This window comes from Streptomyces sp. NPDC001070 (assembly GCF_053598835.1).
The window spans coordinates 115,343-297,375 of sequence record NZ_JBSFLB010000004.1; the positions used below are offsets into that span (position 1 = coordinate 115,343).

Genomic DNA, 182,033 nt, shown 5'->3' on the forward strand with positions numbered 1-182,033 from the left:
CTCAACACCGGCAACAACACCTACAAGGCGGTGCAGCGTTCGGCGGGCGCGGTGGCCGTCGGCCCGGTGCTCCAGGGCCTGCGCAAGCCCGTGAACGACCTGTCGCGCGGCGCGCTGGTCCAGGACATCGTCAACACCGTCGCCATCACGGCCATCCAGGCCCAGGGCGACCGGTGACCGGCCACAACAGGGAAGGCACAGTGACCGCAACCCGCGTACTCGTCCTCAACTCCGGCTCCTCGTCGGTGAAGTACCAGCTGCTCGACATGGCCGACGGCAGCCGGCCGGCCGCCGGGATAGTCGAGCGGATCGGCGAGCCGGGCGGGGTCACGGACCACGCCGAGGCGCTGAAGACCATCGCGGAGGAGCTGGCCGGCCGCGGCCTCGGCCTGGACTCCCCCGAGCTGGCCGCGGTCGGGCACCGCGTCGTCCACGGCGGCACGCGTTTCACCGAGCCGACACTGATCGACGACGAAGTGCTGGCCGCCGTCGAGGAGCTGGTGCCGCTGGCCCCGCTCCACAACCCGGCGAACGTCACGGGCATCCGGGTCGCCCGTGAACTGCGCCCGGACCTGCCGCAGGTCGCGGTCTTCGACACCGCCTTCCACGCCACCGTCCCCGAGTACGCCCACCGCTACGCGATCGACCGGGGGATCGCCGACGCCCACCAGGTACGCCGCTACGGCTTCCACGGCACCTCGCACGCGTACGTCTCCCGGGCGGCCGCGCGGCTGCTCGACAAGGACCCGGCCGAGGTCAACGTCATCGTCCTGCACCTGGGCAACGGCGCCTCCGCCTCCGCCGTGCGCTGCGGGGAGTGCGTGGAGACCTCGATGGGCCTCACCCCGCTGGAGGGCCTGGTGATGGGGACCCGCTCGGGCGACCTGGACCCGGCCGTCGTCTTCCACCTCGCCCGCGTCGGCGGGATGTCGGTGGCGGAGATCGACACCCTGCTCAACAAGGGCTCGGGCCTGCTGGGCCTGTGCGGCGACAACGACATGCGGGAGATCGCCCGCCGGATGGCCGAGGGCGACGCGGCGGCCCAGCTCGCCTTCGACATCTACGTCCACCGGCTGCGCAAGTACGTGGGCGCCTACACCGCCGTGCTGGGGCGGGTCGACGCGATCGCCTTCACGGCGGGCGTCGGCGAGAACTCGGCGGCGGTCCGCGCGGCCGCGATGCGCGGCCTGGAGGGCCTCGGCATCGAGCTGGACGCGGTGCGCAACGCGGTGCGCGGCAGCGCGGCGCGCGTGGTGTCGGCCGAGGGCAGCCGGGTGGCGGTGGCGGTCGTCCCCACTGACGAAGAACTGGAGATCGCACAACAGACGTACTCGCTGGTGACCGGCCGGTGACTCGTCGCGGCCACCCGCAGGCTCTAATCTATGGCCGCCGTCCGCACCGTCCATGCCTCCCCCGCACGGGATAATTCCGGAGCGGAACAAACCCGATAGGATCGTCCTCATGCGCCGAGCGAAAATCGTCTGCACCCTGGGTCCCGCCGTCGACTCCTACGACCAGCTGAAGACGCTGGCCGAGGCCGGAATGAACGTGGCCCGCTTCAACTTCAGCCACGGCTCCCACGCCGACCACGAGGAGCGCTACCAGCGGGTGCGCAAGGTCGCCGAGGAGACCGGACGTGCCATCGGCACGCTGGCCGACCTCCAGGGGCCCAAGATCCGCCTGGAGACCTTCACGGACGGTCCCGTGGAACTGGTCGCCGGTGACGAGTTCGTCATCACCACCGAGGACGTGCCCGGCGACAAGACCATCTGCGGCACCACCTACAAGGGCCTGCCCGCCGACGTCCGCGCCGGCGACCCCGTCCTGATCAACGACGGCAACGTCGCGCTGCGTGTGATCGAGGTCGAGGGCCCGCGGGTCCGCTGCCTGGTCGTCGAGGGCGGTGTCATCTCCGACCACAAGGGCATCAACCTGCCCGGCGCCGCGGTGAACGTCCCCGCCCTGTCCGAGAAGGACGTCGAGGACCTGCGCTTCGCACTGCGCATGGGCGTCGACATGGTGGCGCTCTCCTTCGTCCGCGACGCCAAGGACGTCCGCGACGTCCACCGCGTCATGGACGAGGTCGGCCGCCGCGTGCCGGTCATCGCCAAGGTCGAGAAGCCTCAGGCGGTGGACAACATGGAGGACGTCGTCGCGGCCTTCGACGGCGTCATGGTGGCCCGTGGCGACCTGGCGGTGGAGTACCCGCTGGAGAAGGTCCCCATGGTGCAGAAACGGCTGATCGAGCTGTGCCGCCGCAACGCCAAGCCGGTGATCGTCGCGACCCAGATGATGGAGTCGATGATCACCAACTCCCGTCCGACCCGCGCCGAGGCCTCCGACGTCGCCAACGCGATCCTGGACGGCACGGACGCGGTCATGCTGTCCGCGGAGTCCAGCGTCGGCAAGTACCCCGTCGAGACCGTGAAGACCATGTCGCGGATCATCGAGGCGGCCGAGGTCGAGCTGCTCAAGCAGGGGCTGTGGCCGCTCAACGGCCGCAAGCCGCGCACCCAGGGCGGCGCCGTCGCCCGCGCCGCCGCCGAGCTCGCGGACTACCTGGACGCCAAGACCCTGGTCGCCTTCACCAAGTCCGGCGACACCGCCCGCCGGCTTGCCCGCTACCGCGTGCCGCAGACGGTCGTGGCGTACACGACCGACGAGTCGACCCGCAACATGCTGGCGCTCACCTGGGGTGTGCAGACCACCATCGTGCCGCACGTGAACACCACCGACGAGATGGTGGAGATCGTCAACCGGGAGATGCTGAAGCTCAGCGACTACACCGAGGGCGACACCGTGATCATCACGGCCGGCTCTCCTCCCGGTGTCCCCGGCACCACCAACCTGGTGCGGGTCCACCACCTGGGTCACCGGGCCGTCTGACGGACCACCGGGGCCACCGGCCCCACCGCGTCACCGGGTCCGCCCGGTGACGCGGAAAGCGGCGGAGGGCGCCTCCCCCTTGCGGGGACGGCGCCCTCCGCCGCTTGATGCGGCTCCCGGAGAGGTCCTGCGGGGTCCTGCTCAGTCCGCGGTGTTGTACACGTGCATGCCGGGGACCTTCAGCGTGCCGCCGAACTGGGCCGCCTGCTTGACCGTGACGTTGGTGAAGAAGGCGGCCGGCACGTTGAGCGGCGGCGGGGTGTCGGGTGTGAACTCGATCGGGATGAGCCCGAAGAGGTTGCCCTTCAGCGACTCGGTGTACATCGTCACCGTGCCGTTGCGGATCGTGGAGGTGCTGCCCTTGCGGGCGTCCACGTGGCCGACGGTGCCGTTCGGCCCCACGACCTCCTGCTGCAGGTCCTTGATGTCCACGCCGGAGGCGGTGAACTTCAGCACCTTCTTGACCTTGCCGCTCCAGGTCTTGACCTCGACGATGCCCTTGTAGTCGAGCCCGGTCAGGGTCAGCAGGCTGCTGTGCAGGACCCACGGGTCGTCCGGCAGCAGCGACTGCGTCTCCTGGTAGGCGGCGTCCGCCAGGGCCTGGGCGTCGTGGGTCGGGCACGGGAACGGGGTCTTGCCGTCCGCCGACACGGCCGGGGACTCCGTTGCCTTCGCGGTGGTCTCCGAGGCCGCCTTGGTGGCCTCCGAGACGGCCTTCTTCACCGTGTCGGTGGTGTCCTCGACGGTCTTCCCGACGGTGCCCTTGGTGGCGCTCGGCTTCGGGGCCGCCGAAGTGGCGCCCGGAGCGGGCGTCGCGCTCGCCGAGGGGGTCGCGGCGGCGGACGGCTCGCTCGACTTGTTGAGGCCCAGCAGGTCGCCCAGGGCGTCGCCGACGCCCAGCGGGTCCAGCGGGTTGGTCTGCTTGGTCGCGGACGCCGATGGGGCGGGCGCCGTCGTCGCGGAGCCTCCGGAGGTCGATCCGGACGAACCGCCGCCGGTGTCGTCGCCGTTGCCGCCCTGGTCGCCGGAACCGGAGCCCGAGGAGGTGTCGTGCGACGAGGAGCTCGCGGACGGGCTCGGGGTCGCGGTCTTGGTGCCGCCGCCCGACGGGGTGCTCGGCGTCGCGGACTCCGACGGCTCGTCGGGCTGCTCCACGCACTTCGTACCCGAGAACGGGTTCTTCGGCAGTTCGTCGGCAGAGGCCAGCCTCGGCGTCAGTCCCATGCCCATCAGGACCGCCGTCGGCATCGCGGCCAGGGCTATCGCCTTGCCCGCGGGCATCTGCAGCTTGGTCAGCAGCGACTTCCTCGGGGCCGCGTGCCGCGGCCCCGTTCTCTCACGGGTGCCGCTGCCGGCGGCGATCCCGGTGGAAGCGGGCTGAACCTCATCACCCCGCACTGTGCCTCCCGTTCGCGTCTACGGTCTGCTCGGCGCTGTCCACCGGGTACTGCGGGGCGGTCTCGCCCTGGACCGTGTGCGGCTCGGCCGGGTGCTCGCCGTAGGCAGCCGCGTACGGGGAACCGGGCGGCGGCACGTAAACGGCGTCGCCGTCGTCGCCCTTGCCGCTGTCGGGCAGCTCCGCCGGGTCCGCCCCGCCCTCGGCGGGCGGTGCGCCCGGGGCCCAGGAGACGGCGAGGGCGCCGCCGATGAGGCCCAGCAGGAAGCCCATCAGGAAGCCGCCGAAGTTGGAGACCACCAGCGACACCAGGGCCAGCAGGATCGACGCGACGCCCGAGAAGACGCGCACCGCCGACTGGAACCACATGGTCAGGCCGAGTACGACCAGCAGCACGCCGATGATCAGCGAACCGGACCCGGCCGTGGTGGCCATGGTCAGGCTCAGCGCGCCGAGCGAGAGATGGGCGTACGGGAAGTACGCGATGGGCAGTCCGGCCAGCAGGGTCAGCAGGCCCGCCCAGAACGGCCGCTGCCCGCGCCATACGCGGAAGCGGAACCGCCAATAGCCGAACCGGCCCCTCAGTCCGTGTGTCTCGGCGCTCATGGAAAACAGCTCCCTGGGACTGGCGTTTCTAGAAAGAGTCGGGGGTGAGGAAGGTGAGGGGCATCCCGTGCCCCCCACCCCCTCTGGTCAGGCTAGAAGCACTCGTACTTCTGGCCGGAGCCCATCTTCACCGACATGCTCAGCCCGCTGAGCTTGAAGGTGCCCGCGCTGGTCGCCCACGCGGTCTGCTGCACACCGGTGAGGTGAGCCTTCCGGGCCTCCTGCGCGAAGGAACCGGGGTCGGCCTTGTCGCCGGCCTTGATGCCGGGGCCCTGCTGGGTGTCACCGGCGGCGACACCGATGTTGATGTCGGTGAACTCCGCATCGGCGTCGAGCTGGTCGAGGTCGATGTAGAGGTTCTTCGCCTCGACCTTCTTGCCGTCGTTGCCGGCACCCAGCTTCAGCGTGACGTCGCCGATCGGCGTCGGCACGACCACGGACTGGCACAGACCGGTGATCGTGGCCGAGTCGAACGCGGAGACCGCGACCGGGATCGGCTTGCCGCCGTGCTGGACGTCGATGGCTCCGTACTGGACGAAGCCGTCACCCTGCAGGTCCTGGGCCTGGACCTTGAACTGCTGGCCCGAAACGCTGAACGAAGCGGCGAGCGCGCCCTGACCCAGGGCCACGCCTATCGCCGCGGTGGCCGCGACGCTGGGCACCATGACAACGGCGAACCGCTTCCATCTGGTACCGCCGCGGATGAGCGACTCCATGACTTTCCTCCTTCTCGGACGTACATCTCCGGCCGGAATCGTGGGGATTGCGGCGGGATGGGAGAAGTGCTACGTCCTCGGGAAGGAGAGCGCCGTATCGACGGCCGTCACGCGGGTAAGAGCGGACGGCGCTGTCCGAGATATCGGCGATCACCCCCGAGCGACAACCACATGGCCACGCTCTCGCGCAACCTGCTGGACAGGCCCCGCCGGATGGCAGAGACCCCCCTGTCCTCGGGCCGCGTTCACTGCTGGCACAGTTTCGGCGCCCCGGCCCGGTGGGGACCCGTTTCGACGATCGGCCGGCTGGATGCCGGCTCCTCGGCAACGGACCGAGCTTGGCCGATCGTGGTCCATTCGGCGCCGCTGCACAAGGGGCGTCGTTACTAGCGGGTAACGGTGCGATAACCCAGGAGGTATGGTCTGGACCATAATCGCTACGGAGCGTAGTCACGATGAGGGTGTGAAATTCACTCATCGGGTGATAGATCCGGACAGAGCCTCGTCACTCTCTTACCGGAAGTAACAGCGGCCGCGCTTCATCAAGATTTGGTAAAGCGCGGCCGGTCCTGCTTCAGGCTCGAAATGGCTTTCGAGGCGTGGCCACTTTACGTGATCAGGTCAGAACAGCACCCGCGCCAGCGCCGCACGGGCGGCCGTCACCCGGGGGTCGTCGGGCCCGATCACCTCGAACAGCTCCAGCAGCCGCAGCCGCGCGGTGTCGCGGTCCTCGCCCGCGGTGCGCCGCACGGCGTCCACCAGCCGGCCGAAGGCGTCCTCGACATGGCCGCCGACCAGGTCCAGGTCGGCCACCGCGATCTGCGCCGCCACGTCCGACGGATCGTCCGCCGCGGCCTTGCGGAGGGCCTGCGGGTCGGCGCCCTGCACCCGCTCCAGCAACTCGGCCTGGGCCAGGCCCAGCTTCGCCTCGATGTTGCCAGGGTCGTCCGACAGCACGTTCCGGTACGCCTGGATCGCGCCACCCAGGTCCCCCTGGTCCAGCGCGTCGTGCGCGGCCGACAGGGCGAGCTCCTGCGGGGAGGGCGGCCGCTCCTCGGCCTCCGGCACCTCGGCGCCGTCCTCGGCCGGGACGCCCATGATGCCGAAGCGCTGCTCGGCGACGGCGACCAGCTGGTCCAGCACCTCACGGATCTGGTCCTCGGGCGCGGCGCCCTGGAAGAGCGGCATGGCCTGGCCGGCCAGCACCGCGAACACCGCGGGGATGCCCTGCACGCCGAACTGCTGCACCAGCAACTGGTTCGCGTACACGTCGATCTTCGCGACGACGATCCGGCCCGCGTACGAGGCGGCGAGCCGCTCCAGCGTCTCCTGCAGCTGCACGCTGGCGTCCGCGCGGTCGGTCCAGAAGTGGACAACGACCGGGACCTCGGTGGAACGCTGCAGGACATCACTTTCGAAGGTGGCCTCGGTGACCTCGGTCACCAGGGCGGGGGCGGGTACTCCCCCTTGGCGGGCGGCTTCCGCGCGGGCCTGCTCGGCCTTCGCCTTGGCCTCTCCGGCCGCCTTCACCGCGGCGAGGTCGACCACGCCGCTCATGGACATGTTCCGTGGCTGCATGAGACCAATCCTCCCCCCTCGTCGCGGTTCCCGGGGAATCGCCCCCCTAAAGCGCCGCAATGGCGCGAAACGATGACGCAAAAGCTCGGCGCGAGTCCCCACTCGCGCCCGGTGGCTGCCACTCTTTCGATACGACTCGTAGCGTAACTGTATGGTCGCGTCGGACGCAACGGGGATAGGGTTCCCAGCCATGTGCGCGCGCGAAACAGGCAAGCGGACCGGACGCCCCCGCAGTGCGGAGGCCGACCGGGCCATCCTGGACGCCGCACGGCAGGCCCTGGTCGAGCAGGGCTGGGGCAAACTCACCATGGGCGACGTCGCCGCCCGCGCGAAGGTCGCCAAGACCACCCTCTACCGGCGCTGGGCGAACAAGAACGAGCTCGTCGTGGACGCGGTCGCGGCGCTCTTCGACGAACTGGAGCTGCCCGACCGCGGCAGCCTCCAGGCGGACGTGGAGGGCGTGGTCCTGCAGTTCGCGGCCCTGCTGGAGCAACCCGCCACCAAGACCGCGCTCATGGCGGTGGTCGCCGAGGCCACCCACGACGAGGCGCTGCGGCAGCGGATCCGCGAGGCGATCGTCGACCGGCAGAAGCGCCTGGTCATCGAGGGCCGCAGGCGGGCCCAGGAACGCGGCGAGATCCCGCCGGACGACGGCGACCCCGCGTCCCAGGTCGACCTGATCTTCGACGTCATCGCGGGCGCCGTCGTGCACCGCGCCCTGGTCAGCTGCGAGCCGGTGGACGCGGACTGGGCGGCCCGCTTCACCGCCGTGCTGCTCGGCGGCCTCACGGCGGCCGCGACGGCGACGGTGACGGCGACGCCAACGCCAACGCCAACGACCCATCCGTAACCCGGAGTTCGGCTTCTCTTTTCTTGCCGAGGCCTCAACACCCCTTGCCTGCATGGCATGTCATCGTCATGCTTACCGGCGGGTTCATCTACTCGCATAGATAACCCGGCGGCCGGCATTGGCCGTTGTTCGGCGTTCCCCGGTTCCACCATGTCAGCGCGTCCATTGATCGCTCGCCCCCAGGAGGATCGATCCACGTGAGACACCCTCACACCGGTCGGCGCGGCGCCATCGCCACCATCGCCGCCTCGCTGATCGCCCTGACGGCCGCCCAGAGCGCCACCGCGCTCCCCGCGACCGCCGCCCCGCGCGCCCACGCCCCGTCGTCCGCCGTCACGGTGGCGGAGGACCAGGCCGCACGCGCCATCGCCGGCTCCCTCTCCGACACCACGTGGCGCGCCCGCGTCCGCCACGCGGCACTGGCCTCGGACGAGGTGGCCGTGACCGAACTCGCCGGGCCGGGGCTGCGCCCCGCGCTCGCCGACGCCGACCGGCGGATAGCCGCCGCCAAGGGCCTCGGCCCGGGTGTCGGTTCCCTGCTGCGGCTGCGCCTCGGGGACGACTCGATGCGCGGGGCACTGGCCTCCGGCGTCACCCCGTGGGTGGCCGCGGCCAGCTCCGACGAGGACGTCCGCACCGTCACGGCCTACGACAACCGGGGCCGGGCCCACCGCCTCGACGCCCGCAAGGCGCCGTCGCACCCGGTGTACGTCGTCGACATCGACGGCTCCAAGGCCCTGGCCGCCGGTCTCGACGTCCTCCAGGGCGAACTGGGCCGGCAGGGCCTCAACCCGCCCGCGACGCGCTCCATGGCGCCCTCCAAGGCCGCCGCCGCGGCCGACGCGGGCTTCTGGACCACGCGCATCACCCAGGTCCGGCTCTCGGACGACGAGGAGCCCTGGATCAAGGGCGACGCCGAGATCTACACCCTCGTCACGGGCTTCGGCCAGGACGGCACCGTGCGCGTCGACCCCGTCGACATGCCGTACCTGGACAACGACGGGACGACGTACTACCCGAACCAGATCCTGGTCAACTGGTCGCTGTACAAGTACAACCTCGCCGACGCCGTGATGATGGAGGACGACGGCAGCACGAACTACCGCGACCTGGCCAAGGCCATCGCGACCGTCCTGCTGACCATCGCCGACCAGGGCACCTACATCCCGCTCGTGAACGCCGTCCTGGACGCCATCCCGGACGACTGGTGGACCGACGACCCCGACTACGTCGACTCCTGGTACACGCTGGCGCAGAGCGACAACGGCACCCGCTACGGCGCGCGCGGCAACGGCTGGATGACCGTGCAGCCGTACTTCGTGCAGCAGTTCTGACCGGATCCCGCTCCCTCGCGTGAGACGGCGGGGCCCGGCGGGAACGTGATCCGTTCCCGCCGGGCCCCGTCCCGTCGTCAGAAGCGCGCGGGCTCCGTGTAGCTCCCCCACTCGTCGCGCAGGGCCCCGCAGATCTCGCCGAGCGTGGCCTCGGCGCGCACCGCGTCGAGCATCGGCTCGATCATGTTGGTGCCCTCGCGGGCGGCGGTCAGCATCGCGTCCAGCGCCTTGCGGACGGCCGCGTCGTCGCGCCCCTCCTTGCGGCCGGCGAGCACGCGGACCTGCTCGCGCTCCACCTCGTGGCTGACCCGCAGGATCTCCAGGTCGCCCGTGACGGAGCCGGTGTGGCAGTTGACGCCGACGACCTTCTTGTCGCCCTTCTCCAGGGCGCGCTGGTACTCGAAGGCGGCCTCGGCGATCCGGCCGGTGAAGTAGCCGTCCTCGATGCCGCGCAGGATGCCGGAGGTGATCGGGCCGACCGCGTGCCGGCCGTCCGGCACGGCGCGGGCGCCCAGCTCCTTGATCTTGTCGAAGATCTTCTCCGCGTCGGCCTCGATGCGGTCGGTCAGCGCCTCGACGTACCAGGAGCCGCCCAGCGGGTCGGCGACGTTGGCGACGCCGGTCTCCTCCATCAGCACCTGCTGCGTGCGCAGCGCGATCTCCGCAGCCTGGGCGCTGGGCAGCGCCAGCGTCTCGTCCAGGGCGTTGGTGTGCAGCGAGTTGGTGCCGCCCAGGACCGCGGCGAGGGCCTCCACGGCCGTGCGGACGACGTTGTTGTACGGCTGCTGCGCGGTCAGCGAGACGCCCGCCGTCTGGGTGTGGAAGCGCAGCCACTGCGCCTTGTCGGTCTTCGCCCCGTACACATCGCGCATCCAGCGGGCCCAGATCCGGCGCGCGGCGCGGAACTTGGCGATCTCCTCGAAGAAGTCCAGGTGCGCGTCGAAGAAGAAGGACAGGCCCGGCGCGAAGGTGTCGACGTCCAGCCCGCGCGACAGACCCAGCTCCACGTAGCCGAAGCCGTCGGCGAGGGTGTACGCGAGCTCCTGCGCGGCCGTGGAGCCGGCCTCGCGGATGTGGTAGCCGGAGACCGACAGCGGCTTGTACGCGGGGATGCGGACCGCGCAGTGCTCCATCAGGTCGCCGATCAGGCGCAGGTGCGGCTCGGGGGCGAAGAGCCACTCCTTCTGCGCGATGTACTCCTTGAAGATGTCGGTCTGCAGTGTGCCGTTGAGCACACCGGGGTCGACGCCCTGGCGCTCGGCGGCCACCAGGTACATGCAGAAGACCGGGACCGCGGGGCCGGAGATCGTCATCGAGGTGGTGACGTCGCCGAGCGGGATGTCCTTGAAGAGGACCTCCATGTCGGCGGCGGAGTCGATGGCGACGCCGCAGTGGCCGACCTCACCCAGCGAGCGCGGGTCGTCGGAGTCGCGGCCCATGAGGGTGGGCATGTCGAAGGCGACGGACAGGCCGCCGCCGCCCGCCTCCAGGATCATCTTGTAGCGCTCGTTGGTCTGCTCGGCGTTGCCGAAGCCCGCGAACTGGCGGATCGTCCATGTGCGGCCCCGGTAGCCGGTCGGGTGCAGACCTCGCGTGAAGGGGTACTCGCCGGGCCAGCCGATCCGCTCGAAGCCCGGCACGTCGGCACCGGCCGGCGGGCCGTACACCGGCTCGACCGGGTCGCCGGAGAGCGTGCTGAAGTCGGCCTCGCGCTTGCGCGCGGCGTCGTAGCGCGCCTGCCAGCGGCTGCGCCCCTCCTCGATGGCTGCAGCGTCCATGCCGTGTCTCCGCCTCTCTCGCCTACCGGGCACGTCCCCGTACCACGAGGATGGCCCCTACAAGGCGAAAATACTAGGACGTCCTAGTATTTGTCGACGGCGAGTCCTCCCGTCCACCGAGGGAGGGGAGGAAGTCGCAGGTCAGGCAGGCCTCAGACCTTGACGGGTTCACCCGCGGGGGCCACCAGCGGGGCGACCTCGCGGCTCACCTTGCGCTCGACGAAGAACGCGGCGGTGGGGATGGTCCCGGCCAGCAGCACCCACGCCAGCTTGCCGAGCGGCCACTTCGCCTTGGAGCCCAGGTCGAAGGCGAAGACCAGATAGAGGACGTACAGCCAGCCGTGGGCGATGGCGACGACCCGGGTGAAGCCCGCGGCGCCGTCGACGTCCAGCACGTACTTGGCGACCACGCCGATGGTCAGCAGCACCAGCAGCACACCCGTCACGTAGGCGAGCGCGCGGTACCGGGTCAGAACACTCTGCTTCATGCGGACGAGCGTAACCGGTGCCATTCCGGCACTTCCCCCCGGCCCGCCCGTGACGCCGGCTACTCCTCGAAGTCCCCGGCGGCTATGCGCAGGGGCCGCAGGAGGGCGAAGATCTCCGCGCACTCCTCGTCGTCGTACGCGCCGAGCCCGAATTTCATCCCCATGAGGTCGTCGGTGGCCGCCTCGCACACCTCACGGCCCTTGGCGGTGATGGAGGCGAGCGTGCCGCGCCCGTCGTTGGGGTTGGGCCGCTTGGCGACGAAGCCGGCCGCGACCAGCCGGTCGACGGTGTTGGTGACCGAGGTGGGGTGCACCATGAGACGTTCGCCGATCTTGGACATCGGCAGCTCGCCCTCCTTGCTGAAGGCGAGCAGCACCAGGGCCTCGTAGCGGGCGAAGGTCAGCCCGTAGGGCTTGACGACGGAGTCGACCTGGGACAGCAGGATCTGCTGTGCGCGCATGATCGACGTGATCGCGACCATCGACGGCACGCGGCCCCAGCGCCGCGTCCAGATCTCGTCGGCGCGGGCGATGGGGTCGAAGGGCAGGCTCAGCGGCTTCGGCACAGGCCCGAGCCTACCCGTCGGTCACATGGTGGGCAGCCGCGTCTCGCGGGGCGGGACACCGCAGCTCACCGGGACCGCGGTGCCGGTGATCATACGACCGGTCTCCGTCACACGTATTACCGCAGTGTTTCAGCCACTCCGGCCCGGGATCGCGACCGGAAACCCGCCCTTCCCGGGGAGGGTTTCCCCTACTCGTGCGGCGGGATTGTCACCCTTTGGGCCGGGACATGGCCGCATGGGTCCGGCCCGCCGTCGCGCGAACCGGCCAAACGATGAAATGCACCTGTCATTAACCCGCCGTTCGGTGCGAGGCTCCTTGCCGCGCGGAACACCGCGTCCCCCACACCGCTCCGGGCACCCACCTGCCCGGAGTCCTCGCCCGCCGCCCCCACGCGACGGGACCCAAGGAGTCACTTTGCGCAAGAAGCTGGCATTCGGCAGTCTCGCCGCCGCCTCGGCGCTCCTCGCCGGCGGTCTCCAGTCCTTCGCCGCGACCGCCCAGAGCGCCCCCACCGCCCCGGCCCTCGCCGCCTCCCACGCGAAGGCCCTCTCCGACGCCCGCGGCCAGGCCGCCGGACTGGCCGGGAGCCTCGGCCTCGGCGACCGGGAGCAGCTGACGGTCAAGGACGTCGTCGTCGACCCGGACGGAACCCGCCACCTGCGCTACGACCGCACCTACGCGGGCCTCGAGGTGCTCGGCGGCGACCTGGTGGTGCACCAGAGCAAGGGCGGCGCCACCAGGTCCGTCTCGCGCGCGGTCACCGCGAGCATCGCGCCCGCCACCCTCACGCCCGCCGTCTCGGCCGCCGCGGCCCGGGAGAAGGCCGCCGCGACCGTCAAGGGCCTGCTGAAGACGCCGCTCGTCAAGGGCGAGGAGCCGCTGAAGGCGGTCGGCAAGGCCGCGGCGCCCGAGAAGGTCGTCTGGGCCGTCAGCGGCACGCCGCGCCTGGCCTACCGCACCGTGGTCCACGGCACCCAGGCCGACGGCACCCCGAGCGAGCTGAACGTCATCACCGACGCCGCCACCGGCGCCGTGATCCAGCGCTACGAGGGCGTCCAAACCGGCAGCGGCACCGGCGTCCACGTGGGCTCGGTCCCGCTGACCACCACCAACTCCGGCAGCACGTACACGCTCAAGGACGCGAGCCGCGGCGGCATCTACACCACGGACCTCAACAACCGGACCAGCGGCACCGGGACCACCTTCTCCGACAGCGACGACGTCTGGGGCAACGGCTCCCCGTCCAACCGCCAGTCGGCGGCCGTGGACGCCCAGTTCGGCTCGGCGGCGACCTGGGACTACTACAAGAACACCTTCGGCCGCTCCGGCATCCGCAACGACGGCAAGGGCTCCCTGTCGCGCGCCCACTACGGCAGCAACTACGTCAACGCCTTCTGGGACGACGGCTGCTTCTGCATGACCTACGGCGACGGCTCGGGCAACACCCACCCGCTGACCGCGCTCGACGTCGCGGGCCACGAGATATCCCACGGCGTCACCAGCGCCACGGCGGGCCTGACCTACTCCGGCGAGTCCGGCGGCCTCAACGAGGCCACCTCAGACATCTTCGGCACCATGGTCGAGTTCTACGCCAACCTCGCCTCCGACACCCCCGACTACCTCATCGGCGAGAAGATCGACATCAACGGCGACGGCAGCCCGCTGCGGTACATGGACAAGCCGTCCAAGGACGGCGCCTCCGCCGACTACTGGTCGTCCTCGGTGAAGAACCTCGACGTCCACTACTCCTCGGGTGTGGCCAACCACTTCTTCTACCTGCTCTCCGAGGGCAGCGGCGCCAGGACCATCAACGGCGTCAGCTACAACAGCCCGACGAAGAACGGCTCCACCGTCACCGGCATCGGCCGCGCCAAGGCCGCCGCCATCTGGTACCGCGCGCTGACGGTGTACTTCACCTCGTCCACCAACTACTCCAAGGCCCGCACCGCGACCCTGAACGCGGCCAAGGACCTGTACGGCAGCGGCTCCGCCGAGTACAACGCGGTCGCCGCCGCCTGGACCGGGGTCAACGTCAGCTGACCCAGGCCCGGTCGACCCGACCGGCGCCCCGATCACTCGTGGTGCTGCGGACCGCCCCATACGGTCCGCAGCACCACGAGCACGTACGGGCTCCGTCCACCGGCGTCACACGCGGCCGGCACCGGCCCCGCGCACCCGCGCCAGCACCACGCACACGCACACCGTCCCCACCGCGCCCGCCACCGCCGACACCACATGCGGCGCCGCGAACTCCGCCGCCGCACCCGCCGCGGCCATCCCCAGCCCCTGGATCGTCATCAGCCCCGCCGACTGCAGCGTCATCGCCCGCCCCCGCGACCCCTCCGGCACCGCCGCCACGAACCACTGGTCGAGCCCGAGGGTGTAGGCGGCCGTCAGGCCCGTGGTGAACATCGCCGCGACGCCCAGGGGGAGCGAGGGGCGAAGGGCGAAGAGGGCGTACGGGAGCAGGGAACAGGCGGCAAGGGGGACGGTGATACGGGCGCGGGCGGCGGGGCCGAGGAATGCGCCCGCGAGGAACTCGCCCAGCACGGTGCCGACGGGCATGGCGGCCATGAAGAACCCGAGTCCGGGGGTGCCCGCGCCGATGGAGTCGGTGTACGGGGCCGCGAGCGCCTCCGGGACCACCACGAACAGCGGCTGGATCCAGCCGAGCAGCAGCAGCGAGCGCACCCGGCGGTCCCGCAGCAGGCGTCCGCTGCCGCCCTCGGTCCGCTTGCCGCCCCCGCCGCGCGCGGGGCGCCGCCGGGTGCCGAGGCGCAGCAGCAGGGCCGAGCCCAGGAAGGCCGCCATGGTGATCGTCAGCGCGGCACGGGGCGAGACGAGCACCAGCAGGAAACCGCCGACGCCGAAGCCGACGATCTGCGCGCCCTGCGCGACCATGCGGATCAGGGACCGGCCCAGCACAAAGGTGTCGCCGGGCAGGATGTCGGCCAGGCTCGCCGCCCGGGTGCCGGTGAACACCGGGGCGATCATCGCCATCACGCACCGCAGGCCCAGCAGGACGGCGATCGGTGTTCCGGGCAGCACCATCCCGGCCGCGCACACCGCGCACAGCAGGTCGCACACGACCAGGACCCGGCGCGGCGGGAAGCGGTCGGCGACACCGGCCAGCAGCGTGCCGCTCACCGCGTACGGCACGAAGCCCACGGCGAAGGTGAGCGCGGTCAGCAGCGGGGAACCGGTGAGCCGGAACACCAGTACCGACAGCGCGATCTCGGCGACCACGGTGCCCTGCAGCGACAGCACGTGCGCCGCGAAGACGGCCCGGAACTCCCGTACGGCGAAGACCGCGCGGTAGCCGCGCCCGGCGGGCGGGGCGGCCGCGGGGGTGCTGGTGTTCAGCGTCATGGGCGCAGCCTCGTCGCCCGGGCCCGCCGGGGCGTAGTGTTTCGGCTCCAGCCGAAAGCCGAGCGGAGCGGGGGGCGCGCCGATGCCGTTCCACATGCGCTTCGGACCGGACGACCTGCTGCGCTGCCGGTTCGCGATCTCGCCGCTGTGGGAGACCGAGGGGGCCGTCCGCACCCTGAAGGAGGCCCGGCTGCAGGCGTATCACGTGCCGTGGCTGCGGCAGACCCGTGAGGCGGCCGGGGGTCTCGACCTCACCCCGCTGTGGCTGCTGATGCCGCGCCCCGGCCACAGTCCCGACTTCCTGTGCCCGCCGCCGGAGGGTCCGCTCGCGGCCATCGAGGACGAGCTGGCCCGGGTGCGGGCCACCGACCCCGAGGTCGCGCGGCAGGACCTGGCCCGTTCCCTGGCGGACACCCCGGGCGCGGCGGACACCCCGCAGGGCCGGGCGATGCTGGCCGATCCGGCACGCGCGGTGCGGGAACTGGCGGACCTGTACGAGCGGGCCTGGGAGGCGCTGGTCGCGCCCTACTGGCCCCGGCTGCGCGCCGTGCTGGAGGCCGACATCGCCTTCCGCGCGCGCCGGCTCGCGGACGGCGGGCTGACCGGCCTGTTCGCCGATCTCCACCCGTCGTTGAGCTGGGCGGACGGCACGCTGACGCTGCACAAGCCGACGGAGCACGACCGCGACCTCGGCGGCGACGGCCTGGTCCTGGCCCCCAGCGTCTTCGTCTGGCCGGACATCGCGGCGGGCTTCGACCCGCCCTGGCAGGGCACCGTCGTCTACCCGGCGCGCGGCATCGGCGGCCTGTGGCAGAGCCCGCGGGCCGCCTCCGACGCCCTGGTCCGGCTGCTCGGCGCGAACCGCGCGGCGATCCTCGGCGGCCTGGGCGAGCCGGCCACCACGACCGCGCTCGCCCACCGCCACGGCCTCGCCCTGTCGTCGGTGTCGGCGCACCTGTCGGTGCTGCGCGAGGCCGGCCTGCTCACCTCACGCCGCTACGGCCACCAGGTGCTGTACGAACGCACCCCGCTCGGCACCGCGCTGGCGGGCGGCTGACGCCGCCCACGCCGGCGGGGGCGCTACCGCGCGAGGTGCCGCTCGACGGTCTCGACCTTGGAGGTGAGCCCGTCGGTGACGCCGGGCCGGATGTCGGCCTTGAGGACCACCGAGACGCGCGGCGCGCGAGCCTCGACGGCGGCCACGGCGCGCTTGACGACGTCCATGACCTGGTCCCACTCGCCCTCGATCGAGGTGAACATGGCGTCGGTGCGGTTGGGCAGCCCGGACTCGCGGACCACGCGCACCGCGTCGGCCACGTACGCGCCGACGTCCTCGCCGACGCCGAGCGGGGTGACGGAGAAGGCGACGATCACGCCTGGGCCGTGCCTTCCTTGAGGTCCTTGATGTCCTTGAGCTCCTTGCGCGCGCGGGCCGCGATGACGCTGTCCTCGGCCTCGCGGCGCAGCCTGCGCTCGGCGACGAATCCGCCGAAAGGCAGGACGGACAGCACGAAGTAGAGCGCGGCGCGGCCGAGCGGCCACTTGGCGCGGTTCCAGGCGTCCAGCCAGAACAGGACGTAGAGCACGAAGAGGATGCCGTGGATCGTGCCCATGACCGGGACCGCGTTGAAGTCCGTGGTGCGCTTGAGCACCGAGCAGACCAGCAGGAGCAGGAAGGACACCGCCTCTGGGGCGGAGACCAGGCGGAGCCGGTTCAGGGCGGAGGCGGTCTTGATGTCCACGGGACCTCACTAACGGGACAGGGACTGCGGCGGGCGTCGACGTCGATGATCAGGTTGTTTGTGAATGCGATCACAAATGCTCCACCCATTATCACCCGGTCCTCCCGCCGCCCCGCCCCCGGGGTCCCCGGGGAAACAGGTGAACCATCGGCGCGCGGACGGCGTCCCCTTCCTGGAGAAGCGACAACCCGGCCCCTCGAGGAAGAAGCGGGATGAAGTTCGACTGGGACCGCCGGCACTGCGCCCGGCGCGGGCACATCACATACGCGCCCGACGAGGCGCATCTGCGGGAGCGGCTGCGCGCCGACACCGCGCTGGGCGAGGTGTGGCGCTGCCTGCGCTGCGGCGACTTCGCCCTGGGCGAGCCGCACGGCTCCGGGCCGGCCGACCGGGCCCCCGAGGTGCCGCGCGGCCGGGCGCTGCGCGATCTGTTCATCCTGCGCTTCCTGGCGGTGGAGCGGCTGCTGCGCGGGGTGTTCATCGTGCTGGCGGCCTGGGCGGTGTGGCGGTTCAGCAACTCGCAGGACTCGGTGCGCCGGTTCTTCGAGGAGAACCTCACCGTCCTCCGGCCGGTCTTCGAGCACTTCCACTACGACCTCGACCACTCCCCCGTCGTCGACACCATCCGCCGCACCTTCGAGTACAAGCACTCGACACTGCTGATCGTGGCGGGCGCACTGCTGGCGTACGCGCTCATCGAGATCGTCGAGGCGGTCGGCCTGTGGGCCGCGAAGCGGTGGGCGGAGTACCTGACGGTCGTCGCGACCGCCGCCTTCCTGCCGCTGGAGATCTACGAGCTCACCGAGAAGGTGAGCTACCTCAAGATCGGCACGCTTGTCCTCAACATCCTCGCCGTCCTGTACATCCTCCTATCCAAGCGGCTGTTCGGGCTGCGCGGCGGCCACGCGGCCTTCGAGGCCGAGCGCCGCGGCGCCTCGCTGCTGGAGGTCGAGGAGGCGGCGGGCGCACCGCACGAAACCGGCGAACCCCATGTGACGAGGACCCTGGTGACGGGTTCCTCCCGGACGGATACGGTCTGACCCGTGGCTCAGTTTCGATTGCAGGGCAGCAAGGTGCTCGCCGTGGACATGGCCGGCGACGCCGTCAAGGCGAAGAACGGTTCGATGGTCGCGTACGACGGCCAGATGAACTTCAAGAAGATGTCCGGGGGCGGCGAGGGCCTGCGCGGCATGGTGACCCGGCGGCTCACCGGCGAGTCCATGGAGGTCATGGAGGTGCGGGGGCAGGGCACCTGCTACTTCGCCGACCGTGCGAGCGAGATCAACCTCGTGCGCCTCAACGGGGAGAAGCTGTACGTCGAGGCCAGCAATCTGCTCGCCACCGAGGCGGCGCTGCGCACCGGCACCACCTTCACCGGGCTGCGCGGCGCCTCGCAGGGCAACGGCCTGTTCACCACAACGGTGGAGGGCGTCGGCCAGGCGGCGATCACCTCCGACGGCCCGGCGGTCGTACTGCGGGTCTCCCCCGGTATGCCGCTGCAGGTGGACCCGGGGGCGTACGTGGCGCACACCGGCAACCTGCAGCAGCACTTCCAGGCCGGCATCAGCTGGCGGACGATGATCGGCGAGTCGGGCGGCGAGTCCTTCCAGATCCGCTTCGAGGGCGACGGCCTGGTCTACGTCCAGCCGAGCGAGCGCAACACCATCGGGGGGCAGGTCTGATGCCGTTCACCCGCATCAACTCGAAGATGGTCGAGGCCCAGGTGCTGCCCGGCCAGCGGCTGTTCAGCCAGCGCGGCGCGATGCTCGCCTACCGGGGGAACGTCACCTTCACCCCCAACGTGCAGGGCGGCCAGGGCGGCATCGGCTCGATGATCGGCCGCCGGATCGCGAACGAGGCGACCCCGCTGATGACCGTCGAGGGCCACGGCTCGGTCATGTTCGGGCACGGCGGCCACCATGTCCACTGCATCGACCTCACCGGCGACACCCTGTACGTGGAGGCGGACCGGCTCCTCGCCTTCGACGGCTCGCTGCGCCAGAGCACGATGTTCATGGGTTCCCAGGGCGGCGTCATGGGCGTCATCCGCGGCCAGGTGACCGGCCAGGGGCTGTTCACCACGACCCTCCAGGGGCACGGCGCGGTCGCGGTGATGGCGCACGGCGGCGTCATCGAGCTGCCGATCACCCCGCAGCGCCCGGTGCACGTCGATCCGCAGGCGTACGTCGCGCACCGCGGCGACGTGCGCAACAAACTGTCCACCGCGCTCGGCTGGCGCGACATGGTGGGCCGCGGCTCCGGCGAGGCGTTCCAGCTGGAGCTGTCGGGTCATGGCACGGTCTACGTACAGGCGAGCGAGGAGAAACTGTGAGCACCGGACCGGTCGTCCACGACCCGTACACCCTGCCGGTCGACGACAACGTCAACCCGTACTCCTTCTGCGTCGACCTGAAGGGCCAGTGGTTCCTGCAGAAGGGGAAGATGATCGCCTACTACGGGCAGATCAACTTCCACGGCATCGGCCACGGCGCCCTCGACGGCCTGATCCGCAGCAACTTCCACTCCCCGCTGCACGCCTCCGACTGGGTGGTCGCCGAGGGCCAGGGCAAGATGCTCCTCGCCGACCGGGCCTTCGACGTGAACTCCTACGACCTGGAGGACGGCAACCTGACCATCCGGTCGGGCAATCTGCTGGCCTTCCAGCCGGGCCTGTCGCTCAAGCAGTCGATCATCCCGGGCTTCCTCACCCTGATCGGGACGGGCAAGTTCGTGGCCGCCTCCAACGGCGCGGTGCACTTCGTCGAGCCCCCGATCCGCGTCGACCCCCAGGCCCTGGTGGGCTGGGCGGACTGCCCGTCCCCCTGCCACCACTACGACCACGGGTACATGCGCGGCGTGCTGGGCGGACTGCGGGCGCTGACCGGCATCGGCGGCACCTCGGGCGAGGAGCACCAGTTCGAGTTCGTGGGCGCCGGGCAGGTGCTGCTCCAGTCCACGGAGCTCCTCATGGCCGAGCAGGCCACCGGAGCGGTTCCGCACGAGCCCGGCGTGCCGGGCGGCGGGGCGGGCGCCCCCGGCATGCAGCAGGGCGTGCCGCGGCTCCCCGGACAGCTGGGGGATCTGCAGCGCCGCTTCGGTCTGTGACGTCACGGACACGTTCCGGGACCCCAATTAATCCGGATTTCAACTTTCTAGGTATAATTCCCGGCATGGAGACAGAGACCGGCACCATCTGGCTGACCGCCGACGAGCAGCGCACCTGGCGCATCCACCTGGAGGCCAGCAAACTGCTGACCCACCAGCTCGAACGGGACCTGCAGCCGTTCGGTCTGACCTACAACGACTACGAGATCCTGGTCAATCTCTCGGAGTCGCCCGAGCACCGCATGCGGATGAGCGACCTGGCCCGCGCCACCCTGCAGTCCAAGAGCCGGCTGTCGCACCAGATCAGCCGCATGGAGACGGCGGGCCTGGTCCGCCGCGAGAACTGCGAGTCCGACCGGCGCGGGCTGTACGCCGTCCTCACCGAGGAGGGCTGGGAGACCATGCGCAAGGTCGCCCCGCACCACGTCGCGGCCGTCCGGGAGCACTTCATCGACCTGCTCCCCGCCGAGGAACTCGCGGCTCTCCGCAAGGCCCTCACCCCGGTCGCGGATCACCTGCGCGCGGTGCGCGGCAAGGCCTGACCGGACCCCGCGCGGCCTGTGGGCCCGCGCCCGGCGGCGCGGGTCTCACGGGCGCGGTCCGCTGCCCGTCTCCGTGACCGTCAGCAGTTCCCGGGCCCACCGGGCCCGCCCCAAGGCATACCCTCCGGAACGGGGGCCGTGGTCTCAGCCCTGCTCCGTTAGGCCCGCCACCAGATCGTCGGCGGCGGCGTACGGGTCCAGCTCGCCCGCGACGATGCGGTCGGCCAGCGCGCCGAGGCGGCGGTCGCCGTGGAGGTCGCCGATGCGCTCACGCAGCGCGGTGACGGCGATGTGCTCGACCTCCAGGGCCGCGCGGCGCCGCCGGCGCTCGGCGAGCACGCCGTGCTCCTCCATCCAGGCACGGTGCTTCTCCAGGGCCTCGACGACCTCGTCGACGCCCTCGCCGCGGGCGGCCACCGTCTTGACGATCGGGGGGCGCCAGTCGCCCGGTCCGCGGGCCTCGCCCAGGCCCAGCATGTGGTTGAGTTCGCGGGCGGTCGCCTCGGCACCGTCCCGGTCGGCCTTGTTGACGACGTACACGTCGCCGATCTCGAGGATGCCGGCCTTCGCCGCCTGGATGCCGTCGCCCATGCCGGGGGCGAGCAGCACCACGCAGGTGTCGGCCTGGGCGGCGATCTCCACCTCGGACTGGCCGACGCCGACCGTCTCCACGAGGATCACCTCGCAGCCGGCCGCGTCGAGCACGCGGATCGCCTGCGGCGCGGCCCAGGCGAGACCGCCCAGATGACCGCGGGTGGCCATGGAGCGGATGTAGACACCGGGGTCGGAGGCGTGGTCGCTCATCCGGACCCGGTCGCCCAGCAGGGCGCCCCCGCTGAACGGCGAGGAGGGGTCGACGGCCAGCACCCCGACCCGCTTCCCGGCCCGCCGGTACGCCGAGACCAGCGCGGACGTCGACGTGGACTTGCCGACGCCCGGGGATCCCGTCAGGCCGACCACGTACGCGCCGCCGGTCAGCGGCGCGAGCGCGGCCATCACCTCACGCAGCTGCGGGGACGCCCCCTCCACCAGTGAGATCAGCCGGGCGACCGCCCGCGGGCGGCCCTGCCGCGCCTGCTCCACCAGGGTGGGGACGTCCATCGCTACGCTCCTCGTCTTCAGGGCTCGGTTCACCTCCGGTTCGCTCAGCCGTTGTCGACAGTCGACCGCGCTCGCCTGCTCGTTCCTCGCAGGCTCCGCGCTCCCCCAGCCACCGCTGGGAGGTGCCCCGACTTCTCGACCGCGGCCGCTCACCTTCGGCTCGCTCGCCGTTCGTGCTGCTACTTGCCCGGTACGCGGATGATCAGGGCGTCGCCCTGGCCGCCGCCACCGCAGAGGGCCGCCGCGCCCACACCGCCGCCGCGGCGCTTGAGCTCCAGGGCCAGGTGGAGGACGATGCGGGCGCCGGACATGCCGATCGGGTGACCGAGAGCGATGGCACCGCCGTTGACGTTCACCTTTTCAGGTGTCACGCCCAGGTCCTTCATGGACTGCACGGACACCGCGGCGAACGCCTCGTTGATCTCGATGAGATCCAGGTCGCCGACCGACAGGCCGTCCTTCTTCAGGGCGTGCGCGATGGCGTTGGACGGCTGCGACTGCAGCGAGTTGTCCGGGCCGGCCACGTTGCCGTGGGCGCCGATCTCGGCGATCCACTCCAGGCCCAGCTCCTCGGCCTTCTCCTTGCTCATCACGACCACCGCGGCGGCGCCGTCGGAGATCTGCGAGGAGGTGCCGGCCGTGATCGTGCCCTCCTTGCTGAAGGCGGGGCGCAGCTTGCCGAGCGACTCGGCGGTGGTCTCGGCGCGGATGCCCTCGTCCTTGGCGAAGACCACCGGCTCGCCCTTGCGCTGCGGGATCTCCACCGGGGTGATCTCGGCCTCGAACAGGCCGTTCTTCTGCGCGGCGGCGGCACGCTGGTGGGACAGCGCGGCGATCTCGTCCTGCTCGGCGCGGCCGATGCCGAGGCGCGTGTTGTGCTTCTCGGTGGACTCGCCCATGGCGATGTTCTCGAAGGCGTCGGTGAGACCGTCGTACGCCATGGCGTCCAGCATCTGGATGGCGCCGTACTTGAAGCCCTCGCGGGACTTCGGCAGCAGGTGCGGCGCGTTGGTCATCGACTCCTGGCCGCCGGCCACGACGACGTCGAACTCACCCGCGCGGATCAACTGGTCGGCGAGGGCGATGGCGTCCAGACCCGACAGGCAGACCTTGTTGATCGTCAGTGCCGGGACGTTCATCGGGATGCCGCCCTTGACCGCGGCCTGACGGGCCGGGATCTGCCCGGCACCCGCCTGGAGCACCTGGCCCATGATCACGTACTGCACCTGGTCGCCGCCGATGCCGGCCCGGTCCAGGGCGGCCTTGATGGCGATGCCGCCGAGCTCGGCCCCGGAGAAGGTGCGCAGCGAGCCGAGCAGCCGGCCCATGGGGGTGCGCGCACCCGCGACGATCACGGACGTTCGTGCCTGGCTGGTCATGACGCGGCCCCTTTGCACGGAGGGTAGGTTAACGATGGTTTTTCGAGGGTGCTGTCAATGTACTGAGGGGTGGCGCCGGCGGTCACCGGGCAGACGGTGTGATCGCGCGCACGTTGCGTGACCACGCGGACCGGCGGTCCACTGGAGTCATGCTGACGCGAATCGACCACATCGGCATCGCCTGCTTCGACCTCGACAAGACCGTCGAGTTCTACCGTGCCACGTACGGCTTCGAGGTGTTCCACACCGAGGTCAACGAGGAACAGGGCGTGCGTGAGGCCATGCTCAAGATCAACGAGACCTCCGACGGCGGGGCCTCCTACCTCCAGCTGCTGGAGCCCACCCGCGAGGACTCCACCGTGGCGAAGTGGCTGGCCAAGAACGGCGAGGGGGTGCACCACATCGCCTTCGGCACCGAGGACGTGGACGGCGACGCCGCGGCCGTCAGGGAGAAGGGCGTGCGGGTCCTCTACGACAGCCCGCGCATGGGTTCCATGGGGTCGCGGATCACCTTCCTGCACCCCAAGGACTGCCACGGTGTACTGACCGAGCTCGTCACCTCGGCCAAGGACCACTGACCGGAGACGACTCGCCCCGGTAGAGTGGCGGGGCGACCCCGGGGTGGGCTGGGGTACCTGCCCGCGCTTCGGCGTGGGATCGGACACAATTCTCCGTAAGGCTCCGCGGTGAACGGGGCCCCGGGGAATCTCACTCGGTTGGCGGGTGGGTACACCAGGAGACGGATGGGACCGCGGAGTGCGGGGCTACGACCGCTACGAGGTTGAGGACGACCACCTCTCGCAGTTCGAGGCCGAGATGGAGCGGCTTCGTAAGGAGCGGGACAAGGTCGTCCAGCATGCCGACGACCTCGGCTACCAGGTCGAGGTGCTGCGCGCCAAGCTGCACGAGGCGCGCCGCAACCTCGCGAGCCGTCCTGCCTACGACAACATCGGCCTGCAGGCCGACCAGCTGCTGCGCAACGCCCAGATCCAGGCCGACCAGCTGCGCGCCGACGCCGAGCGCGAGCTGCGCGAGGCGCGCGCGGCCACCCAGCGGCTGCTCCAGGAACAGGCCGAGCACCAGGCCCGTGTGGAGGCCGAGTGGCACGCCGAGGCCGTCGCCCGGCGCCGTCGGCTGGACGAGGAGCTGGCCGAGCGCCGCACCAACGTCGAGAGCCACGTCAACGAGAACGTGGCGTGGGCCGAGCAGTTGCGCGCCCGCGCCGAGTCCCAGGCCCGGCGGCTCATGGAGGAGACCCGCGCCGAGTCCGAGTCCGCACTGGCCGCCGCGCGCGCGGAGGCGCAGCGGATCGCCGAGGGCGCCCGGGACCGTCTGGAGTCGGAGGCCTCGGCCGCCCGTGCCGAGGCCGAGCAGCTGCTGCGCCGGGCCCGCGCCGACGCCGAACGGCTGCTGAACGCCGCGGCCACCCAGGCCCAGGAGGCCACCACCCAGGCCGAGCAGCTGCGCGCCTCCACGCAGAGCGACACCGACAGCGCCCGCACCCAGGCCGGTGAGCTGTCCCGCGCAGCCGAGGAGAAGCTCCGCGAGGCCGAGGAGAAGCTCCGCGAGGCCCAGAGCGAGGCCGACCGGCTGCGCGAGGAGGCCTCGGCCAACGCCGCCAAGCGGCTGGCCACCGTCGACGCCGACAACGAGCAGCGCACCCGTACGGCCAAGGCCGAGGTCGCCCGGCTGGTCGCGGAGGCGACCAAGGAGGCGGAAGCGGCCAAGGCCGAGGCCGAGCAGATCCTCGCCGACGCCAAGGGCGAGGCGGACCGGCTGCGCAGCCAGGCCCAGGAGACCGCCAAGTCGGAGGCGGCCGAGGACGTCGCGGCGGCCCTCGCCAAGGCGGCCCGCACCGCCGAGGACGTCCTCAACAAGGCCACCGAGGACGCCCGGGCCACCACCCGCGCGGCGAGCGAGGAGGCCGAGCGCATCCGCCGGGAGGCGGAGACCGAGGCGGACCGGCTGCGCGGCCAGGCCGAGGAGTCGGCCGAGCAGTTGCTGGGCACGGCCAAGGACGACACCAAGGAGTACCGGGCCAAGACGGTCGAGCTGCAGGAGGAGGCCCGCAGGCTGCGCGGCGAGGCCGAGCAGCTGCGCGCCGAGGCCGTCGCCGAGGGCGAGCGCATCCGCGGCGAGGCACGGCGCGAGGCCGTGCAGCAGATCGAGGAGGCGGCCCGGTCCGCCGAGGAACTGCTCACCAAGGCGAAGACCGACGCAGCCGAGCACCGGCAGAAGGCGACCGCGGACTCCGAGAAGGTCCGCACCGAGGCGATCGAGCGCGCCGCGGGCCTGCGCCGGCAGGCCGACGACCTGCTGGAGCGCGCCCGGGGCGAGGCCGAGCAGCTGCGCGCCGAGGCCGAGCAGCAGGCCGGACAGGTGCGGGAGGACGCCGAGGCCGCGGGGCAGGTGCTGCGCGAGGAGGCCGAGCGGTCCGCGCAGCGGCTGCGCGACGAGGCCGAGGCCGACCTGGTCCGGCTGCGCGAGGAGGCCGAGCGGCGGATCGCCGCGGCCGAGGAGGCGCTGCGCGAGGCCCGTACCGAGGCGGAGCGGCTGCGCCGCGAGACCGCCGAGGAGGCGGCCACGCTGCGCACCGAGGTCGCCGAGCGGGTCCGGGCGCTGCAGGAGCAGGCCGAGCAGGAGACGCTGCGGCTGCGGGACGAGGCCGCGGCCGACGCCTCGCAGACCCGGGCCGAGGCCGAGCAGTTGGCGGTACGGCTGCGGGGCGACGCCGCCGCCGAGGCCGAGCAGCTGCGCACCGAGGCGCAGGAGACCGCCGACCGGGTCCGGGGCGAGGCCCAGGAGACCGCGGGACGGCTGCGGGCCGAGGCGGCCGAGGCGCTGTCCGCCGCCCAGGAGGAGGCCGCGCGGCGCCGCCGGGAGGCCGAGGAGCTGCTGAGCGCGGCCCGCGGCGAGGCGGAGCAGGAGCGGGCGCAGGCCGGCCGCGAGGGCGAGGAGCTGCTGGCCACCGCCCGCAAGCGGGTGGAGGAGGCCGGCAGCGAGGCGGAGCGGCTGGTCGCCGAGGCCGAGCGGCACGCGGCCGAGCTGGTCGGCGCGGCAGAGCTGACGGCCCAGCAGGTGCGGGAGTCGGTCAACGGGCTGCACGAGCAGGCCGAGGAGGAGATCTCCGGACTGCGTTCGGCCGCCGAGCACGCCGCGGAGCGCCTGCGGTCCGAGGCCCAGGAGGCCGCGGACCGGCTGCACGCGGACGCCACCGCCGAGCGCGAGCGGGCCACCGAGGACGCGCAGCGGCTCCGCCGTGAGGCGCAGGAGGAGGCCGAGGAGGCCAAGCAGCTGGCCGACCGCACGGTCGGCGAGGCGATCGAGGAGGCCGACCGGCTGCGGGCGGAGACCCGTGAGGAGGCCAACCGGCAGCGGGTGGAGGCCGCCGAGCAGGCCGACCGGCTGCTCACCGAGGCGATCGAGGAGGCCGACCGGCTCCGCGCCGACGCGGCCGCCCTGGCCGAGGAGTCGATGGCCAAGGCCGAGCGCGACGCCGAGCGGCTCGGCATCCTCGCCAAGGACGCCCTGGACTCCGCCGAACGCGACGCCGAGGAGCGCCGCCGCGCCGCCGAGGAGGCACTGGGCGGCGCCGAGGCGGAGGCCCGCCGCATCCTGGACGAGGCGCGCGACGAGGCCAACAAGCGGCGCACGGAGGCGGCCCAGCAGGCCGACCAGCTGATCACCAAGGCCCGCGCCGAGGCCGAGCGCCTGGGCATCCTGGCCAAGGACGCCCTGGACTCCGCCGAACGCGACGCCGAGGCGGCCCGCTCGGAGTCCGACCGGATGCGGGACGAGGCGCGCGAGGACGCCAACAAGCGCCGCGCCGAGGCCGCCGGGCAGGCGGACGAGCTGATCTCCAAGGCGCAGGCCGAGGCCCTGAAGATCGGCACCGCCGCGGAGGAGCAGGCCGACACGATGGTCGGCGCCGCCCGCAAGGAGGCCGACCGGATCGTCGCCGAGGCCACCTCGGAGAGCAACGGCCTGGTCGAGCGGGCCCGTACGGACGCCGACACGCTGCTGGAGGAGGCCCGCCGGGACGCGACCGCCATCCGGGAGCGCGCGCAGGAGCTGCGCCGGCGCGTCGAGGCCGAGGTCGAGGAACTGCACGAGCGGGCCCGTACCGAGTCCGCCGCCGCGATGAAGTCGGCGGGCGAGCGGGTCGACAAGCTGGTCGAGGCGGCGACCGAGCAGCTGGAGAAGGCCGAGGCCAAGTCCCGTGAACTGGTCGCGGACGCCGAGGCCAGGGCCGAGGAGACCAGGTCCACCGCCAGCGCCGAGGCGAGCAAGGTCCGTATCGCCGCGGTGAAGAAGGCCGAGGAACTGCTCAAGGGTGCCGAGCAGAAGAAGAACGAGGCCGAGCGTGAGGCGGAGCGGCTGCGGAGCGAGGCCCGCGTCGAGGCCGAGCGCATCGTGACCGAGGGCAAGAAGGAGCTCGAGGTGCTGAGCCGGCGCCGTCAGGACATCAACGCGGAGATCACCCGCGTGCAGGATGTCCTTGAGGCACTGGAGTCATTCCAGCAGCCGATCGACGGGGGAAAGAGCAACAGTCAGAACGCCACACAGAACGGTAAGAACGCGGTCGCTGCCGGTGCAGCGGCCGGTACGGCCCGGACAGGGAGCAAGCGGTCCGATGATGCGCCACTCGATTGAGCGGTCATTGTGCACAGTTACTGGACAGTGACTGTAAGACACGCCGCTTGGGCCCCTAGGATTCCCCCTATCACCCCACCCGGTCTGAATTGACAGGAACCCCATGAGCGACACTTCCTCCCCCTTCGGCTTCGAGCTCGTGCGGCGCGGATACGACCGCGGGCAGGTGGACGACCGCATCACCAAGCTCGTCGCCGACCGTGACAGCGCACTGACCCGGATCAACGCGCTGGAGAAGCGCATCGAGGAACTCCACCTCGAGACCCAGAGCGCGCAGGCACAGGTCAACGACGCCGAGCCGTCCTACGCCGGTCTCGGCGCCCGCGTCGAGAAGATCCTCCGCCTCGCCGAGGAGGAGGCGAAGGACCTGCGCGACGAGGCCCGCCGCGCCGCCGAGCAGCACCGCGAGCTGGCCGAGTCCGCCGCCACCCAGGTGCGCAACGACGCCGAGTCCTACGCCGCGGAGCGCAAGGCGAAGGCCGAGGACGAGGGCGAGCGCATCGTCGAGAAGGCCAAGGGTGAGGCCGGCCAGCTGCGCGCCGACGCGCAGAAGGACGCGCAGGCCAAGCGCGAGGAGGCGGACGCCCTCTTCGAGGAGACCCGCGCCAAGGCGGCCCAGGCCGCGGCCGACTTCGAGACCAACCTGGCCAAGCGCCGCGAGCAGTCCGAGCGCGACCTGGCGTCCCGTCAGGCCAAGGCCGAGAAGCGCCTCGCCGAGATCGAGCACCGCGCCGAGCAGCTCCGCCTGGAGGCCGAGAAGCTGCGCACCGACGCCGAGCGCCGCGCCCGCCAGACGGTGGAGACCGCGCAGCGCCAGGCCGAGGACATCGTGGCCGACGCGAACGCCAAGGCGGACCGCATCCGCAGCGAATCCGAGCGCGAGCTGGCGGCGCTCACCAACCGCCGCGACAGCATCAACGCCCAGCTGACCAACGTCCGCGAGATGCTGGCCACGCTGACCGGTGCGGCGGTCGCCGCGGCCGGTGCCCCCGCCGACGACGAGCCCGTCTCGCGCGGCGTCCCGGCCCAGCGCTGACCGTCCTCCGGAACATCCGGCGCATCTGAGCCCCCTGCCTCCTCGGCGGGGGGCTCAGCCGTGTCCGGGGCGCAAGCGGGGGCGTGGATTCCGCGTGCATTGCGCGCCGCGGCCGAATACTGTATCCGGCATGATCGAGCTGCAGGGGCTGACCAAGCGGTACGGGGACAAGACCGCCGTGGACCACCTGACCTTCCAGGTACGACCGGGGGTGGTGACGGGCTTCCTCGGGCCCAACGGCGCCGGCAAGTCGACGACGATGCGGATGATCCTCGGACTGGACAATCCCACCTCCGGGGACGTGCGGATCGACGGCAAGCACTATGCGCAGCTCGGCGATCCGCTGACGTACATGGGCGCGCTGCTCGACGCCAAGGCCGCGCACGGCGGCCGCACCGCGTACAACCACCTGCTCTGCCTCGCCCAGGCCAACCGCATTCCGCGCCGCCGGGTCGACGAGGTCCTGGAGACCGTGGGTCTGACGGCGGTGGCCAAGCAGCGCAGCGGGGGCTTCTCGCTCGGCATGGGCCAGCGCCTGGGCATCGCGGCGGCGCTGCTCGGCGACCCGAAGATCCTGATGTTCGACGAGCCGGTCAACGGCCTCGACCCCGAGGGCATCGTCTGGATCCGCAATCTGATGAAGGGACTGGCCGCCCAGGGGCGGACGGTCTTCGTCTCCTCGCACCTGATGAGCGAGATGGCCCTCACCGCCGAGCACCTGATCGTCATCGGCCGCGGCAAGCTGCTCGCCGACACGTCGATGGCCGAGTTCATCGAGCAGAACTCCCGCTCCTACGTCCGCGTCCGCACCCCGCAGCCGGAGCAGCTGCTCGACGCGATGACGGAAGCCGGGCTGACGCCGGTCACCGGCGCGGACGGTTCGATCGAGGTCCAGGACGCCGACCCGGCGAAGATCGGCGAGCTGGCCGCGGAGAAGCGGCTCGTGCTGCACGAACTCAGCCCGCAGCGCGCCTCCCTGGAGGAGGCCTTCATGCGGCTGACCGCCGAGTCGGTCGAGTACCACGCGGGCATCCCCGGACAGCCGGTGGACGAGGCCGTGGCGGCGGCGACCGCCGCTCCCGCAACCGCGCCCGGGTCGGCCTGGGGGGCCGACTGGCAGAACAAGAAGGGGAAGTCCTGACATGGCGGCACCGAGCGCGGTTCTGCAGTCCGAGTGGACCAAGGTCAAGTCGGTCCGCTCGACGGTGTGGACGCTGGCGTCCGCACTGCTGGTCACCATCGTCATCAGCGGCCTGCTCTGCCTGCTGATCAACTCGCAGTGGAAGAACACCAGCGATCAGGACCGGCTGGGCTTCGATCCGACCTCCGCGAGCTTCTCCGGACTGATCCTGGGCCAGCTGGCGCTGATCGTCTTCGGTGTCCTGGTCGTCACCGGTGAGTACAGCACCGGCATGATCCGCACCTCGCTGGCGGCGGTCCCGCAGCGGGCCGCGTTCTACACGTCCAAGGTCGTGGTCACCGGCGCGCTGGCCCTCGTCGTCGGCATGGCCACCAGCTTCCTGACCTTCTTCATCGGCCAGGCGCTGCTCGGCTCGCACAGCACGTCCATCTCCGACAAGGGTGTGCTGCGCGCCGTCGTCGGCGGCGGTCTCTACATGACGCTGATGGTGCTCTTCTCCGTGGGCGTCGCGATGATGCTGCGCAGCCCCATGCTGTCGCTGGGCATCCTGATGCCCTTCTTCTTCCTGGTCTCCACGATCCTCGCCAACGTCCCCAAGGCCAAGACCGTCGCCCGGTACTTCCCCGACCAGGCCGGCTCCAAGGTCATGCAGGTGGTCGCGGTCAACGACGAGCGCCCCTACGGCCCCTGGGGCGGCATCGGGATCATGGCGCTGTGGGTGGCCGCCTCGCTCATCGGCGGATACCTGGTGCTGAAGAAGCGCGACGCGTGAGACGTACGGACTCCGTGACCGAATCCGGCGCCGTCACCCCGGAACCGGCGGAGCCCCGCTAGCCTCCTAATCCTCATGGGGGCGAGGGCCGCCCCGAGGACGGTTCGTCGAGGGGCGGAGCATGATCGAGGCAGTCGGCCTCACCAAGACCTACGGCAGCAAGACAGCCGTGTACAACCTGTCGTTCCAGGTACGCCCCGGCATGGTGACCGGCTTCCTGGGGCCCAACGGCTCCGGGAAGTCCACCACGATGCGGATGATCCTGGGCCTGGACACCCCGACCGCGGGGCGGGTGACCATCGGCGGCCAGCCCTTCCGGCAACTGCCCAACGCCCCGCGCCGGGTGGGCGCCCTGCTGGACGCCAAGGCCGTGCACGGCGGGCGCAGCGCCCGCCAGCACCTGCTGTGCCTCGCCCAGCTCTCCGGGATCCCGGCCCGCCGGGTGGACGAGGTGCTGGGCGTGGTGGGCCTGCAGGAGGTCGCCGGCAAGCGCTCCAAGGGCTTCTCGCTCGGCATGGGGCAGCGCCTGGGCATCGCGGCGGCCCTGCTGGGCGATCCCGAGGTGCTGCTCTTCGACGAGCCGGTCAACGGCCTCGACCCCGAGGGCATCCACTGGGTGCGCCATCTGATGCGCAAGCTCGCCTCGGAGGGACGTACCGTCTTCGTCTCCTCGCACCTGATGAGCGAGATGGCCCTCACCGCCGACCACCTGATCGTGATCGGCCGCGGGCAACTGCTCGCCGACATGAGCGTGAAGGACTTCATCGCCGGCAACTCCACCGCGTTCGCCGTGGTGCGCACCCCGGACGTGGCGGCGGACCGCGAGAAGCTGACGAAGGCGCTGTCCGACGCCGGCGCGCAGGTGCAGCAAGAGCAGGACGGCGCGCTGCGTGTGACCGGCCTGGAACTGCCCCGGATCAGCGACCTCGCGTACGAGGCCGAGGTGCGGCTGTGGGAGCTGTCGCCCCACCAGGCCTCACTGGAGGAGGCGTACATGCGGCTCACCAACGGCGCCGTCGACTACCGCTCCACCGCCGATCCGCGGCAGGGCCTGCAGCAGCCCGCCGGGGCACCGGCGCCCGGCGGCGGCTGGGGAATGCCGCCGCAGGCGCCGTATCCGCAGCCCGTTCCGCAGCAGCCGCCGTACGGGTACGGTCACGGGCATCCGCAGCCGCACCCCCCGCAGCAGCCCTACGGCGCTCCGCCGCAGCCGGCACCGGGCGCGGGTCCGGCCGCGCCCATGAACCCGTACGCGCAGCCGCCGGTTCCGCCCGGTGTGCCCCTGCCGCCGACCGCGCCCGCCCCGCAGCCGACCCAGCCCGCCGAGGACGCCCGATGACCGCCCCCGTCTCCAGCCCGGCCCCGCAGTTCTCCTCCGCCATCCCGGTGCAGAGGACCCATCTCGGCCACGCGCTGAAGTCCGAGTGGACCAAGATCCGTACGGTCCGCTCCACGATGTGGACGCTCGGCGTGATGCTGGTGGTGATCCTCGGCATCAACCTGCTGGTGGTCGCGCTGGCCTCGGCCGAGAACGTCTCCGATCCGGTGCTCGGCTTCGGCCTGTTCGGCGTGCTGCTCGGCCAGCTCTGCGTCATCACGCTCGGCGTGCTGGTGATCAGCTCCGAGTACGGCACGGGCATGATCCGCACGACGCTCACGGCCTGCCCGCAGCGCGGCCGGGTGTTCACCGCGAAGGCGATCGTCTTCTTCGCGCTGAGCTTCACCGTCACCACCGTGGCCTGCGCGCTCACCGCGCTCATGAACTACGCCACCTTCGGCGGCAGGACGGTGGGCCCGGGCACCTACGTCGGCGCCCGGCTCGTCGTCGAGGACGGGGCCACCACCGCCAGCGGCACCCAGTGGCTCGGCGCCACCGTCGGCGTGGGCCTGTACGTGGCCCTGCTGGGGCTGCTGTCCCTGGCCGTGGGCGCGCTGCTGCGGCACTCCGCGGGCGCGATCACCACGATGATGGGCGTGGTCCTCCTGCCGCTGATCGTCGCGATCTTCATGCAGTCGGACAACCTCCGCAAGGTGCAGGAGAAGCTGGTCGAGTACTCCTCCCCCAACGCCATCGCGTCGCTCTACCAGATGCCGATGCTGGAGAACGGCGACGCCGACGGCGTGCGCCAGCTGGTCGCGCTCGCGATCATCACCGCCGTCGCCCTGGCCGGTGCGTACGCGGCGCTCGCCAAGCGCGACGTCTGACCCGCAACGGGCATTCCCGCCGCGCGGTCAGTACCGCGGGGCGTTACGGGACCGCTGGAGCCGTGCGCTCCGGCGGTCCCTCGCGTTCCAGCAGGAGGTGTGCCAGTGGCGCCGGTCCGCCACGCCGCCGTGCTCCGGCCAGGCCACCAAGTGGCCCACGCCCGGGGGGATTTCCTGGTCGCAGCCGGGGCAGCGGTAGTGCTTGCCGCCGGAGCTCCCGGCCAGTGGACGGACGAGCCACTGCTCGCCCTGCCAGCTCTCCACGCGCTCCGCTCCGCGGGCCGGGCCGGCCTCGGGACGTTCCTCGGCTCTGCCGGCGGCGCCTCGCGGGCGGTTTCGGCGCGGGGACACGGGCACACACCTCATGCGGATCAGGGGACTTCGGGCCGCTTTCCAGCGTACGCGTAGCGCGCACCGGGCCGGGTACCCGGTCGGGGAACCCCCTATTCCGGCCATCACCTCGAAAATCATGAAATCGCGGCGGCCGGACCGTGCCTTTGGCACGTGTCAGGCGTTATTGCCGGTAGGGGAGTCGTGTCGGCCACCGAGGAAGGTGTGAAGCGCGATGCGTGTCGGTACTTTCGTCCTCGCCGCCCAGTTCCCGGGGCAGGGACCGGGGGAGGCACTGCACCGGGCGGTGCGGTCCGCCGAGGCGGCGGAGAGGGCCGGGCTGGACTCCGTATGGCTGGCGGAGCACCACTTCGTGCCGTACGGCGTCTGCCCGTCGGCGGTGACGCTCGCCGCGCTGCTGCTGGGCCGGACCCGGCGGATCGGGGTCGGGACGGCCGTGAGCGTGCTGCCGACCGCGCATCCGGTGGCGCTCGGCGAGCAGGCGGCGCTGCTCCACATCACCTCGGGCGGCCGCTTCACACTGGGCGTCGGGCGCGGCGGGCCCTGGGTGGACCTGGAGGTCTTCAAGGCCGGACTGGCCGCCTTCGAGAGCGGTTTCCCCGAGTCGCTGGACCTGCTGCTGCGCTGGCTGCGGGAGCCCCGCGTGGGGGCCTCGGGTGAACGATTCGCCTTCCGCGAGGTCGATGTCGTACCGCGGGCTGACGAGTTCGAGGAGCCCAGCGGGCCGCCGGTCGTCGTCGCCTGCACCTCGCCGGGGAGCGTGCGGCTCGCGGCGCGCAGGGGCCTGCCGATGCTGCTCGGCATGCACTGCGGCGACGAGGACAAAGCGGCCATGGTCGCAATGTGGCAGGCCGAGGCGCGCGATGCGGGGCTTTCACCCGAAATGGTGGCCGCGGCGGAACATGTCTCCGCGGGGGTCGTACAGATCGCGGACCGCCGCGCCGACGCCGTCGAATCCCTCACCAAGGCGATGCCCGGCTGGCTCCAGCGGGGCCTCGCCGCGCACCGCACGGTCGACGGCCGGCCCCGGACGATGCGCGATCCGCTCGCCTACACCGAACTCCTCTGCGAGCTCCATCCGGTGGGCCCGCCGGCGTTGTGCGCCGACCGGCTGGCGGCCACCGCCGAGCGGACCGGGATCAGCCGCTTCGCCCTGCTCGTCGAGGGCTCCGGCGACCTCGCGGCCACCGAGGAGAACGTGGCACGGCTCGGCCGCGAAGTGCTCCCGCAATTGGCCTGATTGAAACATCAAAGAGCAGTGGTGCGACCAACGGCGGGAGCACCCTGCCCGGTTCAGCAGTCCCGCAGCTCCGGGGACTGGTTCAGCAGCTGGGCCCGTACGGAGGTGAAGGTGGCGTAACGCTCGTCGACCGCCGGGTCCAGCGGGAACACTGCGACCCGATGGCAGTTCTGGAACGCCAGCCGGACACCGAAGTGCCTTTGCAGGGCCCCCCGGATCGCATCACTCGCCAGGGCGCGGAGCAGCTGCCCGCGCGCGTGCTCGTCCGGCGGGGGTACCTGGTTGTCGGCGAACTCGCCACCGTCCAACTTGAGTTGTGCCGCCAGAGAGCTGATCATGTCCCATGCGTAAGGCAGGGAAGTCCGGACGCAGTCGACGAATTCCCGTTCGTCGACCTCGCCTCGCTCGGCCTGTTCGAGGAGGGCCGGTGAGACGTCGAGCGACATGAGTACTCCTCTCGTGACCCCCCTGTCCGAGGAGTCAGACGGACTACGGAGAGAAGCCGCCCAGAGTTCTCCCGCACGACGGCTCCCACCCACAACCGTAGGCGGAGAGGTCCCATGACACTAGGCGGGAGCGCTCACAACAGGCCATTTTCCAACCGCGCCCGGTAGCGAGTAGCGTTGCCGACCATGCGTCTCGTCATCGCCCGCTGCTCCGTGGACTACGCGGGCCGGCTCTCCGCCCATCTGCCGTCGGCGACCAGGTTGCTCCTGGTCAAGGCCGACGGCAGCGTCTCCGTCCACGCCGACGACCGTGCCTACAAGCCGCTGAACTGGATGTCGCCGCCCTGCACCCTCAAGGAGGGCGACGACGGGGTCTGGACGGTCACCAACAAGGCCGGCGAGCAGCTGATCATCACCATCGAGGAAGTGCTGCACGACTCCTCGCACGAGCTCGGGGTCGACCCGGGGCTGATCAAGGACGGCGTCGAGGCCCATCTGCAGGAGCTGCTGGCCGACCGCATGGAGGTGCTCGGCGAGGGCTGGAGCCTCGTCCGCCGCGAGTACCCGACCGCCATCGGCCCCGTGGACATCCTGTGCCGGGACGCGTCCGGGGCGACCGTCGCGGTCGAGATCAAGCGGCGCGGTGAGATCGACGGCGTCGAGCAGCTCACGCGCTACCTCGAGCTCCTCAACCGGGACCCGCTGCTGGCCCCCGTGAAGGGTGTCTTCGCGGCCCAGGAGATCAAGCCGCAGGCCCGGGTCCTCGCCACGGACCGCGGCATCGACTGCGTCGTCCTCGACTACGACGCGCTGCGCGGCATCGAGGACGACAAGCTCCGCCTCTTCTGACCTTCCGGGGCTCCCGGCGTGCATCCCGCCCGGGGAGCACCGCGGCGCGGCACGGCGGTCGGAGGACCACCGCGGCCGCGCCGCGAGGGGTGACGCTCAGGCGATCGTTCCGGACGCGGAGGACGCGTCGGCCGGGGTGCCGGAGTCCGTGGTGGTGACCGCGGTCTCGGACGGCCCGCCGGCGCTGGTGGTGCCGCTGGGCTGCGAGGTGTCCGTGGGATCCGGCGTCGTCGAGGGCGACGGGGGCTCACTGCTCGGCGGGGTCGTCGACGGCGTCGACGACTTGGTCGGGGTGTTCGAGGGCTTCGGATGTCCGGGCTTCGTGCTGCCTCCGGGCTTCTGCGTCGGCGACGACGCGCCGCCGCCCGGCTGCTCGGTGTCCCCGCCACCCGCGCCCGGGTCGACCGCACCGCCCGTCGTGCCCGGCGCGCCGCTTGCCCCCGGCGTGGTGCCGCTGGCCGAGGGGCTGGGCCGCTGTGTGGAGCCGGGGCTCGTCATGTCCTCGGCCGGGAGGCCGTCGTCCGCGTTGTCCTCCTGGGCGGACTCGACGGGCTTGACGTTCATGGGCGTGTTCTGGTCGCCGCCGGAGGCCGTCGTGCCGAGCGTGACGATCGTGCCGAGCACGGCCGCCAGGAGCGCGCCCGCGCCGGCTGCGACGAGGTTGCGGCGAGAACCGGTGACGGCGAGCCGGCGCGGGGCGGCGGCCGCCGCGGCAAGGCTCTTGCTGATGACCGTCGTGGGCGCCTCGGAGAGGTCGGTACCCGTCGCGGGGGTCTCGACGCCGGCCGGGCCCGTGGCGGAGAAGGGACCGCCCGCGCGGTCCACGACGAGCGCGAGGGTGCGGCGCCCCACCGTGGTGCCCTGGCGGTCCGCGAGGGCACCGCGCAGGGCTATGGAGGCCTCCAGTTCGCTGCGGGCCCGGTCCAGGTTGCCGAGGCACAGCGCGAGGACACCGAGCTCGTGGAGGAAGTAGGCCTCCTCGGCGACCTCCCCGGCGATCCGGGCCGCCTCCTGGCCGACGCGCAGTGCGCGCTCCCAGGCGCTCCAGTGCATCGCGGCGGCGAAGACGGGCGCCACCGTACGGGCGAGGAGCACCGCGGCGCTCGTGTGGCCGCCGTCGCGGGCGGCCGCCAGGGCGGCCAGGATGGCCTCCGCCTCGGCGGCGACGCGGCCCGGGGTGACCGAGGGGTGCCCGGCCCACCAGGCATAGTGCTGGGCGGCGGCCAGCGCCTGCGAGGAGCCCTCCGAGGCGGCCTCCGCGGCAAGTCCCTCCGTGGCGGCCAGCTGCCGGATCACGCCCGCCGCGAGGCGGTGGTGCGCGGCGACGGGAACGGCCAGCCCGACGGCGACGATCTCGCCGAGGGCGGCGTCGCCGTGGGTGTCTCCGACGAGCGCGGGCAGGTGCGACTGGTGCGGGCACTCGCCGCCGAGCGCCACGGCGAAGCGCAGCGTCTCCTGCGCCGAGGCGCCCAGGCGGGAGGCCAGCAGCACGGCGGGCGCGGCGCTCTCCGCGAGCGAGGGCAGCGGCACGTGGGACGGCGAGGGAACCGGCTCGGCGTCGAAGGGCGCGTCGACGGGGAGTTCGTCCTCCGGATCGACGTCGCCCCAGACGGACTCGTCGGCCGCGAGGATCTCCGCACCGAGTGCGTCGCGCTGCCGCAGCAGCGCACCGGCCTGGACGAAGCGCAGCGGCAGGCCCTCGGACTCGAACCACAGGTCGGCGGCCCAGGCGGTCTCCTCCTCCACCAGGGACCGGCCCGCGGCGAGCTCCAGCAGCTCCAGGCAGGCGACCCGGGTCAGTCCGGGGAGGAAGACCTCCTCGACCTGGGAGTCCGAGGCGGGGGCCGGCACGTCGGGCGTGGCGGACATCACGAAGGCGCACTCCGGCACCGCGGCGAGCACCTCCTCCAGGGCGGCGCCGCCGAAGTCCAGGTCGTCCAGGACGACGACGGCGCCGACGGCGCGCAGCAGCTCCAGCAGCCGGCTGCGGTCGGGGCGGTAGTTCTCCGCGTCGTAGACGGTGCCAAAGATCTCCTGGAGCAGGTCGCTGGGGGTCCGCCGGTAGCCGGAGAGCCGGATCACGCCGTCGGGGGCGAGGTCCGTGCAGGCGGTGGCGACGGCGTCGAGCAGCACGCTGCGGCCGGCGCCGGAGGGCCCGGTGACGCGCACCGAGCGGCCCCGGGAGAGCAGCCGCACCAGGCGCTCGCACTCCTCCTCGCGCTCCAGCAGGGGGAGTTCGGGCGCGCGCGGCCCCGGCGGCACCGAAGGCCGGGCGGCGGCCGCCAGCGCGGCACGCTCCTCGGCCCCGCGCCGTACGGGCGTGGGCAGGTCGCCGGGCGGCAGGGAGCTGACCTCGCTGCCGTCGACGGGGTTGAGGGTCAGCCTGCAGTCGCCCACGACGAGTTCGACCACGCGCGGCGCGTCGCTGTCGGCCGTGCCCGCCCCGACCTCGAGGGCGAGCGGATCGCGCGGCGGCCGCGTGGCACGGGGGGACGATGTGGTGCCGTCCCCGTCGCCCGCGGACGCGGTCGCGTCGGCAAAGCTCGTGGAGTCCTGTTGTGCGCCGTACTCGTCGCCGGTCATGTCGGGTCCGTGTGGGTCCATTAGTCTCCGCCCCCATATGCGTCGCAGCGGGGCCCCACCGGGCCCGCGGTACGCCGTTGGACCGGTCCGGCTCCCCTCCTCGGCGTACGGGGTGAGGCACGCCGGAACCGAACCCTAAACCTTCCCACAGTCTGCGCGAAGCCCAGGGCGGCCATGCCGCCCTTGCGTCCGAGTCTGTCCGGGGATGCCAGTTCCGTATCGGCACGCCCGGTGGGTGCTCTAGGTCCGCGGCAGTGCTTCTGCCGCGATCCCCCCCTCGATGACCAGGATGCGGTGCAGCCGCGTGGCGACCAGCAGCCGCTGCATCTGCGCCGGTACGCCCCGCAGGACCAGACGCCGGTCCGCCCGGCCGCAGCGGCGGTGCGCCCCCATGATGACCCCCAGGCCCGTCGCGTCCCACGAGTCGAGTTCGGTCAGGTCGAGCACGAGGTCGCCGTGGCCGCCGTCCACCGCGGTGTGCAGGACCTTGCGGGCGTCCGCCGCGGTGCGGACGTCGAGGCGGCCCCCGACGACCAGCTCGGCGTGATCGCCCCTGATGTGCATTACGCCTCCCCGTGGAGTGAATGGGTGGAAACTGCCGTGGTTCTACGTAACTGACGGTCCGTCGTACGAAGAGGTTGCCGTCTGTGAGCGAACCGATACCGAATTCACCCTTGCGAGTGACAGGAGGCGTCCGAGGGGCCCAGCCCGCCGGTCACCTGCACCGGGCCGGGCCCTCCGGGTTGACGCTCCGTCAGTACCGGTAGAAGCCCTCGCCGCTCTTGCGGCCGAGCGCGCCCGCGTCGACCATGCGCCGCATGAGCTCCGGCGGGGCGAACTTCTCGTCCTGGGACTCGGTGTAGATGTTGCCGGCGGCGTGCAGCAGGATGTCGACGCCGGTGAGGTCGGCGGTCGCCAGCGGGCCCATCGCGTGGCCGAAACCGAGCTTGCAGGCGATGTCGATGTCCTCGGCCGAGGCGACCCCCGACTCGTAGAGCTTGGTGGCCTCGACGACCAGCGCCGCGATCAGCCGGGTGGTGACGAAGCCGGCGACGTCGCGGTTGACGACGATGGTCGTCTTGCCGATCTCCTCGGCGAAGGCCTTGGCGCGGGACAGGGTCTCGTCACTGGTCTTGTAGCCGCGGACCAGCTCGCACAGCTGCATGAGCGGGACCGGGGAGAAGAAGTGGGTGCCGACCACGCTCTCCGGGCGCTCCGTCACCGCCGCGATCTTGGTGATCGGGATGGCGGAGGTGTTGGAGGCGAGGACCGCGTCCCCCTTGGCGATCTTGTCGAGGGCCCGGAAGATCTCCTGCTTGACCTCGATCTTCTCGAAGACCGCCTCGACGACGATGTCGGCGTCGGCGGCCGCGTCGAGGTCGGTGGTGGTGGTGATGCGGGCGAGCGCGGCGGCCGCGTCCTCGGCGGCGAGCCTGCCCTTGGCGACGAACTTCTCGTAGGACGCCTCGATCCCGCCCTTGCCCCGGGCCAGCGCCTCGTCCGTGATGTCACGCAGGACGACCTCGTAACCCGCCTGAGCGGACACCTGCGCGATGCCGGAGCCCATCAGGCCGGCTCCGATGACGGCGAGCTTCTTCGCCACGGCACACACCTATCTTCTCGATGCTATTGCCGGGACCTTAACGTCGCTTCACAGCGGAGCGCAGCAGGAAGAGAGGCGGGTCACCCTGTGTCCTTCGTCGCACAGTTGAGGGCCGCGGCGCCCAGTTGCTCCCGTACCGCGTCCAGTTTGACCCGGACCGCCCCCGGAGTCGGCTTCCGGCTCCCCCGTCGCGGGCCCGGCGCGGAGCGCGCCCGGGACGCGTCCTGACTACGCTCGACACATGGTCAATCTGACGCGCATCTACACGCGGACCGGGGACGACGGCACCACCGCCCTCGGCGACATGAGCCGCACGGCCAAGACCGACAGCCGCATCTCGGCCTACGCGGACGCGAACGAGGCGAACGCGGCGATCGGCGTGGCCCTCGCGCTCGGCGCGCTCCCGCAGGAGGTCGCGACCGTCCTGGTACGGGTCCAGAACGACCTGTTCGACGTGGGCGCCGACCTCGCCACGCCGGTCGTCCCCGACCCCAAGTACCCGCCGCTGCGCGTCGAGCAGTCCTACGTGGACCGGCTGGAGGCGGACTGCGACCGCTTCCTGGAGGAGCTGGAGAAGCTGCGCAGCTTCATCCTCCCCGGCGGCACTCCGGGCGCCGCGCTGCTGCACCAGGCGTGCACGGTCGTCCGCCGCGCCGAGCGCTCCACGTGGGCCGCGCTGGAGGAGCACGGCGAGACGATGAACCCGCTCACCGCCACCTACCTCAACCGGCTGTCCGACCTGCTGTTCATCCTGGCCCGTACGGCCAACAAGGAGGTCGGCGACGTGCTGTGGGTGCCCGGCGAGAACCGCTGACCCAGGGGCGCCCACATGCCGCCAGGCTCCCCCACGCCCGTCCGGGGCCGCTTCGTCGGCGCTGATGAGACCCGGCTGCATCCTTCGGCGTACGCGACGGGTCCGACCACCGGCCGACGCGCCCCGTCCGCGCCGCGTGCTGGGATGGGCCCATGACGACCACCGCCGGCCGGCGTCCGCACCGCGACGACGTGCTGATCGCCGTGTCGGGGCTCGCGGGCGGCCTCGCGATGTGGGCGTTCGGGCTGTACACCCACTCGGGGAACCGCCCGGCGGGCGACCACCGCTGGCTGCCGCTGCTCCCGCTCGTGATCATGGCCGGATGTGAACTGCTGCGGCGGTCCGCGCCCCGCCTCGCGATCGTCGTCGGCACGCTCACCTTCTGCGCGGACTTCGTGATCGGTTCGCTGCTGGTGACCGTGCTGATGTTCACCGACCTCGTGTACGCCGCCGTCCTGTACGGGCCGAAGCGGCTGACCCGGGTCGTGCCGGTCGCCGGCGTGCTCACCACGGCCGCGGTCACCGCCACCGCCCTGGCCCTGCGGCCGGTCGCCGAGTCCCTGCTGATCGGTGTGATCGGTGCCCTGGTCTCGGTGGCCCCCGCCTGGACGGGCGTGGTCGTGCGCCGGCACCGGGACGAGGCCGCACTCGAACGGCTGCGGGCGGAGCAGACGGCGCTCCTCGCCGAACTGGACCGCCGGGAGGCGGTGGGCCGCGAGCGGGCCCGGATGGCCCGCGAACTGCACGACATGGTTGCGGGACACCTGTCAGCGATCGCCATCCACTCCACCGCCGCGCTGTCCCTGGACCGCCACGAGGGCCCCGCCCGCCAGGCGCTGGAGGTGATCCGGGAGAACAGCGTGGACGGCCTGTCCGAGATGCGCCGGCTGATCGGGCTCCTGCGCGACTCGGCGGGCGAGGACGGCGAGCCGGCCCCCGTCCCGCGGCTGGCGGGCCTGGACGCGCTGCTGGTGCAGATGCGCGCGGCGGCACCGCACTCGGCCTTCGTCCTGCGCGACAGGCGGCCGGAGGACGCCGCCCCGCTGCCCGCGCCGGTGGAGCTGGCGGCCTACCGGATCGTTCAGGAGTCCCTGACCAACGCCCTCAAGCACGCGTCCCCGGGCGAGGTGCCCGTCCTGCTGGAGCAGGACGCCCGGGCGCTGACGGTCACCGTGGCATCCCCCTGGGCGCACGGTGCGGGCGGCGCCGGGACCCGGCCCGACAGCCCACGGGCCCCCGGCTCGGGCAGCGGTCTGATCGGGATGCGGGAACGCGCCGAACTGCTCGGCGGGACCTTCGAGGCGGGCCGGGAGGGGACGACATGGAGGGTACGGGCGGTGCTGCCCATGGAGGGGAACGCGTGATCCGGGTGGTCGTCGCCGAGGACCAGTCCGCGGTACGGGCGGGGCTGGTGCTGATCCTGGGCTCGGTGCCCGACATCGAGGTGGTCGGTGAGGCCGCCGACGGGGAGGCCGCGGTCCGCGCCGCCCGCGAGCTGCGCCCCGACGTGATCCTCATGGACCTCCAGATGCCCCGGCGGGACGGGGTCTCCGCGACCCGCGAGATCGTCGCGGAGCAGCTGGCCGACATGCTCGTCCTCACCACCTTCGACCTGGACGAGTACGTCTTCGGGGCGCTGCGCGCGGGCGCCGCCGGCTTCCTGCTGAAGGACACCGAGGCGGACCGGCTGATCGAGGGGGTGCGGCTGGTGGCCCGCGGCGAGGGGATGATCGCGCCCGCGGTGACGCGCCGGCTGATCGGGGAGTTCGCCCGCCCGAGTCCGGCGCCGCGTGCCGGGGCCGATCACGCCGCGCTGGAGGGGCTGACCCCACGGGAGCGGGAGGTGCTGGTCTGCGTGGGCGAGGGGCTGTCCAACGCGGAGATCGCCGCGCGGCTGGAGATGGCGGAGGCGACGGCGAAGACGCACGTCAGCCGCATGCTGGCCAAGCTGGAGCTGCGCAGCCGGGTGCAGGCCGCGGTGCTCGCGAAGGAATTGGGACTGTCGGCACGCTCGTAGGGCCGACACGCACGGCCCGAACCGGGCGACGCGGACTCCGTCCGGGGGGACCCCCACCAGCGGGGGCACTTGGTCTTCTCAGGCCACGTTCACCCGCTGGCCGGGCGGGGCCGCCTCCAGCCAGGCGAGGAATCCCGTGAGGGCGTCGTCGCTCATGGCGAGTTCCAGGCGTACGCCGCGGTGCTCGCAGACCAGGACCACCGCGTCGGACAGGAGCGCCAGCTCCTCCTGGCCCTCCGGGAGACGGCGGTGCAGCACCTCGATGGCGGAGCGTTCCAGCACCCGCCGCGGTCGGGGCGCGTAGGAGAAGACCCGGAACCACTCGATCCGGTCACCGCTGTAGCGTGCCACGCCGTACGCCCAGCCCTTGCCGGAGGGTTCGCCGGTGCCGGTGGGCGGCATCCGCAGGCTGCAGTCGAACGTGCCGCCGGGCCGCTGGATCAGCCGGCGCCGCAGTCCGAAGACGAAAAGCCCCAGCAGCGCCACCGCCACAAGGGCCCCGCACACCTGAAAAGCGAGGATCACGCCCACCGACCTCCTCGCTCCATGTCACGAATAGGGATACTGCAGCCGCGGGACGCCCGCACGGACCTCCCGCGGCTCATGGCCCACTGGGCCGGGTACTCAGCGCGAACCGCTGGTGGCCGCGATCAGCCGGACCTCCGCGCGCCGCTCACCGGCGGCGTCGGCGTCGGCCTTGGCGCGCTCCAGAGCCCGCTCCGCACGCTGGACGTCGATCTCGTCGGCGAGCTCGGCGATCTCCGCGAGGACCGACAGCTTGTTGTCCGCGAAGGAGATGAAGCCGCCGTGCACCGCCGCGACGACGGTGCCGCCGTCGCTGGTGCGGATCGTCACCGGACCGGACTGGAGCACGCCCAGCAGCGGCTCGTGGTTCGGCATGACGCCGATGTCGCCGGACTCGGTGCGTGCGACGACAAGTGTGGCCTCGCCGGACCAGACACTGCGGTCCGCTGCGACCAGCTCGACGTGCAGCTCAGCCAAGATGGCTCCTCGGGTCGGCACCCACCGCCGTCCGGCGGGTGCATAAAACAAAGGATAACGGGGGTGCGGCAAGGGGGCGGACACAGGGTCCGCCCCCTGCCACGGTGAGCCGTCAGGCTACGGGCGTCAGCTGACGCCGAGCTCGCGGGCGTTGCGCTCGAGGTCCTCGATGCCACCGCACATGAAGAACGCCTGCTCAGGGAAGTGGTCGTACTTACCGTCGGCGATGGCGTTGAAGGCGGCGATCGACTCGTCCAGCGGGACGTCGGAGCCGTCGATACCGGTGAACTGCTTCGCCGCGTGGGTGTTCTGCGACAGGAAGCGCTCGATACGGCGGGCGCGGTGGACGGTGAGCTTGTCCTCCTCGCCCAGCTCGTCGATACCGAGGATCGCGATGATGTCCTGGAGGTCCTTGTACTTCTGCAGGATCCCCTTGACGCGCATGGCGCACTCGTAGTGGTCCGCCGCGATGTAGCGGGGGTCCAGGATGCGGGACGTCGAGTCCAGCGGGTCCACCGCCGGGTAGATGCCCTTCTCCGAGATCGGACGGGACAGAACCGTCGTCGCGTCCAGGTGGGCGAAGGTGGTCGCCGGCGCCGGGTCGGTCAGGTCGTCCGCGGGGACGTAGATCGCCTGCATCGAGGTGATCGAGTGACCACGGGTCGAGGTGATGCGCTCCTGGAGGAGGCCCATCTCGTCCGCGAGGTTCGGCTGGTAACCCACCGCGGAGGGCATGCGGCCGAGCAGCGTGGAGACCTCGGAACCGGCCTGGGTGAAGCGGAAGATGTTGTCGATGAAGAACAGCACGTCCTGCTTCTGCACATCGCGGAAGTACTCCGCCATGGTCAGACCGGCCAGGGCGACGCGCAGACGGGTGCCCGGGGGCTCGTCCATCTGGCCGAAGACCAGGGCGGTCTTGTCCAGAACGCCGGACTCCTCCATCTCCTGGATCAGGTCGTTGCCCTCACGGGTGCGCTCGCCGACGCCGGCGAACACGGAAACGCCCTCGTGCAGCTTGGCCACACGCATGATCATTTCCTGGATGAGGACGGTCTTGCCGACACCGGCGCCACCGAACAGACCGATCTTGCCGCCCTTGACGTACGGGGTCAGCAGGTCGACGACCTTCAGGCCGGTCTCGAACATCTCCGTCTTGGACTCGAGGTCCTCGAACTTCGGCGCCCTGCGGTGGATCGCCCAGCGCTCGCCGACGTTGGCGTTCTCCTCGGGGACGTTCAGCACCTCACCGAGGGTGTTGAACACCTTGCCCTTGGTGAAGTCGCCGACCGGAACGGTGATGCCGTCGCCGGTGTCGACGACCGGGGCCTGGCGGACCAGGCCGTCGGTGGGCTGCATGGAGATGGCGCGGACCAGGCCGTCGCCCAGGTGCTGGGCGACCTCGAGGGTCAGCGTCTTCTTCTTGCCGGCCTCGGCCGGGTCGGAGACCTCGACGGTGAGGGCGTTGTAGATCTCCGGCATCGCGTCGACGGGGAACTCCACGTCGACGACCGGGCCGATGACCCGGGCGACGCGGCCCGTGGCAGCGGCCGTCTCAACAGTGGTGGTCATGATTAGTCACTCCCCGCAGACGCGTCGGCCAGGGCGCTGGAGCCACCGACGATCTCGCTGATTTCCTGGGTGATTTCGGCCTGGCGGGCCTGGTTGGCAAGCCGCGTGAGCGTCTTGATGAGCTCCTCGGCGTTGTCGGTCGCCGACTTCATCGCGCGGCGGCGGGCGGCGTGCTCGGAAGCGGCACCCTGCAGCAGCGCGTTGTAGATCCGGCTCTCGACGTACCGCGGCAGCAGTGCGTCCAGGACGCCCTCAGCCGACGGCTCGAAGTCGTACAGGGGGAGGATCTCCCCCTCCTTGCGGGCCTCGCCACCGGTGGCGTCGGCGAGGGAGAGCGGCAGCAGCCGCTTCTCCACCGGCGCCTGCGTCAGCATCGACACGAACTCCGTGAAGATGATGTGCAGCTCGTCCACGCCGCCCTCGGCGGTGTCCCGGAGGACCGCCTCGATCAGCGGGTCGGCGACCGACTTGGCGTCCGCGTAGGTCGGCTTGTCGGTGAACCCGGTCCACGAGTCCGCGATCGGGCGCTCACGGAAGCCGTAGTACGCCACGCCCTTGCGGCCGACGATGTAGTGCACGACCTCCTTGCCCTCCGAGCGCAGCCGCTCGGTGAGCTGGTCGGCGGCCTTGATCGCGTTGGACGAGTAGCCGCCGGCCAGACCGCGGTCGCTCGTGATGAGCAGCACCGCGGCGCGGGTCGGGTTCTCGGCCTCCGTGGTCAGCGGGTGGTTCGTGTTGGAACCGGTCGCGACCGCGGCCACCGCGCGGGTGAGCTCATCGGCGTACGGGGACGAGGCGTGGACCTGGCGCTGGGCCTTGACGATCCGGGACGCGGAGATCATCTCCATCGCCTTCGTGATCTTCTTGGTCGCGGTGACGGACTTGATGCGGCGCTTGTATACCCGAAGCTGGGCGCCCATGCTCAGCCCTCACCCAGCAGCTTGCCGTCCGAGGTCTCGAACTGCTTCTTGAACTCCGCGACCGCGTCGGTCAGGGCCTCGATGGTGTCGTCGCCGAGCTTGCCGGTCTCGGCGATGCTCAGCAGCAGGTCCTTCTTCTCGCGGCGGAGGTAGTCCAGCAGCTCGCGCTCGAAGCGGCGGATGTCCTCGACGGGCACGTCGTCCAGCTTGCCGGTGGTGCCGGCCCAGATGGAGACGACCTGGTCCTCGATCGGGAACGGCGCGTACTGGCCCTGCTTCAGCAGCTCGACCATGCGCTTGCCGCGCTCCAGCTGCGCCTTGGAGGCCGCGTCCAGGTCGGAACCGAAGGCGGCGAACGCCTCCAGCTCGCGGTACTGGGCGAGGTCCACGCGCAGACGGCCGGCGACCGACTTCATGGCCTTGATCTGCGCCGAGCCACCGACTCGGGAGACCGAGATACCGACGTTCAGCGCCGGGCGCTGGCCCGCGTTGAACAGGTCGGACTCCAGGAAGCACTGGCCGTCGGTGATGGAGATGACGTTGGTCGGGATGAACGCCGAGACGTCGTTGGCCTTGGTCTCGACGACCGGCAGACCGGTCATCGAGCCGGCGCCCAGCTCGTCGGAGAGCTTCGCGCAGCGCTCCAGCAGGCGGGAGTGCAGGTAGAAGACGTCACCCGGGTAGGCCTCACGGCCCGGCGGGCGGCGCAGCAGCAGGGAGACGGCGCGGTAGGCGTCGGCCTGCTTGGACAGGTCGTCGAAGACGATCAGGACGTGCTTGCCCTGGTACATCCAGTGCTGGCCGATGGCCGAGCCGGTGTACGGGGCGAGGTACTTGAAGCCGGCCGGGTCGGACGCCGGGGCCGCCACGATCGTGGTGTACTCCAGGGCGCCGGCCTCCTCCAGCGAGGCGCGCACGCCCGCGATGGTGGAGCCCTTCTGGCCGACGGCGACGTAGATGCAGCGGACCTGCTTCTTCGGGTCGCCGGAACGCCAGTTGTCGCGCTGGTTGATGATCGTGTCGATCGCCAGGGCGGTCTTGCCGGTCTGGCGGTCGCCGATGATCAGCTGACGCTGACCGCGGCCGATCGGGGTCATCGCGTCGACGGCCTTGAGGCCGGTCTGCATCGGCTCGTGCACGGACTTACGGGCCATGACGCCGGGAGCCTGGAGCTCCAGGGCGCGGCGGCCGTCGGTCTCGATCTCGCCGAGGCCGTCGATCGGGTTGCCGAGCGGGTCGACGACGCGACCCAGGTATCCCTCGCCGACGGCGACCGAGAGCACCTCGCCGGTGCGCTGCACCGACTGGCCCTCCTCGATGCCGCTGAACTCGCCGAGGATGATCGCACCGATCTCGCGCTCCTCGAGGTTGAGGGCGAGACCGAGGGTGCCGTCCTCGAACTTCAGCAGCTCGTTCGCCATGGCCGAGGGCAGACCCTCGACCTTGGCGATGCCGTCGCCGGCCAGGCTGACCGTTCCGACCTCCTCGCGCGAGGCCGCGTCCGGCTTGTACGACTGGACGAAGTTCTCCAGCGCGTCCCGGATCTCCTCCGGCCGGATCGTGAGCTCCGCCATCTGGGTTCCCTGCTCTCCTTGTTGGGCCCGAAGTATTCGCTACGGCCCAACTCGGGCCGCTGATACTGCTCTTTGAGTTGGTGGCTGGTTCAGCCGGCCATCCGCCGGCTCGCCTCTGCGAGGCGGTCCGCGATGGTCCCGTCGATGACCTCGTCGCCGACCCGAACCGTGATGCCGCCGAGGACCGCGGGGTCCACGTCGAGGTTCAGGTGCACCTGCCGGCCGTAGATCGTGGCCAGCGCGGCGCCGAGGCGCTGCTTCTGCCGGTCGCTCAGCGGTACCGCCGAGACCACGACCGCAACCGTGCGGTTACGGCGCGTCGCCGCCAGCTTGGACAGGGCGTCGATCCCTGCCTCCAGGCTACGGCCTCGCGGGTGCGTCACCAGACGGACCGCGATCCGCTCGGTGACCGGGTCGACCCGGCCGCCCAGCAGCGAGTGCAGCAGGGCCGCCTTGGCCCGGGCACCCGCGGCGCGGTCGGTGAGCGCCGCCCGCAGCTCGCTGCTGCCGGAGACGATCCGGCCGAAGCGGAACAGCTCGTCCTCGACGTCGTCGAGGTGGTCGGCACGCTCCGCGGCGATCAGGTCGGCGCCGTAGGACAGCTCCTCCAGCGCGTCGGTCAGATCACGCGGCTGCGACCAGCGGCTGCGGACCATGCCCGCGACCAGGTCGAGCGTCTCCTCGCCGACCTGTCCGCCGAGGACCGCCCGGACGAGGCCGGACTTGGCCTCACCCTGCTGCGCCGGGTCGGTCAGGGCCCGGCGCAGCGAACGCTCGCGGTCGAGCAGCCCCGTGACGGCGGCCAGCTCCTCGGCGAGCTTCGCCGCGTCGACGGACGTGTTGTCCGCCAGTGCGTCGAGACGCTCGCGCGCGGCGGCCAGTGCCTCGCGGCTCGCTCCGTTCATCGCGCGGCCTCGGCCTTCTCCTCGAGCTCGTCGAGGAAGCGGTCGATGACACGGCTCTGCCGGGCGACGTCCTCGAGGGACTCACCGACGATCTTGCCGGACAGGTCGACAGCGATCTTGCCGACGTCCTGGCGCAGGGCCTGCGCGGCGGACCGGCGGTCGGCCTCGATCTGGGCGTGACCGGCGGCGATGATCTCCTCGCGCTGCCGCTGGCCTTCCGCACGCATCTCGGCGATGAGCGCGGCGCCCTGCTCCTGCGCCTCCTGGCGCAGACGCGCGGCCTCGTGGCGGGCCTCGGCGAGCGACTGCTTGTACTCCTCGAGGGTCCGCTGAGCCTCGGCCTGTGCGGCCTCGGCCTTCTCCATGCCGCCCTCGATGGCCTCGCGACGCTCCTCCAGAACCTTGTTGATGTTCGGGAGCAGCTTCTTGGCGAGGAAGAAGAAGACGATGGCGAAGGCGATGAGACCGATGACGAGCTCTGGAACCGGCGGGATGAGCGGGTTCTCCGGCTGCTCGGCCGCCAGCTGTGCCAGGGCGTTCACATCAGTGCCTTCCGTCGAAAGGGGTTGGTCTCGTCAGCCCGGAGTCAGGAGGTCGGGTAGACGAACGGCATGACCAGACCGATCAGGGCGAGCGCCTCACAGAAGGCGAAGCCGAGGATCTGGTTGGCACGGATCAGACCGGCGGCCTCGGGCTGGCGGGCGAGGGCCTGCGTACCGTTGCCGAAGATGATGCCGATGCCGACGCCGGGGCCGATGGCCGCGAGGCCGTAGCCGATGGAGCCCAGGTTGCCGAGGATCTGGGTAGCGGCGAGGTTCACAGCGGACATGCTGTTTCTTCCTTCTCTTTCACGGACCGGTGGGGGTTGGCCACCGGACAATCGGGGGCTGAGCGTTGCGTGGGCGCTCAGTGGTGCTCGGCGAGCGCGCCCTGCACGTAGGAGCAGGCCAGCAGGACGAAGACGTACGCCTGGACGGCCTGGATGAAGAGCTCGAAGGCGGTCATGACGATGACCATCACGAACGAGACACCGGCATAGGCGATGCCGATCCCGTTGAGCAGGTACCAGCTGGCGATGGTGAACAGCAGCAGCAGGACGTGACCCGCGAACATGTTGGCGAAGAGTCGCACCGCGTGGGTGAACGGCCGGACGATCACGTTGGAGAGGAACTCCAGGCCGACGACCATCGGCAGGACCGCGCCGAGGTTCTTGTCGTAGCCGGTGATGTTCTTCCAGCCGCCGACGAAGCCGTGCTTCTTGAAGGTCAGCGACATCCACGTGATGTAGACGATCGCGGCGAGCGCGGCCGGGTAGCTGATGATCGCCGTCACGGGGAACTGGGCGATCGGGATGATCGACCACAGGTTCATGATCCAGACGAAGAAGAACAGCGAGACCATGAACGGCACGTACTTCTCGCCGTCGCGCTTGCCGATCGTCTCGTAGACGATGCCGCGGCGCACGAAGTCGTAGCCGGCCTCGGCGACCATCTGCAGCTTGCCGGGGACGATCTTCGGCTTGGCGAAGGCGACCCAGAAGAAGCCGACGATCACGATGCTGCCGAGGAGCGCCAGCAGCATCGTCTTGTTGAAGTAGACGCTGCTGTCCGCGTCGCCGATCAGCGGCTTGAAGAGGAAGGAGTGCAGGCCGGGGGCCGGGAAGCCGCACCCGTCGAAGATGTGGCAGTTCGTCTCGAAGGCGAGCGTCGTTACATCACTCACCGAGAGCTCCTTCAGCGTGGCGCATGGGTACGGCAACCTCTACGTGTCGGCGCGGCACTCGGCCACGGAACGGCACTGGACTGGTCTTACGGATGTGGGGGCGGCGGGTGGGCGCTGAGCCGAAGGGCTGTTGCGAAGGCATGACTGCCACCCGCGCCAGCTCTGCCGCAGTTGAGACCGGACGATAGCAAACGAGCGGAAGTTCGCTCGCACCGGCCCCGCTGTTCACGGTGAAGTTCCGGCGGATCCGGGCTCCACGTACAGCATCTTGGTCTTCATATGAGCACGGGCCTGGGCGGCGATCCACACCAGGGTCGTGCCGAGCAGGGTGAAGGCGAACACCTGGGTGTCGAACAGAGTCGTGTGCTTGAACACCGCGAGCACGATGGCGAGCAGCAGCAACTGCACGGTGTAGAGCATCAGCCCCATCGCCTGGAACAGCGTGGGATAGGAACGGGCGGTGCGCTGAAGCACCGTCAGACCGATTCCCATGAACGCGATCACCACCACCGCGCCGAAGGCCGCGCCGATCGCGCCCTTGCCACCCGCGAGTGCCGTGGCGACAGCGACCGCGATCACCCCCGCGGCAGCGGCGGGCACGGCGCAGTTCAGGAGCGTTCGGACGTCGTTGGACTGCATGGCGGCAGCTCCTCCGGCGAGGTTGGAAGTACAGGGGTCGTCGAGGACGAGCGTAGCCCGGCGGCGGGAACACGCCTCACGCCGGAAGACCATCGCACTAGGGTCTTTCGGCTTGATTCCGGGTTCTCGTGAACGGTATCACAATCTATTTGATGAGGTCTTTACCCGGTTCGTGTGTGACCTGTCACACGCGAGGAGTACAACCCGCGACGTCTGACTGACGGCGGGGCACGGCTGTGCTATCGGGTGCCCGCCCTACGGCCGGCTGCCCGTACCCCTTCCGGCGTCCACCAGGGACCGTGCGCTGAGCGCCGTCGCGCCGTTGACGCCGGGGGCCTCCCCCGCGGCGATCGTGGCCTGTGCGGCCGCCTGCGCCGCGGCGTGCGCCTCGATCCGGGTACGGCGGTACCTCGGCGGCACGAACGCCTCCGCCCAGCGCGGGGCCCGCGGCCTGAAGCGCGGCATGAGCAGGGCGATCAGCCCCATCGCGCTCAGCATGACGATGCCCAGCACGATCCACAGGCTGGAGGAGTTCACCGAGAAGGCGACCGCGCCGAAGGAGATCAGCGCGGACCAGAAGTACATGATCCACACGGCCCGGCTGTGCGAGTGGCCGATGTCCAGCAGTCGGTGGTGCAGGTGCCCGCGGTCGGCCGCGAACGGCGACTGGCCGTTCCACGTGCGGCGCACGATGGCCAGCACCAGGTCGGCCGCCGGGATCGCGATGAGCGTCATCGGCAGCAGCAGCGGCATGTAGACCGGCACCATGAAGTGCGTGGTGTCACGGGTCGAGCCGGTGAGGTTGGTGATGGCGTCGGGGTCGGTCTGGCCGGTGATGGAGATCGCGCCGGAGGCCAGCACCAGGCCGATCAGCATCGAGCCCGAGTCCCCCATGAAGATCCGCGCGGGGTGCAGGTTGTGCGGCAGGAAGCCCAGGCACATCCCGATGAGGATGGCGCTGAACAGCGTCGCCGGGGCGGCGGCCTCGATGCCGTAGCCGTACCAGATGCGGTACGCGTACATGAAGAACGCGATCGCGGCGATGCACACCATTCCGGACGCCAGTCCGTCGAGTCCGTCGACGAAGTTGACCGCGTTGATCGTGATCACGACCAGGGCCACGGTCAGCAGGGTCGACTGCACGGGGGTGAGCGAGACGATGCCCTTGCCCGGGATCGGCAGCCACAGCACGGTGAGTCCCTGGAGCACCATCACGCCGGCCGCGATCATCTGCGCGCCCAGCTTGATCAGGGCGTCCACGCCCCACTTGTCGTCCAGCACGCCCAGCAGCCAGATCAGCCCGGCGCCGGACAGCAGCGCCCGTGGTTCGTTGGACAGCTCGAAGACGCTCTTGAGGTTCGTCAGATGGGCCGCCACCAGCAGGCCCGCGCACAGACCGCCGAACATGGCGATGCCGCCGAGGCGGGGCGTGGGTTCACGGTGGACGTCACGATCGCGGATCTCGGGCATGGCGCCTGCCGCGATGGCGAACTTCCGCACCGGCCCCGTGAGGAGGTAGGTCACGGCGGCCGCCACGCACAGGGTCAAGAGGTACTCGCGCACGGGCACACCCTATTCGCGTCCGGGTGGCTGCTGTAAACACAGACAGAGACTCACAGCGGGTACCCAGGGTTGCACACGCCACTCCCGGGGCCGCTCCGGGCCCCCTGTGAACCGCGTCTCAGTCCGGGTACGGAGGGAATCCCTCCACGAGTTCCGCGACCTCGTTGGCCAGCCCGCGCTCCTCCCGCAGCGCCCGCACGATCAAGCCCGCGACCTGCGACATCTGCTCCTCGCGCATGCCCTGGGTGGTCACCGACGCGGTGCCCAGGCGGATGCCGGAGCCGGCCGCGCACGGCTCCGTGTCGTACGGGAGCGTGTACTTGTCCAGCACGATCCCGGCGGCCGCGCACAGTCCGCGGGCGCGCATCCCGGTGACCCCGAGGGCCGACACGTCGGCGGCGATCAGATGCGTGTCCGTGCCGCCGGTGGCGATGCGCAGGCCCTGCGCGGCCAGCGCGTCGGCCAGGGCGCGGGCGTTGGCGACCACCTGGTGGGCGTACAGCGCGAACTCCGGGCGCGCCGCCTCGGCGAAGGCCGCCGCCTTCGCGGCGACGGCGTGCATGTGGGGGCCGCCCTGTGAGAACGGGAACACCGCCCGGTCGATGCGCTGGGCCAGGTCCGCCCCGCACAGGATCAGCCCGCCGCGCGGACCGCGCAGCGTCTTGTGCGTGGTGGCGCAGACCACGTCCGCGTAGGGCACCGGATTGGGCGCGGCACCGCCGGCGACCAGGCCGAGCGTGTGCGCGGCGTCCACGATCAGATACGCGCCGACGTCGTCCGCGATCTCCCGGAAGGCGGCGTAGTCGATGTGCCGCGGGTAGGCGATGCCGCCGCAGACGATCGCCTTCGGGCGGTGCTGGTGGGCGAGGACGCGCAGCCGCTCGTAGTCGATCAGGCCGCCCTCCTCGAAGGTCTCGCCCCGCGTCACCCCGTAGCCGGCGATGTGGAACCAGCGGCCGGAGAAGTTCGACTCGGATCCGTGGGTGAGGTGGCCGCCGTGGGCCAGCGACATCGCCAGGATGGTGTCTCCCGGGACCAGGAGGGCCGCGTAGGCGGCCAGCACGGCCGAGGAGCCGGAGTAGGGCTGCACGTTCGCGTGCGCGGCTCCGAACAGCCGCATGGCCCTTTCCACGGCCAGCCGCTCGGCCAGGTCCACCAGCTCGCACCCGGCGTGGTGGCGGTGACCGGGGTAGCCCTCGGCGTACTTGTTGGCGAGCGGAGAACCGAGCGCCGTCAGGACGGCGGGGGACGTGAAGTTCTCCCCCGCGATCAACTGCAGGCACGAGGCCTGCCGCTGGGCCTCCCCGAGGAGGATGTCGGCCAGCTCGGGATCATGGGCGCGCAGCATGTCGAGGCCGGCGCTTCCGGCCGGGAGCGTGGGCGTGAGTATGTGGGGTGAAGACGCTTCCGCGGTGGGCATGGCGGCGCTCCCGGGGGCGGCTGGGCAGGGACTCACCTGCCACTGTTGCACCCTTGTGGACATTTCGCGCCGCGTTGTGCTCCACCGGGGGTCGGGATTTCGCCGGGGCCGCGCCGCTCCGCCGGGGCGCCCGCCCGGACCGCCCCGGCCCACCGTGGCGAAACCTTTCCGCCCGGCGGGTCAGGCGGTGGGCGCCGGCACCCCGGTGAGCGCGGTCAGAACGGGGTCCAGCGCGTCGTGGATCTCCTCGCCGATGGAGCGGAAGAAGGTCAGCGGGGCGCCGTACGGGTCGTACACCTCGTCCGCGTCGGCCGTGGGGGCCAGCAGCCACCCGCGCAGCGCCGCGGCGGCGCGCACCAGGGACCGCGCGCGCTCGGTCACGCTGCCCTCCGGCAGGGTCGCCGGGTCTATGGCCTTCACCAGCCGGGTGAACTCCTTGAGCGTGAAGGTGCGCAGGCCCGCCGCGTGCCCCATGGAGATCACCTGGGCGCGGTGGTCGCGGGTCGCGGTGAGCACGAGATCGGCGTCGATCACATGGTCGTCGAGGAGTTCGCGCCCCAGGAAGCCGGTGGGGTCGGCGGCGTACTCGGCGAGCACCGTCGCGGCGTGCGCCTCCATCGGCGCGCCCTCGTGCCCCCAGGTGCCGGCGCTCTCGACGATGATCCCCGCGGCGCCGTCGCCCAGCCGCAGCGTCAGCTCATGCCGGGTCAGCCGCTCGGCGATCGGCGAGCGGCAGACGTTGCCGGTGCAGACGTGGAGGATGCGGAACGGACGCTCGCCGTGATCCCACTGCCCGGGTATGGGCGGTGTCAATTGCCGACCTCCAGGTCGGGTACGACCTCGCGGAGCTGCTCCGCGCTGATCGCGCCCGCCCGCAGCAGCACGGGCACCTTGCCGGTGACGTCCACGATGGAGGACGGCACGGCCGCGGGCGTCGGGCCGCCGTCGAGGTAGACCGCGACGGAGTCCCCGAGCATCTCCTGCGCCGCGTCGCAGTCCTGCGGCGACGGGTGACCGGTGAGGTTGGCGCTGGAGACGGCCATCGGGCCGGTCTCGGTCAGCAGCTCGATGGCGACCGGGTGCAGCGGCATGCGCACGGCGACGGTGCCACGGGTGTCCCCCAGGTCCCACTGGAGGGACGGCTGGTGGCGGGCGACGAGGGTGAGGGCGCCCGGCCAGAAGGCGTCGACCAGCTCCCAGGCCTGCTCGGTGAAGTCGGTGACCAGGCCGTGCAGGGTGTTCGGGGAGCCGACGAGGACGGGCGAGGGCATGTTGCGGCCCCGGCCCTTGGCCTCCAGCAGGTCGCCGACGGCCTCGGTGTTGAAGGCGTCCGCGCCGATGCCGTAGACGGTGTCGGTGGGCAGCACCACGAGTTCGCCGCGGCGTACGGCGGACGCGGCCTCGCGCAGTCCGGCAACCCGGTCCGTCGCGTCCGAGCAGTCGTAACGCCGTGCCATCAGCAGACCTCCATGACGTGCGGCGCCGTGGTCACGGCGTCGCCTTGCGGGCAGTGGTGAACCGGGGACGGTTGTTGAGATCGGGGTGGTCGGCGGCATCCGCCCAGCCGGCCTCCTCGGTGAAGATCCAGGGCACCTGGCCGCCCTGGGTGTCGGCGTGCTCGATGACGACGACCCCGCCGGGCCGCAGCAGCCGGTGCGCGGTGCGCTCGATGCCGCGGATGGTGTCCAGGCCGTCCTCACCCGAGAACAACGCCATTTCGGGATCGTGGTCGCGGGCCTCCGGCGCCACGTGCTCCCATTCGGTGAGCGGGATGTACGGCGGGTTGGAGATCACCAGGTCCACCTGGCCGTTGAGGTCCTGGAAGGCCTCCAGGGCGTCTCCCTGCCGCAGGTCGACCTTGCTGCCCTGGACGTTCTTGCGGGCCCAGACCAGCGCCTCGTCGGACAGCTCCACGGCGTGCACGCGGCTGCGCGGCACCTCCTGCGCCAGGGCGAGCGCGATGGCGCCCGATCCCGTGCACAGGTCGACGATGAGCGGCTCGGCGACGTCCATGGCGCGCACGGCGTCTATGGCCCACCCGACGACCGACTCGGTCTCCGGGCGCGGCACGAAGACCCCGGGGCCCACCTGGAGCTCCAGGTAGCGGAAGAACGCACGGCCCGTGATGTGCTGCAGCGGCTCGCGGGCCTCACGGCGGGCCACGGCCTCCCAGTAGCGCGCGTCGAAGTCGGCGTCGGCGACGGTGTGCAGCGCGCCTCGCTTCACCCCGTGCACGTACGCCGCGAGCTCCTCGGCGTCGAACCGCGGCGAGGGCACACCGGCGTCGGCCAGCCGCTGGGTCGCCTGGGCGACCTCGGCGAGCAGCAGGTTCACGTTCTCCGCCTCCGGTTCAGCTTCCGTCGCCCGCGGCGGCCAGCTTGGCCGCCGAGTCGGCGTCGACGCAGGCCTGGATCACCGCGTCCAGTTCGCCGTCGAGGACCTGGTCCAAGTTGTACGCCTTGAAGCCGACGCGGTGGTCGGAGATGCGGTTCTCCGGGAAGTTGTACGTACGGATGCGCTCGCTGCGGTCCACGGTGCGCACCTGGCTGCGGCGGGCGTCGGAGGCCTCGCGCTCCGCCTCCTCCTGCGCGGCGGCCAGCAGCCGGGAGCGCAGGATGCGCATCGCCTGCTCCTTGTTCTGCAGCTGGCTCTTCTCGTTCTGGCAGGAGACGACGATGCCGGTGGGCAGGTGGGTGATGCGGACCGCGGAGTCGGTGGTGTTGACCGACTGGCCGCCGGGGCCGGAGGAGCGGTACACGTCGATCCGCAGGTCGTTGGCGTTGACCTCGACCTCGACCTCCTCGGCCTCCGGGGTGACCAGCACGCCGGCGGCGGAGGTGTGGATGCGGCCCTGCGACTCGGTGGCCGGCACGCGCTGGACGCGGTGCACGCCGCCCTCGTACTTCAGCCGGGCCCAGACGCCCTGGCCGGGCTCAGGGGTGCCCTTCATCTTCACCGCGACCTGGACGTCCTTGTAGCCGCCGAGGTCGGAGGCGTTGGCGTCGATGATCTCGGTCTTCCAGCCCAGGCGCTCGGCGTAGCGCAGGTACATGCGCAGCAGGTCGCCCGCGAAGAGCGCGGACTCCTCACCGCCCTCGCCCGCCTTGACCTCGAGGATCACGTCCTTGTCGTCGCTGGGGTCGCGCGGGACGAGCAGCAGCCGGAGCTTGTCGGTGAGCTCCTCGCGCTGCTTGTCCAGGTCCTTCACCTCGGCGGCGAAGTCGGGGTCGTCGGCCGCGAGTTCACGGGCGGTCTCGATGTCGTCGCCGGTCTGCTTCCATGCGCGGTACGTGCCGATGATGGGGGTCAGCTCGGCATAGCGCTTGTTCAGCTTGCGCGCGTTGGCCTGGTCGGCGAAGACCGCCGGGTCGGCAAGCTTCTTCTCGAGGTCGGCGTACTCGCCGATCAGTTCCTCGACCGCCTCGAACATCAGGATCCCTGCTCGCTAAAAGGGGTGAACGCCGGTGAACCAGCCTGGGACGACAAAACGCCGGTCCGGCCGCCGGAGGATATCCGGGCAGCCGTGGACCGGCGCTTTCGGGTCGCTACTTCTTGGCGGACCCGGCCGCCTTGCCGAAGCGGGCCTCGAAGCGGGCCACGCGGCCACCGGTGTCGAGGATCTTCTGCTTGCCCGTGTAGAACGGGTGGCACGCCGAGCAGACGTCGGCGCGGATGACGCCGCCGGCAACGGTGCTACGAGTGGTGAACGAGGCGCCGCAGGTGCAGCTGACCTGGGTCTCCACGTACTCCGGGTGGATGTCGCGCTTCAAGGGGGTCTCCTATTGTTCGGGAGGGTCCCGGGTCGTGCTGCGGGTTTGCGTCACGTGAACCGGGGCCGACGTACCAGTCTGCCAGCACTGGCCGTGTCTGCCCAAACCGGGGGCCGGGGCGTTCTATTCCGGGGGCTTCCCCAGAGCCTGGGAGGAGCTCCTGACGACACCGTTCGTGTCGACCTCGTCACCGGCCGAGCCCTTCGTGGCCGACCTGGGGATCGCCTTGTCGGCCCGCAGCGCGGCCCAGACCTGGTCCGCCTTGTCCCTGAGGGGCAGGACGCGATTGGGGTCCGCGGGGTCGTAGACGACCGGCATGGTGACCATGCTGATGTCCTTGGAGCCCAGTCCCTTCAGGCTCTCCCCCAGGCCGACCAGCTTCTTGACGGAGGCCAGCTCCGAGTCGGTGGTGATGGCGCCCGTCGCGGTGTCGGCGATCTCGTACAGCCGGGTCGGCGAGCTCAGCAGCCCGATGCTGTTCACCCGGTCCACCAGGGCCCGCAGGAAGGCCTGCTGCAGCCTTATCCGGCCGAGGTCGCTGCCGTCCCCCACCCCGTGCCGGGTGCGGACCAGGCCCAGGGCCTGCTTGCCGTCCAGGTGGTGTGTGCCGGCCGGCAGGTGCAGGTGGCTGCGGTTGTCGCTGATGGCCTGGCTGGTGGTGACGGTGACCCCGCCCAGGGCGTCGATGAGGTGCTGGAAGCCGGAGAAGTCGACCTCGATGTAGTGGTCCATGCGGATTCCGGTCATCGACTCGACGGTCTTGACCGTGCAGGCCGGGCCGCCGACCGAGTACGCCTCGTTGAACATCTCGTTGTGCGCGGGCGGGGCCGTGCCGCCGCGCGGCTGGGCGCAGGAGGGCCGGTCGACCAGGGTGTCGCGGGGGATGCTGACCACGCTCGCCCGGTGGTGCCCCTGGTAGACGTGGACGACCATCGCGGTGTCGGAGCGCGCCGTTCCGTCGTCCTTGCCGCCCCCGGCCTTCTTGTTGCTGCCCGACCGCGAATCGGAGCCGAGGACGAGGATGTCCATCGAGCCGTTGTCGACGTCGGCGGGGCGGTCCCGCCCGAGGAGGGCGTTGATGTCGATGCCCCTGATGTTGCCGTTGAGCTTGAGGTAGAGGCATCCGACGGCGGCGGTGGTCAGCAGCAGGAACGTCGCCACGACCCAGGCGGTCATCCGCAGGGCCCGGCGGCGCGGGCTCCGTCGGCGTCGTCGGGCGGCTCGGCGTCCGTCGTCCGCGTGGTCGGCCATCGGCTCCTCGGTCCTCGTCGGCTCTCATGGTCGGGATACCCCGTCCCGCGCCTGATCAGGCACGGGACGGGTCCGCACACGAGCAATGACAGCGGGTCGAGAGCCGCCCCGCCTCGGGACGCGCCGGGACCCGCCGCAGGTGAGCCATCCGGTCGGCGGCCCGGACGGGGTCGCCGCGCCGCCTCCGGCCGATCGCACGGCAGAGGGCCGGTCCCGTCACCGAGGTGACGGGACCGGCCCTCTGCGCCGTACGGACGCCGGAGCGTCAGTCGTTGTTGCCACCCGGGGTGGTCTTGGCGATCTGCATCAGGAACTCGGCGTTCGACTTGGTCTGCTTCATCTTGTCCAGCAGCAGTTCGATCGCCTGCTGCGAGTCGAGCGCGTGCAGCACCCGGCGCAGCTTCCAGACGATGTTCAGCTCGTCGGGGGCGAGCAGGATCTCCTCCTTGCGGGTACCGGACGGGTCGACGTCGACCGCCGGGAAGATCCGCTTGTCCGCGAGCTTCCGGTCGAGCTTGAGCTCCATGTTGCCGGTGCCCTTGAACTCCTCGAAGATCACCTCGTCCATGCGCGAGCCGGTCTCGACCAGCGCGGTGGCCAGGATGGTCAGCGAGCCGCCGTCCTCGATGTTGCGCGCGGCACCGAAGAAGCGCTTCGGCGGGTACAGCGCGGTCGAGTCGACACCACCGGACAGGATGCGGCCGGAGGCGGGCGCCGCGAGGTTGTACGCGCGGCCCAGACGGGTGATGGAGTCCAGCAGGACGACGACGTCGTGGCCCAGCTCCACCAGTCGCTTGGCGCGCTCGATGGCGAGCTCGGCGACGGTGGTGTGGTCCTCGGCCGGGCGGTCGAAGGTCGAGGAGATGACCTCGCCCTTGACCGACCGCTGCATGTCGGTGACCTCTTCCGGACGCTCGTCGACGAGGACGACCATCAGGTGGCACTCGGGGTTGTTGCGGGTGATCGCGTTGGCGATGGCCTGCATGATGATCGTCTTACCGGTCTTCGGCGGGGCCACGATCAGGCCTCGCTGGCCCTTTCCGATCGGGGCGACCAGGTCGATGATCCGGGTGATCAGCTGGCCGGGCTCGTTCTCCAGCCGCAGCCGCTCCTGCGGGTACAGCGGGGTGAGCTTGCCGAACTCCGGACGGCCGCGGCCGCTCTCCGGGGCCATGCCGTTGACGGAGTCCAGGCGCACCAGCGCGTTGAACTTCTCGCGGCGCTCGCCGTCCTTGGGCTGGCGGACGGCGCCGGTGACGTGGTCACCCTTGCGCAGGCCGTTCTTGCGGACCTGGGCGAGCGACACGTACACGTCGTTCGGGCCGGGCAGGTAGCCGGAGGTCCGGATGAACGCGTAGTTGTCGAGGATGTCGAGGATGCCCGCGACCGGGATCAGCACGTCGTCGTCGGCGACCTGCGGCTCGCCCGCGAAGTCGTCGCGGCGGTTGCCACGGCCACCGCGGCGGTCGCGGTAACGGCCGCGGCGCCGGCGGCCTCCGCCGTCACCGTCGTCGTAGCCGTCGTCCTGGGCGCCGCCGCCCTGCTGCTGGCCCTGCTGCTGGCCCTGGCCGCCCTGCTGCTGACGCTGCTGGCCGCCGTCCTCGCCGCCCTTGCGGCGGTCGCGCTGACGGTCGCGCTGACGGTCGCGACGGCTCTCGCGGTCGCGGCGGTCGTCGCCGCCCCTGGCGTCGCCGGTTCTGCCCTCGGCGGTGTCCACGGCGGCCTCGGCGCGGCCCTCGGACCGGCCTTCGGCGGGCTGCTCGGCCTTGGCGGGCTCCGCCTTGGCCTTGGCCGCGGGGGCGGCCTTCTCGCCGGCCGGCTGGCCGGGGATCTCGATCTGCTTCGGCTGCTGCTCGGCGCCCTGGGTCCCGGACTCGGCGGATTCACCCGTACGGGTACGCGAGGTGGCGCGGCGCTTCGGCTTCTCGGCGGCGGGCGCGCCCTCGGTGGCGGTGGCCTTGGCGCCGCCGCCGGCCTGCGCGGCCTTGATGGTCTCGATGAGCTGGCTCTTGCGCATCCGCGCGGTGCCCTTGATGCCGAGACCGGAGGCGAGCTGCTGCAGCTCGGCCAGGACCATGCCCTCAAGACCGGTACCCGCGCGGCGGCGCCGCGCGGCGGGGGCAGTGGCAGCACCGGTGGCAGGCGCGGCAGCATCGGACGCGGCGACAGGGCTGTCTGCGCGTACGCCCATCAGATCGGTGGTGTCGCTCACGAAGGGTCCTTCCCTGGAGCGGACGTCGGCCTGTCTGGCTCGGCGACCGGTTGTGCTGTCCGGATCCGGTCCTTATCACTTGCGCCGGACCCGGGGCGGTGGTCCGCCTGGTGGCGGAAGAAATGATGTGGAACAAAAAACACAGTTACCGGCGAGGTGAGAGTTCACTCTCGGGTGAAATGTCACCCGCGCCGTCTCCGGAGCGTGCTCGGCACTGCTCAGGCAAGCTGCCTATGCGGTGTGGGAGGCTCCCGGAAGAATGGGCGGTCCCGATGCGGGACACAGAGCACCGGGACAACAGGTACAGCAGGCGGGTGCCTGAGTCCACGGGTGCAGCAATGAGATTAACACTACCGGATCCAACAAACATTCCCCCTCTCTACGACCGGCAATCGTGTCACTGCCCTACTGCGAGCGGCAGCACGCTCGCCCCCGCCGCGTCGAGGGACAGACGGTTCGCCGCCCACCCCTCTCCCGCCAGCTGGGAGACCTTGTCGGCGGTGTCCTCGTCGGCCAGCGCCAGCACCGTGGGCCCCGCACCCGAGATGACAGCAGGGACGCCCTCGGCGCGCAGTCGGTTCACCAGTGCCACGCTCTCCGGCATCGCGGGCGCCCGGTAGTCCTGGTGCAGCCGGTCCTCGGTGGCGGGAAGCAGCAGGTCGGGGCGCCTGGTGAGGGCCTCGACGAGAAGCGCGGCACGTCCCGCGTTGACCGCGGCGTCCACATGCGGGACGCTGCGCGGCAGCAGTCCCCGGGCGGTCTCGGTCAGCACCGGCTTGCCGGGGACGAAGACCACCGGAACGACCGACTCGGAGGGGTCCATCCGGACCGCGTGGGCGGCCCCGCCCTCGGTCCAGGCCAGGGTGAAGCCGCCGAGCAGACAGGCGGCGACGTTGTCCGGATGGCCCTCGATCTCGTTGGCGAGCTCCAGCAGCGCCGCGTCGTCCAGCTTCTCCTGGCCGCCTATCGTCACCGCGCGGGCGGCCATGATGCCCGCGCAGATGGCGGCGGAGGAGGAGCCCAGGCCGCGGCCGTGCGGGATGCGGTTGGCGCACACCACCTCCAGGCCGCGCGGCTGACCGCCGAGCAGGTCGAAGGCGGTCCGCAGGGCGCGTACGACCAGGTGGTTCTCGTCGCGGGAGAGCGAGTCGGCGCCTTCGCCTGCGATGTCGACGTGCAGACCGGAGTCGGCCACCCGGACCACGACGTCGTCGTAGAGTCCGAGCGCCAGGCCGAAGGCGTCGAAGCCCGGTCCGAGATTGGCGCTGGTCGCGGGGACGCGCACTCGGACGGCGGCGGCACGGAAGGCGGGTCCGGCCATCGTTCGATGACTCTCCTTGTTTCAAGGGCGTTTCTGCCTCGCGATGCCGCGGCATCGTTGCCGTACGGCGGCGAGGACTTGGGGGACCGTACCAAGGGGATCCCGCGAGGAGGATGCCAATGGCATGGGCCAGAACGGCGTGCGGCGGCGCCGGTGTGAGGTCAGCCTATCGAAGGAAGGTTCTCCTGCGACATAGGGCGCACGGACAGCGCTTGATGCGTGTCGCGTGCGAATCCGTGCGCCCCTGTTGTCCTGCGGGGGTCGGGCGGGGTCAGAGCAGCCCGAGCTTGTCCGCGGCGGCGTCCGCGTCCACCGGAACGGTGATGGGCTGCGGCGCGCCGGCCACCGCCCAATCGGGGTCCTTCAGGCCGTTGCCGGTGACGGTGCAGACGATCCGCTGGCCCGGGTCGACCTTGCCCTCCTCGGCGGCCTTCAGCAGGCCGGCGACGCTCGCGGCGGAGGCCGGCTCGACGAAGACGCCCTCCCGCGCGGCGAGCAGCCGGTACGCCACCAGGATCTGACGATCCGTCACCGAGTCGATCAGGCCGCCGGATTCGTCCCTGGCCTCCTCGGCGAACTGCCAGGACGCCGGGTTGCCGATCCGGATCGCGGTGGCGATCGTCTGCGGCTGGCGCACCGGGTGGCCCAGCACGATCGGCGCGGCGCCGGAGGCCTGGAAGCCCCACATGCGCGGATTGCGGCTGGACACGCCGTCCCCGGAGTATTCGCGGTAGCCCTTCCAGTACGCGGTGATATTGCCCGCGTTGCCCACCGGCAGCACATGGATGTCCGGCGCGTCGCCGAGCGCGTCCACGATCTCGAAGGCCGCGGTCTTCTGGCCCTCGATACGGACCGGGTTGACCGAATTGACCAGCGCCACCGGGTACTTGTCGGACAGGCCGCGGGCGAGGTCCAGGCAGTCGTCGAAGTTGCCGTCCACCTGCAGGATGCGCGCGCCGTGCACCAGCGCCTGGCCCATCTTGCCCAGCGCGATCTTGCCCTGCGGCACCAGGACGGCGCACACCATCCCCGCCCGCACCGCGTAGGCGGCGGCCGAGGCCGATGTGTTGCCGGTGGAGGCGCAGATGACCGCCTGTGCGCCCTCCTCCTTGGCCTTGGAGATCGCCATGGTCATACCGCGGTCCTTGAAGGAGCCGGTGGGGTTGGCGCCCTCGACCTTGAGGTAGACGTCGCAGCCCGTGCGCTCGGACAGCACCTGGGCGGGGACCAGCGGAGTGCCGCCCTCCAGCAGCGTGACCACGGGGGTCGCCGCGCTGACCGGGAGCCGCTCCCGGTACTCCTCGATGAGGCCGCGCCACTGGTGGGTGGCGGGCATTCGTCCGGTAGAGACTGCGTTCATCGCTGGCTTACTCCCCTTCAACACGCATGATGCTGGCGACGCCCCGAACGGTGTCGAGTTTGCGCAGGGCCTCGACGGTCGCCGCGAGCGCCGCGTCCGGCGCCCGGTGGGTGACGACGACGAGCGAGGCCTCGCCGCCCTGTTCGACGGCGACTCCGTCCCCGCCCGGATTCCTGCCCTGCTGGCGAACCGTGTCGATGGACACCTGATGCTCGGCGAAGACCGTGGCCACCTGGGCCAGGACACCCGGTTTGTCCGCCACGTCCAGGCTGATGTGGTAGCGGGTCACCACATCGCCCATGGGGCTCACGGTGAGCTGCGCGTACGCGGACTCCCCCGGCCCGGTCGTGCTCGCCAGCCTGTTGCGGCAGGTCGCCACCAGGTCGCCCAGGACCGCGGAGGCCGTCGGCGAGCCGCCCGCCCCGGGACCGTAGAACATCAGCTGACCGGCGGCCGCGGCCTCCACGAAGACCGCGTTGTACGCCTCGCGCACGCTCGCCAGCGGGTGCGTCAGCGGGATCATCGCCGGGTGGACGCGGGCGGTGACCGAACGGCCGTCGGCACTGCGCTCGCAGATCGCCAGCAGCTTCACCGTGCAGCCCATCCGCTGGGCCGAGGCGATGTCGGCCGCGGTGACCTCGGTGATCCCCTCGCGGTGGACGTCGTCGATGGTCACGCGGGTGTGGAAGGCGATGCCGGCCAGGATCGCGGCCTTGGCGGCGGCGTCGAAGCCCTCGACGTCGGCGGTGGGGTCGGCCTCGGCGTAGCCCAGCGCGGTGGCCTCGTCCAGCGCCTCGGAGTAGCCGGCGCCTGTGGTGTCCATCTTGTCGAGGATGAAGTTGGTCGTGCCGTTGACGATGCCGAGCACCCGGTTGACCTTGTCGCCGGCGAGCGACTCGCGCAGCGGGCGGATCAGCGGGATGGCGCCGGCGACCGCGGCCTCGTAATAGAGGTCCACCCCCTGCTCGACGGCGGCGGCGTGCAGCGCGGCGCCGTCGGCGGCCAGCAGGGCCTTGTTGGCGGAGACGACACTGGCACCGTGCTCGAAGGCGGTGGTGATCAGGGAGCGGGCCGGCTCGATGCCGCCGATCACCTCGACGACCACGTCGATGTCCCCGCGTTTGACCAGGGCTGTCGCGTCCGTGGTGAGCAGTTCCCCGGGCACCCCGGCACGTACCCGGTTCGGCCGCCGCACGGCGATCCCGGCCAGCTCCACCGGGGCGCCGACCCGCGCAGCGAGGTCGTCCGCGTGCGTCGTCATGATGCGCGCCACCTCTGAGCCGACCACACCACAGCCCAGCAGCGCCACCTTCAGCGGACGCGTACGCATCATCCGACCTCGCTTCGCGTTTTCGGCTCTTTCGAGCTCTTTGGACGGTCCCAGTCTCACGCACCGGACGGAAGATTCCACGCCCTGTCCGGATCGCGAGACCGGTCTCCTTCTATGTGAGATTCCACGTCAGCCGACGTCGAGACGCAGGAGATCCTCCTCCGTCTCGCGCCGGACGATCACCCTGGCCTCGCCGTCCTTGACGGCGACCACCGGGGGGCGCAGGGCATGGTTGTAGTTGCTCGCCATCGAGCGGCAGTACGCGCCCGTCGCGGGCACCGCCAGCAGGTCGCCGGGGGCCAGGTCGGCGGGGAGGAAGGCGTCGCGCACGACGATGTCACCGGACTCGCAGTGCTTGCCGACCACACGGCTCAGCATCGGCTCGGCGTCGCTCGACCGCGACACCAGGGCCACGCTGTACTCGGCGTCGTACAGCGCGGTGCGGATGTTGTCCGACATGCCGCCGTCCACGCTCACGTAGGTCCGCAGGCCCTCCAGCGGCTTGATCGTGCCCACCTCGTAGAGGGTGAACGCCGTCGGGCCGACGATCGCCCGTCCCGGCTCGACCGACAGCCGCGGCACCGCGAGCCCCGCCCCCTGGCACTCCCGGGAGACGATCTCACCCAGCGACTTGGCGATCTCGTGCGGCTCGCGCGGGTCGTCGTCCGGGGTGTACGCGATGCCGAGGCCGCCGCCGAGGTCGATCTCGGGCAGCTCGACGCCGTGCTCGTCGCGGATCTGCTTCAGCAGGCCGATCACCCGGTGCGCGGCCACCTCGAAGCCGGAGGTGTCGAAGATCTGCGAGCCGATGTGCGAGTGGATGCCCACCAGTTCGAGCGAGTCCAGGCGCAGCACGCGGCGCACCGCCTCCGCGGCGTCCCCGCCGGTGAGGGAGAAGCCGAACTTCTGGTCCTCGTGCGCGGTGGCGATGAACTCGTGGGTGTGCGCCTCGACGCCCACGGTGACGCGGATCTGGACCCGCTGCCGGGTGCCCAGCCGCTGGGCGGTGTCCGCGACCCGGACGATCTCCTGGAACGAGTCCAGCACGATCCGGCCCACCCCGGCCTCGACGGCCTGGCGGATCTCCGCGACGGTCTTGTTGTTGCCGTGCAGCGCGATGCGGTCGGCCGGCATCCCGGCGGACAGCGCCACGGCCAGTTCACCACCGGAGCAGACGTCGAGGTTGAGGCCCTCCTCGTGCAGCCACCGCACGACCGCGCGGGACAGGAAGGCCTTGCCGGCGTAGAAGACGTCGGCGTCGGTGCCGAAGGCCTCGCGCCAGGCGCGGCAGCGGGCCCGGAAGTCGGCCTCGTCCAGGACGTACGCGGGGGTGCCGAACTCCTCGGCGAGCCGGCGGACGTCCAGGCCGCCGACGGTGGCGACGCCCTCGGCGTCCCGGGTGACGGTGCGGGCCCAGACCTGGGGGTCCAGGGCGTTCAGATCGGTCGGCGGCGCCGCGTAGTGGCCCTCGGGAAGGACGTCGGCGTAACGGGGCCCGGCGGGGTGGGCGGAACGGCTCATCGTCTCCTGCTCTCTGCTCTCACAGGTGTCGGGGGGCGCTGATGCCGAGCAGGGTCAGGCCGTTGGCGAGCACGGTCCCGGCGGCGTCGGCCAGCGCCAGGCGGGCCCCGTGAACGGCCGAGGGTTTCTCCTCGCCCTTCGGCAGCGCCGGGCACTCGTCGTGGAAGCGGAGGAAGGCGTCGGCGGTGCGCTCCAGCAGCCGCGCCACCCGGTCGGGCGCGCCGTGCCGGGCCGCGGCCTCCACGGTGCGGGGGAAGTCGGCGATCAGGCCGAGCAGTCCGGTCTCCGCGGGGTGGCGGGGGCCCGCGCCGTCCGCGCGTGGCTCGACGCCCAGATCGTGGGCGTTGCGCAGCAGGGCCCGGGTACGGGCGTGAGCGTACCGGACCCGGAACAGGGGGTTGCTCTCGCGCTGCGCCAGGTGCTCGGCCGGGTCGGTGCGGGGCACGTCCTCGGCGGGCGGGCGCAGCAGGGCCCAGGCGGTGGCGTCGGCGCCGAGGGTGCGGTGGAGCTCCGGCGTCCCGGCCGCGACGGGGCGCGGGTGCCGCGCGGGCGGCTCGATACCGGTGGCGGCGTGGAGGCGGTGGAGGGCGGCGGCGAAGGCGGCGGCGCGGGCATCTCGTTCAGGGACTGCCGGGGGCGGAACGTCCTGGTGGCGGACGCCGTAGCGGGGCCCCTGGTCGCGGACGAGGCCGACGAGGGCCTCGTACGACTCGCCTTCGAGGGTGATGTTGAGGAAGCCGGGGTGGGCGATGTCGACGCGGGCGATGCCGGGGGTGCCGGCGAGCCGGCGGCCCAGCACCTCGGCGACGGTGAGCGGCGCGGCGCCGGTGACGGGGGCCAGCTGCAGGGCGACGTTCGTGGCGTAGTCCCCGCACCCGGGCCGCGGCGGCTTGCGGACGACGATCCGCTCGGGGACCGGGCCGGTGAGGCTGAGCTCGTCGGCCTCCACGGCACGACGGACCGTGGCGAGCACGGTGCGGGAGAGCTCAGCGGGGGTCACAGACGCAAGCGTAGGCGAGGAGGGGGGTGCCGACGCGAACGGGTTTCACCCTTTGGTCACCTCTCGTCACGCAGTGCCGGGAGTGGCCGCAGGGTCCCTTCCTCTTCTTCTTCCTCTTGACCGGCCTGACCGGCTTGGGCGGCTTGGGTGGCTTGGACGGCTTGGGCCGCTTCGGGGGCCTGGGAGCCGTCGACGAGCCGCCGTACGACCCTGACCAGTTCACCGGGCTCGAAGGGCTTGCCGAGGAACGCGTCCACCCCGGCGGCGACCCCGCTCTCCACCTCCGCCTGGGTGCAGGCGCTGATCACGACGATCCGCATGTCGCGCGTGCGGGGATCGGCACGGAGGCGGGCCGCCGTCCTTATCCCGTCGAGGCGTGGCATGACGACGTCGAGGGTCACGATGTCGGGCCGGACCCGCTGCACCACGTCCAGGCACTCGGCACCATCGGCCGCGGTCACGACCTCGAAGCCCTCCAGCTCGAGGTTGACCCTGATCAGCTGCCGGATGACCTTGTTGTCGTCGACGACAAGCACCCGGCCGGACACGCCCGGCACATTCGAAGCCTAGGCGTGCCGGATCGGATGCGTCCGCGTTTTCCCCATTCCCTCCCCGACCGGGGGACGCCACGGCGGTGCTCCGGACAGGGGGCCGTGCCATGGGCTATGCCACAGGCACGTTGCGCGGGGCACGGGGTGCGGGCCCGGCGCCCACCCCCCTTCGACCCTCTCGCGCCGCCTTCTGGCCCTCGACCCGCCTCCCCGGAAACCCTGTACACGGACACCCCTTCCAGGCTGGTAAGGTTTCACCCGTCGCCGCCACAGCGGATGACACGCCCCCGTAGCTCAGGGGATAGAGCAACGGCCTCCGGAGCCGTGTGCGCAGGTTCGAATCCTGCCGGGGGCACCTTGTACGAGGTGCCAAAAGACCCCGCCACCAGCCAAGACGCTGAGTGCGGGGTCTTTGCGTATGCGCAGGCGTGTGCCGCCGGAAGCGGGTCTAGGACGGGGTCTGTGGACAATACGTGGACAGGATCTTGGAGCATCAGCGCAGATGAGCGTGAAAGTCAGGCGGTGACGGACCCACCCAGTCCTCTGACGTCCCATGGTCGCTCGCGACACTTGAGCCGTGGCATAGAGGGCACCACGCAGAAAATCACGAGCCGCCCGCTTTCCCCGTCGGTTGAAGGTGGCGCCGCCGGCCGATGGGCGGCCGGATGATCCCGACCGCCCAGCCTCCACGAGACCACTGACGCGAAAACTGTGCCTGATGGCTGGCTAACTACAGATGTTCTTCAGAAACTGGCTCGCGAAGAGCGAGCAAAACGTAGCTGCGGTGCTCACGGCCACCTGGCGATCGCGCCGTTAGGACATGCAAATCTGCCACCACTTGCCGTTCTGCGTACGCCGCTAGCAAGCCCGTGACGTCATCTTTGGGAGTGCGGACGACTACAACGCCCTTCCCCTCCACTTCGAGCTCGATCACTCCGCGTAGCTTGCTGCCCCCGACCACTGTGCCAACGAGTTGGTCGTTGCTGTCTTCTACCTGCGCCGCCCTCAGTGCTTGTCGGCAGCGGTCAGCACTCTCCGAGCTCAAAGAAGACGTGCGGCGAGAAGTTGCCTTTGACTCCCAGGTCAGGGTGACGCTGGTCCCGGTAGAAGCAAGAACGTCCGACAGATCCGACAGATGGCTGATCACTCGCCGGCCCAGCGGCAATGCCGCATCGAGTACAGCGTCCTCGGCATCGACTCCAGAGCTCGCGCGGTCAGCCACGTCAAGGATCCGGTTTATCGCCTTATCTAGGAGCACATCAGAACCCGTGCCCGGCAACTCTCCCTGTCCGAGATCAGGCGCCCCCTGCAAAACCATGCCATACGAGGATGCGAAGACCGGCCCAGAGAAAAGTCTGGTAATCCTTTGAATCTCTTTCGGTACAGGTCCCGAGTCCCGTGTCGGACGGAGCTCGTCCAGGGCGTAAGCCACGGATTGGACCGCAGCTTGAAGGGTCCGGAGCCAATCGCCTAGAACAGCCGACTCAATCCGGTGACTACGCACCGCATCGCCGTCGAGGGAAAATCTCAAAACCGGCCACGCCAGGTGTTCCTGAGACTCAGATTCCCCGCTGCCCTCCATGGATCTGGCGAGTCGCTTGAGCTGGGCAGACCGTAGTTCAGCCATCGTGCGCGGGGCTGGCTTCTCCGCAGATTCAGACCTTCTTGCCGCAAGCCAGGCACGCAGGGCGTTCTTGTCTGTGGCGTCAGGCAAGCTGTGAGGCGTGCTCATAGCGATACCTCCACGTAACCCCTGCGCTGGCCAGCGCCAGTGCGGCAGCGCTGCCAGATTTCGTCATACAGACCAAGCAGCTGGAAGACTTCAGTATCCCCCGCTGCCATCGCTCCAACCAACCCTAGATCCTTGAAGTCCACAGTGGCAGGCAGGCTCAGGATGTAGGCGTCGACGCGCATGCCGTGCTTCACGCACCACTCCCGATCGGCGAGGTTGGCAAGGTCGGCGATGTCGTCTGGCTCAGTGATTGCCCCGAAGACGTCTGCGTCAATCAGGTAGGCAAGGTCCACATCGCTAGGGTCCAGTTTGCCGCTTACGAAGCTACCTGCCAGCCAGATGCGTCGCACTCCTCCGAACAAGCATTCAACGGCTGTCCTATGCGCCTGCAGCTCGGTCCACAGCCCGAGGCGGGTGCTCGAATCCCGGAAGGGTTCTCCCCGCACCAAGGTGTGTTCAACTTCGTCCCAGGTCATTGGGTAGCGACCGGGAGGCGGGCACAGGGTGTCCGGGTCGAAGGGCGGTAGCGGAGGCATGGAGCTCCTGGCGCGATCGGAGTAGTGCATGCACTCTATGTGACGAAGTACTCACGGATCCGGTGTTCCCCGAAACTCTCTCGCCTGTCTGACTCTGGGCACGGCCTGTGGATCGGATCTTGCCCTTCGCCGCCCGTGAGCTGGGAAGCAGTAGAAGCAGTAAGTCCCATGGCCAGGTCCTGAAGTCCGTGGGCAGGGACAGCAGCCCTCACTCGTACTCGCGCAGCAGGTCGTCGATGCGTCGGTTGGCTGCCTCCTGCCGCCCGTCGAGACACTTCGCGTAGCGGGTCAACAGCACCTCGACGCTGTTCCCGGCACGCTCTGCAACCTCGGTGGCGTCCACGCCGGCGTTGAGCCACGTCGATAGCGCCGAGTGCCGAAGGTCGTAGGGCCGCCGAGCGAGGGGCGATACGGCCACAGTCGGCGGCAGCGCCAGCAGGCGAGCCTCTTGCCAAGCCCGGTAGTAGGAGGACGAGGAGACCACTCCTCCGCCCTCGCTAAAGAACAGGCGCCCGTCATCAGCCGTTCCGAAGGTGTCGAGATGTTCCCGGAAGATGGCCACCAACTGCGGGGGGATCGGCACCCGCCGCACGTCTTCAGCCGGACGGTTCTTCAGCCCGCGGTCGTCATGGCTCTCCCCCGAGTCGGTCCACTGCCTTCCCACGCTCGGGCGCGTGCGGTGGAGCAGGGCGGAGCCCCATCCGGTGGCCGGCAGGATGAGATCACTCTCGGCCAGGCCGACCGCTTCGGCCGGGCGTAAGCCCCCGAAGTACATCGCGGCGAACAGGCCCACGAGGCGCCGTCCGCGAGCACGCCGGTATCCGCCGACGTACGACACGGCGTTCAGGAGGGTGCGAGCTTGGTGTGGGTTGGCGACGACCCGAGGGTCTACCTCGGCGGAGACTTTGGGCTTTTGCCACCGCACGCCGGCGAGCGGGTTTTCCGGGAACTCGCCCAGGTCGACCGCGTAGTGCATGGCGTTGACGAGCGTCCGTCGCTTCCGCCGCACGGTCTCAGCAGCGGCCGCAGTGCCGTCCAATTTGAGCTTGAGGGAATCGAGCACGGCGCGGCCAATCGCCGGGTCGCCAAGATCCGCCAGCGGACGTGACGCCTTGGACACCCAATGCAGTGCATTGGCGATCTCCGGCGGCAGTTCCCTATCATTCGGCCCCGGGAGGACGAAGGCCCAGTTCCGCAGAGCCTTGCGGAGCAGTTCCTCTGGCGGCTGGCCGAGACGGTCATCCAGGAGCGCTATGGTCACCGATGCCAGCGATTCATTGATTCCGTCGCGGGTGTTCGGTGCGGCGTGCGGCCACTTCATCGTCAGATACTTGAGCGCGAAGTCGTACCAGGTCAGCGTGGCCTTTTGCTCCGCCATGGACAGAGGGAGACCGCTGCTGGCATCGAACTCCTCTCCGTCGTGGGCTGCTCGCAGAAGCTTGGAGCGGAAATTGTCGGCGAGGCCTTTGGTCCGGAACGTATCGGAGAAGACCTGGCCGCCCACGGACCAGCGCACGTTGTAGGACGGTGTCTTGGTGTTCCGCTTGCGAACAGCCCACACCTTCACGTCGAGGGACTTCACGCGGCAGTCCCCTCCAGCCGGCGCAGCCACGCCATGAAGTCACTGCGCCACACCCGGAGCTCCCCGTTGGGCAGCTTGAAGGCGTCAGGGCCCTGCCCCAGTTCGCGCCAGCGGTAGAAGGTGCGGCGCGAGACGCCTCCCAACTCGGCAAGGATCTGCGGAACGGTCATCAGTTCGTCCTTCACGCTGCGGCTCCTTCCAGGGCGAGTTGGTCGCGCAGGGCTTCGCGGGCGGTTTCGCGGCTTGCTTGGATGTCGCGGTGGATGGTGGCGGCGAGCCAGGCTTCGCCGGGGGTGTGTCCGTGGCCGGCGTAGGCCCAATGGGAGAGCACGAGGATGGTGGCCTCGGGGTTGTCGTCGGGGTCCGGTAGACCGAGGGCTTCGCGTTGCTGGGCGGCGCGGTAGTCGGCGCGAACCTGTCGCAGTGCGGTCAGGGTGGTGGAGTAGGTGCGGGATTTGGTGGAGAAGTGGCCGCGGAAGCCGAGCATGTGGGCCCAGTCGCGCAGCTTGCGGTCGGGGTAGAAGCGGTGGAGGTCGAGGCAGGCCGTGATGAGGCGCCGGGGGTGGTCGGGGACGCCTAACAGGACGAGGGCTTCGTGGTTGCCGATGGGGCGGTCGACGGTGCCGGTGGTCTCGGCGGCTTTGGTGGCGTACTTGGCCACGTAGGAAGCAACAGCTTGTTCGGTGATCTCTCCACTGGCGAAAGCGCCAATAGGGCGGACGTCGAGCTGAGTGCCCCAGCGCAGCGCCCAGTCATCGGTGTGGCCGGCGTCCGGGTTGGCAGGCACGACGACGCGGACCCGCGCGACAGCGGCGCGGATGGCCGCGGTGAGCAGGTCGAGGGTGGCCCAGGCCGGGGGCGGCGAATCCGGTCCTTCGGGGCCGTCGAAGCGGATCACGGCATGGAAGTGGACGGCTCCGCGCTTTTGGTACTCGGCGACCTTGCCGAAGGAGACCCGGGACTGTTCGCGGGCGGCTTTCTGGGTGAGGCCGGCGCGGGCGGCGATCTCGCGGCGCAGGTAGATGGTGAAGTACCGCCACAGGTCGGAGGCGTGGTTGTTCCACAGCACCGCGCCGGCGTAGTCGTATCGGTCCGGGTCCAGCGGGGTCCCAATCGCGGGGTCGCCGTCGCGGTGGGCGGTGCCGCAGCGGCAGCGGCCGGAGTCGGGACGGTTGTGCACAGGGCCGAAGGAGGGGGCAGTGAGAGTGGCGAACACCCGCGGGTGATCCCGCACGGTTTCGGGGGTGCCCTTGTCGGGGTCACCGACGAGCCCGGCGCGGATGAGGTGGTAGGTGTCGCCAGCGTAGGTCCAGGCGCAGGCCGGGCAGCGAGAGGCGCGGCGGTTGCCGCAGGCGACGCGCAGCTGGCCGCCGGGCTCGTTGTCGGTGTCGTAGCTGTGGAGGACCTGGCCGGTGACCCGGTCGATGGTCTTGGTGTAGCCGACCAGGTGGATCGGGTCGGAGCAGCCGCCGGTGCGGCGTACCTGATCCATCCAGCGGTCCAGGCCCGGACGCCCGGCCACCCGCAAGAAGTCCCGCCAGGTAGCCGGGTCCAGACCCGCCAGGGGCGTGGCAGTGACGGTCACAGGCGACCCCCGGCAGGGGTGCGCGGCAGCGTGGTACCGGTGATGGCTTCCACGAGTGCGGAGACGAGGACTTCGGCGACGGGGGGTGTGACGGCGTTGCCGTACTGGCGGACCTTCTCGCGCTTGTTGCCGAGGACGGCGTAGGTGTCGGGGAAGGCCATGCCGCGGCCGATCTCGCCGGGTTCGAGCATGCGGAAGAGCACGGCGTCCAGGTCGACGGCCGGGCCGTTGACCAGGGCGTAGCGGTCTCGGGTGGTGAGGGTGCCGACCGGCTCCCGAACGGTGCGAGCGGTGCCGGTGCCGGTGCCGTAGTAGGGAACCAGGAGGGTGTCCCAGTGGACGGGTTCGGGGGCGGTGACCAGGCCGTGGTGGTTCCCGGACGCCGTGACGGTGGCCAGGGCGTCGGTGACCGGCCGGGCGTCGGAGGAGCCGCCGCGGAGCTCGGCGATGAACGGCAGCCACGCGAGGCCGGTTTCGTTGCGGGCGGTCTGGGTGCGCAGCGGGTCACCGGCCGGGGCAGCCTGCTTGCCCTCCCTGCCCTCCACCGGCACCAGCAACGGCGGCACCGCCAAGGCGTCGTTCTCCCGGGTGGTGCGGGTCGGCAGGGGCTCGGTGACCGGGGCGGGGTCGGTGCGCCAGGTGCCGCCGGCAGGGACGGTGACGGGGAGGGCATAGCGGTCCAGTCCGGCGCGGATACGGGCGAGGGTCTTCGGGGACAGGCCTTTGGGGCGGTCGGCGATCGGGGTGCCGGGGCGGGTCCAGTCGATCGCCACCGCCGCTGGCAGCACGCCCGGTTCTACGACGCCGTTCCGGCAAGCGGCGCGGGAGCAGCGGTAGAGGTACTGCTGGCGGTAGCGGCCCATGTCCCGTTTCGGGTTCTTGAACGACTGCACCGCGGTGACGACCTGCTCGCACACCGGGCACCAGGCGGTGGGGCGCACCCAGCGGTCCCAGTCCGGGTCACGGCCCAGATCGGCCCGCCAGTAGGCGAAGTAGAGGCGGTCGCGGGACTGCGGCGCGGGCGCGGAGCGGGCGGGGCGGGCGTGCATGGAGTTCAGCGCGATCAGGCGGGTGCGGTAGCCCAGGGCGCGGATGGCGCCGACCCATTCGGTCCAGCGGTACCAGGCGCGTACGTCGATGACGTTCTCCACCACCCCCGCGAGGACGGGCTTGCCCCGTGCGGCGCAGGCTTCGAGGTAGCGGGGGATGTCCCACATGAGAGCCCGGGACCGGTCGGTTGCGGCGTCGGGGAGGGTGTCGCCGAACAGGTCGGGCTGGGCGTCGAAGTCCCGCCGCTTGCCCCGGGCGTTGGACCACTGCGGGCACTCCGGGGAGGCCCAGAACAGGTCAGCGGCCGGGAAACGGGCGACGTCGGCGTCATGCAGGTCGCCCAGGAAATGATCTGCGCCGGGAAAGTTCTGGGAGTGGGAGGCGATCGCCTTGTCCCAGTGGTTCGCGGCCAGCACCGGCCGGATCCCGGGGACGGCGGCGGCACCAGAGGACGAGCCGCCCGCACCGCAGAAGAAGTCGACGTAGGTCAGCACGACACACCCGCCCTCACCGAGGCGGACGCGGCGGCCGTCCAGGAGGATCCGGAGCCGGAGCAGGCAGGGCAGGTGATGCGGATGATGGCGCGGGACCCGTCGCTTAGGCGAGTGCCGGTGGTGATGGCGACGGCGGGGAAGCCGTCGCAGTAATGGCAGATCCGCGCCGGGGCAGGGCTGTGCTGGGGCATGATGGGGCCTCCTTGTCGGTCTTCGTGATCGGTGAGGGGCAGGGCTCTCGGGGCGGTCGATGCTTGGCGGTTGACGCCGCCCCGAGGGCCGGTCAGTGCTTGTACTGCCCGTTAAGCAGAGAGCGCAGGACCACCGCGCACACCGCGACCGATGCGGCAGTGATGGCGACGGCGAGCAGCAGCGAGACCAGGACCGTGCCGACCACCAGCGCGGCGGCGGTGCCGCCAGCGACGACGGTGATCAGGGCGCCGGGGGTGAGTTGCACCGTGGGTCGCGTGGAAGCGACCGGAACCGGGGCAGGGACGTAGTGCTGGGGCTGCACGGCGCCTGTGCTCGTCGGCGGGGTAACGATGCCAGTCGCGGTGGGGTTGGTCGGGATCTTGGGACGGAGCATGGCGGATCTCCCTTCCGGGGCTTATTTGGTGGAGTCGTTGACGATGTCGACGCCGGTGCGGGTGCCGGAGTCGACGGCGGGGCCAATGGCGCTGTCGGCGAGCTGGAAACCGATCAAGAGGATCACCACGACGAGCCATTTGGGGACGCGGGTGAACTTCAGTCCGGCGTAGCCGAGGCCGGCCAGGACCACGATCAGCGGCAGGTCGACGGTCATTGCGGGGTCTCCTGTCAGGCGAGTTGGGCGGCGATGGCCTCTGCGAGCTGGGCGGGGACGCCGAGCCGAGTGCGCAGCGTGTCGGTGTCGATCTCGGTGCCGGTGACGGCGCGGTGGGCGTCGGCGACCTTGCGGGCATGCGCCACCAGCGCGGGCGGAACCGCCAGAGCGGGAGCCGGTGCGGGTTCAGGCGGCACGGCTGGCAGAGCCGGAACGGGCTCCGGCGTCTCGACCGCGTCCGGCGCGGGCTTGGCAACGGAGACCGTCACCGGCTCGGACATCGGTTCTGCGGTTTCGCTGTCCACCGTTGTGGATGGGCTGTGGACAAGGAGGGTGCCGCCGAGGAAGGCCAGGGCGGGCCAGCCGGCCACGAGGATCCGCAGCCAGGCGGGCACGTCCTCCAGGTCCAGCAGTCCGGCGGTGGCGATGTTCGCCCCCAGCGACGCGGTCAGGGCGACGGCGAACCAGAACCAGGCAGCGCGGACCGGACCGGCGGCGGCGCGGAGGAGGCGCAGTCGTCGCCAGGCGGCGACCAGCAGCAGGTCGACGGAGACGGGGTAGGCCCAGGCTTTCCAGCCGTGCTGTCCGGCGGCTTGGGCGATGTCGTGGAGGTGGGCGAAGGACAGGGCACCGGCGATCACGGCTTGCACCAGCACGGCATCCGGCCGGAGTTTCGAGCGCATCGCGGGTCCTCCTTCCTTGAGTGGTGATGGGCCGGGGCCGGGCGGGGTTTGGTGGCCGGCCGCCCGGCACCGGGGGTCATTCGGGGTCGGTGGCTTCGCCGGAGCCGAGGCAGGTCAGGCACAGGCCGGACTGCCGGTGATCGGTCTCGGCGCGGGTGCGGCCGACGCGGACCGGGACGGCGACTTCTCCGGTGCCCTTGCACACCAGGCACGCGTCCGGCGCGGGCACTTCGGGGGTGCTGGTCTTCTTCCGTGTGGGCATGGCGGTCACCGGCCCTTGAGGCGGTCGGCGTTGGCGCGGGCGTTGGCGGCGATCGCGGCGGCCTCGGCGTCACCGGGCCGGGCCTGGGCGATGCGCTCCAGCAGGCTGGCCTTGCGGTCCATCAGCGCCGCCAGGTCGCCGCTGCCGGTGCGGAGGTGGGCGTTCAGGTCGGCGAGGAACGCGGAGATCTCGGAGATGGAGGGACCGGGCATCGGGCACGTCCTCTCGGTTTCGGGCGTGGCGGGGATAGGGATCTGGCGCGGGGACGGTCACGCCGACCGTTGGTGCGGAGGTGCGTCAGGCGCCGGCGGGCACCGGCTTGGCCAGGTCGACGACCTCACCGACGACCGCGGCGGGCACGGGGCGGAAGGCGTCGAGGTGGAGCAGGTCCGGGACCATGCGCGCGTGACTGGCGCACAGGGCGGAGGCTGCGGCCAGGCCGTGGTACGGGGTGCGGACCCTGGCCCAACGGCCGGAGGCGTCGCCGGCGATGGCCATGCCGGGCAAGCCGGCCGGAAGCTGAGTCGAGGCGTTCATGGCCTGCTCTGAGATATCCCCCAGGCCCATGCGGGCGGTCTCGACGTCGTTGACGCGGTGGACCACGCGGTGGGTGAGCTGGGCCCGCAGGGCGGTGGCGCCCCTACCGAGTTCGGCGCCGAAGCGCTGCCCGAGGACTTCCAGAAACATGCCCGTGGCGCGGGCGAGCTGGGCGTAGCGGATCAGCAAGGTAACGGTCTCGTTGCGCCGCTTCTCTTCCGCCTTGTTCGCCGACAGGAACAGTTCGGCGATCTCATCGATGACCAGGACCAGCGGAGCCGGCCGCAGATGCTCGGGCAGGCCCCAGATGTCGGCGGTGATGTCTTCTCGCGCGATGGTGCCGGGGATGCCGAGGTGGTCGCGGATCAGGTCGAAGCGGTGGTTCATCTCCACCTCGACGAGGGCGCGCAGCAGGTCCAGCGAGGAGTCCTGATCGGTGGCGAGGGCGGACAGGCGGGACGCGAAGGGTGCTTGCTCGACGCCGCGTTTGCAGTCGATGCCCGCCAGCGCCACCGGCTGCGGGGCAAGGCCGGTGAACAGGGACCGGGCGTACATGGACTTTCCGGACTGGTTCGCTCCCAGCGTCAGCCCATGTGGCATCTGCCGGTAGTCCCGGACGAACACTCCCCCGTCCTCCCGTAGCGCCACCGGCACCCGCAGCAGGCCGGCCGACTTGGCGGCCATCCGGGACGGCATGACCACGCGGCGCAGGACGTCGAAGCCGACCAGGTGCAGGTCCACGGTGCCGGGGCGGACCTCGGTGACGTGCACGGCGTGGACCCGCCAGGCGTGCCGCAGGGCTTCAGCGGCATTGCGGACATCCTCGGTAGCCAGACCCCGGGCCAGGCGCAAACGGAGGCGGAGTCCGGTGGTGGAGGGGCGGATGCCGCGGAGTTTGGGGACGTCGTGCGGGAGCTTGGCCCGCTGGGCCCGGTCCGCGGCCATGAGCTGATACAGGGAGGGGCTGATGCTGAGGTTGCAGGCGCCCATGGTCTGTTCCCAGTCCCGCTGGATCCGGGCCAGCGCGGCGGGCAGGCCGGCCGTGGACCAGTACAGGCGCGGGGTGCGTTGCCTGGCGTACAAGGCTCCGCCGGTGAGCGAGACGAGCGGGCCACCGACCTCCAAGAGTGTCGTTAAGTCCGCCATGGCGCTCAGCCCTTCGCGCCGGCCGGGACGGCGAGCGGGGTGACGGCGACCGCGCGAAAGGCGATGCCCCAGCGCTTCTCGCCGTTGATCTCGTTCTCCCACGAACGGGCCCGCAGACCGGTCACCGCGACGGGCATGCCCGGCGTCAGACCCTCCGAGGGGATGCCGGGCGCGGGAACCGCGACGGTAAGCAGGTCCGCCGAACCGTCATCGGCGATGGTCAGGCCTACGGTCATCAGCTCCGCGCCGGAATCGCGATCCACCGCAATCTCACCGGTCTTCCGGTTCGCGACCTTCGGAGCGGGCGGGACCGCGACGAACACCACGGCCGTAGAAGTGTCGATCTTGAAGGACGGCATGATGGAAGTTCCTTTCGAGGACGAGGGGGGGCGGCGAAGCTGCTTGGCGGTAGACGCGCCGCCCTCCAGACGAATGCGCGAAGGCGAGTGCCATCACAAGTAGAGTGCACTATCACACCCTAGAGCGCAATACTCCAGGCGCGGGGGAAGGGTGATAGTCGTTGCCGCTCGGTACGATCGGCGCATGAGCGTCCCCGCAGACGATCCGAGGACCAAGGCGAGCCGCATCGCCGAGATCTTGCGTACGGAGATCGAGGCTGGCAAGCCGGGCCCCGGAGGGAAGTTGCCGTCCCTCCGAGAACTTGCCGACGTGTTCGGAGCCCACCCCGTCACGGTGACCAATGGCCTCAGAATGCTGATCGATGAGGGGCTGATCTTTTCCGTCCCGAACCGGGGATACTTCGTTCGCGACAGCTCGCACGACGACGGAGCGACCGACGAGGCGGGCGATTCCGATGTCCGGGAACAGATCAAGACCCTCACCTCCGAGCTTCAGCGACTCGCCGCCCGAGTTGCCAAGCTGGAAGAGCGAGCCGATCAATCGGGCAGCGCCTAACGTGTGACCCACCATGCGCGGCGAGTGACCGCATGCCCAGTGACATCGAAGGTGTCATCGGTGGACAGCAGTGGTGACACCCCCTTGTCACCCCGCGTGTCAGGGGCTCATTGGGTGCCAGACTCGAAGCAGGCACCCCGATGGGAGGGCACATGAGCGACGAACGACCGGCATGGGCGCGACGCATCGCCGCGGAGCGGGAAGCACGGCAGTGGTCGCAAGCGGAAGCCGTTGCGGCTCTGCGGGCTCACGCGCCAAAGCCTCTGCCCGAGGGTGCCAGCATGATCCGCCAGTGGAAGCGCTGGGAGTCCGGCGAAGTTATGCCGAGCGACTTCTACCAACCGATCATCGCCAACACCTTCGGCACGGTTACACACGCAATCTTCCCTGCGACAGGACAGCGAGATGGCAGCGCCGAGATCACAGCAGCCAGTGGCATGGAGACGCTGGACATTCTCAGCCGCCTGCAAGCTTCCGACGTCGATAACGCGACGCTAGATGCGCTCCGCATCACCGCTGACCGGCTGTGCTCGGAGTATCCGCACCTTCCCAGTGACCAACTCGCCGTCGAAGGCCGCCAGTGGCTACGACGCATCGCCGGCCTTCAGTCACAGCGGCTCACGCTCGCCCAACACCGCGAGGTCCTGGCGCTGTCCGGTTGGCTCGCCCTCCTCGTCGGATGCGTCGAGTACGACATGGGCGACCGGGCTGCCGCGGAGAGCACGCGCCGAGCGGCACTATCGCTGGCGCACGAAGCCGAGAACGCCGAGATTGCTGGCTGGGCCCATGAGATGCGCGCCTGGTTTGCTCTCACCACTGGCGACTACCGCGGCATCCTGGCAGCCTCGCAGGCAGGCACCGAGGCGGCGCCCACGAAGGGCGTGGCCGTCCAGCTTGCAGCACACGAGGCCAAGGCGTGGGCCCGACTCGGTGACCGCCGGCAGACCGAGGTAGCACTCGACCGAGGGCGCAAGCTGCTCGAAGGTATGGCGTACCCCGAAAACCTGGATCACCACTTCGTAGTCGACCCTGCGAAGTTCGACTTTTATGCCATGGACTGCTATCGCCTACTGGGCGAGGACCGGTTCGCCGAGACACTCGCCCATGAAGTGATCCGCGCGGGCACAGACTTCGACGGGGCAGAGCGCGCACCCATGCGCATGGCCGAAGCCAGGGTCACGCTCGGCGTCGTCGCCGCACGGCAAGGCGACCTAGAGCAAGCCGTCCAGTACGGCGAGTGGGCACTCAAGGGTGAGCGGCAGTCCCTCCCATCGTTGCTCATGGTCAGTCGTGAGCTAGCCGCCATCGTCAACCGCGACTTCAGTGACGCAGCAGGGGGCAAGGAGTATCTGGAGCGCCTGAACGTGATCAGTCGAGCCAACTAACCGCGCGGGAAATGGCGTTGGCCTGGCCTAATCAGCCAGACCTCGACTGAACATCCTGGGAGCAGATGGAAACCGCGCACTCAAGATCGCAAGACTCAGCATGCCTCTCATGACGCAGCTTGATCATCCCGCATCGAACACTTATACAAGTGATCGTGATGAAAGTTGCACTTGCCGCCCTCGTGACCGGAGCGTCCCTCGTAGCATGTGGCGCCCCGTCAGCAGCACAGCCTACGAAGGCCGCGAGCACAAGACCAGCCGTGTCGCGTCCGGGACCCCCGACCTTCACAGCCCCAGCAGGCTTCGATCCCACTACAGACAGCGTCTGTTTCGTCAGCTCAAAGTTTCACTGCATGCAAGACTTCGACGTCACCACCACGTCACCCGAAGATTGCACCCGTGAAAGCATCATTTGCCCCATCGCCACTGTGAACGTCCCCAAGGGCATGAAGATCACCAAGCAGATGCTTAGAGACGATGCGGTGGTTCAGGCCTACCAAACACCGTTCCCCGACATCAACTGGGAACGCTTGACCTTCAAGTGGCCAGACGGCTCCAGCGCAAAGCTCAGAATCAAGATCACAAGCGAGTGGTCTCTAGTGACCGTGAAGGCAAAGCTTCTCGGCAAATCCGGCAAGCCACTTCTTGAGTCGCCCTTCAACGGCGAGTTCTACATTTGCGATACGTACAACACCACGGAAGCTTGTTCCTCTTGAGCAGGGGCGCCGGCCTCGACCCTCCCGCACGCGCCGAATCAGACGCACACGGCCAAGCCGAGGCAAGCGGTGTCAAGCATCAGGTGAAGCCACACTGTCAACCATCAACCGAGACATGACAACCAAGCGAAGCGCTGGGCTGTTACAGATTTCTCTACCTCATCAAGGCACCCGGCGTCGCTCACGCTCCGCCGGGCGCGCGGCCCGGCGCCTCGGGCCGACGCTCCTGCCTCCGTCCCGCTCCGGCCCGGCCGCCGGCCGCACGCCAACGGCGAGGGCTTGATGGGGGGCGAACCCCTCTGTGGCTGGGACGGTCGGCTCCGCGGCTTTACCCACCTACCCGGTCCGGGACCCGCGTCGAGCAAGACCAGGGGGCCGCTCGGACACATTGCGGGCAGGAGACAAGCCTGCCCGAGTAGCCAACCAGCGTACAGCCCCCTGCCCATGCTCGACCCCAGCCCAGGCAGGCCACCGGCCAAACCCGCTACACCGACCTCATGCGCTTGCTTCACAGCAGCAGCCAACCAGGCCAGGGCATCCGCCGCGCGGAGGAGCCCCGGGCGGGAGGCCGCACCGGAGGCTGCCCGTGCTGGAGGGCCCGGCCGAACGCGGTTGGACCACCGTCAGGTTCGACACCCGGGGCTTCAGGCAGCGGCCCTTACGTCCGCGGGGGCCGGGTGCGCAACCGGTCGATCTCGGCGAGCACACGGTCCACATGCGGACGCACCTGCGCCTGCAACGCGTCGCTCCAGCTCTCCTCGGAGTAGCGGTAGTTGAGATAGAGCTGCCTGGCGTGCTCGAGGGCGGGGCGGTGCTCGGGCGGGAGATGGGCGAGGGCCCAGTCGGCGGCAGCGTCCTTCGACCTGATCTCGCCGGTGGCGAGCGTGGTCCAGATGCGGGCGAAGGTCAGCAGGACGTTGCGGGTGTCGCCGTTAAGGTCGTCGAGCAGGCCGGGGATGCCCGCCACGTTCGCCCGGACCAGGTCGGCGCGCGGGACGGGGTCGAGGACCTGCGCCGGACTCGGGCCGGTGAGGGGGTGGTCGCCGGCCAGTGCCATGGTGATCAGCAGAGCCAGATCGGGCATCGGCTCCGGCCGGGGGACCTCCCCGGCCTCGTACTCGGCGCGCAGCCACTCGCCATACAGGAAATCGCCGGTCGGCGGGTACCGCCACGGCCGGACCTCGGACTGGACGACCACGGTGAGCTCGACGGACGGGCCTGGTTCCGGGAGCCGGAGATCCCGAGCAGTCCACCGAGAAGTGCCCGTCGCTCCTGCTCGTCCATCCGCCGCCGGGAGACGACCAGCACGTCCACGTCGCTGGCAGGCCTGAGGCCGCCGAGCACGGAGGACCCGTGGAGGTAGGTACCGATGGCCTCTGAGCCCAGCACACCGCCGACCAGCCCCACGATCTCCTGAATCTGATCCATTGCGTCAGTGTCGCCCGTCGCCCGGGCCGACTGCACAGCATTAAAGGAGTACGGCGTCACTGGAGGCGGCACCGACTGAGAGCAAGCGCGGTGGTTGTCCGCATCTTCTGCGGAGACCTCGGTCTCAGCATGGACGGGCCGACGAGTAAGTGGGCCGTCTCTGGGCCGTGCGGGGGTGCTCAGTGACGACCTGTGGTGACAAGCAACCACGGTCAAATCGCAGATCAGAGCATTGGCGGCTGTGAGCGATGCACGTCAGGAAATCGACCCACCACTTCCAGAAGAACTGATCAAGTGCCCCATGAGCCCTTGACTCGATCACTGAAACTCCCGCCCCAAAGCCACTACGCACCGGCTTCGCACTCAACCGAGGGTCAGATCAACGAGGGAGCTGAGCGCGTCGATGCGCTCCTTCTGGGCGGCGGCATCGAATCGGCCTTTGGCCCATTGCTGCCAGAGTCCGTCGGGCTGCAGATAGTCCACGGCGTGATGGGTGCCCAAACGTTCATCGATGTGCAGGAGAGCGCCCAGTGCCCAGGGCTGGTCGTACTGGCAGTCGTCCCGGGGCAGGTAGTGCTCCAGGTAGGCGGTAAGGATCTTTGCGTCCTCTTCAGCGCCGAGGCGGGCGAGTGCGAAACAGTAGCCCTGGCCGGCGTAGGTCAGCTCGCTCGCCAGCAGCATCGTCCCCAGGCGCTCGCGGAATTGGTGGCGACGATTGATCCCGATGAGCCAGGCCGCGGTGATGCGCGATCGCCACTCGCAGTCGAGAAGTATGCCCAGTTCACGGTCGGTGATCTGCTCTGCGTCCGCAGCTAGCGCGCGCATGAAGCCGATCTGATCGGATTCCTTGTGCCGTGCGAACTGTCCGCCCAGCAGCTTCAGGTAGCGCCGATCTGCGCTCCTCCCGGGAGTGACGTAGCGACGGATGACCTCCTGGAGTTCCGGGTCACCGTCCGAGGCGTATCGCATGCCAGCATTCTCACGGGGCCGCCGCTGGTAGTCCACGTGTGTGCGCTCTTAGCGGTCTCCGTCCGTAGCCCTGGCACCACAATCCAGCAGGTGGCGAAGGATGCCCCTACATGACGGACGGCGCGCCATACAGCAGCGAAGTACAGCAACTGCCGCGCCCGTCATCGACCCTCCGTATGCCTAGGACACCGGGTGAGCGGCTCGGCAGACCTCAGCGACCGTCGCGCCCATAGTTCGCATCGAGGGGCAGATGGCGACAACGTCAGCGCGCCCGGACACAATGCCCGTGGCCCTCTCTGGGCTTCCGTCCGAGGCTGTTTAACAGCGACCACCGACGACACCCACCCAGACGCACTGCAACACCAACCAGACCAGCAAGATCGCAGGTCTTCTGCACCCCAGCAAGGGCCACCATGATCTACTATCTGGTGATCTTGGAACTCTCATACGCACTCACCTGACAGGGTATAGAGACACTGGGTATTCAATGCACGTTTCCGCGCGACTACTGTGACCACTGACCGTCGTGTTGGAGGCGACCAGGGGTTGTTGGGGGGAGGGGGCCGTGAACGGCGCACAACGCATGTATGCGCACATCAAGTTTCGCGAGAAGCTCGCTGATCTGCACGGGGAGGCGTTCGAGAGCTTCTTCCACGACGTGATGTGCGCCCGGTACCCGGACTTCCTCGATGTACGCACCCACGGGAAGCTCGGCGACCAGGGATCCGACGGCCTCAGCCTGCACGCTGGCAGGCTCTACGCGTGTTACGCGCCATACACCTTCGATGCGACGAAGGTCCGCAAGAAGTTCCACGACGACCTGGACTCCGCGCTGCTGCAGCGGCCAGGGCAGTTCGGCACGTTCGTCTTTGTCCACAACGACCTGCGTGGCGTTCACCCGGAAGTCGCGACCATGCTGGTCGGTGCCCGCAGCGCACACCCGACGCTCAGCTTCGAGCAGATGGGGCGTAGGCGCCTATGGACCGAGCTGTTGCCACTGCCGCGGGAGACAGTGGAGTACATACTCGGCTGCGAGATACCCATTGAAGAACTGACGTACGGCGTAGGCATGGCAGATCTTGCGCCTCTACTTGCCCACCTGAGGGACCATCGCCGAACGGCCGATCCGCTGATGAGCCTGGCCGAAGTGAGTGAGAAAAAGCTCGATTTCAACCGGATCGTTGGCGACGAACGGGACAATCTCATCACAGGGATGCGCTTCACGCATCTGGTCGCCCAGTACTACGCAGGTGTGTACGACCCCTTCGAACATGACGAAGTTGCCGCCTCATTCGCGCAGGAGTACAGAGCCGCCCTCACACGTAGCAATGACCCGGAGGAGATCCTCCTGGACCTTCAGCACTACATCCACGGCAACCGGTTGCACAGCGTCCGCGAGCTCAGCGCTGGTTGGGTTGTGCTCGCCCACTTCTTCGAGCACTGTCACATCTTCGAGAATGCCCCCGAGGACTGGTCCCCAGACGGCTTCTCCAGCAGCTTTGGGAGCGCCTGACATGCTGACCCCCACCAAGGGCATCGCCCCGGACCGGTCACTGCTGGCCGTCGGCGCCCAGATCCTTCAGGAACTTGACGGACCCCTCACCGTTAGCCAGGCGTGGGCCCGGCTCAAGACGCGGCGCGCCGAGCTCGGCCACCGTTCACCCATCTCATTTAGCTGGTTCGTTCTCGCCCTGGATGTCCTGCACGCACTCGGAGCCGTTGAACTCCGTGACGAGTTGCTGATGCCCAGGAGGCCCTGATGTTGCGGCGACTGAGCGCCGACGATCCAAGGTTCCGCCACCTCGATTTCGCACCCGGACTCAACCTCCTCGTGGCCGAGACCACGGAGATCTCCGGGGAGAAGGACAGTCGCAACGGCACGGGCAAGTCCAGTATGGTGGAACTACTCCATTTCCTTCTGGGCGCCCGTGCCGACAAAAAGAGCCTGCCCGCACGCAAGGCCCTGAGGGACATCGCCTTCAGCCTCGAACTGGACTGGCCCGGAACCGACAGCGGTCGGCTGACGGTGACGCGAAGCGGGGCGCGTCCAGAGGTCGTGCGGCTTAGCCAAGACATCGTGGCGAATGGCCCTGGCGGCGATTCGCTATTCGACGCCGGCATCGCGGGTCCCGTAGATATTCCGGTGGCGCGATGGACGAAGCTGATTGAGTCGAGCCTATTCGGTCTGCGTGGAGACCATCCGGGGCTGAGCGGCCGGACTATGTTGTCTTTCCTGATCCGCCGGATCTCTAGCCATGCCTTCAACTCCCCGACCCGCACATATAGTCAGCAGTCGGAAGCCGACGCGGCGACCAACCTCGCTTACCTCCTCGGCCTCGACTGGAAGCTGGCTGCCGGTTACCGCGAGATCTCCGCGCGCGAGGCAACCCGTCGGCAGCTGCGCCAGGCCGTGAATGACCCGGTCTGGGGAAGGATCGTCGGCAGCACCGCGGAGCTCAGAGGGCAGATGACCATCGCTGAGGAAGATGTACGACGGCTTGAGGAGCAGATCAAGTCCTTCCGTGTCGTACCGCAGTATGAGGAGCTGAAGCGACGCGCCGACGAGATCGACCGAGAAATCCGGAACCTCAACTCTATTGACACTATTGATCGACGGAACCTGTCCGATCTGCGGGACGCTGTAAGAGACACAACAGACGGGGACGTGAAGTATCTAGAGCCCGTCTATCGAGAGCTGGGCATCGTGCTCGGCGAACAGATCAAGCGCCGTTTCGACGACGTGAAAGACTTCCACAGGTCGATTGTCCGTAACCGACAGCGCTATCTCGCCGAGGAGATCGACTCGGTCGAGACGCAGCTCGAGGTCCGCGCGACACTGCGCGAGGCACTGGGTGAAGAACTGCAACACGTCATGCGCACACTCGAAGAAGGTGGCGCCCTCGAAGCACTCACCGCCCTCCAGCAGGCCCTTGCCCAAAAGCAGGCGTCGGTAGAGGCGCTGCGTCATCGCTATGAGGCCGCACAGACCCTCGAAGCAAGCGCCCTGGAAATTAAGGCCAAACGTGTAAGCCTACAGCGTGCTCTCAAGGACGACTTGGACGAACGGGGCCGGCAGACCAGTGAGGCCACCGTCCTTTTCTCCGCCTTTGCCCAGCGCCTGTACGGCTCCGGCCGTCAGGCATATCTGGAGTTCGACGCCGGCCCCAGCAGCCTTCGGATCGTTCCCCACGTCGATAGCGACGACAGCCGCGGAATCAGCAACATGGTGATCTTCTGTTTCGACCTTGCGGTTGCAGTTGTCGCCAAACGTCACGGACGCGGTCCCGACTTTCTAGTCCACGACAGCCATCTCTTCGACGGTGTTGACGATCGTCAACTCCGCGATGCCTTGGAGCTGGCGGCGGAAGTCATGGAGCAGGAAAGCATGCAGTACATCGCTACACTCAATTCCGACGACCTGGAAAAGGCGGAGCGCAAGGGGTATAACTCCAAGGGGAAAGTGCTCCCAGTGCGTCTTTTTGATGAGTTCGAGGATGGCGGCCTCTTCGGTTTCCGCTTCTGACCTTAGCGTTGACCACGTCACTTCGGGGACATTCTGGCAGCTGATGCAGCCTATGAGTGCGCGCGGCCCGCGTCGCCCAGCCATCAAAATGAACCCGTTGCCACCAGATGAAGCAAGCGGTCAGCAAGTAGGGACTCGAAATCATCAGTCGTGCGAATAGCTGCAAGTTGACTGAGGGTGATGACCAGGATGCGGCGGCCTGTCGCCTGTGCTAGGTCAATGACGTGGTGTGCGCTTTTTCTATCCTGCTCGTCACCAGTGATGCCGTTGGCCGCGACGATTATGCCAAGCTCTACGGAACGATTTTCCAGCTTGGTCTTAAACGCCGCTACGGTCGCACTATCTACTGGGTCATCCCAGTTCTTGCACTCTACCAGGAAAAGAAATGGGAACGCACCCAGCCACGGCGCCACTCGGCCGTTCAGTACGGCAATATCAATTTCGGCGCTTCTGAACAGATCAATGGAGTTGCGGCGGGTTCGGACACCCGGAAGCTCGTTGAGTAGGTAGCAGAAGAGTTCCTCTAAGGCGTCACCACGCGCCTTAGTGGTGAGACGCTTGTCGGCTCCTTGGCTGATCAGGTCCTGAACCTTGGTGGCCGAGTAATCGGTCATGTCAAATCCGCCCCACTGCTTCGACTACAGCAGCATCCAGCACCTTGGGAAGCGGCTCGCTGGCAAGCTTCTCAATGAACTGACGGGCAGACATGCGGACGATAAGTGGCGTGGGGTGTCGACTCTTGAGCGGCTTGCCACTCAGATCGTGATAGAGCACCAGCCCGTACCTGGCCTGGCGGTCAATCACGTATTTCTGTAGTTGCTCCTCGGCTTGTTCAAGCTGCGTTTCTTGCAGATGCCCTGTCTTAAGCTCGATCAGTACAATGTCAGGGGAATCAGGGGACGGCAGGAATGCAATATCGACACGATCACCCAAAGAACTGGCTTCAGGCTCCACAACTGCCGCCCCAGTCGCCATTAGCACTCGGCTGACAAGCCGCTCAAGCTTCATGCCGAGCGAGCCGCTCCCCCAGTCGAGACGGTCGAGTTCAGCAAGGTATCCGGCGGCATCGCCCAGACGCTCTCCCTGAGAAGCGGGCACCCGTTTCTTAACCGGCAGATCAAGCATGGCGGTAAAGGCCCAGACATGATCGGTGAGGGCGTCAGTGGCGTCTAGGGAGCATGTGACCGTCGTGATGAGTGGGTCAGGTGATGTCGCTTGGATGGGCGCCGGTGCGATGACGAGCGTGGGTACCCCTCGCCCTGCTGCGAGCCCCATACGCAGGCCGACATCCGCGTTGGAGAAGGGCTTGCCTTTGGCTGACTGGCTCAAGTCTTCCAAGGTCAACACGCCAACGACGCAGTCGGGGACTGGGTCGAGCATGAACCGGTCCCCGAGATCGTTGTGCAGCACCCAGGCTTCTTCGACATCCAAACCTTGGAGGATGTCCAGCAAGGGGCGTACATCCGTCTCGCCCGCAACCAGCACAGACACGCGCATGGCATCACGATACTGGGTGATAACCGTAGGGCCGGGTGGCTTCGGGCAAAGTGACGTAGAGACGCTAAGCCATCTCCGGCAACGCTAGACACCTTGTGAAGAGGCCCTGTTGTAAGCACCTCCGTCGCTAGCAGTAGCCTGCAGCCACCAATCGTGGTCGACCCTGGAGGCTCCGTGGACGGTGCTGCCATCATCGAGCCTGAGCGGCTTTGGTCAGCACACGAGGTGTTGATGCGGCCGAGCCCCGTGCCGGCGGTGGCAGGGGTCTATGGGTGGCATTTCACGGAGGCGCCTCACGCAGACCTGGCTGCTGGACGCCTGCTCTACGTCGGCATAGCTCCGCGACACATGGCGAACCGAACCAGCACCCAGAATCTACGCAAACGCGTGCGGTACCACTACCGAGGCAACGCGGCCGGCTCAACCCTGCGGCTTACCCTCGGCTGCCTACTCGGGCTAGAACTCCGCCTCGTGGGCAGCGGAACCCGTATGACCTTCGGCAAGGCTGGCGAAGCCGCCCTCAGCCAGTGGATGACAGAGAACGCACGAGTGTGCTGGATCGAACAGAACGAACCGTGGACCATGGAGTCTGAGCTCATCTCTCAACTCGATCTGCCGCTGAACCTCGACCAGAACCGCCACAACGCCTTCCACGATCGCCTCACGACGCTGCGAGCCCAAGCTCGCCAGCGGGCAAGAGCGTTGCCCATCAGCGCATAGGGCGTTGGGCTGACATCAGCAGCTGACATCAACGGCCACGCACAGTCCCGCACTGGAGGAGCCGCGGCCGGAGCGACGAGCGACAACTGAGCCCCGTTCCGGGAGGCTGCGCGCAGCGGGATCGAACTCCTAAAGCGGGTGTCGCAGGTTCAAATCCTGCCGGGGGGGGACCAGCCCAAAGGCCCCGGACCTCATGGTCCGGGCCTTTGACGGCAGCCGCCTACCGAGGACAACCGAACATGCGGTCAGACACTCAGCGCGGATCCTAGAGACTCGGAAGGGTTACGGCCATGACGGCTGGCGACGCGGCAGCTCAGGTCCGAGATCACCCAGCCTCTCCCTTAAAGCGGGCGTCCACCTATCCGGCCGACACCACCGCCCCCTGCCGGCCAACCCTTGACTCCACTTCTGAAACACCGTCGAACCCATGGCATGACCGTTGATTGGTGACCGCAACGCATGGAGCAGCCAAGGGAGGCTTGCCAATCGCATAACGGAAAAGGCCACGCCAACCTGGTGCGGGAACTACTAGGCCATCAGCGGGCATTCGTCTACCTGGATGGGATCAGCCCGTTGCAGGCTCAGCAGGCGAGGTCGACAGCAGAGGCAGTAAAGTCGTCCTCAAGCAGCTGGCGAGCGTCGCCCTTCGTCTGCAGAACGTCAGTGTCGAAGAGCTTGGAGGTCAGCGCCTCGGTTAGGGGTGGAGGTACGGCGTTGCCGATGATGACCTGAACCTCGGTGCGCGTGAGCTCGTAGCGAGGCTTGGCTCTCTCGTCGACGAAGTTGAAATAGTCCGGGAATCCCTGGATTCGCGCGGCCTCGTGGGCGGTCAGACATCGCGGGACACCAGGGTGGACAAAGCGTCCGCGGCCCATCGTACTGAAACCACTGGTAATGGTCTGAGACGGACGGTCCCACCACAAGCGGCCGTACATTGAGATGTAATTGTGCTTGCCCTGGTGACACTCGGGGCGCTCTTCGTTCGGCAGATTGTGCTCGTCGTTCTCGAAGAGATACTTCATACGCCGCTGGTTATCCGCGCTGGGTACGGAAGCTTCATCGAAGAAAGACTTCGGTCGAACGTCGAGCAGGTCGCCGATCGCCCAACGCAGGTCATGGGGTGAGGCGTCGTGGTCCTCGATCTGCAGCAAGTCAGCAGCCGAAACGCCAGTAGGCAGCGCGTCTTCGCGGACGGCCAGCAGTATGTGGCGCTTACGTGTCTGAGCGACTCCGAGCTTGAGTAGGTCGATATGCCTCGTGGCGACGTCGTATCCAAGCCTCTTAAGGTGAGCGATGGCGTGGGAGACCACCTGCTGCTTGTCATTGATAACGGCCAGCACGTTCTCTATGACGACCGCACGGGGGCGCAGAACCTCTGCGGCGCGAGCCATGCGCAGGTACAGGCGGTTCTTGGGGTCATTACGGCGAGTGTGGTTGTTGAGGTTGCTGTGCCCCTGACACGGAGGCCCGCCGATCAGTAGCTCCACCTTACCCACCATGGAGACAGTCTCGGCCTCCTGATCGGTCAACGAGGCCCCGAGGTCACCGTCGAAGTAGGATTCAACGGATGCCTCTTGGACGTTGGCCTTGGGAAAGTTGGCCTTGAAAACCTTGGTGGGGGCTGCCTCAAAGTCGACCGCGAGACGAACATCGAGCGCGACGTCATGCTTGTGGGCTGCCTGGGCAATACCGAGGGTGAGGCCACCGCAGCCGGCGAAGAGGTCCACGACTCGCAGAGAGCCGATGCCCTCCTCGAACTTCGGTCGCCGCTTGGCCTGCAGAGGGTGCCGCTCGCCCACGTGTGACCCCTATCTGCGCTTGCTTGTAGAACTGGCGGAACGAGCCGTCATCGTACTCGATCAAGGATGAGCGCGAGCGGCAGACCGGTACCTGAGTGCCCCTGACGTGCCGATCAGGAAGGTTCTACGCCTCACCTTCCACCATCAAGGGCACCCTGAACGAGCTCGTCAACGGCCGTCGAGGGGAGAGCTGTTGCTACCGAGGCGTCGTCAAGGTCCACGTCTCGCACGTCCTACCCGCGATCGCAGTCAACATCGAGCGCGCCTCAGCACCAAGGACGATGGTCAAGGATTCTCAAGATCCTGACACAGTCACGTGCTGGCGAACCAGACGTACTCCAGCGCTCTGACATGCCATTTGACTTATCGTCACGAGTGCCCACAGTTAGACTTCCGCAGCGCTCCCAGCTCGGTCGACGAAGGACAGCAGCATGCCGCTAGAGGTCAACAAACACGTCCAACGGATACGTCGTTACCAGCCGTTCGACGTCGACACCTCTGAGATGATCTACGAGCTGCAGGCAGATTGGACGCAGGCACTGTTCCCCGTCGTGACGCTGAGCTACCTGCTGAACGCCATTGAGCGACCGACCGCGAAGACCATCGTCCTCACCGGGGACGCCGGGCATGGCAAGACGAGCCTGTGCGCCAGCCTTCTGGCCGAGCTGCAGGTCGGTGCTGAGACGATCCCACCAGATGTCGTCCGGAAGACAGTTTTCCGCGAGCTGTCTGGGGCCGGCAACGCCAGCCGCCCTGCTGGCTGGACCCGTAGCGGACGTCCGCTGTACATCCTCAGGGATCTCAGCGAGCTCAGCCCGGAGGCGGGCGCCCGCAAGCTCGTGGAGCTGCTTGACCCTCCGGACGAGGGCGTCGCGATCATCTGCGCAAACGAGGGCCAGCTACGTAAGTGCGTCGCCGAAGACGACAACATCGACAAAGGCGGCACCGGGCGCGCCAATATTCTGGTGAAGACCCTCACGGAAGGCATTGTCCGCGGGCAGGTCAGCGACCCCGATGGCACAGTTACTGTCATCAACCTCAACTACCAGTCCGTAGCGGCCGACAGCCCTAACGGTGGGCTCATCCCTTGGGTCCTGAAGCAGTGGACGACGACGCAATGGTCGCGGTGGAAGCCTTGCGAGACCTGTGATGCACGGAAGGTCTGCCCAATCCTGGCCAACCGCAACGAGCTAAGCGATCCCACCCGCGGGCCTCAGCGCCGGGCCGCGATCCGGGACGTGTTCGCCGCGGCCGAGCGCACCGGGGCCGTAATCACGACCCGTCAGGCGCTGTCAGTGACGAGCTATATGCTCACTGGCGGCCTGTCCTGTGAGAACGTCCATGCCAAGTACCAGTGGTCGCGCTCGAGCAGGTTGTGGCAGGCTCCCCACTTCTACCACCAGGCGCTCTTCGGTGATCGGCTGACCCAGCAACAGCGTCATCTCGTTCCTGCCTTCTTGGCGCTGCGCAAGCTGGACCCGGGCAAGGTCTCCCGTCGTCAGGTCGACGACCGACTGGACCCGGACACAGCCGGAGACTTCCCTCCCGCGGACGCCAGCAGCTACCTGCAGAAGGTCCGTACGAGTCGGGACGTCCAGAAGCAGGCCGAACAGTTGCGGGGCTTGTACACGTTCCTGCGACGAGCTGACTTCTTCAATAGCGACGACAACAAGGACCGGTTCGCCCGCATGGGCCTGCAGGCCGGCGATGACTTCGTCAGCGTCCAGGACAAGAACCGGGACCTGGCAGACACCAGAGTGCGAGACCGGTTCCTCAAGGGCTTGGAGGCCGTCCAGGGCATCCACCGGGCGGGAAGCAACCCTGACTTCTTCATACTCGACCCCGCCTTCTTCACCCACCGCGCCCACGCGGCCGTGATCTCCCGACGAGTGCCCAGCAAGGGCGTCGAGGTCGTCGACCAGGTCAGCCAGTGGCAAAAGGAAGGTCGCACGGGCGTCACCCCTGAGATACAGAACGCCGTCGAGTGGCTCAACCGGGCCATCTACATCCGTATCCCGGCCGTCGCCCCTGACCAGGACGCAGTCTCGGTGGAAGCGGACCTTCTGCGCTTCGAGCTGCTGACACGGTGGGCCGCAGGCCTGCGTAGCGAGGTCCAGCACGAGGCAGAGATTCGCGGCCTGAGTGGATCCCTGGCAGAGCTGGCTGACTCGTCGAACAAGGACGACGAGATTCAGGTACTGGTGGGCAACATCATGAGGAAGCTCATGATCGACGTCGGCGACAAGATCAGGTCGGTGCGTGCGTGATGGCTGATCGTTCCAAGGCAGAGGTCGTCCTTCGTCTTTTCGGGGTGAATCTCGAACAGCAGGGCCGCGGTTTCTACGTCCCGCTTGAGATGCTCGCGATCACCCGCGGCGTCTACTTGGCACATCAGGACGACCCGGCGGAGTTCGCAGGGCTCCTGGACAACGGAGCCGACATGGCCTACAAGAGGACCTCGCACGACCTGGCCCGGCGGATCGCGACCAGGACCCGCATCGTCGAGGGCGACGAAGAACTCGGCAAGGCCGTTGAGCTGGACTCTCCCGAGACGATGGAAACGCTCCACGCCCTGTTCTCGTCCCTGCTAGTCGAGATCCCTGGGCGTCGTAGCCAGCCCAGCTGGTTCGGCGCGCACATCTATCCATTCGTCGGTGAGCTCATCCACTACGACGCAGTCGACCGACGAATCAAGCGAACCGATGCCTCCCCCAAGAAGAGCGCCAAGAAACGCAAGCAGGCCAGCAAGGTCGCTGCTGGCATCAATGCTCCGAATATCGAGCGCTACCTCTTCCGCGATGGTGGGAGCTGGGCATACAAGGTCCTACGCAGCGACCCTGATCCTGGCCGCAAGGAAGCGACCCGACAGGGCCTGGGCGACCTCGTACAGGACAGCGGAACCCCGCTGGGCAACCTTGCCAAGGCCCTCAGCGCGCACGACTTCGACTACGACGAAGCGCCCGTGCAGGGCTCAGACGCAGAAATCACGCTGCACGAGGATCTCAGCCCGTGGCCTGATCTGCTGAGGAACGGGGCTCGCAACATCGTCGCTCGGACTGCGACGGTTCCCAGAGCCAAGCGCACCGAGAGCCTCATGCACTGGGTCCCCTACTGCTTGGCGCGCCACCAGCTGCAACTTGCACGCAGGAAGCTCGGCGCTACCGATCGCGAGTCGATCCTGTTGGACTTCGGCAACGAGGCAACCCCACTGCGCAGAGAGTCGCAGAAGAACCTCACCGGCTTTCGCAACGACATCGTCAACGCGATCAACGTCCAGGCTCGGGAAATGATCGACGAAATCGAAGCCGAAGGGGACGAGGTCAGAAAACTCCGCTACGAAAGATTCACCAAGGAGGCCGGCAACGCGGTCGCCTCGCCCCGAGCGTTCTTCAGTGAGACCCTCGCCGCTGTGGGAGCCCTGAATGCGACGGTCGGGCGCCGACACTTCACCATGAAGCCCCCGATGCTTGAGGGCCTGGTATCTGCCACCATCCCGCAGGGCACGGAGATGGAGTTTGACCAGTTCTGCGCGCTGCTGTACGAGAAGTACGGGCTCGTGGTGGAGAACAAGGTCGCGGCTGCGAGCCCGTTGGCCTATGAGGTCGACCCATCGATCCTTGACCACAACGGCAAAGCGTTCCGGGAGAAGCTGGCCGCTATCGGTCTGCTCACTCAATATTCAGATGCAACCAGCATGGTTCGAGGGGAGCCCCGGTGACCGACAGCAGCATCCGAGCGCTCGGTCGGTTTGTCGCCGACGAAGCGCTCCGCAAGGTCACTGAGATCAACGGAGCCCGTGCCGTCCTGCGAGTCAGCGGGTTCGATCGGCCGACCGTGACCTGGGCTCTCCGTCGCACGGCCCAGAGGCTGTTGGAGTCGCCGGACTTTCAGGTTGTCGTCAAGGTCGGCACCTCAGAGCCGATCGAAGGCGTACCTGTTGATTACCTGTTGGATCCGCAGGACCAGCTTACTAAGTGGCGAAATTCGGGACAGGGTACGGCCGTGTTGCTGTTCGAGTGGGGGGAGTCTCCGGACGCACAGGGGCTGGCGGCCATGAACGTCCTTGACGATGCCGCCATTCTGGGCGACTACCACGATGCCTCCGGCGAGCGCGGGTTCGACAGGCTCATGGCAGAAGCATGGCAGGAGGCGGGTAGCGGCACCGTTCCGGCCCTGATGGTCACCGCCCTGCCCGAGATCTGGCGTGCCGTCACCGATGAAGAGCCCCGTTCCTTGCACCGCTGGGCGGCCTTCCTGGTTGAGACCGCGCAGAAGGTCGCAGCAACTCAGATTCACACCCCTGACGTGGTCTGCCGCGAGATCTCTGCAGCCCTGCCCGCTCTTGACCTCTTCCCGGACCGAGAACTCTTCATCAAACCCGCCGCGCTGCCCGCCCGGATCAAGAAGAATGTCTGGGTTAGTGCCTTCAAACAGCCCACCGGCAAGGAAATCTCCGAAGACGACCTGATAGACCGCATCGCCACGGCCGAGTTCAGCGAGGAGTCCCTGGGCCACATCGGTGCGGACTCCGAGACTGCCAGAACGCGCATGCGCAGCCTCGTACTCAACCTCAATCGCAGTGGGCCTACCCCGCAGAATCCTCGTCAGCTGCGCTCCGAGCAGGACCTGGCCCTCTGGCTCGAGGTCTTCGAGCAAAAATCCAAAAGGACCGGCCTGGGCCAGCAGGTCCGGCAGGAGATCGAGAGGAACGCCGCAGAGCGGGTCGACGAGTTCGATGCCATGGTGATCGAAGACGCGCTCGACCGCGGAGACCAGGAATCCGCACAGCGCTTCCTCGACGAGGCGCCCGCCGATGGGGCCGAACCGCTGGCCGACCTGCTGTCCAAGCGGTCGCGCCGCAAAGTGGAGAAGCTCGCCTTCCCGGACTCTCAGTTCGTCCAGGACCCACTGCGTGCACTGCTGCGCGAGCTGACCTATTTTTCCGACGAAGAGGAAGGCTCCGTTGTCGTCAGGCTTGAAGGCAACCAGGAAGCCGGGCGGTGGAGCCGTTGGCTGTTTGCCTTCCTGTACGCATGCACCCTGCGTGACGTCCAGGACTCCACAGGTCTTCGTCTGACTCTGGAGATCAAGGACGGTCTGCTGGAGCGGGCCAAGCCGTCCTTGCCGGAGGAAGAGAACGAGCCGTTCGACCTGAACACCGAGTGGGCCCCGTTGCGCATCTTGGTCGAGATGGACGGTGCCGCCCAGCGACGCTTTCGCTGGGACCCCCTGGGTATCCCCGGATTGATCGCCCTGGCAGCCCTTATTCACGGCTGGCGAACTCCCCCTGGCTATCCCAGCAATCTGACCTTCGACACCTTCCTCGACAAATTCAACGACCCCCGGCAGTGGCAGTCCGATGATTCTGTGCCTGCCCCCGAATCACATTTCGCTGGCCAGCTGGAGCGCCTCAAGCGGGAGCACTTCAAGCGGCTCTCCGAAGGGCTCGACGCCGAGAACATTGAGGAGTACGTACGCGAGTGGGAAGGTATCCTCCGTGAAGCTCGCACCACCCTGGTTCCCGATAACGCTCCGGACGCAGACCTTGAGGCCGTTGTCCTGACCGATGTCGTCAGGCTGACCGATCACCGCATGATGATGCTGGCCACCCACCCGCTGAAACTGCGCTGGCTGGCAAAGAACTACGCGGAGGCCGCTGCCAGCATCAAGATCGCACTGAACAAAGAGGGAGGTCTGAGCCTCAACCAAGAGAACGAGGACCTCTTCTTCGATGCCATCGACCGTGTCTCCCCCCACGGGACGCCGGCGGTCCTCGTCGGGCCCGGCGGCACGGTTGCCATTCCGATGCGTGAATCGGCCGGGCACGAGGAGTACGCTCCGGTCCGTCATGGCGGCAACGAATCCAAGGAATGGCTCTCCAGCGTCGACGAGACCGCGATCGATGAGATGGCCCGCGTCATCACCGACTACCTGACGACCTACCCCCACAAGCTCGACGGCCTGCGAGTACTACTTTTGGACCGCAACGGCGACCCTGTCCTGCCCATGCGCGTGGCCAAGCAGGTACAGGCCAAGAACCCTCGTCTGAAGCTCGATCTGGTCGTGCTGGCTCCCCAGGCCACCCATCACGAGATCATCCAGGGTTTCGACCTGCAATTCTCCAGCACCGAGATGTCTGAGGACAGCTTCCTGCCCGACGTCCAACTTATCCTGCAGGCATGGGAGCCCGACCAGGAAGCAGACCTGTCGGGGCTTGAGGACACCATCGACCTCGCCCTGGCTCCGGCGCTGTTCGGCACCCAGACCAGCATCAATCAGAGCACCAAGAAGGCTTCTCTGTCAGGCTACTTCGATCTCTGGAAGCACCCGGCCTCACACAATGTGGTTCAGACCAGCGAGAACGTCGTACGAGCGCTGCTGCCCGAGACCGCCGACGAGATTCTCGAAGCCTGGTCCACCCTGTGTGTACGCTACGACCGCCGCTCCCCGGTCTCCCGGGAAAGTGTCGACGGCATCGACTACTTCGAGATGCAGGTGCAGTTCGACCAACATCAGAAGTTGTTTGCCACCCTGCATCACGTGGCCCACTGGGTCGTCACCCTCGACAGTTTCATTGGCCGTGAGCAGATCGATGCCCTGCGCAACCGTCCTGACGTCATCCTCGTCAAGCCCAGTGTCGGCAAGAATGAGTCCTACACCCTCATCGTCAGCTCGCAGACGGGTAAACAGTTCGTCGTCCGACGACTGCGGCGCCGTCTGGAGCAGATCGGTGTCGTCACCCCACAGGACTCCGAAGGTACCGCTAAGCGGTTCTACGAGGTCGGCCGCAACGTGGCCCCTGGCGCCGTGCTGCGTTCCCTCGGCATCGGCACCACGGTCAACGAAGTCGTCGGCCTGGTCGCAACGCGGTTCGTCATCGACCAGCAGTTTCCCGTGTCTCGGCAGGGCACGAGCCTGGTCACCTGGATCAGCTTCGACGAGCACCACCGCTGGTTCGGCCGCGGACACAAAACCCGTGCCGATCTGGGGCGGTTCGTGCTGACCGTCCAGGACGACGGCACGGTTCGTCTGGATGTCCTGGTCGCCGAGTCCAAGTTCCGCCAGATTTTCGACGTCGGCTCGGCCGAGGAGCAGCTCAACCGCACCACCGACCTGTGCAAGGATGCCTTCCGCTCGGACGGCGAGGCTCGCCACGACCGCCGCTTCTGGCTGGATGAGCTTGCAGCCGCGATAGCTCAGACCAGTGGAAACGCCTCACAGGCCGCAGAACTTCCAGCCCGAACTGTGATCGGCAACGACGACCAACGTCAAGTTGAGGCGGCGGTCCTTGACGCCCTGCGCTCCGGAGATGTCCAACTCGGTCATATCACCGGGATTGTCGTGGCTATCGCGGCCGAGGACGACCAGCCGGCCCCCCCGGTCGGAAGCCTCGGCAAACACACCCTGCTGAGGCTGAACAAGCGCGAACTGCTCAACCTCATCGGCGCTCTGCGTGCCAGCCAGGACCCCGCCAATGCCGAACCCCTTGTTGTCTCTGGGGAGCTCAACTTGAGCTTGAAGGTCCCAAACACCAGCGACAAGACGCCCTCGGCAGAAACTCCCGCGGAACTGCCTGCTTCGGAAGAACCGACGGCATCTGTCGGGGTCGTCGGAGAGACTGCCCTGGCGGCCGTACCGAGCTCGGTAGTTGCCCGTCACACCGCTACAAAGGTGGACCCTGTCCTTCTGAAAGCTCACCGTGGTGGGCTCGGCGAGGAGGAGCTGAGGCTTCGATACAACAAGATCCTTGACGTCTTCGAGCGCCACAACGTCAAGGTCACTTCCCCGGAGATCGGCATGTGGCAGGAAGGGCCCGGCTTCTACATCTTCCGTTTCATCCCCCAAGCTGGGGTCACCGTGGACAAGCTGACCAACCGGCGCGACGAGATCTTCCTGGCCCTGACACTTCCCTCCGGGTTCAGCATCCGCACCCGCAGCGATCGCGGCTCCGTGCTCTTCGAGATCCCCAAGATTGACGACGAGAAGTACGGGGTCGATGCCAAGGCGCTGTGGCAGCGGTGCCCGGCCGACTCTGAGAGCCTCATCGCCCCGCTAGGCGCCGACATCGAAGGTAACCCGGTCACCATTGACCTGTCCTCCGCTGACTCACCACACCTGCTGGTGGCCGGCACTACCGGATCAGGAAAGTCCGTCGCGCTGGACACGATCCTCAAAGGCCTGGTCCGGTACGACAAGAGCACCCTGCGACTCCGCCTCGTCGATCCCAAGGGCACTGAGCTTGTCGACTTCGAGGACGACCCTCACCTTGACGGCGTGATCGGTATGGACGCCGCCGACGCCATCGAGATTCTTGAGGAAACGGTCAAGGAGATGGCCGTGCGCTACAAGGACATGAAGGCGATCCGCACACGCAAACTTGTCGAATACAACGCCAAGGTCGACAAAGTAGACCGGAAGCCCTGGATCGTCATCGTCCTGGACGAGTACGCCGACCTCACCAGCGATCCCGAGGAGAAGAAGCAGATCGAAGCGCTGCTAAGGCGCCTGACGCAGAAGGCCCGCGCTGCGGGAATCCACGTCATAGCCGCCACGCAGCGCCCGAGCGCGGACGTCATCTCGACGACCATCCGCTCCAACTTCCCCGCGCAACTCGCCCTGAGGGTCAAGACCGCGACCGACAGCCGTATCATCCTGGACGAGACCGGGGCCGAAGCTCTGGCCGGACAGGGCGACGCGTTCCTGCACACGGCCAAGGGCACCATACGAGTACAGGTTGCCTACGATGGCAGCTGACCAGGCCCCGCTATGTTTCACGCAGCGAAGACGCACTCGCCGTGCCAGTCCACGTACTTCTCCCCCGGCCAACGGGGTGGCTCGCAAGACAGCCGACATCACGTCTCGACACCCGGACTACCCCGGAAAGCCACAAACGGCAACGCGCTTGATGTCGCAGTCTTAAACGACTTCCTCGCCCGGCCGAGATGGCAGAGGTGGCCCAGCGGACCATTCATGGACAGGCATGCCTCCTGAGCATGGACCCGGCACTCTGGCCAGCCAATATAGGTGGGACGCACAGGGCCTCCGGAGCCGTGTGCGCAGGTTCGAATCCTGCCGGGGGCACTCGCCGGTAGTCAGCGCAGATCAAGCGCTGACCAGGGCGGATGCCGAAAGAAGAGGGCGGGAGTCAGTCTCACTGACTCCCGCCCTCTCTCGTTGTCTCTCGGCGTTCGCCACACAACCCCGACACGCCCACCAAGCCCGAGCAGGCTGGCCGCGCGGACCTGCATCTGGGCTCCGGGCAACACAGCCTCGTCACCGTCACGAGCGCGTACCGGGTCGTCCCGGCCAGGACCTTCACGATGAGCCCCGGCATCATCAATGAGTAGGTCGCGCCAGCAGGAACGGGCTACGCCTGCTGCTCGTCGATTCCGCTGGGAGGGTGGGCGTGCCAGAGCCTTCGCACCGGCGCCGGGCCCGTGCGAAGGCTCCGAGGGCAAAACAGTCCCCGGTAGTACTGCGCGTGTCCTGAAGCTTCAGTCGTCACTGTCGCCTCGGTATCGCGCCGGCTTGCCGGGGGCCTGAACCACATCCTGTCCAAGTCACTCCGCCGACTAGACGTCCTCATCGACTTTGCGACTCTTTCGGTGTTATGGCCTATAAACCATGATGCATACGATATGTAGCGAGTCAATAGGTTTTCGGTAAATTCTGCAGGAAGCTCCATGCGATCACCTTCGACTGGGACACCCGGCCCGCCCTGCGGCGCCGCTGCAAGCTCCGACCCTCACAGCGAGCCCTGGTCGCGCTGGTGTACCTGCACGTCGCGGCGTCGGGCACGTTCGGCGCGGTGGAGGACAACCGTTGCCCACTCGATCGCAGGTCACAGCGTTGATTGTCCAGACAGCTCCATCGGCAGATCCCGGGTCACTTCCAGAAGAACTGGTTGCCTAGGGACGCTTTCCGGCGCCTGGCTCTGTACGTACACTCGCGCCGTGATCACAGCCGAGCGAGCCAGAGAGATCATTGACGCCTATCTCGCACAGATCAAGTCGGACCCTCCGGATCGGAACGTCACTGCTGTGATCATCGAGGTCCGGGAGCATCGCTTCGGGTGGGAGTTCTGGTATCAGAGCTCCAGATACGTACAGACCAAGAACACGCGACACATGTGGATCGGGACCGGGCCCATCGTTGTAGACCGCCGCGATGGCCGCCTTCAGCAACTTGGTGGCAGGCAGTTCGGTGACACGGTCGCTGAGTACCAGCGCCTGTACGACCGGGAGACGTCTGCCGACGGCGGCGTAGGGGCTGGGATCCACGTGACGCCGACAGCGACGGACGGGGCAGGATGAGCTTGGACGCCGATGCGCGGCGACCGGGGTTTGCGGGCGTTCGGCGCGCTCCGGTGGCGGTACAGCAGCGAAGTACAGCAGCTCCTGCCGGGCGCCTCGTGGCAGCGCTGCCGCACGCACTGTGCCCGCGACCTGCTCTCGCAAGTCCCGAAATCGGCCCAGCCGTGGGTGGCCGCGCTGCTGTGGACGGTCTTCGGGCAACCCGGCGCCACCGCAGTCCACACGCAGATGAAACAGGTTCTGGACGCCCTGGAGAAGAAGTTCCCCAAGGCCGCCGGGCATCTGGATGCCGCCCGGCACGACCTGCTGGCCTTCACTGCCTTCCCACGCGAGATCTGGCGGCAGATCTGGTCGAACAACCCGCAGGAACGACTGAACAAGGAGATCCGGCGCCGCACCGACGTGGTCGGCAACTTCCCTGACCGCACTGCCGTGATCCGCCTGGTCGGCGCCGTCCTGGCCGAACAGAACGACGAGTGGACCGAGGCCGCCGCTACATGGGCCGCGACCTCCTCGCCAAAGCCCGCCTCCATCCGATCGAGTCAGGAAACGACGACACCGTCCTGCCGACCGAACTCACCGCATAGCCTCAAAACGAGATCACGAGTGGCCGCCGATACACCACTCCAGCGGACGTGACCAGCGTCTGCGATGAAACCCGCTAGTGAAGCGCGGCCCCGTCGGGTCCCCGTCGGAGTACGCTTGAGATACCAGGAGCATTTCGCACACGGGCCCTCATGCCGGTGTCGTTCCCGGCGAACGACCATCCCGGGCAGGCGATGACGCGCCCGGAGTCAGGTCCGTGTCATGGATATCATCCTCGACCGCCCGCTCATCGCTGATGGGCAGGAGTCTTCACCACCGATGCCGCCGCCTCGGTTGGCACTGAAGCCGGCCAATGCCCCCCGGGGTCTGCTGGACGGAGCCTGGTGGCCTCGTTCCCGCGATCTCACCCGTGAACTCCCGGCCCTGATCGACACATTGGATCGCCGCTGGGCGCGAGTGACCCGAGTCGCGGTGAGCCCCACGCTTTGGCCTGTGATCCCGCGCAGGGTGCCCGCCTCGGGACATGTCGTCCACGTCGGGTGGTTCACCGATCAGGACGCGAACAAACTGCTGCTGCTCTCCTACACCACCGGCCGGCTCGATCTGCTGGTCATCCCGCCGGAATGTGATCTGGCCGCGGCGACCCGGCTGATGGCAGCCGCGGCCGACCCCCGGTGCCGGCGCACCGCGAGCGGCCTCATGGCGGACGACAAACTTCTCCAGGCTGTCGGATCCGACCGCCGAGGCGAAGCGGACTGGGAGTCGGAAGGCGGAAGCCCCTCCGCGGCCGATGCGGCCGCGGTGCCAGGCAGCGCCGCGGGGATGTGGGCGTGATGACATTCCTCGTCAGCCTGGCCGTGCTCCTTGCGATGATCGCCGTGGGCGCCTTCCTTATCCGTGCGCTCAACGAGCGTCACGACCAGCGGATCGCCGCTTTCCGCTACGGCGATCTCCTCCCGTACCGTCGTCGCCGGGCCGTCGCCGTCCCAGAGGAGAGCACCGGCGATTCCGCGGGCTCACCGGCCGGGACGGTGCGGGAAGAGCCGCGGGGCGGAAGCCGTCGTCGGCTGCGAACCACGGGTTCGACGGCAGCGAGTGTGCAGCGACCCGCACGGTTGCTGGCCTCGCCCCGTCGTGTCACCGTTGGGGACCGCCCGCCGTCCGCGGCGCACACCGTCCGGACGGCGCCGCCCCGGACCGCGCTCGCCGAGGTCCGCGTCATCGCCGCGTCCCCAGAGGCCGCCCGCCGAGTGGCCGAAACGCTTCGACAGACCTTCGCGGGTACGGAACAGCGCAGCTACCCGGCGACCCCCGAGGGCGGTACCCGCCTGCACCTCACGGTCGACACCACCCAGGCTCCCCAGGCTGTGGAGTCGTTCCAGTCCGGAGCGGGCACGGGATACGCGCCCCCTACCAGCCATCCGCACGCGGGAGAGATTCCGCCTCGGGTGACGGCGAGCCGCGGTGATACGGGCCATGCGGCGGCGGAGACCCTCGATCGAGCGGACACCGCCCGGGCCCGCCGGGCCGACTGGCCGCCGGCAACCGCCTGGGGGTGACTGACCGGCCGCTACCCGATCGGGCCGGCAGGGCGCCTGGGGCGGGCGAACCCGGCCCGCCCGGCGAACGCCGGCCGACCGATCTGGGACGGCGCCCCCGTCCGCGGAGACCTCCGGCGCTGCGGCTCGGGCTGTTCCCGTAGGCGCCGCATGCGGCCATACCGGTCGGGCGTCCGGACGCGCGGCAGGTGCGGGACATGGCTCTCTCGGTATTCGTGTCTCCGCGTCGAGAGTCCGGCAGCAGTAGAGTGGGGGGTGAACTGGTGCACTCTCACGTGCGGCAGTTTGGAAGGGCGGCCCTGGCGTGTGATGCGCCGGGGCCGTTGTGTTCACGGTTGCGTGACGCTCACGCACGGGGTCTGGCGCCGCGGGGAGTGTGCGGGTCAGCGAAATGGGACGCCGGCCGCTTCGCCGGGACCGGCGTCACGACCCGCCGGGAGGCAACCGCGCACCCGTCGCCGTCCTGGCCCGGGACCCCACCTGGCGGCGCTCACCGAACCGGCGTCGCACTACCCGCACGCCGTGGTCTCTGCGCGGATTGGTGCCCCGGTCGAACGGGCCCGACCGTCGATCAGTATTGGGAGCCCGTTCGGAGATACGTGCCCGTGACCTGCAGCCATGCGCCGGGCCCGAAAAATCCCTCAATGATGTGCGGCGCGTTCTCGGAGACGCGCAGGATCCGCAAGGCCCCGCTCGGGTGCACGTCGTACTCGTAGGTCGCCAGCCCTGGCTTGTCTTCGTATTGCATGTCCAGGGGCCCCTGGGAAGGCTCCGCAGGCGACCGCGCTTCAAGCACAAGCTTGACATAAACGGACATGTATTCACGATATCCCTGATCGCCAGGCTGTCGCACAAGCCGAGCGATGATCATCCCTCGGCGGCACCATCACGTCGGATCGGTCGGGTTCTCGGACGCGCCTGCATCCTCCCCGCGCCCCGGACGATCCGGATTGGTGCCTGTGTCGATGAGGATCTGTTCGGCCCCTGTGACGTTGCCGGCTTCTACCGCCCTGGCCATCGCGGCGCGCGCGGCATCAGGGGTTGCCCGTGGCGGAACCACCAGCAGGGAGAAGTGGTCCCGGTCGCCGCGGGTGATCAGGACCGTGTCGTCGCCGACAGGAAAGGAGTCGATGTGCACGACCCGGTCGCCGATGGTCAGACGCGTGGGGAGTTCGTCCCAGGCCTCCGTGTCCAGGCCGACGCGCGTGATGGGGCCCAGATGACGGACCAACTCGGCGATCAGGCTGGGAAGTTCCGCGGCGATGTCGCGGGAACGCGGCCACCACGCACCGTCGAGGATTCCCTGGCGGTCCTGGGTCGTCTCCAGCCTCAGCAGTGCCGTCCCGGGTTTCACCGCTCGCTGGATCTCGTCCGGGAGGAGTTCGGGAAGGTGGGGGGTGTCGGAGTCGGCCATGGTGTTCTCGCTCGTCAGCACGGAGCCCGGCGAATACGCCGAGCTCCCGAAGCCGATTCGGCTCGGCTGTCAGTAGGCGACGTTCCCTGTCGTCTTCACCGTACTCCCCACACCGGCATACCGACCGGATGCGTCACCCCCCGGTTACGGAGCCGGGCCCTGCCGCCCGATGCCCCGTCGGGCGAGGGTCACCGTGCGGCGTCCCGGAGCGCGCGCCCGTTCACCGGGGCGCTCGCCGCCGGCCCCGGAACGGCATCCCGGCAGGTGCGGCGGTACGGAACAGCCGGCCGTCGTCCTCGCGGAACGTCGCCTTCACCTGCACCATGCGGCGACCGCCCTGGCGCCGGATCTTGTGCGAGCCGGCCTTGATGCCACTGCCCGCCGGCACGGGCCTCGGCGCCCAACGACATCACGCCATTCGATCGCACATTCGAATCCAAAGATGCGGCGGCAGGACAGCCAGGCACGCGCCGGCCGCCCGATCGGGCTGCTCCCTGGCGAACTCCGCCGCCGTGGCGCTCGCCCCGTCGACCCGCCCTCCGCGTGAGCAGCGGATGAGGGACGTGCGCGGGGAGCGTGGCCTGGACGTTTGACGAGGTCAGAGCACATTTCCGTACTCCTGACGCCTGCCCTCCGGAGCCGTGTGCGCAGGTTCGAATCATGCCGGGGGCACCTTGTACGAGGTGCCCAAAGACCCCGCCCCCAGCCAGGACGCTGAGTGCGGGGTCTTTGCGCATGCTCAGCCGTATGCCGCCGGAAGTGGCCGTAGGACAGGGCCTGTCGACTATCCGTGGACGGGATCTTGAGGGATCGGCGCAGGTCAGCGGGCGAAAATGACGAGGGCCCCGGATGGGTCCAGAGGCCGGTCCGCGCAGCGAGTCGATCACCGCTCTTGCTCGCGCAGCAGGTCATCGATCCGGTGGTTCGCAACCGCCGGCCGTCCGTCGATGGGCTTGACGTATCAAGTCACAGTCCCGGTCTGCCGGTTCAGCACCTCGATGCCGTCGCTACCCGGGAGCGCGCGCACACCTCGCCAGGCCGCGCCATGAATCCCCGGGTGGGGCGCCGCAAGGGGGACGAAAGCGATCGGGAAACGTCCCGCGCGCAATGATCAAGGGGGAGGAGTGCACATCGTGAAGCCCGGCCGGCGAAGACTGACTGCCGCAGGTGCGGCGGTAATGGTGACCGGGGCGCTTCCGAGCGGGTGCGGGCCGAGCGCCCACGCCGGCAAGGCCGGAAAGGAGCAACATGGCGAACCCGGATTCGGAAGCGACGCGTACTCCGTGGCGCTGTCCTTCCGCTGCGTAGGGGACCCGGGTGGCGTACCACTTCAGCGAACCGACTGCCGCGGCCCCCAGGACTGATCCGTTCGGCGGTGGCCGCCGCCTCCCCGAAGTCAGCGCCTCCGTAGGCGATATGCCCCAGCGAACGGCTCGGGGCTTGGCGGGCCCGCTTGCCAGGGCGGTCGATCTGCCTCGGCGAGCCGGCCCGTCAAGCGGGTGAGACGCGGTGCTTCCTAGCCGAATTCGCCGTTCCGCACTCCGTCCCGGAATGCCATCCATTCCTCCGCGGTGAACCGGAGGGACGGCAGGTCCCTGTTGTTCGAGTCGCGGATCGCGACGGCTCCCTCGCCGAGCTCCGCCACCTCGACGCAGTACGGGCTCGTCGTGCTCTTACTGCTCTTGGTCCAGTGCGCTTCCGTCAGGTCACGCGCGTACAGGTCGGACTTTCTCGCTTCCATGAGAACTCCGTTCGATGTTCGATCGGATATTCCCCCTTCCCACCCTCATCCCGCCCCTCACACGTCGCAACCGGCGTCGCGCCCACCTCGACGACCGCCGCGACCTCGCTGGTTCCGGTCCTGAGCTTCGAAGCCGTGGACAAGAGCGATCATGTGCTGCCGCAGGTCAAGGTGAGCACGGTGTACGGCGGCGACCGCGGCAACATGGCGGTGCCGTACGGAGGGGCCATCGACATCCTGCGGTTCTCCGGTCCCGGGAAGCACGATGTGGCGGATGTCCGGGTGACGGTGCAGAGTACGACCACCGCCCGGATCGGCGCCGGACCGCACGAGGTGACGGCGCGGGCGCCGCTCGACAGCCACGGACGCGAGATCACCGAATTCGAGCGATTCTCGGCAGTCAGGCTCACCAATGAGGACGACTCTCCCGTCGCCGTCCGGATCGCTCACATCCTCTGGGATCAGCCACCCAAGGGGGTCACACGGCAAGCAGCCGAAGTCACCCCGATGGGCGGACTGACGCGAGTGCCGAGCGACTGCCGCGGTGGCACACAACTCCAACGGCCCAGCAGTGAGGCTTTTCCGACCTCACTCCGAGCTGGGCGTAGGGGTGCCGTGACGCTCGCGCAGCAGGGCACCCACGTCCCCGGGGAGCGGAAGTGCACCATCGGTCGCCTACGGGCGCGATCGCCCACACGGCCGTCAAGGTGCGGCGTCTCCCGTGGAGCAATTCCCGCTTGAAGCCTTGAGGAACGATTCGGGAGGGCGTTGACGCCTCTGCAGATGTCAAGCAGAGGCCCCGTCAGTGTCGGCTGCGGGACACGGAGTAGCGATGAGCCGGTAGATCTCTCGCCGGACCTCACCACGTCACCTGCCCCAGTATTTGCTCAGCTGACCTTCCATGAACGGATGCGGACTCGCACTCACTTCGCCGGCGAAGGGGTGTTCGAGTACGAGGACGAGGGTGAGGCTCAGGCCTACCAGCAACGCGATCGACCCTACGAAAAGCAGCTGCACCTTGAGGCTCTCCACCCCGTAAAGCAAGGTGATCAGCATCACGATCAGCGCTCCCCCGTAGGTGAGGACCTCCAGGAGGGGAGGCAAATGTTGCGTTGCGGCCAGGATGCGGGTTCTGCGCTGTGCGGTCACATCGTTCAGCCGCTCTACCGACGCGCTGTAGAAGGCCTGTTCGGAATCGTTTTTAGGATTGTAATCCTGGAGGACTCCATACAATGCCTCAAGCTTACCCGATGTCGCGCTGAGGCTATTTTTTCCGTCGCGCATCAGCGGCCACGCATCCTCCACGACAGCGTGGACGTAGCCCCCGATCGCGCGATCCAATTTTTCCTGCACATCGTCCGGAAACGAATGTGCGTTGCGGGAAACCACAGCGAGATCCGTAGCCTCCGAAGTCACCACTGCCTGAACTTGCTCAAGATCGGTCCACAAGGTCACGATAACGAAGGCAAGGACGATTCCGTAGATGGCTCCGAACAGCTCAAGTACCGTGCGGGAGACATCATTGGTCACACCATTGATCAACTCGGGAAAAACACGGCGCGTCACCAGGCAAGCGACGAGAGACAAAACAACGACACCGCCAACGATGAGGATCGCGAGGCTGGCCGTGTCCAGGTTGTTGAGCAGCCAAAGTCCCACGCAGAGGACTCTATCCAGCTCGCGGCCGCGTTCAGGGTCGGCACGACCACCGCCTACCGCTGCATCACCGAGGCAGTCTAAGTACTGGCCGCGCCGGCCCCGACGCTCGCAGAAGCAGCACCCCGTGCCGCAGGTCGTTCGGCCCGCGCATTCAGGGCGGCGGGGCGGACAGCCGACCAGGAGGGCGGGATGCACATCAGGACCATCAGGGTGATGCGGAAAGGAGATCGTCCATCCGACAGCAACAGGAGATCCCATGATGGACGCAGCCAAGACCGAGCTGTACGCAATAGACCTGACTGATGCAAAGTGGGTTACGAGCAGCCACAGCAACAGGTGGGACAAGACGTGTGTGGAGGTCGCAGACCTCGGCGGCGGCGCGGTTGCGGTCCGCGATTCGCAGAACAGGGAGCTGCCGCCGCTGCGATTCACCGCAGAAGAATGGGTGGCGTTTCGACTGGGCGTGCGTGACGGCGAATTCGGCCAGAGCCCTTGAAAAGTGTGGGTACTGACGTTGCCGGCGTGGTGCCGTAGCTGACAGGCGATGGTTGAGGTGTTCGCACACCGACCCCGGCTCCGCCGCAATCCGAGCGCGCGCCAATGAGCGTGATCGCTCGCACTCGCGAAGCAGGTCCTCGATCCGGCGGTTGGCGACCTCCTGCCGGCCGTCGATGCACAGAGGTGTCCTTCCCCTCTTCCTGGCTGAACAGGTCCCCTGGGCGTCATCGGCGAACATGGCCCCGCCTCCGTCCATTCGACGGCGTCCCTTTTCGTGATGTAGCCGATCATCCGGCCGTCGTGCTCGTGGTGTTGGGCAGCGCCGGGGGGCGCCTTCCGGGAGGCCGGCGGGGCAGAGGTGGTCCGGATCCGCAGCACGCACCGGCAGGGCGAGTTTCGCGGGAGCGCGCGACACACCTCCGGCACAGTTGGCACCGCCGGCCCTCCCTGAAGGACCCCACCCCAGGTCAGCGAGCTGTGACGGGTGATCTACGCATTCGCTCCGGAGGCGTGTGCGCAGGTTCGAATCCTGCCGGGGGCACTCACCGGGAACCGGCGGAATCACTCCGCTGACCTGTGTGGATGCCGACAGCGAGCGCGGGACTCAGTCCCACTGAGTCGCGCTCTTCCTCCTGCCCCCACTGATCACGCCCCATCTGCGACAGAGCTGCGCGCCGTATCGGGGCGGGCCGCAACAAGAGCAGGGGACGGGGGTGGCAGATGCGCCCGTGCGGCGCCGCCGGGCCTGGACGGCGGCTGCACGGACCTTGGGACAGCGCAGGGTGAGGGAGCACTTCCATCTACCGGCGAAGGCGTTCGGCGCTCCTCGCCACGACGGCCGGTGGTCGGCGCGGCCGCGGACCTCGTCCGTCCCCGGTCGCCGAGTCACGCGGGGTGGTTTTGTCCCCTGCCTCAAGGGCACGCGGTCAGTGAGACTCCGCGGAGGTGCTGAGATGAGTGCCGGGGAGAAAGCCAAGGCGAAGGCCGAACAGGTCGCCGGAAAGATCGTGCGGAAGACGGCCCACGCGGTGCACAAGGACAATCTCGCAGCCAAGGGCGCCGCCCTCGAGGCGCGGGGCAGGATGCGGGGCGTGAAGGAGAGGACCAAGGACTCCTTCAAGCACTGACATCACGGGCTGTCTGCGATACATCCGCGCGCCGCAGCGAGGCGGGCCGCAACGTGATCGGATGCGGGCGACTGGTGCGCTTGCACCGGTCCCGTCCTCGCCCGGCCGAAAGCCGACCGCTCGGCGCGGGGCGGCGGGTCGCCGAAGAGGTCATCGGACCCGGCCGCCCATGTCAGAGGGCGGTGCCCGCAAGCGCGTATCCGGCGGCAGCCCGAGAGGCATCGAAGGAATCCAGGCCACTCACGGTGACTTTCGGGCTGTCCTCGTGAACCCGTGTTGTACCGGTCTTGAGTGGGACGCCGGAGGCACCTGTTGCGGTGGCGGGTGGTCTCTTCAGCCCGGTGCCCTTGGAGTCGCCGCCGGCATCGGTCTCGAGGACGCCGTGGCGGCCCACGGTGGAAGGCTGCATTGTCAATCACCTTGTCGAGCCGCCACAGTCGATCTTGTTACAGGCTTCCCTACCTCATCAAGGCACGTCACGACTCACCGCGTCCGCCCCGAGGTGCGAGGCGGCCAGCTTGAGGTGACCGGCGCCGCCACACCTCGCGGCCGGGGGCACCGGGGCGACGTGGGCCGGCTGCGGACCCACCCCGCAAGCACGCGCCTCATGCCCATGCGTGTGGCTTATGGCCCGAATATGACCCATATGAGATATGTGGCAACATGGCTTATGTAGCGTTTGGCACTGACAAGAACCTCTTTACTGAACCCTCGACCAGGGAGGGCTCAGACAGACGAGAGGAGTGCATCATGATCGCCAAGCTGCTCGGCAGACTGTCCTTCACCCGCCACTACGGTGCGTACGGGGAACACGAATGGGATGCGTACGCCGGCGACGACTAGGTCTGACCGCACTGCCGGCGGGCGCCCCCGGGCGTCCGCCGGCTCCCGGCGACGCTGCCGGCGACATCGGCCTGGACAGGTACGAGGGCCAGGGACGATCTCATGGGCCGAATGCATGAGCCGCCGCGGTTGCCCGAGAGCAGCTTCGCGGCCTGGAGCCGCGACCGGCTGGCGCTGGCGCGGCGTGGCGCTGACGAGTGCGGGGACGTGTGGCAGCTGGAGCCGGGTGTCTACGTAGCCGCTACGGCCGAGCCGTGTGAAGCAGTCCTGCGTCGCGCGCAGGACTTCCCCAAGGCGCCCTCGCCCCTCTTCCCGCCGTTGAAGCGGTCGAGCGGAGCACCGACGCCGGAGGAGCGCGCCCACGCTCACGCCGCCCGCATGCGCGGGCTGCGCGCGCAGGCGGTTGCAGCCCGTATCGGTGAGATTGCGCCCAGGACCGCTCGATTCGCCGACCAGTGGCCCACGGGCCAGGACGTGGAGATTCTGCCCCCGGTCCGGAACGCCCTGGCGGAGATCGGCCTGCACTACCTCTTCTCCGAAGACGCTCCCACCCTGCTGCCCCTTGCCTCACAACTCTTCCTGGCCCGGGAGATGCTCGTACGCCCCTCGCGCTGGATATGGCCGCGATGGATCCCCACACCGGCACGGCGGTTCCGCACACGGCAGCAAGTCGCCTTCACCAACGCATTGCGGCCCGTCGTCCGCCGGCGCCGTTCATCGGGCCGGCTCGGTGACGACGTGCTGGGACAGATGCTCCAGCCCTCCTCCCGCTACGGCCTACTGCCGGAAGAGGCCATCCTCGACACTCTCCCCGGAATCACCGTCGCCACCTTCGAGACGCCTTCCCGGGCAGCCGGATGGATCCTGCTCCACCTGGCCCGGCACCCCCAGGCAGCGGACCGCGTCGCGGCCGAAGCCGCCTTGCTGCCCGCGAACCCGGCCGCGACGACCAGCACCCACCTGGGCAGCCTGCAATACACCCAGGCACTGGTGTACGAGGTGCTCCGGCTGTACCCCCCGAGCTGGCTGCTGACCCGGCGCGCCACGCAACGGACTCAGCTCGCCGGCTACACCATCGACGCCGGGTCCACCGTTCTCGTCTGCCCCTACACCGCCCACCGCGACGCACGGGAACACTCCGAGCCGGACCGGTTCCAGCCCGAGCGCTGGCTCGATGATGCGGGCTCACCGGCGAAACCCGGGGTCTTCCTCTCCTTCGGTACCGGGCCGCATGGCTGCGAGGGAGCCGCTCTGGCCATGGCGATGCTGACGCTCCTGACTGCGCAGACCGCCCGCCGCTACCGCTTGAGCGAGCCGCCGGGACCGGAACCCGGCTACCAGGTCAGCACTTTCGAAGGTCTCGCAACTGTCGGCTTGCGCCTGCGTGCCACCATGCGCGGCTGAGGGCAGTCCAGCTTTCAGTGACAGGCCGCCTCCACCCGCGAACCGCGGACTCTGATCAAGTTCGAGCGCCGTTGCGCATACGCTCGGGCGGCCAGCTTGTGGTCCGCTCATCGTGTGTCGCTGGTCGAACTCGTTGGGGACCATGCCCTCAGGCGCTGGTCCGAGCTCCGGCGCGTCGGCGGGAGATCAGTGGGAGAGGAGCTGCTGGCCGCCGTCGATGTCGTACGTCGCCCCGGTGAGCGCGTCGTTGGTCATCAGGTGCACCGCCAGGGCGGCGACGTCGTCCGGGGCGACGACCCGCCGGATGGGGAGCCTCTCCCGCAGTTCCGCGCGCCGGGCCTCGAGTTCGTCGCCCAGGAGTGTGGCGGACAGGGGCGTGTCGACGAAGCCCGCGGCGATGAGGTTGACCCGGATCGGCGCCAGTTCGAGCGCCAGGTTGGCGATGAGGGCCGGCAGGGCCGCGGTCATGGCGGACACGACGCTCATGCCGACACCGGGGCGTCGTCCGCCGGTGCCGCCGATGAACACCAGCGTGCCGCCGGCCCGGACCTTGTCGCGGCTGTACTGGGCCACGGCGAGTGTCGTGGCCATGCGCTCGCCGAACTCGCGGCGGGCCGCGGCGACGTCCATCGCTTCCAGCGGCATGTAGAAGGGGCGCCCGGCCGTGACCATCACGTGGTCGACCGGGCCCGGCAGGCTCCGGAAGAACTGCTCGAGCCGGTCGGTGTCGGTGACGTCGAACGCCGCGGTGCTCACGGGATCGAGTTCGAGGGCGGCCTGCCTCAGCCGTTCGGGGTTGCGGCCGACCAGCACCGCCTGGCCGCCGTCCGCGCGTACCCGGCGGGCGGTCGCGAGTCCGATGCCCGCGCTGCCGCCGATCACCACGACCGTCCGGCCCGCGAGGTCCGGCGGCCCGTGGGTGCCGGACCCTGTGGATTCGATGGTCATGCCCTACCTACCCGCCTGCTCGTCGAGGGTGATGTGGAAGGTGAGCCGCCGCTCCGTCTCACCGGCGGGGACGGTGTGCACATAGCCCCGGGCCGTGCGGTAGGCGCCCGAACCCCCGGTGACGGCGACGTCGATCGTGCTGGGGGGTGGCAGGTGGAGCAATGCCTGCGCGGTGAGCTGTCCCTCCGGCAGGTCGAAGGTCCCCACGCACTGCAACTGGCTCGGTTCGAGGTGGATGTAGGTGCAGACCACGCTGTGGTCGCCGACCCTCCGGCCGTCACGGTACAGGTCCTCGGCGATGACGAGTTCGTCGCCCGAGCTGAGACCCTTCTTCCCCAGATCGACGGATCTGGACTGGGTCTGTTCGGCGACGACCTCGATGACTTCGGTGCGCTGGCGAGTGTCTCCGGGGCCCGATGTGCCGGCGAACGCCGGCGGGGCCCCCGCCAGTACGGCTGCCAGGCCGGCTGCCGCACTGAGACAGCGCAGAGTGATGGTGCGCATGACGCGCCTCCCGCCCGAGGCGGAGTTGTGTCCTTCTCCCCTCAACGTAACGGCTCGTGGCCGCGATCGCGCGGCGTGCGCCTGCCGCGGTCCCGGCCGGGCCGGTGTTCCGCGGCGATTCCCCCCTCAGCCGCCGGCCAGGGCGACGAGCTTGATGAAGACCAGGTCGGGGTCGGCGCTGAGGTCCACGACGTCGTCGAGGTCCTCGACCTGGCGGTCTCCGGCGAGGACGAAGAAGCCGTTGGAGAGGAAGGCGCGTTCGGCGATGTCGGCCTGGCGCCGCCAGTCGACGGTACGGGCTTCGCGCAGGCGGTAGCCGTTGAGTTCGGCCTCGGCGTCGTCGGGGCGGACGAGGCCGTGGAAGCGGTCGGTGGGCCGGGCGTTGTGGCGGGCGACCTCTTCGCGGACGCGGAGCCGGATCAGTTCCCGTACGGTCATCCGCTCGGGGAGTCCGGCGACCTCCAGCGCGCCGATCGGTTTGCCCGTCGCGGTCTCGTCGCGGAACGTCACGGTGGTCATGAGGCGGCCCGCTTGATCTGGTGGAGGATGGTGGGGTCGGTGATCCGGGAATCGGCGGCGAGCAGGAAGGCCTTGCTCAGGATCAGGGCGAGGCGGTCGTCCTCGAAGGGCAGGAAGACCTTGGTGTCGGCCTTGCGGCGGGACGGGACGATGCACAGATAGGCGTCGTCCGGTTCCATCAGGATGTTGGCCGAGCCCAGGTGGATCCGGTACGTGCCCAGGTCGCCCCGGACGGTCAGATAGCGGCCCTGCAGCGTGCAGCGGTCGGCGATCGTCAGGCGCGGCAGGATGCGCTGCAGGGCCTCGCGGCGGACCTCCGCGTTCGCGGTCAGTTCGCCGAAGCCGGTCGTCCGCCAGTACGCGGTGTATCGGTCCTCGCCGCGGTCGGTCCATTCCGGGTCGGCGGCGATCGAGGTCACGCCCACGAAGAGGTCGACGTCGCGCATCGCCTCGCTGAACACCAGCGGCGGCACCTCGGCCAGTGGGACCTCGTGCCAGCGCCGGCCGTCCCGTCGCTCGAAACGGACCTGGTCCGTCGCGGCGTGGTCGGGGGCGTAGCCGTTGTCATCGTCCGAGGCCGGCTCGTGGTGGAAGCAGGCCCGCCATGCCCCGTCACCGAACTCGGCCCGGGCCACGCCGTCGTGGCCGCCGTCGTAACGGCCGAGGAAGTTGGCCTGCCATCCGCGTTCCTTGAACAGGGCGTAGAGCCGCAGGTAGTGCACGATGTGGGCGGCGAACCGGTTGGAGTAGACGCCGGTCTCCTCCTCCGCCGGGGTCAGCAGGTAGATCTCGCGGAACGCCTGCTTGAACGGCTGCCGCAGCCGCTCGGCGACGATCCGCGCCCGCCACGCCCTGATGTCGTCCAGCGACGCCCGGATCGGGTGCCACAGGCGGATGTGCGCGGGTTCGCCTGACGGCTCCGTCGCCGGTGCCACCGCCTGCCAGCCGCCCTCCGCGCCCTGCGGGTCCTCCGCGCCCCGGACCTCCCATATCAGGCCGCGGACGAGGACTCCGGTGACCGGGTGGTCGCGGTAGTACCGGCACCACTCGTCGTAGGGCCAGGTGCGCCCGGCCGACATCAGCGCCTCGACGCGGGCCCGTTCGCCCGACAGGGTGGCCCGCACCGCCTTGGCCAGGGCCTTGAGTTCCGCGAGCTCGTCCGGGCATCCGTCCTTCACCGCCGCAGGGGCCGTGCGGGACGTCCGCCCGTCGGGGCCGGTGAAGGTGAGCCGAACCGTCACCGCGTCCTCGATCGCCACCCGCACCCGGTGGCCGGCCAGTTCGCGTTCCAGCGAGCCGTCCGGCGCCAGGCCGTGGTCAGGCACGCTGCGCTCGACGAGCTGCCCGGCCGTGATGCCCTGCCGCGCGGCGGCCGTCAGCAGTGCGGTGTCGAGCTGCTTGAGCAGCGCCCGGTGCCTGAGCTGCGACTGCAGCCGCCACAGGGCCTCCAGCGCGGCCGGATCGCCGATCTCGGCAAGCGCGTTGATCGCCGCGCCCGCCAGCTTGAGGTCCTCGACCACGTCGGTCCCGGGACCGCCCGTCCGCAGGGCGAGGGCGCTCAGGTGCGCGACCGCGGCCGGACCCGCCGTCAGCGCGGCGGCCCAGACGACGCCCCGGGCCAGATCACCGTCCTTCTGGTGGACGACGTAGTGGTAGTGGAAGCCGCCGGTGTCCCACCGGGTGTAAGGGCCGCTGCTCCTGGTGCACAGCGGTTCGCCCCCGGCCAGCACCCGCAGCGTCTCGGCGACGGTGTCGCGTGCCGCCGCGGCGTCCCCGAGCGTGAGGCACGTCCGCCGCCACCGCCGTGTGGGACGCGGGCCCGGCAGGCTCGCCAGATGCCGGACGAAGCCGGCCAGCTCCGCCGTCGGCGAGGTGTTCGCGCGGTCGCGCAGCGCGGCGGCCCAGGGGGCGTACGGGGGGATCAGTCCTTCGGGGATGTGTGCCTCGTCCACGTCCGCCAGCAGCGGGCGCAGCCGCCTGCCGAGCGGGCCGCGCAGGCGCGCCTCCACGTCGGCGGCCATGAGCTTCTTGTACGCGTGCCGGAGCCAGGGGGCGGCCGCGCGGCGGCCGTCGGCGTCGAGCTGGTCGGCCGCGTCCAGCACCTTGCCCAGCGCTTCGGCGAACCAGAAGCCCATGTCGTACTCGGTGACGCGGAGCAGCATCACCGCGACCTCGCCGGGCGTCCATCCGCGCACGCGGGTCGTCAGGGACCCGATCTCGCGGTCGTACTGCCACAGGCCCCTGTCGTCGAAACGCGCCGCCAGCAGCAGGCACAGGACGCCGGCCCGGCCCTCCTCCTCGGTGCAGGCCGCGAGCCGTCCGTCGATCTCCGCCCCGGTCGCCGCGCACAGGGCCTTGAAGCGCTCGTACTCCTCCTCCGGCTCCCGCCACTTGGAGGCCTCCCGAAGCCGCAGCTCGTTCTTCTGCCGTTCGAGGAGGTCGACAAGCCATCGGGCGCGATCCAGCGCGGCGGACCGCACGTCGTCGAGCGCGTCGTTCCTGCGGGATTCGGCCACCAAGGTCTCGTAGAGCATGGGTGGATGTTGGCAGACCGGACCGACAACGCCGCCGGCCTGCGAGTTCGGCCCGCAGAAGCCCCGAGGGCCGGGTGGGTGTCAGGCCCGTGGCGGCGCCCGGACGCCGCGCCCGGGAGCGGACGGTTCGACCGCTCACCCCCGCTGCCGCCGCAAGGCCCCGTCCCCGGCCGGGAGGCGGGGCGGGGCCTTGTTCACCGTGCGGTGGCGGCGTGCGTCAGCCGGACGGAGGTGCCGCCGGGGACAGCGACGGGCGCGGCTGCGCGGGGGACTTGGGCGGGACGGGCTGCTCGGGGGACTTCGGCGGGACGGGCTGTTCCTGGGGCTGTTCACCCGTGCCGCCGCCCGAGGACTTGGGCTGGGCCGGCTGCTCGGGCTGGGAGGGGGGCTTCTGGGGCTGCTCTCCCGTGCCCGGGGACTGCGGTTCCTGCTTGGGGGACTGCTCCTGCGTGCCCGGGGACTTGGGCTCCTCCTGCTTCGGCGACTGCTCCTCGCTCTTCGGGGATTCCTTCTCCTTGCCCGGGGACTGCTCCTGCTTGGGCTCCTCCTTGCCCTTCTCCGGGGACTGCTCCTGCTTGGGCTCCTCCTTGCCCTTCTCCGGGGACTGCGGCTGCTCCGGCTGCTTCTTCTCCTCGCTCGACGGCGGCTGGGTCATCCCCGGCGGCTCCAGCTGCGAGCCGGTCGAGGGCGAGGGCAGGATCGGACCCGGGGAGTCGGAGGGCTGGCCCTTGGGGGTTTCGACCTTGTGGTCGTGCTTGCCCTCGACCTTGCCGCTGGGGCGCTCGAACCAGCGCTTGCTGTCCTGGTCGTAGAGCGTGAGCGTCTTCATCGGCTTGTCCGAGGGGACGACCGCGACCAGCCCGGCGGCGCGGAAGGTGTCCCACTGGCGGCCGCTGTAGGTGGGTGTGCCGTTGACGGCGTCGGGTGCGGTCAGCGGGTTGCCGCAGGTGCAGCGGACGGCCGGGACGCCGCGGTTGTCGACCAGGACGGGGGTGCCGGCCTGGAGGATGGCCTGGTAGTCGGTGACCTTCCCGTCCTTGAAGCCGTGGCTGGTGACGCGGGTGTCCCAGTTCAGCTGAACGGGCGTCAGCGAGCGCAGGTGGGAGGGGAGATCGCTCTGCTTGACGTGCAGGGTGTCCGCGAAGGCCTTGCCGCGGGCCGGGTCCTTCGTGAGGTACGCGATCTGCTTCTCGACGTCGCAGGCTGCCTCGTTCTGCTTGCCGCTGTACAGGCCCGGGTGGGCGCCGCTGACCTTGAGGGTGCCGCCGGGCGCCGAGGACTCGTTCGGGGTGATGGTGGGGGTGACCGCGGTGCCGGACTTGCCCGCCGTGGAGGGGGTGAAGGGGTCCGGGCCGGCCGCTGCGGCGTTCTGCAGGAAGATCTCCCCGCCGCCCTTGGTGCCGCCCAGGAAGGAGAAGGCGAAGATCACCGCGACCGCCACGACCATCGCCGTGCCCGCGGTCACCAGGGTGCGGCGGGTCCGCCACCACGGGGACGGGGGTCCGCGGTGGCGGCCGGGCTCACCTGGTTCGCCGGCACGGCCCGCGCCGCTCGGCGGGCCCGGAGGGCCGGGGGGAGGCGGCGGGCCGGGCGGTGGTGCGCCCGATGGCGGCGGGGGCGCCGGTGTCGCCGGCGGGTGCTCGCCCGACGGCCGGCCGGACAGCGGTCCGGACGGAGGGCCAGTGGGGCGTTCGGACGGAGGTGGTATGGAACTCACGACGTTCTCCCCGGGCATAGGGCATCGGGAAATGATGTTGATTCCCGTGCGCCCTCCATCACCATTATGTGCATCTCTTCCGGGAGGAGTGAATCCGCGTCGGGATGCCGGAAGCCGGTATTTCACGGGCTTTTCGGCAGTGCGGCACTCGCGAAGCAGTGCCGCCCGGTACGGAGGGGCCGCCGCTCCGCGCGCGCCACGGCTCACGATAAAGCCCGGTGAACGGGGTGCGTCATGTCCCCGGTTTTCGGGGCTTGACAGCCCGGACCGGCCCTGACCTGCACCTCGGGTACGGATCACGCTTCGGGGACAGAATCGTTGGAGGGGTTCTTCGATGGGGAGTGTCCGTATGCACACGGCGGGATACAACGACACGAATACCGGTCTGCTGGTGGTCGACCCTTACAACGATTTCCTGTCCGACGGCGGAAAACTGTGGCCGCGCACGAAAGCGGTCGCCGAGCGGGTGGGGCTTCTCGACCATATGCGGCAGGTGCTCGCGGCGACCCGGGCGTGCGGGATACGGACGTTCTTCGTGCCGCACCGCAGGACGGCGCCCGGGGACTACGACGGCTGGGAGTTCCTGTCCCCCTCGCAGGAGGCGACCGCCAAGGGACAGGTCTTCGCCCTGGGCACATGGGGCGGGGAGTTCCACCCGGACTTCCAGCCCGTCGAGGGCGAGGTGCGGGTGCACGAGCACTGGTCCGCGAGCGGCTTCGCCAACACGGACCTGGACGTCCAGCTGAAGCAGCACCAGGTGTCGCGGATCGTCCTGATCGGGATGCGCGCGAACACCTGCATCGACACCACGGCCCGCTTCGGCCAGGAGCTGGGCTACCACGTCACGCTGGTGCGGGGCGCGATCGGCGCGTTCCGCCCGGAGGAGGTGGACGCCACCCTCGACCTGAACGCGCCGGCGTACGCGCACGCCGTCCTCACGACGGAGGAGTTCCTGGGCGCCCTGCCGCCCTGCCCCGAGGAGTACGGGGCAGGGCGGTAGGGCGCCGCGGTCAGGGGGTCTGCGGGCCGGTGAGCCGGCGGTCGAACCAGGCGCGTGTGCGGCGCAGGAGGTCCAGCAGGTGGCCGCGTTCGCCGATCATGTGGCCCTCACGGGGATAGACGACGAACTCGTGGGGAACGCCGTGGTGGCGCAGGGCGCGGTGGAGGAAGAGGCCCTGCGAGACCGGCACGTTGGCGTCGTCCTCGCCGTGGACGATGAGGACCGGGGTGCGGATGCGCGCGGCGTACGAGATCGGGCTGACGCGGTCGTGGAGGTGGGGGCCGGGGCCCTCCCACCCGACGCTGCCGCTGCCGCCGGACTCGCGGACGGGTCCCTGCTCGCCGGTCGCCGCCTGCAGGCCCCAGTCGCTGACGCCGGCGCCCACCCACGCGGCCTTGAAGCGGTCCGTCTGCGTCACGGCCCAGGCGGCCAGGTAGCCGCCGTGGCTCCAGCCGGCGATGCCGAGCCGGTCGGGGTCGGCGACGCCCTCGGCGACGAGGAGGTCGATGCCGTCGGTGATGTCGGTCCACTCGGCGCCGCCGAGGGCGTCGTCCACCGCGGTGGACGCGAAGGCGTGGCCGTGGCCCTCCCCGCCGCGGGGGTTGGGGAGGAAGACGGCATAGCCGGCGGTGGCGAGCAGCTGGCCGGGGGGCAGGTCGATGTGGAACTGCCATGAGTCGCTGTAGCGCCCGTACGGGCCGCCGTGCGCCACGGTGATCATCGGGAAGGGGCCGTCCGCGCGGGTGCGGCCGGGGGGCAGGAGCAGCAGGCCGTCGAGGGCGAGCCCGTCGGAGGCCTTGTACGCGAGGCGCTCCTGGCTGCCCCAGCGGATGTCGCGCAGTTCCGGGCGGGTGTCGCTGATCCGCGCCAGCGGCCCGCCGGGGGGCCCGGCGTGGACGTCCTTGGGTTCGTACGCGGTGCCCGCGAGCACCGCCACGGTCTCGCCCGTGCGGCTCGCGCTGAGCGCGTGGACGATGCCGGGGCGGGTGTGCAGGCGGCGGAACCGCAGGTCTTCGGGGTCGAGCCGGAAGAGCGCGGTGTCCAGCCCGTCGGAGAACACCGCGAGCGGCGGGCCGTCGGTGACCTGGACGAGCTCGGTGGGGCAGACCTCCATGCCCTCGGTCAGATTGCGCGGCTCGGGCACCGGACCGGGGCCGGCGCCGGACGGGACGGCGCGGTCGAGGACGGAGAGGGCGAAGAGGTTTCCCGGCGGGGTGCTGGCGAGGTGGGCCACGTGCCAGCCGTCCGCCGCCCGCCACCAGACGGGGTGCTGCGCGGCGTGCCCGGCCGGACCGAGGTCGTGCACGGCACCGGTTCCGGTGTCCGCGATGTGCAGCCGTGCGGTGAGCCAGCCGGGGTCCTCCTCCGCGCTCTCCCAGGTGAGCACGGCCAGCGGGCCGCCATCGGGGCGTTCGGCCACCTCGACGACGTGCCGGCCGGCGAGGGCGTCGACGGTGCGCACGGTGCCCGTGTCGAGGTCGAGCAGCCGCAGGCGCGCACGGGGTTCGGGGTCGGTGCCCTCGCCCCACACCATCGCGTCGTCGCCTTCGGCCCGGCGGCGTTCGTCCTCGGCCTCGTCGGGTTCGTCGGCGGCGATCAGCGCGACCGTACGGCCGTCGGCGAGCGGCAGGTAACCCGAGATGCCGCCGCGCCAGGCGGTCAGGGTCTCGGCGGGGCCGTCCGGCGCGCCCCCGGCGGCCAGGCGTACGCGGTGCAGTTGGCGGTCGGAGGCGAACAGGACCGACGCCGAGTCCGGGGCCCAGCGCGGGACGCCGATCCAGCTCGTGCCGTCGGTCAGCGGCCGGGGCGGGGAGCCGCCGTCGGCGGGCACCGCCCACAGGGTGCTGAGCGGACGTCCCGGGAAGCCCACGGTCCGTGCCGTGCAGACGACCGTGCGGCCGTCCGGGGAGACCGCGGGGTACATCGGCGTGACGCTGTCCACGACCGCCTGTGCCAGCAACTCGCTGTTCACATCGTTCACTTGGGTCCCGTCCTCCTCTGGGGAAACGGGCACATCCTGCCGCAACCGCGTGCACGCGGCCAGGCTCCCCTGATCCCGGCGATGCCTGCCGGTGGCCGTGAGGAGGGTCGTGGAGCTGTCGCCGTCGAGGACGAACGGCCTCCTGAACAGCGGCCTCGGCGCACTCCCCGCGGCCGAGCGCGTCGCGTACGCCGCGCAGGCGGGGGACGGCGTCACGCGGTTCGCGGCGTGCGCCCTGGCCGCCGCCTCGGTCGTACGAGATCGGCCTCGACGGCCTCCGCCTGCCCTTCCCGTCCCGGCGGGCGGGCGCCGATCAGGCGGGGCGCCAGATCCAGGCGCTGCTGGACAGCGCGCGGCGCGCACCGCGGACGGCTCTCCGCCGGCTGGTGACCCGGGCCGCCGGGGGGATCCCCTCCGGTCTCCGCGGCGCTTGTCTGTCACATTGGGCGGATCCGGTTCGTCAGTGCGCCGAGGGAAGAGCGACGAGGGAATGGGGCCGATGGACGACAAGGAGTTCCTGGCGGAGCGCTTCGAGGAGAACCGGGCGCATCTGCGGGCGGTGGCGTACCGGATGCTGGGGTCGCTGACCGAGGCGGACGACGCCGTGCAGGAGGCGTGGCTGCGGCTGAACCGGACCGGGGCGGACGGGATCCAGAACCTGGGCGGGTGGCTGACGACCGTGGTGGGGCGGGTCTGCCTGGACATGCTGCGCTCGCGGACCTCGCGGGGCGAGGCGTCGCTGGACGACGTACGGGTGCCCGATCCGGTGGTGAGCCGGGAGGACGCGGCCGCCGATCCCGAGCACGCGGCGCTGCTGGCCGACTCGGTGGGACTGGCGCTGCTGGTGGTGCTGGAGACGCTGTCGCCCGCGGAGCGGCTGGCCTTCGTGCTGCACGACATGTTCGCGGTGCCGTTCGAGGAGATCGCCCCGATGGTCGGGCGCACGCCCACGGCGGCGCGGCAGCTGGCCAGCCGGGCACGGCGCCGGGTGCAGGGTTCCGCGCCGGTGCCGGACGCCGATCTCAACCGTCAACGGGAGGTCGTCGGGGCCTTCCTGGCGGCTTCGCGCGAGGGCGACTTCGAGGGCCTGGTGGCGCTGCTGCACCCCGACGTCGTGCTGCGCGCGGACACGGGCGCCGGCTTCCCGGGTGCCGCGCGGGAGGTGCGCGGTGCGCACGCGGTGGCGAGCCAGGCGTTCCGGTTCCGGAGCGGGGCGAAGTTCGCGCTGCCGGCGCTGGTCAACGGGGCTCCGGGGACGGTCAGCGCACCGGAGGGCCGGCCGAAGTCGGTCATGGGCTTCACCATCGTGGACGGTCTGATCGTCGAGATCGACATCCTGGCCGATCCGGAGCGGCTGAGCAGGCTCGACCTGGCCGCGTTCAGTGAATAGCTCACCTGTTCGATTGAGGGGCTACCCTGGGGCCATGACCGCACCGCTCCAGGGCTCGCTCTTCGATCAGACCGACCAGCCGCGGCTCGGTCCGCTGGACGGCGTCCGGCGGACCGCGCTCGGCAGCGGGGCGTGGCTCGACCTGCTGCCCGGGTGGCTTCAGGGCGCCGACGCCCTGTTCGAGGAGCTGGCGGGATCGGTCCCGTGGCGGGCCGAGCGGCGGCAGATGTACGAGCGGGAGGTCGACGTGCCCCGCCTGCTCTCCTTCTACGGGGAGGGCGACCCGCTGCCGCACCCGGTCCTCGACGAGGCCCGGGTCGCGCTCGACGCCCACTACGCGGAGGAGCTCGGCGAGCCCTTCGTCACCGCGGGGCTCTGCTTCTACCGCGACGGGCGGGACAGCGTCGCCTGGCACGGGGACCGCACGGGGCGGTCGGCCACGCAGGACACGATGGTCGCGATCCTGTCCGTCGGCGACCCGCGCGACCTCGCGCTCCGGCCGCGCGGCGGCGGCGCGGCCTCGATGCGGCTGCCGCTCGGGCACGGCGATCTCGTGGTGATGGGCGGCTCGTGCCAGCGGACGTGGGAGCACGCGGTCCCGAAGAGCACCCGTGCCGTGGGACCGAGGATCAGCGTGCAGTTCCGCACGCGCGGCGTCCGCTGAGACCCGGTGCACCGATCCGCCGTCCCCGTACAACCTTTCTCCCGCATTGGTGAGTCAACACCGGCAGGGGCACCGGAGTGGGGACTCCGGAGACCGGTGACATCGGGGAGGGGCCATGGGGCGGGAACGGATGGCGCGGCGTACGGGGCGCGCGGTGGCAGCCGCGGTCGTCGCGGGTGTGGTCGTGCCGACTGCTGTGGTGGGCACGGGCGCGGGGAGCGCGGCGGCCGCGGCGCCGGCGGTGACGTGCACATCGGGCAAGGCCGGGCTGGCGGCGAAGCTGCAGGGCGACATCACCGCCGCGCTGCGCGGGAGGACGTCGACGGTGGCCCTGTCGCTGCGGGACCGCGGGACGAACACCGTGTGCACGCTGCGGCCGGACCAGAGGTTCGACTCGGCGAGCGCGGTCAAGGTGACGGTGCTGGCCACCCTGCTGTGGGACAACAAGAAGCACAACCGCTATCTGACCTCGCGTGAGGTCAAGCTGGCCACGGCGATGATCACCAAGTCGGACAACGACGCGACGACGCAGTTGTGGCGGCAGCTCGGGGTGACCAAGGTCAAGGGCTTCCTCAAGGCCGCCAAGATGACCAACACCGTGCCGGGGAGCAACGGTTACTGGGGCCTCACGCAGATCACGGCGAGGGACGAGCAGAAGCTGCTGGACCTGGTCACGGCGAAGAACTCGGTGCTGAGCGACAACTCGCGGGCGTACATCCTGAAGCTGATGAACAAGGTGATCGCCTCGCAGCGCTGGGGCACTCCCGCGGGCGCGCCGCGCACCGCGACGGTGCACGTGAAGAACGGCTGGCTGCCGCGCGCCACCCACGGCTGGCGGGTGCACAGCCTCGGCGCGTTCACGGGCCCGGGCCACGACTACTCGATCACGGTGCTGACGCAGGACAACCGGACCATGAGCACCGGGGTCGCCACGATCGAGGCGGTCGCCCGCGCGATCCACAAGGACCTCAACCCGGCCACGGCGGCGTCGCAGACCTATACGACGACCCGCACGCCCGACGAGGCGATACCCGCGCTGCCTCCGGGGGCGTAGCGGAACGGGGTTGACGGGCGGTCGGGTACGGACGGCGACCGGGCCCCGCCGGAGCACCTGGTGCCGCCCGGACCGCGCGCGCCCGCTTTCAGGGGGCGGTTACCGGACAGGTGTAGTCCTCGCGAAGCGTGCCCGACCCGTCGCACAGCGCGCCGGGAGCCCTCCCGCGGAGCGGAATGAAAGGTTCTACCGAGGGAATCGGGATGTCTTGTGAGACGGCTGTGGAGACCGGAATCCCGCCTTGCCGGTCACGGAACGGCCTCGGAATACTCGTCGGCGTTGCTTGGCGTGGACACGCATTCTTTTCGGGATGTGCCGCCAGAGACCGCAAATTCCTCCGGGTAAGCCGCAGTTGAGCTGACCCATCCCCCCACTTGGAGGTACCGGACTTGAAGCATCGTCGAATATCCAGGCGGAAGGCCGTGCTCGCGGGCAGCGGGGCGACGGCCGCGCTGGCCGCGCTGATCGTGCTCCCGCACGCCAACGCCGCACCGAGCCCGGCCCCCGCGCCAAAGGCCCTGACGCCCGCCGCCGCGGTGACGCTGGCCTCGCACCTCACCTCGGTCCTCGGCGCCGAGGACACCGCGGGGTCGTACTACGACGCGAAGACCGACCGGCTCGTCGTCAACGTGCTCAACAGCGCGGCCGCGGGCACCGTCCGCGCGGCGGGCGCCGTGCCGAAGACGGTCGGCAACACCATGGCCGAACTCCGCGCCGCCACCGACACCCTGGGCGAGCAGGCCCGCATCCCCGGCACGGCCTGGGCCGTCGACCCGCGGACCAACCAGGTCGTGGTGACGGCCGACGCGACCGTGTCGGCGGCCGAGATGAACCGCCTGGACAAGGCGGTGGACGGCCTGGGCGCCGGCACCGCCCGGATCCAGAAGTCGAAGGGTGAGTTCAAGCCCTTCATCGCCGGCGGCGACGCCGTCTTCGGCTCCGGCGCCCGCTGTTCGCTCGGCTTCAACGTCGTCAAGGACGGGCAGCCGTACTTCCTCACCGCGGGCCACTGCGGTGTGGACATCAAGCGCTGGTCGGACACCTCCGGCGGCCGGGAGATCGGCTCCGTCGAGGCCGCGACCTTCCCCGGCCACGACTACGCGCTGGTGAAGTACACCGACACCGGTGTCGACCACCCCAGCGCGGTCGACCTCTACAACGGCTCGACGCAGGAGATCACGTCGGCGGCCACGCCGACCGTCGGCCAGGCGGTACAGCGCAGCGGCAGCACCACCCAGGTCCACGACGGCACGGTCACCGGGCTCAACGCGACCGTCAACTACCAGGAGGGCTCGGTCTCCGGGCTGATCCAGACCGATGTCTGCGCCGAGCCCGGCGACAGCGGTGGCGCCCTCTTCGCCGGCAGCACCGCCCTCGGCCTGACCTCCGGCGGCAGCGGTGACTGCAGCAGCGGCGGAGAGACGTTCTTCCAGCCGGTGACGGACGCATTGCAGGTGTACGGCGCCGAGATCGGCTGATCTCCCCCGTCCGTACGGCGACACGGCGACACGGCGGCGCCGGACGCCCCTCCCCGGGACCGGGAGGGGGTCCGGCGCCGCCGCCGCGCTCCGGGGCGGTGCGCTCCTGGCGGGCGAGGGCGAGCAGCCCTCCGTCGGCGTAGCGCATCCGTGCCATGAGTTCGGCGCGCTCCCCGCGGGTGAGGGGGCACCCATCGGGAGCGGGCCCGGGCGCTCCGGGGCCGGCGGGGCCGGTGCCGCCCAGCCCGAACACGGCCGCACCGGTGCGGGGGCGCTCGTCCACGGGAGCCGGGAAGTGCGCGCCGAGGATGCGGACGGGGACCCGCTCCCCCGTCCGCGCGGCCAGGTCGTCGCGCATGGCGGCGGCGTACCGGTCGATGCGCCGGGTGCGGTCGTCCGCGGTCCGCGCGGCGCCGGCGATCGCCACGGACACGGCCCGGTCCCGTCCGCGGCGGGGAAACCCGCGCGACAACGAGGGGTACCGCTGTTAGCTTCCGGAACCATGAACCCGCTCACCGAGACCGAGATCCGCGCGTCCTTCGTGAACTGCTCCAAGGGCGAGGCCCGCCGGATCAACCTCCCCCGCGATCTCGCCGACGAGCCGTGGGCGGACCTCGACTTCCTCGGCTGGCGGGATCCGGGCGCCCCCGACCGCGGCTACCTGGTCGCCGAGCGGGACGGGCGGCCGGTGGGCCTGACCCTGCGCGTGCCGTCCTCGGCCCGCAGAAGCCTGCTGCGCACGAGCCTGTGCTCGATCTGCCTGACCTCGCACGCGGGCTCCGGGGTGGACCTGCTCACCGCGCCCAAGGTCGGCCCGGCCGGCCGGCAGGGCAACACCGTGGGCACCTACATCTGCGCCGACCTCGCCTGCTCGCTGTACGTACGCGGCCGGAAGACCTCCGCGCTCGTCCGGCGGATGGAGGAGACCCTCACGCCCGAGGAGCGGATCGAGCGCCTCCGCGGCAACCTCGCGGCGTACCTGGAGAAGGTCTTCGACGGGGCGGGGACCCCGGCCTGAGCGGCTCCCGGCCGGCGACGGCGAAACCGGTCGCGACTGTGCGCGCCCGCCGGGTCGCGGACGGCGACGGCCACCCGGCACGACCAAGAGCCGCCCGGCGCCCCTGGGCGCTGTGCGGGCCGCCGTCCTGCCGGACGGCGATCCCGCGGGCGCGGCTCGTCCCGGAACAGGCCCGTTCCGGGAGCGGCGGCGGGACGGTCAGTGCGGTGTCGCGCGCGAGGGGACGTCGGGGCGCTGATGCCCGCCCGTCGCGAGCATGCGGACTTCTCCGCGGTCGCTGATCTCCGCCTGGACGATGCCGGTGTCGTCGCTGTAGACGGGGTGCCCCCCGGCACCCTTGCGCTCGGTGCGCTTGACGACCACGGTGTCGCCCGAGACGGGGAAGGTCAGATCGTAGGTTTCGGCATGACTCATGAGGGGAACCTCCTGTCTCCGCTCATATGACGATTTATGCCCAGAGAATCCACGGCCAATGACACCGGTCATGACGTCCGCTGTGGCGCCGGATCGACCCCGTGGGAGAGCATGGAGCGGTGTCGATCATCAAGGGGGAACGCATGGCGCACCTCACCCACATCGCCGCCCCGGAGGGCGTCGTCGCGGGCAACGGCTACAGCCACGTCGTATGGGGCGAGGGCCGCTTCGTGGCCGTCTCGGGCCAGATCGCCGTGGACGCCGACGGCGAGGTCGTCGGCCCAGGCGACCCGGCGGCCCAGGCGCGCCAGGTCTTCGCCAACCTCGACCGCTGTCTGGCCTCGGCCGGGGCGGGCTGGGGCGATGTCGTCAAGCTGACCTTCTTCGTCACCGACGTCGGCTTCCTTCCCGCGGTGCGCGAGGCGCGCGACGCGTACGTCGACACCGAGCGGCCCCCGGCGAGCTCGGCGGTACAGGTGGCCGCCTTGATCCGGCCCGAACTGCTGCTGGAGGTCGAGGCGTTCGCGATGGTCCCGGACCGGGCGGACCGGCCGTGACCCTGGTCCCCGAGCCGTTCACCGTCGCGACGGCGACGGCGCGGCTCAACGCGCCGGGGCCCGGCGAGCCGCCTCGGCTGTGCCTGGTGGACACGGCGGCGAACGCGGCCGCCGCCGTCCACCTGGCGCCCGGGCTGCTGGACCGGGAGGAGCGCGAGCGGGCGTCGGCCTTCCACTTCGACCGCGACCGCACGAGCTACATCACCGCGCACGTGGCGCTGCGGCTGCTGCTGGCCGCCTATCTGGGGACCCGGCCCGGCGCCGTTCCGCTGACGCGGGAGACCTGCCCGGCGTGCGGCGGTCCGCACGGGCGCCCGGCGGTCGAGGGCGGCGCGCCGCACTTCTCGCTCTCGCACTCCCGGGAGCTGACGCTGCTGGCCTTCGCCGCGACCCCGGTGGGGGTGGACGTGGAGGCGCTGCCCGGCGAGGCGACCGTCGAGGGCGTGTGGCAGTCGCTGCACCCGGCGGAGGTGGACGAGCTCGGCGCGCTGCCGCCGGTGGAGCGCGGCCCGGCCTTCGCACGGGCGTGGGCGCGCAAGGAGGCGTACCTGAAGGGGCTGGGGACGGGCCTGGCCCGGGACCCGTCCGAGGACTACGTGGGATCCGGCCCCGCCCCGGCGCCGGGCCCGGACGGCTGGCGGCTCTCCGACGTCGCGGTGGGCGAGACCCACCGGGCCGCCGTCGCCGTGCGCCTGCCCTGAGCCGGCGGCCGGCCTACCGCGCGTACTCCTCGGCGAGGAAGCGCATGGTCTGATCGACGAAGACCCGCATCTCCCGGGAGAGGTTCTTGCCGCGCCGCCAGGCGATCTGGGTGTGGACCTCGAAGGGCACCGGCCACGCGAGGGCGACCAGGGTGCCGGCCTCCAGGGCGTCGGCGACGGTGGCCGTCGGCAGCAGGCTGATGCCGAGCCCGGCGGCGACGCCGCGCTTGATGGACTCGATCGTGCCGAACTCCAGGAAGGGCAGCGACTCGCCCGTGCCGTCGTTGAGTTCGGCCTCGAACAGCTCGCGGTAGGCGCAGCCGGCCTCGGCGGAGATCACCTGGACCTGCCGCAGGTCGTCGGTCGTGATCTTGTGCGCCCGGGTGAGCGGGTGATCGGGGGCGGCGACCACCGTGAGCGGCTCGGAGCCGAGCACCTCGGTCTGCACGCCGGGGTGCTGGGTCTCGGCCTCCATCAGGAAGCCCATGTCGAACATGCCCTGACGCAGCGCGTGGCAGGTCTCGGCGCACAGACTGGGCCGCAGGACGATGTGCAGGGCCGGGTAGCGGTGGTGGAAGAACTCCAGCAACGGGGGCATCCGGTAGGAGGTGATGCTCTCCATCGAGCCGATCGTCAGCACCCCGGACGGCTCCTCGGAACCCAGGGTCGCGCCGCGCGCCTCCCCCGCGAGGGAGAGCATCTGCTCGGCGTACGGCAGCAGCCGCTGGCCGGCCTCGGTGAGCTGGATGCGGCCCCCGAGACGGTCGAAGAGGTCGACACCGAGCGACATCTCCAGGCCCTTGATCTGGGCCGTGACGCTGGATTGCGCGTACTTCAGTTCCGTCGCCGCCCGGGTGAAGCTGAGCAGCGTCGCCACCTTGTGGAACGTCGCCAGCTGCCGAATGTCCATTGACCCCTCCCGTGGTTCGGCTCACGCCGGATCAATACTCCCTCCACAGGAAATCAAGTCGCCGGCGGCGGACGCCAGAACTCCGGGTTGTCTGATCGAGGACAACGGCCGTCAGCATTCGGACACATCGTGTCCCGCGGGATCGGGCGGAACGTTATCACCGTCGGGGATCAATCCTTGACGGCCGATCAGTAAGCCCGCCTGGAAACGGCTGGTGGCACCGAGTTCCTCCATTATCACGGATATGTGGCGGCGGCATGTACGGGTCGCCATCCCGAGGCGGCGGGCGATCACCTCGTCCTTCAATCCCATGGCCATGAGCCGCAGAATCGACAGCCGCAGATCCTCGGTGACCTGCTGGTATTCCGCGGTCCGGCCGACGTCGAAGGGCTGACTGCCCTGCCATATGGACTCGAAAGAACGGCAGAGATAGGCGACGAGCGTGGGATCGGAGACAATCGCCGCACCGGGCGGCTCCTTTCCCTTCCGTTCCTTGGGAATGAACGCCAGTCTGCGGTCGTAGATGATCAGCCGCTCGGAGAGCTCCTCCGCGGTGCGGACCTCCGCGCCGCCCTCGCAGATCTGGCGCACATAGGTGCGGGTGGCGAGGCTGGTGCGGGCGGTGTGCTGATAGAGCGTCCGGATGCGGATTCCGCGGCGCCGCATCTCCAGGGTCTGCACCAGGTCCTGCTCGAGCAATTCGGCGCTGCGGCCGCCGCCGGGCTGCAGGCTCATCCGTTCCTCGGTGCAGCGGCGGCGGGCCAGGTCGATCTCCCTGCGCACTTCCTCGAAGTCGTCCAGCACCCTGATCGGCACGTCGTCGGGGGTGGCCCGGTCGCTCGTGCGGTAGACGGCGGACAGGGCGCGCAACTGGCGGTGGATGCCGGCGATCTCCTGCCGGCGCTGGGCGATGGACAGCTCCAGCGGTGTCACCAGTTCCGCTTCCGCGACGTCCGGATCGAGCGCGACGACGGCCCGGCCGGAGCCGATGCGGCCGAGCAGCCGCAGCTCCTCCAGGGTCTTGCGGGCCTCGGCGATCAGGTCGACGTCGACGCCCAGTTCGGCGGCGATCATGTCATCCCTGAAGGCACCGGCCCGTAAAGCGCATTCGTATGCATCCACAGCAACGTCGTCCAACAGGCGATGCTCGTCCACCGATCACCCACCCCATGCCCGTTTTGCCGCTATCCACTTGTGGCCGCTCCATCATAGGACACTTCCGGTGGCTCGAACTCGATCTCCAGAACTGCCACCTTGTTCTTGCACCCACAAAGGGTGCGTCCGACAAGCGATGTGGGGGGATCCACGATGGTGAACACTCGTCATTTACTTGCCCGGGGCTTCTCGGTGATCGTCCTGGCGGCCGGAGTTCTTTACTCCGCCGCCCCGGGGGTCCCGGTCGTTTCCGGCGGCAACGCGCCGCGGAACATCACGCTGGCAGATGACAAGTGGGACGTGGTTCCGATGGGTGGCGGCGGCACGCATTCCGCCGCCGGCCACCACGCCTGATTCGTTTCACGGAATTGGTTGAAGGAGAAATCATGTCGTCGAATGAACCCATGACCGCATCCTCGGGCCGGGAAGGGGAATCCGGCACTTTGCACTGGCCGCGGCGGCCCCGCTAGCCGCCGGCGGGGACCCGGGCTCAGAAGTGCACGCGGCGGTCACCGGGGGTCACCCTGTACCTGATGTCCCACAGGTTGCGCCGTACGTACGTGCGCTGGAGCCAGCGGTCCCGGCCGTCGTAGCGGGCGGCGAACGGCGACCGCGCGTGCACGCCCTTGCGGTTGTTGACCAGCAGGGCCGTGCCCGGCTCCAGCCGTACGGCGTGCGCCGTCGCGCGGCAGGCCTCCTGCAGCCGTTCGAAGGCCGCGGCCGCGCCCCGGGTCAGGGGGCGCACGCCGTTGGCCGAGACGGCGATCTCGGGGAAGTCCGGGGCGCCGCTGATGATCGGCACCGGATCCGACAGGACTTCCGCACCGCCCGCGGCACTGCGGGTGTAGCTGCCCGGCGCGTTGAGCCGGAAGAGCGGACTGCGCAGCGTCTCCAGCGCCTCGTCGGCCAGCTGCCCGCAGATGTCGCGGGCGTCGGCGTAGTAGGTGGCCGCCGTCCCGGAGGGGTCGCCGCGCAGGCAGTTGAGGACCAGGAAGTCCGGGTTGGCGATGTCCCAGCGCCCGATGGCGTCGTGGGTGATGTCGCTGTGGAAGTTGAGGAAGACGGCCGAGCCCTGGTTGGTCTGGGTGCTCTCGCCGCCGGGGACGGGGACGACGTCGTGGATCAGCCGCCCCTCCTTCTCGGTGAGCACGCCGACGGGCTCGCCCAGCAGCCCGGACAGGCCCAGGAGCACGCCCTCGGCCACGAAACCGCGCTTGCCGGGACTGGGCCTGCCGTCCACCGGGGTGGGCGGCAGGTCCCGGTCGACGGGCAGATTCCGCACCAGGACGACGCCCGGGGTGTCGATGTGCCGCCCGAAGTCCAGCACCTGCTGCAGCGCCGCGGGGGGCAGCGCCGCGAAGATCCGGTGGTAGCGGGTCATGGCCCGGTCGATGTCCGGGGCCGGGTCGGGCAGCGGCGCGAGTTCCGCGCCGATGGTGTCCCTTACCGCGTCGGGCAGTTCCAGCTCGGCGAAGGTGTCCTTCACGGGCTCACACTCCTACAAGGCGGTCGTCGGGGTCGTGGGCCGCGGCCGGGAAGTCCATCCGGTCGTGCAGCCGCTGCGCGAGGTGGAGGGCGTCCTCGCCGCTCTCGGCGATGTGGGTGGTGACCTTGCTGCCGCGCACCTCGGCGACCGGCACCCCGACGTACCGGCCCGGGGTGACGCCCTGCCGCAGCTGGACGGCCTCCAGGTCGACGTAGCCGCCGACGACCGCCACCCAGGGCTCCTGGGTGAGCCGCACGGTGTCGATGCCGGCGACGTGGAAGGCGTTGTGCGCGGCGTCGGCGTGGGCGTCGTCGGGGAAGCCCAGTACCGCCGAGCGCTGGTTGAGGACGACGGCGGACATCTGGTTGCCGACCGCGCTGATCCGCGTGCCCGAGGAGTACGGGACCCGGTTGTAGCGCAGCACGATCTCGATGCGGTGCCGCAGCGCGAGCTGGACGGCACGGCGGTGCAGCACCTTCGCCCCGTACAGCGACATCAGGGCGGCCATGTTGTACGAGACCTGCGGCAGCATGCGGGCGCCGGTGACCAGGTGCGGGTCGCAGGTGTAGATGCCGTCGACGTCGGAGTGGATCTCGCAGATGTGGCTCTCCACGGCGCGGGCGACGGCCAGCGCGGACAGGTCGGAGCTGTTCTTGCCCAGCCAGGTCGGCCGGCCCTGGCCGTCCACGGCCTGGCCGCCGGGGACGACCACGACCTCGTACTGCGCCAGCGCCTTCTTCAGCGGGCCGGGATCGGTGCTGACCACCCGGGCCCACAGGAAGGAGGAGTTGGTGACCAGCCCCACCTGGTGCCCGGCGAGCACGGTGGCGCTGCGGCCCGCCTGGTGCAGGGCGCTGGCCAGCAGATGGGCGCTGACCAGATCGCCGGTGGCGAGCATGCCGGCCGCGGTGGCGTCCTCGGGGCGCAGGTTGACCTCGTGCAGGCGTCCGCGCAGCCCCTCCGTCTCGCCCTGCATCGCGCTGACCACGACGGCCAGCGGCCGGCCCTCGCGCCGTATGCGGGCGTCCAGCCCGGCGGCCAGGTCGTGGTAGGCGGCCGGGGTGCGGAAGGTGGAGCCGCCGAACTTCAGTACCGCCGGGGCCTTCACCGCGCACCTCCGCCCAGGTAGCCGCGGGTCAGCAGGTACTCGGCGATCTGGATGGCGTTCAGGGCCGCGCCGACCCGCAGGTTGTCGGAGACCAGCCACATCCACAGGCCCCGGGGGTTGTGCGGGGCGACCCGGATCCGCCCGATGTGGACGTGGTCGGGGTGCCCGGCGGTGAGCGGGGTGGGGAAGCCGCCGGGCTGCCCCCGGTCGTGGACGGTGACCTCGGGCAGCGCGGCCAGCAGCGCGAGGAGTTCCTCGCGGTCCACCGGTGCGCCCGCCTCGACCCACACCGTCTCGGAGTGGGAGTTGACCACCGGTACCCGTACGCAGGTGGCGGTGAGGTCCAGGTGCGGGAGTCCGAGGATCTTGCGGGACTCCTGGAGCATCTTCTGCTCCTCCAGGGTGAAGCCGGTCTCCAGCAGCCGGTCGATGAAGGGGACGACGTTGAAGGCGAGGGCGGGCCGGAAGCGCTCGGAGGGCAGGTCGGCGTCCGGGTCGCGCAGGGCGACCTCGCTGCCCTCCAGCAGTTCCTCGATGCCCTGGTGGCCCTGCCCCGACGCGGCCTGGTACGTGCTGACCACCACCTGCCGGATCCCCCAGCGCCGCTGCACCGGCTGGAGCGCGCGGACCAGCGGGATGGTCGAGCAGTTGGGGTTGGCGACGATCCCGCTGACCGGGCGGCGGTCCAGTTCGGCGGCGTTGACCTGCGGCACCACGAGCGGGGTGTCCGGGTCCATGCGGAAGGCGTTGGTGTTGTCCACGACCAGTGCGCCCTGCGCGACGGCGGACTTCACCCACTTGTCGCTGACGGAGGTGCCGGCCGAGAAGAAGGCGATGTCGGCCCGGCCGAAGTCGAAGTCCTCCAGGGCGAAGACCTCGCACGCTCGGCCGTCGACCGCCACGTGGCGGCCCGCGCTGCGCGCCGAGGCCACCAGGTGCATCTCGCGGTAGCGCAGCCCCCGTTCCTCGATCAGCTCGATGAGGGTGCTGCCCACGGCCCCCGTCGCGCCGACGATGGCGATGCGCGGGGCCGCGGGATCGGTAACGAGGGTCATCGGGGTTCTCCGATCTGGACGAGCCCGGCTGCGGGTGCCGTGGCTTCTTCTGCGGTGTCACTGCTCACGGCGGGGCGGCGGCCCCTCGGCAGCAGCGGCCAGCCGAGGTTGACGCCGAGTCCGGCCGCGGCGATCAGGGGCACTCCGAGCGCCTGCAGCGGCCCGATGCGGTGTCCGTACACGGTCAGGTCCACCAGGACCGCGACGGCCGGGTAGACGAAGGACAGCACCGCGATGCGGTCGGTGGACAGCTTGCGGTACGAGGAGTAGAGCAGGACGTACATCAGGCAGGTGTGGATCACGCCGAGGCCCACCAGCCAGCCCCAGCGCGCGCCGAGCCCCGCGGTCTCGCCGAGCCGGGCGAACGGCAGCAGCAGCGGGATGCCCACCAGGACCTGGATGAGCGCGGTCAACTGCGGGGGGACGGTGGTGAGCCGCTTGGCGATCACGGTGGCGAAGGCGTACAGGAGGGCGGCCAGCAGGGCCTCGGCGACGCCCAGCGGATACCCGCCCCCGCCGGTGCCGGCGTCCGGAAGCCCGGCGACGAGCAGCACTCCGGCGAAGGCCAGCACGATCCAGCCGGCGCGGTGCCGGTCGAGCCGTTCCCCGAACAGCGCGACGCCCAGCAGCACGACGTAGAACGGCTGGGTGTGGTAGACGACGGTCGCCACCGAGATCGAGGTGCGGCCGTACGCGTCGAACAGCAGCGTCCAGTTGAGGACGATGCACACCCCGCCGAGCGCGGCGAGCGCGAGGGTCCGGCGGGTCAGCCCGGTGTTCCTCAGGTGGCCGCGGAGCAGGCAGTACGCGGCCAGCGCCACCGCCCCGAAGACGCAGCGGAAGAGGACCACGGTGGAGGAGGAGACCCCGGACTCCAGGACGAAGACGCCCAGGGTGCCGGACAGCCCCATGGCCGCGGTGAGTTCGAGGGCGCCTCTGCGCTCCCGGGCTGCGGGTGGTGTGGCGTCGCTGGTCATACGCCTCTCGGCTCCTTCCGCGGCGGACGACGGGTCAGTGCAGGGGGACGGCGTAGTGCAGCCCTCCCCTGGTCCACAGTTCGTTGGGGCCGCGCGGCACGTCGAGACCGGAGGCGGTGCCCAGGTTGCGCTCGTACACATCGGCGTAGGTCCCGACGGCGGCCAGGACGCGGGCGGCCCACCGCTCGTCGAGGCCGACCGCCGGGCCGTGCGGGCCCGCCTGCGCGGCGGCCCGCGCGGCGCCCTCGTGCTCGGCGGCGGGCAGCAGCTGCAGCACCCAGCGGACCAGCCGGAACCAGTGGGGATCGGCGTCGCGGACGGCGGCCGCCATCGGCTCGCGGGAGATCGAGACCGGCAGGATGCGGTGCGCGGCGGGGTCGGGCAGCCCGGCGCGGGCGCCGGCGAGGGCGATGCGGTCCAGGACGTACGCGGCGCAGTCGCCGGAGGCGTACGCGGCCAGGGCCTGCGCCGGGTCGTGGAAGCCGACGGGCACGGTGGCCAGCCCGCGCGGGCCGTACCAGGCGGCCAGGTTGACCGGGGTCGTGCAGCCGGTGTGGACGGCCAGCCGCCGGCCCGCGAGCCCGGCCGGGTCGTCGACGCCGTCGGCGGTACGGACGAGGAAGCCCTCGCCGTCGTAGGCGGTGATCCCGGCGAAGAGCACGGGGTGGGCGGCCTCCCGGCCCAGGGTCCAGGTCAGGTTGCACACCGTCAGGTCGGCCTCGTCCGCTGCGAGTACGGAGAGCCGGTCGGCGGGCCGCACCGGGCGCCAGTCGACCGCCTCGGGGTCGTGGAGGGCCGCGGCGGCCACGGCGCGGGCGACGTCGGTGTCGAGCCCCGTCCAGCGGCCGTCGCCGGTGCGCAGGGAGAGCCCGCGGATGCCCTGGGAGACGGCGGCGCGGACGGCTCCCCGGGCGCGGACGGCCTCCAGGGTGCCGCGCGTGCGCACGGGGGCGGTCATGAGGTGTTCCCGGAGCGGGCGCCGACGGCGCCGGTGAGTTCCTCGCGGTCGAAGCGGCGCTCGTTGAAGGAGAGCATCTCGCTCAGACCGCGGGCGGTGACCGGGGCGGCGGGCGCTGTCGGGTCGCCCGCCTCCCCGGCGGTCACCGGCATGGCGCCGGCCTCGGTCCAGCGGAGCATGCCGTGCGGGTCGATGGCGGCGCGGGAGCGGTTGGCGTTGTCCGCGTGCAGGCAGTACGGCACGTCGAGGACGCCGCTGGCGAAGGCCGCGACGAGGGCGGCGCCGACCGTGCTCCCCAGCTCCAGGGTCGCGTCGACGAGCGTCCTGGCCTCCTCGTACAGGCCGGTGGCGGTGGGCCGGGGCCCTCCGGCGGGGCCGGTGACCGACTCGGCCACCGCGTGCGCGAACTCCAGGGCCGCCACGTTCTCCTCGACGGTCGGGATGCGGCGGGACTCGGCGGGGGTCTTGACCACCAGCCGCTCGGCGCCGCCGCGCACGGCGAGCCGGACGCTGTGCTCCAGCAGCCGGTAGGAGCCGACGGGGGTGCGCGGGAAGACGCCCATGAAGGTGTAGAGCGCGATGTGCCGGTCGGTGCCGGCCAGCCGCTCGGCGGCCAGCCGGCGCAGCGCGGCCAGGGCCTCCAGGTCCTGGCCGGGGTGGACCTGCTGGGCGTAGCTGAGCGAGATGCCGGTCAGCCCGTGCTCGCGGAAGAACATCCCCTCCAGCACGCTGAGCGCCACCAGCAGCGACGGCGGGCACAGCTGGCCGAGCATGCAGCCGCCGAAGGTCTCCAGGTGCGGGGGCACGGGCCGGCCGGCGAGGAACTCGCAGCCGGCCCGCCACTCGCGCACCGCCTCGGCGAGCGGGGTGCGGCTGTAGGGCAGGCAGTACGAGACCGGGCCGCCCTCGGTGGCGTCGACACCGGCCTCGGCCAGGGCGCGGAACAGCCGCAGGGGCAGAGCGGTGCCGTGCCGCAGCTGGACCGGGAAGTCCGGTGCCGCCACCTCGTCCAGCAGCTCCCGCACGACGGCGGGCCCGTGGGCGAGCAGCGGGAAGCCGTTGAGGTCGGCGGCGCGGTCGCGCAGGGCGCGGCGGGCGGCGGCGTAGTCGTGGCAGCGGGTGTAGCTGTCGAGGGTGATGGTGCCGACGGCGGTGGCGCGGGCCTCGCGCACCGCGCGCAGCCCGTCCCGCATCCGGTCGAGTTCGCCGAAGCCCATGCGGGGCTGGACGACCAGGCGCCCGGCCTCGCGGGCCCGGTGGACGAACGCGGAGAAGCGGTCGGCGCTGCGCGGCATCAGGCCACCTCCGCCGGGTCGGGCCGGGTGCCCAACGCGCGCAAATAGGCGCCGAAGCGCGCCAGCGCGCCGCCGTGGGTGTCGTCGGCGTCGTCGAAGACGGCGTCGTAGCCGGCGGCGGTCAGGCGGGCGGTGAAGCGGGCGTTGTCCCGTCCGTGGACGCCGAGCTTGCCGCCGATCACGACGGGCAGGGCGGCGAGTGCGGGGTCGGCGCGCAGGGCGCGGACCAGGCGCAGCCCGTCGAGATGTCCGTGCCCGTTGACGGTGCCGATGACCAGCAGATCCGGGCGCAGCGCGCGGCAGGCGCCGGCGATCTCCGCGTCGGGGGTCAGGCTGCCGAGGTTGGACACCTCGTGACCGTGCTCCTCCAGCAGCAGCTGCAGGAACACCAGATTCCACAGGTGCGCGTCGGAGGACACACCGGAAACAATGATCCGCCTCCGGGAGGCGGCAGCCATGCCAGTCATTGATTCCCTCGGTAGGAAAATAGAGTGGGCCGGGGAAATCATCCGCGGCACGCCGCCGGAGGGTCCAGCGGGGCCGGGTGGAAATACCCGAACGTCGCGATCAGGAATTTCTATCCCGCACTGCCCGGATCGTCCCCGTTCCCGAACAGGTCCAGCCGGGCTGCGGCCACGCCCAGTTGGAAGCGGGTCTCCACACCGAGCTTCTCGCACATCCCGGACAGGTAGCGGCGGAGCGTCCGGGTGGAGATACCCAGCCGCCGGGAAATGAATTCATCCGACCTGCCGAGTTCCAGCTGGCGCAAAATGGCCACCTCGACGTCCTCGAAGACATCGCCGTCGAAATCACCGCCGCCGACCGGTTTCGCGTGCTCCCAGATGTGGTCGAATATCACTTCCAGAAAGGAGACCACGGTCGGGTCGCGGAAGAGCGCGGCGCCGCCGCCCTTTCCGGTGGACACCAGCGCGACGACGCCGTCCAGCAGGATCATCCGGCCGGGGATGACCGCCGCGGTGCGCAACTGGGCGCCCAGGTCGCCCAGCAGCGTCATGTGCTGCAGCGCCTCCCGCTGCCGGCGCGCGGTGTGCGGCACCACGGTCCGGTAGCGCACACCGCGGTCGAGCAGGTCGCGGTCCAGGTCCAGGGCGGCTCGCAGGGTCTGCGGGCCGCCGAGGGTGGGGTGGGCGGTGAGCACGCTGTGCCGGACCTGCGTCGACAGGTCGGCGAGCCGGTGCCGTACGGCGTCGCCGTCGGTGAGCAGTTCGGTGGTGGTGCCCGCCAGCCGCTGCCGCTGGTGGGCCTCGTACAGGGTGCCGAGCGGGCCCAGGTCGCGCCGGGTGGTGTCGATCTGCCGCAGCAGCTGGTGCACCTGGACGTTCAGGGAGGCGGTGAGCTCAGCCGCGGCCAGGCCGGGCGAGACGACCTCGTAGCGGCACGGACCGTCCGGGTGCAGCAGGCGGTGCGTCATCAGCCGCTTGACCGACTCGTCGAACTCGTCCGAAAGCAGACCGAGTTCGGAGGCGCACCGGTCGGCGTCCGGCGACACCTGCAGCAGGTGCCGGTAGACGCCGATGTCCTGGGGGGTGAGGTCATGGTCCGACACGGCGGTCCCCTCGGCTGTTCGTGGTGCTCACAGGGCGAAGTGGCGCTCCAGGAAGTCGGTGGCCACGTCGCCCCGGCGGAACTCGGGGTGGCCGAGGATCTCCTGGTGCATGGGGATCGTGGTGTGCACGCCGGGCCCGGTGACGTCGAACTCCGACAGCGCGCGCAGGGTGCGCTCGATGCAGCTGCCGCGGTCCGGGCCCCAGACGATCAGCTTGCCGATCATGGAGTCGTAGTACGGGCTGACCCGCGAGCCGGCGACGTAGTCGGTGTCGACGCGGACCCACGGGCCGCCGGGGACGCGATAGGTCTCCAGCAGCCCCGGGGTGGGCGCGAAGGCACGCGCGGGGTCCTCGGCGTTGATCCGGCACTCGATGGCGTGGCCGCGGATCTCCACGTCCTCCTGCTTGACCGACAGCGGGCTGCCGGAGGCCACCCGCAGCTGCTCGCCGACCAGGTCGACGCCGGTGACCAGTTCGGTGACCGGGTGCTCCACCTGGATGCGGGCGTTCATCTCCATGAACCAGAAGGCGTCCTGCGGGACGGCCTCGTCCCCGTCGCCCGCCTCCAGCAGGAACTCCACCGTGCCCGCGCCCCGGTAGCCCACCGCCCGCGCGCCCGCCAGGGCGGCCGCGCCCAGCCGCTCCCGCAGCCGCGGGGGGACACCGGGCGAGGGGGACTCCTCGATGAGCTTCTGGTGGCGGCGCTGCACCGAGCAGTCGCGCTCGCCCAGGTGCACGGCGCCGTCGAAGTCGTCGCAGACGACCTGGATCTCGATGTGCCGGGTCTTCTCCAGGTAGCGCTCCATGTAGACGGCGCTGTTCTTGAAGACGGCCTGGGCGCTCGCCCGGGTGGCGGTGTAGGCGTCCTTCAGGTCCTGCGGGCGCCGTACGACCGTGATGCCGCGGCCTCCCCCGCCCGCCGCAGCCTTGATGATGACCGGGTAGCCGATCTCCGCGGCGATCGCCTCCGCGGCCTCCACCGAGTCGACGGGCTCGACGGTGCCGGGCAGCAGCGGCAGTCCCGCCTCGGTCATCAGCCGGCGGGCGGTGGCCTTGTCGCCGACGTTCTCCATCACGTCCGGTGGCGGGCCGATGAAGGTGATGCCGTCGTCGGCGCAGATCTCGGCGAAGTACGGGTCCTCGGAGAGGAATCCGTAGCCGGGATGGATCGCCTGGGCGCCGGTCTTGACGGCGGCGCCGATGATGTTGGGGATGTTGAGGTAGCTGCGGGCGGGCGCACCGGGGCCGATGTGCACGGCCTCGTCCGCGGCCTTGACGAACTGCGCGTCGGCGTCGGGGGTGGAGTACACCGCCACCGTGCGTACGCCCAGGTCCCGGCAGGAGCGGATGATCCGCAGCGCGATCTCCCCGCGGTTGGCGACGAGCACCTTGTCGAACACGGCTGAGCCCTCTCAGTCGACGGGGACGAGGTCGATCAGCGGCTGGGCGTACTCGACGACCTCGCCGTCCTGGACGTGGATCGCGTGGACCCGGCCCCGGGTCTCGGCCGTGATCGAGTTGAGCAGCTTCATCGCCTCGATGATCGCCAGCTGGCGGCCGGGCTCGACGATGTCGCCGACCTGCACGAAGGGTTCTGCGCCGGGCGAGGAGGCCCGGTAGTACGTGCCGACCAGGGGCGCGGTGACGCGGACCAGGCCGGCCGGCGGGACGTCCGCGTCCGCGGCGGCCGGTACGGCGGGCCGGGCGGCCGCGGCGGCGGGCGCCGCTGCCGCGACCGGGGCTGCTGCCGCGACGGGGGTCGTCTCCCACTCCACGTCCACGCTGATCCCGCCGGCCCGCAGGGTGATCCGCCTCAGGGTGCCGGGCAGTTCGCCGGCGAGGAGCCGGGTCTGCGCCCGCAGCTCCTCCACGGTCATCCCGCCGTCGGCCGGCCCTCCTGCCGTCTCGCCGGCCGTCTCGGTGGTCGCCTCAGTGCTCGTGCTCATCACGCTTCTCCCAGTCCACTACCGGCTGACGTTCGGGGTGCCCGAAGCGGTCGAACCTGTCCCTGCGCGCCTCGACGAGCCGGACCCCCGGCAGGTCGAGCAGCGGGGCCAGGGTCCGGACCAGGGCCGTCTTGACATTGAGCGCGGTGGGGTACGGCGCGGTGTGCGCGCCGTCCGGCGGCTCGGGCACGATGGCGTCCACCACGCCGAGGCGCAGCAGGTCCGAGGCGGTCAGCCGGAGCGCGTCGGCGGCCCGGCCGGCCTGCTCGGCGGTGCCGAACAGGATGGTCGAGCAGCCCTCCGGGCTGATCACCGAGTAGTACGCGTTCTGCAGCATCAGCACCGCGTTGGCGACCCCGAGGGCGAGCGCCCCACCACTGCCGCCCTCTCCGGTGACGACGGAGACCACGGGCACGCGGACCCGGGAGAGTTCGAGGATGCACTCGGCGATCGCCAGGCTCTGGCCGCGCTCCTCAGCGCCGATGCCGGGGAAGGCTCCCGGGGTGTCGATGAAGGTGACGATCGGCAGGCCGAAACGGTCCGCCAGGCGCATCAGCCGCAGCGCCTTGCGGTAGCCCTCGGGGTTCGGCATCCCGAAGTTGCTGCGCACCAGCTCGGCGGTGTCGTGGCCCTTCTGGTGGCCGAGGACGACCACGCTCTGTCCGCCGAGCCGGGCGATGCCGCCGGTCAGCGCCTGGTCGTCGGCGAAGGCCCGGTCGCCGTGCAGACCGACGAAGTCGTCGAAGACGTAGCCGATGTACTCCCGCGTGGTGGGCCGCTGGATGTTGCGGGCCAGTGCCACGATGTCACGCGTGCCGCGGACGGCCGGGACGGGCGCGGTGAGCGGCTCGGCGCCCGCGGGGTACGGGAGTTCGGGCACCGAGGGGCCGAGCAGGGTCAGCAGCCGGGACAGGTGCTCGCGCTGGTTCTCCCGCGGCACGACCGCGTCGATCATGCCGTGCTCCAGCAGGAACTCCGCGCTCTGGAAGCCGGGGGGCAGCTCCTCGCGGATGGTGTTGCGGATGACCTGCGGCCCGGCGAAGCCGATCAGGCTGCCCGGCTCGGCGAGGATGACGTCGCCGAGCATGGCGAAGGAGGCGCTGGCGCCGCCGAAGGTCGGGTCGGTGTTGAGGTTGATCACCGGCAGGGCCGCCTCGCGCATCGCGGCGATCCACTGCGAGGTCTTGGCCATCTGCATCAGGGAGAGCGCGCCCTCCTGCATGCGGGCCCCGCCGGAGGCGGCGATCAGCAGCAGCGGCAGCCGCCCGGCGAGCGCCCGGCGGGCCGCGGCGGCGATGGCCTCGCCGACCACCGAGCCCATGCTGCCGCCCATGAACGTGAAGTCGAGGACGGCGGCCACCAGCGGCCGGCCCTCGATCGTCAGATGCCCGGCGAGCACGGCGTCGTTGCGGCCGGTCCTGGCCTGGGCGTCGCGCAGCCGGTCCGGATAGGGCTTGCTGTCGGTGAAGCCGAGCAGGTCGCGCGGCCGGTGGTCGTCGGGGAACGGACGGAAGCTGCCCGGGTCGGCGAGCTGCTCGATCCGGGTGTGCGGCGGTATGCGGAAGTGGAACTGGCACTCGGGGCAGACCTTGCGGTTGCGGTCCAGCCGCTTGCCGTAGATGAAGGCGCCGCACGCCCCGCACATGCGCCACTGGACGTCCTGGCCGGCCCGTACCGGCCCCTGCTGCTGTGTCACGGCGGTGTCCTCCTCCCCTATCCGCGGTCCGGGGCCTGCGCGAGCGGCCGCTGCGGCCGGGCGGCGGTGGCCTTGGCGATGCCGAACGGCGGCATGTTGCGGTAGACGGTGTGCATCCGGGCGGGGTCGACGACGTAGGCCTCGTGGTAGATGCCGACGGCGCCGTTGTCGCCGATCGTGCGGTTGAAGCGGGCCCAGGCGGGGCGGTGGGCGGCCTCGGTGTTGCGCGAGTACGCCATCAGCTCGTCCATGCTGCGCCAGTACTGCAGGACGATCACGGTGCGGTTGAGCCAGGTGCGCGACCCCAGGAAGCCGTGCTCCTTCTGCTTGTTGAGCTCGAAGAGCATCGGGAACATGGCGAGGAAGGACGGCAGCCAGCGGTGCACCTTCCAGAAGCTGTTGATCCTCATCCCGATGAGGAAGAGGACCGTGCCCTCGGGCGGGTCCGCCACCTGGGGTATGGTCTCGACCTTGCCTGCCACGGGGCACTCCTCTCGGATCTGCTCGGCTCGCTGCGGCCGCGGCTGCGGCTGCGGCTCGGGGGGGGGTTCAGAACGGGTAGGTGCGCGCCGGCGCGCTGCTGGTGAGCGTGTGCCAGCGGGTGAAGGCCTCCAGGCTCGCCCGGCCGCCGAACCCGAAGGCGTTGCCCGAGGCGCCGACGCCGCCGAAGGGCAGCCGGGGGTCGTGGTTCACGGTCTGGTCGCCGACGTGGACGACGCCGCAGCGGATCCGGCGGGCCAGCGCGCGGCCGCGTCCGGCGTCGGCGGTGTAGACGGCGGCCGTCAGCCCGTGGTCGGAGGCGTTCGCCAGGGCCACCGCCTCGCCGTCGTCGGCGAAGGCGGTGACGGTGGCGACCGGTCCGAAGACCTCGGTGTGGAAGATGTCCATCTGCGGGGTGACGTCGGCCAGTACGGTCGGCGGGAAGTACGGCCCCCGCGCGCGGCCGCCGGTGACCAGCCGGGCGCCCTGGGCGACGGCGTTCTCCACGGCGGCGGCGATCGCGGTGAGCTGCCGGTGGTCGATGACCGGGCCGATCTGCGCGTCCTCGCGGTACGGGTCGCCGATCCGCAGCGCCGCGGCGTGCCGGGCGAGCGCGTCGGTGTACTCCCCGGCCACGTCGCGCTGGACGAGGTGGCGCCGGGCGGCCATGCAGATCTGCCCCTGGTGCAGGAAGGAGCCCCAGGAGCCGGCGGAGGCGGCCTGTTCGAGGTCGGCATCCGGGAGGACGACGAAGGCGTTCTGCCCGCCGAGTTCGAGGACCACCCGCTTCAGCAGGCGGCCGCAGGTCGCGCCGATCTCACGGCCGGCCTCCGTGGAGCCGGTGAACGACACCATGGCCACGTCCGGGGCCTGGACGAGAGCCCGGCCAGCCTCGGCGTCGCCGTGCACCACCTCCAGCACGCCCTCCGGCAGCCCCGCGTCGGCCAGGACCCCGGCCGGAACCCTGCCGCCGGAGAGCGGGGTGTGCGGATCGGGCTTGAGCAGCACGGTGTTGCCGAGGGCGAGGGCGGGGGCGACCGAGCGCAGGGCGAGCAGCAGCGGGAAGTTCCAGGGGACGATCACGCCGACGACGCCCAGCGGCACGCGGCGCACCTCGGTCTCCCGGGTGGGGTCGGAGCCCGGGCCGTGCGGATTCCGCGGCGCTCCGGCCAGTTCGGCCGCGTGCCGTAACTCGCCCGCGCCCGCGTGGACTTCGTAGAAGGCCTTGCCGGGGATCGCGCCGCCCTCGCGGACCAGCAGGTCCTGGGTCTCCTGGGCGCGCTCCACGAGCAGGTCGGCGGCGCGGTCCAGGACCGCGGCCCGGTCGCCGGCCGGCAGCGCCGCCCAGCCGGGTGCGGCGGCGGCCGCCCGGCGGGCGGCCGAGGCCACGGCGCCGGCAGTGGCGAGCGGAACGCTGCCCAGCTCCTCGCCCGTGATGATCTCGCGGCTGATCAGCAGCCCGGTCTCGGTCGCTGTGCTCACCTGCGTACCTCGGTCTCGTCGTCGTGGGGTCCGGCGGGGCGCTCGCGGCGGGTCAGCACGGCGAAGGCGGTGACCCGGCCGGCGTCGGCGGTGACGGTCACGTGGACGTCGCCGCTGAGCACGGTGTCGGCGAAGCGCGCCACCTCGCCCTTGAACAGCAGGGTGTAGGGCCCGCCGTCCGGGCCCCGTACGTCGATGTCGCCCCAGCGGCCGCCCACCCGGGGCGGCGCGGCCAGGGCGCGCAGCGCGGCCTGGCGCAACGACCAGCCGACCGCCGACGCCCGGCCGGCCGGCAGCCGCAGCGCCTCGGGGCCGTGCCAGGCCACCAGCCGCTCGAAGGAGCCGACGTGGACGTCGCAACTGCCCACCCGGACCACGGTCCCGCCCGCCGCGGACGCCTCCGCGTTCCGCTCAGGCATGGACCGGCCGCCCTTCGGCGAGCATGTGCTCCACCATCGCGACGAGATTTCCGACGGTCAGCCGCTCCAGCATCCGGTCGAGGGTGAGTTTCCCGGTCCAGAACTCCGGGTCGAGCTGCGGCATGACGGTGCCCAGCCTTTCCAGTCCGCGCCGGCTGATGATTCCGTTCGCGTCGCAGAATTCCTCGTCCGGGACCTCGCCCTGCAGATAGCGGCCGCAGCGCTCGACGGACAGGACCACCGGGACGCAGCATTCGATCCGGAAGAACACGTCCAGCAGGTCGAGCGATTCCAGGCCGAGATCGGAGGCGAAGGCGAGCTCGGGATGGTATTTCTCCGGGTCGATTCCCATCGCCTCGACGACGACGGACCGCACCAACTCCTCGACGTCATAGCGAGGCATGCGCATCACTCCTATCCGGCTGTTCTGCCGGCCGCGGCTTCCGGGCCTTCCCCCACCAGATCCGCCGGGCGCCCCGGACCGGACAGGTCCGGGCCCGGGCACCGCCCGCAGCCCGGTGCCGCGGGCGGCGGCACGGTCTCGCCCTCCTCGGCCGCCGACAGCGCGCGGCGCAGTCTGCGCAGGCAACGGGTGCGGATGGGGCCGACCGAGCCGAGGGACATCGACAGCGCCGAGGAGATCTCCTCGTACGAGGCCGGTGGGTCCTCCAGCGCCATCAGCAGCACGCCGCGGCACTGGTCCGACAGGCCGTCGATGGCCCGCAGCACCTCTTCCTTGCGGTGCGCCCGCAGGGTGATCTGCTCGGGGCTCTCATGGTGACCGGACAGGACTTCGAGGGTTTCGCTGTCCCCCACCATGACGAGCCGCTTTCCCCGTGTGACCACTTTGAGGGATTCACGCCTCGCCACGGTGGCGAGCCAGTCACCGATCCGGTCCGGGTCACGAATGCGGTCCACATTCTGCACCAGCCGGAACCAGGTGAGCTGTCGTACGTCCTCGGCGTCCACGTCGTTCATCCGGTGACTCCGGATGACCGACCAGACGAGCCGTCCGAATCGCTCGACAATCTCGTCCCAGGCCGTTTGTTCCCCTCGCGCACACCCCGCCAGAAGCTCCGCATTCCCCTTCCGGGTCATTGGGATTCCTCCGTGTGGAAATTACCGGTCTTTCGACGGGTGCGTATTCCATGCAACCCGGCGCGGGGGTTTCCGGGCAAGCGGTGCCCGCTGTCAGCAACCGGCCTGGCCGCACCTGGACACCGGCCGGTGCACGTGCGCGCGCGACAGCCGCGCGGGGCTCCGGGCCGGAGCCCCGCGGAGTGGCGGGCGGGCTCACGCGGCGCGGGGGCGTCAGCCGGACGGGGCCGCGGCCGGTGCGGAGGCCGGGGACGCCGGGGCCGCCTCGGACTCGGCGGTCCGCTCCAGGGCGGAGACGCCGAGGCTGAACAGGGCGCAGGCGGCGGCGAGACCGGCGGTGAGGTACCAGTTGAGGCCGGGTACACCGGTGTTGCGGGCCAGGTCGAAGAGGGAGCCGGCGACCAGTGTGCCGGCCATGTTGCCGAAACTGCGGAAGAAGTGCATGGCGCCCATCGCCCGCGCCAGCCGGTCCGCGGGGATCCGCCTGGTGACCCACAGGTCGAACGAGGGGGTGAAGAGGATGTCCCCGAAGACCACGGCGAAGCAGCCGATGACGACCCACAGCACGTTCCGCCCCGCGCCGAACATGGTGAACGCCACCGCCATCGCGCCGAACGCGACCGCCATGACCTGCCCCGGACGGAAGTGCTTGATCATGAACCGGAACGCCGGGTACTGGAGCACCATCAGCGTGATGCCGCTGATCCAGAAGGGCGCCGAGACCGGCAGCCCCGTGACGTACTCCTCCATGAACAGCGGCATGCCGACCAGGAAGCTGATGGACATGGTCCAGAACAGGCTGGACAGGAAGAAGTACCGGGTGCCCGCGCCCGCCTTCAGGCCCTTCAGGACGGCGAAGTTGACCAGCGGGGTCGCCGCGGCGGCCGCGCGGTCCTGCGCGCCGTCCCGCGGGATGACGAAGACCGCCGCCAGGCAGTAGCCCGCGAAGAGCGCGAAGACCACCCCGAACAGGACGCGCATGTCGGCCCAGAGGAAGACGCCGCCGAGGACCGCACCGGCGATGACGCCGGTCTGGCAGGCCATCTGGAAGTACGAGAAGGCCTTGGTGCGGTGTTCCTCGGGAAGCGCGCCGAGGATGTTCTTCAGGCCGGGGAAGGACATGCCCGATCCGAAGCCGACGAAGAAGGCGCACAGGCTGTAGGCCACGAGCCCGTTCGCGAAGCCCATCAGGCCGAGCGCGACGGCCTCCAGGGCGATGCCCGCGACGACGCTGCCCCGGGTGCCCAGGCGCGCGCCCAGGCCCTCGTAGAAGAAGGTGGAGGACAGCCGGCCCACGTAGGTCAGGAACATCACGAACCCGGCCCAGAAACCGCTGTACTCCACACCCAGGGTGGAGACGAGGTGCGGGAAGTAGATGTAGTTGCCGACGTGCGCCAGCGCGATGCCGACGCAGACGCCGGCGAGCGTCCTTTTCGCCGTTGCGTTCACGAGTCCGACCTCTCGTTGTGGTGCAGGACGACCTTTCCTCCCGAGGGGGTCGCCCGCAGGGAACCGATCTCCTGCGCGACGGCCCGGCGGTCGATCACCGCGCCCGCCGAGACGGTGAGTTCCGGCAGGGTGGACAGCGGCGCGTTCTTGGCGGCCGCCGGGAGCAGGTTGAAGGTCGCGGGGGCGCCTTCGTGAAGAAGATCCGGCGAGGGGGCCGACCCGGACACCTCGGCGAAGAAGAGCCGGTTGTCGAGGGTGGCGGCACGCAGCAGCGCGTGCCGCAGCGCGGCCCGCTCCTCGGGGTCGTCGCCGGCCAGCCGGTCGAGTTCGCCGAGCAGGCTGTAGCCGTGGAAGGCACCGGTGTTGCCGCAGTCGGTGCCGACCAGCAACCGGCGGCGGGCCAGCGCCTGGAGACTGTTGGCCCGCATGGCGGCCAGCGCCGCGGAGCGGGTGTCCTGGCACCGGAAACGGATGCCGAAGGGCTCCTCGACGCCGGCGACGAAGTCGAGGTTGGCCGGGTCCTGGGTCTCGCGGAAGCCCGGGCGGCCGTACTCGCGAAGGAAGTCCTCGCGGTCCATGACCATCGGGTGCAGGCCGCTGAGGGTGGAGATGAAGCGGGCGCCCTCCAGGGCCCGCCAGTCCTGCGCCGTCAGCCCCAGATCGCGTACGGGGTGGGCGAAGAGCCGGAAGCCGTACGCGTACGCCTGCAGCACCTCCGCGCGGGTGTTGCAGTCGAGGATCACGGGCAGTCCGTACGCCCCGGCCACCCGGGAGACGTGCTCCAGGACGGGCGGGGGCAGCCGCGAGAAGCGCCGGGCCATGCCGGGCTGCTCCGTGCCGTCGGTGAACATGACCTTCAGGAAGGTCGCGCCCCGCTGCCGGTTGGCGGCGATCAGCGGCTCCAGGTCGTCGCCGGTCCCGAGCATGAAGACCGGCGCGGGGAACTCCACGCCGTGCCCGGTCAGCCCCTCGCCGTCGCGCATGGAGGTGGCCGCGTAGCCGCAGTGCGCCAGTTCCGGGTACGGGACGGGCGAGGCGGCGCGACCCGCCGCCCAGGCGTCGGCGACCAGCGGGAAGCCGAACATGTCGACGACGTGCGTGACCCCGTGGAAGAGGTACGCGAGGGCGGAGATCCGCGCGTCGTCGAGGGAGTCGTCGAAGTTGGCGGGCAGCGCGAGGTGCGCGTGCGCCTCCACGAAGCCCGGCCACAGCTCCGGCTCGCCGCCGGTCCGGACGTCCCGGTCGGCGACCGCCTCGATCCGGGTGAAGACCCCCTGCCCGAACTCCACGTCGTACAGCGACTCGGGGTCCAGGAGGGGGACGGCGACGCGCCGGAGCGCGCTCACCGGGCGACCTGGACGGAGAGGTCGACGCCGATCCGGTCGAGCGCGGTCTCGCAGCGGCCCGCGGCCTCCTCGCGGCCGGAGCCGGTGAAGATCACATGCCCCAGCCAGTCGAAGTTGCTCCTGGACAGCCGCGCGACCTTCGTGCCCGGGGCGCGGTAGCTCAGCGCCTCCACGAACCCCGGCAGCTCGTTCAGCGCGGCGAAGTCCACCGACCCGAGGGCTCCCTCGACCGGCGAGCCGAACCAGCGCCCGCTCGCGATGACCGTGCCGGGGAAGGGCAGTTCGGGGGTCTCGCCGAGTGCCTGGCGGATGACCTCCAGATAGGGGTCCACACCGCTGGAGATCTTCATCAGCTGCGGCACGATGCCGCCGATGAGCCGGCCGTTGACCTCGCACAGCACCGGTCCGTCGGCGGACAGGATGTACTCGGCGTGGATGAAGCCGAAGTCGATGCCGAGGGCGCGCAGCGCCTTCTCGTTGGTCTCGAAGAGCTCGTCCTGCAGCGGGTGGCCGCGGAAGTAGGTCGCGCCCATCTCGATGAAGTACGGGAAACCGCTCAGGCAGCGGTCGGTGATGCCCAGGTTGACGATCTCCCCGCCCGCCAGCACCACGGCCTCGACGGAGACCAGCTCGCCCTCCACGAACTCCTCGACGACGACGTCCGGGATGCGGGTGACGCCGCGCCCGTAGTCGGCGACCTTCGCCAGGTCGGCGAGGTAGGCCGACAGCTCCTCCTCGTTGGTCAGGTGCAGGACGTGCAGGCTCGCCGTGCCGTCGGACGGCTTGACCACGCACGGGAAGCCGACCTCGCGGATGGCGGCCTCCACCTCGTCCAGGGCGCGGGCGTGCGCGAAACGCGGCTGGCGCACCTCGGTGCCGGCGAGGGTGAGCCGGGTGCGGTGCTTGTGGCGGGCGTTGAGGGCGCCCTCCACGCTCATCCCGGGCAGGCCGAGCGCGCGGGCGACGGAGGCGGTGTGGACGGTGTGGTACTCGCTGTAGGTGGTCACGCCGTGGATCGGGCTGCTCGCGTGCACCTCCTTGGCCAGCTGCTCCAGGGCGTCGATGGAGAACGCCGACTCGCTGGTGACCACGCGGCAGCGCGGGTGGGCGAAGGCCGGCTCGGCGAGCGGCGACGCGGCGACGTAGAAGCCGGGGTCGGCGCTGACCAGGGTCACCTCGTGGCCCAGGGCCAGGGCGTTGGCGATGCCGGCGACGCCGTTCGGATTGCACTCGACCATCAGTACGTGCATGAGAACCCCCTCGGGTGGTGCGGTGTCGGATTCAGGGCGGAGAGCACGGCGGGCAGGTGGAGGCCGAGCGCGGCCATCACCTCCTGGTGGTCTCCGCCCTCGGACGGCCAGCCGTGGCCGGCGCTGACGGAGACGACCTCGCAGGCGGGCAGCAGCAGCGCCAGTGCCTCGGCGACGCCGCCCTCGGCGCGGTGCTCCTCGACGACGACGAAGCGCCGGTGGCGGCGGGCGAGTTCGGCCGCGGCGCGGTGCAGGTGGGCGTGGTCCAGGTAGGTGAGGTGGGCGTGGGCGGTGCCGGGGCGCTCCGCGCGGGCGGCCAGCGCGAGCCGGGTGCCCTCCTCGCCGACCGAGACCAGGCACGGCTCGCCGGTGGCGCCCGTGCCGTGGTGCTCCCAGGTGACGGTGCCGCCCTCCGCGACGGGCGCCTGCAGGCTCTCGTACACGGCGTTGCGGCCGGTGCGGATGTAGTGCGGACGGCCCGAGCGGACCGCGGCGCGGACCACCGAGCGCATCTCGGCCTCCCCGTACGGCGCGGCGATCGTCACCCCGGGGACCGCCCGCAGCACGGCCAGGTCCTCCAGGCAGTGGTGCGTCGTGCCGAACCAGGCCCCCGACACGCCCGCGTACGGGGCGACGACGGTGACGCCTGCGCGCAGATAGCCGAGCGTCAGCTTCAGGCTCTCGGCGGCGCGCAGCGCGGCGAAGGGCGCGAAGGTCGAGACGAACGGTCTGTACCCGGCGGCCGCCAGACCGGCCGCCATGTCGATCATGGCGGCCTCGGCGATGCCCAGATTGAAGAAGCGGTCGGGGTGGGCCTGCCGGAAGGGATGGCCCTTGCCGCCGAGGTCGGCCTCCAGGCACAGGACGCGGTCGTCGTCCTCCGCCAGTGCGGTGAGTTCGGCGCGGTAGGCGTCGCGGCCGGACAGGGTCATCGGATCAGTCGCTTCCACTTGGCGGCGCGCGCGGCGTCGATCGTCACGTAGTGCGAGGCGGCCCTGCCCTCGACGGGCGGTAGGCCCTTGCCCTTCACGGTGTGCGCGACGACCGCGAGGGGGCGGGTGGCGCCGGCGCGGTCGGCGGCGAAGAGGGCGGACAGCGCGGCCAGGTCGTGGCCGTCGACCTCCGCGGTGTCGAAGCCGAAGGCCGCGAAGCGGTCCGTGAGGTGCGGGAGGGGGGAGATGTCGGCGACCATGCCGTCGTTCTGACCGCCGTTGCGGTCCACGACCAGGACCAGGCCGTTGAGGCGCTGGGCGGCAGCGACCTGGCAGGTCTCCCAGACCAGGCCCTCCTGCAGTTCGCCGTCCCCCGCGACGGCGATCGCCTTCCCGGTGCCGCCCCGCAGTTTCTGCGCCAGCGCCCAGCCCGCTGCGTACGCCACACCATGGCCGAGGCTTCCGGTCGGGAACACCACGCCCGGCACCTTCGGGCCGGGGTGGCCGGTGTAGGGCCGGCCGGCCTGCCCGTACAGCGGCGCCGGGTTCTCCGGGAGCACGCCGGTGACGTGGAGGGCCGCGTAGAGGCCGGCGGCGGCGTGCCCCTTGCTCAGGACGACCTGCGTGCCGTCCGCCGCCCCGGTGGCGTGGTCCAGGGCCGCGACCAGGATGTCGAGGACGGACAGGCTGCCGCCGAGGTGGCAGCCGCGAGGGCTCGCGGCCATGTCGACGACGAGTTCGCGTGCGCGCCGGGCCCGTGCGGTGAGCGTCGCGGGCGCGGTCTCCAGTACGGCGGTCACCGCCCCACCCCGCCCCGCTCCGGGACGACATGGGCCCCGCCTCGCCGGACCCCGTGTCCCGGGGGCGGGCAGGACCGGCGCGTCATGCGGCACCGCCCGCGGCGAACCAGCGGCGGACGGCGTCCGCGAGGACGCCGCGGGCGAGGCGGTACTCGTCCGCCGCGAGGCGTTCCGCGTCCGTGTGGTCAAGGGAGGCGTCACCCGGGCCGTAGGCGACCATGGGGGTGTCGTGCCAGGTGGTGGCGAGGGTGTTCATGTCGGAGGTGCCCTTCTTGACGACATGGCGGGGCCGGATGCCCGCTCCCGCGAAGGCACGGCCGAAGGACGCGGCCAGGGAGGTGGCGCGGCCGCCCGCGACGCCGGGGGTGGCCCGCAGGACGTCGACGGCCACACCGTCCCCGGGAGCGGCGGCGGCCAGGGCCGCCTTGCGGACGGTGGCGAGGTCGGCGCCGGGCGGGATGCGGAAGTTGAGCACGCCTGTGGCGCGCTGCACGGCCCGGTCGCCGTCGCTGTGGACGTCGATGAGGGCGCTGAGCGCGTCCGGGGCGTGCGCGGCGACCGCGCCGCGGATGTCGGCCACGGCGCGCAGCAGCAGGTCGGGAGCGGTGACCGCGCCCATGCCCGCGGAGTGGCCGCTGCCGGCGGTGGCCGTGAGGCGGAGCTTGAAGAGGCCGAAGTACCCGAGCGTGAGGGTGCCGGAGCCGCTGGGCTCGCCGATGACGACCGCGTCGGCGGGGTAGTGGTCGCGGGCGTGGAAGGCGCCCTTGGCGGAGGAGACCTCCTCCTCGACGGCGCCGACCACACGCAGTTGGCCGTCGTCCGGGACGTCGGCCGCGGCCAGCACCTCCAGGAACGCGGCGAGGCTCCCCTTGGCGTCGACGGTGCCCCGGCCGGAGAGTTCGCCGTCCCGCCAGGCGGCCGGCCAGTGGTGCGGCACGGTGTCGAGGTGGCCGAGGAGCAGCAGGCGGCGCGGGCCGTCCCCGCGGGTGGCGACGAGGTTGCCCACGTCGTCCAGGTGCGCGTCGATGCCGCGTTCGGCGCACCAGTCGCTCAGGTAGGCGGCGAGTTCGTGCTCGTCCCCGGAGACGGAGGGGATGCCGGCGGCGCGGCTGAGCAGGGTCAGGTCCTCCGCGGGGGGCGCCTCGCGCCAGAACCGCGTCCAGCCCGCGGGCTCGGCCAGGGTGTGGGGACCGGTGATGGCGACGTCCCCGGCGCCGTCGAGGGCGAGTTCCGCGGCGCGGACCTTCTGCCGCATGCGGCCGCCCGCGTACCGCGCGGCTTCCCCGGGGTGGGCGTGGCGGAGGGTCGACGCCGGGTCGGCGGGGTCGGTGAGCAGCCCGGCGGTCCCGGTGACGAGGCGGAGGTGGTCGGCGTCGAGGGCGCGCGCGAGGGCGGCGGCCAGGACGTCGGCGTCCACGTTGAGGGGGGCGCCCCCGTCGCGGTCGCGCACCGGCGGCGACACGCACACCACGTCGTACGCGTCCAGCAGGGCGCACAGCGCCGTCGTGTCGACGTCCTCGGGCACTCCGGCCCGGTGGTCGCGCACGACGCGGCTGCGGCCCTCGGGTGTGACCGTCTTCAGGGGCCGGTTGGCGCGCCCGCCGACGAGCCCGCCGCGGGCGGCGACGGCGGTGAAGGCGGTACGCCCCAGGTCACGCAGGCCCTGCTCGACCGAGGGGAGGGTGACGCGCTCGTAGGCGTCGACGATGTGCGTCATCTCCTCGGGCGGGCAGTAGCGCACGGTGTCGCCGCCCGCGAGGCGCAGTTCGGGCATGGCGCGCCCGAGGGCGGTGTAGTGCCGCTCGATGCCGACGGCGCCGCCCGCCACGAGCAGGACGCGGGCGCCGCGCGCGACGAGGTCGGACACTTCGTGGAGGATCGCGCCGCGGGCGAGGGTGGCGCTGCCGACCTTGACGACGTACAGGGGCCGGTACTCGGTCGTCATGGCGCCACCGCCGTCCGGGGCAGGCCCGCGGTCTCGTCGAGGCCGCAGAGCAGGTTCATCGCCTGGACGGCCTGCCCGGCCGCGCCCTTGACCAGGTTGTCGAGGGCGGCGACGACGACGGCCTGGTCGTCCTTGACGGCGACCGCGACCTCGGCGACGTTGGAGCCGACCACGGCCTTGAGCATCGGGAAGTCCTGCGGCGCCCTGGGAGCGGGGCGCACCTTGACGAAGGGCCGGCCCTTGTAGGCGCGGGCGTAGGCGCGCTTGACATCGAGGCCGGTCACGCCCTCGCGCAGCCGGGCGTACCCGGTGACGAGGATGCCGCGGGGCACGTCGAGGCTGTGGCTGGTGAAACGCAGTTCGGGCGCGGTGCCGGTGAGGTCGGCGATGGCCTGCCGGATCTCGGGGGCGTGCCGGTGCCCGAAGGGCTTGTGGACGCGGAAGTTGCCCGCCCGCTCGGCGGGGTGCTCGCCCGTGTCGCGTCCGCCGCCGGTGGAGCCGGTCTTGGCGTCGACGACGACCTCGGGCAGCGCGAGCCCGTCCGCGAACAGCGGATGGAGGGCGTAGACCGAGGCGACGGCCATGCAGCCGGGCAGGTTGACGAAGCGGCCCTCGGGGACGGCCGGGGACAGCTCGGGGACGTAGTACGCGAAGTCCTCGGCGGCCGGCTGCTCGGCGGTGCGCGGGTAGTGGGCGCGGATCTCGCCCGGGTCGCGCAATCGGAAGTCGCCCGCGACGTTGAGGATCCGCTTGGCGTGCCCGGACAGCAGCGGCAGCAGTTCCGGCAGTTTTCCGGTCGGCAGGCAGGAGATGGCGACGTCGACGTCGTTGCCGTCGTCGGCGAGTTCCCGCAGCGGGCGCAGCGTCAGCCCGGCGGCACGCGGGTGGTTGCGCAGCCAGGGGTGGACGGCGCCGAGCGCGGCACCGGCGGCGCGCTCGGCGGACAGGAAGGCGAGCTCCACTCCGGGGTGGTCCAGCAGCAGCCGGACGGCTTCTCCCCCGCTGTAGCCGCTGGCCCCGACGACGGCGACCCGGACCGTGCCGGGCGTGGTGTCAGCCAAGGCGGGCCGCCTTCTCGTAGGGGCGGCGGAAGTCGCCCTCCTGGACGAGCTTGCGGATCGCGTCGGGCCGCCGGGCGACCTTGGCGAAGGCGTCGGCGTAGCGCAGGATGCGCTCGTACTCGACCGGGGAGCGCAGCTCGCGGCAGAGCACGAGCGTGGTGTCGAGCATGTGCCGGATCACCGGGAAGTCCTGCGGGGTGTGGTCGCGCACGGCGCCCGGGTTGAGGGTGAAGGGGTGGCCGGCGCCGAACCCGGCCCGGTGCACGAAGGGCAGGTGGCAGGGGATGGGCGTGTTCTGCCACTCGCGGGCGGGCACGCCCTCGGCGACCAGCAGTTCGTGGACGGCCTGCTTCACCGCGTACGCGGGCAGGTCCGCCAGGCCGATCGCCTCGGGGTGCAGGGTGACGCGGTACATGTTGTAGGCGTGGACGTGGCCCTCGGGCACGTACGGCGGGGTGAACAGGCCGGTGTCCTTGAGGGCCTCGCCGAGCAGCGCGGCGTTGCGGGCCCGGATCGCGTCGTAGTACGGCAGCCGCTGCAGCTGGCTCGCGCCGAAGGCGGCGGCGATCCACGCCATGCCGTAGTCGATGCCGTGCCGCTCCAGGTAGGCCGTGGCCCGGTCGTACGACTCCTCGCGCGCGAAGAAGGCGATGCCGCCCTCGCCGCCGAGCGGGAAGTTCTTGTCGGCCATGAGGCTCTGCCCGGCGGCGTCGCCGAGGGAGCCGGCGACCCGGTCGCCGACACGCGCGGAGTGGGCGTGCGAGGCGTCCTCGACCAGCGCGAGGCCGCGGCGGTCGGCGAGGGCGCGCAGCGCGGTCACGTCGGCGGGCAGGCCGTGGACGTGGACGGGCATCAGGGCGCGGGTGCGCTCGGTGACCGCAGCCTCGGCGGCGGCCGGGTCCATGCAGTAGGTGCGCGGGTCGACGTCGACGAAGACCGGGACGGCGTGCGCGGCGACGACGGCCTGCGCGGTGGCGATGAAGGTGAACGCCGGGACGATCACCTCGTCGCCGGGCCGGACGCCCGCGCCGACCAGGGCCATGTGGAGGCTGGAGGTGCCGCTGGCGGTGGGCAGCGCGAACGCCGCGCCCACGTGGGCCCGGTAGGCCTCGGCGAAGTCGGCGACGACCTTGGCCGGGTCCTGCCGCTGGGCCAGCAGCAGGTTGAAGACGTCCTCCTTGGTGATGACCGGGAACAGGGTGCGGCGCAGGTCCCTGGGGATGACCGCCTCGCCGCCGAGGGCGGCGAGTTCGGCGGTGACGTCGCCGGGGTGCGGCAGCGGCAGCGGTGCCGCGGGGAAGTCGGTGATCATGAGTCAGCTCCCGAGAGTGCGCCCGGCCGGGCGGCCTGGGTGAGGGCCATCCGGACGCAGGCGGCGACGAGCGGGCTCAGCCGGTAGTTGAACTGGACGCCGGGCACCAGCTCCGGGTCGGCCTCCTCCTGCGTCCACATGGTGCGCAGGTCGTGGGCGCCGAAGATCTTGAGCCGTTCGGCGCGGGCCCACACGGCGGGGTCGTCGGTGAGGACCGCGCCGGCCGGGCCGAAGCCGAGGCCGGTGAGGTCGACGACGAGGACGGGGGCGGTGGCGCCGGCGGCGAGCCGGGTCAGTTCGTTGGCGTTGCCGGCGTCGAGGTCGATGAGGTCGTACGGCGCGGGGGCGGTCCCGTCACCGGTGGCGGTGACGCCGAGCCAGTCCAGGAACGCGCGTTCCCGGTCGCCGGCGCCGGGCCGGGCGGCGACCCGGTCGCCGTGGCCGATGCCCTGCCCGGCGAGCGCGCCGTGCAGGGCGCCGGTGCGGCTGTTGAACAGCGCGGCCCGGGCGCGGCCGGTGTGCTTGGTGAGCAGCCGCTCCAGGCCGGGCAGTTCGCGGTCGCTCTTCTCGATGCTCATCACCACGCCCGAGGTCAGGACCCGGGTGAGCACCGTGGCGGTGTCGAACGCTTCCATGGGTGGGGTTCTCCTCCGTCTACGCGGCGGTGGCGGCGGACTCGGGCCGGTAGGTCTCGGCGACGTAGTCCGCGAGGTGGCCCGCCACGTCCACGCCGTGCCGGGCGGAGGAGCGGGCGAACTCGGGGTTCGCGTTGACCTCCAGGACCATCAGTTCGCCGCTGGTGCGGTCCTCCACGAGGTCGACTCCGTAGAAGCCCTCGCCGAGCGCGTCCACGACCTGGGAGCAGCGCTTCTCCATCTCGCGGGTGATGTCGATCCGCACGACCTCGGCGCCCAGGTGGGTGTTGGTCCGCCAGTCGGGCGAGACCCGCCGGATGGCGACGACGGGGGTGCGGCCGACGACCACGATCCGCAGGTCGTGCCCGGGCTTGTCGACGTAACGCTGGACCAGGACGGGGAAGAGCTTGCCCGCGGCGTCCGCGGACTCCCGGCCGCCGATCCAGGCCTCGACGCATTCCTCGCTGGTCATCCGGGAGACCCCGCGGCCCCAGGAGCCGCTGACCGGTTTGATGACGGCGGGCAGTCCTACGTCGCCGACGGATTCCCGCACCTGCGCGTAGCTGAAGGCGTGGAAGGATTCCGGGTGGGGGACGCCGTGCCGGCTGAAGAGCAGGGCCTGGAGGCCCTTGTCATTGCAGGTCTCGATCGTGGCGGCGCGATTGAGCGCGGGTACGCCGCTGAATTCCAGCCGGCGGGCCACATTCACGGCCTCGCGGTGCGAGAGATTGCGGATGAGGGCGAGGGCGGGCGGCTTCTTCCGGCCCGTCACCAGACCGGCCAGGTCCTCCAGCAGAACGGGACGGACCGCGAGCCCCCGCGAGCGTAACGCCTCCAGGAGGAGTTTCTCGTCGGGGCGCAGGACGGTGGCCGACAGCAGCACCTCGAACCCGGCGTGGGCCCCGGTCACTCGCCCCAGTCCTCTTCGACCTCGGGGGCGAGCTCTATGCGCGCGCCGGCCTCGGACTTCTCGACGACTTCGTGCTCCTGGCCACAGGCCGCGCACTCCGTGATCTCGCCCTTCAGCCAGTCCTGCCGGACCGGGATGTCCGTGTCGCACACCAGGCACTGGAGCGCGGCGACAGGAGCAGTCATTTCCATTTCCTTTCCCTTGCATTCCAAGGCAGAAAAAGTCGTCTCAGAATCCCCCGCGGACAACTCGGGGGTCCAGGGAGTTCGCCGCCGTTCTCGTGATCCGGCCATCGGGATTCTCAATGGCGCACCGGCCCTTCCGCGCTCCGCGGGAGACTCCCGGGGAGCGCGCGGAATTCACTCCCTGCCGCCGTGCGGCCGGAATCCGGGGATTGTCGGGCGTTCCTGCCCGACAGGGCGGCCTGCTTCCTGGCGAACCGGGTCTCCGTACGGCCGCCCGGGGACGGCGGATCCACGGGATCCCGTGGATCCGCCGTCCCCGGGCGGGCCGGAGGCTGTCGCCGTCGCGCGGCGCGGGCCGCTTGCTCAGTGCATCGCCAGGCGCAGCGCGAAGCCGATGAGCAGTACTCCGGTGACCCGCTCGATCCGGGCCCGCACGCGCGGCCGGCGCAGGACCGCGCCGATTCTGTCGACCACGACGACATAGGCGCCGAACCAGACGACGTAGAGCACGGCGAAGACCAGCGAGAGCAGCAGTGCGCGCGGCAGGACGCTGCCCTGCGCGGGCAGGAACTGCGGGAGGAAGGTCACGAAGAAGAGCGCGACCTTCGGGTTGAGCGAGTTGGAGAGAAACCCCTGGCGCAGATGGGCCGCCCCGGTCGGCGGCGCGGCACCGTCCGCACCCTCCCCCTCCGCGCCCTGGGTGCCGCGGCGGGCGGCGCGCAGCGTGGTGAAGCCCATGTACAGCAGATAGCCCGCGCCCACGGTCCGCAGCACGGCGAAGGCGACGGTCGAGGCCATCAGCAGCGCCGAGACGCCGAGGGCGGCCGAGCCGATGTGCACGCTGAGGCCGAGCAGCCCGCCCACCATCGTCAGCAGACCGCCCTTCCGGCCCGCGGCCAGGGCGTTCCTGGTGATCAGGGCCTGGTCGGGGCCCGGGATCATGATCAGGACGAGGGACGCGGCGGCGAAGGTCAGCACGGCGTGGTCCGCAGCAGACCGGCGAGCGCGCGCAGCACGGCGGCGGGGTGTTCGCGCAGGTAGAAGTGACCGCCGGGGAAGGTGCGCACGTCCACCGGCGCGGTCGTCAGCTCCTGCCAGGCCGCCAGTTCGGCCGGGCTCACCCGGTCGTCCCGTCCGCCGAGGACCGTCACCGGAACGGCCAGCGGTGCCCGGTCCCGCCACTCGTAGGTCTCCACGATCATGTAGTCCGCGCGCAGCGGAACCGCGACCAGCGCCCGCATCTCCGGCTCGGCCAGCACCTCCTGCGGGATGCCGCCGTGCAGCCGGGAGACCTCCGCCAGCAGCTCGTCGTCCGGCAGCCGGTGCAGTCCCCGCGAGGTCCGCGGCAGGTGGGGCGCGGGGAATCCGGAGACCACCAGGCGCTCCGGCGGCCGCCGCCCGGCGTCGCGCAGGGCCGCGGTCAGCTCGTACGCCACGAGGGCCCCGAGGCTGTGCCCGAAGAACGTGTACGGGGCGCCGAACGCCACCTGCCCGGCGAGCGCCGTGACCAGGGCGTCCATCGAGGTCAGCGGGGGCTCGGCGAACCGTGACCCGCGTCCGGGCAGCTGCACGACGTGCAGCTCGGCGCCGGTCAGGGTGCGCGCCCAGCGGACGTACTCGGCGGCCGATCCGCCGCCGTGCGCGAAGCAGTACAGCTTCGGCGCGGCCGGCCGGGACGGCCCGCTGACCAGCCAGCGTGCCGACAGTTGGGTGATCACGTCGGTACCACCTCCCCCAGGGGAGCCGGCCGGGCGAGATGGGCCGCGAGGGCGTCGACGGTCGGGTGGTCGGCGATCGCCTTGGGCGTCGTGTCGATCCCCAGGTCCTCCTCGAGCCGCCCGCACAGGTCCAGGGTGGTCGCCGAGTCGAAGCCCAGGTGGTCCAGCGGCAGCGTCGGGTCGATCTCGTGCGGCGCGACGTCGAGGAGCTCCGCCAGGAACCCGACGATCCAGTCGCGCATCTGCTCGTACGTCATCGTGTCTCCTCCGTCAGCGGCTCGGACGGGCCGAGCAGCCCCTCCAGGTGGCCGTCGAGCGCTTCCACCGTCGTGTACTGCAGGACCGTGCCGACCGGCACGGTGATCCCGAACGCCGTGCGCAGGGTGGCGACCAGCCGGGCCGCGAGCAGCGAGTCGCCGCCCGCCTCGAGGAAGTCGTCCGCGAGGTCGGCGCTGCTCAGGCCCAGCACGTCCCGCCAGATCTCGACGAGCTTGCGCTGCCGGTCGGTGCGCGGCGGCCTCACGGGCCGGCCGCGCGCGACGGTGCGCGCTCCGGCCCTGGCGAGGGCCTTGCGGTCGACCTTGCCGGTGCCGCTGAGCGGCAGCTCGGTCAGGGCGAACAGCTGGGACGGCACCATGTGGGCGGCGAGCTGCCCGGCGGCGAACTCGCGCAGCGCGTCGGGGGCGAAGCGCCGCCGCCGCGCGGGGCCGCGCGCCACGAGGACGTCGAAGCCCACCGAGCCGGGGCCGCCGCCGGAGGGCGTGAGCACGGCGCAGTCGGTGAAGCCCGCGGCGGCGAGTTCGGACGCCCACTGCTCCCGGCCGAGCAGCGGATGGGTGGTGCGCAGGTCGGTGTCCTCGAAGTTGTCGAAGCCCTGCTGGAGCCCCATCACCAGGTCGAACCAGGGGTGGAAGGAGGTCTGTTCGACGATGAGCAGGGTTCCGCCGGGGGCGAGCAGGCCTCGCAGGTTGCGCAGCGTGCGCCGCACCTGGCGCATGTCGTGGAGCACGCTCGCGGCGATGACCAGGTCGGCGGAGTGGTCCTCGAAGCCCTGGGTCTCCGGGGGCGCGTCCAGGTCGAGCAGGTCGCAGCGCAGGAACGGGTGCCCGGCGCCGAAGACCTCGCGGGCCCGGTCGGTGAAGTAGCGGGAGATGTCGGTGAAGACATACTCCATGTGGGCTGTGCGGGCTGTGTGCGCCGCGCGGTCCGCGGGCAGCAGCGGCAGCAGGTGGCGGGTCAGCGAGCCGTAGCCCGCGCCGACTTCGAGTACGCGCAGGGGGCGGTCGGCCGGCCATCCGGCGACGAGCCGGCGCACCGCCTCCGTGGCGACGGCGTACGTCGGGCCGAACAGCCGCTCGTAGACGCCGGGCGTGCGGTCGGAGGCGTACAGCTCGGCGGAGTGCACGCTCTGGGTGAGCACCCCGGCGATGTCCCCGGCGAGGGCCAGCATCCAGTCGGTGACGTCCTCGGGGATGCCGAGCACCTCGCGCAGGACGGTACGGCTGCGGTCGGCGAGCTCCCGCGGGATCCCGTCCGCGGCGGGCGGCCGGGCCGCGGTGGCCCGGGCCAGCCAGCGCTCGTAGCGGGGGGCGACGGCGGCGGCCGGCTTGTCGGGCAGGCCGAGACGGCGGAACGCGGTGCCGACGGCGGTCGCGTACACCTCGTTCAGCACGTCCCAGGCGGTGCGCAGCGCCTGCGGCGAGGGGCCGGGGGCAGGCACCTCGGCGGCCGCGCGCAGCGCCCGCCAGTCGGCGTCGGCCCGTTCCGGGTCGGCGTGCTCGGTGACGAAGAGCCCGCCGGCTCCGTCCGCGTCGTCGGGCGTACCGCCGGCCGCGTCCTCGGCCCCGTCCTCGGCCGTGCCCCTGGCCGGGACGACGTAGCCCAGCAGCCGGGCCGTGCCCGCCTCCCCGTCGGCCTTGACCACGACCGCGCTGTCCACGCCCGGGTGCCGGGTGAGCGTCGCCTCGATCTCGCCGAGCTCCACGCGGTGCCCGTTGATCTTGACCTGGCCGTCCCTGCGGCCCAGGAACTCGATGCTCCCGTCCGGCAGGTAGCGGCCGAAGTCCCCGGTCCGGTAAAGCCGTTCGCCGGTGCGCGGGTGGGTGACGAAGGCGGCCGCGGTGCGTTCGGGGTCGCCCCGGTAGCCGCGGGCGAGGCCGTGCCCGCCGATGTACAGCTCGCCCGCGGTCCACACCGGGCAGGGCGCGTACCGCTCGTCGAGGACGTGGAAGGTCTGGTTCCGCAGCGGCTTGCCGTAGGGCACGCTCGTCGCGCCCGCCGGGACCTCCTCCACGGGGTGGAAGATCGACCAGATCGACACCTCGGTGGCGCCGCCCAGACTGATCACCCGGGCGTCCGGCCACAGCGCGTGGATGCGGCCCGGCAGGTCGACGGGGATCCAGTCGCCGCTGAGCAGCACCAGCCGCAGGTCCTGCGGGATCTCCACACCCCCGGCACCCCCGGCTTCCAGATGCTCCACCAGCATCTGCATCTGCGCGGGCACCGAGTTCCACACCGTCACCCCGTGCGCGGCCATCACCTCGGCCCAGTGCGCGGGCTCCGCCCGCTGGTCCGGGTCGGGCAGCACCAGCGCGGCGCCGGCGGCGAAGGTGCCGAACAGGTCCTGCACGGACAGGTCGAAGCCGAGGTCGGCAAGGCCGAAGAAGCGGTCGGCGGGGCCGATGCCGAAGCGCTCGTTGATGTCGGCGACGGTGTTGAGGGCGGCCCGGTGCTCGATCATCACGCCCTTGGGGGTGCCGGTCGAGCCCGAGGTGTAGATGACGTACGCCAGGTCGGCGGGGTCCGCCGGGCCCGCCTGCGCGCTGCCCGCCGGTGTGCCCGAGGGCGGCGCCGTGACGATGCGCGGCAGGTCCCGCGGCCACTCCAGCCGCGCCTCCGCCTCCGCGTCCGTGATCACCGCGACCGCCCCGGCGTCCGCCAGGATGCGCTCGCGGCGCAGCGCGGGCAACTGCGGACCCACGGGCAGGTAGGCGCCGCCCGCCATGAGGACGCCATGGGCGGCGGCCACCTGGGCGGGCCCCTTGCCGAGGGTGATGCCGACGGTGCGGTCCCGCAGGCCGGTGCCGGAGAGCCGGTCGGCGACGGAACCGGCCCACGCGGCGAGTTCGCCGTACGAGACGGTGCCGGCACCGGTGATCACGGCGGGGCGCTGCGGATGGCGCGCCGCGCGCTCCAGGAGCGCGGTGTGCAGCAGCCCGGCCGGCAGCTCGCCCCCGGTGGCGTTGGCGGCCTCGCGGGCGGTGAGCTGGTGCGCGGGGAGCGGGATCACGAGGTCCTCGTCCCACAGGGAGTCGTCGGCGGCGAGCCGCGCCACGGCGCCGGTGTAGGCCGCGAACATGTCGTCCAGTACGCCCTCGGGGAACAGCTCCTCGACGGCGTCCCAGGTCAGGTCCAGACTCCCGGTGATGTCGACGACCTGGTGGTCGAGCCACACCTGCGGGGTCTGGCTGATCCGGTACGTGATTCCGCCGAAGTGGTCCATGGCCGCCGACACGTCGGCGGCCGTGCCGAGGCCACTGGTGAAGACGACCGGCATGGTCTCGAAGCCGTTCTGCAGGCCGAGCCGGCGGCGTTCGCGCAGCGCCTGCAACGCGCTGACGTGCCGGTGCCTCAGGTCCTTGCGCAGCTGCCGCTGGAGGCGGTCGACCCGCTCGGTCAGGGGCACGCCCCCTTCCGCGTCCGTCTCCAGCAGGCAGATGGAGGTGAAGTCGCCCACCACGCGCCGCAGATGGGGGTGGACGCCGCGGTGCCCGGCGCCGTCCCCGGCGAGCACGAGCGGGAGGCGGTTGAAGAGCGTGAGGTTCAAGGTGAACCGGCGGGTGCCGCCCCACATCGCCAGGACCTCGGAGAACACGGTGGCGAGCAGCGCGGTCGGGGTGAGTCCGCGCTCCTCGCAGCGCCCCTGCAGCCGCTTCCAGTCCTCCGGCGGCAGGTGGAACTCGCGGTGCGTGAAGACCGGCTTGTGCACCGCGACCGGGGACTTGGCCAGCGGCAGACCGGGCGGCGGGGCCAGCGTCGCGGCGCGCGCGGTCCAGTACGCCCGCGCCCTGCGGTGGCGGACCGAGTCGTCGCCCCGCTCCAGGGCGAGCGCGTAGTCGCGGAAGCCGACGTCGACCGGGGGCAGCGCCCGCTCCTCGTCCTGGCACAGCTGCGCCCACTCGCTGAACAACAGGGTGATGCTGGCCAGGTCGACCATGAGCAGGTCGAGGCTGACGTGCAGCCGGTCGTGGGCGGGCAGCCGGGACATGCGGATGTCGAACAGCGGCCAGTCGGCCGCGGTGTACACCCGGTGCGACATCTCCTCGCGCACCTCGGCCAGGTGCCGCTCGGTCTCGTCCCGCGGTGCGTCCCGCAGGTCCGTACAGCGGATCTCGTACGCGGGCACCTCGGGCAGGATCCGCTGCCGCCCGTCCTGGCCGACGACGCAGCGCAGCATGCCGTGCCGCTCCACCAGCCGGGTCCAGGCGCGGGAGAGCAGCGCCGGGTCGAGGCGGCGGCCCTCCAGCTCGAAGTAGGCGTGCGGCGCGACGTTGCCGAGGACGAAGTTGGGGCCGCGGCCGACCCAGTACGCGTACTGGATCTCGGTCAGCGGGAAGGGCGCGTGGACGTCGTCGTTCGCGGTCATCGGGGTGTCCCCTCCGGGAGGAGTTCTGCCATGGCGGAGCGCAGCCGTACCGGCAGCGGCCCCTCGTCGTCCTCGCCGGCGCGGATGGCCACGCCGAGCGCGAACCGGTCCCACACCTGGAGCACCTGCACCTGCCACAGGGGGCGCTCCGGTTCGGGGATCTCGTCGTCGACGACGGCCAGGCCGCCGTCGCGCAGGCGGTGCACGGAGAAGGCGTCGAAGCCCCGGCACATGCCCATGCCGGTGGCCTTGGTGTACGCCTCCTTGGCGACCCAGGAGTCGGCGAAGGCGTGGCCGCGCTGGTCCTCGCGGTCGCGGCGCAGCACCTCGTTCTCCAGCGGGGTGAAGACCTTCGGCGCGAACTGCATGGCCTCGGGCCGGGCGGGAGTGGTCTCGGCGTCCACACCGGCGGTGCGGCCGCGCACGACGATGGCGGCGATCAGCCCGTTGGTGTGGGTGATGTTGAAGTCCAGCCCCCAGTCGGCGCCCTCGACCTCGGGCCGGCCGTACTTGCCCTTGCGGAAGCGCCAGGAGTCCGGCGGCATGTCGGTGTAGAGCGACAGGACCTGCCGGGAGAGCAGCCGGGCGCCGAGGAAGCGGCGCCGGGCGGCGGGGAACAGCAGCCGGTCGTGCCGGGCGCGCTCGTCGTCGGTCAGCAGCTCCAGACCGCCCGTCGCCTCGGCGAACCGGTCCACGTCCTCCTCGGCCAGCAGCCACACGTCGGCGCTGTCGGCGAGCGGGTCGGCGGACGGTACCGCGGTGTCCATGAGCACTGCCTCCATCGGGAAGTCACCAGTTGACGGGGAACGCGCGGAAGGAGAAGAGCCGGCCCTCGCGGTGCGCCGCCTCCAGCGCCGCGGCCACCTCCTCGACCTCCACGGGGCCGGTCACCCGGCGCGTGGGGTGGAAGCGCCTGAGCAGCCGCTCCAGGCAGAGCAGCAGCACCGCCGGGGAGCGCAGCTCCGGGCTCAGGCTCTCCCGGCCGCGCAGGTGGAGGTGGACGAGGGCCGCGGCGGCGGAGACCGTCGTGTACTGCTTGGCCAGGTCGAACAGCTCCGCCGACTGCCCGGCGGCCTTGCCGAGGTCGGAGGTGAGCTTCCGGTGCTCGTCGGCGAGCCGGTCCAGCTCCCCGGCGAGCGCCCCGGCCGTGCCGGCCGCACCGGCCAGCCAGGCGGCCTCCCGGCCGGTCGCGACCGCCGCCTCCCGCCGGAGCTCGGCCACGGCGGAGCGCAGCGCGACCACCGGGTCGTCCACACCGCGGCTGAACAGCTGCTGCCCGGCGGGCCGGTACGGCTCCATGGGGTGGGCCGGGTCGAAGAGCGGGGCGATCCTGGCCGTGCTCTCCTCGACCAGCCGCGGCGACGGGGCGACGGCGGACGTGAGCAGCTGCCCCAGCTGCAGCGCGATGTTCTTCAGGTTCACCACGGTGTTGCCGTCCGCGAAGTTGGCGACGCCGAAGTCGCGCCGCGCCTTCTGGAAGATCCCGTGCCTGGGGTGGTCGCGCAGCCAGTGGCGGGCGCCGAGCACCACGCCCAGCCGGCCCAGCGTCTCCTCCAGCAGCGTGGGCACGAAGTACTTGACCACCGAGGACCAGATGCTGATCTGTGCCGGGGCCACCTGCAGGGCGCGTACGGCCGTGGAGGTCATGGCGTCGGCGATCAGCAGGTCGGCGTAGGACTCCGCGAGCTGCCGCCGCGAGTACGGGACGGCCGAGACGGTGGTGCCGAAGATCTCCCGGGTCGTGGCGAAGTCCAGGGTGGTCCGCAGCGCGGTGTCCACCGTGCTCAGCGCGATCAGGTTGATCAGGACGCGGGCGAACTGGCCGGCCTTCAGGGCGATCTCCAGGCCCTGGCCCTCCTTGCCGACGAGCGCGGAGGCCGGCACGAAGCAGTCGCGCAGCCGCACCCCGCTCATGTCGAGGCCGCGCAGGCCGTACAGCGGCTCGTCGCGCAGCGGCTCGCAGCCGCCACCGGTCAGGGCGCGCTTGTCGAGGGCGAGGATCGAGTAGCCGCCGGGGCCGGCCTTGGGAGAGGTACGGGCGAACAGCATGACGACGTCGGCCTGGGTGGCGTTGCCGATCGTCCACTTCTCGCCGTCGAGCAGCCAGCCGCCCTCGACGGGCCGCGCGGTCAGCTCGTTGGCCAGCACGTCGCTGCCGTGCCGGCGCTCGGACAGGCCCCAGGCCATCTTGCCGCCCGCGCGGACGTGGTCGGCGAAGAACCGGCGCTGCTCGTCGCTGCCCGCGATCCACAGCGGCATGTAGCCGATGCTGGTGATCACCATGGCGGTGGCGGTGGTCGGGTCGCGGCGGGCGACGAGACGGAACAGGTGGTAGCCGTCCTGGACGTCGACGGCCCGGCCGCCGTGGGCGGCGGGCACGATCCAGTCGTACAGGCCCCACCGGGCGAGCAGGTCGACGAACTCGTGCGGGTACTCCTCGCGTTCGTCCAGATCGAGGACGCGGTCGAACGGCATCGGACCGGAGGGGTCGTTCGGGCTCCCCAGATGGCGTTCCAGGTCGGCCATGAGCGCGGGCAGATCGGTCATGTCTCCTCGTCCTCCGGTCCCGGTCGGTCGCACAGCCGCACCGGCAGCGCCGTGAACAGGCGGCCTGCCGCGTCGAGTTCGGTGAGCACCCGGCCGGCCGGGGCGATGTCCCGGCCGGCCGTGCGGGGGTCGCGGCCCTCGGCCAGGGCGAGGAGCAGCGCCGCCACGGCGGTGAGCCACCCGGCGCCGCCGGGCTCCGGCGCGCCGTACAGGCCGCCGCGGTCGCGGTTGAACCACCAGGCCAGGGCCGCCGTCGCGGCCGCGTACAGCAGGCACAGACGGTCGGCCAGGTCCAGCAGGTCCGGGGCCGCCTTCGGGCGCGGCGCGGCCGCCGCCTCCCGGAAGGTGGCTGCCAGGCCCGACTGGACCCCGGTGACCAGGGTCGCGGCGCGTGTCTCGCCCCTGCGGTGGAGCTCGGCGGCGATGGTGTCGGCGTGCGAGGCGAAGCCGAGCAGGATGTCGTCCTTCGGGCGGGCGCCCAGGTCCAGGGCGGCCGGTTCGAGGGACGGCAGGCCGGATCCTCCGAGGTCGAAGACGGCGGACAGCCGGCGGTCACGGGCCGGTTCCGGCTCCCGCGGCGTGGCGTACGCGGGCAGGAACATCGCCACCGCCCGCAGATTGCCCAGCACGCTCGTGTCGATGACCTCGACCATCGCGTTGTCCCGCACGGCCTTGTCCAGGACGGCGCCCGGGCCCCCGTCGTCCCGCAGCACCGCGCGGGCGCCGACCAGGGCCCGGGCGCGGGCCGCGCAGGCGGCGGTGAGCCGGGTCGCCACGCGTTTGACGACGGAGGAGGCGAGGCCGAAGGCGCCCGGCGCGACGTGGACGTACCGGGCCGCGGCGAGCGCCGTGAGGTCGGCGGCGATCAACTCCGCTGCGCAGACGGCGAGTTCGCGGGCCCCGTACGGGGTGTCCGCGACCCGCTCGCCGCCCGTGTGGTGCGCCAACGCGAAGCGCAGCGCGGTGCGCAGCGCCGTGTCGGCGGTGGCCAGGCAGCCCGCGGTGCTCATCAGCCGGACGATCTGCTGCGCCCGCATCGCCCCGGTCAGCCCGGCGCCGACGCCGCCGACCACCGCGTCCGGCGGTACGGGCGCACCGTCGAAGGCCAGGTCCGCGAAGTCGATGCCCCGCATCCCGGTGGTACGCCGCGCCGGCAGCCGCCGTACGCGGGCGTCCGCCAGCTCCTCGGGGCCCAGCAGCACCGCCGTGAACGCCGCCGGGCCCCGGTCTGCGGTCCTGGCCACGACCACGGCCGCGTCGGCGCTCGCGCCGCGCCCCACCAGCCACTTGGTGCCGGTCAGGCTCATGGCGCCGGTGTCGAGGCGGCAGTTGTTGGCCAGCACGTCGCTGCCCGCGTGCGCCTCGGAGAGGCCGAACGCGATCGTGCGGCCCTCACGGGCCCAGGCGGCGACGGTCTTGTGCTGCTCCGGGGTGCCGGCGGCGAGGACGGTCATGACGGCGGAGATGCCGAACATGGTGGCCGGCATGGCGTTCGCGTCCCGGCGGGCGGCGACACGGACGAGGACGTGGGTGTCCTCCAGCGTGCGGAGGGTTCCGCCCAGGTGCGCGGGGAGGTAGTTGACGTGGAAGTTTTCGTCCCGCAGGCGCGCCTCCAGCGCGGCGGGGTACTCCTCGGCGGCGTCGCGCGCGGCCCCGGCGGCGAAGCCGTACGGGTTCCCCGGCGCCCACGGGTCGCCGAGCGCGGCGTCCAGCTCCTCGGCGGCGGCGAAGGGCCGCTCCCCCGCCCCGCCCTTCCCCGGAACCCTGTGGGCCCCCCGGTCCGCCGGCGACTGCGTCCCGGCTCCGGGGGCGGCGGCGCCCGAGGGGCCGCGGGCAGGCGTGTGCGGCACCGCGGTGGCGGCGGACGAGGGCGCGCGGAGGTCCCTGGGTGACGGGGAAGCGTCCTTCCCCCGGCCACCGGCACGGCTTCCCCGCCCCGGACCCGTCGCAGGCGCGGCACCCGCCGGCGACGGCTCCCGCGCGGTCACGGCCGCACCCCCGTCGCCGCGTCGAGCGAGGTCGCGTCGTCCGGCGACGGCCGCGTCGCGACGCCGCCGGGGAAGGCGACGCCGGCCGACCGAAGGATCGCCAGGCGGTGGTGGAAGGCGGCGCCCGTCATGATCTGGCGCGCGACGTCCGCGACGCGGCGATGCTCGGGCGCCGCCAGATACGTCCCCCGGACCCAGGCGTTGAAGCTGCCCATCGCGGGCCCGCACCAGATCTGGTAGTCGACGGCGCGGTCCGCCTCGCCCGTCTTGGCCCAGCGCGAAGCCATGCCCAGGTACCAGCGGAAGACGAGCGCGGCGCGCCGCTTCGGGTTGCCGGCGGCGCGCGCCAGCTGGTCCGGGTCGCGGCGCCGGAAGTACGCGGCGGTCTCGTCCCACACCCCGTCCAGCGGGCGCCGGAAGATCTGCTGCTCGACCTTCTCCCGCACCGCCGCCGGGATGGCCTCGATCCCGTCGTACGTCCGGTACAGCTCGTACAGCTGCTTGGCCCGCATCGGGAAGAACGTGCCCCGCTTGAGGACCTGGAGCTCCACGCCCATCTCGAACATGTCGGCGGCCGGGGCCATCTCGCAGTCGGCGATGCCCGCCTGCGCCAGCATCTCCTTGACGCGGGGCGAGGTGTCGGCCTCCAGGCAGGACTGGTTGACCGACCCGGTCACCACGTAGTCGGCGCCCATGGCGAAGGCGGCGGCCGCCGCCTCGGGCGTGCCGATGCCCCCGGCGGCGCCCACGCGGATGCGCTCGGCGTAGGCCTCCTCCTGCATGACGGCGTCGCGCTGCCGGACGATCACGGGCAGCAGCGCGGGCAGCGGGCGGCGGTCGGTGTGGCCGCCGGAGTCGGCCTCTACGGTGATGTCGTCGGCGAGCGGGACGCGTTCGGCGAGCCGGGCCTGCTCCTGCGTGATCGCGTCCTCGGCCACCAGCGCGCGCACCATCGCCTCGGGCGCGGGCCGCATGAAGAGCTCGGCGAGTTCGGGCCGGGAGATCTTGGCGATGACCTTGTTGCCGGCGATCACGCCGTACGGGCCGCCTGCCCGCAGACCGGCGAGGCGGTAGCGGACGAGGTGCGGGGTGAGGGCGAGGAAGGCGGAGGCCTCGACGCACGGCACGCCGTACTTCAGGAAGAGGTCGACGGCGGTGCGCTCCAGCCGCTCCTCGCTCGGGCTGTGGATGAGGTTGCAGGCGTAGCCGAGACCGGGGATCTCGTCGCGGAAGCGGACCAGGGCCTTCTCCACGGCCTCCGGCAGCAGCCCGGCGGCGCCGTACGAGCCGAGGAAGCCCGCCCGGGCCATGGCGACGACCAGGTCGGCCGAGGCGATGCCGTTGGCCATGGCACCGCTCATGTAGGCGTAGCGCAGGCCGTGGGCCTCGATGAAGGCGGCGCTGCCGAGGCGTTCGGGGCCGAGCGGGGGCGCGGCGGCGACGATCTCGTGCTCGCCGTCGGCGCCGGCGCTGCCGCCGGTGGCGGCGCCCAGCCCGTAGGGCCCGCGGAGGATGTACACGGGCTCCTCGAGCCGCATCAGGGCTTCGTAGACCCCGGCGTCGCCGACCGCCGGCGCGTCGGGTCCGGTCCACCGCGGCCGGTGGAGGTCGGTGGTCATGCTGCGTCTCCTGTCGCTCGCGGGCTCGCTCAGGCCTGGTCGTGGTGGATCTCGATGCCGATGCCGCCCAGCCGGTAGATCCGCAGGGTCGACTTCCAGACGCTCGCGTCGCCGAGCAGCAGGATCCGGCCCGGTTCGCGGCGCACCTCCTTGATGTGCACGTCGAACTCCATGTCCGGGTCGGTGCGGAGGATCTGGCCGCGGTAGCTCCAGGTCATCTCGGCGCCGGAGGCGAGCGCGAAGCGCGGGTTCACCAGCCCGTCGGTGAGCCCGGTCTCGACGGCGTACACCTGCAGGCCCTGCAGCAGCGCCTCGACGCCCAGTGAGCCGGGCATCACCGGGTCGCGGTGGAAGTGGCAGGTGAAGTACCACTCGTCGGGGCGGATGGAGCGGTGGCCGCGCAGGTAGCCCTGGCCGTGGGTGCCGCCGCCGGGCAGGACGTCGACCCACTCGACGAGGTCCAGGTGACCGCCGGCCAGCCGGGTCGTCCCCCGCGTGGCCTCGGCGGCGCGGTGGGCGGCCAGATCGACGCGGCGCACTCCGGCCGGGCGGGCCGGCTGCCGGTCGAGCCAGGGCAGGACGTGCTCGCCCTTGTCCAGGCCGACCTGGTTCTCCAGGGCCTTGGCGTTGAAGTAGCCGAACAGGGACTCGCCGCGGTAGAAGACCTCGCCGTCGGCGGAGAGTTCGTACGCGTAGTTCTGCAGGATCGAGCCGGGCATCTGGTCGCTGGACAGCAGTGTGGAGCGGTGCCGGATCGTCTTCCCTCGCAGGTCGACGTCCTTGACGAGGGTGGCTCGGCCGTCCAGGTTGCGGATGCTGAACTGCTCGTCGGGGAAGGGCAGCGTGGCGCCCAGGTAGTAGCCGAGCAGGATCGCGGCCTGGAGGCTGGACTCCATGTACACGCAGTTCGGCATGAACGGATGCCCGTTGTCGGCGTAGTACCAGGCGTCCTCGGGAGCGTCGTACTCGGTGACCATGACGGCGCCCTTCTTGAGCACGCCGCGCGTGCCCTCCAGCTCCATCACCCGGTCGACGAAGAGGAAGTCGCCGTTGGGGATGTACGGGGCCCGGCTGTTCGCGTAGACCTCGAACTCGGGCCCCATCGCGATCGCCAGGTCGCCCTTGGCGGCGTGCGCCATGTGGAACTCGCTGAGCAGCGCGGGCTTCCCGCTGGCGGGGCTGAGCCGGCCGAGGAAGTGCGGCACCGTGCCGCCGGTCTCCGGCCGGTAGGGGGTCCCGGGCTTCTCCACCAGGCGGATGCCGAGGCCGCTGACACCGATCGACGGCTTGCCGTCACGCAGTACGACGACGTCGGCGGTGATGGCGGGGCGGGGCAGCAGGGTCACGTCGGTGACGTCGATGCGGTACTCGATGCGCGCGGTGTCCGGGGTGATCTGGCCACGCACCTTCACCTCGGTCCTCAGCCCGGGGACGGGCTGGAAGCGGGCGTCGGGGAAGCACAGGTGCAGGCCCAGCGACATCGCGTACACCTCGAGCAGCTGCACGGCGCCCTCGGCGACCAGCGAGCCGGCGAGCACCGGGTCGTCCGGGAAGTGGCAGGTGAAGTACCAGCCGTCGGGGACGAGGTGCTTGACCGCCTCGATCCGGCCGAGGCCGTGCGCGCCGCCCCTGCGGTCCAGGAGGGTGACGGCGTCGGCCATGCGCAGCTGCTCGCCGGGCAGGCGCAGCGAGGTGTTGCAGCCCGGGGGCTGCCGGTGGCCGGGGCCGAAGACGTCGGCGATCCGGCCCTCCGCGAGCGCCGCCAGGTCGGCGGCGGTCAGCCCGGTACGCGCGGTGGCCTGGACGGGCTTGAAGGAACTCGCCCCGGTGAAGGCGCCGTCCCCCTTGGGCGGGACGGCCCTGCCCTGGATGATGCCGAGCGAGTTCTCCAGCTCGTCGTCGGTGAAGAAGCCGGCGCACGCGTTGTTCAGCTTCAGGATCAGCTCGCCGTCGGCGTAGCAGTCGTAGTGGAAGAAGAACAGCGTCGTGTCGCCCTGCCGCACGAACTGGTCGATCCAGATGTCGTAGCGCAGCGTCTGCCCGACGCGCGGCAGGTCGCCGACGAAGCTGAGGCTGCTGTCGAGCAGGCGGTACACGCGGTCGCCGCGGTTGGTGAAGTCGATGCCGAGGTAACTGATGAGCAGCAGGTCGCACTGGCCCGCCTCGATGGTGACGGCCGGCGGCACCTGGCCGTCGACGGCGTACCAGGCGTCGAGCGGCACGTCGTACTCGGTCCGGATGAACGACGGCTTGAACTCTCCCGGTTCCGCCTCCAGCGCGGTCACGCGGGTCGCGAAGTGGTACGGCGGCGCGGGCAGCCGGACGCGGCGGCGGTGGCCGTCGATCTCGGCGAAGCGCGGGCCGAAGACGTCGCCGATCTTCCCGGTGGCGAACTCCAGGAGGTCGTGCTCGTCCCAGACCACGCCCTTCGGCTTGGGCGGGCGTACGGCAGCGGGGGTGCCGGCGGGGGCGGCGAGCAGTTCGGTCAACTGCTCGCGCAGGGCGCGCTGGGCGTCCAGCACCTCCCGGTGCGCCCGCAGCACCTCGCCGCGCAGCCCGCGCACGAGATCGGCCGTGCTCTCCTGCTGCGGCGGCTGCACGGGCAGCGGCGCCCCGAAGATGGCCGGCCCGGGCGGCGGCTCCTGCGGCGGCGTGCCCACCGGCGGCAGCCCGGCGGCGCTCACGGCGACGGCCGGAATCATCGTGATCGGCTCCCGCTCCAGCACGAGCGCTGGTGCGGGCGGCTGTGCGGAGGGGCGGATCGACATCGCGGTGTCCCATTCCGTGACGGTTTCAACACCCGCGGCGTGCGCCGGGGTGGGGGTGACGTTCTCGGCGGACGGCCCGTCCGCGACGGCGGGAGGATCGACAGGAGTCACCGCGACGGACGCGCGCTCCGCGACGGCGGGAACAGGCCCCCCGGCATCCGCCACCTCCGCCCCGGCAAGGGGCGGGCGGGCAGGCGACCCCGCAACGGACCCGCGGCCCGCAACGGCGGGCACCGCCCCACCGGCATCCGCGACAACCGCGTCCCGCACGGGCCGCAGGCCCGCCACCACCGGCCCCGCGCCCGCGGCCACCAGCGGCGCGACCGGCGCGCCGCCCACCGTGAAGGTGCGCAGCCCGACCGGGCGGCGGGCGGCGGACGCGGCCCGGGGCGCGAACGCGCCGAGGTCGACGGGTATGCCGTGGGAGGCGAGCCGCGCCGCGAGCCGGGCGACGTCGGTCGCGCCGCGCGCCCCGCGCCGGTCGACGGAGACCGAGACGTGCGGCTCGTCGCCGAGCGTCTCGTGGATCCAGCGGGCGCACGTGCTGCTCGGCCCGACCTCGATGAAGCAGCGGAACCCGTCCTCGTACGCCCGCCGCACGAGCCGCGGGAAGTCGACCGTCTCCCGCAGCGTGACGGCGATGTTCCCGGCGACCGCGTCCGCGTCGAAGTCGCTCACGGGCGCGTAGTGCCGGCTGCTGTAGAGCACCAGGTCGCCGACGTCCCCGGTCGGGTAGCGGTTGAGGTCGGCGAGCTCGTCGAGGACGCCGTCGACGACCGGGCAGTGCATGACGTGGTTGGCCGGGGAGCGGGCGCTGCGGCAGTCCAGTGCGGCGATCAGCTCGGCGCACTGCCCGGGGTCGCCGGCGACCACGACCTCCTGCGGGGTGTTGACGTGCGTGATGAAGACCCGGTCGAAGCGCCCGGCCGCCGCCCGTACGTCGTCCGCCGGGGCGAGCAGCACGTGGGTGGCCCACACCTGCGCGTCGGGGACGTCCTCGCCGAGTCCCCACAGTTCGCGCACCGTGCGCTTGGGCCCGCGCAGCATGTCGTCGAAGAGGGGCGAGGCGCTGATCTTGGCGTCGCCCCGGGCGCTCTTGATCCAGCCGCCGGTGGCGAAGAGCATGCTGCTCTCGCCGAGGCTGTAGCCGAACGCGCCCTGCACGGGGACGCCCAGGACCTCCCGCACCAGGTCCGTCGACAGCAGCGCGTAGCTCGTGCCGGCGGCCAGCATCAGGGGGATGTCCTCGACCAGTTCGCCCTCCCGCCGCATCAGTTCGCGCCGCCCGAGGGGCTCACGGGAGCGCGGGTAGAGGGCGGCGCTGCGCAGCAGTTCCGCCGGGAGCTCGGCCTGGGCCTCGAAGCGGGGCAGCAGTCCCGGGAAGGCACGGAAGAGCGAACGCCCCAGCCCCAGATAGGAGTTGAAGGCGCCGGGGAAGACCAGGGCGACCTTGCCCGCGGCGCCGATCGGCCGGGCGGTGAAGTGGCTGCCGGACGGCGAGGTCCACTCCCCGCCCGACCGCCACACCTCCGGCAGGTCCTTGACCGCCTGGTCGATCTGCCGGGCGAGCCCGGCCGTGTCGTCGGCGACGAGGACGGCCTTCAGCCGGGCCGGGCGGTCCTCGGCGAGGCCCGTCCAGTCACCGTCGAGGGCTGCGCGCAGCTCGCCCAGCCGGCCGAGCAGCCCGTCGATGTCGTCGGCGCCGACGGGGACGACCAGGCCGCCGCCGGAGCGGGCCCAGTCGGTCTCGGCGATCTCGCCGCGTACGCGGGCACCGCCGAGGACCACGTGGGCGTGGCTGCCCGCCGTGCCGGTGACGCTCACCGACGCGGCGCGCCGTCCCTCGCGCCGGGAGCGCAGCCAGGGCCGGGAGTCGGAGGCGAGGAAGAAGGCGGAGCCGTCCAGACGTCCGGCGTCGGCGCCGCCCGGGGCGACCGGGACGTAGCCGTGGTGGAGGCACAGCGCGGCCCGGATGACGGAGGCGAGCGCGGAGGCGCAGCCGGTGTCGCCGACGGCGGCGTGGACGCCGGACAGGGCGGTGCGCAGCTCACCGCCCGCGCGGTCGCGGCTCCAGACCCGGGCCAGGCCGTCGAGTTCGGCGGCCGTCGCGGCGCCCGCCTCGACGAGCTCGACGTCGGCCGGGGTGAGCCCGGCGGCGGCGAGCGCGTCCTCGGCGGCGCGGGCGACCAGCTCGGGACGGGCCCCGGGAGCCACGTCCCCCGAGTGGTGGACGGCGACGGCCTCCACGGTGGCGTACACGGTCCGTCCCGGCGGCACCGACGCGGGCCGGGTGACGACGACGGCCCCGGCGCCCTCGCCGAGGACGCGCAGCCCGCCCCTTACCGAGCCGGGCTCCAGCAGTTCGCGGGCGAGGGTGTTCTCGGGCCCGGCGGCGAGGTCGACGGCACCGACGAGGACGGCCTCGACCGTCGGATCGAGCAGCAGCAGCCGGGCGACGTCGAGGGCGTCGACGCCCACCGAGCTGTCGGAGGAGAGGGTGAAGGAGGGACCGGTCAGATTCCACAGCGAGGAGACCCGGCTGGCCATGATGTTGCCGATGTAGCTGAGCACCTCGTTGGGCTCGATGGAGTCGTGGACCCCGTCCCGGGCGGCCCGCGTGAGCGCCGCCAGCTGCGCGGGCGAGGGCTCCACGCCCGCCTCGGCGCACCACTCGGTGAGCTTGCGGCCGAGTTCGTAGCGGGAGCCGTGGCCGTGCGCGCTGGGCTCCATCTCCATGCCGACGACGACGGCGACCCGGCGCGGCCCGGCGTCCCCGCCGGCTCCGGGGCGCGGCCGCTCGTACCCGGCGTCGCGCAGCGCCTCCTCGGCGACGCGCATCATCAGCAGGTGCTGCTGGTTGAAGTGGTCCAGGTCCTTGGGCGGGATCTTGTACGAGGTCGCGTCGACCTCGAACTCCGCCACGTACGCGGCCTTCAGGATGGTCTCCCCCGCGAGCCCGGCCCGGTCCAGCGGCCCGCCCTCGACCGTCTCGAAGCCGCGCCAGCGCTGCCCGGGCAGGTCGCGCACGGCGTCCAGACCCTCGTACCCCGCGCGTTCGAAGGCGTCCAGGGTGGTGAACGAGCCGAAGTGCGCGCCCATGCCGATGACGGCGAGCGGCGGCACCGGCGTGCCGGCCGGGGCCGGTTCGGACGCCGGGGTGGCACCGGGGGCGGAGAGCACGACGTGCGCGTTGGTGCCGCCGAAGCCGAAGGCCGAGACCCCGGCCCGGCGCGGGCCGCCCCCCGCGGGCTCGGGCCAGGGCGCCGCCTCGCGCACCACCCGGTCTGCGACGGTGCCCGGCAGGGGCTGCCCGACCCCGATGGTGGGCGGGATCGTGCCGTGTGCCAGGCCCAGGACGACCTTGATGAGACTGGTCATGCCGGCGACGGTCAGCAGGTGCCCGATGTTGGACTTGACCGATCCCAGCAGCGGACCGCGGCCGAAGAAGGCCTCGACCCCGCCGAGCTCCGTGCTGTCGCCGAGCGGGGTGCCCGTCGCGTGGCACTCCAGGTACTGGACGGCCGAGGGGTCCACGCCCGCCTCGCGGTAGGCGAGTCCGTACGCGGCGAGCTGCCCGGCGGCGTTCGGCACCAGCATGTGCTTGCCGGGGCCGTCGTTGGTGAGGGCGAGCGCGTCGATGACCGCGTACACCCGGTCGCCGTCGCGCTCGGCGTCCGCCAGCCGCTTCACGGCGACCATCGCGGCGCCCTGGCCGGTGACGATGCCCCGGGAACGGGCGTCGAAGGGCTGGCTGAAGCCGTCCGGCGGATAGGCCCGCAGGTCGGAGAAGGAGAGGTGGATGACGGTGGGATCGGGGGCGCAGACGCCGCCCGCGAGCATCAGGTCGGCACGGCCGGTCTCCAGGTGGGCGCAGGCCAGCTTCAGCGCGTACAGCGCGGAGGAGCAGGCCGCGTCCAGGGTGAAGCGCGGTCCGTCGAGACCGAGTGCCGCGGCCACGACCTGGGCGGGCATACCGCCCGCCCACAGGTTGTGGGCGGCGGTACGACCGGGACCGGCCGGGCCGGCGGCCCCGGCGGGGTCGCCGCCGGGTGCCGCCGCCGGGAGACCGGCGTCCGCCAGTCCCCGCGCCACCGCCGAGTCCCACAACTCGCCGGCGACCCTCCCGGAGGCCGGGGTGGGGAACGGGTAGTTCCCGAACACCACCCCGGTCCTCCGTCCGCTCCGGCCGGCCGCGGCGCTGGGGGGAGAGCCCGCGTCGGCCAGGGCGTCCCCGGCCACCCGGAGCGCCCAGTGGAACGAGCGGTCCAGGCGGGCCAGGTAGTCGGGCGGGAGCAGGTATCCGTTCGGGTCGAAGGCCGTCGCGTCCCCCTCCGCGAGGAACCCGCCCCGGGTGCAGTAGATGCGGTGCCGGTCGTCCGGGTCGGTCTCGCGGACCCGTGGGTCGTGCCCGAAGATCCGGCCGTCCCCCTCGGTGCGCGAGTCCACGCCGCCGATCAGGTTCCGCCAGTAGTCGTCGGGTGTCCCTGCCCCGGGGAAGAGGCAGGCCAGGCCGACGATCGCGTACTTGCCCATGGTGGGTCAGCCTCCGAGTGTCCGAGTGGATCCGGTCGGGTCGGGGGTCGTCAGACCGCGACGGTGGCGGTGGTGCCCGTCCGCCCGGGCGGCCCGAACTTGCCCTCCAGTTCCGGGTCCTCGACCACCGTCACCCCGTCGAGCACCTGGAGCACCCGGCCCTCGTGGTCGAGCGCGGTGATCGAGCAGGTGACGCCGGTCCTGGCGGCCTCGACGTTCTCCACCGCGATCAGGAAGTCCCGGTCGGCGGGGAGGGCGTCGAAGAGCCGCATCCGGGAGATCTCCATCGGCAGGCTCGCCCGGCCCCGGAACAGCCGGACCCACACCAGCGCGGACTGCAGCAGGAGGTCGGCCAGTACCGGGCTGTGCCGCCGGCCGTGGTACGCGCCGTGCGCCGGGAGGCCGTCGCCGAGGCGCGCGCTCAGCAGCAGCCGCCGCTCGTCCGAGGCGAGGATCCGGCGCAGGCCGCGCAGCGACGGGCCGTGGAAGAGCGTGCCGTCCCGGTAGAGGTAGCCGGCGTCGGTGCCGCTCGCCGCGCGGGCGGCCCCGGCCAGGTCGGTGCGGTCCGCGGGGCGCGGGCCGGCTCCGGCCGTGCCGACGGTGCCGCCGTACGCCGGGCGGCTGCGCCCGGAGGTGTCGACGGCGGAGGCCAGCACGTCCAGGGTGCCGGAACCGGCGCTCCTGCCGGGCTCCACGAACAGCCGCAGCCGCTCGGGGACCTCGCCCTCGGCGCCGTCCAGGACGACCCCCTTGAAGACCTTGAAGCCGCTCACCTCGGTGACCGCATCGCCCGTCGCCGTCTCGACGGCGTTGAGGAGCGCGCCCACCGCGGCGGTGGCGGGCAGCACCCGCCTGCCCCCGATGGCGTGGTCGGCCAGGACCGTCTCGGCCGCCAGGTCGTCGAGCGCGCGGTCCGCCAGCAGTGAGACCGGCGTGCCGGAACCGGTGGCGGGCGGCGCCGACAGCGGCTTCAGCGGGCCCGCGACGATGACCGTGTCGTGGCCGCGCCCCGCCGTGAACTGCTCGGCGAAGATACCCGCGCCGGTCGCGACCGGCACCAGCTCCACCCCGCGCGAGGAGAACATCCGGCGCAGGTCGTCGGTGACCATCCCGCCCTCCCAGGCGCCCCAGTTGACGGAGGTCACCCGGGCCGACGGCAGCTCCCGCTTCAGCCGGACGGCGAGGCGGTTCAGCGCCTCGTTGGCCACGGCGTAGTCCGACTGACCGCGGTTGCCGAAGAATCCGGCGACCGAGGAGAAGAACACCAGGTGCCGCAGGGCGGCGGCACCGCGCAGCGCCTCCAGTACATGCCCCAGGCCGGTGATCTTGGTGGCGAGCACCTTGTGGACCTCCTCCGCCGTCTTGTCCGCGATCAGCCGGTCGGCCAGCACCCCCGCGCCGTGCACGACCCCGGTGACCCGGGACGCGTACGGGGCCAGCGCGGTCCTCACCGCGGCGGCGTCGGTGATGTCGACGGCGACGTACTCCACGCTCGCGCCGCCCGCCCGCAGCCGGCGCAGGTTCTCCGTGATCTCCCGGCTGCCCGTCAGCTCCCGGTAGACCGCCTCCACTCCGCGCGGGGTCGGCTTCTCGCCGTTCGCGGCGATCCGCTTGGCGATCCTGCCCTTGAGTGCCGCGCCCTCCAGCCCGGCCGCCCACTCGGGGTCCGGGGTGACCTGGCTGCGGCCGAGCAGCAGCAGCCCCACCGGGCGGGCGTCCACCAGCGCCTGCAGGCAGTACGCCGTGATGCCGCGTGCTCCACCGGTCACCACGAGCAGGTCGTCCGCGCCGATCTCCGGCACGGCCGCGGCGGGCCCGGCGGGCGCCCGGTCCGACGGAACGACGGTGCGGCGGCCCTGCGCGTCGTGGGCCACGTCGGCGATGTCGCCGGCCAGGTCCTTGATCTCGCCCAGGAAGCGGGCCGCGATCGTGTGGTCGTCCAGCCCCGGCGCGAAGTCCACGGTCCGGGCGAAGAGTTCCGGGACCTCGATCGCGAGGGTCTTCACCAGCCCGCTCACACCGCCCAGCAGCGCCGAGCCGGACTCGCCACCCCGGTAGCCGTTGGCCCCGTCCAGTTGCGTCACGGCCACGAACGCCGCCCGCGTGCCACCGGCCGCGGCGGCCCTCAGGGCGGGCTGCGTCCGCTTGGCCACGAGGACTGCGTGCGCCAGCCGCTGCGCGGCGTCGGCCCACTCTCCCCCGGCCGCCCCCGGGGATGCCCCCACCGCGGCGGCCGCCATCTGGACGACCAGGTCGAGCCGGCCGGCCGTCACGACGCGGGCCAGCTCCTCGTCGTCCCACGTCCGCAGCGACCGCACGGAGTCGGCCTCGACCGCGGTCGCCACCCCGTCGGGCAGCCCCACGACCTCCACCCGCCAGCCGTCCGCCTGCAGTGCGGCCACCACCGGCCGGGTCAGCGTCGACCCGTCGTCCACCACGAGTGCGGTCCGCTGCTCGGCGTACGCCCCCACGACCGCGTACGGCGCGGGCAGTTCGCGTAACGCCGCGAACGTCCGCCCGATCCCGGGCGCGGACGGGTACGTCACCGCCAGCGGCGCCTCCACCCGCGGCGCGGCCCCGGTCGCGGCGGCTCCGGCGAGGAACCCGGCGATGTCGTCGAGGGTGCGCAGCTCACCCAGACGCTCCGGGTCGACGTCACCCGACACCGGGAACCGCTCCTGCAACGCACCCATGATCTGCACCCGCTTGATCGAGTCGATCCCCAGGTCCGCTTCCAGATCCATCCCCGGCTCCAACATCTCCGCCGGATAACCCGTCTTCTCCGCCACCACCTCCAACAGCGCATCCAGCACATGGCTGTTCACCTCGACCACCGGAGCCGGAGCCGGGGCAGGTACGGGGACGGAGGCCGCGACCGGCTCCGCAGCCGCAGGCGGCGCGGCCGCCGAACCCAGGAACCCGGCGATGTCGTCCAGCGTCCGCAGCTCACCCAGACGCTCCGGGTCGACGTCACCCGACACCGGGAACCGCTCCTGCAACGCACCCATGATCTGCACCCGCTTGATCGAGTCGATC

The 182,033-nt window shown here is 70.9% G+C and carries 159 protein-coding genes, 2 tRNA genes and 2 pseudogenes (1 of these 163 cut by a window edge); 52 read left to right on the forward strand and 111 right to left on the reverse strand.

Annotated elements, in window-relative coordinates; all coding sequences use genetic code 11:
* The 3 genes from pta to pyk form a co-directional block, all read left to right on the forward strand.
* On the forward strand, nucleotides 1–177 hold the end of the coding sequence (gene pta / locus ACWDAS_RS06505) for a phosphate acetyltransferase (protein ID WP_450387711.1). Its footprint begins 1,902 nt before the window's first position; only the last 177 of its 2,079 coding nucleotides appear in the window; its start codon lies beyond the left edge, outside the window; it ends in the stop codon at nucleotides 175–177.
* A 23-nt stretch (nucleotides 178–200) separates the two neighbouring features.
* On the forward strand, nucleotides 201–1,352 hold the full coding sequence (locus ACWDAS_RS06510) for an acetate kinase (RefSeq protein WP_450387712.1): 1,152 nt from the start codon (nucleotides 201–203) through the stop codon (nucleotides 1,350–1,352).
* A 109-nt stretch (nucleotides 1,353–1,461) separates the two neighbouring features.
* A complete protein-coding gene (gene pyk / locus ACWDAS_RS06515; RefSeq protein ID WP_450387713.1) occupies nucleotides 1,462–2,886 on the forward strand; it encodes a pyruvate kinase in 1,425 nt (474 codons plus the stop codon).
* Nucleotides 2,887–3,027: 141 nt separating this feature from the next.
* Here pyk and ACWDAS_RS06520 read toward each other — a convergent pair whose 3' ends face one another.
* The 4 genes from ACWDAS_RS06520 to ACWDAS_RS06535 all read right to left on the reverse strand — a co-directional run bounded on the left by ACWDAS_RS06520 (nucleotide 3,028) and on the right by ACWDAS_RS06535 (nucleotide 7,182).
* Nucleotides 3,028–4,284, reverse strand: coding sequence for a hydrogenase expression protein HypF (locus ACWDAS_RS06520; RefSeq protein WP_450387714.1), 1,257 nt, complete (start codon nucleotides 4,282–4,284; stop codon nucleotides 3,028–3,030).
* The gene (locus ACWDAS_RS06525; RefSeq protein WP_450387715.1) at nucleotides 4,274–4,888 is read right to left on the reverse strand and encodes a DUF6114 domain-containing protein; all 615 of its coding nucleotides are present in this window, start codon (nucleotides 4,886–4,888) and stop codon (nucleotides 4,274–4,276) included. The genes ACWDAS_RS06520 and ACWDAS_RS06525 overlap by 11 nt, the downstream gene beginning before the upstream one ends.
* A gap of 92 nt (nucleotides 4,889–4,980) precedes the next feature.
* Nucleotides 4,981–5,604, reverse strand: a complete 624-nt coding sequence (locus ACWDAS_RS06530) for a DUF6230 family protein (RefSeq protein WP_450387716.1) — start codon at nucleotides 5,602–5,604, stop codon at nucleotides 4,981–4,983.
* 621 nt (nucleotides 5,605–6,225) lie between these two features.
* On the reverse strand, nucleotides 6,226–7,182 hold the full coding sequence (locus ACWDAS_RS06535) for a tetratricopeptide repeat protein (protein WP_450387717.1): 957 nt from the start codon (nucleotides 7,180–7,182) through the stop codon (nucleotides 6,226–6,228).
* Nucleotides 7,183–7,372: 190 nt separating this feature from the next.
* On the opposite strand from ACWDAS_RS06535, the gene ACWDAS_RS06540 reads away from it, so the two are divergent.
* Entirely contained in the window at nucleotides 7,373–8,032 is a 660-nt protein-coding gene (locus ACWDAS_RS06540) for a TetR/AcrR family transcriptional regulator (protein ID WP_450387718.1), read from the forward strand.
* 197 nt (nucleotides 8,033–8,229) lie between these two features.
* Nucleotides 8,230–9,366 carry a DUF3103 family protein gene (locus tag ACWDAS_RS06545; protein WP_450387719.1) on the forward strand — a complete coding sequence of 379 codons (1,137 nt, stop codon included), beginning with the start codon at nucleotides 8,230–8,232 and terminating at the stop codon, nucleotides 9,364–9,366.
* 77 nt (nucleotides 9,367–9,443) lie between these two features.
* Here ACWDAS_RS06545 and ACWDAS_RS06550 read toward each other — a convergent pair whose 3' ends face one another.
* The 3 genes from ACWDAS_RS06550 to ACWDAS_RS06560 all read right to left on the reverse strand — a co-directional run bounded on the left by ACWDAS_RS06550 (nucleotide 9,444) and on the right by ACWDAS_RS06560 (nucleotide 12,198).
* Nucleotides 9,444–11,144, reverse strand: coding sequence for an acyl-CoA mutase large subunit family protein (locus ACWDAS_RS06550; RefSeq protein ID WP_450387720.1), 1,701 nt, complete (start codon nucleotides 11,142–11,144; stop codon nucleotides 9,444–9,446).
* 152 nt (nucleotides 11,145–11,296) lie between these two features.
* Nucleotides 11,297–11,632: a DUF3817 domain-containing protein gene (locus tag ACWDAS_RS06555; RefSeq protein ID WP_450387721.1), complete on the reverse strand. Its 336-nt coding sequence runs from the start codon at nucleotides 11,630–11,632 to the stop codon at nucleotides 11,297–11,299.
* A gap of 59 nt (nucleotides 11,633–11,691) precedes the next feature.
* Nucleotides 11,692–12,198: a MarR family winged helix-turn-helix transcriptional regulator gene (locus tag ACWDAS_RS06560; protein ID WP_450387722.1), complete on the reverse strand. Its 507-nt coding sequence runs from the start codon at nucleotides 12,196–12,198 to the stop codon at nucleotides 11,692–11,694.
* Between the two features lie 415 nt (nucleotides 12,199–12,613).
* Between ACWDAS_RS06560 and ACWDAS_RS06565 the strand changes: the two genes are divergently transcribed.
* Entirely contained in the window at nucleotides 12,614–14,239 is a 1,626-nt protein-coding gene (locus ACWDAS_RS06565; RefSeq protein WP_450387723.1) for a M4 family metallopeptidase, read from the forward strand.
* 105 nt (nucleotides 14,240–14,344) lie between these two features.
* Here ACWDAS_RS06565 and ACWDAS_RS06570 read toward each other — a convergent pair whose 3' ends face one another.
* The gene (locus ACWDAS_RS06570; protein WP_450387724.1) at nucleotides 14,345–15,568 is read right to left on the reverse strand and encodes an MFS transporter; all 1,224 of its coding nucleotides are present in this window, start codon (nucleotides 15,566–15,568) and stop codon (nucleotides 14,345–14,347) included.
* Between the two features lie 82 nt (nucleotides 15,569–15,650).
* On the opposite strand from ACWDAS_RS06570, the gene ACWDAS_RS06575 reads away from it, so the two are divergent.
* Complete coding sequence (locus tag ACWDAS_RS06575) at nucleotides 15,651–16,625, forward strand: DUF5937 family protein (RefSeq protein ID WP_450387725.1); 975 nt, start codon at nucleotides 15,651–15,653, stop codon at nucleotides 16,623–16,625.
* A gap of 23 nt (nucleotides 16,626–16,648) precedes the next feature.
* Here ACWDAS_RS06575 and ACWDAS_RS06580 read toward each other — a convergent pair whose 3' ends face one another.
* Nucleotides 16,649–16,942, reverse strand: coding sequence for an MTH1187 family thiamine-binding protein (locus ACWDAS_RS06580; protein WP_450387726.1), 294 nt, complete (start codon nucleotides 16,940–16,942; stop codon nucleotides 16,649–16,651).
* Nucleotides 16,939–17,310 carry a DUF3817 domain-containing protein gene (locus ACWDAS_RS06585; protein WP_450387727.1) on the reverse strand — a complete coding sequence of 124 codons (372 nt, stop codon included), beginning with the start codon at nucleotides 17,308–17,310 and terminating at the stop codon, nucleotides 16,939–16,941. The genes ACWDAS_RS06580 and ACWDAS_RS06585 overlap by 4 nt, the downstream gene beginning before the upstream one ends.
* Nucleotides 17,311–17,522: 212 nt before the next feature.
* Between ACWDAS_RS06585 and ACWDAS_RS06590 the strand changes: the two genes are divergently transcribed.
* The 5 genes from ACWDAS_RS06590 (at nucleotide 17,523) to ACWDAS_RS06610 (ending at nucleotide 20,957) form a co-directional block, all read left to right on the forward strand.
* Nucleotides 17,523–18,350 carry a DUF2127 domain-containing protein gene (locus ACWDAS_RS06590; protein WP_450387728.1) on the forward strand — a complete coding sequence of 276 codons (828 nt, stop codon included), beginning with the start codon at nucleotides 17,523–17,525 and terminating at the stop codon, nucleotides 18,348–18,350.
* Nucleotides 18,351–18,353: 3 nt separating this feature from the next.
* Nucleotides 18,354–18,992 carry an AIM24 family protein gene (locus ACWDAS_RS06595; RefSeq protein ID WP_450387729.1) on the forward strand — a complete coding sequence of 213 codons (639 nt, stop codon included), beginning with the start codon at nucleotides 18,354–18,356 and terminating at the stop codon, nucleotides 18,990–18,992.
* Nucleotides 18,992–19,642, forward strand: coding sequence for an AIM24 family protein (locus ACWDAS_RS06600; RefSeq protein WP_450387730.1), 651 nt, complete (start codon nucleotides 18,992–18,994; stop codon nucleotides 19,640–19,642). Before ACWDAS_RS06595 ends, ACWDAS_RS06600 begins: the two co-directional genes overlap by 1 nt.
* Nucleotides 19,639–20,415, forward strand: coding sequence for an AIM24 family protein (locus ACWDAS_RS06605; RefSeq protein WP_450387731.1), 777 nt, complete (start codon nucleotides 19,639–19,641; stop codon nucleotides 20,413–20,415). The genes ACWDAS_RS06600 and ACWDAS_RS06605 overlap by 4 nt, the downstream gene beginning before the upstream one ends.
* Before the next feature lie 65 nt (nucleotides 20,416–20,480).
* A complete protein-coding gene (locus ACWDAS_RS06610; RefSeq protein WP_450387732.1) occupies nucleotides 20,481–20,957 on the forward strand; it encodes a MarR family winged helix-turn-helix transcriptional regulator in 477 nt (158 codons plus the stop codon).
* Between the two features lie 144 nt (nucleotides 20,958–21,101).
* Here ACWDAS_RS06610 and meaB read toward each other — a convergent pair whose 3' ends face one another.
* Both meaB and ACWDAS_RS06620 read right to left on the reverse strand, forming a co-directional pair.
* Complete coding sequence (meaB, locus tag ACWDAS_RS06615) at nucleotides 21,102–22,058, reverse strand: methylmalonyl Co-A mutase-associated GTPase MeaB (RefSeq protein WP_450387733.1); 957 nt, start codon at nucleotides 22,056–22,058, stop codon at nucleotides 21,102–21,104.
* Between the two features lie 179 nt (nucleotides 22,059–22,237).
* A complete protein-coding gene (locus ACWDAS_RS06620) occupies nucleotides 22,238–23,413 on the reverse strand; it encodes an acetyl-CoA C-acetyltransferase (protein WP_450387923.1) in 1,176 nt (391 codons plus the stop codon).
* Nucleotides 23,414–23,586: 173 nt separating this feature from the next.
* Between ACWDAS_RS06620 and mce the strand changes: the two genes are divergently transcribed.
* From mce to ACWDAS_RS06655, 7 genes are all read left to right on the forward strand, one after another.
* Entirely contained in the window at nucleotides 23,587–24,015 is a 429-nt protein-coding gene (mce, locus tag ACWDAS_RS06625; protein ID WP_450387734.1) for a methylmalonyl-CoA epimerase, read from the forward strand.
* Nucleotides 24,016–24,193: 178 nt separating this feature from the next.
* Nucleotides 24,194–28,090 carry a polarized growth protein Scy gene (gene scy / locus ACWDAS_RS06630; RefSeq protein ID WP_450387924.1) on the forward strand — a complete coding sequence of 1,299 codons (3,897 nt, stop codon included), beginning with the start codon at nucleotides 24,194–24,196 and terminating at the stop codon, nucleotides 28,088–28,090.
* Nucleotides 28,091–28,193: 103 nt separating this feature from the next.
* Entirely contained in the window at nucleotides 28,194–29,126 is a 933-nt protein-coding gene (locus ACWDAS_RS06635) for a cellulose-binding protein (RefSeq protein WP_450387735.1), read from the forward strand.
* Nucleotides 29,127–29,256: 130 nt separating this feature from the next.
* Complete coding sequence (locus tag ACWDAS_RS06640) at nucleotides 29,257–30,267, forward strand: ABC transporter ATP-binding protein (protein WP_450387736.1); 1,011 nt, start codon at nucleotides 29,257–29,259, stop codon at nucleotides 30,265–30,267.
* A gap of 1 nt (nucleotide 30,268) precedes the next feature.
* Entirely contained in the window at nucleotides 30,269–31,039 is a 771-nt protein-coding gene (locus tag ACWDAS_RS06645) for an ABC transporter permease (RefSeq protein WP_450387737.1), read from the forward strand.
* 121 nt (nucleotides 31,040–31,160) lie between these two features.
* Nucleotides 31,161–32,378 (forward strand): ABC transporter ATP-binding protein, encoded by a 1,218-nt coding sequence (locus tag ACWDAS_RS06650; protein WP_450387738.1) that lies wholly within the window; start codon nucleotides 31,161–31,163, stop codon nucleotides 32,376–32,378.
* Nucleotides 32,375–33,244 (forward strand): ABC transporter permease, encoded by an 870-nt coding sequence (locus ACWDAS_RS06655; protein WP_450387739.1) that lies wholly within the window; start codon nucleotides 32,375–32,377, stop codon nucleotides 33,242–33,244. The genes ACWDAS_RS06650 and ACWDAS_RS06655 overlap by 4 nt, the downstream gene beginning before the upstream one ends.
* A 27-nt stretch (nucleotides 33,245–33,271) precedes the next feature.
* Here ACWDAS_RS06655 and ACWDAS_RS06660 read toward each other — a convergent pair whose 3' ends face one another.
* Nucleotides 33,272–33,595 (reverse strand): ATP/GTP-binding protein, encoded by a 324-nt coding sequence (locus ACWDAS_RS06660; protein ID WP_450387740.1) that lies wholly within the window; start codon nucleotides 33,593–33,595, stop codon nucleotides 33,272–33,274.
* Between the two features lie 214 nt (nucleotides 33,596–33,809).
* Here ACWDAS_RS06660 and ACWDAS_RS06665 point away from each other — a divergent pair, with 214 nt between their 5' ends.
* Entirely contained in the window at nucleotides 33,810–34,835 is a 1,026-nt protein-coding gene (locus ACWDAS_RS06665) for an LLM class flavin-dependent oxidoreductase (RefSeq protein WP_450387741.1), read from the forward strand.
* Nucleotides 34,836–34,888: 53 nt separating this feature from the next.
* Here the strand turns inward: ACWDAS_RS06665 and ACWDAS_RS06670 are convergent, their stop codons facing one another.
* Nucleotides 34,889–35,281, reverse strand: coding sequence for an SCO5389 family protein (locus ACWDAS_RS06670; protein WP_450387742.1), 393 nt, complete (start codon nucleotides 35,279–35,281; stop codon nucleotides 34,889–34,891).
* A 186-nt stretch (nucleotides 35,282–35,467) separates the two neighbouring features.
* Between ACWDAS_RS06670 and nucS the strand changes: the two genes are divergently transcribed.
* Nucleotides 35,468–36,130, forward strand: a complete 663-nt coding sequence (nucS, locus tag ACWDAS_RS06675; protein ID WP_450387743.1) for an endonuclease NucS — start codon at nucleotides 35,468–35,470, stop codon at nucleotides 36,128–36,130.
* Between the two features lie 96 nt (nucleotides 36,131–36,226).
* Here the strand turns inward: nucS and ACWDAS_RS06680 are convergent, their stop codons facing one another.
* From ACWDAS_RS06680 to ACWDAS_RS06690, 3 genes are all read right to left on the reverse strand, one after another.
* The gene (locus tag ACWDAS_RS06680; protein WP_450387744.1) at nucleotides 36,227–38,734 is read right to left on the reverse strand and encodes an ATP-binding protein; all 2,508 of its coding nucleotides are present in this window, start codon (nucleotides 38,732–38,734) and stop codon (nucleotides 36,227–36,229) included.
* 219 nt (nucleotides 38,735–38,953) lie between these two features.
* Nucleotides 38,954–39,277, reverse strand: a complete 324-nt coding sequence (locus tag ACWDAS_RS06685; protein ID WP_450387745.1) for an STAS domain-containing protein — start codon at nucleotides 39,275–39,277, stop codon at nucleotides 38,954–38,956.
* A gap of 190 nt (nucleotides 39,278–39,467) precedes the next feature.
* Nucleotides 39,468–40,316 carry a 3-hydroxyacyl-CoA dehydrogenase family protein gene (locus tag ACWDAS_RS06690; RefSeq protein ID WP_450387746.1) on the reverse strand — a complete coding sequence of 283 codons (849 nt, stop codon included), beginning with the start codon at nucleotides 40,314–40,316 and terminating at the stop codon, nucleotides 39,468–39,470.
* A 241-nt stretch (nucleotides 40,317–40,557) separates the two neighbouring features.
* Here ACWDAS_RS06690 and ACWDAS_RS06695 point away from each other — a divergent pair, with 241 nt between their 5' ends.
* The 3 genes from ACWDAS_RS06695 to ACWDAS_RS06705 all read left to right on the forward strand — a co-directional run bounded on the left by ACWDAS_RS06695 (nucleotide 40,558) and on the right by ACWDAS_RS06705 (nucleotide 43,147).
* Nucleotides 40,558–41,130, forward strand: a complete 573-nt coding sequence (locus tag ACWDAS_RS06695; protein ID WP_450387747.1) for a cob(I)yrinic acid a,c-diamide adenosyltransferase — start codon at nucleotides 40,558–40,560, stop codon at nucleotides 41,128–41,130.
* Between the two features lie 152 nt (nucleotides 41,131–41,282).
* Nucleotides 41,283–42,494 carry a sensor histidine kinase gene (locus tag ACWDAS_RS06700; protein ID WP_450387748.1) on the forward strand — a complete coding sequence of 404 codons (1,212 nt, stop codon included), beginning with the start codon at nucleotides 41,283–41,285 and terminating at the stop codon, nucleotides 42,492–42,494.
* Complete coding sequence (locus tag ACWDAS_RS06705; protein ID WP_450387749.1) at nucleotides 42,452–43,147, forward strand: response regulator; 696 nt, start codon at nucleotides 42,452–42,454, stop codon at nucleotides 43,145–43,147. The genes ACWDAS_RS06700 and ACWDAS_RS06705 overlap by 43 nt, the downstream gene beginning before the upstream one ends.
* A gap of 78 nt (nucleotides 43,148–43,225) precedes the next feature.
* On the opposite strand, the gene ACWDAS_RS06710 is transcribed toward ACWDAS_RS06705, so the two are convergent.
* The 25 genes from ACWDAS_RS06710 to ACWDAS_RS06830 all read right to left on the reverse strand — a co-directional run bounded on the left by ACWDAS_RS06710 (nucleotide 43,226) and on the right by ACWDAS_RS06830 (nucleotide 68,783).
* Nucleotides 43,226–43,672, reverse strand: a complete 447-nt coding sequence (locus ACWDAS_RS06710) for a DUF2550 domain-containing protein (RefSeq protein WP_450387750.1) — start codon at nucleotides 43,670–43,672, stop codon at nucleotides 43,226–43,228.
* Nucleotides 43,673–43,771: 99 nt separating this feature from the next.
* Nucleotides 43,772–44,152, reverse strand: coding sequence for a F0F1 ATP synthase subunit epsilon (locus ACWDAS_RS06715; RefSeq protein WP_450387925.1), 381 nt, complete (start codon nucleotides 44,150–44,152; stop codon nucleotides 43,772–43,774).
* A 123-nt stretch (nucleotides 44,153–44,275) separates the two neighbouring features.
* Entirely contained in the window at nucleotides 44,276–45,718 is a 1,443-nt protein-coding gene (gene atpD / locus ACWDAS_RS06720) for a F0F1 ATP synthase subunit beta (protein ID WP_450387751.1), read from the reverse strand.
* A 2-nt stretch (nucleotides 45,719–45,720) separates the two neighbouring features.
* On the reverse strand, nucleotides 45,721–46,638 hold the full coding sequence (locus tag ACWDAS_RS06725; RefSeq protein ID WP_450387752.1) for a F0F1 ATP synthase subunit gamma: 918 nt from the start codon (nucleotides 46,636–46,638) through the stop codon (nucleotides 45,721–45,723).
* Between the two features lie 2 nt (nucleotides 46,639–46,640).
* Nucleotides 46,641–48,212, reverse strand: a complete 1,572-nt coding sequence (atpA, locus tag ACWDAS_RS06730; RefSeq protein WP_450387753.1) for a F0F1 ATP synthase subunit alpha — start codon at nucleotides 48,210–48,212, stop codon at nucleotides 46,641–46,643.
* Between the two features lie 89 nt (nucleotides 48,213–48,301).
* A complete protein-coding gene (locus ACWDAS_RS06735; RefSeq protein WP_450387754.1) occupies nucleotides 48,302–49,117 on the reverse strand; it encodes a F0F1 ATP synthase subunit delta in 816 nt (271 codons plus the stop codon).
* Entirely contained in the window at nucleotides 49,114–49,659 is a 546-nt protein-coding gene (locus ACWDAS_RS06740; protein ID WP_450387755.1) for a F0F1 ATP synthase subunit B, read from the reverse strand. The genes ACWDAS_RS06735 and ACWDAS_RS06740 overlap by 4 nt, the downstream gene beginning before the upstream one ends.
* Before the next feature lie 44 nt (nucleotides 49,660–49,703).
* A complete protein-coding gene (gene atpE, locus ACWDAS_RS06745; protein ID WP_018563527.1) occupies nucleotides 49,704–49,946 on the reverse strand; it encodes an ATP synthase F0 subunit C in 243 nt (80 codons plus the stop codon).
* 77 nt (nucleotides 49,947–50,023) lie between these two features.
* Nucleotides 50,024–50,854 carry a F0F1 ATP synthase subunit A gene (gene atpB, locus ACWDAS_RS06750; RefSeq protein WP_450387926.1) on the reverse strand — a complete coding sequence of 277 codons (831 nt, stop codon included), beginning with the start codon at nucleotides 50,852–50,854 and terminating at the stop codon, nucleotides 50,024–50,026.
* Between the two features lie 210 nt (nucleotides 50,855–51,064).
* A complete protein-coding gene (locus ACWDAS_RS06755) occupies nucleotides 51,065–51,478 on the reverse strand; it encodes a hypothetical protein (RefSeq protein WP_450387756.1) in 414 nt (137 codons plus the stop codon).
* Nucleotides 51,479–51,733: 255 nt separating this feature from the next.
* Nucleotides 51,734–53,041 carry an MraY family glycosyltransferase gene (locus ACWDAS_RS06760; RefSeq protein WP_450387757.1) on the reverse strand — a complete coding sequence of 436 codons (1,308 nt, stop codon included), beginning with the start codon at nucleotides 53,039–53,041 and terminating at the stop codon, nucleotides 51,734–51,736.
* A gap of 118 nt (nucleotides 53,042–53,159) precedes the next feature.
* Nucleotides 53,160–54,461 (reverse strand): serine hydroxymethyltransferase, encoded by a 1,302-nt coding sequence (locus ACWDAS_RS06765; protein WP_450387758.1) that lies wholly within the window; start codon nucleotides 54,459–54,461, stop codon nucleotides 53,160–53,162.
* A gap of 180 nt (nucleotides 54,462–54,641) precedes the next feature.
* Nucleotides 54,642–55,274, reverse strand: coding sequence for an arsenate reductase/protein-tyrosine-phosphatase family protein (locus tag ACWDAS_RS06770; protein ID WP_450387759.1), 633 nt, complete (start codon nucleotides 55,272–55,274; stop codon nucleotides 54,642–54,644).
* Nucleotides 55,271–55,918: an L-threonylcarbamoyladenylate synthase gene (locus tag ACWDAS_RS06775; protein WP_450387760.1), complete on the reverse strand. Its 648-nt coding sequence runs from the start codon at nucleotides 55,916–55,918 to the stop codon at nucleotides 55,271–55,273. Before ACWDAS_RS06775 ends, ACWDAS_RS06770 begins: the two co-directional genes overlap by 4 nt.
* A gap of 31 nt (nucleotides 55,919–55,949) precedes the next feature.
* The gene (prmC, locus tag ACWDAS_RS06780) at nucleotides 55,950–56,795 is read right to left on the reverse strand and encodes a peptide chain release factor N(5)-glutamine methyltransferase (RefSeq protein WP_450387761.1); all 846 of its coding nucleotides are present in this window, start codon (nucleotides 56,793–56,795) and stop codon (nucleotides 55,950–55,952) included.
* A gap of 16 nt (nucleotides 56,796–56,811) precedes the next feature.
* Nucleotides 56,812–57,891 (reverse strand): peptide chain release factor 1, encoded by a 1,080-nt coding sequence (gene prfA / locus ACWDAS_RS06785; RefSeq protein ID WP_450387762.1) that lies wholly within the window; start codon nucleotides 57,889–57,891, stop codon nucleotides 56,812–56,814.
* Between the two features lie 115 nt (nucleotides 57,892–58,006).
* Entirely contained in the window at nucleotides 58,007–58,231 is a 225-nt protein-coding gene (rpmE, locus tag ACWDAS_RS06790) for a 50S ribosomal protein L31 (protein WP_361800986.1), read from the reverse strand.
* A gap of 123 nt (nucleotides 58,232–58,354) precedes the next feature.
* Nucleotides 58,355–59,482 carry an LCP family protein gene (locus ACWDAS_RS06795; RefSeq protein ID WP_450387763.1) on the reverse strand — a complete coding sequence of 376 codons (1,128 nt, stop codon included), beginning with the start codon at nucleotides 59,480–59,482 and terminating at the stop codon, nucleotides 58,355–58,357.
* A gap of 265 nt (nucleotides 59,483–59,747) precedes the next feature.
* Nucleotides 59,748–61,694: a transcription termination factor Rho gene (gene rho / locus ACWDAS_RS06800; protein ID WP_450387764.1), complete on the reverse strand. Its 1,947-nt coding sequence runs from the start codon at nucleotides 61,692–61,694 to the stop codon at nucleotides 59,748–59,750.
* A gap of 397 nt (nucleotides 61,695–62,091) precedes the next feature.
* Complete coding sequence (thrB, locus tag ACWDAS_RS06805; RefSeq protein WP_450387765.1) at nucleotides 62,092–63,015, reverse strand: homoserine kinase; 924 nt, start codon at nucleotides 63,013–63,015, stop codon at nucleotides 62,092–62,094.
* A gap of 271 nt (nucleotides 63,016–63,286) precedes the next feature.
* Nucleotides 63,287–64,375, reverse strand: a complete 1,089-nt coding sequence (gene thrC / locus ACWDAS_RS06810; protein ID WP_450387766.1) for a threonine synthase — start codon at nucleotides 64,373–64,375, stop codon at nucleotides 63,287–63,289.
* Nucleotides 64,376–64,382: 7 nt separating this feature from the next.
* A complete protein-coding gene (locus tag ACWDAS_RS06815) occupies nucleotides 64,383–65,708 on the reverse strand; it encodes a homoserine dehydrogenase (protein WP_450387767.1) in 1,326 nt (441 codons plus the stop codon).
* A gap of 126 nt (nucleotides 65,709–65,834) precedes the next feature.
* Nucleotides 65,835–67,226, reverse strand: coding sequence for a diaminopimelate decarboxylase (gene lysA, locus ACWDAS_RS06820; protein WP_450387768.1), 1,392 nt, complete (start codon nucleotides 67,224–67,226; stop codon nucleotides 65,835–65,837).
* Nucleotides 67,227–67,245: 19 nt separating this feature from the next.
* Nucleotides 67,246–68,226: an ArgS-related anticodon-binding protein NrtL gene (nrtL, locus tag ACWDAS_RS06825; RefSeq protein ID WP_450387769.1), complete on the reverse strand. Its 981-nt coding sequence runs from the start codon at nucleotides 68,224–68,226 to the stop codon at nucleotides 67,246–67,248.
* Nucleotides 68,227–68,282: 56 nt separating this feature from the next.
* Complete coding sequence (locus tag ACWDAS_RS06830) at nucleotides 68,283–68,783, reverse strand: response regulator (protein WP_450387770.1); 501 nt, start codon at nucleotides 68,781–68,783, stop codon at nucleotides 68,283–68,285.
* Between the two features lie 277 nt (nucleotides 68,784–69,060).
* On the opposite strand from ACWDAS_RS06830, the gene ACWDAS_RS06835 reads away from it, so the two are divergent.
* Nucleotides 69,061–69,132, forward strand: a tRNA-Arg gene (locus ACWDAS_RS06835).
* A 375-nt stretch (nucleotides 69,133–69,507) separates the two neighbouring features.
* Here ACWDAS_RS06835 and ACWDAS_RS06840 read toward each other — a convergent pair.
* From ACWDAS_RS06840 to ACWDAS_RS06900, 13 genes are all read right to left on the reverse strand, one after another.
* On the reverse strand, nucleotides 69,508–70,095 hold the full coding sequence (locus ACWDAS_RS06840) for a hypothetical protein (protein WP_450387771.1): 588 nt from the start codon (nucleotides 70,093–70,095) through the stop codon (nucleotides 69,508–69,510).
* A 410-nt stretch (nucleotides 70,096–70,505) separates the two neighbouring features.
* Nucleotides 70,506–71,075, reverse strand: coding sequence for a nucleotidyltransferase domain-containing protein (locus ACWDAS_RS06845; RefSeq protein ID WP_450387772.1), 570 nt, complete (start codon nucleotides 71,073–71,075; stop codon nucleotides 70,506–70,508).
* A gap of 178 nt (nucleotides 71,076–71,253) precedes the next feature.
* Nucleotides 71,254–72,627, reverse strand: coding sequence for a tyrosine-type recombinase/integrase (locus ACWDAS_RS06850; RefSeq protein ID WP_450387773.1), 1,374 nt, complete (start codon nucleotides 72,625–72,627; stop codon nucleotides 71,254–71,256).
* Nucleotides 72,624–72,797 carry a helix-turn-helix transcriptional regulator gene (locus ACWDAS_RS06855; RefSeq protein WP_179279879.1) on the reverse strand — a complete coding sequence of 58 codons (174 nt, stop codon included), beginning with the start codon at nucleotides 72,795–72,797 and terminating at the stop codon, nucleotides 72,624–72,626. The genes ACWDAS_RS06850 and ACWDAS_RS06855 overlap by 4 nt, the downstream gene beginning before the upstream one ends.
* Nucleotides 72,798–72,808: 11 nt before the next feature.
* Nucleotides 72,809–74,212: a replication initiator protein RepSA gene (gene repSA, locus ACWDAS_RS06860; RefSeq protein ID WP_450387774.1), complete on the reverse strand. Its 1,404-nt coding sequence runs from the start codon at nucleotides 74,210–74,212 to the stop codon at nucleotides 72,809–72,811.
* Nucleotides 74,209–75,756: a DNA cytosine methyltransferase gene (locus ACWDAS_RS06865; RefSeq protein WP_450387775.1), complete on the reverse strand. Its 1,548-nt coding sequence runs from the start codon at nucleotides 75,754–75,756 to the stop codon at nucleotides 74,209–74,211. Before ACWDAS_RS06865 ends, repSA begins: the two co-directional genes overlap by 4 nt.
* Before the next feature lie 283 nt (nucleotides 75,757–76,039).
* Nucleotides 76,040–76,342, reverse strand: a complete 303-nt coding sequence (locus ACWDAS_RS06870) for a SpdD-like protein (RefSeq protein WP_450387776.1) — start codon at nucleotides 76,340–76,342, stop codon at nucleotides 76,040–76,042.
* A 21-nt stretch (nucleotides 76,343–76,363) separates the two neighbouring features.
* Nucleotides 76,364–76,558 carry a hypothetical protein gene (locus ACWDAS_RS06875; RefSeq protein WP_450387777.1) on the reverse strand — a complete coding sequence of 65 codons (195 nt, stop codon included), beginning with the start codon at nucleotides 76,556–76,558 and terminating at the stop codon, nucleotides 76,364–76,366.
* A 14-nt stretch (nucleotides 76,559–76,572) separates the two neighbouring features.
* Complete coding sequence (locus ACWDAS_RS06880) at nucleotides 76,573–77,241, reverse strand: DUF2637 domain-containing protein (RefSeq protein WP_450387778.1); 669 nt, start codon at nucleotides 77,239–77,241, stop codon at nucleotides 76,573–76,575.
* Between the two features lie 76 nt (nucleotides 77,242–77,317).
* Entirely contained in the window at nucleotides 77,318–77,503 is a 186-nt protein-coding gene (locus ACWDAS_RS06885) for a hypothetical protein (RefSeq protein WP_450387779.1), read from the reverse strand.
* Nucleotides 77,504–77,508: 5 nt separating this feature from the next.
* Entirely contained in the window at nucleotides 77,509–77,715 is a 207-nt protein-coding gene (locus tag ACWDAS_RS06890) for a hypothetical protein (protein WP_450387780.1), read from the reverse strand.
* Nucleotides 77,716–77,800: 85 nt separating this feature from the next.
* Nucleotides 77,801–79,186: an FtsK/SpoIIIE domain-containing protein gene (locus ACWDAS_RS06895; RefSeq protein WP_450387781.1), complete on the reverse strand. Its 1,386-nt coding sequence runs from the start codon at nucleotides 79,184–79,186 to the stop codon at nucleotides 77,801–77,803.
* Nucleotides 79,187–79,191: 5 nt separating this feature from the next.
* Complete coding sequence (locus ACWDAS_RS06900; RefSeq protein WP_450387782.1) at nucleotides 79,192–79,545, reverse strand: SCO3933 family regulatory protein; 354 nt, start codon at nucleotides 79,543–79,545, stop codon at nucleotides 79,192–79,194.
* A gap of 184 nt (nucleotides 79,546–79,729) precedes the next feature.
* On the opposite strand from ACWDAS_RS06900, the gene ACWDAS_RS06905 reads away from it, so the two are divergent.
* From ACWDAS_RS06905 to ACWDAS_RS06915, 3 genes are all read left to right on the forward strand, one after another.
* Entirely contained in the window at nucleotides 79,730–80,101 is a 372-nt protein-coding gene (locus ACWDAS_RS06905) for a winged helix-turn-helix domain-containing protein (RefSeq protein WP_450387783.1), read from the forward strand.
* Nucleotides 80,102–80,253: 152 nt separating this feature from the next.
* On the forward strand, nucleotides 80,254–81,486 hold the full coding sequence (locus ACWDAS_RS06910; protein ID WP_450387784.1) for an XRE family transcriptional regulator: 1,233 nt from the start codon (nucleotides 80,254–80,256) through the stop codon (nucleotides 81,484–81,486).
* 353 nt (nucleotides 81,487–81,839) lie between these two features.
* Nucleotides 81,840–82,202: a hypothetical protein gene (locus tag ACWDAS_RS06915; protein WP_450387785.1), complete on the forward strand. Its 363-nt coding sequence runs from the start codon at nucleotides 81,840–81,842 to the stop codon at nucleotides 82,200–82,202.
* Nucleotides 82,203–82,860: 658 nt separating this feature from the next.
* On the opposite strand, the pseudogene ACWDAS_RS06920 reads toward ACWDAS_RS06915, so the two are convergent.
* Together ACWDAS_RS06920 and ACWDAS_RS06925 are read right to left on the reverse strand one after the other, a co-directional pair.
* Nucleotides 82,861–83,630 (reverse strand): annotated as a pseudogene (locus ACWDAS_RS06920) (aminoglycoside adenylyltransferase family protein).
* A 363-nt stretch (nucleotides 83,631–83,993) separates the two neighbouring features.
* Nucleotides 83,994–84,599, reverse strand: a complete 606-nt coding sequence (locus ACWDAS_RS06925) for a DUF6000 family protein (RefSeq protein WP_450387786.1) — start codon at nucleotides 84,597–84,599, stop codon at nucleotides 83,994–83,996.
* A gap of 565 nt (nucleotides 84,600–85,164) precedes the next feature.
* On the opposite strand from ACWDAS_RS06925, the gene ACWDAS_RS06930 reads away from it, so the two are divergent.
* Genes ACWDAS_RS06930 through ACWDAS_RS06940 form a run of 3 tightly spaced genes read left to right on the forward strand, consistent with a single transcriptional unit; the run spans nucleotide 85,165 to nucleotide 88,122 of the window.
* Nucleotides 85,165–86,112 (forward strand): ABC-three component system protein, encoded by a 948-nt coding sequence (locus ACWDAS_RS06930; protein ID WP_450387787.1) that lies wholly within the window; start codon nucleotides 85,165–85,167, stop codon nucleotides 86,110–86,112.
* A gap of 1 nt (nucleotide 86,113) precedes the next feature.
* Nucleotides 86,114–86,359, forward strand: coding sequence for an ABC-three component system middle component 6 (locus ACWDAS_RS06935; protein WP_450387788.1), 246 nt, complete (start codon nucleotides 86,114–86,116; stop codon nucleotides 86,357–86,359).
* On the forward strand, nucleotides 86,359–88,122 hold the full coding sequence (locus tag ACWDAS_RS06940; RefSeq protein WP_450387789.1) for an ABC-three component system protein: 1,764 nt from the start codon (nucleotides 86,359–86,361) through the stop codon (nucleotides 88,120–88,122). The genes ACWDAS_RS06935 and ACWDAS_RS06940 overlap by 1 nt, the downstream gene beginning before the upstream one ends.
* 83 nt (nucleotides 88,123–88,205) lie before the next feature.
* Here the strand turns inward: ACWDAS_RS06940 and ACWDAS_RS06945 are convergent, their stop codons facing one another.
* Complete coding sequence (locus ACWDAS_RS06945; RefSeq protein WP_450387790.1) at nucleotides 88,206–88,736, reverse strand: restriction endonuclease; 531 nt, start codon at nucleotides 88,734–88,736, stop codon at nucleotides 88,206–88,208.
* A 1-nt stretch (nucleotide 88,737) separates the two neighbouring features.
* On the reverse strand, nucleotides 88,738–89,619 hold the full coding sequence (locus ACWDAS_RS06950; RefSeq protein WP_450387791.1) for a hypothetical protein: 882 nt from the start codon (nucleotides 89,617–89,619) through the stop codon (nucleotides 88,738–88,740).
* Between the two features lie 231 nt (nucleotides 89,620–89,850).
* Between ACWDAS_RS06950 and ACWDAS_RS06955 the strand changes: the two genes are divergently transcribed.
* Nucleotides 89,851–90,339, forward strand: a complete 489-nt coding sequence (locus ACWDAS_RS06955; RefSeq protein ID WP_450387927.1) for a GIY-YIG nuclease family protein — start codon at nucleotides 89,851–89,853, stop codon at nucleotides 90,337–90,339.
* Between the two features lie 581 nt (nucleotides 90,340–90,920).
* Here ACWDAS_RS06955 and ACWDAS_RS06960 read toward each other — a convergent pair.
* On the reverse strand, nucleotides 90,921–92,138 hold the full coding sequence (locus tag ACWDAS_RS06960) for a DNA cytosine methyltransferase (protein ID WP_450387792.1): 1,218 nt from the start codon (nucleotides 92,136–92,138) through the stop codon (nucleotides 90,921–90,923).
* Between the two features lie 431 nt (nucleotides 92,139–92,569).
* Here ACWDAS_RS06960 and ACWDAS_RS06965 point away from each other — a divergent pair, with 431 nt between their 5' ends.
* The 7 genes and pseudogenes from ACWDAS_RS06965 (at nucleotide 92,570) to ACWDAS_RS06995 (ending at nucleotide 103,831) form a co-directional block, all read left to right on the forward strand.
* On the forward strand, nucleotides 92,570–94,405 hold the full coding sequence (locus ACWDAS_RS06965; protein WP_450387793.1) for a hypothetical protein: 1,836 nt from the start codon (nucleotides 92,570–92,572) through the stop codon (nucleotides 94,403–94,405).
* A gap of 44 nt (nucleotides 94,406–94,449) precedes the next feature.
* A complete protein-coding gene (locus tag ACWDAS_RS06970; protein ID WP_450387794.1) occupies nucleotides 94,450–95,856 on the forward strand; it encodes a hypothetical protein in 1,407 nt (468 codons plus the stop codon).
* Nucleotides 95,853–100,892: an FtsK/SpoIIIE domain-containing protein gene (locus ACWDAS_RS06975; RefSeq protein ID WP_450387795.1), complete on the forward strand. Its 5,040-nt coding sequence runs from the start codon at nucleotides 95,853–95,855 to the stop codon at nucleotides 100,890–100,892. Before ACWDAS_RS06970 ends, ACWDAS_RS06975 begins: the two co-directional genes overlap by 4 nt.
* A gap of 256 nt (nucleotides 100,893–101,148) precedes the next feature.
* A tRNA-Arg gene (locus tag ACWDAS_RS06980) sits at nucleotides 101,149–101,219 on the forward strand.
* Nucleotides 101,220–102,091: 872 nt separating this feature from the next.
* Nucleotides 102,092–102,451 carry a YrhB domain-containing protein gene (locus ACWDAS_RS06985; RefSeq protein WP_450387796.1) on the forward strand — a complete coding sequence of 120 codons (360 nt, stop codon included), beginning with the start codon at nucleotides 102,092–102,094 and terminating at the stop codon, nucleotides 102,449–102,451.
* An 84-nt stretch (nucleotides 102,452–102,535) separates the two neighbouring features.
* A pseudogene (locus tag ACWDAS_RS06990) lies at nucleotides 102,536–103,038 on the forward strand (transposase); the annotation flags it as partial.
* A 220-nt stretch (nucleotides 103,039–103,258) separates the two neighbouring features.
* Nucleotides 103,259–103,831 (forward strand): DUF5994 family protein, encoded by a 573-nt coding sequence (locus tag ACWDAS_RS06995; protein ID WP_450387797.1) that lies wholly within the window; start codon nucleotides 103,259–103,261, stop codon nucleotides 103,829–103,831.
* Between the two features lie 1,296 nt (nucleotides 103,832–105,127).
* On the opposite strand, the gene ACWDAS_RS07000 is transcribed toward ACWDAS_RS06995, so the two are convergent.
* The 3 genes from ACWDAS_RS07000 to ACWDAS_RS07010 all read right to left on the reverse strand — a co-directional run bounded on the left by ACWDAS_RS07000 (nucleotide 105,128) and on the right by ACWDAS_RS07010 (nucleotide 107,711).
* Nucleotides 105,128–105,373, reverse strand: a complete 246-nt coding sequence (locus ACWDAS_RS07000; RefSeq protein ID WP_450387798.1) for a hypothetical protein — start codon at nucleotides 105,371–105,373, stop codon at nucleotides 105,128–105,130.
* 69 nt (nucleotides 105,374–105,442) lie between these two features.
* Nucleotides 105,443–105,970 (reverse strand): DUF5994 family protein, encoded by a 528-nt coding sequence (locus ACWDAS_RS07005; RefSeq protein ID WP_450387928.1) that lies wholly within the window; start codon nucleotides 105,968–105,970, stop codon nucleotides 105,443–105,445.
* A gap of 1,516 nt (nucleotides 105,971–107,486) precedes the next feature.
* Nucleotides 107,487–107,711, reverse strand: coding sequence for a DUF397 domain-containing protein (locus tag ACWDAS_RS07010; RefSeq protein ID WP_450387799.1), 225 nt, complete (start codon nucleotides 107,709–107,711; stop codon nucleotides 107,487–107,489).
* A gap of 135 nt (nucleotides 107,712–107,846) precedes the next feature.
* Here ACWDAS_RS07010 and ACWDAS_RS07015 point away from each other — a divergent pair, with 135 nt between their 5' ends.
* Nucleotides 107,847–108,452, forward strand: coding sequence for a hypothetical protein (locus ACWDAS_RS07015; RefSeq protein WP_450387800.1), 606 nt, complete (start codon nucleotides 107,847–107,849; stop codon nucleotides 108,450–108,452).
* Between the two features lie 126 nt (nucleotides 108,453–108,578).
* Here ACWDAS_RS07015 and ACWDAS_RS07020 read toward each other — a convergent pair whose 3' ends face one another.
* Nucleotides 108,579–109,370 (reverse strand): bestrophin-like domain, encoded by a 792-nt coding sequence (locus ACWDAS_RS07020; protein WP_450387801.1) that lies wholly within the window; start codon nucleotides 109,368–109,370, stop codon nucleotides 108,579–108,581.
* Nucleotides 109,371–109,626: 256 nt separating this feature from the next.
* Between ACWDAS_RS07020 and ACWDAS_RS07025 the strand changes: the two genes are divergently transcribed.
* Both ACWDAS_RS07025 and ACWDAS_RS07030 read left to right on the forward strand, forming a co-directional pair.
* A complete protein-coding gene (locus ACWDAS_RS07025; RefSeq protein ID WP_450387802.1) occupies nucleotides 109,627–109,866 on the forward strand; it encodes a DUF397 domain-containing protein in 240 nt (79 codons plus the stop codon).
* 955 nt (nucleotides 109,867–110,821) lie between these two features.
* Nucleotides 110,822–110,995 (forward strand): hypothetical protein, encoded by a 174-nt coding sequence (locus tag ACWDAS_RS07030; RefSeq protein ID WP_450387803.1) that lies wholly within the window; start codon nucleotides 110,822–110,824, stop codon nucleotides 110,993–110,995.
* 172 nt (nucleotides 110,996–111,167) lie between these two features.
* On the opposite strand, the gene ACWDAS_RS07035 is transcribed toward ACWDAS_RS07030, so the two are convergent.
* The gene (locus ACWDAS_RS07035) at nucleotides 111,168–111,404 is read right to left on the reverse strand and encodes a hypothetical protein (protein ID WP_450387804.1); all 237 of its coding nucleotides are present in this window, start codon (nucleotides 111,402–111,404) and stop codon (nucleotides 111,168–111,170) included.
* A gap of 536 nt (nucleotides 111,405–111,940) precedes the next feature.
* On the opposite strand from ACWDAS_RS07035, the gene ACWDAS_RS07040 reads away from it, so the two are divergent.
* Nucleotides 111,941–113,242, forward strand: a complete 1,302-nt coding sequence (locus ACWDAS_RS07040; RefSeq protein ID WP_450387805.1) for a cytochrome P450 — start codon at nucleotides 111,941–111,943, stop codon at nucleotides 113,240–113,242.
* A 186-nt stretch (nucleotides 113,243–113,428) separates the two neighbouring features.
* Here ACWDAS_RS07040 and ACWDAS_RS07045 read toward each other — a convergent pair whose 3' ends face one another.
* From ACWDAS_RS07045 to ACWDAS_RS07065, 5 genes are all read right to left on the reverse strand, one after another.
* Entirely contained in the window at nucleotides 113,429–114,190 is a 762-nt protein-coding gene (locus ACWDAS_RS07045) for an SDR family oxidoreductase (RefSeq protein WP_450387806.1), read from the reverse strand.
* 3 nt (nucleotides 114,191–114,193) lie between these two features.
* The gene (locus tag ACWDAS_RS07050; RefSeq protein ID WP_450387807.1) at nucleotides 114,194–114,694 is read right to left on the reverse strand and encodes an allene oxide cyclase barrel-like domain-containing protein; all 501 of its coding nucleotides are present in this window, start codon (nucleotides 114,692–114,694) and stop codon (nucleotides 114,194–114,196) included.
* A 126-nt stretch (nucleotides 114,695–114,820) separates the two neighbouring features.
* Nucleotides 114,821–115,213, reverse strand: a complete 393-nt coding sequence (locus tag ACWDAS_RS07055) for a hypothetical protein (RefSeq protein ID WP_450387808.1) — start codon at nucleotides 115,211–115,213, stop codon at nucleotides 114,821–114,823.
* Nucleotides 115,210–117,747 (reverse strand): DUF4132 domain-containing protein, encoded by a 2,538-nt coding sequence (locus ACWDAS_RS07060; protein WP_450387809.1) that lies wholly within the window; start codon nucleotides 117,745–117,747, stop codon nucleotides 115,210–115,212. The genes ACWDAS_RS07055 and ACWDAS_RS07060 overlap by 4 nt, the downstream gene beginning before the upstream one ends.
* Before the next feature lie 217 nt (nucleotides 117,748–117,964).
* Entirely contained in the window at nucleotides 117,965–119,212 is a 1,248-nt protein-coding gene (locus ACWDAS_RS07065; RefSeq protein ID WP_450387810.1) for a DUF6777 domain-containing protein, read from the reverse strand.
* A 601-nt stretch (nucleotides 119,213–119,813) separates the two neighbouring features.
* On the opposite strand from ACWDAS_RS07065, the gene ACWDAS_RS07070 reads away from it, so the two are divergent.
* Entirely contained in the window at nucleotides 119,814–120,464 is a 651-nt protein-coding gene (locus ACWDAS_RS07070) for an isochorismatase family cysteine hydrolase (RefSeq protein WP_450387811.1), read from the forward strand.
* Nucleotides 120,465–120,474: 10 nt separating this feature from the next.
* Here ACWDAS_RS07070 and ACWDAS_RS07075 read toward each other — a convergent pair whose 3' ends face one another.
* Nucleotides 120,475–122,445: a prolyl oligopeptidase family serine peptidase gene (locus ACWDAS_RS07075; protein ID WP_450387812.1), complete on the reverse strand. Its 1,971-nt coding sequence runs from the start codon at nucleotides 122,443–122,445 to the stop codon at nucleotides 120,475–120,477.
* Between the two features lie 499 nt (nucleotides 122,446–122,944).
* On the opposite strand from ACWDAS_RS07075, the gene ACWDAS_RS07080 reads away from it, so the two are divergent.
* From ACWDAS_RS07080 to ACWDAS_RS07100, 5 genes are all read left to right on the forward strand, one after another.
* Nucleotides 122,945–123,835, forward strand: a complete 891-nt coding sequence (locus tag ACWDAS_RS07080) for a sigma-70 family RNA polymerase sigma factor (RefSeq protein ID WP_450387813.1) — start codon at nucleotides 122,945–122,947, stop codon at nucleotides 123,833–123,835.
* Nucleotides 123,836–123,869: 34 nt separating this feature from the next.
* Nucleotides 123,870–124,499, forward strand: coding sequence for an alpha-ketoglutarate-dependent dioxygenase AlkB (locus ACWDAS_RS07085; protein WP_450387814.1), 630 nt, complete (start codon nucleotides 123,870–123,872; stop codon nucleotides 124,497–124,499).
* Nucleotides 124,500–124,614: 115 nt separating this feature from the next.
* Complete coding sequence (locus ACWDAS_RS07090) at nucleotides 124,615–125,553, forward strand: serine hydrolase (RefSeq protein ID WP_450387815.1); 939 nt, start codon at nucleotides 124,615–124,617, stop codon at nucleotides 125,551–125,553.
* A gap of 389 nt (nucleotides 125,554–125,942) precedes the next feature.
* Complete coding sequence (locus ACWDAS_RS07095) at nucleotides 125,943–127,031, forward strand: S1 family peptidase (RefSeq protein ID WP_450387816.1); 1,089 nt, start codon at nucleotides 125,943–125,945, stop codon at nucleotides 127,029–127,031.
* A gap of 502 nt (nucleotides 127,032–127,533) precedes the next feature.
* Entirely contained in the window at nucleotides 127,534–128,049 is a 516-nt protein-coding gene (locus tag ACWDAS_RS07100; RefSeq protein WP_450387817.1) for an FBP domain-containing protein, read from the forward strand.
* Nucleotides 128,050–128,247: 198 nt separating this feature from the next.
* On the opposite strand, the gene ACWDAS_RS07105 is transcribed toward ACWDAS_RS07100, so the two are convergent.
* Nucleotides 128,248–128,463 (reverse strand): DUF6296 family protein, encoded by a 216-nt coding sequence (locus ACWDAS_RS07105; RefSeq protein WP_450387818.1) that lies wholly within the window; start codon nucleotides 128,461–128,463, stop codon nucleotides 128,248–128,250.
* Nucleotides 128,464–128,606: 143 nt separating this feature from the next.
* Between ACWDAS_RS07105 and ACWDAS_RS07110 the strand changes: the two genes are divergently transcribed.
* The gene (locus tag ACWDAS_RS07110; RefSeq protein ID WP_450387929.1) at nucleotides 128,607–129,020 is read left to right on the forward strand and encodes a RidA family protein; all 414 of its coding nucleotides are present in this window, start codon (nucleotides 128,607–128,609) and stop codon (nucleotides 129,018–129,020) included.
* The gene (locus ACWDAS_RS07115) at nucleotides 129,017–129,721 is read left to right on the forward strand and encodes a 4'-phosphopantetheinyl transferase family protein (RefSeq protein WP_450387819.1); all 705 of its coding nucleotides are present in this window, start codon (nucleotides 129,017–129,019) and stop codon (nucleotides 129,719–129,721) included. Before ACWDAS_RS07110 ends, ACWDAS_RS07115 begins: the two co-directional genes overlap by 4 nt.
* A gap of 13 nt (nucleotides 129,722–129,734) precedes the next feature.
* On the opposite strand, the gene ACWDAS_RS07120 is transcribed toward ACWDAS_RS07115, so the two are convergent.
* Nucleotides 129,735–130,631, reverse strand: a complete 897-nt coding sequence (locus ACWDAS_RS07120) for a LysR family transcriptional regulator (protein WP_450387820.1) — start codon at nucleotides 130,629–130,631, stop codon at nucleotides 129,735–129,737.
* A gap of 111 nt (nucleotides 130,632–130,742) precedes the next feature.
* Nucleotides 130,743–131,786, reverse strand: coding sequence for a LuxR C-terminal-related transcriptional regulator (locus tag ACWDAS_RS07125; protein WP_450387821.1), 1,044 nt, complete (start codon nucleotides 131,784–131,786; stop codon nucleotides 130,743–130,745).
* A 153-nt stretch (nucleotides 131,787–131,939) separates the two neighbouring features.
* On the opposite strand from ACWDAS_RS07125, the gene ACWDAS_RS07130 reads away from it, so the two are divergent.
* Entirely contained in the window at nucleotides 131,940–132,140 is a 201-nt protein-coding gene (locus ACWDAS_RS07130; protein ID WP_450387822.1) for a hypothetical protein, read from the forward strand.
* Between the two features lie 136 nt (nucleotides 132,141–132,276).
* On the opposite strand, the gene ACWDAS_RS07135 is transcribed toward ACWDAS_RS07130, so the two are convergent.
* From ACWDAS_RS07135 to ACWDAS_RS07315, 37 genes are all read right to left on the reverse strand, one after another.
* Nucleotides 132,277–133,272: a TauD/TfdA family dioxygenase gene (locus ACWDAS_RS07135; RefSeq protein WP_450387823.1), complete on the reverse strand. Its 996-nt coding sequence runs from the start codon at nucleotides 133,270–133,272 to the stop codon at nucleotides 132,277–132,279.
* A gap of 4 nt (nucleotides 133,273–133,276) precedes the next feature.
* The gene (locus ACWDAS_RS07140; protein ID WP_450387824.1) at nucleotides 133,277–134,380 is read right to left on the reverse strand and encodes an amino acid kinase family protein; all 1,104 of its coding nucleotides are present in this window, start codon (nucleotides 134,378–134,380) and stop codon (nucleotides 133,277–133,279) included.
* A complete protein-coding gene (locus ACWDAS_RS07145) occupies nucleotides 134,377–135,435 on the reverse strand; it encodes an aspartate-semialdehyde dehydrogenase (protein ID WP_450387825.1) in 1,059 nt (352 codons plus the stop codon). Before ACWDAS_RS07145 ends, ACWDAS_RS07140 begins: the two co-directional genes overlap by 4 nt.
* Nucleotides 135,432–136,412 carry a DMT family transporter gene (locus ACWDAS_RS07150; protein ID WP_450387826.1) on the reverse strand — a complete coding sequence of 327 codons (981 nt, stop codon included), beginning with the start codon at nucleotides 136,410–136,412 and terminating at the stop codon, nucleotides 135,432–135,434. The genes ACWDAS_RS07145 and ACWDAS_RS07150 overlap by 4 nt, the downstream gene beginning before the upstream one ends.
* Nucleotides 136,413–136,446: 34 nt before the next feature.
* A complete protein-coding gene (locus tag ACWDAS_RS07155) occupies nucleotides 136,447–137,370 on the reverse strand; it encodes a transporter substrate-binding domain-containing protein (RefSeq protein WP_450387827.1) in 924 nt (307 codons plus the stop codon).
* On the reverse strand, nucleotides 137,367–138,665 hold the full coding sequence (locus ACWDAS_RS07160; RefSeq protein ID WP_450387828.1) for a methylaspartate mutase: 1,299 nt from the start codon (nucleotides 138,663–138,665) through the stop codon (nucleotides 137,367–137,369). The genes ACWDAS_RS07155 and ACWDAS_RS07160 overlap by 4 nt, the downstream gene beginning before the upstream one ends.
* The gene (locus tag ACWDAS_RS07165) at nucleotides 138,665–139,174 is read right to left on the reverse strand and encodes a cobalamin B12-binding domain-containing protein (protein WP_450387930.1); all 510 of its coding nucleotides are present in this window, start codon (nucleotides 139,172–139,174) and stop codon (nucleotides 138,665–138,667) included. The genes ACWDAS_RS07160 and ACWDAS_RS07165 overlap by 1 nt, the downstream gene beginning before the upstream one ends.
* 68 nt (nucleotides 139,175–139,242) lie before the next feature.
* The gene (locus tag ACWDAS_RS07170) at nucleotides 139,243–140,232 is read right to left on the reverse strand and encodes a LuxR C-terminal-related transcriptional regulator (RefSeq protein WP_450387829.1); all 990 of its coding nucleotides are present in this window, start codon (nucleotides 140,230–140,232) and stop codon (nucleotides 139,243–139,245) included.
* Nucleotides 140,233–140,259: 27 nt separating this feature from the next.
* Nucleotides 140,260–141,633 carry an acetyl-CoA carboxylase biotin carboxylase subunit gene (accC, locus tag ACWDAS_RS07175; RefSeq protein ID WP_450387830.1) on the reverse strand — a complete coding sequence of 458 codons (1,374 nt, stop codon included), beginning with the start codon at nucleotides 141,631–141,633 and terminating at the stop codon, nucleotides 140,260–140,262.
* Nucleotides 141,634–141,645: 12 nt separating this feature from the next.
* A complete protein-coding gene (locus ACWDAS_RS07180; protein ID WP_450387831.1) occupies nucleotides 141,646–142,179 on the reverse strand; it encodes an acetyl-CoA carboxylase biotin carboxyl carrier protein in 534 nt (177 codons plus the stop codon).
* Nucleotides 142,163–143,875 (reverse strand): acetyl-CoA carboxylase carboxyltransferase subunit alpha, encoded by a 1,713-nt coding sequence (locus tag ACWDAS_RS07185; protein WP_450387832.1) that lies wholly within the window; start codon nucleotides 143,873–143,875, stop codon nucleotides 142,163–142,165. The genes ACWDAS_RS07180 and ACWDAS_RS07185 overlap by 17 nt, the downstream gene beginning before the upstream one ends.
* A 17-nt stretch (nucleotides 143,876–143,892) precedes the next feature.
* A complete protein-coding gene (locus ACWDAS_RS07190; protein WP_450387833.1) occupies nucleotides 143,893–144,357 on the reverse strand; it encodes a DUF4188 domain-containing protein in 465 nt (154 codons plus the stop codon).
* A gap of 67 nt (nucleotides 144,358–144,424) precedes the next feature.
* Nucleotides 144,425–145,837 carry an aldehyde dehydrogenase family protein gene (locus ACWDAS_RS07195; RefSeq protein ID WP_450387834.1) on the reverse strand — a complete coding sequence of 471 codons (1,413 nt, stop codon included), beginning with the start codon at nucleotides 145,835–145,837 and terminating at the stop codon, nucleotides 144,425–144,427.
* Nucleotides 145,834–146,256 carry a hypothetical protein gene (locus tag ACWDAS_RS07200; protein ID WP_450387835.1) on the reverse strand — a complete coding sequence of 141 codons (423 nt, stop codon included), beginning with the start codon at nucleotides 146,254–146,256 and terminating at the stop codon, nucleotides 145,834–145,836. Before ACWDAS_RS07200 ends, ACWDAS_RS07195 begins: the two co-directional genes overlap by 4 nt.
* Nucleotides 146,249–146,659 (reverse strand): acyl carrier protein, encoded by a 411-nt coding sequence (locus ACWDAS_RS07205; RefSeq protein WP_450387836.1) that lies wholly within the window; start codon nucleotides 146,657–146,659, stop codon nucleotides 146,249–146,251. Before ACWDAS_RS07205 ends, ACWDAS_RS07200 begins: the two co-directional genes overlap by 8 nt.
* 11 nt (nucleotides 146,660–146,670) lie before the next feature.
* A complete protein-coding gene (locus ACWDAS_RS07210) occupies nucleotides 146,671–147,354 on the reverse strand; it encodes an RNA polymerase sigma factor (protein ID WP_450387837.1) in 684 nt (227 codons plus the stop codon).
* Nucleotides 147,355–147,567: 213 nt separating this feature from the next.
* The gene (locus ACWDAS_RS07215; RefSeq protein WP_450387838.1) at nucleotides 147,568–148,803 is read right to left on the reverse strand and encodes an MFS transporter; all 1,236 of its coding nucleotides are present in this window, start codon (nucleotides 148,801–148,803) and stop codon (nucleotides 147,568–147,570) included.
* Entirely contained in the window at nucleotides 148,800–150,149 is a 1,350-nt protein-coding gene (locus tag ACWDAS_RS07220; protein ID WP_450387839.1) for a hydrolase, read from the reverse strand. The genes ACWDAS_RS07215 and ACWDAS_RS07220 overlap by 4 nt, the downstream gene beginning before the upstream one ends.
* Nucleotides 150,146–151,399 (reverse strand): ATP-grasp domain-containing protein, encoded by a 1,254-nt coding sequence (locus tag ACWDAS_RS07225; protein WP_450387840.1) that lies wholly within the window; start codon nucleotides 151,397–151,399, stop codon nucleotides 150,146–150,148. Before ACWDAS_RS07225 ends, ACWDAS_RS07220 begins: the two co-directional genes overlap by 4 nt.
* A complete protein-coding gene (locus ACWDAS_RS07230; RefSeq protein WP_450387841.1) occupies nucleotides 151,387–152,331 on the reverse strand; it encodes a transketolase family protein in 945 nt (314 codons plus the stop codon). The genes ACWDAS_RS07225 and ACWDAS_RS07230 overlap by 13 nt, the downstream gene beginning before the upstream one ends.
* A complete protein-coding gene (locus ACWDAS_RS07235) occupies nucleotides 152,328–153,131 on the reverse strand; it encodes a 1-deoxy-D-xylulose-5-phosphate synthase N-terminal domain-containing protein (protein WP_450387842.1) in 804 nt (267 codons plus the stop codon). Before ACWDAS_RS07235 ends, ACWDAS_RS07230 begins: the two co-directional genes overlap by 4 nt.
* Before the next feature lie 82 nt (nucleotides 153,132–153,213).
* Nucleotides 153,214–155,076, reverse strand: a complete 1,863-nt coding sequence (locus ACWDAS_RS07240; protein ID WP_450387843.1) for a M20/M25/M40 family metallo-hydrolase — start codon at nucleotides 155,074–155,076, stop codon at nucleotides 153,214–153,216.
* Nucleotides 155,073–156,137 (reverse strand): N-acetyl-gamma-glutamyl-phosphate reductase, encoded by a 1,065-nt coding sequence (gene argC / locus ACWDAS_RS07245; RefSeq protein ID WP_450387844.1) that lies wholly within the window; start codon nucleotides 156,135–156,137, stop codon nucleotides 155,073–155,075. The genes ACWDAS_RS07240 and argC overlap by 4 nt, the downstream gene beginning before the upstream one ends.
* Complete coding sequence (locus ACWDAS_RS07250) at nucleotides 156,130–157,449, reverse strand: DegT/DnrJ/EryC1/StrS family aminotransferase (protein ID WP_450387845.1); 1,320 nt, start codon at nucleotides 157,447–157,449, stop codon at nucleotides 156,130–156,132. The genes argC and ACWDAS_RS07250 overlap by 8 nt, the downstream gene beginning before the upstream one ends.
* A complete protein-coding gene (locus ACWDAS_RS07255) occupies nucleotides 157,446–158,084 on the reverse strand; it encodes a DegT/DnrJ/EryC1/StrS family aminotransferase (RefSeq protein WP_450387846.1) in 639 nt (212 codons plus the stop codon). Before ACWDAS_RS07255 ends, ACWDAS_RS07250 begins: the two co-directional genes overlap by 4 nt.
* Before the next feature lie 19 nt (nucleotides 158,085–158,103).
* Complete coding sequence (locus tag ACWDAS_RS07260; protein WP_450387847.1) at nucleotides 158,104–158,994, reverse strand: RimK family alpha-L-glutamate ligase; 891 nt, start codon at nucleotides 158,992–158,994, stop codon at nucleotides 158,104–158,106.
* Nucleotides 158,991–159,179 carry a lysine biosynthesis protein LysW gene (locus ACWDAS_RS07265; protein WP_450387848.1) on the reverse strand — a complete coding sequence of 63 codons (189 nt, stop codon included), beginning with the start codon at nucleotides 159,177–159,179 and terminating at the stop codon, nucleotides 158,991–158,993. The genes ACWDAS_RS07260 and ACWDAS_RS07265 overlap by 4 nt, the downstream gene beginning before the upstream one ends.
* Before the next feature lie 363 nt (nucleotides 159,180–159,542).
* Nucleotides 159,543–160,157 carry a LysE family translocator gene (locus ACWDAS_RS07270; protein WP_450387849.1) on the reverse strand — a complete coding sequence of 205 codons (615 nt, stop codon included), beginning with the start codon at nucleotides 160,155–160,157 and terminating at the stop codon, nucleotides 159,543–159,545.
* Complete coding sequence (locus ACWDAS_RS07275; RefSeq protein WP_450387850.1) at nucleotides 160,151–160,897, reverse strand: thioesterase II family protein; 747 nt, start codon at nucleotides 160,895–160,897, stop codon at nucleotides 160,151–160,153. Before ACWDAS_RS07275 ends, ACWDAS_RS07270 begins: the two co-directional genes overlap by 7 nt.
* Nucleotides 160,894–161,154, reverse strand: a complete 261-nt coding sequence (locus ACWDAS_RS07280; RefSeq protein ID WP_450387851.1) for an acyl carrier protein — start codon at nucleotides 161,152–161,154, stop codon at nucleotides 160,894–160,896. Before ACWDAS_RS07280 ends, ACWDAS_RS07275 begins: the two co-directional genes overlap by 4 nt.
* Nucleotides 161,151–165,542: an amino acid adenylation domain-containing protein gene (locus ACWDAS_RS07285; protein WP_450387852.1), complete on the reverse strand. Its 4,392-nt coding sequence runs from the start codon at nucleotides 165,540–165,542 to the stop codon at nucleotides 161,151–161,153. The genes ACWDAS_RS07280 and ACWDAS_RS07285 overlap by 4 nt, the downstream gene beginning before the upstream one ends.
* Nucleotides 165,539–166,309: a 4'-phosphopantetheinyl transferase family protein gene (locus tag ACWDAS_RS07290; protein WP_450387853.1), complete on the reverse strand. Its 771-nt coding sequence runs from the start codon at nucleotides 166,307–166,309 to the stop codon at nucleotides 165,539–165,541. The genes ACWDAS_RS07285 and ACWDAS_RS07290 overlap by 4 nt, the downstream gene beginning before the upstream one ends.
* 22 nt (nucleotides 166,310–166,331) lie before the next feature.
* On the reverse strand, nucleotides 166,332–168,089 hold the full coding sequence (locus ACWDAS_RS07295) for an acyl-CoA dehydrogenase family protein (RefSeq protein ID WP_450387854.1): 1,758 nt from the start codon (nucleotides 168,087–168,089) through the stop codon (nucleotides 166,332–166,334).
* Nucleotides 168,086–169,939, reverse strand: a complete 1,854-nt coding sequence (locus tag ACWDAS_RS07300) for an acyl-CoA dehydrogenase family protein (protein ID WP_450387855.1) — start codon at nucleotides 169,937–169,939, stop codon at nucleotides 168,086–168,088. Before ACWDAS_RS07300 ends, ACWDAS_RS07295 begins: the two co-directional genes overlap by 4 nt.
* Before the next feature lie 134 nt (nucleotides 169,940–170,073).
* Nucleotides 170,074–171,696, reverse strand: coding sequence for a PfaD family polyunsaturated fatty acid/polyketide biosynthesis protein (locus tag ACWDAS_RS07305; protein WP_450387856.1), 1,623 nt, complete (start codon nucleotides 171,694–171,696; stop codon nucleotides 170,074–170,076).
* Nucleotides 171,697–171,725: 29 nt separating this feature from the next.
* Nucleotides 171,726–178,997, reverse strand: coding sequence for a beta-ketoacyl synthase N-terminal-like domain-containing protein (locus ACWDAS_RS07310; protein ID WP_450387857.1), 7,272 nt, complete (start codon nucleotides 178,995–178,997; stop codon nucleotides 171,726–171,728).
* A gap of 50 nt (nucleotides 178,998–179,047) precedes the next feature.
* On the reverse strand, nucleotides 179,048–182,033 hold a 2,986-nt coding region (locus tag ACWDAS_RS07315; protein WP_450387858.1), incomplete at its 5' end, for an SDR family NAD(P)-dependent oxidoreductase.

Bases quoted from the DNA above. Each gene is read 5' to 3' on its own strand.
- ACWDAS_RS06530 (WP_450387716.1), bottom strand. From the start codon at position 5,604: ATGGAGTCGCTCATCCGCGGCGGTACCAGATGGAAGCGGTTCGCCGTT.
- ACWDAS_RS07210 (WP_450387837.1), bottom strand. From the start codon at position 147,354: ATGACCCGGAAGGGGAATGCGGAGCTTCTGGCGGGGTGTGCGCGAGGG.
- ACWDAS_RS06540 (WP_450387718.1), top strand. From the start codon at position 7,373: ATGTGCGCGCGCGAAACAGGCAAGCGGACCGGACGCCCCCGCAGTGCG.
- ACWDAS_RS07040 (WP_450387805.1), top strand. From the start codon at position 111,941: ATGGGCCGAATGCATGAGCCGCCGCGGTTGCCCGAGAGCAGCTTCGCG.
- ACWDAS_RS06755 (WP_450387756.1), bottom strand. From the start codon at position 51,478: ATGCAGTCCAACGACGTCCGAACGCTCCTGAACTGCGCCGTGCCCGCC.
- ACWDAS_RS06700 (WP_450387748.1), top strand. From the start codon at position 41,283: ATGACGACCACCGCCGGCCGGCGTCCGCACCGCGACGACGTGCTGATC.
- ACWDAS_RS06650 (WP_450387738.1), top strand. From the start codon at position 31,161: ATGATCGAGGCAGTCGGCCTCACCAAGACCTACGGCAGCAAGACAGCC.
- ACWDAS_RS06945 (WP_450387790.1), bottom strand. From the start codon at position 88,736: ATGACCGATTACTCGGCCACCAAGGTTCAGGACCTGATCAGCCAAGGA.
- ACWDAS_RS07000 (WP_450387798.1), bottom strand. From the start codon at position 105,373: ATGTCCGTTTATGTCAAGCTTGTGCTTGAAGCGCGGTCGCCTGCGGAG.
- ACWDAS_RS07250 (WP_450387845.1), bottom strand. From the start codon at position 157,449: ATGATCACCGACTTCCCCGCGGCACCGCTGCCGCTGCCGCACCCCGGC.
- ACWDAS_RS07225 (WP_450387840.1), bottom strand. From the start codon at position 151,399: ATGCACGTACTGATGGTCGAGTGCAATCCGAACGGCGTCGCCGGCATC.
- nucS (WP_450387743.1), top strand. From the start codon at position 35,468: ATGCGTCTCGTCATCGCCCGCTGCTCCGTGGACTACGCGGGCCGGCTC.
- ACWDAS_RS06795 (WP_450387763.1), bottom strand. From the start codon at position 59,482: ATGGCCGACCACGCGGACGACGGACGCCGAGCCGCCCGACGACGCCGA.
- ACWDAS_RS07085 (WP_450387814.1), top strand. From the start codon at position 123,870: ATGACCGCACCGCTCCAGGGCTCGCTCTTCGATCAGACCGACCAGCCG.
- ACWDAS_RS07310 (WP_450387857.1), bottom strand. From the start codon at position 178,997: ATGGGCAAGTACGCGATCGTCGGCCTGGCCTGCCTCTTCCCCGGGGCA.
- ACWDAS_RS07240 (WP_450387843.1), bottom strand. From the start codon at position 155,076: ATGACGACCGAGTACCGGCCCCTGTACGTCGTCAAGGTCGGCAGCGCC.
- ACWDAS_RS06765 (WP_450387758.1), bottom strand. From the start codon at position 54,461: ATGCCCACCGCGGAAGCGTCTTCACCCCACATACTCACGCCCACGCTC.
- ACWDAS_RS07290 (WP_450387853.1), bottom strand. From the start codon at position 166,309: ATGGACACCGCGGTACCGTCCGCCGACCCGCTCGCCGACAGCGCCGAC.
- ACWDAS_RS07165 (WP_450387930.1), bottom strand. From the start codon at position 139,174: ATGATTTCCCCGGCCCACTCTATTTTCCTACCGAGGGAATCAATGACT.
- ACWDAS_RS07130 (WP_450387822.1), top strand. From the start codon at position 131,940: ATGGTGAACACTCGTCATTTACTTGCCCGGGGCTTCTCGGTGATCGTC.
- ACWDAS_RS07090 (WP_450387815.1), top strand. From the start codon at position 124,615: ATGGGGCGGGAACGGATGGCGCGGCGTACGGGGCGCGCGGTGGCAGCC.
- ACWDAS_RS06705 (WP_450387749.1), top strand. From the start codon at position 42,452: ATGGAGGGTACGGGCGGTGCTGCCCATGGAGGGGAACGCGTGATCCGG.
- ACWDAS_RS07045 (WP_450387806.1), bottom strand. From the start codon at position 114,190: ATGACCATCGAATCCACAGGGTCCGGCACCCACGGGCCGCCGGACCTC.
- thrB (WP_450387765.1), bottom strand. From the start codon at position 63,015: ATGGCCGGACCCGCCTTCCGTGCCGCCGCCGTCCGAGTGCGCGTCCCC.
- ACWDAS_RS06950 (WP_450387791.1), bottom strand. From the start codon at position 89,619: ATGCGCGTGTCTGTGCTGGTTGCGGGCGAGACGGATGTACGCCCCTTG.
- ACWDAS_RS06570 (WP_450387724.1), bottom strand. From the start codon at position 15,568: ATGACGCTGAACACCAGCACCCCCGCGGCCGCCCCGCCCGCCGGGCGC.
- ACWDAS_RS07060 (WP_450387809.1), bottom strand. From the start codon at position 117,747: ATGCTCTACGAGACCTTGGTGGCCGAATCCCGCAGGAACGACGCGCTC.
- ACWDAS_RS07145 (WP_450387825.1), bottom strand. From the start codon at position 135,435: ATGACCCTCGTTACCGATCCCGCGGCCCCGCGCATCGCCATCGTCGGC.
- ACWDAS_RS07180 (WP_450387831.1), bottom strand. From the start codon at position 142,179: ATGAGCACGAGCACTGAGGCGACCACCGAGACGGCCGGCGAGACGGCA.
- ACWDAS_RS06775 (WP_450387760.1), bottom strand. From the start codon at position 55,918: ATGGCACGGCGTTACGACTGCTCGGACGCGACGGACCGGGTTGCCGGA.
- ACWDAS_RS07280 (WP_450387851.1), bottom strand. From the start codon at position 161,154: ATGACGTACGAGCAGATGCGCGACTGGATCGTCGGGTTCCTGGCGGAG.
- prfA (WP_450387762.1), bottom strand. From the start codon at position 57,891: ATGTTCGAGGCGGTCGAGGAACTGATCGGCGAGTACGCCGACCTCGAG.
- ACWDAS_RS06995 (WP_450387797.1), top strand. From the start codon at position 103,259: ATGGATATCATCCTCGACCGCCCGCTCATCGCTGATGGGCAGGAGTCT.
- thrC (WP_450387766.1), bottom strand. From the start codon at position 64,375: ATGAACGCAGTCTCTACCGGACGAATGCCCGCCACCCACCAGTGGCGC.
- ACWDAS_RS06875 (WP_450387777.1), bottom strand. From the start codon at position 76,558: ATGACCGTCGACCTGCCGCTGATCGTGGTCCTGGCCGGCCTCGGCTAC.
- ACWDAS_RS06635 (WP_450387735.1), top strand. From the start codon at position 28,194: ATGAGCGACACTTCCTCCCCCTTCGGCTTCGAGCTCGTGCGGCGCGGA.
- ACWDAS_RS07055 (WP_450387808.1), bottom strand. From the start codon at position 115,213: ATGACCACCGTGACGTTCCGCGACGAGACCGCGACGGGCAAACCGATC.
- ACWDAS_RS07100 (WP_450387817.1), top strand. From the start codon at position 127,534: ATGAACCCGCTCACCGAGACCGAGATCCGCGCGTCCTTCGTGAACTGC.
- mce (WP_450387734.1), top strand. From the start codon at position 23,587: ATGCTGACGCGAATCGACCACATCGGCATCGCCTGCTTCGACCTCGAC.
- ACWDAS_RS06685 (WP_450387745.1), bottom strand. From the start codon at position 39,277: ATGCACATCAGGGGCGATCACGCCGAGCTGGTCGTCGGGGGCCGCCTC.
- ACWDAS_RS06910 (WP_450387784.1), top strand. From the start codon at position 80,254: ATGAGCGACGAACGACCGGCATGGGCGCGACGCATCGCCGCGGAGCGG.
- ACWDAS_RS07160 (WP_450387828.1), bottom strand. From the start codon at position 138,665: ATGCCGCGCAGCGCCGACCGCTTCTCCGCGTTCGTCCACCGGGCCCGC.
- ACWDAS_RS06900 (WP_450387782.1), bottom strand. From the start codon at position 79,545: ATGCCGTCCTTCAAGATCGACACTTCTACGGCCGTGGTGTTCGTCGCG.
- ACWDAS_RS06600 (WP_450387730.1), top strand. From the start codon at position 18,992: ATGCCGTTCACCCGCATCAACTCGAAGATGGTCGAGGCCCAGGTGCTG.
- ACWDAS_RS06665 (WP_450387741.1), top strand. From the start codon at position 33,810: ATGCGTGTCGGTACTTTCGTCCTCGCCGCCCAGTTCCCGGGGCAGGGA.
- ACWDAS_RS06940 (WP_450387789.1), top strand. From the start codon at position 86,359: ATGTTGCGGCGACTGAGCGCCGACGATCCAAGGTTCCGCCACCTCGAT.
- ACWDAS_RS07005 (WP_450387928.1), bottom strand. From the start codon at position 105,970: ATGGCCGACTCCGACACCCCCCACCTTCCCGAACTCCTCCCGGACGAG.
- ACWDAS_RS06575 (WP_450387725.1), top strand. From the start codon at position 15,651: ATGCCGTTCCACATGCGCTTCGGACCGGACGACCTGCTGCGCTGCCGG.
- ACWDAS_RS06535 (WP_450387717.1), bottom strand. From the start codon at position 7,182: ATGCAGCCACGGAACATGTCCATGAGCGGCGTGGTCGACCTCGCCGCG.
- ACWDAS_RS07050 (WP_450387807.1), bottom strand. From the start codon at position 114,694: ATGCGCACCATCACTCTGCGCTGTCTCAGTGCGGCAGCCGGCCTGGCA.
- ACWDAS_RS06880 (WP_450387778.1), bottom strand. From the start codon at position 77,241: ATGCGCTCGAAACTCCGGCCGGATGCCGTGCTGGTGCAAGCCGTGATC.
- ACWDAS_RS07105 (WP_450387818.1), bottom strand. From the start codon at position 128,463: ATGAGTCATGCCGAAACCTACGATCTGACCTTCCCCGTCTCGGGCGAC.
- ACWDAS_RS06590 (WP_450387728.1), top strand. From the start codon at position 17,523: ATGAAGTTCGACTGGGACCGCCGGCACTGCGCCCGGCGCGGGCACATC.
- ACWDAS_RS06735 (WP_450387754.1), bottom strand. From the start codon at position 49,117: ATGAACGGAGCGAGCCGCGAGGCACTGGCCGCCGCGCGCGAGCGTCTC.
- ACWDAS_RS06670 (WP_450387742.1), bottom strand. From the start codon at position 35,281: ATGTCGCTCGACGTCTCACCGGCCCTCCTCGAACAGGCCGAGCGAGGC.
- ACWDAS_RS07035 (WP_450387804.1), bottom strand. From the start codon at position 111,404: ATGCAGCCTTCCACCGTGGGCCGCCACGGCGTCCTCGAGACCGATGCC.
- atpE (WP_018563527.1), bottom strand. From the start codon at position 49,946: ATGTCCGCTGTGAACCTCGCCGCTACCCAGATCCTCGGCAACCTGGGC.
- ACWDAS_RS06965 (WP_450387793.1), top strand. From the start codon at position 92,570: ATGCCGCTAGAGGTCAACAAACACGTCCAACGGATACGTCGTTACCAG.
- ACWDAS_RS07200 (WP_450387835.1), bottom strand. From the start codon at position 146,256: ATGCCTGAGCGGAACGCGGAGGCGTCCGCGGCGGGCGGGACCGTGGTC.
- meaB (WP_450387733.1), bottom strand. From the start codon at position 22,058: ATGGACGTCCCCACCCTGGTGGAGCAGGCGCGGCAGGGCCGCCCGCGG.
- pyk (WP_450387713.1), top strand. From the start codon at position 1,462: ATGCGCCGAGCGAAAATCGTCTGCACCCTGGGTCCCGCCGTCGACTCC.
- ACWDAS_RS06905 (WP_450387783.1), top strand. From the start codon at position 79,730: ATGAGCGTCCCCGCAGACGATCCGAGGACCAAGGCGAGCCGCATCGCC.
- ACWDAS_RS06695 (WP_450387747.1), top strand. From the start codon at position 40,558: ATGGTCAATCTGACGCGCATCTACACGCGGACCGGGGACGACGGCACC.
- ACWDAS_RS06855 (WP_179279879.1), bottom strand. From the start codon at position 72,797: ATGACCGTTCCGCAGATCCTTGCCGAGTTGGGAGGCGTCTCGCGCCGC.
- ACWDAS_RS07285 (WP_450387852.1), bottom strand. From the start codon at position 165,542: ATGACCGCGAACGACGACGTCCACGCGCCCTTCCCGCTGACCGAGATC.
- ACWDAS_RS07255 (WP_450387846.1), bottom strand. From the start codon at position 158,084: ATGGAAGCGTTCGACACCGCCACGGTGCTCACCCGGGTCCTGACCTCG.
- atpD (WP_450387751.1), bottom strand. From the start codon at position 45,718: ATGACCACCACTGTTGAGACGGCCGCTGCCACGGGCCGCGTCGCCCGG.
- ACWDAS_RS07155 (WP_450387827.1), bottom strand. From the start codon at position 137,370: ATGACCGCCCCCGTGCGCACGCGCGGCACCCTGGAGGCCGTCCGCGCC.
- ACWDAS_RS07030 (WP_450387803.1), top strand. From the start codon at position 110,822: ATGAGTGCCGGGGAGAAAGCCAAGGCGAAGGCCGAACAGGTCGCCGGA.
- ACWDAS_RS07010 (WP_450387799.1), bottom strand. From the start codon at position 107,711: ATGGAAGCGAGAAAGTCCGACCTGTACGCGCGTGACCTGACGGAAGCG.
- ACWDAS_RS07305 (WP_450387856.1), bottom strand. From the start codon at position 171,696: ATGACCACCGACCTCCACCGGCCGCGGTGGACCGGACCCGACGCGCCG.
- ACWDAS_RS06925 (WP_450387786.1), bottom strand. From the start codon at position 84,599: ATGCGATACGCCTCGGACGGTGACCCGGAACTCCAGGAGGTCATCCGT.
- ACWDAS_RS07265 (WP_450387848.1), bottom strand. From the start codon at position 159,179: ATGACTGCTCCTGTCGCCGCGCTCCAGTGCCTGGTGTGCGACACGGAC.
- ACWDAS_RS07295 (WP_450387854.1), bottom strand. From the start codon at position 168,089: ATGACCGATCTGCCCGCGCTCATGGCCGACCTGGAACGCCATCTGGGG.
- ACWDAS_RS07230 (WP_450387841.1), bottom strand. From the start codon at position 152,331: ATGACCCTGTCCGGCCGCGACGCCTACCGCGCCGAACTCACCGCACTG.
- ACWDAS_RS06645 (WP_450387737.1), top strand. From the start codon at position 30,269: ATGGCGGCACCGAGCGCGGTTCTGCAGTCCGAGTGGACCAAGGTCAAG.
- ACWDAS_RS06955 (WP_450387927.1), top strand. From the start codon at position 89,851: ATGCGGCCGAGCCCCGTGCCGGCGGTGGCAGGGGTCTATGGGTGGCAT.
- ACWDAS_RS07120 (WP_450387820.1), bottom strand. From the start codon at position 130,631: ATGGACATTCGGCAGCTGGCGACGTTCCACAAGGTGGCGACGCTGCTC.
- atpA (WP_450387753.1), bottom strand. From the start codon at position 48,212: ATGGCGGAGCTCACGATCCGGCCGGAGGAGATCCGGGACGCGCTGGAG.
- ACWDAS_RS06525 (WP_450387715.1), bottom strand. From the start codon at position 4,888: ATGAGCGCCGAGACACACGGACTGAGGGGCCGGTTCGGCTATTGGCGG.
- ACWDAS_RS06680 (WP_450387744.1), bottom strand. From the start codon at position 38,734: ATGGACCCACACGGACCCGACATGACCGGCGACGAGTACGGCGCACAA.
- ACWDAS_RS06815 (WP_450387767.1), bottom strand. From the start codon at position 65,708: ATGATGCGTACGCGTCCGCTGAAGGTGGCGCTGCTGGGCTGTGGTGTG.
- ACWDAS_RS06885 (WP_450387779.1), bottom strand. From the start codon at position 77,503: ATGCCCACACGGAAGAAGACCAGCACCCCCGAAGTGCCCGCGCCGGAC.
- ACWDAS_RS06915 (WP_450387785.1), top strand. From the start codon at position 81,840: ATGCAAGACTTCGACGTCACCACCACGTCACCCGAAGATTGCACCCGT.
- ACWDAS_RS07205 (WP_450387836.1), bottom strand. From the start codon at position 146,659: ATGCCTCGCTATGACGTCGAGGAGTTGGTGCGGTCCGTCGTCGTCGAG.
- ACWDAS_RS07025 (WP_450387802.1), top strand. From the start codon at position 109,627: ATGATGGACGCAGCCAAGACCGAGCTGTACGCAATAGACCTGACTGAT.
- ACWDAS_RS06655 (WP_450387739.1), top strand. From the start codon at position 32,375: ATGACCGCCCCCGTCTCCAGCCCGGCCCCGCAGTTCTCCTCCGCCATC.
- ACWDAS_RS06640 (WP_450387736.1), top strand. From the start codon at position 29,257: ATGATCGAGCTGCAGGGGCTGACCAAGCGGTACGGGGACAAGACCGCC.
- ACWDAS_RS06840 (WP_450387771.1), bottom strand. From the start codon at position 70,095: ATGGTTTTGCAGGGGGCGCCTGATCTCGGACAGGGAGAGTTGCCGGGC.
- ACWDAS_RS06610 (WP_450387732.1), top strand. From the start codon at position 20,481: ATGGAGACAGAGACCGGCACCATCTGGCTGACCGCCGACGAGCAGCGC.
- ACWDAS_RS06895 (WP_450387781.1), bottom strand. From the start codon at position 79,186: ATGGCGGACTTAACGACACTCTTGGAGGTCGGTGGCCCGCTCGTCTCG.
- ACWDAS_RS07070 (WP_450387811.1), top strand. From the start codon at position 119,814: ATGCACACGGCGGGATACAACGACACGAATACCGGTCTGCTGGTGGTC.
- ACWDAS_RS07150 (WP_450387826.1), bottom strand. From the start codon at position 136,412: ATGACCAGCGACGCCACACCACCCGCAGCCCGGGAGCGCAGAGGCGCC.
- ACWDAS_RS06935 (WP_450387788.1), top strand. From the start codon at position 86,114: ATGCTGACCCCCACCAAGGGCATCGCCCCGGACCGGTCACTGCTGGCC.
- lysA (WP_450387768.1), bottom strand. From the start codon at position 67,226: ATGAGCCGTTCCGCCCACCCCGCCGGGCCCCGTTACGCCGACGTCCTT.
- ACWDAS_RS06555 (WP_450387721.1), bottom strand. From the start codon at position 11,632: ATGAAGCAGAGTGTTCTGACCCGGTACCGCGCGCTCGCCTACGTGACG.
- ACWDAS_RS06870 (WP_450387776.1), bottom strand. From the start codon at position 76,342: ATGCTCCGTCCCAAGATCCCGACCAACCCCACCGCGACTGGCATCGTT.
- ACWDAS_RS06725 (WP_450387752.1), bottom strand. From the start codon at position 46,638: ATGGGCGCCCAGCTTCGGGTATACAAGCGCCGCATCAAGTCCGTCACC.
- ACWDAS_RS06550 (WP_450387720.1), bottom strand. From the start codon at position 11,144: ATGGACGCTGCAGCCATCGAGGAGGGGCGCAGCCGCTGGCAGGCGCGC.
- ACWDAS_RS07080 (WP_450387813.1), top strand. From the start codon at position 122,945: ATGGACGACAAGGAGTTCCTGGCGGAGCGCTTCGAGGAGAACCGGGCG.
- ACWDAS_RS07110 (WP_450387929.1), top strand. From the start codon at position 128,607: ATGGCGCACCTCACCCACATCGCCGCCCCGGAGGGCGTCGTCGCGGGC.
- ACWDAS_RS06845 (WP_450387772.1), bottom strand. From the start codon at position 71,075: ATGCACTACTCCGATCGCGCCAGGAGCTCCATGCCTCCGCTACCGCCC.
- ACWDAS_RS06890 (WP_450387780.1), bottom strand. From the start codon at position 77,715: ATGCCCGGTCCCTCCATCTCCGAGATCTCCGCGTTCCTCGCCGACCTG.